The 230686-nt window shown below is 38.8% G+C and carries 229 protein-coding genes, 1 tRNA gene, 1 other RNA gene and 2 pseudogenes (1 of these 233 cut by a window edge); 117 read left to right on the forward strand and 116 right to left on the reverse strand.

From position 1 onward, the window contains the following. Positions 1–2 precede the first annotated feature (2 nt). Together HY987_RS00210 and HY987_RS00215 are read left to right on the forward strand one after the other, a co-directional pair. On the forward strand, positions 3–185 hold the full coding sequence (locus HY987_RS00210) for a class III signal peptide-containing protein (protein ID WP_292754150.1): 183 nt from the start codon (positions 3–5) through the stop codon (positions 183–185). 280 nt (positions 186–465) lie between these two features. Then, positions 466–633 (forward strand): class III signal peptide-containing protein, encoded by a 168-nt coding sequence (locus tag HY987_RS00215; RefSeq protein WP_292754152.1) that lies wholly within the window; start codon positions 466–468, stop codon positions 631–633. A 22-nt stretch (positions 634–655) separates the two neighbouring features. On the opposite strand, the gene HY987_RS00220 is transcribed toward HY987_RS00215, so the two are convergent. Next, entirely contained in the window at positions 656–2884 is a 2229-nt protein-coding gene (locus HY987_RS00220; RefSeq protein ID WP_292754154.1) for an STT3 domain-containing protein, read from the reverse strand. Between the two features lie 527 nt (positions 2885–3411). Between HY987_RS00220 and HY987_RS00225 the strand changes: the two genes are divergently transcribed. The 6 genes from HY987_RS00225 to HY987_RS00250 all read left to right on the forward strand — a co-directional run bounded on the left by HY987_RS00225 (position 3412) and on the right by HY987_RS00250 (position 9308). Then, positions 3412–4059, forward strand: a complete 648-nt coding sequence (locus tag HY987_RS00225) for an acyltransferase (RefSeq protein WP_292754157.1) — start codon at positions 3412–3414, stop codon at positions 4057–4059. A 95-nt stretch (positions 4060–4154) separates the two neighbouring features. After that, the gene (locus HY987_RS00230) at positions 4155–5096 is read left to right on the forward strand and encodes a glycosyltransferase family 2 protein (RefSeq protein WP_292754159.1); all 942 of its coding nucleotides are present in this window, start codon (positions 4155–4157) and stop codon (positions 5094–5096) included. 40 nt (positions 5097–5136) lie between these two features. Beyond that, entirely contained in the window at positions 5137–6189 is a 1053-nt protein-coding gene (locus HY987_RS00235; protein ID WP_292754161.1) for a glycosyltransferase family 2 protein, read from the forward strand. 13 nt (positions 6190–6202) lie between these two features. Next, entirely contained in the window at positions 6203–7534 is a 1332-nt protein-coding gene (locus HY987_RS00240; RefSeq protein WP_292754163.1) for a UDP-glucose/GDP-mannose dehydrogenase family protein, read from the forward strand. Next, on the forward strand, positions 7531–8472 hold the full coding sequence (locus tag HY987_RS00245; protein ID WP_292754165.1) for a UDP-glucuronic acid decarboxylase family protein: 942 nt from the start codon (positions 7531–7533) through the stop codon (positions 8470–8472). Before HY987_RS00240 ends, HY987_RS00245 begins: the two co-directional genes overlap by 4 nt. Positions 8473–8480: 8 nt before the next feature. Continuing rightward, positions 8481–9308 (forward strand): glycosyltransferase family 2 protein, encoded by an 828-nt coding sequence (locus HY987_RS00250; protein ID WP_292754167.1) that lies wholly within the window; start codon positions 8481–8483, stop codon positions 9306–9308. 1 nt (position 9309) lies between these two features. Here HY987_RS00250 and HY987_RS00255 read toward each other — a convergent pair whose 3' ends face one another. The 7 genes from HY987_RS00255 to HY987_RS00285 all read right to left on the reverse strand — a co-directional run bounded on the left by HY987_RS00255 (position 9310) and on the right by HY987_RS00285 (position 16356). Further along, positions 9310–10035, reverse strand: coding sequence for a class I SAM-dependent methyltransferase (locus tag HY987_RS00255; RefSeq protein WP_292754169.1), 726 nt, complete (start codon positions 10033–10035; stop codon positions 9310–9312). Between the two features lie 415 nt (positions 10036–10450). Next, positions 10451–11893, reverse strand: coding sequence for a lipopolysaccharide biosynthesis protein (locus HY987_RS00260; RefSeq protein WP_292754171.1), 1443 nt, complete (start codon positions 11891–11893; stop codon positions 10451–10453). A gap of 324 nt (positions 11894–12217) precedes the next feature. Next, positions 12218–12373 (reverse strand): hypothetical protein, encoded by a 156-nt coding sequence (locus tag HY987_RS00265; protein ID WP_292754173.1) that lies wholly within the window; start codon positions 12371–12373, stop codon positions 12218–12220. Positions 12374–12407: 34 nt separating this feature from the next. Further along, positions 12408–13601: a glycosyltransferase gene (locus HY987_RS00270; protein ID WP_292754175.1), complete on the reverse strand. Its 1194-nt coding sequence runs from the start codon at positions 13599–13601 to the stop codon at positions 12408–12410. An 8-nt stretch (positions 13602–13609) separates the two neighbouring features. Further along, the gene (locus tag HY987_RS00275) at positions 13610–15328 is read right to left on the reverse strand and encodes a glycosyltransferase family 39 protein (RefSeq protein WP_292754177.1); all 1719 of its coding nucleotides are present in this window, start codon (positions 15326–15328) and stop codon (positions 13610–13612) included. A 14-nt stretch (positions 15329–15342) separates the two neighbouring features. Further along, entirely contained in the window at positions 15343–15885 is a 543-nt protein-coding gene (yjjX, locus tag HY987_RS00280) for an inosine/xanthosine triphosphatase (protein WP_292754180.1), read from the reverse strand. 9 nt (positions 15886–15894) lie between these two features. Further along, positions 15895–16356: a phosphopantetheine adenylyltransferase gene (locus HY987_RS00285; protein WP_292754183.1), complete on the reverse strand. Its 462-nt coding sequence runs from the start codon at positions 16354–16356 to the stop codon at positions 15895–15897. 209 nt (positions 16357–16565) lie between these two features. Here HY987_RS00285 and HY987_RS00290 point away from each other — a divergent pair, with 209 nt between their 5' ends. Continuing rightward, positions 16566–18116 (forward strand): radical SAM protein, encoded by a 1551-nt coding sequence (locus HY987_RS00290; protein WP_292754186.1) that lies wholly within the window; start codon positions 16566–16568, stop codon positions 18114–18116. A 12-nt stretch (positions 18117–18128) separates the two neighbouring features. Here the strand turns inward: HY987_RS00290 and HY987_RS00295 are convergent, their stop codons facing one another. After that, positions 18129–19670, reverse strand: coding sequence for a glycosyltransferase family 39 protein (locus HY987_RS00295; RefSeq protein WP_292754188.1), 1542 nt, complete (start codon positions 19668–19670; stop codon positions 18129–18131). A gap of 195 nt (positions 19671–19865) precedes the next feature. Between HY987_RS00295 and HY987_RS00300 the strand changes: the two genes are divergently transcribed. The 6 genes from HY987_RS00300 (at position 19866) to HY987_RS00325 (ending at position 27894) form a co-directional block, all read left to right on the forward strand. Next, a complete protein-coding gene (locus HY987_RS00300; RefSeq protein ID WP_292754739.1) occupies positions 19866–20990 on the forward strand; it encodes a pyridoxal phosphate-dependent aminotransferase in 1125 nt (374 codons plus the stop codon). 393 nt (positions 20991–21383) lie between these two features. Beyond that, positions 21384–23939: a cation-translocating P-type ATPase gene (locus HY987_RS00305; protein ID WP_292754191.1), complete on the forward strand. Its 2556-nt coding sequence runs from the start codon at positions 21384–21386 to the stop codon at positions 23937–23939. Positions 23940–24213: 274 nt separating this feature from the next. Next, the gene (locus HY987_RS00310; protein WP_292754194.1) at positions 24214–25125 is read left to right on the forward strand and encodes a 4Fe-4S binding protein; all 912 of its coding nucleotides are present in this window, start codon (positions 24214–24216) and stop codon (positions 25123–25125) included. A 148-nt stretch (positions 25126–25273) separates the two neighbouring features. After that, on the forward strand, positions 25274–26458 hold the full coding sequence (locus tag HY987_RS00315) for a PLP-dependent aminotransferase family protein (protein ID WP_292754197.1): 1185 nt from the start codon (positions 25274–25276) through the stop codon (positions 26456–26458). 5 nt (positions 26459–26463) lie between these two features. Beyond that, a complete protein-coding gene (locus HY987_RS00320; RefSeq protein WP_292754201.1) occupies positions 26464–27378 on the forward strand; it encodes a DNA-3-methyladenine glycosylase in 915 nt (304 codons plus the stop codon). A gap of 33 nt (positions 27379–27411) precedes the next feature. Further along, on the forward strand, positions 27412–27894 hold the full coding sequence (locus tag HY987_RS00325; RefSeq protein WP_292754204.1) for a VOC family protein: 483 nt from the start codon (positions 27412–27414) through the stop codon (positions 27892–27894). A gap of 85 nt (positions 27895–27979) precedes the next feature. Here HY987_RS00325 and HY987_RS00330 read toward each other — a convergent pair whose 3' ends face one another. The 3 genes from HY987_RS00330 to ffs all read right to left on the reverse strand — a co-directional run bounded on the left by HY987_RS00330 (position 27980) and on the right by ffs (position 30034). Then, on the reverse strand, positions 27980–29278 hold the full coding sequence (locus tag HY987_RS00330; RefSeq protein ID WP_292754207.1) for a hemolysin family protein: 1299 nt from the start codon (positions 29276–29278) through the stop codon (positions 27980–27982). A 126-nt stretch (positions 29279–29404) separates the two neighbouring features. Next, positions 29405–29489: transfer RNA gene (locus HY987_RS00335), tRNA-Ser, on the reverse strand. Between the two features lie 229 nt (positions 29490–29718). Then, an RNA gene (gene ffs / locus HY987_RS00340) (signal recognition particle sRNA) lies at positions 29719–30034 on the reverse strand. 169 nt (positions 30035–30203) lie between these two features. On the opposite strand from ffs, the gene HY987_RS00345 reads away from it, so the two are divergent. From HY987_RS00345 to HY987_RS00355, 3 genes are all read left to right on the forward strand, one after another. Beyond that, complete coding sequence (locus tag HY987_RS00345; protein ID WP_292754210.1) at positions 30204–31184, forward strand: inorganic phosphate transporter; 981 nt, start codon at positions 30204–30206, stop codon at positions 31182–31184. A gap of 271 nt (positions 31185–31455) precedes the next feature. Next, positions 31456–32679: an FprA family A-type flavoprotein gene (locus tag HY987_RS00350; protein ID WP_292754213.1), complete on the forward strand. Its 1224-nt coding sequence runs from the start codon at positions 31456–31458 to the stop codon at positions 32677–32679. A gap of 85 nt (positions 32680–32764) precedes the next feature. Then, positions 32765–33178, forward strand: a complete 414-nt coding sequence (locus tag HY987_RS00355; protein WP_292754216.1) for a hypothetical protein — start codon at positions 32765–32767, stop codon at positions 33176–33178. 369 nt (positions 33179–33547) lie between these two features. On the opposite strand, the gene HY987_RS00360 is transcribed toward HY987_RS00355, so the two are convergent. The 9 genes from HY987_RS00360 to HY987_RS00400 all read right to left on the reverse strand — a co-directional run bounded on the left by HY987_RS00360 (position 33548) and on the right by HY987_RS00400 (position 39682). Then, positions 33548–33946: a CBS domain-containing protein gene (locus HY987_RS00360; RefSeq protein WP_292754219.1), complete on the reverse strand. Its 399-nt coding sequence runs from the start codon at positions 33944–33946 to the stop codon at positions 33548–33550. Next, positions 33924–34841, reverse strand: a complete 918-nt coding sequence (locus tag HY987_RS00365; RefSeq protein WP_292754221.1) for a 2-phosphoglycerate kinase — start codon at positions 34839–34841, stop codon at positions 33924–33926. The genes HY987_RS00360 and HY987_RS00365 overlap by 23 nt, the downstream gene beginning before the upstream one ends. A gap of 123 nt (positions 34842–34964) precedes the next feature. After that, positions 34965–35639 (reverse strand): metallophosphoesterase, encoded by a 675-nt coding sequence (locus HY987_RS00370; protein ID WP_292754224.1) that lies wholly within the window; start codon positions 35637–35639, stop codon positions 34965–34967. 225 nt (positions 35640–35864) lie between these two features. Further along, positions 35865–36410, reverse strand: coding sequence for a DUF2096 domain-containing protein (locus HY987_RS00375; protein ID WP_292754227.1), 546 nt, complete (start codon positions 36408–36410; stop codon positions 35865–35867). After that, positions 36403–36672 (reverse strand): DUF749 domain-containing protein, encoded by a 270-nt coding sequence (locus tag HY987_RS00380; RefSeq protein WP_292754230.1) that lies wholly within the window; start codon positions 36670–36672, stop codon positions 36403–36405. Before HY987_RS00380 ends, HY987_RS00375 begins: the two co-directional genes overlap by 8 nt. A gap of 113 nt (positions 36673–36785) precedes the next feature. Next, positions 36786–37682 (reverse strand): CoB--CoM heterodisulfide reductase subunit B, encoded by an 897-nt coding sequence (hdrB, locus tag HY987_RS00385; protein WP_292754232.1) that lies wholly within the window; start codon positions 37680–37682, stop codon positions 36786–36788. A 10-nt stretch (positions 37683–37692) separates the two neighbouring features. Continuing rightward, positions 37693–38577, reverse strand: coding sequence for a CoB--CoM heterodisulfide reductase subunit C (gene hdrC / locus HY987_RS00390; RefSeq protein ID WP_292754234.1), 885 nt, complete (start codon positions 38575–38577; stop codon positions 37693–37695). Between the two features lie 371 nt (positions 38578–38948). Continuing rightward, positions 38949–39194, reverse strand: coding sequence for a hypothetical protein (locus HY987_RS00395; RefSeq protein ID WP_292754237.1), 246 nt, complete (start codon positions 39192–39194; stop codon positions 38949–38951). A gap of 266 nt (positions 39195–39460) precedes the next feature. Beyond that, a complete protein-coding gene (locus HY987_RS00400) occupies positions 39461–39682 on the reverse strand; it encodes a hypothetical protein (RefSeq protein ID WP_219304599.1) in 222 nt (73 codons plus the stop codon). A gap of 411 nt (positions 39683–40093) precedes the next feature. Between HY987_RS00400 and HY987_RS00405 the strand changes: the two genes are divergently transcribed. After that, the gene (locus HY987_RS00405) at positions 40094–40822 is read left to right on the forward strand and encodes an archaeosine tRNA-ribosyltransferase (protein WP_292754244.1); all 729 of its coding nucleotides are present in this window, start codon (positions 40094–40096) and stop codon (positions 40820–40822) included. A gap of 106 nt (positions 40823–40928) precedes the next feature. Here the strand turns inward: HY987_RS00405 and HY987_RS00410 are convergent, their stop codons facing one another. Both HY987_RS00410 and HY987_RS00415 read right to left on the reverse strand, forming a co-directional pair. Beyond that, positions 40929–41507 carry a class I SAM-dependent methyltransferase gene (locus HY987_RS00410; protein ID WP_292754247.1) on the reverse strand — a complete coding sequence of 193 codons (579 nt, stop codon included), beginning with the start codon at positions 41505–41507 and terminating at the stop codon, positions 40929–40931. A gap of 169 nt (positions 41508–41676) precedes the next feature. Beyond that, complete coding sequence (locus HY987_RS00415; RefSeq protein WP_292754250.1) at positions 41677–42234, reverse strand: ATP-binding cassette domain-containing protein; 558 nt, start codon at positions 42232–42234, stop codon at positions 41677–41679. Between the two features lie 240 nt (positions 42235–42474). Between HY987_RS00415 and HY987_RS00420 the strand changes: the two genes are divergently transcribed. Further along, positions 42475–42693, forward strand: a complete 219-nt coding sequence (locus HY987_RS00420; RefSeq protein WP_292754253.1) for a hypothetical protein — start codon at positions 42475–42477, stop codon at positions 42691–42693. Between the two features lie 185 nt (positions 42694–42878). Here HY987_RS00420 and HY987_RS00425 read toward each other — a convergent pair whose 3' ends face one another. The 3 genes from HY987_RS00425 to dph5 form a co-directional block, all read right to left on the reverse strand. Then, on the reverse strand, positions 42879–43448 hold the full coding sequence (locus HY987_RS00425) for a DUF1847 domain-containing protein (RefSeq protein WP_292754255.1): 570 nt from the start codon (positions 43446–43448) through the stop codon (positions 42879–42881). Between the two features lie 216 nt (positions 43449–43664). Continuing rightward, the gene (locus HY987_RS00430; RefSeq protein WP_292754257.1) at positions 43665–44609 is read right to left on the reverse strand and encodes a DNA adenine methylase; all 945 of its coding nucleotides are present in this window, start codon (positions 44607–44609) and stop codon (positions 43665–43667) included. A 189-nt stretch (positions 44610–44798) separates the two neighbouring features. Further along, positions 44799–45584: a diphthine synthase gene (gene dph5 / locus HY987_RS00435; protein ID WP_292754259.1), complete on the reverse strand. Its 786-nt coding sequence runs from the start codon at positions 45582–45584 to the stop codon at positions 44799–44801. A gap of 176 nt (positions 45585–45760) precedes the next feature. Between dph5 and HY987_RS00440 the strand changes: the two genes are divergently transcribed. After that, positions 45761–46798, forward strand: a complete 1038-nt coding sequence (locus HY987_RS00440) for a class I SAM-dependent methyltransferase family protein (RefSeq protein WP_292754261.1) — start codon at positions 45761–45763, stop codon at positions 46796–46798. A 48-nt stretch (positions 46799–46846) separates the two neighbouring features. Next, the gene (locus tag HY987_RS00445; protein ID WP_292754264.1) at positions 46847–47434 is read left to right on the forward strand and encodes a hypothetical protein; all 588 of its coding nucleotides are present in this window, start codon (positions 46847–46849) and stop codon (positions 47432–47434) included. 136 nt (positions 47435–47570) lie between these two features. On the opposite strand, the gene mtnA is transcribed toward HY987_RS00445, so the two are convergent. From mtnA to HY987_RS00500, 11 genes and pseudogenes are all read right to left on the reverse strand, one after another. Beyond that, positions 47571–48500: an S-methyl-5-thioribose-1-phosphate isomerase gene (gene mtnA / locus HY987_RS00450; RefSeq protein WP_292754267.1), complete on the reverse strand. Its 930-nt coding sequence runs from the start codon at positions 48498–48500 to the stop codon at positions 47571–47573. A gap of 203 nt (positions 48501–48703) precedes the next feature. Beyond that, a complete protein-coding gene (locus HY987_RS00455) occupies positions 48704–49555 on the reverse strand; it encodes a radical SAM protein (protein WP_292754269.1) in 852 nt (283 codons plus the stop codon). Further along, on the reverse strand, positions 49548–50201 hold the full coding sequence (locus tag HY987_RS00460; RefSeq protein WP_292754271.1) for a methanogenesis marker 17 protein: 654 nt from the start codon (positions 50199–50201) through the stop codon (positions 49548–49550). The genes HY987_RS00455 and HY987_RS00460 overlap by 8 nt, the downstream gene beginning before the upstream one ends. A gap of 15 nt (positions 50202–50216) precedes the next feature. Further along, a complete protein-coding gene (locus HY987_RS00465; RefSeq protein WP_292754273.1) occupies positions 50217–51467 on the reverse strand; it encodes a methanogenesis marker 15 protein in 1251 nt (416 codons plus the stop codon). An 88-nt stretch (positions 51468–51555) separates the two neighbouring features. After that, positions 51556–51990 (reverse strand): annotated as a pseudogene (locus tag HY987_RS00470) (methanogenesis marker 5 protein); the annotation flags it as partial. Next, on the reverse strand, positions 51987–52364 hold the full coding sequence (locus tag HY987_RS00475; RefSeq protein ID WP_292754279.1) for a DUF2111 domain-containing protein: 378 nt from the start codon (positions 52362–52364) through the stop codon (positions 51987–51989). The pseudogene HY987_RS00470 and the gene HY987_RS00475, both read right to left, overlap by 4 nt. Beyond that, complete coding sequence (locus HY987_RS00480) at positions 52361–52783, reverse strand: methanogenesis marker 6 protein (protein ID WP_292754281.1); 423 nt, start codon at positions 52781–52783, stop codon at positions 52361–52363. Before HY987_RS00480 ends, HY987_RS00475 begins: the two co-directional genes overlap by 4 nt. After that, positions 52764–54299, reverse strand: coding sequence for a methanogenesis marker 3 protein (locus HY987_RS00485; protein WP_292754283.1), 1536 nt, complete (start codon positions 54297–54299; stop codon positions 52764–52766). Before HY987_RS00485 ends, HY987_RS00480 begins: the two co-directional genes overlap by 20 nt. A 12-nt stretch (positions 54300–54311) precedes the next feature. Further along, positions 54312–55298, reverse strand: coding sequence for a methanogenesis marker 2 protein (locus HY987_RS00490; protein ID WP_292754284.1), 987 nt, complete (start codon positions 55296–55298; stop codon positions 54312–54314). A gap of 171 nt (positions 55299–55469) precedes the next feature. Further along, a complete protein-coding gene (locus tag HY987_RS00495) occupies positions 55470–56582 on the reverse strand; it encodes a DUF2117 domain-containing protein (RefSeq protein WP_292754286.1) in 1113 nt (370 codons plus the stop codon). Positions 56583–56901: 319 nt separating this feature from the next. Next, positions 56902–57402: a ribonuclease VapC gene (locus tag HY987_RS00500; protein WP_292754289.1), complete on the reverse strand. Its 501-nt coding sequence runs from the start codon at positions 57400–57402 to the stop codon at positions 56902–56904. A gap of 613 nt (positions 57403–58015) precedes the next feature. Here HY987_RS00500 and HY987_RS00505 point away from each other — a divergent pair. Continuing rightward, positions 58016–58555 carry a MogA/MoaB family molybdenum cofactor biosynthesis protein gene (locus HY987_RS00505; protein ID WP_292754292.1) on the forward strand — a complete coding sequence of 180 codons (540 nt, stop codon included), beginning with the start codon at positions 58016–58018 and terminating at the stop codon, positions 58553–58555. 164 nt (positions 58556–58719) lie between these two features. Here the strand turns inward: HY987_RS00505 and pyrE are convergent, their stop codons facing one another. The 5 genes from pyrE to HY987_RS00530 all read right to left on the reverse strand — a co-directional run bounded on the left by pyrE (position 58720) and on the right by HY987_RS00530 (position 62199). Next, positions 58720–59253 carry an orotate phosphoribosyltransferase gene (gene pyrE / locus HY987_RS00510; RefSeq protein WP_292754294.1) on the reverse strand — a complete coding sequence of 178 codons (534 nt, stop codon included), beginning with the start codon at positions 59251–59253 and terminating at the stop codon, positions 58720–58722. A 137-nt stretch (positions 59254–59390) separates the two neighbouring features. Beyond that, positions 59391–59537, reverse strand: coding sequence for an orotate phosphoribosyltransferase (locus HY987_RS00515; RefSeq protein ID WP_292754296.1), 147 nt, complete (start codon positions 59535–59537; stop codon positions 59391–59393). 195 nt (positions 59538–59732) lie between these two features. Continuing rightward, positions 59733–59984 carry a PRC-barrel domain-containing protein gene (locus HY987_RS00520; RefSeq protein ID WP_292754299.1) on the reverse strand — a complete coding sequence of 84 codons (252 nt, stop codon included), beginning with the start codon at positions 59982–59984 and terminating at the stop codon, positions 59733–59735. Between the two features lie 369 nt (positions 59985–60353). Continuing rightward, entirely contained in the window at positions 60354–61952 is a 1599-nt protein-coding gene (locus tag HY987_RS00525) for a sodium:solute symporter (RefSeq protein ID WP_292754303.1), read from the reverse strand. 37 nt (positions 61953–61989) lie between these two features. Then, positions 61990–62199 (reverse strand): symporter small accessory protein, encoded by a 210-nt coding sequence (locus tag HY987_RS00530; RefSeq protein ID WP_292754306.1) that lies wholly within the window; start codon positions 62197–62199, stop codon positions 61990–61992. Positions 62200–62654: 455 nt separating this feature from the next. Here HY987_RS00530 and HY987_RS00535 point away from each other — a divergent pair, with 455 nt between their 5' ends. Then, positions 62655–63005, forward strand: coding sequence for a hypothetical protein (locus tag HY987_RS00535; RefSeq protein WP_292754308.1), 351 nt, complete (start codon positions 62655–62657; stop codon positions 63003–63005). A 436-nt stretch (positions 63006–63441) separates the two neighbouring features. Here the strand turns inward: HY987_RS00535 and HY987_RS00540 are convergent, their stop codons facing one another. The 3 genes from HY987_RS00540 to HY987_RS00550 all read right to left on the reverse strand — a co-directional run bounded on the left by HY987_RS00540 (position 63442) and on the right by HY987_RS00550 (position 65276). Continuing rightward, complete coding sequence (locus HY987_RS00540; RefSeq protein ID WP_292754311.1) at positions 63442–64170, reverse strand: BPL-N domain-containing protein; 729 nt, start codon at positions 64168–64170, stop codon at positions 63442–63444. Positions 64171–64674: 504 nt separating this feature from the next. Then, entirely contained in the window at positions 64675–64968 is a 294-nt protein-coding gene (locus HY987_RS00545; RefSeq protein WP_292754313.1) for a hypothetical protein, read from the reverse strand. A 23-nt stretch (positions 64969–64991) separates the two neighbouring features. After that, entirely contained in the window at positions 64992–65276 is a 285-nt protein-coding gene (locus tag HY987_RS00550; RefSeq protein WP_292754316.1) for a winged helix-turn-helix domain-containing protein, read from the reverse strand. Between the two features lie 505 nt (positions 65277–65781). On the opposite strand from HY987_RS00550, the gene HY987_RS00555 reads away from it, so the two are divergent. Next, positions 65782–67464 (forward strand): SulP family inorganic anion transporter, encoded by a 1683-nt coding sequence (locus HY987_RS00555; RefSeq protein ID WP_292754318.1) that lies wholly within the window; start codon positions 65782–65784, stop codon positions 67462–67464. Positions 67465–67707: 243 nt separating this feature from the next. Next, positions 67708–70749: a PAS domain S-box protein gene (locus HY987_RS00560; protein WP_292754321.1), complete on the forward strand. Its 3042-nt coding sequence runs from the start codon at positions 67708–67710 to the stop codon at positions 70747–70749. 108 nt (positions 70750–70857) lie between these two features. Here the strand turns inward: HY987_RS00560 and HY987_RS00565 are convergent, their stop codons facing one another. Then, positions 70858–71592, reverse strand: coding sequence for a winged helix-turn-helix domain-containing protein (locus tag HY987_RS00565; protein WP_292754324.1), 735 nt, complete (start codon positions 71590–71592; stop codon positions 70858–70860). Positions 71593–71766: 174 nt separating this feature from the next. Here HY987_RS00565 and HY987_RS00570 point away from each other — a divergent pair, with 174 nt between their 5' ends. Next, positions 71767–72006 carry an MTH865 family protein gene (locus HY987_RS00570; RefSeq protein WP_292754327.1) on the forward strand — a complete coding sequence of 80 codons (240 nt, stop codon included), beginning with the start codon at positions 71767–71769 and terminating at the stop codon, positions 72004–72006. 55 nt (positions 72007–72061) lie between these two features. On the opposite strand, the gene HY987_RS00575 is transcribed toward HY987_RS00570, so the two are convergent. Next, complete coding sequence (locus HY987_RS00575; RefSeq protein ID WP_292754329.1) at positions 72062–73129, reverse strand: CapA family protein; 1068 nt, start codon at positions 73127–73129, stop codon at positions 72062–72064. Between the two features lie 332 nt (positions 73130–73461). On the opposite strand from HY987_RS00575, the gene HY987_RS00580 reads away from it, so the two are divergent. Further along, positions 73462–73923, forward strand: coding sequence for a putative immunity protein (locus HY987_RS00580; protein WP_292754332.1), 462 nt, complete (start codon positions 73462–73464; stop codon positions 73921–73923). 44 nt (positions 73924–73967) lie between these two features. Here the strand turns inward: HY987_RS00580 and HY987_RS00585 are convergent, their stop codons facing one another. The 5 genes from HY987_RS00585 to HY987_RS00605 all read right to left on the reverse strand — a co-directional run bounded on the left by HY987_RS00585 (position 73968) and on the right by HY987_RS00605 (position 79303). Then, positions 73968–75641, reverse strand: coding sequence for a serine hydrolase (locus HY987_RS00585; RefSeq protein WP_292754335.1), 1674 nt, complete (start codon positions 75639–75641; stop codon positions 73968–73970). A gap of 271 nt (positions 75642–75912) precedes the next feature. After that, positions 75913–77595, reverse strand: coding sequence for a serine hydrolase (locus HY987_RS00590; protein ID WP_292754337.1), 1683 nt, complete (start codon positions 77593–77595; stop codon positions 75913–75915). Between the two features lie 359 nt (positions 77596–77954). After that, complete coding sequence (locus tag HY987_RS00595) at positions 77955–78353, reverse strand: hypothetical protein (RefSeq protein WP_292754340.1); 399 nt, start codon at positions 78351–78353, stop codon at positions 77955–77957. Positions 78354–78372: 19 nt separating this feature from the next. After that, the gene (locus HY987_RS00600) at positions 78373–78828 is read right to left on the reverse strand and encodes a hypothetical protein (RefSeq protein WP_292754343.1); all 456 of its coding nucleotides are present in this window, start codon (positions 78826–78828) and stop codon (positions 78373–78375) included. A gap of 310 nt (positions 78829–79138) precedes the next feature. Next, positions 79139–79303, reverse strand: a complete 165-nt coding sequence (locus HY987_RS00605; RefSeq protein ID WP_292754346.1) for a hypothetical protein — start codon at positions 79301–79303, stop codon at positions 79139–79141. 1011 nt (positions 79304–80314) lie between these two features. On the opposite strand from HY987_RS00605, the gene HY987_RS00610 reads away from it, so the two are divergent. Continuing rightward, positions 80315–81175: an alpha/beta hydrolase gene (locus HY987_RS00610; RefSeq protein WP_292754349.1), complete on the forward strand. Its 861-nt coding sequence runs from the start codon at positions 80315–80317 to the stop codon at positions 81173–81175. Positions 81176–81415: 240 nt separating this feature from the next. Then, positions 81416–81862 carry an ROK family protein gene (locus HY987_RS00615; protein ID WP_292754352.1) on the forward strand — a complete coding sequence of 149 codons (447 nt, stop codon included), beginning with the start codon at positions 81416–81418 and terminating at the stop codon, positions 81860–81862. Between the two features lie 125 nt (positions 81863–81987). Here the strand turns inward: HY987_RS00615 and HY987_RS00620 are convergent, their stop codons facing one another. From HY987_RS00620 to HY987_RS00655, 8 genes are all read right to left on the reverse strand, one after another. Further along, positions 81988–83700, reverse strand: a complete 1713-nt coding sequence (locus tag HY987_RS00620) for a serine hydrolase (RefSeq protein WP_292754355.1) — start codon at positions 83698–83700, stop codon at positions 81988–81990. A gap of 243 nt (positions 83701–83943) precedes the next feature. Next, positions 83944–84528 carry an HXXEE domain-containing protein gene (locus HY987_RS00625; protein ID WP_292754358.1) on the reverse strand — a complete coding sequence of 195 codons (585 nt, stop codon included), beginning with the start codon at positions 84526–84528 and terminating at the stop codon, positions 83944–83946. Between the two features lie 419 nt (positions 84529–84947). Continuing rightward, positions 84948–85907 (reverse strand): NAD(P)-dependent alcohol dehydrogenase, encoded by a 960-nt coding sequence (locus HY987_RS00630; RefSeq protein ID WP_292754361.1) that lies wholly within the window; start codon positions 85905–85907, stop codon positions 84948–84950. Positions 85908–85921: 14 nt separating this feature from the next. Next, the gene (locus HY987_RS00635) at positions 85922–86917 is read right to left on the reverse strand and encodes an NAD(P)-dependent alcohol dehydrogenase (RefSeq protein WP_292754363.1); all 996 of its coding nucleotides are present in this window, start codon (positions 86915–86917) and stop codon (positions 85922–85924) included. A gap of 78 nt (positions 86918–86995) precedes the next feature. Then, positions 86996–87523 carry a DUF2812 domain-containing protein gene (locus HY987_RS00640; RefSeq protein ID WP_292754366.1) on the reverse strand — a complete coding sequence of 176 codons (528 nt, stop codon included), beginning with the start codon at positions 87521–87523 and terminating at the stop codon, positions 86996–86998. 1 nt (position 87524) lies between these two features. Further along, positions 87525–87848 carry a PadR family transcriptional regulator gene (locus HY987_RS00645; protein WP_292754369.1) on the reverse strand — a complete coding sequence of 108 codons (324 nt, stop codon included), beginning with the start codon at positions 87846–87848 and terminating at the stop codon, positions 87525–87527. 328 nt (positions 87849–88176) lie between these two features. Next, positions 88177–89016: an MBL fold metallo-hydrolase gene (locus HY987_RS00650; protein WP_292754372.1), complete on the reverse strand. Its 840-nt coding sequence runs from the start codon at positions 89014–89016 to the stop codon at positions 88177–88179. Positions 89017–89074: 58 nt separating this feature from the next. Further along, positions 89075–90688: a sodium:solute symporter gene (locus HY987_RS00655; RefSeq protein ID WP_292754375.1), complete on the reverse strand. Its 1614-nt coding sequence runs from the start codon at positions 90686–90688 to the stop codon at positions 89075–89077. Positions 90689–90976: 288 nt separating this feature from the next. On the opposite strand from HY987_RS00655, the gene HY987_RS00660 reads away from it, so the two are divergent. The 3 genes from HY987_RS00660 to HY987_RS00670 all read left to right on the forward strand — a co-directional run bounded on the left by HY987_RS00660 (position 90977) and on the right by HY987_RS00670 (position 93728). Continuing rightward, the gene (locus tag HY987_RS00660) at positions 90977–91819 is read left to right on the forward strand and encodes a PsbP-related protein (RefSeq protein WP_292754378.1); all 843 of its coding nucleotides are present in this window, start codon (positions 90977–90979) and stop codon (positions 91817–91819) included. Between the two features lie 76 nt (positions 91820–91895). Next, positions 91896–93200, forward strand: coding sequence for a phenylacetate--CoA ligase family protein (locus HY987_RS00665; RefSeq protein ID WP_292754381.1), 1305 nt, complete (start codon positions 91896–91898; stop codon positions 93198–93200). Between the two features lie 96 nt (positions 93201–93296). After that, on the forward strand, positions 93297–93728 hold the full coding sequence (locus HY987_RS00670) for an ACT domain-containing protein (protein WP_292754384.1): 432 nt from the start codon (positions 93297–93299) through the stop codon (positions 93726–93728). 111 nt (positions 93729–93839) lie between these two features. Here the strand turns inward: HY987_RS00670 and HY987_RS00675 are convergent, their stop codons facing one another. The 4 genes from HY987_RS00675 to HY987_RS00690 all read right to left on the reverse strand — a co-directional run bounded on the left by HY987_RS00675 (position 93840) and on the right by HY987_RS00690 (position 99367). After that, positions 93840–94346: a hypothetical protein gene (locus HY987_RS00675; protein ID WP_292754387.1), complete on the reverse strand. Its 507-nt coding sequence runs from the start codon at positions 94344–94346 to the stop codon at positions 93840–93842. Between the two features lie 121 nt (positions 94347–94467). Beyond that, entirely contained in the window at positions 94468–95064 is a 597-nt protein-coding gene (locus tag HY987_RS00680) for an indolepyruvate oxidoreductase subunit beta (protein WP_292754390.1), read from the reverse strand. 2 nt (positions 95065–95066) lie between these two features. Continuing rightward, positions 95067–96947, reverse strand: a complete 1881-nt coding sequence (iorA, locus tag HY987_RS00685; protein WP_292754392.1) for an indolepyruvate ferredoxin oxidoreductase subunit alpha — start codon at positions 96945–96947, stop codon at positions 95067–95069. Between the two features lie 227 nt (positions 96948–97174). Then, positions 97175–99367 carry a CocE/NonD family hydrolase gene (locus HY987_RS00690; RefSeq protein WP_292754395.1) on the reverse strand — a complete coding sequence of 731 codons (2193 nt, stop codon included), beginning with the start codon at positions 99365–99367 and terminating at the stop codon, positions 97175–97177. Positions 99368–99481: 114 nt separating this feature from the next. On the opposite strand from HY987_RS00690, the gene HY987_RS00695 reads away from it, so the two are divergent. The 5 genes from HY987_RS00695 (at position 99482) to glyS (ending at position 105382) form a co-directional block, all read left to right on the forward strand. Continuing rightward, positions 99482–100036, forward strand: a complete 555-nt coding sequence (locus tag HY987_RS00695; RefSeq protein ID WP_292754398.1) for a M48 family metallopeptidase — start codon at positions 99482–99484, stop codon at positions 100034–100036. Positions 100037–100386: 350 nt separating this feature from the next. Beyond that, positions 100387–101904 (forward strand): fumarate reductase (CoM/CoB) subunit TfrB, encoded by a 1518-nt coding sequence (tfrB, locus tag HY987_RS00700; protein ID WP_292754401.1) that lies wholly within the window; start codon positions 100387–100389, stop codon positions 101902–101904. Positions 101905–102025: 121 nt separating this feature from the next. After that, positions 102026–102721 carry a TrmJ/YjtD family RNA methyltransferase gene (locus HY987_RS00705; protein WP_292754404.1) on the forward strand — a complete coding sequence of 232 codons (696 nt, stop codon included), beginning with the start codon at positions 102026–102028 and terminating at the stop codon, positions 102719–102721. 237 nt (positions 102722–102958) lie between these two features. Continuing rightward, positions 102959–103567, forward strand: coding sequence for a dCTP deaminase (dcd, locus tag HY987_RS00710; protein WP_292754407.1), 609 nt, complete (start codon positions 102959–102961; stop codon positions 103565–103567). Between the two features lie 93 nt (positions 103568–103660). Further along, entirely contained in the window at positions 103661–105382 is a 1722-nt protein-coding gene (gene glyS, locus HY987_RS00715; RefSeq protein WP_292754409.1) for a glycine--tRNA ligase, read from the forward strand. Between the two features lie 147 nt (positions 105383–105529). Here the strand turns inward: glyS and HY987_RS00720 are convergent, their stop codons facing one another. Next, the gene (locus HY987_RS00720) at positions 105530–105685 is read right to left on the reverse strand and encodes a hypothetical protein (RefSeq protein WP_292754411.1); all 156 of its coding nucleotides are present in this window, start codon (positions 105683–105685) and stop codon (positions 105530–105532) included. A gap of 167 nt (positions 105686–105852) precedes the next feature. On the opposite strand from HY987_RS00720, the gene HY987_RS00725 reads away from it, so the two are divergent. Next, positions 105853–106620, forward strand: a complete 768-nt coding sequence (locus tag HY987_RS00725) for a TatD family hydrolase (RefSeq protein ID WP_292754414.1) — start codon at positions 105853–105855, stop codon at positions 106618–106620. A gap of 228 nt (positions 106621–106848) precedes the next feature. Here HY987_RS00725 and minD (HY987_RS00730) read toward each other — a convergent pair whose 3' ends face one another. From minD (HY987_RS00730) to HY987_RS00750, 5 genes are all read right to left on the reverse strand, one after another. Continuing rightward, positions 106849–107643 carry a cell division ATPase MinD gene (gene minD / locus HY987_RS00730; protein ID WP_004032021.1) on the reverse strand — a complete coding sequence of 265 codons (795 nt, stop codon included), beginning with the start codon at positions 107641–107643 and terminating at the stop codon, positions 106849–106851. Between the two features lie 30 nt (positions 107644–107673). Next, positions 107674–108453, reverse strand: a complete 780-nt coding sequence (gene minD, locus HY987_RS00735; RefSeq protein ID WP_292754419.1) for a cell division ATPase MinD — start codon at positions 108451–108453, stop codon at positions 107674–107676. 81 nt (positions 108454–108534) lie between these two features. Further along, positions 108535–109815: a DUF2226 domain-containing protein gene (locus HY987_RS00740; RefSeq protein WP_292754422.1), complete on the reverse strand. Its 1281-nt coding sequence runs from the start codon at positions 109813–109815 to the stop codon at positions 108535–108537. A gap of 118 nt (positions 109816–109933) precedes the next feature. Continuing rightward, complete coding sequence (sepF, locus tag HY987_RS00745) at positions 109934–110287, reverse strand: cell division protein SepF (protein ID WP_292754425.1); 354 nt, start codon at positions 110285–110287, stop codon at positions 109934–109936. Beyond that, entirely contained in the window at positions 110284–111357 is a 1074-nt protein-coding gene (locus tag HY987_RS00750; protein WP_292754428.1) for a DUF1611 domain-containing protein, read from the reverse strand. Before HY987_RS00750 ends, sepF begins: the two co-directional genes overlap by 4 nt. A 121-nt stretch (positions 111358–111478) precedes the next feature. On the opposite strand from HY987_RS00750, the gene HY987_RS00755 reads away from it, so the two are divergent. From HY987_RS00755 to HY987_RS00765, 3 genes are all read left to right on the forward strand, one after another. Further along, on the forward strand, positions 111479–111826 hold the full coding sequence (locus HY987_RS00755; RefSeq protein ID WP_292754431.1) for a roadblock/LC7 domain-containing protein: 348 nt from the start codon (positions 111479–111481) through the stop codon (positions 111824–111826). Positions 111827–111974: 148 nt separating this feature from the next. Further along, complete coding sequence (locus HY987_RS00760; RefSeq protein WP_292754433.1) at positions 111975–112943, forward strand: 3H domain-containing protein; 969 nt, start codon at positions 111975–111977, stop codon at positions 112941–112943. Positions 112944–113379: 436 nt separating this feature from the next. Continuing rightward, positions 113380–113970 carry a ZPR1 zinc finger domain-containing protein gene (locus tag HY987_RS00765; protein WP_292754435.1) on the forward strand — a complete coding sequence of 197 codons (591 nt, stop codon included), beginning with the start codon at positions 113380–113382 and terminating at the stop codon, positions 113968–113970. Between the two features lie 119 nt (positions 113971–114089). On the opposite strand, the gene HY987_RS00770 is transcribed toward HY987_RS00765, so the two are convergent. Further along, positions 114090–114608 carry a hypothetical protein gene (locus tag HY987_RS00770; protein ID WP_292754437.1) on the reverse strand — a complete coding sequence of 173 codons (519 nt, stop codon included), beginning with the start codon at positions 114606–114608 and terminating at the stop codon, positions 114090–114092. Positions 114609–114819: 211 nt separating this feature from the next. Continuing rightward, entirely contained in the window at positions 114820–115659 is an 840-nt protein-coding gene (gene nadC / locus HY987_RS00775; RefSeq protein ID WP_292754439.1) for a carboxylating nicotinate-nucleotide diphosphorylase, read from the reverse strand. Between the two features lie 395 nt (positions 115660–116054). On the opposite strand from nadC, the gene rnz reads away from it, so the two are divergent. From rnz to HY987_RS00830, 11 genes are all read left to right on the forward strand, one after another. Then, the gene (gene rnz / locus HY987_RS00780) at positions 116055–116966 is read left to right on the forward strand and encodes a ribonuclease Z (protein ID WP_292754441.1); all 912 of its coding nucleotides are present in this window, start codon (positions 116055–116057) and stop codon (positions 116964–116966) included. A gap of 71 nt (positions 116967–117037) precedes the next feature. Continuing rightward, complete coding sequence (locus tag HY987_RS00785; protein WP_292754444.1) at positions 117038–117784, forward strand: mechanosensitive ion channel family protein; 747 nt, start codon at positions 117038–117040, stop codon at positions 117782–117784. A gap of 134 nt (positions 117785–117918) precedes the next feature. Continuing rightward, on the forward strand, positions 117919–118479 hold the full coding sequence (locus tag HY987_RS00790) for a class E sortase (RefSeq protein ID WP_322169040.1): 561 nt from the start codon (positions 117919–117921) through the stop codon (positions 118477–118479). Between the two features lie 377 nt (positions 118480–118856). Beyond that, positions 118857–119108 carry a ferredoxin family protein gene (locus HY987_RS00795; protein ID WP_292754449.1) on the forward strand — a complete coding sequence of 84 codons (252 nt, stop codon included), beginning with the start codon at positions 118857–118859 and terminating at the stop codon, positions 119106–119108. 10 nt (positions 119109–119118) lie between these two features. Then, complete coding sequence (locus HY987_RS00800; protein ID WP_292754450.1) at positions 119119–119667, forward strand: hydrocarbon binding protein (contains V4R domain); 549 nt, start codon at positions 119119–119121, stop codon at positions 119665–119667. Further along, positions 119667–120578, forward strand: a complete 912-nt coding sequence (locus HY987_RS00805) for a F420-nonreducing hydrogenase (protein ID WP_292754453.1) — start codon at positions 119667–119669, stop codon at positions 120576–120578. The genes HY987_RS00800 and HY987_RS00805 overlap by 1 nt, the downstream gene beginning before the upstream one ends. A gap of 23 nt (positions 120579–120601) precedes the next feature. Beyond that, positions 120602–122050 carry a Ni/Fe hydrogenase subunit alpha gene (locus tag HY987_RS00810; RefSeq protein ID WP_292754456.1) on the forward strand — a complete coding sequence of 483 codons (1449 nt, stop codon included), beginning with the start codon at positions 120602–120604 and terminating at the stop codon, positions 122048–122050. A gap of 445 nt (positions 122051–122495) precedes the next feature. Then, positions 122496–123851 (forward strand): roadblock/LC7 domain-containing protein, encoded by a 1356-nt coding sequence (locus HY987_RS00815; protein ID WP_292754458.1) that lies wholly within the window; start codon positions 122496–122498, stop codon positions 123849–123851. A gap of 305 nt (positions 123852–124156) precedes the next feature. Further along, a complete protein-coding gene (locus HY987_RS00820; protein WP_292754460.1) occupies positions 124157–125122 on the forward strand; it encodes a replication factor C small subunit in 966 nt (321 codons plus the stop codon). Then, entirely contained in the window at positions 125123–126625 is a 1503-nt protein-coding gene (locus HY987_RS00825) for a replication factor C large subunit (protein ID WP_292754463.1), read from the forward strand. It abuts the gene before it with no gap. Between the two features lie 275 nt (positions 126626–126900). Then, the gene (locus HY987_RS00830) at positions 126901–127338 is read left to right on the forward strand and encodes a hypothetical protein (protein WP_292754466.1); all 438 of its coding nucleotides are present in this window, start codon (positions 126901–126903) and stop codon (positions 127336–127338) included. Between the two features lie 139 nt (positions 127339–127477). On the opposite strand, the pseudogene HY987_RS00835 reads toward HY987_RS00830, so the two are convergent. Continuing rightward, positions 127478–127596, reverse strand: a pseudogene (locus HY987_RS00835) (IS5/IS1182 family transposase); the annotation flags it as partial. A gap of 404 nt (positions 127597–128000) precedes the next feature. Between HY987_RS00835 and HY987_RS00840 the strand changes: the two are divergent. The 3 genes from HY987_RS00840 (at position 128001) to HY987_RS00850 (ending at position 131988) form a co-directional block, all read left to right on the forward strand. Then, entirely contained in the window at positions 128001–129605 is a 1605-nt protein-coding gene (locus HY987_RS00840; protein ID WP_292754469.1) for a VPA1262 family N-terminal domain-containing protein, read from the forward strand. A 1-nt stretch (position 129606) separates the two neighbouring features. Beyond that, positions 129607–131100 carry a hypothetical protein gene (locus HY987_RS00845; protein WP_292754472.1) on the forward strand — a complete coding sequence of 498 codons (1494 nt, stop codon included), beginning with the start codon at positions 129607–129609 and terminating at the stop codon, positions 131098–131100. A 225-nt stretch (positions 131101–131325) separates the two neighbouring features. Beyond that, a complete protein-coding gene (locus HY987_RS00850; protein WP_292754475.1) occupies positions 131326–131988 on the forward strand; it encodes a hypothetical protein in 663 nt (220 codons plus the stop codon). 190 nt (positions 131989–132178) lie between these two features. On the opposite strand, the gene HY987_RS00855 is transcribed toward HY987_RS00850, so the two are convergent. Beyond that, positions 132179–132889 (reverse strand): ATPase, encoded by a 711-nt coding sequence (locus HY987_RS00855; protein WP_292754477.1) that lies wholly within the window; start codon positions 132887–132889, stop codon positions 132179–132181. Positions 132890–133061: 172 nt separating this feature from the next. On the opposite strand from HY987_RS00855, the gene HY987_RS00860 reads away from it, so the two are divergent. Continuing rightward, entirely contained in the window at positions 133062–133991 is a 930-nt protein-coding gene (locus tag HY987_RS00860) for a hypothetical protein (protein WP_292754480.1), read from the forward strand. 126 nt (positions 133992–134117) lie between these two features. Here HY987_RS00860 and HY987_RS00865 read toward each other — a convergent pair whose 3' ends face one another. Then, positions 134118–134993 (reverse strand): DUF368 domain-containing protein, encoded by an 876-nt coding sequence (locus HY987_RS00865; protein WP_292754483.1) that lies wholly within the window; start codon positions 134991–134993, stop codon positions 134118–134120. A 166-nt stretch (positions 134994–135159) separates the two neighbouring features. Here HY987_RS00865 and HY987_RS00870 point away from each other — a divergent pair, with 166 nt between their 5' ends. Continuing rightward, positions 135160–135777, forward strand: a complete 618-nt coding sequence (locus HY987_RS00870) for a DedA family protein (RefSeq protein WP_292754486.1) — start codon at positions 135160–135162, stop codon at positions 135775–135777. A 249-nt stretch (positions 135778–136026) separates the two neighbouring features. Next, the gene (locus HY987_RS00875) at positions 136027–136977 is read left to right on the forward strand and encodes a zinc metalloprotease HtpX (RefSeq protein ID WP_292754489.1); all 951 of its coding nucleotides are present in this window, start codon (positions 136027–136029) and stop codon (positions 136975–136977) included. A gap of 182 nt (positions 136978–137159) precedes the next feature. Here HY987_RS00875 and HY987_RS00880 read toward each other — a convergent pair whose 3' ends face one another. Both HY987_RS00880 and aroD read right to left on the reverse strand, forming a co-directional pair. Next, the gene (locus HY987_RS00880) at positions 137160–137798 is read right to left on the reverse strand and encodes a S24/S26 family peptidase (protein ID WP_292754491.1); all 639 of its coding nucleotides are present in this window, start codon (positions 137796–137798) and stop codon (positions 137160–137162) included. Then, on the reverse strand, positions 137799–138473 hold the full coding sequence (aroD, locus tag HY987_RS00885; RefSeq protein WP_292754492.1) for a type I 3-dehydroquinate dehydratase: 675 nt from the start codon (positions 138471–138473) through the stop codon (positions 137799–137801). Between the two features lie 338 nt (positions 138474–138811). Here aroD and HY987_RS00890 point away from each other — a divergent pair, with 338 nt between their 5' ends. The 4 genes from HY987_RS00890 (at position 138812) to HY987_RS00905 (ending at position 142768) form a co-directional block, all read left to right on the forward strand. Then, positions 138812–139540 (forward strand): hypothetical protein, encoded by a 729-nt coding sequence (locus HY987_RS00890; RefSeq protein ID WP_292754494.1) that lies wholly within the window; start codon positions 138812–138814, stop codon positions 139538–139540. A 105-nt stretch (positions 139541–139645) separates the two neighbouring features. After that, positions 139646–140506 carry a succinate--CoA ligase subunit alpha gene (sucD, locus tag HY987_RS00895; protein WP_292754497.1) on the forward strand — a complete coding sequence of 287 codons (861 nt, stop codon included), beginning with the start codon at positions 139646–139648 and terminating at the stop codon, positions 140504–140506. Positions 140507–140792: 286 nt separating this feature from the next. Then, on the forward strand, positions 140793–142001 hold the full coding sequence (gene hmgA / locus HY987_RS00900; protein WP_292754499.1) for a hydroxymethylglutaryl-CoA reductase (NADPH): 1209 nt from the start codon (positions 140793–140795) through the stop codon (positions 141999–142001). Positions 142002–142186: 185 nt separating this feature from the next. Beyond that, on the forward strand, positions 142187–142768 hold the full coding sequence (locus HY987_RS00905) for a TIGR00267 family protein (protein ID WP_292754501.1): 582 nt from the start codon (positions 142187–142189) through the stop codon (positions 142766–142768). A 240-nt stretch (positions 142769–143008) separates the two neighbouring features. Here HY987_RS00905 and HY987_RS00910 read toward each other — a convergent pair whose 3' ends face one another. Then, complete coding sequence (locus HY987_RS00910) at positions 143009–143857, reverse strand: TatD family hydrolase (RefSeq protein WP_292754504.1); 849 nt, start codon at positions 143855–143857, stop codon at positions 143009–143011. An 82-nt stretch (positions 143858–143939) separates the two neighbouring features. After that, positions 143940–144791, reverse strand: a complete 852-nt coding sequence (gene aroE, locus HY987_RS00915) for a shikimate dehydrogenase (RefSeq protein WP_292754507.1) — start codon at positions 144789–144791, stop codon at positions 143940–143942. Between the two features lie 163 nt (positions 144792–144954). Between aroE and HY987_RS00920 the strand changes: the two genes are divergently transcribed. The 5 genes from HY987_RS00920 to HY987_RS00940 all read left to right on the forward strand — a co-directional run bounded on the left by HY987_RS00920 (position 144955) and on the right by HY987_RS00940 (position 150405). After that, a complete protein-coding gene (locus tag HY987_RS00920; protein ID WP_292754510.1) occupies positions 144955–145617 on the forward strand; it encodes an RNA ligase partner protein in 663 nt (220 codons plus the stop codon). Positions 145618–145981: 364 nt separating this feature from the next. Next, positions 145982–147280: a histidine--tRNA ligase gene (gene hisS, locus HY987_RS00925; protein ID WP_292754514.1), complete on the forward strand. Its 1299-nt coding sequence runs from the start codon at positions 145982–145984 to the stop codon at positions 147278–147280. 5 nt (positions 147281–147285) lie between these two features. Beyond that, positions 147286–147684, forward strand: coding sequence for a phosphoribosyl-AMP cyclohydrolase (hisI, locus tag HY987_RS00930; RefSeq protein WP_292754517.1), 399 nt, complete (start codon positions 147286–147288; stop codon positions 147682–147684). Between the two features lies 1 nt (position 147685). After that, positions 147686–149563 (forward strand): PINc/VapC family ATPase, encoded by a 1878-nt coding sequence (locus HY987_RS00935; RefSeq protein ID WP_292754520.1) that lies wholly within the window; start codon positions 147686–147688, stop codon positions 149561–149563. 92 nt (positions 149564–149655) lie between these two features. Continuing rightward, on the forward strand, positions 149656–150405 hold the full coding sequence (locus HY987_RS00940; RefSeq protein ID WP_292754522.1) for a sugar phosphate isomerase/epimerase: 750 nt from the start codon (positions 149656–149658) through the stop codon (positions 150403–150405). 179 nt (positions 150406–150584) lie between these two features. Here the strand turns inward: HY987_RS00940 and HY987_RS00945 are convergent, their stop codons facing one another. Continuing rightward, positions 150585–151208 (reverse strand): hypothetical protein, encoded by a 624-nt coding sequence (locus HY987_RS00945; protein WP_292754524.1) that lies wholly within the window; start codon positions 151206–151208, stop codon positions 150585–150587. Positions 151209–151913: 705 nt separating this feature from the next. On the opposite strand from HY987_RS00945, the gene npdG reads away from it, so the two are divergent. The 22 genes from npdG (at position 151914) to argH (ending at position 167713) form a co-directional block, all read left to right on the forward strand. Continuing rightward, positions 151914–152585: an NADPH-dependent F420 reductase gene (npdG, locus tag HY987_RS00950; protein ID WP_292754526.1), complete on the forward strand. Its 672-nt coding sequence runs from the start codon at positions 151914–151916 to the stop codon at positions 152583–152585. A 115-nt stretch (positions 152586–152700) separates the two neighbouring features. Further along, positions 152701–153282 (forward strand): 6-phospho-3-hexuloisomerase, encoded by a 582-nt coding sequence (gene hxlB / locus HY987_RS00955; protein ID WP_292754529.1) that lies wholly within the window; start codon positions 152701–152703, stop codon positions 153280–153282. Positions 153283–153458: 176 nt separating this feature from the next. After that, entirely contained in the window at positions 153459–153971 is a 513-nt protein-coding gene (gene endA, locus HY987_RS00960; RefSeq protein WP_292754532.1) for a tRNA-intron lyase, read from the forward strand. A gap of 68 nt (positions 153972–154039) precedes the next feature. Next, the gene (locus tag HY987_RS00965; protein WP_292754536.1) at positions 154040–155134 is read left to right on the forward strand and encodes a tryptophan--tRNA ligase; all 1095 of its coding nucleotides are present in this window, start codon (positions 154040–154042) and stop codon (positions 155132–155134) included. Between the two features lie 97 nt (positions 155135–155231). Next, entirely contained in the window at positions 155232–155864 is a 633-nt protein-coding gene (locus HY987_RS00970; protein ID WP_292754539.1) for a stage II sporulation protein M, read from the forward strand. Between the two features lie 300 nt (positions 155865–156164). Beyond that, positions 156165–157361, forward strand: a complete 1197-nt coding sequence (gene thrC / locus HY987_RS00975) for a threonine synthase (RefSeq protein WP_292754542.1) — start codon at positions 156165–156167, stop codon at positions 157359–157361. A gap of 236 nt (positions 157362–157597) precedes the next feature. Continuing rightward, complete coding sequence (hfoB, locus tag HY987_RS00980; protein WP_004031090.1) at positions 157598–157801, forward strand: histone HfoB; 204 nt, start codon at positions 157598–157600, stop codon at positions 157799–157801. Positions 157802–158279: 478 nt separating this feature from the next. Next, positions 158280–158651, forward strand: coding sequence for a 50S ribosomal protein L7Ae (gene rpl7ae, locus HY987_RS00985; RefSeq protein ID WP_292754545.1), 372 nt, complete (start codon positions 158280–158282; stop codon positions 158649–158651). A 51-nt stretch (positions 158652–158702) separates the two neighbouring features. Further along, complete coding sequence (locus tag HY987_RS00990) at positions 158703–158909, forward strand: 30S ribosomal protein S28e (protein ID WP_004031085.1); 207 nt, start codon at positions 158703–158705, stop codon at positions 158907–158909. Positions 158910–158926: 17 nt separating this feature from the next. After that, the gene (locus HY987_RS00995) at positions 158927–159088 is read left to right on the forward strand and encodes a 50S ribosomal protein L24e (RefSeq protein ID WP_048072216.1); all 162 of its coding nucleotides are present in this window, start codon (positions 158927–158929) and stop codon (positions 159086–159088) included. Further along, positions 159085–159543: a nucleoside-diphosphate kinase gene (gene ndk / locus HY987_RS01000; RefSeq protein ID WP_292754548.1), complete on the forward strand. Its 459-nt coding sequence runs from the start codon at positions 159085–159087 to the stop codon at positions 159541–159543. Before HY987_RS00995 ends, ndk begins: the two co-directional genes overlap by 4 nt. A gap of 110 nt (positions 159544–159653) precedes the next feature. Further along, positions 159654–161432, forward strand: a complete 1779-nt coding sequence (gene infB, locus HY987_RS01005) for a translation initiation factor IF-2 (protein ID WP_292754550.1) — start codon at positions 159654–159656, stop codon at positions 161430–161432. A 102-nt stretch (positions 161433–161534) separates the two neighbouring features. After that, a complete protein-coding gene (locus tag HY987_RS01010; protein ID WP_292754554.1) occupies positions 161535–161912 on the forward strand; it encodes a 30S ribosomal protein S6e in 378 nt (125 codons plus the stop codon). Between the two features lie 17 nt (positions 161913–161929). After that, positions 161930–163156 (forward strand): translation initiation factor IF-2 subunit gamma, encoded by a 1227-nt coding sequence (locus HY987_RS01015; protein WP_292754558.1) that lies wholly within the window; start codon positions 161930–161932, stop codon positions 163154–163156. Between the two features lie 27 nt (positions 163157–163183). Continuing rightward, positions 163184–163543 (forward strand): PIN domain-containing protein, encoded by a 360-nt coding sequence (locus tag HY987_RS01020; RefSeq protein ID WP_292754561.1) that lies wholly within the window; start codon positions 163184–163186, stop codon positions 163541–163543. Positions 163544–163719: 176 nt separating this feature from the next. Further along, on the forward strand, positions 163720–164241 hold the full coding sequence (locus HY987_RS01025) for an inorganic diphosphatase (protein WP_292754564.1): 522 nt from the start codon (positions 163720–163722) through the stop codon (positions 164239–164241). A 147-nt stretch (positions 164242–164388) separates the two neighbouring features. Continuing rightward, the gene (locus tag HY987_RS01030) at positions 164389–164964 is read left to right on the forward strand and encodes a DNA-directed RNA polymerase (protein ID WP_292754742.1); all 576 of its coding nucleotides are present in this window, start codon (positions 164389–164391) and stop codon (positions 164962–164964) included. Then, a complete protein-coding gene (gene spt4 / locus HY987_RS01035) occupies positions 164965–165147 on the forward strand; it encodes a transcription elongation factor subunit Spt4 (protein WP_292754566.1) in 183 nt (60 codons plus the stop codon). It begins immediately after the preceding gene. After that, positions 165147–165653, forward strand: coding sequence for a GTP-dependent dephospho-CoA kinase family protein (locus HY987_RS01040; protein WP_292754569.1), 507 nt, complete (start codon positions 165147–165149; stop codon positions 165651–165653). The genes spt4 and HY987_RS01040 overlap by 1 nt, the downstream gene beginning before the upstream one ends. Positions 165654–165655: 2 nt before the next feature. Further along, a complete protein-coding gene (locus HY987_RS01045) occupies positions 165656–165961 on the forward strand; it encodes a 30S ribosomal protein S24e (RefSeq protein WP_292754572.1) in 306 nt (101 codons plus the stop codon). A 50-nt stretch (positions 165962–166011) separates the two neighbouring features. Then, complete coding sequence (locus HY987_RS01050; protein ID WP_008512911.1) at positions 166012–166176, forward strand: 30S ribosomal protein S27ae; 165 nt, start codon at positions 166012–166014, stop codon at positions 166174–166176. Between the two features lie 130 nt (positions 166177–166306). Next, positions 166307–167713, forward strand: a complete 1407-nt coding sequence (gene argH, locus HY987_RS01055; protein WP_292754575.1) for an argininosuccinate lyase — start codon at positions 166307–166309, stop codon at positions 167711–167713. Positions 167714–167914: 201 nt separating this feature from the next. On the opposite strand, the gene HY987_RS01060 is transcribed toward argH, so the two are convergent. Together HY987_RS01060 and HY987_RS01065 are read right to left on the reverse strand one after the other, a co-directional pair. Further along, positions 167915–168109: a hypothetical protein gene (locus HY987_RS01060; protein ID WP_292754577.1), complete on the reverse strand. Its 195-nt coding sequence runs from the start codon at positions 168107–168109 to the stop codon at positions 167915–167917. A gap of 5 nt (positions 168110–168114) precedes the next feature. Continuing rightward, complete coding sequence (locus HY987_RS01065; protein WP_292754579.1) at positions 168115–168321, reverse strand: hypothetical protein; 207 nt, start codon at positions 168319–168321, stop codon at positions 168115–168117. A 73-nt stretch (positions 168322–168394) separates the two neighbouring features. On the opposite strand from HY987_RS01065, the gene HY987_RS01070 reads away from it, so the two are divergent. Then, complete coding sequence (locus HY987_RS01070) at positions 168395–168535, forward strand: DUF3096 domain-containing protein (RefSeq protein WP_157809431.1); 141 nt, start codon at positions 168395–168397, stop codon at positions 168533–168535. Positions 168536–168540: 5 nt separating this feature from the next. Here HY987_RS01070 and HY987_RS01075 read toward each other — a convergent pair whose 3' ends face one another. Both HY987_RS01075 and HY987_RS01080 read right to left on the reverse strand, forming a co-directional pair. After that, on the reverse strand, positions 168541–169701 hold the full coding sequence (locus tag HY987_RS01075) for a 7-cyano-7-deazaguanine synthase (RefSeq protein ID WP_292754585.1): 1161 nt from the start codon (positions 169699–169701) through the stop codon (positions 168541–168543). A gap of 39 nt (positions 169702–169740) precedes the next feature. Next, complete coding sequence (locus tag HY987_RS01080; protein WP_292754588.1) at positions 169741–170211, reverse strand: YbhB/YbcL family Raf kinase inhibitor-like protein; 471 nt, start codon at positions 170209–170211, stop codon at positions 169741–169743. 307 nt (positions 170212–170518) lie between these two features. Here HY987_RS01080 and hfoA1 point away from each other — a divergent pair, with 307 nt between their 5' ends. Beyond that, complete coding sequence (gene hfoA1 / locus HY987_RS01085) at positions 170519–170725, forward strand: histone HfoA1 (RefSeq protein WP_004031063.1); 207 nt, start codon at positions 170519–170521, stop codon at positions 170723–170725. A gap of 294 nt (positions 170726–171019) precedes the next feature. After that, entirely contained in the window at positions 171020–172795 is a 1776-nt protein-coding gene (locus tag HY987_RS01090) for a ribosome biogenesis/translation initiation ATPase RLI (RefSeq protein ID WP_292754593.1), read from the forward strand. Positions 172796–172966: 171 nt separating this feature from the next. On the opposite strand, the gene HY987_RS01095 is transcribed toward HY987_RS01090, so the two are convergent. The 6 genes from HY987_RS01095 to HY987_RS01120 form a co-directional block, all read right to left on the reverse strand. Then, positions 172967–173368, reverse strand: coding sequence for a hypothetical protein (locus tag HY987_RS01095; RefSeq protein WP_292754596.1), 402 nt, complete (start codon positions 173366–173368; stop codon positions 172967–172969). A gap of 168 nt (positions 173369–173536) precedes the next feature. Then, positions 173537–174697 carry a pyridoxal phosphate-dependent aminotransferase gene (locus HY987_RS01100; protein ID WP_292754745.1) on the reverse strand — a complete coding sequence of 387 codons (1161 nt, stop codon included), beginning with the start codon at positions 174695–174697 and terminating at the stop codon, positions 173537–173539. Positions 174698–174890: 193 nt separating this feature from the next. Then, positions 174891–175589: a DNA repair and recombination protein RadB gene (radB, locus tag HY987_RS01105; RefSeq protein WP_292754599.1), complete on the reverse strand. Its 699-nt coding sequence runs from the start codon at positions 175587–175589 to the stop codon at positions 174891–174893. Positions 175590–175851: 262 nt separating this feature from the next. Further along, positions 175852–176469, reverse strand: coding sequence for an L-threonylcarbamoyladenylate synthase (locus tag HY987_RS01110; RefSeq protein WP_292754602.1), 618 nt, complete (start codon positions 176467–176469; stop codon positions 175852–175854). Between the two features lie 160 nt (positions 176470–176629). Then, the gene (locus HY987_RS01115) at positions 176630–177766 is read right to left on the reverse strand and encodes a GHMP kinase (protein WP_292754605.1); all 1137 of its coding nucleotides are present in this window, start codon (positions 177764–177766) and stop codon (positions 176630–176632) included. A 56-nt stretch (positions 177767–177822) separates the two neighbouring features. Next, positions 177823–179364: a trehalose-6-phosphate synthase gene (locus HY987_RS01120; protein WP_292754608.1), complete on the reverse strand. Its 1542-nt coding sequence runs from the start codon at positions 179362–179364 to the stop codon at positions 177823–177825. A 354-nt stretch (positions 179365–179718) separates the two neighbouring features. Here HY987_RS01120 and pgsA point away from each other — a divergent pair, with 354 nt between their 5' ends. The 4 genes from pgsA (at position 179719) to HY987_RS01140 (ending at position 182167) form a co-directional block, all read left to right on the forward strand. After that, complete coding sequence (gene pgsA / locus HY987_RS01125; protein WP_292754610.1) at positions 179719–180294, forward strand: archaetidylinositol phosphate synthase; 576 nt, start codon at positions 179719–179721, stop codon at positions 180292–180294. 77 nt (positions 180295–180371) lie between these two features. After that, entirely contained in the window at positions 180372–180614 is a 243-nt protein-coding gene (locus tag HY987_RS01130; protein WP_292754613.1) for a DUF357 domain-containing protein, read from the forward strand. A 77-nt stretch (positions 180615–180691) separates the two neighbouring features. Beyond that, positions 180692–181348 (forward strand): TIGR00153 family protein, encoded by a 657-nt coding sequence (locus HY987_RS01135; RefSeq protein WP_292754615.1) that lies wholly within the window; start codon positions 180692–180694, stop codon positions 181346–181348. 129 nt (positions 181349–181477) lie between these two features. Then, positions 181478–182167 (forward strand): DUF434 domain-containing protein, encoded by a 690-nt coding sequence (locus HY987_RS01140; protein ID WP_292754618.1) that lies wholly within the window; start codon positions 181478–181480, stop codon positions 182165–182167. A 19-nt stretch (positions 182168–182186) separates the two neighbouring features. On the opposite strand, the gene fbp is transcribed toward HY987_RS01140, so the two are convergent. Both fbp and HY987_RS01150 read right to left on the reverse strand, forming a co-directional pair. Further along, positions 182187–183284, reverse strand: coding sequence for a fructose-1,6-bisphosphate aldolase/phosphatase (gene fbp, locus HY987_RS01145; RefSeq protein ID WP_292754621.1), 1098 nt, complete (start codon positions 183282–183284; stop codon positions 182187–182189). A gap of 247 nt (positions 183285–183531) precedes the next feature. Then, positions 183532–184551: an isocitrate/isopropylmalate dehydrogenase family protein gene (locus HY987_RS01150; protein WP_292754624.1), complete on the reverse strand. Its 1020-nt coding sequence runs from the start codon at positions 184549–184551 to the stop codon at positions 183532–183534. Between the two features lie 488 nt (positions 184552–185039). Here HY987_RS01150 and HY987_RS01155 point away from each other — a divergent pair, with 488 nt between their 5' ends. Further along, a complete protein-coding gene (locus HY987_RS01155; RefSeq protein ID WP_292754626.1) occupies positions 185040–185597 on the forward strand; it encodes a HEAT repeat domain-containing protein in 558 nt (185 codons plus the stop codon). A gap of 78 nt (positions 185598–185675) precedes the next feature. Next, entirely contained in the window at positions 185676–186641 is a 966-nt protein-coding gene (locus HY987_RS01160) for a malate dehydrogenase (protein ID WP_292754629.1), read from the forward strand. 176 nt (positions 186642–186817) lie between these two features. On the opposite strand, the gene HY987_RS01165 is transcribed toward HY987_RS01160, so the two are convergent. The 4 genes from HY987_RS01165 to HY987_RS01180 form a co-directional block, all read right to left on the reverse strand. Further along, the gene (locus tag HY987_RS01165; protein WP_292754632.1) at positions 186818–187105 is read right to left on the reverse strand and encodes a hypothetical protein; all 288 of its coding nucleotides are present in this window, start codon (positions 187103–187105) and stop codon (positions 186818–186820) included. A gap of 382 nt (positions 187106–187487) precedes the next feature. Further along, positions 187488–188234 (reverse strand): MIP/aquaporin family protein, encoded by a 747-nt coding sequence (locus HY987_RS01170; RefSeq protein WP_292754635.1) that lies wholly within the window; start codon positions 188232–188234, stop codon positions 187488–187490. Between the two features lie 4 nt (positions 188235–188238). After that, positions 188239–188463 carry a DUF2180 family protein gene (locus tag HY987_RS01175; RefSeq protein WP_292754638.1) on the reverse strand — a complete coding sequence of 75 codons (225 nt, stop codon included), beginning with the start codon at positions 188461–188463 and terminating at the stop codon, positions 188239–188241. Between the two features lie 156 nt (positions 188464–188619). Next, on the reverse strand, positions 188620–190119 hold the full coding sequence (locus HY987_RS01180; protein WP_292754640.1) for a DUF2193 domain-containing protein: 1500 nt from the start codon (positions 190117–190119) through the stop codon (positions 188620–188622). 537 nt (positions 190120–190656) lie between these two features. Between HY987_RS01180 and pdxT the strand changes: the two genes are divergently transcribed. The 11 genes from pdxT (at position 190657) to HY987_RS01235 (ending at position 201223) form a co-directional block, all read left to right on the forward strand. Next, on the forward strand, positions 190657–191241 hold the full coding sequence (pdxT, locus tag HY987_RS01185) for a pyridoxal 5'-phosphate synthase glutaminase subunit PdxT (RefSeq protein ID WP_292754642.1): 585 nt from the start codon (positions 190657–190659) through the stop codon (positions 191239–191241). Beyond that, a complete protein-coding gene (locus tag HY987_RS01190; protein WP_292754644.1) occupies positions 191229–192146 on the forward strand; it encodes a glutamine amidotransferase family protein in 918 nt (305 codons plus the stop codon). The genes pdxT and HY987_RS01190 overlap by 13 nt, the downstream gene beginning before the upstream one ends. A gap of 12 nt (positions 192147–192158) precedes the next feature. Next, complete coding sequence (locus HY987_RS01195) at positions 192159–192848, forward strand: GXGXG domain-containing protein (RefSeq protein ID WP_292754646.1); 690 nt, start codon at positions 192159–192161, stop codon at positions 192846–192848. A gap of 5 nt (positions 192849–192853) precedes the next feature. Continuing rightward, entirely contained in the window at positions 192854–193978 is a 1125-nt protein-coding gene (locus tag HY987_RS01200) for a Coenzyme F420 hydrogenase/dehydrogenase, beta subunit C-terminal domain (RefSeq protein ID WP_292754648.1), read from the forward strand. Continuing rightward, complete coding sequence (locus tag HY987_RS01205) at positions 193979–195478, forward strand: glutamate synthase-related protein (RefSeq protein WP_292754651.1); 1500 nt, start codon at positions 193979–193981, stop codon at positions 195476–195478. 520 nt (positions 195479–195998) lie between these two features. Then, a complete protein-coding gene (locus HY987_RS01210) occupies positions 195999–197231 on the forward strand; it encodes an ammonium transporter (RefSeq protein WP_292754653.1) in 1233 nt (410 codons plus the stop codon). A 58-nt stretch (positions 197232–197289) separates the two neighbouring features. After that, positions 197290–197628, forward strand: a complete 339-nt coding sequence (locus HY987_RS01215; RefSeq protein WP_292754655.1) for a P-II family nitrogen regulator — start codon at positions 197290–197292, stop codon at positions 197626–197628. Positions 197629–198113: 485 nt separating this feature from the next. Continuing rightward, positions 198114–199340 carry an ammonium transporter gene (locus tag HY987_RS01220; RefSeq protein WP_292754659.1) on the forward strand — a complete coding sequence of 409 codons (1227 nt, stop codon included), beginning with the start codon at positions 198114–198116 and terminating at the stop codon, positions 199338–199340. 30 nt (positions 199341–199370) lie between these two features. Further along, a complete protein-coding gene (locus HY987_RS01225) occupies positions 199371–199709 on the forward strand; it encodes a P-II family nitrogen regulator (protein ID WP_292754747.1) in 339 nt (112 codons plus the stop codon). Positions 199710–199977: 268 nt separating this feature from the next. Continuing rightward, a complete protein-coding gene (locus tag HY987_RS01230; protein WP_292754662.1) occupies positions 199978–200763 on the forward strand; it encodes a DNA-formamidopyrimidine glycosylase family protein in 786 nt (261 codons plus the stop codon). An 85-nt stretch (positions 200764–200848) separates the two neighbouring features. Next, complete coding sequence (locus tag HY987_RS01235) at positions 200849–201223, forward strand: PepSY domain-containing protein (RefSeq protein WP_292754665.1); 375 nt, start codon at positions 200849–200851, stop codon at positions 201221–201223. A gap of 149 nt (positions 201224–201372) precedes the next feature. Here HY987_RS01235 and pdxS read toward each other — a convergent pair whose 3' ends face one another. Further along, the gene (gene pdxS, locus HY987_RS01240) at positions 201373–202254 is read right to left on the reverse strand and encodes a pyridoxal 5'-phosphate synthase lyase subunit PdxS (protein ID WP_292754668.1); all 882 of its coding nucleotides are present in this window, start codon (positions 202252–202254) and stop codon (positions 201373–201375) included. A 973-nt stretch (positions 202255–203227) separates the two neighbouring features. On the opposite strand from pdxS, the gene HY987_RS01245 reads away from it, so the two are divergent. Then, on the forward strand, positions 203228–203719 hold the full coding sequence (locus HY987_RS01245) for a tetratricopeptide repeat protein (protein ID WP_292754671.1): 492 nt from the start codon (positions 203228–203230) through the stop codon (positions 203717–203719). 132 nt (positions 203720–203851) lie between these two features. After that, positions 203852–203959 (forward strand): 4a-hydroxytetrahydrobiopterin dehydratase, encoded by a 108-nt coding sequence (locus HY987_RS01250; RefSeq protein WP_292754748.1) that lies wholly within the window; start codon positions 203852–203854, stop codon positions 203957–203959. Between the two features lie 311 nt (positions 203960–204270). Here HY987_RS01250 and HY987_RS01255 read toward each other — a convergent pair whose 3' ends face one another. The 6 genes from HY987_RS01255 to HY987_RS01280 all read right to left on the reverse strand — a co-directional run bounded on the left by HY987_RS01255 (position 204271) and on the right by HY987_RS01280 (position 212142). Then, positions 204271–205401 carry a DUF763 domain-containing protein gene (locus HY987_RS01255; RefSeq protein ID WP_292754673.1) on the reverse strand — a complete coding sequence of 377 codons (1131 nt, stop codon included), beginning with the start codon at positions 205399–205401 and terminating at the stop codon, positions 204271–204273. Between the two features lie 354 nt (positions 205402–205755). Next, the gene (locus HY987_RS01260) at positions 205756–207510 is read right to left on the reverse strand and encodes an MJ1255/VC2487 family glycosyltransferase (RefSeq protein ID WP_292754675.1); all 1755 of its coding nucleotides are present in this window, start codon (positions 207508–207510) and stop codon (positions 205756–205758) included. 50 nt (positions 207511–207560) lie between these two features. Next, positions 207561–208571, reverse strand: coding sequence for a hypothetical protein (locus tag HY987_RS01265; RefSeq protein WP_292754678.1), 1011 nt, complete (start codon positions 208569–208571; stop codon positions 207561–207563). A gap of 109 nt (positions 208572–208680) precedes the next feature. Then, positions 208681–209592, reverse strand: coding sequence for a quinolinate synthase NadA (gene nadA, locus HY987_RS01270; RefSeq protein WP_292754681.1), 912 nt, complete (start codon positions 209590–209592; stop codon positions 208681–208683). Positions 209593–209820: 228 nt separating this feature from the next. After that, positions 209821–210600, reverse strand: coding sequence for an S-methyl-5'-thioadenosine phosphorylase (mtnP, locus tag HY987_RS01275; RefSeq protein ID WP_292754684.1), 780 nt, complete (start codon positions 210598–210600; stop codon positions 209821–209823). A 93-nt stretch (positions 210601–210693) separates the two neighbouring features. After that, positions 210694–212142 carry an RtcB family protein gene (locus tag HY987_RS01280; RefSeq protein ID WP_292754686.1) on the reverse strand — a complete coding sequence of 483 codons (1449 nt, stop codon included), beginning with the start codon at positions 212140–212142 and terminating at the stop codon, positions 210694–210696. A 281-nt stretch (positions 212143–212423) separates the two neighbouring features. On the opposite strand from HY987_RS01280, the gene HY987_RS01285 reads away from it, so the two are divergent. Then, positions 212424–212768 (forward strand): hypothetical protein, encoded by a 345-nt coding sequence (locus HY987_RS01285; RefSeq protein ID WP_292754689.1) that lies wholly within the window; start codon positions 212424–212426, stop codon positions 212766–212768. A 67-nt stretch (positions 212769–212835) separates the two neighbouring features. Here the strand turns inward: HY987_RS01285 and HY987_RS01290 are convergent, their stop codons facing one another. From HY987_RS01290 to HY987_RS01300, 3 genes are all read right to left on the reverse strand, one after another. Next, on the reverse strand, positions 212836–213933 hold the full coding sequence (locus tag HY987_RS01290) for a DUF2927 domain-containing protein (protein WP_292754691.1): 1098 nt from the start codon (positions 213931–213933) through the stop codon (positions 212836–212838). Positions 213934–213985: 52 nt separating this feature from the next. Next, positions 213986–214432: an archease gene (locus tag HY987_RS01295; protein WP_292754693.1), complete on the reverse strand. Its 447-nt coding sequence runs from the start codon at positions 214430–214432 to the stop codon at positions 213986–213988. Between the two features lie 142 nt (positions 214433–214574). Continuing rightward, a complete protein-coding gene (locus tag HY987_RS01300) occupies positions 214575–216860 on the reverse strand; it encodes a CDC48 family AAA ATPase (protein ID WP_292754695.1) in 2286 nt (761 codons plus the stop codon). Positions 216861–217169: 309 nt separating this feature from the next. Between HY987_RS01300 and HY987_RS01305 the strand changes: the two genes are divergently transcribed. Further along, the gene (locus HY987_RS01305; protein ID WP_292754698.1) at positions 217170–217358 is read left to right on the forward strand and encodes a hypothetical protein; all 189 of its coding nucleotides are present in this window, start codon (positions 217170–217172) and stop codon (positions 217356–217358) included. A gap of 137 nt (positions 217359–217495) precedes the next feature. Here HY987_RS01305 and HY987_RS01310 read toward each other — a convergent pair whose 3' ends face one another. Then, positions 217496–217864 (reverse strand): hypothetical protein, encoded by a 369-nt coding sequence (locus tag HY987_RS01310; RefSeq protein WP_292754700.1) that lies wholly within the window; start codon positions 217862–217864, stop codon positions 217496–217498. Between the two features lie 221 nt (positions 217865–218085). Between HY987_RS01310 and HY987_RS01315 the strand changes: the two genes are divergently transcribed. Both HY987_RS01315 and HY987_RS01320 read left to right on the forward strand, forming a co-directional pair. Beyond that, positions 218086–219312, forward strand: a complete 1227-nt coding sequence (locus HY987_RS01315; protein WP_292754703.1) for a DUF1616 domain-containing protein — start codon at positions 218086–218088, stop codon at positions 219310–219312. A 187-nt stretch (positions 219313–219499) separates the two neighbouring features. Continuing rightward, a complete protein-coding gene (locus HY987_RS01320) occupies positions 219500–220330 on the forward strand; it encodes an LCP family protein (RefSeq protein ID WP_292754705.1) in 831 nt (276 codons plus the stop codon). 208 nt (positions 220331–220538) lie between these two features. On the opposite strand, the gene HY987_RS01325 is transcribed toward HY987_RS01320, so the two are convergent. Both HY987_RS01325 and HY987_RS01330 read right to left on the reverse strand, forming a co-directional pair. After that, positions 220539–221945, reverse strand: a complete 1407-nt coding sequence (locus HY987_RS01325) for an undecaprenyl-phosphate glucose phosphotransferase (RefSeq protein ID WP_292754708.1) — start codon at positions 221943–221945, stop codon at positions 220539–220541. A gap of 58 nt (positions 221946–222003) precedes the next feature. Then, complete coding sequence (locus tag HY987_RS01330) at positions 222004–222891, reverse strand: glycosyltransferase family 2 protein (protein ID WP_292754710.1); 888 nt, start codon at positions 222889–222891, stop codon at positions 222004–222006. A gap of 381 nt (positions 222892–223272) precedes the next feature. On the opposite strand from HY987_RS01330, the gene HY987_RS01335 reads away from it, so the two are divergent. Then, positions 223273–223944 (forward strand): CARDB domain-containing protein, encoded by a 672-nt coding sequence (locus tag HY987_RS01335; protein ID WP_292754715.1) that lies wholly within the window; start codon positions 223273–223275, stop codon positions 223942–223944. A gap of 30 nt (positions 223945–223974) precedes the next feature. On the opposite strand, the gene HY987_RS01340 is transcribed toward HY987_RS01335, so the two are convergent. The 7 genes from HY987_RS01340 to HY987_RS01370 form a co-directional block, all read right to left on the reverse strand. Next, positions 223975–224925, reverse strand: coding sequence for a glycosyltransferase family 2 protein (locus HY987_RS01340; protein WP_292754718.1), 951 nt, complete (start codon positions 224923–224925; stop codon positions 223975–223977). Between the two features lie 88 nt (positions 224926–225013). After that, the gene (locus HY987_RS01345; RefSeq protein WP_292754721.1) at positions 225014–225757 is read right to left on the reverse strand and encodes an ABC transporter ATP-binding protein; all 744 of its coding nucleotides are present in this window, start codon (positions 225755–225757) and stop codon (positions 225014–225016) included. A 30-nt stretch (positions 225758–225787) separates the two neighbouring features. After that, positions 225788–226588, reverse strand: a complete 801-nt coding sequence (locus tag HY987_RS01350) for an ABC transporter permease (RefSeq protein ID WP_292754723.1) — start codon at positions 226586–226588, stop codon at positions 225788–225790. 2 nt (positions 226589–226590) lie between these two features. Continuing rightward, positions 226591–227928, reverse strand: a complete 1338-nt coding sequence (locus HY987_RS01355; protein WP_292754726.1) for a UDP-glucose/GDP-mannose dehydrogenase family protein — start codon at positions 227926–227928, stop codon at positions 226591–226593. A gap of 257 nt (positions 227929–228185) precedes the next feature. Further along, positions 228186–228827 (reverse strand): hypothetical protein, encoded by a 642-nt coding sequence (locus tag HY987_RS01360; protein ID WP_292754728.1) that lies wholly within the window; start codon positions 228825–228827, stop codon positions 228186–228188. Positions 228828–229297: 470 nt separating this feature from the next. Further along, positions 229298–230287 carry a GDP-mannose 4,6-dehydratase gene (locus HY987_RS01365; RefSeq protein WP_292754730.1) on the reverse strand — a complete coding sequence of 330 codons (990 nt, stop codon included), beginning with the start codon at positions 230285–230287 and terminating at the stop codon, positions 229298–229300. Between the two features lie 52 nt (positions 230288–230339). Beyond that, positions 230340–230686: the final stretch of a glycosyltransferase gene (locus tag HY987_RS01370; RefSeq protein ID WP_292754733.1), read on the reverse strand. It continues 1225 nt past the right edge of the window; only the last 347 of its 1572 coding nucleotides appear in the window; its start codon lies beyond the right edge, outside the window — the gene reads right to left on this strand; it ends in the stop codon at positions 230340–230342.

Here is a 230686-nt window from a genome sequence, read left to right on the forward strand (position 1 = left end):
ATATGAGCTTTTTAAAAGATGAAGGTGGACAAGGAGCAGCTGAATATATCTTATTGTTTGGTGGAGTTATCGTTATAGCAATAGCTGCACTACTAATATATCGAGCATACTTCAGCAGTAACTCTGGACTAAACGCAGCAAGTGATATAAATAACGTCAGAGGAAACATACCAGCTAACGGTTAACTAAAAAATAACCCCATAAATAATTCCCAAATTTTGTGGGGGTTTTTTTCTTTTTTTGATCAATAAGTAATATATTTTATCGGAATTATTTTGATAACATTTTAATTAAAGGAGTCTACTCCACTAAAAATCAATAGGACTAAACTGAAATCAAAAATTAGGGGAATCCCAAAATTGTAAGATAATTGTAAAAATAAATACAATTAATAATTATCATTTTTATAGACATATTAACCTTGTTAATTAATTTAAAAAATGTTCATATTAATAGGTGAATAAGATGGATGAAAAAGCTCAAATTAGCGCAGAAATGATACTGTTAATAGGTGCTATGTTAATAATAGTAATTGTTGCTGGAGGCTATATTCTAGGAATAACACAATCTGTAGCCGGTAACATTACCAGTGTTATAGATACTGCTAGAGATACCACAATTAATAGAATGTAAATATAATCAAAAATTTATTAAGTTATACCTCCCATACTAGAACACTCTTATTTTCATATATGGGTTTGAAGACTGTTGAGTTACTTTTTTCAATAACCAGCTTTGTAAAAATTGAGTTTTCAAATTTTTTATCCATAACTACCGCTCTTTTACTATTAATTATGAAAATAATAAAATTGCTATTAAACTCAATATAGTTCTTTTGAACCGTTCCATTATTCACCAAAACAACACAATATGGTGTTTTGTTTTTCCAAGTTATACTACCTGTTTCAAAATCCATCAAAATACCATTCGTGGAATTTAAAGAAGAATTAGTTTTGTTTACGTCACCAACCGAGTATGTATAATTGTTCGTTTGTTTGGTAACAAAGTTCCACTCTCCAAAATTGAATATCCAATAAGCTATATTAATCATTTTATCATTGGTCACCAAAACTACTGGTGCCGGATTTTCGGGGTGAGTAAATTTTAAAACATCATCAGCCTGATTCTGATCCAAACCATAATTATTGATAAGTATTTCACTTGAAGTAGACCTATTCAAACCCAGAATAGTATTCATAATTTCTACAGTTTTACTGGAGTTTTTCACATAAAAGTCTAGCTTAATATAACCCTCATCACCACTGGTGGATAACATTCGTAAAATTCCTAACGATAAGCTTTCATTATCTGTTGAAAAAATCTTTTTGAGCCAGTAATCCCGCGAACTACTAGGAGATTTATCCTTAAACGGATATGAATCATCATAATTCCTAACAGGTAAAGTTTCTATATAACCCATTCTGCCATCTTCACTAACTGAACGATCTGCAATAGCCGTGTAAAAATGACCGTTACCCCAATCACTAATTATAACTGTGTTATTCCTTGTGTTATTTTTTATCCAAACGGAAGCATCCCACATATCATCATTAGCGCCAGGAGTAAAAAATACACCTTTTTCAATATTCAATATTCCTGGAAGTAATAACAACACAAAAATTAAAGTAACAAAAACTTTAATTATACCAGGTTTTCTTTGTAAAATATGAAATTTTTTGTTGTTTCTTAAAAGATTTAGATATTCAATACATATTCCAATCAAAAATCCCGTACTAACTATCAATGGCGGAATCAAGATCATGATAAATCTTATGCCTTGATTCAAAGCAAGAAAGCCTGTAAACATCCATAAAACTAAAAATGAGAAGGATAAATAGTTAATTTTACTCAGAAATTGTTGGTGCAGTTTATCATTTAACATTATTCTAAATATCCATAAAAGTCCAAATATCCCTGCAAAGAGCGTGACCCCTAAATCTGAAATTAATTCTTCTATTGAAGGTTTACTCAGCTCTGAAACTGAAGCATAAATATTAGGCCAATCTGGCCACGAACCCCCTCCAGATGATAAATTAAAGAGTTGTAAAGGACTATATATCAGTTTTACAATATTAACAAAACCTGTAAACATCCCAACTAATATTAAAGTAAAAGAAAAAAACACAACAAAATTGTATAGTTGATTTTTAACTATATCTCCTCTAAATTTAGTCCAAATGATGTAACTAATCCAAAATAGAACAATAAGATAAAAAAGATATTGCCAACCATTCCAAGCAAGTGAAAATAGGAACATAAAGACTGCTGAAAGAAATGAAAATTCTATTCCCTTTTTTGTATTAATGTTGTGGGAAGCTTCAAAAAAGAACCATACCACCAAAAAAGGGAAAATAATATTGAACATATCTGTATCAAACCATCCCGGAACGGTTCGAATAAAATAAAAAGGAACCGTAACTGTTAAAATTCCAGCAGCAGCAGCCCCATATTGATTTGTGAACCTACCAACAAAAAAATAAGCTACAATTCCTGCAAGTGGCGCTATAAATGCAGATAACCAAAAACTAATAACAATAAGAGGCATAGTTGTAAACAAGTTGACAAATTTATAAACAAACGCTGTCAGGTAGACTATAAGAGGAGGGTAATCTAAAGGAACTCCATAAGGGTAATATGAATGCAGATCCCACTCAACACCATTAATTATTGCATCTCCAAGATATCCATGTTCAAGATAGTCTTCTGTTAAACGGTAGTTATAGTAAGAGTCTAATTCATACATATAAGGAAGGCCGTTTTCATCTTGATAAAATGATTTGTCAACGGCAGAAATCCCATTTAAATTAGTCGTTTCTATTCTGATTAAAAATCCGATAGAAAATATTAGTAATATGGTGATTATCGTGATAAATTGTTTATTCATTTGATCTCCTATGAATTATTTGATTAAACTTTAATAAATCTTATTTAATCATATATTTATAACAGTTGAAAATTGGGGTAATTGGTGAGGTTAATTAGTTGATTAAAGGTATAGAAAAGTTTAAAAGAAAGGCTTAATAATTTCCTCAAATTAGTAATCCAATCCAAACTACACCATTTCTAAATAGAGAGTTCCCAAATGATCCCTATGTCAAAGGATAGTTACATACATTGACTTTTAGATAAATTAATTCCGTTTATCATTCACGTTTTTAAAATGATAAAATCCTTATTCCTAGTTTATTCAAATTTTAGTCCCGAAAATTATTCAAAAAATAACTGAAATCCAAACGACACGATTTTTCACATTTGACATGTGAATATATGAGTTGTTGTTAAAATAACAAATATTTAGTCTAAGCATATCTACTGAGCAATATTAAGAAATAAATGGGAAAGTAAATTAAGTAGGTTTAAAATATTTATATATCTACTAAAATGAAAAGAAGATTATTAAAAACTGATCATATGTCGTTATTTAAAAACCCATGGGGGTCCAGTGAGAAGGTCAATTTCAAAAATCTTTTTTTTGGAGTTGATGGTGAAAAAGACCCGGACCGTCCGAAAGTTCATGAAAATGTAACTCTGGGAGTCAGTTACAAATTCAGATCTAAACCACCTCAAATCGGTAAAAACGCATTATTACGTTCCAATACCGTCATTTACAATGATGTGGAGATTGGCAATGAGTTCCAGACTGGACACGGAGTACTGGTTAGAGAAAAGACCACCATCGGCGATAAGGTACTCATAGGAACCAACAGTGTTATTGAAGGACATTGTGATATTGGAAGTAACATCAGCATTCAATCAAATGTTTACATCCCAAAAAACACCGTAATTGAGGATCATGTTTTCTTAGGACCATGTTCCTGTTTCACCAATGACCGGTATCCATTGCGATCTGATTATAAGCTTGAAGGACCCATAATACGGAAAGGAGCATCTATAGGGGCTAATTCAACGTTTCTTTCAGGAATTGAGGTTGGAGAAGGGACCATGGTTGCTGCAGGGGCCATTGTCACCCGTGATATACCACCATATTATCTGGCAATTGGTGCACCAGCCAAACATAAACCTTTACCCAAACAATTCAGGAAACTGAATAAAATTTAAGGGAATATCCCAATGCACAATTTTTGTGAAGATGTTTTAGGGTAAAAAATCCTTTTTTGTAAAAACTTTATATCATTCTTATCCTAATTCTAATTATGGAAGTATCTTTAATCATACCCATGTACAATGAGGAAGATAACGTCCTCATCACTCTTAATGAAGTTAAAAAGGTTCTGGAAACCTATCCAAGTTACCAGATACTGGCAGTGGATGATGGTAGCAGCGACCAAACCTTGGCTTTACTGGAGGATTTTGCATCATATAATCCTGAATTAGTAGTCCTGAAACATCCGGTGAACATGGGGATGGGAAGAGCACTCAGAACTGGTTTTGAAAAGGCAGAAGGTGATGTAATCATCACCCTGGATGCGGATTTAAGTTACGACCCAAAATATATTACAGAACTAATCCAGGAGCTCCATGAAAATCATCTGGACATTGTAATCGGATCCCAGTATATGGCTGGTGGGGAGACTGAAGATATTCCTTTCATCCGCCTCTTCGTAAGCAAAATGGCCAATAAAATCGTTGGCTACGCCCTGGATAAACACATTAGCACTGTAACCGGGATATTGCGTGCCTACCGGAAAGAAGTTATTGATTCTATAGAGATTGAATCTAATGGGACTGAAATTAACCCTGAAATGCTTTCAAAAGCCATTGCAATAGGTTTTGAGGTTAAAGAAATTCCTGTGAAGTTAAAAGGAAGAAAATTAGGGGAATCTAAAGTTCAATTCAGGTCAACCACTATTTCACACCTTTTATTTACATTCTATGAGAAACCAATGATGCTTTTTGGAGTTATTGGACTCCTGCTGTGCATTATAGGAATCATAATCGCAATATACTTATTTTATGAGTATTTAATAGGCACATTAGACCCAACCCGACCTTTAATGTTCGTTATGGTTTTAATGATACTTTCAGGGATACAAATCCTTGTTTTCGGTTTTGTTGCCACCCAGATAAGTCTCCTGAAACGTGAAATTTACATAATTCAAAAAGAAAATAAATTACTGAGGAAAAAATTGAAATAACTACAGAATAAATCTCTTTTTTCCATTATCCGGTGTTTTTATGGACAATGCCCGTGTATCAATTGTAATTCTTAACTGGAATGGCTGGGAAGACACCATTGAATGCTTGGAATCATTATTTCAAATTAATTACCCTAACTTTGATGTTATTTTAGTTGACAATGCTTCAGGAGATGATTCTCTGGAGAAGATCAAAAAATATTGTTCAGGGAATTTGAAGGTCGAATCAGGTTTTTTCAAATATAATCCTGAAAATAAACCAATTAACCTTTTAGAATACACTAAAGAGTTTGATGATCCTAAAGTTCATATGAAAAAGGAAAATACAAATCGTGATCAGCTTATACTAATAAAAAATGATAAAAATGTGGGTTTTCCCGGTGGAAACAATATAGGAATGAAGTTCGCCCTTAAGTTCTTTAATCCAGATTACATTCTACTTTTAAACAATGATACTGTTGTTGAAAAAAATTTTTTAGGTGAATTAGTGAGAAATGGTGATTCAGAGGGTGATATTGGTATTTTAGGTCCCAAAATTTACTTCTATGATAAACCCAACATAATATGGAGCTCAGGCTGCGAAATATCCTGGAAATTAAGTCGTGGAATTCAAATTGGAACCAATGAACTTGATAATGGCCAGTATGACACTAAAAAACAGGTGGAATATGTCAGTGGATCTGCATTTCTAATAAAAAGTGAAGTTATCAAAAAGATTGGTCTTATGGACGAGAACTATTTTTTATACTTTGAAGAGAGTGATTGGACTCTTCGGACAAATAAAAGAGGATATAATACCTTATATGTGCCTCAATCTAAGATATGGCATAAAATATCAAGATCAGGCGGAGGAATATCTAATCCCATAGGATTATACTACATAACACGTAATCGCTGGATTTTTATGAATAAATGGGCTAGTAATAAAGATTACATAATCTTTATCATTTATCAAATTATTAGTGCAATTATATTCCCAATATTCTTAAGTATATATTACGCAAACTTAAAATTATTTAAAGCATATTACTTCGGGTTATTTGACGCTATCCATTATATAACATTTAAAACTTCAAGAAACAGTATAAAATAAGGATGTGCATCGTATGAGGATTACCGTTATCGGAGCAGGGTATGTTGGGTTGGTTACAGCTGTTTGCCTTGCTGAATTAAAAAATAATGTTCTATGTGTTGAAAGACCTTCTTTCGATTTAAGTAAATTAAAAAAAGGAATTTCTCACTTTTACGAACCTGGATTGAATGAATTACTAAGCAAAAACATTAAAGCAAATAGAATTAAATTCACTGTTGATTTAGATAACGCCATTGATTTTAGTGATGTTATTTTTATTTGTGTGGGAACCCCTCAAAGTAATACTGGGAAAGCGGATTTATCTCAAGTTGAAACCATCGCAATACAAATTGCTAAAAGGCTTAACAGCTATAAATTGATAGTTGAAAAATCAACTGTTCCAGTAAACACCCATCAATGGGTTAAGAAAACAATTAAAAGATATGCTCATTCTAATTTAGATTTTGACGTTGCATCAAACCCTGAATTTTTAAGAGAAGGTTCGGCGGTATCTGATTTTATGAAGCCTGATAGAATCGTCGTGGGTGTTGAAAGTGACCGGGCAAAACAAGTTTTTAAACAAATATATTCTCCATTCATTGAAAATGGTTTTCCAGTTTTAATAACAACACCGGCTGCTTCCGAACTCATTAAACACGCCGCAAACTCGTTCTTAGCTCTAAAAATTTCATATATAAATATGGTATCCGAACTTTGTGAAAAGGCAAATGTGGATATTAATATGGTAGCTGATGGAATAGGCTACGATAAACGTATCGGGCGTGATTTTCTTAATGCCGGAATAGGCTATGGGGGTTCTTGTTTTCCTAAGGATGTTAAAGCATTTATCAACATAGCTGAAGAACATGGTGTTGATTTCACAATATTAAAAGAAGTTGAAAAGGTAAATTCCAAAAAAAGAATAAATTTTGTTAAAAAAGTAGAAAAAGTTCTTTGGATAAACAAAAATAAAGATATAGCAATTTGGGGACTATCTTTCAAACCGGATACTGATGACATACGAGAAGCTCCCTCCTTAGACATTATCAATATACTTTCAAATAAGGGTGCTAATTTAAGACTCTACGATCCACAAGCAATGCAAAAATTCAAATCAGTATTCCCTGAAAATGACAAGATAAAATTTTTCAAAAATAAATATGATACAATTAGAAATGCTGACGCCTTGTTAATACTTACTGAATGGAACGAATTCAAAAATGTAGATTTGAATAAAATGAAAAAACTTATGAATCTTCCAATAATTATTGATGGACGGAACATATACAATCCAAAGGAAATGGAAGCATTTGAATATTATAATATTGGCAGAGGAAAATTTAATGATGTGGAGATACTGAAATGAAACAAGTTCTAATTTCAGGTGCAGCTGGTTTTATTGGAAGCCATTTATGTGATAAATTTTTAGAAGAAGGTTTCTATGTTGTTGGACTAGATAATTTTATCACAGGATCTCCAAAAAATATTGAACATTTACTTGAAAGGAAAAAATTCGAATTCATTAAACATGATATTACTCTCCCGATTAAATTCCATTCAAAAAAGATTGATTTAGTACTACATTTTGCCTGTCCTGCAAGCCCAGTAGATTATCTAAAGTTCCCATTGGAAACAATGAAAGTAAACTCTATTGGCACTTTAAACATGTTAGAAATAGCTAAAAAATATAATTCGAAATATATCTTTGCATCAACTTCAGAAGTGTACGGTGACCCCACTGTTCATCCACAAACTGAATCTTATTTGGGTAATGTGAATCCTGTCGGACCTCGTTCGGTTTATGATGAATCAAAGAGATTTTCAGAAGCAATTTCAATGTCTTATTTCAGAGAATATGGATTAGATACACGAATAATCAGAATTTTTAATACTTATGGACCCCGAATGAAAGCAAACGATGGGAGAGTAGTTCCTAATTTCATTACACAAGCATTAAACATGGACAACATTACTGTTTATGGAAATGGAAATCAAACAAGGAGTTTTTGTTATATCAGCGATTTAATTGATGGAATTTTTAAAATCACATCAGCCGATAATCTTAAAGGCGAAATTATGAATTTAGGAAATCCCGAAGAATATAACATTCTTGATTTGGCAAAAATAATTATAGAAAAAACTTCATCTAAATCCCAGATTATCTTCAAAGCCCTTCCAGAAGATGACCCTAAACAGAGATGCCCTGAAATTACCAAAATTAAGAAATTAACCAAATGGCAACCTGAGACAAGTTTAAAAGAAGGAATTGACCTAACAATCGATTATTTTAAGAACCATATCTGATGATTAAAATGCGAACAAAATACGATTTAACTATTGCTTACAGGATCTATCCTAAAGTGTCTAAGAATCCCCTTGTTTTCAGTGATGACAAATATAAACTCTCTGAGTTATGTTTAAGATCATTAAAAGAATCATTAGGAGATCTTAGGGCCAAATTGATTGTTTTATTAGATAATTGCCCCCCAGAATACATTGATCTTTTCAAAAAATACTTTGACCAAGAAGATTTAGAATTAATTGAACTGGATGGGGTGGGAAACCTATCGACATTTGGTATGCAAATTGAACTACTTTTAGAGCAAAATTTTTCTGATGTGGTGTATTTCGCAGAGGATGATTATTATTATCTTCCAAATCAATTCAGTGAAATGATAAACTTTCTAGAAAAAAATAATGATGTTGATTTTGTCTCCCCTTTTGATCATATAGATTACTACAAATTTAATTTCCATGATTACAAAAATAAAATCAAATTTAGCGAAAAAAAACATTGGCAAAATGTTGCAACAACTTGTTTAACATTTCTAACAACGAAAAAAACTTTAGAAAGAACTCAAAATATATTCAAAACTTATGCTAAAGGTAACTATGATACCAGCATCTGGGCCAGCCTAACAAAGTTTAACATTTTCAATCCATTCAAACTATTCAAATATAAAGAAAAACCGTATTTTATTGCCGTTTTCTTTAAATCTTGGCGTTATTCATTTATACAACACTTATTCGGGAAAAAATGGACCTTATGGACCCCTATTCCTACAATTGCAACACATATAGAAAGTGAAGATGTTTCTCCTACAATAAACTGGTTAAAAATTATTTGCCACAAGTTATAAGTTACTGCATGAACTTTAATATTTTGAATCCGATTGTTTTCAAGGGTTTTGGTAGTTTATCAGCCCGTATAGCGTATGTTAACCCCATAATTTTACTAAAAAAGTGCACAATTCTATTTCTTATTCTATCATTTAATGAATTTTCTTTAACTTTTGTTCCAAATGTAATAGAACTAATAAACCCAACATCCTTAAAATTTCTTGAATTATATATGTATTCTTTGACAACTTTTCTAGGTCCTTCATAACTACCTATACTATCATGAAATGCTATTTTACCCCCTTCAATCAACCTTGGGAACCATAATTCAAAATCTAACTTGACTTGTTCATATTCATGGGCACCATCAATAAACACGAACTCAACAGGTTCATCAAACATATTAAATGCGTCATAAGATGTTTTAACAACAGGTGTTATAATATTATTCAATCCTGCGCTTTCAATATTTTTTTTAAACTCATCAAAAGTGTTAACTTCCCCATATTCTTCAATATGTTCAGAAGAACCGGTATGAGGATCTACCGCATATATCTTTACTTTGTTTCCAGACTGTGACCCTTTCCCTAAATAGATGGTTGATTTTCCCTTCCAAGATCCTATTTCCAATATAATTCCATTACCCTCACAATTTCTTGAAGTCTCAAACAAATATTCCCCTTCAGCTTCATTAACCCATCCATCAATATTTTTAGCTATTTCATTAGCTTCTTTATATTCCAACATTTTGAATCCTTCTTATTCCTGAATTAATTCATACTATCTACTAATAATTTATATCCACTAATTAGAATTTGTATGAAATAAATTTTCCTTTAGACATATTCTATAAATACATTATTAATCTAATTAAATATACTTCTTTATAACATCAATCAAAACATAATTAGATGTTAAAACTCATGAGTTATTATTACAACATTAATTACTAAAAAATGAGCTCAATTGGTTCACTATAGTCCCTATTAATATATTAACATCATATGTTCTCTGCTTGATTAGTTAAAATATTAGTTCAACAAATTATAAAAATTAGTTTTATTTATAAGAAATCCATTAAAAATCAATTTATCTCTGTAAAAATGGACTTATAACTAGTACTGATAAATTATGTAAAATATTAAAATCGGCCACAAAACCTCTAATTTAACATTCTTTTAAAAAAATTTATTTCATTTCGATCAATCCCCTTGGTAATGAACATTAAAAAGAAATAAACTACCATGGAAATTCCAATCACTAAAATAACATTGATAATCCCTTTGGGATTTGTTAAAACTATTAGTAGAGACATGATAATCGAAGCAAAGACAATTTTTAAGATAAACATTTTATCAAAATTAAGTTTAAAATATCTCAATGTGTAATGCAAACTAACGAAAAATGCAAATAAATAAGAAAGCAACGTAACAGCCGCTGCAGCCAGGATACCAAAATAAGGCACAAATATTAAATTTAAAAGACTAATTAAAGCAGCAATAGTCCAAATACTCCCAATAACTTTTGTCTTTTTCTTAAGAATTATTATATTAGCAATGATTCCATATGCCCCAAACAAAAGAGAACTTAGTGCCACAAAAGGTGTGACTAAATAACCATTTAAAGCTATTTCAGGAGTAGTTAATATCATCATTATTGATTTTGATAATAATGATAAGCCAAAAACCATTGGAATAGAAATTAAAAGAAAATATTTCATTGAATAATTGATAAACTTCGTTACCTCTAAAATTTGTCCATTTTCATAATATTTAGGCAGTATAGATTGAAGAATTACCGATAATGGTACTGAAAAAAGTAATATAGACATTCCCAGAGTATAACCGGGTGAATAATAGGCAACAAACGTTGTTCCCAGTAATATTCCAATTACAAAACGATCACTTGATTCCACTATCCAATTGGAGAGATTACTTGGAATGGTTGGAAGCGAAAAATTTAGATACTCTCTAATGTAACCAAAATTAGGAATTTTAAAACCAATATCCTGAATAATTAGTGAAATCATTAAAACTAGAACAACAATTTGAGAGATTAAAAAACCTAAAACAATCAAAGATATTGAATGCCAAAAGAAGGCAAAATAGGATATTAAAAGCAAAGAGAAATATGTTTGGAATAGTAAAAAGAAAGAATATTTCTTCATCTGATTAAAAGTTAGAAAATAATTAATTAACAGACTATTAGCCGAACCAAAAATTAGCATTATCGCTGTTAATGATACTATCATGGTATTACCATTAAATAGAAGTGCTGCGATTTCCTTTGAAAATAGAAGTAATACGACTGAAATAAGGAAACTAGCAATTAAAATTAAGCTCAGCATAGAATAGAAACTCTCTCGAATCTTTCTTTTAGATGTTTCTGCAGATAAAAATCTTAATATAGTAAATGGAAATCCTAAATTAGCAATACTGGTTATTAAAAAGAAAGTAGTCATTACCTGAACCCATATTCCATAATCAGTGGCGCCCACACTTTTAGTCAATATGGGAATAAGTATAATTGTGTTTAAAGCAACTAAGAAATTAGTGACACCGACTAATCCAATTCGCTTCACGAAAAGTTTATACGCATCTAACATACTGCTAAAACACTCTTTAGTTTATTTATAATTATTTTCCATATTACTAATTAATACACCAATAAAATTTATTAATTATATTATTCTTTTTTACAATGATTAAAACTGGAAAGCAAACATATTAAGGCATAAACATCCGATAAAATGGAAACCCGTTGCAAATCTCTGAACATCACCCATATTTACATCAAATTTAGAAATTTCAACTTTGCATTAGAAATGAGCTCTTTGGCCGTTTTTTCCTGTAAAAAACCTTAAATGAATTTCACCAAGTATCCATGAGTTTCATAATCAAAATTTCCGGATAACAATTCTAATCTAACTCTATTCCAACAACTCACAGTCATTATTTTTTATCTCTTTAGCTAGGATCCCTACGGCACAACCCACATCAAGAACTTTCTTTTGTTTACCTACACACTGCACAATTTTCTGATGAACACTGAATGGATTCAGATTTAAAGTGTCATATTTTGTCATCAAATCACTTATTCAAACTTAATTTGATATAATATTATCTATTTTTATTTAAAACTTCATTATAAACATCAACATAATCTTTTGAAACATGTTTCCAGCTAAATTTATTCTTAACCATATCTAATGATGAATCAACAAGTTTTTTTCTTAACTCATCATCTTCCATCAATAATAGAACCGTTTTTGAAATATCTGAAATTTTTTTTTCTTGTACAAGTAAACCTGATATTCCTTCATTTATTATATCTGGAATTCCTCCCACATCAGATCCAATCACAGGAAGCCCACAAGCCATGGCCTCCAATAAAACCACACCTAAACCTTCGGTATTTCCCTGAGAGTCTACTATAGAAGGTAAAACGAATAAATCAGCAGAGTTGTAAATCATCAACAATTCTCCATCAGAAACATTCTTCACAATTTCCACTTCATCTCCAAGACTAAGTTCATAAATAAGTTCTTTCAATTTAGCTTCGAGAGGTCCGGATCCAACGATTTTCAGCCGAACATGTTTATGTTCTTTTAAAACCTGAGGCATAGCACGTATGAGATATTCAAAACCCTTTCTTTCAATTAAATAACCAACTGACAGTATTTGAAAAATATTTTCATCTTTATAAACATCCAATGGCCTGAAAAATTCTGTATCCACTCCAAACGGTATTATATTGATCTTCTCCCCATCCAGACCCGCTTCTAAGCAAAACTTCCGAGTAGCAGTGCTGTTGGTTATGGTTTTTGAAGAATTATTCACCAGCCAGCGAAGAGCAAAAAGCATACTATAACGTTTGGAAAGATGTACCTCTTCACCATGGATCGTATTTATGTAATGGACCCCATGAAGCTTTTTTAAGAATAATGCACCTAATCCATTGGGTATAGGCCACTGAACATGAATCATATCCATTCCTTTCAACTTCCGCAGAGAATAATAAACAGTGAAAAACAGGAAGGTTAATACCTGAATTTTAACCAAAAAACCCTCTTTAACATTATCTATCATTCCGGCCCGACCTGATAAGCGTTCGTATTTTCGTGGATAGAAATAGTGGAATCTTTCTACATTCACCCCTTCCAAAGTGTAACTGGTTTCCCCACCAGTGTGCGGCGCAATAACACGGACTTCATGTCCATTCTTGACTACTTCTTTCATCAACCTATGGACAAATATTCCATGAGGATCATCCTCAAAATCAGGATATGCCGAAGTAATTACACCAATTTTCATTTTAATACCTAATAATATTTTTTGTACAATATAACGCTGCCAAATTGTTTAACCGGTTTATAATTAGTAAAATTCAAACCTTTCCTAATGGAGAAATAATAATCAGCATTGTGACTGTTTAATTCCCTATTATATTCGAACCTATCTTGATCTGTAAAATTGAGATCTTTTGAACCTGTATAAATAACTTGGTTGTTTCTGAAAATTGGCATTTTACTTACATTTCGCTGCAGGAACCATCCAGAATAAGGCCAGAAATCCGAATATATCACTTTATTTTTATAATCAGGATCAGTTTCAATAAGCCAGTTGCTACTAGAATTAATATCTTTGTTTAAGAGCTTTAAATCATCATTAGCTGTTGTAACATAAGGTAAATAAGATAAAGCTGAAGAAATAATCAGTAATATTAAAAAAATACCGAATATGTATTGTGTTATATTTTTATTTTTTATCCGGAACCCAAACTTAGATGTTGTTAAATTAAAGCCTAACATAAGAAAGTAAGCAACAGTAGGAGCCATTGTTATAAAATATCGATACTCTTTGATAACATAAACACTATGAAATATAAAAAAGGTCATAAACCACAATAAGAAAAGGAAATCTATATCCTTATTTTTGTATTCAAAGTTTTTAATGTAATTATAAATGAAATAAATCAATATAAAAAATATAAAGACACTTAAAATATAGTGAATTGTTCTTATGGTAAAAATAAAAAGAACTGATAAAAATATTAAAAATAATAATTTAGTATCCACATATTCCTCCCTGAAGACCTTTATAGAGTTTTTTAAAGAACTTTGAGGTATATTTTGACTTCGTTTTTTATTAAACCGCTTGAATATGCTTATTGAAAATCCCAGAAGGATTACTAATATAACACCAAAACCTTCAGATCCTATTAAAGTGGGTATGTTTTTGATAAAATAAAAAAAATCAGGATTATATGCAAAGCTCAAATTATTCCCTGCGGATTCTGATACTGAAGATGAACTGGAACCAAAAAAATCCATGAATGTGTAAAATGGGTTACCCAAATAAGTATTAAACAACCATAAAACAGGAATAAGCACTAAAAATGAAAGTAAAATGCCAATTAAAATATTCTTTCGATTTTTTATTTCATCCCAATTTACCAGAATATAAAATAATATTGGGAAAATTAATAATGCAGATGTGAACCGGGTTAAAAAAGCAATCATTGCCAATGGAAAAGAGATATAAAATAATCTAGAATCTTTCTTAACAGCTAAAACTGTAAATAAAAGAGCCCAAATAGAAATACATACACTGGGAAGATCAGTAAGTCCTGCGCTAACAAAAGCAAGAATAGGAGGGAACGTTGAAAATAATAATACACCTAAAAAGCTTGTTAAGCCATCAAAGCGTAACTTAAAAAAGATATAAAGGCCAATACATCCAAATATAAATATTAAACTGTCAATTGCAAAAATAGGCCATTCAACAAGCCCAGTAAACCTGAAGAAAATAGACGTAAGAAAAGGCATTACTGGAGGCCTTACAATATCCATATAACCAATGTTTTGACCTGCAAATAATGCAGCGTCGGCTAATAAATCATATGTATCCCATACTGGCCCAATATCCATCTGGATTAAAAAACGATTGTAAGTTATATAACCCACAATTAAAGTTAACATCGACAAAAAGATAATATTAGGAAGTTGATTTTTTAGCTTTTCCAAATTTAATATAAACAATTAATCACCTAAATCTAATTTGATAACTCATTATTAAAGTAAACCCCCTCATTCATCAGAGGTATCATCGCCATCAATACACACTGCTCAGTGTTCCCTGTACGATCCAATAACCCCTGGCTGAGGTGGCTTACTGCACCTGTTTTCTGTCCCAGTTTGTCAACACCAGTAAGTTGATCCATAACATCCCCCACTTCCACACCTTCCAGAACCTGCTCTATGACTATTGGAGGGTATTCAAAACCGGCACTGACTCCCAAGGTGGTTTTCTCCCCATCATGGATAGCACACCATTGCAAGTCAAGGTAACCAGTTATACTGTGGGGTACCTTTAAAAGGCCTGACTCTATGCCCACAGCCAGATCCACATCTGAACTGTAGGCGTTTTTCGCCCGGTTAATAGCCCCCTGAATAGTGACCTCTAATCCTATAGGCTGGTCCTGTACACCAGAATCCACTTCCACTGATTCCAATTCCAGTTCAGAGTAAATCTTCTCCAGAACGTTCCTTGTGGCCTTTAACTTCACCGGATTTTTGGACCCAACTACAACTTTCATTTTACTTTTCTACCTTTTAATTAATGTTCCCACCTTATTTATCTCTCCTCGACGTATACGGGTGGATGATATGGGTTTACCATCATCTGCCAGGACCATGCTTATGGTGATTATGTCCAGGGGTTTCATTCCCTTCTCCCTGCGTATCTGGTTAATTTTAAATGCTGTTGGTTCTGTTTCAGGACTTACCACTATGGCATCTATGGATTCATCATCTATTGTGATTCCGTAGGGTTCTTCCAGTCTGGATAAAATGTAATTTGACCTGTTCTTAAGTACCAAGTTCAGGTTGGACATCCTCACATTGCAGGGTTCGATTTCTCCCTTAATGCCCCCGAATTCATCGGAGGTGACTCCTATCAGTACATGGTCACCAATCTGGAATGCCTTCTTTATCAGTAACCTGTGGCCCTGGTGGAATTTATCAAAAGTACCTCCAACAGCCACTTTATTATATTTTTTAAACGTCATTCTCTGCTTATCCTTAGACTTAATTATTTTAATGGTAATAGTTTATTTGCAAAAAGGTGAAATCATTAATTCCGAATTTGTAAATTAGAATTCTGATCAATTTTTCAATCTATTCTTAAATCTTAATCTCCTGACTTGAATTAAAATCTATTTGACCATAATTAATTAGGTAGATATCTTGATTATATTGGTGGTAAAGATAATAAACTATGCTCCTGGAACACAATGTAGTGGTGAAGGATCCACTTAAAATTGGACTTCGCTTCGCCTCATGCTACCCCAATCTCTACCGCAGTGCCATGTCCTCACTGGGTTTCCATATCATTTACGACTTCCTAAACCATCAGGATGATGTTTACTGCGAACGGGTGGTCTACCCCTATGGTAAGAGCCTGGAGACTGGTTCACCCCTGAAGGATTTTGATGTGGTGGGTTTCTCCCTCCAGTATGAGCAGGATTACCCCCACGTCCTGGAGATGCTCAGGGAAGGTGGTTTAAATATTAGGAAAAGGGATAGGGGTCCTGATGATCCTCTGGTAATTGCAGGTGGTCCCTGTGCCAGTTCCAACCCCTTACCCATGAGTGATTTCATTGACCTTTTCCTGGTGGGTGATGGTGAGGTCATTCTACCTGATTTTCTGGATAAACTAGGTGAACTGGATAACCCCCGTAGGGAGATTGATGCCCTTTTGGATGTGGAAGGGGTGTTCATACCAGGTAATGAAGCTAAACTGGTCAAAGTAGAGGATATGCGTGATGCCTGGCGTCCAGTTCGCCAGGTTTTCCCGGAAACTGATAACAAGGATCTGATCCCGGCCTTTGGGAAATCATTCCTCCTGGAAGTTTCCAGGGGATGTGCCCGTGGTTGTCGTTTCTGCATGGCGGGCTGCCTTTACCGTCCCCGGAGAGAGACAGATATTAAAACCCTTATCCAGACTGCAGAAGAGGGGAGGGAAGCCACCGGTTTGAATAAAATTGCCCTTATTGGTGGTGCGGTTTCTGATTACTCCCATATAGAGGAGTTGTGCAGTGAACTCCTCCAGCGTGGTTTCCAGGTTACCACACCATCCCTGCGTATCGAATCCATCAGCAGGGATCTTCTGGAAAGTTTGAAAGAAAGTGGGCTTAGAACCATTACCATTGCCCCGGAATCAACCTGGAGACTAAGGAAAGTGGCGAATAAACCCATCACTGATGAGGATATTCGGAGGACCATGGAAACAGCCTTCGCCTTGAACTTCAATGTTAAGCTGTATTTCCTGATAGGACTGCCCACAGAAACACAGGATGATCTCCAGGACCTGTTGAATCTGATAAGAGATCTTGAAGTTATGGCCCCTCACCGGGATTCACTCCGGATAAGCATCAACCCATTCATACCCAAACCCCACACACCCTTCCAGTGGACAAAGTTCAACCTAAAAGACATAAAAGCCAGGGTGAACTACCTTAAAAAACACACCAAAAACAGGCACTTCAAGGTGGAAAACCCCAACAAATCCCTGATGCAGTACGTGTTATCAGTGGGAGATGCCGATCTAGCCCCTATCATTGAAGAATCATCCCATAAAAAGGTCCCCCTGGGTGATTGGAAAAAACTGACACCCCACTGGAATTTAGATGATGAACTTCCCTGGAAAGATTTAGATGTTAACATTGATGATGAATTCTTGGAAGATGAATATAAAAAGGCGTTAAATGGGGATCTTACACCCTGGTGTGAGACTTTTGGCTGTTACCATTGTGGGGTTTGTCAATAATATTAAATTTTCCTAGTTATCACTTAACTGAACCACTCTGAAATATTTATTTTCATATACAATCTCCCCTAAAGAATCGGGAGGAGATTCACCCCATACAAAGTAATAATCAATTTGATTATACATTAAATCTTCTTTTAATTCTAGATCAGACTGTTTTTTAGTAACCCCATAATATTTACTGTCTAAATAATAACTAAAATAATCCATTACTTCCCAATGATCATTGGAAGCTATATTACCATTAATTCCATGATACTTTAAATCTATACTGACTTCATAAACTCTAAAACTTTCCCCAGTATAAGAACCGAGAGCTAAAATTGGATAAACAGCCAATAATATTGCCAGGACAATAATGATTGATTTGAAAAAATTATTTTTAATATAATCTTCTTCATAAAGCATTTTTAAAGAATAGAACCCTAATAAAAATGATAAAATAAAAACAAACCATAAATACCTTTCTTCAATTAATATAAGAACATATCCACCAGTATAAAGTATCATAGTTCCCAAAATAAAGATTATATTATGTTTGGTAGATCTCTCTCTTGTTTTGAATAATAAAAATAATGCCAATATACTAGCTAATAATGGAATAAACAGCAAATTAAACGAAATCAGGATTATATCACGAATATTATTTAGAATAAGCATGATTTGATGGTTAAAATTCTGTGAAGATTTTATTGGATTCCAGTTTTTTACTTGGAAATAACTGGGATCCTCCCATGAACTAACTGAAGACTCATTTGGAGGTTTTAAAATTCCCTGATAATAATTTGCATGACCATTTGATTCAGGACCTACTAATGCATAATTATAAGACCCGGTTTTTCCAATAGTCACCACTCCATATTTTTCGCTAATAATAATAGCCCAAATACCACTAATAATTAAAAAAACAGATAGGCCTAGTAATAAATTTTTTTTAACTGTCGATCCATCTACTGGGAATTTTTTTATATAATAAAGGTTGGTTAGAATGAAATGGATTAAAAAAAAGAAAAACACATAACTTTTTGATAAAAATGCCAATGCACCCAATAACCCCGTTATAAGTCCCATGTACTTTGATTTTCTGTATTTTTCATCCATTAAAAAATTGAGATAAAATAAAAGAAGGCATACAACCAATAAATCCGGGGTGATGTAATTAAATGTGAAATAAAACATAAATGGGATTAATGCCAGTAAAATAATTGTTTTGAGAAGATTATTAAATTTTAACTGATTTAATATCAAATAGATCCCAATCAACGTGAATAAACCAATAATAATAGCCAATATTTTTGTTGAAATCACATTTTCAAGGTTTCCCGGCCAGATAGCAATGAATGGCATTAAAAGCCAGGAGTACAGAGGACCCCAGTATCCATTAATTGCATGAGAAATGTTTCCACTGAGATAACTTTTGGCAATACTGATATAAGCTATTCCATCAGAATTAATTATATATTTGAAATTAGAGAATAAAATAGCTGATAAACATAAGTACAATAATAAAACAAGGATTAGATTCTGTTTATCCTTTATTTGCTCAATTATCAAGTTATATGTCCCCCAACTACTAACCCAACATAAGATATGTTAATTTGATATGATTTATTATAAAACTTTTCCCATTTTTTTTAAAACACATTACTAAACAACATCAATTTATAACCATTTAAACAAAACCACACCTAATTAGTTGAAAGTTAAAAAAGATATTAATTACAGCCCATATTCAATACGATGGCGATTATCATGAAACCAGCTAAAAGAGTAGAGTCCATTGATCTATCTGGAATACGGAAAATGTTCGATATGGTGGGGGAAGACTCCATCAACCTGGCACTGGGTGAGCCAGACTTTGACACACCATCCCACATTCGAGAAGCAGTTAAAGAAGCCCTGGATGAGGGTTTCACCCATTACACCGGCAACACCGGGATCATGGAACTACGAGAAGCCATAGCCCATAAATTACAGACTGACAATCATATCAACGCATCCCCTGAGTCAATAATTGTTACAGTAGGGGCCAGTGGAGCACTATATTCCAGTATCAATGCAATTGTAGAAGAAGGAGATGACGTGATCATCCCTGACCCTGGTTTCGTAGCTTATGATGCCTGTGTGAAGCTCAGTGGAGGTAGATCCGTATCCGCACAACTTAAAGATGAAAATGATTTCAGGATGATACCAGAAGATGTGCTGGAACAGGTCACCCCACGTACCAAGGCCATTATAATGAATTCACCAGGCAATCCCACAGGTGCGGTCCTGGAAAAGGAAGATGTTAAGGGCATGGCTGACATTGCCGATGATCATGACCTGATTCTAATTTCTGATGAGATCTACGATAAGATCATCTATGGGAAGAAACACTACAGCCCTGCACACTACTCCGATAACGTGATAACCGTTAACGGCTTCTCCAAGACCTATGCCATGACCGGTTTCCGCATTGGATATCTTTCCATACCCTCCAAGTTAACTGAGGAAATCTTAAAAATACACCAGTACAGTGTTACCTGTACCACTTCCATATCTCAGAAAGCTGCTTTAGCCGCCCTTCAAGGCCCCCAGGATAGTGTGGACCAGATGAGGGATGAGTTTCAAAGGAGAAGGGATCTGGTGGTGGGAAGACTGCGTGATATGGGAATAGAATGCAACCAACCCCATGGAGCATTTTACGTGTTTCCACGTATGGATAATCCGGAAAAATTCGTGGAAGCTGCTCTTAAAAAAGATGTGGTTCTGGTTCCAGGTTCTTCCTTTGGTAAGTACGGTGAAGGTCACTTCCGCATATCCTACGCCACCTCATATGAGGATCTTCAGGAAGCCATGGATCGTCTTGAATCCTTAAACTGGCAAAATAAATAATATTAACATTCAAATTGGGCATAAAACAATCCAAATAGAATATAGCAGGATCCAAATAGGCATATGATTCAAAATAGGCATAGCAGTTTTATTGTCCCTAAAATTTTTATTTTAAATACAAATAATTTTTTTTAAATGAAAATAAAATATTTGCTCTTTAAAAATGATGAAATAAATTTACTCTGAAATAAATTTAGTCTAAAGATTAAAATAAATAAATCTTTACCTTTTTTTAAATTTTTCAAAAGTTAGGCATCCCTATCACAAATTAGATAACCCTAACATTATATTTAACCTAATTAGGCACTCCTAACACCCTAATTGATGGAAAAAGATATATATGGCCTTCTTCATATCTTAATAAACTTAAAGATAACTACCGGAGGCAACAATTTGGCAAATGAACTGGACCTGGAAAACATTGAAGGACTCAAAGAAACAGAAGTAGCCCAAAAAATAATAGAACATGGCTATAATGAGCTACCCTCAACTGAAAAGAGATCCTTTTTAACCATTGTTTTGGAGGTAATCCGGGAACCCATGTTTCTCCTACTAATTGCCTGTGGTGCCATTTATCTTGTTTTAGGAGATCTTCAGGAGGCATTGATGCTCCTGGGATTTGTTTTCGTGATTATGGGAATAACCTTTTACCAGGAAAGGAAAACAGAACGCACCCTGGAGGCACTCCGGGATCTTTCCAGTCCCAGAGCCCTTGTTATACGTGACGGGCGTGAGAAGAGGATTCCTGGCCGGGAAGTGGTCACAGGTGATATTATCATGCTCAAGGAGGGTGACCGGGTCCCGGCAGATGCTGTGGTCATATCCTGCAGCAACCTCCTCATAAATGAGTCCCTCTTAACCGGTGAATCAGTACCGGTGCGGAAGGTGCAGTGCGGGGGATTCATGGACATGCATCCTCCAGGAGGTGATGGTCTGCCCTCAGTCTACTCGGGAACACTGGTAGTGCAGGGCCAGGGAGTGGCCCAGGTTGTCTCCATCGGCCTGGAGACGGAGATGGGCCGTATAGGCAAACGACTCCAGTCCCTGGAAACAGAAGACACATCCCTTCAGATGGAAACCCGTACACTGGTACGGAACATGGCCCTTGTTGGTGTTGGATTATGTGCCGCAGTGGTGGTAATCTACGGACTCACCAGACTGGACTGGCTTAACGGATTTCTAGCAGGTATAACCCTTGCCATGGCCATCCTCCCCGAGGAATTTCCCGTGGTTCTCACTATCTTCCTGGCACTGGGTGCCTGGAGAATATCCAGGAAAAACGTACTAACCCGGCGTTCACACGCCATTCAGGCCCTGGGATCAACCACTGTCCTATGTGTGGATAAAACCGGCACTCTAACTTTAAATCAGATGTCGGTGGGTAAGATCATGAATGGTGCTCACTTTTATGATGTGAACAGTCAAACTGATCACCTTCCAGAGTCCTTCCATGAATTGGTGGAGTTCAGTATACTGGCCAGCCAGCGTGACCCCTTTGATCCCATGGAGAAATCCCTCAAAGGATTTGGTGATGAAACATTACAGGAAACTGAACACCTCCATGAGGACTGGCAGCTGGTCCACGAGTACCCATTATCCCAGGAACTCCTGGCCATGTCCCATGTATGGCAATCCCCTGATGGTGAGGATTACATAATCGCAGCTAAAGGAGCACCGGAAGCTGTGGCGGATCTCTGCCACCTCAAAGTAGATGAACTGGAACAGTTATCACGTAACATATCATTAATGGCCAGTGAGGGTTTGAGGATAATAGGGGTGGCCCGTGCATCATTTAAAAGTGAGGATCTCCCTGGAAAGCAGCATGACTTTAACTTCCAGTTTCTGGGACTGGTGGGATTCCTGGACCCGGTTCGTGAAGAAGTCCCCCAGGCAGTAGAGGAATGTTACCAGGCAGGTATACGGGTGGTGATGATAACTGGAGACTATCCTGGCACTGCCCGGAACATAGCCCAGAAAATAGGCCTCAAACAAGCAGATAATGTTATAACTGGTGATCAGTTGAATGAAATGGATGATGAGACCCTGAAAGAACAGGTGAAGGGTGTTAACATTTTTGCCCGTATGGTGCCGGAGATGAAACTGCGTCTGGTTGAGGCTCTTAAATCCAATGGGGAAATAGTGGCCATGACTGGGGATGGGGTTAACGATGCCCCTGCCCTTAAATCCGCCCAGATAGGTATAAGTATGGGTGGGCGTGGTACTGATGTGGCCCGGGAAGCATCCGCCCTGGTACTGCTGGAGGATGATTTCTCATCCATTGTAGCCAGTGTGAAGATGGGACGACGCATATATGACAACCTGAAAAAGGCCACTGCCTACATCTTCGCGGTGCATGTTCCCATTGTGGGGATGTCCTTTTTACCCGTGCTGTTCCAGTGGCCCCTGGTCCTGTTCCCGGTGCAGATCGTGTTCCTGGAACTCATCATCGACCCTGCCTGTTCCGTGGTCTTTGAGGCAGAACCGGCTGAATCAAATGCCATGAAACGCCCTCCACGCAGCTCATCTGAAAAATTGTTCAGCAGGGAAAACATTGGAATGAGTATTTTACAGGGAATAGTGGTTCTGGTAGTGGTTCTGGCGGTTTACCTTGTGGGTCTTAACTGGCAGGGAGAAGAAAGCGCCCGAACATTAAGCTACATCACCCTTATCTTCGCTAACCTGGCCCTCATACTAACCAATCGCTCCTGGTCCCGTACCATATACCAGACACTCCGCTCACCTAACCAGGCACTCTGGTGGGTGTTAGGTGGTGCTGTGCTGTTTTTAGGTGCGATTTTGTACTTCCCACCCCTGCAGCAATTGTTCAAGTTCTGCCCCCTTAGTCTGTGGGAGATTCTGTTATGTTTTGCAGCAGGTATGCTGAGTGTGTTGTGGTTTGAGGGATTCAAATGGATCAAAAACAGGGGTAAAGGGAGCAATCCAAGCTGAGGGTTATCTGCAAAAGGTTATCTGCAAAAAAGTAGATTATTCTTCCAATCCCTCTTTTATTTTATTCCATCAATATTTTAGTCCCCAATCTCTTTTTTTATCCCTAATTCGTTTCCCACAAGTTTTATTTTCATCAACAACCCAATATTATATTGGATAAACATATGGAAATATTGGATAAAAACAATTGGATTGGATAAAACATTTAGAATCATAATTAGGTAAACTATTAGATTAGTAAATCTGGAGTTGTTGGATAAAACCGGAGTAAATGATGGAATCTGAAAAATCCTCTGTTGTTAAAAAAGAGCTTCTGGATAAATGCCGTGACCTGGGAATACCTCTGGTAGGCTTTGCACCGGTAGAAAGATGGGAGAACCCGCCGGAAGAACTTCCACAGCATTTCTCTAACTGGATACCCAGAGAATTCTGGCCCCAGCCCATTTACCCTGAGGCAGAGACTGTGGTGGTGATTGGTTTACCAGTGCAACTCCCCATAGTGGAAACTGCTCCGTCCATCTACTACCATGAACTATATGAAACCGTGAACATCCTCCTGGATGCTAAGGCCTATGAGATATCCAATTTTCTTACCATGAAGGGTTATCCTTCTATTTTCCTCCCACGTGATGGTTATGGAGATATTGAAGTCCTACTGGAAAAGCCCTTAGCATTCTTTTCCCACAAACATGCCGCATTCCTGGCGGGTCTGGGATCTTTTGGATTGAATAACGTTCTCCTCACACCAGAATGGGGGCCCAGGGTGCGTTTTACCAGCATATTCACTACCCTAAAACTGGAAGGAACCCCCATTTCGGGTGATGATCTGTGCACCCGGTGTATGTCCTGTGCACATAACTGTCCCGTGAATGCCATAAAATCAGAGTATATGGCTGAAACAGGATTGAAGGATAAACCTGAAGGTGAATCAGAATATAAAACTTCTAAAAGCGAAGGAGGGCCTGATTTCCCTCCCATTATAAATAAGATGACCTGTGCCAATCGCAGCAAGAAACTGAGGAAAGAATACAGATCTCCCTGCGGTATCTGTATCAAAGTCTGTCCAGTGGGTGGAGATCGGGAAGTGTTTAATAGGAATGAGACATCCATGTACACCCGTAAGGAAGGTTTTGAAGAATATCACCGGGCATGGAAGCATGTACGTCGTTATGGTAGTAAAAGATGATTGTTCAGATTAGGGCAGGTTTACTAAAAGAAATCTGATATTAAAAAAGACCATATAGAAATAATATAAGTTTGGATAAACATAATTTAGTTAATGTTTGATTTAATAGAATTTAATTCAATTTAACAATGAATTAAGAGGATTTTTTATGAATTACCCATTTGCTCGTCGCATGAATAAGATACCAAGGTCTTTTGTCAGGGAAATCCTGAAAGTAACCGATGATGATGATATGATTTCCTTTGCTGGTGGACTTCCCAATCCCCAGTCCTTCCCTGTGGAGGCAATAAAAGATGCCACATCCAAGGTTCTGACTGAAGACGGGGAGAAGGTTCTCCAGTACAGCACCACTGAGGGTTACCGTCCTTTAAGGGAACTCATAGCCCAGCGATATAAACGGCAGGGTCTGAAAGTGGAAGTTGATGATATTCTGATAACCAATGGTTCCCAGCAGTGCCTGGATCTAGTGGGGAAGATTTTCTTAGACCGTGATGATGGAGTGGTTATGGAAAGACCCACATATCTGGCGGCAATACAGGCTTTTGGTCTGTATGAACCACGATTCCATTCCGTGCCTCTTCTATCAGACGGGGTGGACACCAAGGCCCTGGAAAACATATTGAAAGAGGAAGATATCAAACTCTTCTACTCAGTTACCAGTTTCCAGAACCCAACGGGAATAACCTACTCACGAGATAAAAGAGAGAAGGTTGCAGAAATTCTCACCGAACACGACACCATTCTGGTTGAGGACAACCCCTATGGTGAGATACGGTTCATGGGAGAGGAAATACCACCCATCAAGTCCCAACTACCGGATTCAATCCTTTTCGGGACTTTCTCCAAGATCGTCTCCCCGGGTATGAGGATGGGCTGGATAGTAGCTCCACCTGAGGTTATGGATAAACTGATCACTGCCAAACAGGCATCGGATCTTCACTCCAACTACTTCACCCAGAGGGTGGTCTACCAGTACCTTCAGGATAACGAGGTTGATGGCCATATACAGAAGATAAGGAAACTCTACAAGTCCCAGAGGGACGAGATGGTTCGGTCCATTAGGGAATACTTGCCGGAGGGGGTTAAACACACTGCTCCTGAGGGTGGGATGTTTTTATGGGTTACTCTACCTGAAGGTATGTCTTCAATGGATTTGTTTGAACTGGCACTTGAAGAAAAAGTTGCATTTGTACCTGGTGAAACATTCTACACTGAAAGCCCGGAAAAAAATACCATGCGACTGAATTTCTCCAACAGCAGTGAGGAAGAAATAATAAAAGGGATGAAAAGGTTGGGAAAATCCATTGAAAAACTTCAGGATGTGAAGAAATAAAAAAAATGTACCAATCCACTTTTAATATAAAGGCCAAAGCACCATTTGATTTTGACCTTAGCTCCAGAATATTTTCTAATGGAGATAAAAATATAAAAAAATATGCCAATAATCATTTCTGGCAGGCTATCAATATCAAGCAAAAACCAATGCTTTTATACATTGAGTCCGTGGGAGAAGTGGAAAATCCTGAACTTAGGGTAAGTGTGGGATCAAAAGATGAATTATCTCAGGATATTCTAAATTCAGTTCCCCAGATGGTTCATAAAATTTTTAACCTCGGCTTAGACCTTCATCCTTTTTATGAAGCGATAAAATCTGATGATACCATGGCCCGGATCACTGGCAAGCTTTACGGTCTTAAAAATCCATCCACACCCACTTTATTTGAGGCAATTACCGACTCCATCATTGAACAGCAAATATCCCTAAAAGCAGCCCATAGTATAGGAAACCGTTTGATAAAACAGTTCGGATCGTGTATTTACAGTTATGGTCAGAAATATTATTCTTACCCTTCACCAGAGGATTTAGCCCATTTAGACCTTGAAAAACTTCGAAAATGTGGTCTGAGTTACAGGAAAGCAGAATATATTCGGGATTTATCATTGAATATAATAAACAAAGAGGTGGATCTAAAATCCCTTCAAAAGATGAGTACCACCCAGGAAATGATAGACGAACTGACAAAAATAAGGGGTATTGGTATTTGGACTGCTGAACTGGCACTGCTTAGGGGATTGTGCAGATTGGATGCAATTCCCGCAGATGATATTGGATTGCAGAGAGTTATAGCTCATTTTTACCATGATGATAAAAAGATATCCGCTGAAGAAGTCCGGGAAATTGCCAGTTCATGGGGAAAATGGAGGGGACTCGCTAGTTATTATTTGATTGTGGCAGAGTTAATGGATATCTGATTGTAATTATCATTAATTTTAGGAGAATTTTAGATGAAAATAAAATATATCTGTCCCTTAATCACAGTGCAAGATATTGAAAAATCAAGAAAGTTTTATGAAGAGGTCCTGAATCAGGACGTGGAACTAGATCACGGGGCTAATGTCTCTTTTAAGGGAGGTTTTGCCATTCATGATGCTGAACACTACCAGGAGCTTTTAGGGGAATCCCCAACTACCAACACCGCGTGTGAGAAGAACTTCATGGAATTATACTTCGAATCAGATGATTTGGATGGTATTCATGAAAAATTAGAGTCAACTGATACTAAATTTGTTCACAGAATTAGGGAACAACTATGGGGGCAGAGGGTTATGCGTTTTTATGACCCTGATGATTACATAATAGAGGTGGGTGAACCCCTGGAATTTGTGGTGAAGAGATTCGCCGCCCAGGGTTTTTCCACAGAAGAGATCGCAGAAAGGTCTTCGATGCCTGTGGAGTTCGTGGAGATGGTTCTGGAAGTTAAAAAATGATCCTTAGAGGATAATTATTTAAATTATCTCAAAATCAGGGGTAGATTAGTTTAGGTAGGATTAAACCAGAACCTGGTCAAATTAGTTAGGTATGATAAACCAGAACCTTGTCAATATGATGGCCATCCATATCTACTACTTCAAAATTAACATCCCCCGACTGGAATGATTCCCCAGTATCGGGTATTTTACCTAAATAATCCAATATAAACCCACCTAATGTTTGATAAACTCCCATCTCTTCACCAGGTAAATTTTTAACATTTAATATGTCCTTGAATTCTTCTACAGATATTGCACCATCCATTAACCAGCTTCCATCTGGTCTTTGAACTGCTTTTGGTTCATCTGGCTCATCAATAGCAGGAATTTCCCCAACAATTGCCTCTAATATATCGTTAAGAGTAATCAATCCTTCGATGCTTCCGTACTCATCAACCACAATTGCCATGTGCACGTTGTCTTTGGATTCTTTAAACAGGTTGAGAATGTCCAGAACATCGGAACTTTCCGGGACAATGATGGGGCTTTTTATGTATTCTTGAAGATTGACTCCATCCTCAATTTCCACCTCAAAAAGATCCTTTAACTGTATTACACCCAAAAAATTATCCAGTGAATTTTTTCCCACTGGGAACATTGCCCTTTTACTTTCAGTTATTTTTGATTTGATATCTGCTACCGATTCATCAACATCAAGCCATGTTATTCCAGTTTTGGGAGTCATGAGTGAACTAGCCCTTCTATCGTCCAGCATGAACACTCTTTTAATTATATCTTCCTCTGTTTTCTCAAACTCACCAGTTTGAGTTCCTTCCTCAATTAAAAGTTTAATCTCCTCCTCTGAAACGTTTTCTTCATTGGATTCTTTTATTTGAAGAATTTTGAGAACTAATTCCATGGAAAAGCTGAGTAAAACAACTAGAGGGGATGTGATTTTTGAAATGTATTTCATGGGTTTAGCAATTTTTACAGCGATCTGTTCTGGATTGTTTAGGGCGATTCTCTTGGGAACCAGTTCCCCCACTATCAGGGACAAATAGGTAATAATCAAAACCACTACTAAAAATCCAAGGGCTTCACTGTAGGGTTGTAAAAAGGCTACACCCTCCAGATTGCTGGAAATGGTTTGTGCAATGGTAGCACCACCAAAAGCACCTGCTAAAATACCAATAAGTGTTATACCTATTTGTACTGTGGATAAAAATTGATTAGGTGACTCTGAAAGCTCAATGGCAATGTCTGCATTTTTATTTCCATCTTGGCTCATTTTTTGCAGTTTAATTCTTCGAGAAGTGATTATTGCAATTTCAGAAAGAGCAAAAACACCATTTAAGACTATTAAAAACAGAATGATTAAAATTTCAAGGTATATTAATTCCATTGCTTATCCCAACATTTTTTTAGAATATGATTTTATTTTTAATTAATTATTTATGATTTTAATTGATTTAGATTTATTATATTTAAATTAACTAAAAATTATGTTGGTTATATTTAATGATTAAAGCGCAGGGGACGGGATTTGAACCCGCGTGATCCAAAGGATCATGGGATTAGCAGTCCCACGCCGTACCAGGCTGGGCCACCCCTGCATTGATTTTATGTATTTAATTAAAAAAGTAGGGTAATCAAAACATTGTCTAATCTACTATTTAAAGGTTTAAGCTAGTACTCAAAAGGCAAACCTTTCATCCAAATTTTTTTTATCAAACTAATTTTGAGATATCCATGTTATTTTGAATACCCATATTTTTTTGAATATATCCCTGGTTTAATATTAAATACCAAACATGTTTTGGATGAAACCTCTTCTATAAGTTTAAGTGGGCATGTTCAAGGGTGGACAGTTCTCATGGATGCTGGTGATCCAGGATTCCAACTCCACCCCGCTACTCCACAAGCATCAGCTGTCTAAGGTAGAGCTGCTTCTTTCCAGACCTGACCCGTTCCCCTGGTTAAGGCAGTTCACCCCGGCCCTCCAGCCGAGACTCTGCCACCACTGATCCTGCGGGACGAGGTTTCGACGTTGAGATCCTGGGCCAACACCCAGTTAAACTGCCGCCCCTTGAACTTCGACTGCACCATATAGGGGATGTGCGCTTACAGAGGACCCCTGACCCTCCAGTCTAGCCCAGTTAATGTTGGTATTGATGGTATTTTAAACTTACGATCCACATGAGATCATCACTCCCAAAAAAAAATGGAATCCTAGTTAAAATCAACACATTCACAAGTTTAAACATCCTTCATGCTGAAAATAAATTCCCAGTTAAAAATATTTCAACCATCTCATCATAATATTATACATGGAATGGCTCCTTATAATCGGCGTGGTTATCAGTGTCTACATGGCATTCAATATCGCTGCCAATGACATTGGAAACTCAGTGGGAACTGCGGTAGGCAGTGGATCCCTCACCATGCGAAAAGCCCTGATACTGGGTGCGATATTTGAATTTATAGGTGCAATGTATCTGGGAAATAATGTGATAAAAACTGTGGGCAGTGGAATAATCAACGCAGACATGCTACCTGCCACCGGAGCATTCATTATCACCCTGGCAGCGGCACTGTGGATAACCATAACTATCATTAAAAAAATACCCATATCTGGTTCAGATGCCATTATCAGTGCTGTTTTTGGTTACGGCCTGGTCAGTGTGGGTATTAGCGGTATGAACCTCAATGTCCTGGGCCTTATACTGGCCAGTTGGGTGTTATCACCCATGATAGGGATGGCAATAGGATTTATACTGTATTACCTCCTTAAAAGTGCATTTTTAGATAAAGTTAAGGATATTGCAGTTAAGGGTCGTCTGGAGAAAATTTTCTCCTACCTCCAGATTGGCAGCTCTGCATTTGCAGCACTGAATGTGGGGGCCATTGATATCGCAGTGGCCACTGGAGTGCTCTATTATACCTTCGGAACGAGTGCCGGGTTTGATATTAAACTAATCGGAGCCTTGGGGATTGTCCTTGGAATCCTGATAGCAGGGGGAAGGATCACCGATACTGTTGGGCGGAGGATAACTGATTTAATCCCTTCAAGGGGTTTTGCAGCCCAGATATCTGCTGCTTCGGTGGTTTTCATCTTCGCCACCCTGGGAATGCCTGTGTCCCCTACTCAAACCCTGGTGGGAACTGTTATTGGAGTGGGACTGGCCCGGGGTACTCGTACCATTAAACTGGATGTTATAAAAAATATTGCCACCACGTGGATTGTGACCATTCCAGCTTGCATTGCCCTTTCTATTCTATTATACTTTATAATGAACCTGTTTTTGTAGTGATTTGAATACATTAAGAATTAAGTGATTTAAAGACGTTGCAGAATTAAGTGATTTAAAGACTTTTCAGAATTATTTTTTAAATAGGAATTATTTTAACTATATTTTAAATATTTAAATTATTTCAATAATATCTTTTTCAGCGATTTCCAGTACTTATTGTTACTGTTGGTGAATTCCAAATATCCGGAAATAAAAATATATGATGTAAATTGCAAATAATTAATAAGTTATAGATCACGAGTTTCAAAATTTTTTCAGGAGGGAAATAATGAAAGCAGATGCTGTTAAAATTGCAGAAGGAGTGTACTGGATTGGAGTAATAGACTGGGATATTCGAGACTATCACGGTTACACCCTGAAAGGAACCACGTACAACGCTTTTTTAGTGTTTGGAGATGAAGAGGTTGCGGTGATAGATAACACCTATCCTGGTTCTTCAGCTCAGTTATGGGGTCGAATTGAAGATGCCTTTGCCCAGGAAAACAGGGAAGTGAAGGTAGATGTTATTATACAGAATCATATTGAAAAGGACCACAGCGGAGCCCTGACTGAGATTCATAAACGCTTCCCTGATGCACCCATATACTGTAGTCATGTGGCAATTAATGGTTTAAAACTGCACTACCCTGGGCTGGAAGGTGCAGATTTCCATCCGGTTAAAACCGGGGACACTCTGGAAGTGGGTGGTCGTACCCTGGCCTTTCTGGATGCCAAGATGCTCCACTGGCCAGATAGCATGTTCACCCTTCTCTTGGATGAGGGTATACTGTTTTCCAACGATGCCTTTGGCCAGCACCTCTGCTTCAGAGAAAGGTTCGATCATGAGATACCAGAATTCGTGCTGATGAATGCTGCCCAGAAATTCTACGCCAACCTGGTAACACCGGCCTCCATGCTGGTGGTGCGTAAGCTGGAAGAAGTTAAGGAACTGGGGTTACTGGATAAGATCAACATGATCGCCCCCTCCCATGGGCAGATATGGACTGATCCTTCCAAGATACTCACTGCCTATAGTAACTGGGCCACTGGAAAGTGCAGGGATAAGGCCACCATCATCTATGACACCATGCATTATTCCACCCGTATGATGGCCCACGCCCTGGCAGAGGGACTGATGAGTGAAGGAGTGGATGTAATCATGTACTTCATGCACACTGATGAACGCAGTGAGATGGTTAACGACATCCTGGACAGTAAAGCCCTGCTTCTGGGGATTCCAACATTATTCAATGGACCCTACCCCAGTGCGGGAGATCTGCTCTACTACCTGGAGGGATTGAGCTTCCAGCGCACAGGATTAAAACGACTGGCCGTTACCTTCGGCTCCAAGGGATGGAGTGGTAAAGCCGTAGATAAAGTGGCAGAGACACTGACTAAATGTGGATTTGAAGTTTTGGACAAATATGAGGTTAATTATGTACCCACCGGGGACCAGCTTGATAACTGTTACCAGATAGGTCAGCAGATGGCCCAGAAGATTAAAGAAATGTAAAGTGATCCCCTTTGATCCCCTTCTTAAGGGGAGTTGCTGTATTCTGCTGAGTAAATAAAATTTATTGATAAAGGAGGGTTAAATCATGAAGTCAGTGGATTTTGAAAGTGGACTGGACAATGAGAAAAAAGTGATGGTGACCATATTCTGGACTAACCGTAAGGCTGCCCGAACTGAAGGCTGTGCTCCCTTCAGGATAAAGAGGATAGAGACTGAAACTGAAACCTACACACCACAGGGGAAGAAACTGCTCAAGATAAGTGATGAGATCATGGCAGATATGGTCCGAACACTTGATGCTGGTAAATCCATTCCCATGGAATTTAACATAGGGGAAGAAAACATAAGTGTTAATCTAAGTTCAGATTCTTTTTCTGTTTCTGTTCTAAAAAGTCCAGAGATAGAAGAGGAGATCATCGAAAAACTGGAAATGGAATTAACCAAGAAGTTTCCTAATTTATGTGATTCCTTCAAACCACGGGTGACTCCCCAGGGATAAACCATCTAAAAGGAATAAACCATCTTAAATAAGAGATAACCCATCTAAAAAGGGATGAACAATCTAGAACTAAAATAAAAAAGGTATTTCTTTAAAAAGGTATTCCATAAGATGATTACCTATTTTAAGAAAACATTTCCCCCCTTATTTTTAAACTAATTCTTATATTTTATGGACAATTTATTTTATAGGATTTATTTTATAGGATTTATTTTATAGGATTTATTTTCTCCATCTGAAACTACAATTTTTCCTATCTGACTACACATATCAGGAGAATGTCGAAAAATTTATTTTAATTGAATAGTTTAAAGTCTAGAGAAATTAACCGGAGAAAAAAATTAAACCGTTAATTAACCTTCGTGGATTTTATAGTTCAATGGAACTTATTATATCCCCATCAGAAACAATACCCACCAGTTTGTGATTATCCAGGACTACCAGCTGGTTGATTATACCCTCATCTGAACCGTATTCATGCATTTTGCGCACTGCGGTGGCCAGGTTATCTTCAGGTGATACGTATATCACTTGATTAACCATAACTTCTTCCACAGTGGTTCCCAGTTCATATTTATCCAGTATCAGGTTGTGGCCCAGGTCGGTGGCAGTAACTATGCCCACCAGTTTCCCACCATCATCCACTACGGGTAGTGAACTTATTTTATGCTTCATCAGCTTTTCAAAGGCAAATACAACATCTTCAGTAGGCGGGACTGTAATAACCGTCTGGCTCATTACATCCTTAACCTTTAGTCTCTGTAACATGGTCTTCACTTCCATAGGTTTTGGTAATATCTTCAATAATCGATTCAATGGTCGTGGTGATGTCAATGTTTTCAATCACCGGAACATGGTATTTGTTGGCCTGACTCTCAAAGTATTTGTGAGTTCTCCTAATGGCCCCAAAATAGTTCATATACCTTTCAAGAGGCCTTCTTGCCCATTGTTGCCTGCATCTTGAGTAAAAACGACCTTTATGCACTTCTTCATCTTCCAGGGTTAAAATGAACATATGCACGTTGTCCCGGGAAACCAGGTCTTCCCTGATGAATCCGGGCACTATGTGAACTCCTTCAATAACAATACTAATACCCTCGGTTATGGATCGTTCAATAACCGCCTCCACGCCCACGCTCACTGTGTCCACATGGTCCCTGAAACCTATTAACACCTCATCCAGTTCAGGTGGTGGAGGTATGCGCAGGGAACGGTAGGCGGTGTAGCTGGATTCATAGATTGTGGGTAGGAGCTCTTTGGATGCGATTTTACGCATTACTTCCCGTATCATGTCAGTGCTGATCATGTTACGGATTCCCAGCCTGTTGGCCACCTCAAATGCTATGGAAGAAGTTCCCACTCCTGAAGAACCCCCTATGAGAATAACTAACGGGTCTTGACACTTCCTTATCCTTTTCCAGAGGCCATATTGAACAGCTACTTCACTGTCCTCATCTTTGAGCCTTTGACGGACGACATTCACCAGGTCATCCAGTTTGATTAGGGTTACACCATCTTTTTTGAGCTGGGCTTCTATCTGGGAAGAGAAAGTGTAGGCCTTGTTGGGATCCATCTCAGCACGGGTTAAAGACCTGGCTAAAACTCCCTTTGAAAAGGGTTCCCTGTATTTTTTCCCGCTTACTTCTCCTTCAACCATTATCATAGTAACCTCACCTCAATATGTGGGCATTGTAGAGATTTAAAAATCAAGATATTATTTGTCAACATCATTTAAATCATTTTCTGTGTGGATTTTTTTATCACAGAAATATTAAAGAGCTATTTATTAACTTTGAAGTTTTATTATTTCGGTTTCAACTTCTCCAGCTCCCTGAGCATCAGAAATTTGAATTAAACATGCATGGCCATGGGATACTTGTCCGGGGTTCACGATGGTGGTGTTACCAATCTTATCAGTACCACGTGCTTCGTGTATGTGACCGCAGATATTCACGGTAGGTTGCATTTCTTCAATTATTTTGCGCAGGCTCTTACTACCCACATGCACCCCTGAAGGCAAGAGGTCAGTTTTAGTGTCATATGGTGGGGCATGAGTGATAAAAAGAGTTATTTCCTGTTCTTTGATCCCTTCAATGGCCCTTTTTGCCTCATCATAGATTTGGATCTCCTCAAATTCAAGGGGAGTGTCAAAGGGTGTGGGATTAGATCCTCCGAAACCGCATATTCCTATGTTCTTAATTACCAGGTTCCGGGCATGGATATTTATGGCTTGAGATTGGTCGATATTGATATGCATTGATCCGGGATCACAGTTACCGGGTATGGCCAGTACCGGTACATCGAATGAACTGATTTCATTCAACATATCCTCTCCTAACTCTGGAGGGCCGAAATGGGTTATGTCGCCGGCTATGATTATCAGGTCCACCTTGTTATCTTTAAGATAGGTAATAATGGGTTTTATATCACCGTGGAGATCGCTTACAGCAAGGATTTTCATAGGTCTTCTCCTTGAATGTTTAAAAAATTGAAGTTTGGTACTAAAGTTGAGTTTAGTACATAATTAAATGATCTATGATTTTCATCTAAAATGACTAGTTTTCATCTAAAATGACTAGTTACTAAAATGATATCAAGTTAAATAAAATCCAGTTTTTTATTAAATCCGTTTTTTAACTCATATTTTGTCCAGTCTTTTAGTCCCAGAATAGTCAGAGTCTGTTATTTACTCCATTTCTCTTAGCTGTTCCTTGAAGAATGAAGAAAGTTCCTGGAGGCTTTTTTTAATATTTTCTTTGTCTCCGTATACCACTACCAGGGTATCTTCCTCAAATTCAATGATAACATTCTCGTATTCGGCGATTTCCTGAACCCTGTCCTCGGAGAGGGGGGCTTTGAAGTTCATTCGGACCATGGAAAATCCGGAAGGGGCGCCTACCACGAATTTGGAGTTGGTTTTCTTCTGAGGATATACTACTTCTCCTCTGGAGGCTCTTAAAAGTTTATCCATCCATTTATCAGCATATTCTGAACTTACTTCTTCTGCCATACCCATAAGAAAATTCTGGATTGAGGTTAGAAATTCATTGATTCGTTTTACCTCTACCTGTCTTTCAGGGTCGGTGGGGTCCACCTTGTAAAAGTTGATGGTGGTTTTAGCCATCCGGATATTTTTGGTGATTTCTTTGGGAATCTCCATTTCCTTCTTTCTAAGATCAGTGAGAAGTTCCACCAGTACCAGCCAAGTCTGTTCTGCTGGTAATTCACTCATAGTAACCTTCCAGAACCTGTTTGGAACGGTGATTGAGTTTGGCATCGGCTGCCTGAAGCTCCTCATCGATCTCTTTTAAATTTTCATAGGAGTCTAAAAACAGTACGTGCACGCTTTCGGTGCCACTAATATCCAGGATGGCTATGTCGTCATTATCATTAATTGTTTTATCTTCTATTGATGCTTTGTACTGTACAAAAGGACCGTATTTTTCCGGTAATTCCGTGTATTTGAAAACTCCGGCTAGAGTTGCTACGAACAAAAAAACACCTCTTTATATATTATCCATTAATTTTTAGTTAAAATTAGTATCTAATTAGTATTTTGAAAAATAAAAAACTTATGGGTAAAAAAAATAATTAAGGGAGAATTGATTTATTCTCCACCGGTAATTTCATCCAGTTTTGCAAGGGCAGGGTCCGCGCTGATCTGGTGAGCATCAACTGTTAGGTCTTCTTTGCTGACTCCCATTGCCAGTCCGTAGAGTTGTGCCAGGTGGAAAACAGGTATGTCCCAGTTGTCACCATAGTTTTTGTTGACTTCGGTCTGTCCTACATCAAACTGTAAGTGGCAGAATGGGCAGACGTTTACAATAGCGTCTACTCCTGCTTCTTTCATGTTCTGGAGTTTTTCACGGGTGTATGATAATGTCACATCGATGTCACGGGAACGTAGCCCTCCGCCGGCTCCACAGCACATCGTTTTGTCCTTGTATGGTACGGATTTTGCTCCGGTAACTTCCACCAGTTCATCAAGGATGGTTGGTTGGATTGGGTCGTCGATCTCGATTTCTGCGCTTGGTTTGAGGAAGTGGCAACCGTAGTGTACAGCTACGTTGAGGTTTAATGGAGTGGTAACAGCTTCTGCCAGTTTGTCCAGTCCTACATCATTGTAGAGAATTTCAGCGAAGTGTCGTACGTTTATTTCACCTTTGTATTCCCGGCCAGCTTCTGCTAGAACACCATTGATCTTTTCCTTCATTTGTTCATCTTCGTGGAGCAAGTGGTTGGTTTCGAATAGTGATCCGAAACATCCATTACACTCGGTCAAGATGTCGTTACCCTGTTCTTCAGCGATGGTTATGTTCCTGGCGGCTATGGCAGCCCAGGTGGTTCGGTCAAATGATCCAAATACTCCTGGTGCTGGGCAGCATGATGCTCCTTCCATATCCTGTAGTTCGATGTCCAGCTGGTCAAACATGATCCTGGTTGCCTTTTCAATTCCAGGGTACCTGTTGTTCATTATACATCCTAAGAAATATGCGAATGCCATTTTTATCACCTTATTCTAGTTCTCCGGTTTCCCAGTTGTAGCCTATGAGGTTGTCGAAACCTGTGGCTTTGATTATTGTTTGAACTTCTTCCAATGCTTCTGGGAACTGGTGGGTTGTTGGTGGTAGTTCATCTAGACCAACACTTTTTCTCAGTGCCATGGTAGCGTCGTTAATTGGTACACCGTGGCCGGTTTTTGTAACGAATAATCCAGTCATTTTGTGGGCAGGTGCCATGTATCCGGCTGCTGCAGCCTGGTTTCGGATGATCTTCACAATATCCACGATTTTAATTCCACGTGGGCATCTTTCCTGACATTCGTAACAGGTGGTACACATCCAGATGGAATCATCAGATATAACATCTTCTTTGAGTCCCATTACAGCCCTTCGGACTACTCCTCTTATCCTGTAAGGGGTTCTCCTTCCTGATGGGCAGGCACCAGTACAGGTCCCGCACTGGAAACATATTGCCACTGACTCTGCGCCAGCATCCATGATTTCCTGTTTGAAATCTTCATCTACATCTGCACGAGTTATTAAGTTTTCATCAGTTTGCAGTAAAGTCATGCTTTCACTCCTTTCTTTTTTTGGCTTATCTTTTGCTTTCACTGGTTCTTCAGCTTCAGCCATTTCCGGTTTAACTTCTTCTTTAGTCTCTGTATCAGGTTCTGATTTTTTTGCTTTTTCTGTTTCTTGTGTTTCTGCAGTTGTTGTTTTGGAGGACTCTTCCTCGGTTGCTGGAGTTTCTGTTTTTGGTTTTTCTTCGGCTGTCTCTTGTATTGCTGTTTCTTTTTCAACCGGGGGCTTTTCAGTCTCTGATTTTGCTGCTTGATCTTTCTTTTCTGGCCCTTCTCCGCCACTAAATACGTTTTTTAAGCGATCTAAAAAGCTCATTATATTCACGCCCCGGTCATCCTACGGTTCTCTTGGAAAACCATGTGATTTCCAGTTAAAAGTCTTGGATATAGAGATATATAAAGGTTGCTAAAAATTGGTCGAGTGTAACCTTTTGGGTTACACTAGAATTGATGGGATATGTTCATGTTCGTGAGATATATCTGAATAAAAAAAAATATCTGAAAGTAAGATTCCTTATTAAAATATTCTTATTTAATATGATTTCCAGTTAATCTAAGTATTCTGCTATGGCCGCCCGAGGCCATTTACTCATCTTTTTTTAGTTGAATAATAGTTTTTTGTAAAGGTTTGTAACGTATCCGTATTCTAAGGTCTCCTCCAAGTGTAAACGGTTTGGTAGATATTATTTAATCCTCTTCGTTCTCTTGATTGCTTTCATGGATTACATTACCACGCACATCTCTTTTAGGTTCTTTCGTGGGTTTTTTAACTTCATTCTCTGATTTTTGAGTTATCGCTTGCCCGTACGCATCCCTCTTAACCTCTTTAGATTCGTCATGGATTATGTTTCCCAATATATCCTTCTTAATTTCTTTTCCTTTTCCTTTTGGCTTTACATTCCCAAATACATCCTTATCCTGTTCACTACGCATAATTACACCCCTTTTAAACAAACGGTACCTTATTGAATCCTTATATTATTATACTATAATTCTTATTATTAAAAAGGGGTAGTGCGTCAGTTCCTGATTTATTGAAGTTTTGAAAATAGTTAAAATGAGATATTTAAAAATAGATATTAATTTAATGTTTGGAACGATTTAAATCCCCAATTAAATACTAATTTTTTTTTATAAGAAAATCTCATTCCCATATAAAAAAAATTCAAGATTCATAAAGAAAAAAAGAAATATTTAACTTATGTAGCACTAGCAGTTGTGTAAGCATCGTACATACCGTAAAGCCAAACAATGATGTAGAGTATATATGCAATGATTCCCAATAAAAAGATTGTTGCTAAGGCTCCTAATATCAATGCTACGATGAAAATTATTATCCCCTTCATTATATTTCCAGCGTACACCGTACCAATACCCGGCAAAAAGAAAGATATAATCAGGGCCAATATAGGATTTGCCATTTTTTTCTACCTCCAATACTTTATATATTACAATTGGTTTAACTAATTAATATTTTTTACTCAATCCTAAAACTGAAACTACTAAAATAATGATTTTTACAATAGTGGCCTAATATTAAATAATTATTAAAATTTCTTAATCTCAGATTATCTCAAAGAAATACCCTCAAATCACCCCCCCTAGTATGGACAAGGGGGCTCGCCATTTGACTTGGTGTTTTGCCAATAAAACTGCAATAATAACGTAAACGAATAAGATAATGGTTTTTTGTTGATTCACGTATGTTTTTGGCAAGAAAAAACTCTTTAACCATACTGTCCATACTAATATCAGCTTCTGTGAATCTCATAGTAGTATTTTATATGGATTTTAGTATGAAAACTTAGTAAATATCACATTTAGGTTATAACATGTTAGAAATAAAATTACACGACGGACCAGCAAGGCAGGGTAAATACCAGACTACTGAAACACCGAATATTTTACAATCCAGTCAGGAGTTAATGGTTCCAGATGAACCCATGCCCTATGATGTACCTCGAGAAATGGCAGAATGGTCTGTGAAAAACACACTGGATCATGCAGGAAAAGGTGATGTTAGCCAGATGGCTGTGATTCATGGTTCTAAATATCCTGATCTTCGCCTTAAATGTGCCACTGCACTGGAAGAATTGGGTTATCGGCTTTTTATGGTGGCAAACACTGAAGATCTTCTGAGAAAACCCCAGGATCTTCTGAAGATAATCTCCAGTCTACGGGAGAATATGAGCCCAAACTCTGCCCTATTTTTCCCCTTCGTAGAACTGAACTTCATACCCCTACTGGTTTATCTGGGTGTGGATTTATTTACAGATGCCAGTGCAGATTTTTATGCCCATATAGGAGTGATAACAACTCCTCACAGTAATTATAACCTTCAAAAATATCCCCTTTATGATTTGAACCTGGAAGAATTAAAAGAATACAACCGGAACTCACTGGACTTCGTATTGAGGGAAGTGAGGGCCCATATTAAAAACGGGACCCTGCGTAACCTGGTTGAAGAGCGATGCTGTTCTTCTCCCGAGGCAATGTCGGCTTTAAGGATTTTAGATCGGGATTACAAGGGTTTTGTGGATAGTTACACACCTTTGTATTAGAGTTACACGTTTGTATTAGGCAAACATTGGCCAACCATCCACATTTCATTATTTTTTCTAAAATTTCTTAATTTTACTTACCATTTCCCAATTCTCATCCTTCCAGTTATTTTTTAAAGGATTCCACCAGGTAATGGTATTTGCCAACTTCCGTTGTACCACCTATCTTAAATCCGTGTTTTTCCAGGATATTTTCCACATCTTCAGGGGTTAAACGAACATCATATGGTGGTCCAGGAGGTCCATCTGCCTTGATGAACTCCACCACAGCAAAAGTACCATTTGGCTTTAAAACTCTTCTTATTTCACTTAAAACCGGTTCCAATGTACCTTCACTGGCAAATCCATGTAGCACGTTGGCCATGACACACATATCAATTAGATTATCATCCAAGGGGATGGTTATGGTCATATCAGCCAGTATGACTTCCATGTTTCCAATTTCAAGTTCATTAATCTCATCTTTGAGACCATCCAGACTGGGCTGGTAGGCATCCAGTGCATAGACCTTTCCATTTTCTTTAACTATTTTCGATGCAGCCAGGGAAATGAATCCATCCCCGCAACCGGCATCCATGAATATTTGACCTTCATCCAATCCAATTGCCCCTAGAATACGGGTGGGATCCAGAATGTCCCTAGTGGATTTACCATGGTGTTTGTGGCCATGTTTTTCTGTCGGCATATCTATCATGACTCCTGTAATCTACTAAGTTCAAGACTTTGATCTGACTAACCTCGGATCTACTAAGTACATAAAATCCATTCTAAATACTTATTTCATTCTATGCTTATTTTAGCGATTTAAATGTACATCTTGTAGGTTATATTAATTTCAGTTTTCTGCCCTTAATCTATTTTTTGAAAACAATCCCACACCAATCATGAATAGAATTAGGGTTACAGAACTGCCCATCCCACCTGGTAGGAAATGTCACTCCAACCACACCCATAGGTGAGGGTGGATCTGAGGGCGTTGAGCACATGAGTCCATGACAGTAGGTCATATAACTGGAATGGTTGGTTCCAGAAGTTGGGCCAGGTTGAGGCGACGTTTCATACCCCCCGGATAACTGGGTGATCAGTGTGTCGGCCTTATCTGACAGGAAAAGATCATCCAAGAGTTTCTGCACTCTTTTCTTTAATTCATCCTTGGGAACCTCGTACATATCCCCCATAAGCATGAGGCTCTCTTTACAGGTTAAAAAATCCCAGAGTACCAGTTCCTGGGGACAGATGCCGATTGTGCCCTTTTCCACTTTTTCCACTTCACTTCCATCAATGAAGACCTGTCCACTGGTGGGGCGTAGTAGTCCCACCATAATACTAATGGAAGTGGTCTTACCGGCACCGTTAGGCCCTAAAAAGCCAAAAACTTCTCCTCTTTTAATTTTAAGATTGAGTTTATCCACTGCCTGAAATCACCAAAGTCTCTGGTGACCTCTCGGGCTTCAATAATGATATCATTCATTTTCCAAACTCCTCTATGATAAAAAAATCATCACCTGTAGAATAGTGGATCTCATTATGTTTTATTTTTTTCCGGGTTTCCAATGAACATTCAATGAAAGTAAATTTATTCCATGAGAGATAGATTAAAATCAGTTATAATTAGAAAATTGATAAATAAACATGATAAGATGGTGGTAAAGATGATTGACCGGATTGAAGTGAGCATGATCAATGAAAGTGTACATAACTTTCGCAAAGGCGAGTTTGGAGTGGAATCCATTGAAATCCATGAAAAACGTGGTTTAATCGAGATTATTTACGGAGCACAGGAGACAGGACGGAAGATAGTACTAATTCCCATGCAAAATGTGGAAAAATGTGAGTTTACTGATAAATATGTGAGCTCTGAAAATGAGTAGGGGTTTTAAAAAATTGAAGGATTTATGCGAGCCTTAATAAATTAGAAGATTTACAAAAAATCTTACCAATTAGAGGGAGTTAAATAGACCTTGATAATTGGAGGGAGTTAAATAGACCTTGATAATTGGAGGGATCTCAAAATAAAGGATGATCTGACCATTATGGATTCTATTGATCAGACCAGTCACTGGGTAAGTTTATTTTGATAGTACTTTGAGTATACTGCGCCTAATGGGTTATGGGCGAGCACTCTATCCTTTACAACAAGTGTGGTTACTGGAGCATTCGAATGATTGGTGAACAGTATGTCATGACCGATACACAACCCGATTATGATGTTGAGGTCTGTGTTTTTTTCATTGAGAATTAATGCCTGCCCTAGAGGGTTACACATGGCCTCGTAACCGTTTTTATCAATCTGTTCCAGTTCGAAATCAACCTTATTAATACCACATACTTTACAGCAAACTGAGTGTATCTTAAAATGTTTTTTGAACAGTTCCTGTATCATGTGGGATTCCTGTTCTAAACCAACACAAAAGGCTAATCCAATCTTTTTATAATTCATTTCCTTTGAAAAAAGAATGACTTCTTCAATCCGGGTTTTTTGCATGTAGTATCGGGCTTCGATGGCAGAAGATGATTTCAATAAATCAATTTCACGTCCTGAGTAAAGTTCTTTTATTTCTTCCCTAATCTCCACACAGTCTTTGCCGTTAAAACAGTCTTTCTTAGTGCAGGAAGCACATTTCAAGGTATTCCCTCCTAATTCATCATATCATCCTGGAAATCATAGATCAATCTGATTATTTAAATAAAGTCTTATAATCCCCATAATCCATAAATCCCGGCATTATCTGATCTAAATTCAAATAATCCCAACCTAAATCGAAATAACTCCAATTTATTGATTTCAACATCAGACTTAATTCACTCAATTAGACTTTAATATATATTTTATCATCCAAATTTAATCTTGGAAGTTTCTGATGATTAATTCGTTTATCTCGCCCCTGCTGGATGTGTTGGAGTTTATGTTTCGTTTAGCAGGCACTCGATCTATTTCATATCCCTGGTAAAGTTCATCAAAGAAATTATCTTCCACGTCATGATTTTTAGGGTCGCTGTTACTTAAAATTAGGTGTGCTCCTTTTAAATCCATTTCCCTGTAAAAACGTGCCAGTTTTTCCTGGTCCTGGTCACTGAACCTTTCCCTGGAGTAGCTGGTGAAGTGAGAAGTGCTGTTCAGGGGGCGATATGGAGGGTCCATGTACACTAATGTGTCTTTTTTAATGAAGTGCTGGGCATGGGTGAAGTCTGCGCATAGTATCTCTGTTTTTTTAAGTGCCTGGTGAACTGCCTGCAGGTTTCCTTCATCACAGATGGTAGGATTCTTGTACCTGCCGAAGGGTACGTTGAACTCACCCTTACTGTTCAGGCGAAAAAGTCCATTGAAGCATGTCTTGTTCAGAAATATCAGAGAAGCAGTTCTCTGGATCCATTCATCAGCATAATTCTGATAGTCCATTACCTGCATTTGCCGGTTGTATTCCGTCCGTATACGGTAAAAATTCTCTTTTCTTCGCACTTCATCCTTCTGGAGGTGTTCGATTTCCATTTCCCCCAGGATGGTGATGAGTTTATCCACATCCCGCTGAATCACCCTGTAAGCCATGATTAACTCTGGATTAACATCCAGGAGAACGGTATCATTAATCTGGTACTGGTTTTTCAGGTAGAAGAACATGGCACCCCCACCAACAAAGGGCTCCACATACATTTCAATAATCCCATTTTCCAGTATGGATTGGGGTAATCTTTTTTCAAGTTCTAAAAGTAGCTGAGTTTTGCCCCCCGCCCATTTCAAGAATGGTCTGGCACCGTTGAACTTCTCTTTAAGTTTTTTAACTGCCATGTTATCTTATTTTATCTTATTTTTAAACTGAAAGATTTAATCTTTAAACTGAAGGATTAATCATTTTATCTTATTTTTACGCTGCAAACGTATTGATACAATCTAATAATGAGTGGGATAAATATTAAAATAATATTAAATCCCTGGAACGGCTCATAAAATCTTCTCAAAAGTCTTAACATAACAACTTTAACTTTCTAAGATTTCTTCTGGTGCATCTGCCAAAATAACCAGCCCCTCAGCCTCCAGAAAGTGCAGATCCCCTGGTATTATTATGCAGTGTAGTGGTCCTCCAAAATCTTCTTCAGTTAAAACATTCACCCTGTCTGCGCGGACCAGAGGTTCAGGGGAACCCGCGCGGGCAATCACCACTGCCAGAGTATCTTCAGTTATGAGTCCTTCCTTTCGCTCATCTTCCACGCGCAGGAGGTATTCCAGACCTTTATTGGCAGTCATGTAATAATCCCGGTGGGCCTGGATATCCAGTAGAACCAGAGTGTGCAGTCCCATTTCCTTATTCTCTCCAATAACCTGATAGGGTGAGTGGGGGAAATAGTTTTCTTCCGGTCTGGGTATGGTGGTTACTTTTCCGAATTTATAGGCCTGTAACCCGGCAATACCCGGAGCTGCTGAAAGGATGGATGAGGCATGTATAACTCTGGTTTTAATACCTTTCTTCCGAGCTTCCATCAAGATATCAGAATGGGTGGTGGCCATTAATGGGTCACCGGCTGTTAGAAATGCCACGTTCTTCGTTTCTGCCTGTTTTATCGGTAAATTTTCCTCTTCCACTTCTTCACGGAGGAGTATGTTTATGGTTACTCCAGCCAGGTTTTCCAGTGATTTTAGATCACCTCCAAAAAGACGTGCAGTGTAAAATTCAGCGTAAACAACATCAGCGGATTTAATGGCCTCAAGTCCATTTAAAGATATGTCTTTTTCATCGTAAAGTCCCAGTCCAACCAGGTAGAGCATTTTTTTCACCTTCAACATCTAATTATGGGATGAGAAGTTTATAAAATTTTATTTTAAAGTTAATATTTTATTTTAGAGTTAACATAAATCTTAACTAGTAATCTTGTTAAATTAGTAATCTCCAAAAGATTGTAAATAAAATATTAAAGATTATAATAAAAAATTAGAGGAATCCCATGATTGGATTAAAGGTCCCTAAAAAAGAAGCCAACCGCATCCGACTATTTCTACAGGAGAACTTAATCCTAGATCATAACTGGAAGATCAAGCGTTCTGATGATTATGTGTACCTCCCTCTAAATCAAGAACCAGATAATGATTTTTTAAAAGAAATAGGATTTTGCCAGGATAATGTTGTTGAAATTGAATTTGAAGAACTTAAAAAGAGACCCCGTAACATGGAAGACTATCTCCAGGGAAAGATACCCCTGGAGAAGATGGATGACTTTAAAAAATCCTTCGATATCATAGGGGATGTTGTGATACTGGAGATTCCTGATGGTCTGGAGGAGGAAAAATACCTTATTGGTGAGGCAGCTCTTAAATTCACCAAAAGAAGGTCTGTTTACCGTAAAAAAAGTGCAATTAAGGGTGTTGTCCGCACCCGTGAGCTGGAACATCTTACGGGTGAGGATGTTTCTATAACCATCCACCGTGAATATGATTCCCGTATTATGCTAGACGTGAAAAACGTCTACTTCAGCCCCCGTCTGGCCACAGAACGAAGGATCATCGGTGATGAGGTTCATGATGGTGAGGTAATTATTGACATGTTCACCGGTGTGGGTCCCTTTGCCATTAACATTGCCCGGAGGCCTCATCTTCAGAATGTGAAGATTTACGCTGTAGACATTAACCCAGAAGCAATTCACTACCTTAAAGAAAACATCAAACTGAACCGGGTGCAGGGCAAAATTAACCCAATACTGGGAGACGTGGCAAAAGTTTTAAAGGATCTGGATGTTCAAGCTGACCGGATTATTATGAACCTGCCTGGAACGGCCTGTGAGTTCCTTCCAGTGGCAGTGGAACATTTAAAGCCAGGGGGAACTCTGAATTATTACCAGTTCAGCCGGGACTTTGAAGATCCCATCAAACGAGTTGAAGAAGCAGCTTATCCACGTCAGGTGGAAGTACTGGATATGCGGAAGGTTAAGTCCCGGAGTCCTGGGGTATGGCATGTGGCCATTGATGCCCGTATTAACGGGAAATGAGTACATAGCAAGTAATAGAATACTTGATAAAATACAGGAGTTTTTTTTATGATAGATAAACAGTTTCCAAAATTATTGGAAGTAGAATATTCATTTAACTTAGGAGGACATAACTCACTTAAATTTGTGGATGGGAGGCTTTTCTTTTTTTCTGAAGCTGATTCTCATCTTTCCGAAAAGAATGAATACATTACCATGGTCTCAATTCCAGAAGAAAACAAATGGGAGCGGTTCTGGGATGATCTAAATCAGTTTGGGATCTGGGACTGGGAGCAATGTCACTGGCCGGGTGAAGTTGAGGAAAACTCATCAGGTGACGGGGATCATGAGGAAGACTCATCATGTCAAGGGGATCATGAGGAAGAAGATTGTCACTGCGAGGATGATAATTGTGAATGTGGTTCCCAAAACGAAGGCATTCCAACTGAAGAGAACATACCTCAAGAAGATAACATCCTAACAGACGGAGACATCTGGCAGGTAAAGATCTTACACGGTCAAAACAGTATTTTCTGCAAAAGCTGGGATTTAGAAGAAAGATCTGCAGATGAATTTTTTAAGGCCATGGGGAAACTGGCAGGGGTGGATGTAACTGAACCATTTGTAGATTTATCAAAGAGATTAATTGCTGATTAAAATTACTTAAAATAAAGCGCGCATAATGAAAAAAATAATAAATTTAAAAGAAAATCGTTTATTAGTGGTTGTTGGATTTACAAGGAGAACAGACCCTATGAAAAGGATCAAACTCATCTAAAAGGATCATCCCATCCTAAAAAGGATCAACTATCCCATCCTCGGTTATAATACCAGTTATTAGGTCACTGGGTACCACATCAAATGATGGGTTCCTCACTTCAGTCCCCAGAGGCGCGGCCTGACACCCTGCAAAGCTTAAAACTTCCCCCGGATCTCTTTCTTCTATTTTTACGTCATAAATACTTTTTTCACTATCAAATGTGCTTTTGGGTGCAGCCACATAGAATGGTACGTTGAATCGTTTGGCTGCCAGTGCCACCAGGAGGGACCCGATTTTGTTGGCTACTCCTCCTTTAGCCACACGGTCTGCCCCTATGACTACCTTGTTTATCTGTCCTTCCTGCATGAGGCGGCCAGCAGCACCATCTACTATCAGTTTCACGGGTATGTTTTCCTGTTGCATTTCCCAGACACTCAGTCTGGCTCCCTGGAGTACTGGTCGGGTTTCATCACACACCACGCTTATGTTTTTACCTTCCTGGTTGGCCGCACGGATAACCCCTAATGCTGTGCCGTAATCCACACAGGCCAGTGCCCCAGCATTGCAGTGGGTTAGGATGGTGTCACCATCATCTATCACTGTGGCTCCGTGTCGCCCCATACGCCGGTTGGTATCCATATCCTCCCCGTACATAAGTATTGCTTCTTCTACAGGGTCATCTGCCCCCATGATTCTGTCCACTGCCCAGAACAGGTTCACTGCAGTTGGTCGGGCATCTTTCATTTCCTGAGCTGCTTTTTCCATGTCCTCATCGGCCAGATAGGCCAGTGCCATTCCAAAGGCTGCTGCCACACCTATGGCTGGGGCGCCCCGAACCACCATGGTTTTAATGGCAGTTATAACATCCTGGTATGTTCCACAAACAAGGTATTCAGTTTCATGTGGTAAGAGTGTCTGATCTAATAAGCAAAGGAGGTCATCCTTCCAGTACATGGTTTTCATGTTAAATTCACATCCCATTGTGTAATAAGCTCTGATGGCAATTTATTCTGATGACAATTATTCTGATGACAATTGCCCTGATAGTAATATTATTGATGTAATGCAGGATAGTAATATTTTGATAATAATGTTTTAAAAAAAGATTGATTGACTTATTTAAATAAAAAATTTAAAAATAAATATTTCAGGGATTAACTAATCCCTTAATAATGGCTTGCGGGTGTCATATCCAAGTGTTTGTCCTCTTTTCCAGGAACTCCGTAGGCATCAGCCCGGCACTGGGTACAGGCCCGGAAGACAGGTAAGGTCTCCTCAACTTTATCCCTTACATTGGAAAGCTCTTCGCATCCAGGTTTAGGATAATCTTTCATTTTATATAATGGTATGAGTGGTATGACGTTCATCAGACTGGCGCCTCGTTTTTTAACTTCCCGGGCAATGTCCTCGATGTGTTCATCGTTGAGCCCTGGTATGAGGACGCTGTTGACCTTAACCACCACCCCCAGCTTGGAAACTTTCTCTATTCCTTCCAGCTGTTTCTGGGATATGATTTTGAAGGCTTCTTCTCCTTCGTAGACCTTACCACCATAGACTGCCCGTGAGTATATTTTTTTACCGATTTCAAGGTCTACTGCATTTACGGTTACAGTGATGGTGCTGATGTTAACTTCAGCCACTTCCTCAGCCATATCTGCCAGGAGGAGACCATTGGTACTCATACATTTTATGAGGTCTGGGAATTTTTTATCAATGATACGGAAGAAATCCAGTGTTTCTGGGTTGGCCAGGGCGTCTCCTGGTCCTGCTACTCCCACCACACTGATGGGCATTTCTTTGATGACTTTGGCCACATGGGTTACTGCTTCTTCTACAGTCATGACCCTGGAGGAAACTCCGGGGCGTTGCTCGCATTTGTTTAGTTCACGGGTACAGAAGTTGCACTGTATATTACAGCGAGGTGCAATGGGCAGATGAACTCTTCCCACCTTATCATGCATTTTTTCATTAAAACATGGATGTACACGGGTTATATGTGCAAATTTCGATTCATTCATAGAATTTCCTCCCCAGTTTAGTGGGTGGTTTTGCATCTTTTGAAGGTTTCACTTTATTATCAGGGAGTGTTGTTACTTCATATGATTTCTTATTCTCTTTCATTCTTTTAATAATTTCGTGAGTTTTTTCCAGATATTCTTCCTTGATGTACTCATCAGAACAGGTCAAAGCGATGATGTTACCCTCAGAGTAGTGTTCAACCACCCGGAATCCCTCGGGGATGATGCGGAAAATGGCATCGTAGACCTTCTTTTTTAGATCCTCTTCTGGGTCGTGTACCACCATTCCTTCCAGTTTGAGTTGAGGATCATCTATTATAACCTCAAAACGGCTGGGCTGGTGGATTTTGTTCCGCCCCTCAAGTTCCCAGAGTTTTTTTAGAAGTTCAGGTAGGTAATTTTCATCTTTTATCTTTATGAAAGCTTCGTTGGCTTCTGAGTCATACTCATATTCTGCGAAGTCCTCCAGGACCACTGGTGGGGATGTTTTTTCATACTGGACCACAATAATGAATACTGGTTCACGGGGGTCAATGTATATCTGAACATCCTTTACTGCACGGGTTACCTGCACTTCCTGGAGAATGTGTCTTAAGATCATGTCGTAGACTTCTCGCCCACTTTCATCGTAGCATTCTACCTGCATTTTATATCCCCTGGATTATTTTTTAGCCCCAAAATCTGTCTTATCTCCCAATCCAGAAACAAGTAGGGCTCCTCCAACAGCTCCAATGTACTGGGAGTATTCAGGTACAATAACATCCATTCCTCCCAGGACTGTGCTGACTGCTTCCACCAGTCCACCAATTAAGCTGGTTCCCCCTACCTGGATCAGGGGCTCTCGTACATCAATTTCCTGTAATTGCTGTTCGTAGACCTGTTCCGCAACAGAGTGACATGCAGCTGCCGCTACATCCTCTTTAGCACCACCTGCAGCCAGAGATGTAACCAGGTCCTGAATACCGAATACTATGCAGTAACTGTTCAGGATTGCTTTTTTGAAGTCCCCCTTGAGAGCAAGAGGCCCGAGTTCGCTTATATCCACCCCTAAACGTCGGGCGGTGATTTCCAGGAATCTTCCTGAGGCTCCGGCACATATTCCCCCCATAGTGAAGTTGTCCGGAATACCATCGTTGACGGTGATGACTTTGTTATCCATACCACCTATGTCCAGTACAGTGGCTTCACCTTTCTGGTGTCCTGCCAGGTAAACTGCCCCCTTGGAGTTAACAGAGAGTTCTTCTTGTATAAGGGCTGCATTCAGGTGTTTACCAATGGTTAGTCGGCCGTAACCAGTGACTCCCACCCCATCCACATCATCAAATTTATAACCAGTGTCCTTGAAGGCCTGATCCATTCCATCCTTGGTACAACCGATGACATCGGTGGTTGGTAGCCATCCGGTACCTATGATCTTATTATTTTCCATTAAAACCACTTTAGTAGTGGTTGAACCTGAGTCTATGCCCAGGGTGAGTCCTTCCTGTTTTTCCCTGGCCAGTAGGCTTTTTCTGGCTACGATGGTGGAGAGGGCTTCCATTCTGATGAAGAGTTCATCGGCCTTGGTTCGTTCAGTGAATGAATATGTAACCACTGGTAGGTTAGTGTTCTCTTGTATGAAACGCCTTACCTCGTTTCGGACCAGTGCTCCTTCTGCGCATCTAAAACAGGTGGCTATGAAGACTGCATCTGCATCTGATTTTCCCTCAGCCAGGGACATTGCCCTGGCGATCATTAAGCGTATGCTACTACTGGCAGCGTTGAATCCAAATTTATGATATGCTTCATCGATGTAGTCCAGGTCTGCTTCAGGGATGATGATCTCTGCTCCAAAGGTGGATGCAGCCTTTTCAATCTCCTTCTGGACCCCACTGTACTCGGTTCCACATGAAATCTGAGCTATTTTTACCATGTTATTCCTCCACCTGATCCTTTGGTTTCCCCTGGTTAGATTCATCAGTCTGTTCAGCTTCTTCCGATTGATTTACTTCATCATCTGGTTTATCTAACTCATCCAGGAAGGTGTTAATCCGGTTAACCACTTCCATGGTTTCTTCCCTTGTTTTTGGATAGTGGATCTCCAGCACCGGGATGCCTCTCTTTCTGAGGAAGTACATTGAAAGTTCGTTGGTACGGGCGCAGCCTATACATCCAAACCCGTAGGGTGCGTCCTCCATGATTATGGCAGCTTCGGCTTCGTCAATAATGGGGCCGAATATGGCCATTCTTCCCCTTACACCGGAGGGTACTTCGATGGCTGCATATTTCAATCCTTTGATGGGTTCTTCTTCAGTTATGTTAAATGGCGGAGAGTCTATATCCGGGTCAGTGACCTTTTTACGAATTTCTTTCTGGATAACCAGGGGTTCATGACCTCTTCGCTCCACCATATCTGCCAGTATAAGCGAGTTAGGTGGGAAAACAGCTATTTTCACTGCAGACCACCTCTGGATCCAGTGAGTTCTTCTGGTCTTTTTGTAATTTCCATTATATCACTGTAAATTCCCTTAGTTATGTCCACCACCCCCATGGCTGCTATGACCTGGCCCGCTTCAATAACAGGAACCACCACCACAGGTGTGCCTTTATACTCTCCGGTATCTGGAATTTTATGACTCATTTCACCACTTTTTAGGACTTCTTCCAGGATAGGGCCTGTGTAATTATAATCCAAAACTTCACCATCTTCAATGCGGACACCAGGGCTGTTGAGACTACGCATGGTAATGGGGAGTCCGTTTACCAGCTGGTGAATGGCCAGGGCCATTGGTGCTATTTCTTCCCCGGTGGAGGATGCATTAATGTTCATTTTTCACACTCCTGGGCAATTTTTCTAAAATCATCTGGAGTTACTTTCTCAGGTGCCTCCAGGGTCACCTTCTCCGGGTTTTCCAGGGCATCACAAACATATTCCAGGAGTTCGTATTCTTTTTCTAACTGGTGGAATCCCTCCCTGGCGGCTCCTCGTTTTGCACGGCACCTTCGAGGGTCTCCTGGTGGAAATCCCCGGTCTTTAGTAAAAATGTTGGATGGGTCTAGTTTTCTTATTCGGTTAACTGCATCCATCACATCCGATTCTTCCCCATGTATTACTGCACCATAACAAGTGGATTTAATGGTCAGGGGTAATTCTAACATATGCAGTTTCCCCACCAGTTCACTCTGGCTCAGCTGGGCTTTGGGTCCCAGTACAATCATCCTGGTGACTTTATTTTTTTCTGGTAACATAAATGGTGTCCCCCTCTTTATATTTTTCCAAATCTTCCAATCCCCTTACCACCTTTCCAATGATGTTGGTTCCCTGGAAGGGTTCACCGGTAGGGCCAAATTCATTGTTATCCTCGAAACGTACCCCCACCATCCCTATATGGCGGCGGGACATGTTGGTAACACCTATTTCCCCTGCTTTTACCACATCTTTAGGTGTGTATTCCGGTATTAATCCCTTAGATTCTTTAGGAACAGATTTAAACATTACCAATTTCATCCCAGGGAAAGCAAAATGAACATCTAAAGATCCTACTGGAGAATCTAAAAGCCCAGTTATTTTCTGGAAGTACCATGCAGAACGAGGGGATTGATTGCCCAGTTCAATATGAACGATGTCTTCTTCAGGAATGCCAAAGGTTTTAACTTCACCTTTATCAATGATTTCCATGGTAAAGTGAGGTTCCTGTCTGACAACCACTGCCTGATCATCCTCCAAACCTTCACGGACCTGTTTAATCCCATTTTCTTTTAAAAACTCTTCTGCCTCTTTTTGAGTCATAGCCAGAGTCATTATTCTGCCAGGGGATGTTTTAAATGTTACTTCATCACCGTAACTGGCGATGTCCAGTAACTGCATTCCATTCTCCACTTTTCCCAGCACGTTGTGGGATGGTGTGGAAACACGGTCCTCCCTGTAAATGTAAACTCGGCCCACTCCCTTTCCAGTATTACGGAAGGTTATAGTTCCTCTTTTACGCTGATCTATCTGTTCAGTTTCCTTTTTCAGTCCCTGTAATGCATAGAATCCTACGAATGTGTTTGAATCATAATCAACGCGAATTTTCCCGGAATCCAGTAGGGCATAGAAATGTTCCACTGATTGAGGGGAGTTAGGGTTGGGTTTAACCTGTACATAGGTGTATATCTGGTTGCCTTCTTCCAGGAGGGTTTCCAGGTTGGTGATTGCCGCACTTTTAACTATGCTCTCCCTTTCCAGGACTGGTTTTACCTTTAATATTTCATCATCATCAGTGAGTTTGAGGATGGTTCTTTTACCCCCAACCACCCGGGCAAATACTCCCCGGTTTTCTTCAGGTGCGCCGTAAGTAGCTTCATGTTCTCCCATGGAAAGTATGAGGTGGGTGGCATCTGCGGTGAATCCAGAGAGACTGAAAAGAACATCCCAACGATGGTAGCGGTATTTTTCCCGGCTAGGCGTGAGTTCTGTTACAATGGGCCCTATTGCCACTTCCTGGGATGTGGTCCAGCGCACTCCCATTTTAGAAAATTCTTTGTAACGTTCTTTCCAGGTTGAAACCAACTTTTCAGGAGCGTCTTCCAGGATTTCAATAATAATGCTACCCTTGTTGGTTTTCAGGCTGTATTTGTTAACGTGTTTTTCTACTTCTTCAGTCCCCTTAACCAGTCCCAGGACACATCCAGGCAGATATGGTGCACCCACTACATTGATTGCATCCTGTATTGTTGATCCTTCAGGGAGTTCTATTTTTTCTCCATTGATCTTCACCAGCATTAGATTACCCTCCTAGGGCTTTTCATCATGTATTCCAGTGATTTTATCGGTGTAAAAGTCAAAAACAACCTCTTCATCATTACCCGAGGTTAAATAAAGTTTCCGGTCAGATATTATACTACCCACCACGTTGGTGGTTATGTTGACGTTTTCCAGGATTTCAATGATCTCTTGCACATTATCCTCAGCTGCGGTGAGCACGAATCCTGATCCTGGGTAAAGTCGGAGCCAGTCCTCCCAGCTCACATCGGTGTGTCGGGGTATGAGTTCCAGTTCCACGGTAGCTCCCACATTTGAGGTTTCAAGGAGCATTCCCAGGGTTCCCAGGGTTCCAGGATTGCTAATATCTTTCCCAGCACTTAAAAGGTGTTTTTGTGCGATTTCATTCATGGTGGTGATCTGTGCCTGGACTAGTTCTGCACTTTTCATGGTGGTGGTGTCCCAGTTCAGGCGGAACTGGGGGTGGATGGCACCGTCCAGGTCTATTGCCACCAGCACTTTATCTCCAGGGCGGGCTCCGCAGCTGGTGATGATGTCTTCACGGTTCATGATACCTGTTATGGACACATCCAGGGAGTTGTAAGGTGCATCGGGGTGAACATGTCCCCCTACCATTGGCACTCCAAATTTCTTAACCCCTTCATTAATTCCATCCATGATCTGGCTGCATATATCCTTATCCTGAGTAGATATGACGTTAGTCATCCCGATGGGTATTCCGCCCATGGCTGCAATATCATTGACATTTACCAGTACTGAACAGTAACCCGCCCACCATGGATCGGCCTCCATTAGCTTTCCCCACATTCCATCGGCGGCCATTAGAATTACCTGGCTGTTCCCGATTTCCAGGGCTGATGCATCATCACCAAAACCAAGAAGAGTTCTTCCTGCAATGTTGTAAGTCTCTTCCAGGAGACCCGTTACGTCTTTTATGAGATTTTTACGGGTAATACCTTCAAAACTCCGTATAGAATCAACAAGTGACTTTAAATCCAAGAGTGCACCTCTATTTTTATTAGTTAAAATCCAATATATTAATTATTTTAAAGTTATAATTATTATTAATGATTTATCCTTTATTAAGAGACCCTCATAACCAAATCACGACCCAAAATCCATTATAATTCCAGTGCCATTCCCGGTTATAGTTCCTGGTTTGGAAAATCATCAACTGTACTTAACCTGGTATTGGTGGGTTATATTACTAATAATCTGTAGCAATTTACTTTTAAAATTTTCTATATTTTCTATTTCTATGGTCTCCTCATTGTTGAAAAGTTCTAAAAAGATTTTATCGCCCACCAAATCATCCCAGCCACTCTCAAGTTCCACAATCAAAGAACCCTCCGCTGTAAAGCCTTCTTCAACAACTTTATCCAGATCTCCATCAGTTATACCAATTATAGGGACGTTGAAACGGTAAAGTATATCAGCAGCAACCAGAGTGGTGTCATCACCCACTGTAACCACCATATCTGCATTTTTCAATCTGTAAATATCCTCCGCAGCATGGTTAAGGTAAGAAACAGTGAAATTAACGTTAGATTTCTCAGATTTTAATATACGAGGTTTAACCCTGGATTTACGCAACAGGCCTGTTTTTACAATGGCTTTTTCAAGTTCCACTGGCCCCAGTTTCTCCACACCATGTTCCTTTAATTCCCCACCTATAAGTTGAGTTATCATGCCCTTTTCAGCAACTATAGCCACCTCTGATGATGTGGATTTTCCAATAACTATGCCATTAACGAATATGTTCTCTTCCGGGGACACACCTGCAATTTTTCGGCAGATAGTGCTGGAAACTTCCTGACAAGGATCTTCTGAAAATAGGCATTCCCTGATCTCCTCTGGAGAGACCAGCTTAAGTCCCATTTTGAAAGATATTTCTTTTGCCAGTTTTATTTTGTCTTCCCTCCAGACCACCACACTACCATCCTCCTCCCCTGGTCTTTCCATTTGAATGAGGGGAGGTTGGCCCTGAGAGTTATGGTAAACCTTGTATCCAAAGGCATGTCCAGTTACACTGGATTTACCATAATTAATAAGAAAAATAACATCACAGTTTTCATCCTTGAATTTGTCCACTGACTGGCTGGGGAACAGTTTCTGACTTATATCGATCCTATCTTCCAGATGAGCATCGATAACAGCAGTCCTCCCCATAGTACCACCTAATCTTGCCCGAACTGTACCGTAATCCTCCAGAAAATCCAAAAACTTCTGGGCATGGCCAGAATCAACTATTTCGGGTCCGTGTACCACTACGCCAATCTTCATTATCTTCATAGTTCACCTATAGAATCAATATGTTTATGAATCACTATGTTTATTATAATTACCTCCGAACAGTATGGAAACTGTTGTGATGGAGTTAAAATATTTTCATTTACAAATTGATTAGAATCCAATTATAGATCCTTATATTTAAATTTGAATCCCTATTTGGAAACAGTTCATGATTCTGAGAAATGGAATTTTTAGAGAAGTAATCTATTGGAGAATTAATCTATTGGAGAATTAATCTATTGGAGAATTAATCTAATTCGGAGAAAAATCTATTCTGAGAAATGTTAATCAATTTAGTCATAGAGAACGGTTATTTTTTGATCCTTTTACGATAAACAACTGCCCCGCAGATTTCACAGTCCTCCCATTTATAATCTGAAGGATATTTCTTCCGGCAACCTCTACATATTTTGATCCATCCGTATGTCTGTTTAATTCCCTCTGTTAAAACACTTCTGTAGGGAATTTCTAGAATTTTCAGGATGTTCTGTATGGAATAATCATCAGTAACCACAGTAGGATTGTGATTTGTTTTAAGAGTAACTGCCAGGGCCACCACCTCAATATCCACTTCAGACAACCTTAAAATATCTCCAGAGTTTTCAATTGCACCTTGAACCTGGTTCAGTGAATCAGAATCTGGTTCCTTAATAATAATTTTACCTTGATCCAGGGCAGATTGCATAGTTATTTGGGACTTCAAATCTTTAATTTCGGATATAACAGCACTACTTGTGATGTTCTTGTGTTTTGAGGATATGAAACCCCCAATAATTCCTGATGCGTCCAGAACGTAAACTTTCTCTTTCATTTCAATTCACCCTGAAGTTCTCCAATACTGATCTGTTGGATCCTTATGGACCACGAGATTATGATGAGGATTATATAATATATCCATTAGTTTTTAATAAATTCAAAAATTTTAGAAGGTTTTTTTTATTATTAACCCAATTTAAAACGTTTTTAGCACTTCCCCATAATTTATGAGAAATGTTTTTATGTTATCAAAACAATATACTAATTGTTGAGGGAGGGTGTCATTAGACTCCTTTCACAATTTTTCGCCTGCGAAAAACCGCCTCCGATTTGGACCTAATGCCCTCCCTTGCACTAAAAAGTGCAATACTCTTTTTAATGCCTTAAGAATAGGAATAGCAAGTCCACTGATTCTTTAAAATTGCATGTTTATTTCAATTTACGATTAAATGATTGATATCCACAAATGGGAATCTAAATAGTATTATTGGTAATAAAATAATCAATGTTATCCCTTATATTTATATTTGTAAATCTATTTTTCTACAGAAATCTATTTTTTTACAGTATTCATATCATTAATTAATTATTATTGTCCATCTAATAATATTCTATATTTAAATTGATCCAGTTATCTAAAATTCTACAAAATTAGGCGGGTAAGAAACATGAAAAGTAAAACCATGGAAGAACACAAAAAACACAGCCCACTGAAGGTTAAAGTGGGAATAATTACTTTAAGCGACTCAAAATCCAATTCATCGAAAGTAAAGGATTCAAATTTTGTTTCCAATCCGGAGGACCTATCCGGTAAAATTATAATGGAATCACTTGAAGATCAACATGAAATAGTGTCTTACCAGGTTATACAGGATGATGCGCACCAGCTTTTGAAAACTCTGGATGAAATGAGAACTCTCGATGCTGAAATCATTATCAGCACTGGTGGCACTGGGATTGGTAAACGGGACATTACCATTGAAACCATTATCCCCCTCTTTGAAAAGGAATTAACTGGTTTTGGGGAGATTTTCCGATCAGAAACTTATAAAGAGTTAGGAAGCGGTGCCATAATGACCAGAGCAGCAGCAGGAGTTTGGAAGGAAACACTGCTGGTGGCATTACCTGGTTCACCCAATGCAGTTCAGCTGGGGATGAAAATTTTAAAGCCAGAAATGGGGCATCTGGTGAAACATATGAAACATTGACATTGAACTATTTAAACTCTCTTGAAGAGTTTAAACTCCATCAAATAGTTAAACAAGGTGTGTAGAGTAACCCCACTAAAAAAAGGGTTTCAATCAGGAAGAATAGAAAAAAATAGATGGGAAAATAGATTTGAACTTGGAAAACTATTTAACTAAGAAAAGAACTATTTAAAATCCTTAATTGATACCAGGGGTTCTAAGATTATTCCTTCCTTTTTCAACTGTTCAACAGCACCTTCTTCTCGATCCACGACAACAAAGGTTCTCTCCACAACCCCCCCGTTATCCTGAACAGCCCTAACAGCTTTTAAAAGTGAATTTCCAGTGGTGGTAACATCTTCAACAACTATGACCCGATCTCCTTCTTTTAATTCTCCTTCAATAAGTTGGGATGTCCCATAATCTTTCTGGGCCTTGCGAATCATCAGCATGGGGATCTGCGAGTGCAGGGCCACTGCCGTTGCTATGGGCACAGCTCCGAGGGCAGGTCCAGCCACCAGATCAATATCATCATCACTGATGATATGAGAAATGATTTTAGCCACTTGAGAAAGGATCTGGGGGTCAGTGATGGCTTTTTTCATATCCACATAATAGTCACTTTCCCTGCCGGAAGAAAGAGTGAATTTGCCGAATTTGATAACCTGGTTAGCCTTTAACAAACTTATTAGGTGGTCTTTTTCCTGTTTAATCACCATTGATATCATTCCATTTATAAGAGTTTATAATTTTTATTCAAATTATCATTAGCCTTTTTAAATTAAATTATTGTAAGTTTAATTGAATAGTAGTACCCTGTTTATTAACCTGGTTTTATACTTACTATTACAGTTATTTAATGGACTTTCAGTCCCCTTTGGCAGCGTTGGCATACTCCCTGTTTCCATTGAAAACATTTCCCACAAACCAGACTACCACAGATGGAACAGGTGTACATTTTACCTGGCTGGCCACAGATACTGCATATACCTCTAACTTCCAAAAATGTTCACCTACATTTTTTTAGTGATTAAAGTTAATATTTTCTAAGGGTTTTATGTAACTTTCCCGATTCAAAATGCACGCCTCAATTCATTTTTAGAGCCTGTAGGAGCGCTGTGATTTCATGAAATATGAGATTCATGAATAAAAAAATATAATATTCCTTTAAAAAATTGGTTAGAAAAAGGTTAATCAATTAAAATTCATAGTTGGTTCCTTCATCCCGGTTTTTAAGAAGTATTTTATCCCCGATCTTACTCACCATATCATAAGGAACGATTGTTTCACCTTTAGACAATCCTAATCCCTCAGATATGCCCCCTTTTCCTACTACGAAGGCTTCAATTTCATTGGTCATGAAATTCACTTCTACATCTTTAACTTTTCCAATAACCACTGCTGAACTGTCTAAAACTTCTTTTCCAACAATTTCTTGCACAATCCTCATGGTATCACCTCGGCTTCATATGAATGGTAGTTTCTCAAATTAAACTACCAAATTAACCCCATCAAAGCTTAATCATATTAGTTAAGTTTCAGGATGTACTTATAGTTTCAGTGATGGAAGAGGATTAGAGGATATTTTAATTGAAAAGGATTTAAAAAAAGTTTAAATGGTTTTTTTTAATATAAAAAACCCTGTCTAAAGCCAGTATGAAAAAAATCGGTGTTTAATAGGTGATTGGTTGGAAAAAAATCCAAATTGTTTTAAGTTTATAATATATTTGTTTTAAAGTTTTTAAGAAAAATAGTTTAAAAAATAAGGAAGGAATTTGTTAAAAAAATAGGGTAGGAGTTTTGTTAAACTCCCTAAAATTTACACTCCCTCAAAACATTTTTCCATGTGTTCCTTGCTGGGTTTTTTGGTTAGAAGACTTACCACCACTGTAACCACCAAAGCAATTGGTAAAGCAATTATTATAGGGTCAACTGTGGGCCATGGCATTGAAGTTGATAGCACAGCCTGGCCAGTCATTGCTTTAGCAATTCCCAATGCTTCTGCTGATTTTTTGTATTCAAATACCAGCCAGAAGAGACTGATCAACGTCCCGACCACTAATCCAGATATGGCACCAGCTTTGGTACATCCTTTCCAGAAAAGGGCAAATACGTACATGGAGAGGAATGCTGCTGCGGTGATGGAGAACCACATGGATGTGCCCACTGCAATAATGTTGGTGGGGAGTATGAATCCCATGATAACTGCAATGATCATGGCAATGGCAATTCCTATCCTGGCAACCATTACCGATGCTCCTCCCTTTTTATTGGCCACTGTTTCATAGATATCTCTTCCCAGTGCAGTTCCCTGCACATGTACCTGGGCACTGAGGGTAGACATGGCTGCGGATAGGAGGGTGATCATGAAAAGATACGCAAACCATAAAGGCATGGCCGCCGTTATGAAGGCAGGAATGATCTTATCTGCATTACCCCCTGCAGCCTGTACTGCTAACTTCCCAAGGGTATCAAAGAAATATACATTGGATAACGCCCCTACAATGAAAGCGGTTCCAGTCATTAGGAGAATAAAAATTCCACCTATTAGGACTGCCCGGTTAAGTTCCCTGTTGGATTTTACAGTCATGAATCGTACTACGAGCTGTGGCTGGGATAGAACTCCTATTCCCACTCCCAGGATAAGTGTGCTTACCAGTGTCCACCAGAATGGGCTTCCGAGTGAAGGCATGGACGTCCACCCAGTGAATCCGGTTGCAGTTGCAGTTGCAGTTGCACTGGCTGGCACCTGATTAACCAGGTTGGTCAGGGCCTGGTTGGCATCAGTCACTCCACCAAGTATCCAGTAGGTGGCCACCAGAAGAATTACCATTCCCACGAACATTATGGTCCCCTGCACGGCATCAGTGTACATCACACCCCGTATTCCACCAAAAATAACGTACAAAGCAACTATGACTGCCAGTACAACTAAAGCGATATTATAATCTATATTAAGGGTTGTTTCGGCGAAGCGGGCCATACCGATCAGAACAACCGACGCATACAACGTCATTCCGAAAAATATGACCAGTCCACTGAAATACTGTATGAACTTACTATCAAAACGTTTGGATAAAAACTCGGGGAAAGTTAGGGCTCCTAAATTGTGTCCCATTTTCCGGGTTCGTTTTCCAAAAAATACGAAGGCTATAAAAATACCAACTAGTATGTTCAGGAACGTCAGCCATAAAAGACCCATCCCATAAACTCCAGCCGTACCACCAAAACCTACAATAGCCGCTGTACTGATGAAGGTCGCCCCATAACTTAAGGCCATTATAAACGGATGGGTTTCCCTTCCAGCCACCATGTAATCATCGGCGGTCTTGGTTCGTTTCCAGGCCACATATCCCACGTAACCTGTTATCAAAAGGTAGATCAAAACTACAATACTGAGTATAAATAAATCATTCATCTAATCCACAACCTATCTTTTTTATGAATATGGATGATCAAGCATCTTCTTCATCCCAAAGACCTAATTCTTTTTCTTGCATTTCCTTTTCTTTATCATGCCAGCCTACTTCTTCTTTTATCTGTTTTTCTTCATCTTCGCCGCCTTTATTCCAATTTAAAATACCGTAAACAACACATAAAAGAGTTGCCAGAATGCATCCAACATATGCACCCCATATCCAGGGGTCGTTTATCCCAAGAACCAAGCTTTCACCTCCTTTAACTAGTAATATGTTTATTAATTATTTATCATTATAAATTAATGAATAACACTTTTAATATTTATCGATTTATCCAAGCCAACAGGAACTCACAGTTGCTTGCTAATGATTAAATGGCAATGAAAACTTCCCATAAACAGTTTTAGCATAAAGAAATGCTGATTAATATTACATCTCTTAGATTTGAGATAAAAAATTGTGAAATTCCTAAACTGATCCCCCTACATCCAGGCCAAAATAATCCATGAGGCATTACAAGCATCCATATCTTTAAAAAATAACGTGAAGATCCCTAAAAAAGACATAATAACTAGTACGTTCTTATATATCAATTGGATTTAATTGGACCAATATAAGATTTTAATTGGACCCTGAGAATCTAGTTAGTACTATTAAAACCGAATAGTTAATTGAAATTAGAGATATAAGGGGTGAGGGTAATGGTTGAGACATCCATAACTTTCAAAAGAGAAACGAAAGAATCATTGGGTGAGATTAAGATTCCTGAAGAGTTTATAAAGGATTTTCATTTTTCAGGTGATGATCATCTGATGATTATGCTGAGGGTTATTGGAACTGATTCTAAAAAGGTTGTAGATTTTTTTGAGGGAAGTGAAACTGAAAGATTCCACATAAAAACTGAAAATACTGTAGAAAGTACTTACATAAAAGAAACATCAGGCAAGTTTATTTTAAGTTCCATGTACCTTGATGAAGGACCTCCTCTTTCAGTGGATATTAATCAGGAAATTCCCATGGTTAGAGCTATATTGGACTTTAAAAAGAAATAATATATGTTAAAACCCATGATTAGTGTAATTTCCATCTATTTTTAGTTAATATTTAACTTAATTCCCATTTTATCTACTAATTAACTGCAATTTTATCTATTTATATATTATGGAAACAGGTTTTTTCAAAAAAAATCCGGAATTCCAGTTTTTATTTTATAAATTAGAGTGTTATATCAGTACAATTTTAAAATAGTGACCACAATTTAGGAGGCTAATATTATTTATATTACTCTGTATATCTCCATTACCCTTGTATCAATTGATTATTATCAAAAAAAATTACCAACAAGTAAACCATTTTATTAATTAAACATCTGATTAACCAGTTAAATTTTTGTGAGTATCAGGGCTCTAAGACTTATTAAACGGTTGAAGCGAAATTTCAAGAGATATTAAAGCTTAGAGCCCATGACATAACCAAATTATAAAATGGTTAACGTGAATTTTTAGAGGCCCATAAAATCATTTGCACCAGTAATTGTGAATCTTGAGGATCGATTTCAGGGTGGGAACTGCTTAAAAGAACTCTGCCTGAACCGTAGCTTTCCCCCACAATAGCCGAATAACCCTGGTAACCTGTTGAGTTATCAGAGAAAGTAGCAAATGAAGTTGCACTGGAACTTGTAGTATACATTGCAGGGCCATTTTGATGGTGAAGACTTATTTGAGAAGAATCAATTAACGTACTCCCGGATGAAGTGGGGTTGATTGAAACCAATCCCTCATAACTTACATCAATAGTGTTTACATGTGAAGCAAGCCCCCATCCAGAATAAGCCCCATCAACGCTGTTGGATGCAGCATAAGCTCCGGCACATATCCCCAGATATCCATTACCTTGGTTTACAAATTCTTTAATGTCATCGTTGTCAATGTTGCCACTGGCAATATAAGTTGCGGAGTTTCCTCCGGGCATAATCAAAATATCATAGCCAGATAAAGTATTGGAGTTAATTTCACTACTAGTGTCATAGTCAAAGTATATCCCACTGGAAAGATTCATGCTATTACTTTCATCCAGACAGGCCTTTATACCAGCTACACTCTCTTCCATTGAACCATCACCATCAAATATCAATACTTTAACCGTTGAAACCTTATTAGTGGTATTGTTAGTATTTATTTCATCAGAATCATCAGGAAGTCCTACTACAAAAGTCATTGCAGATAGTAAGAGAATGATGACTAGTATGGATATGAATAATTTATTTTTACTTATAAAAATCCCTTTTATTATAATTCCTTTAATTATAAACCCTCCGGCATTATTTATGCCTCTTGATGTCTATTTTCTAAATTTAATACATAAAAGTAATTTTTCCCAGATTAAACCGAAGTTTTACCGGTTCCGTACAGTCTTCACCCAAATCTTTCCCAAGTCTCACATGCAAGTTGGTGAAACTTGAGGTAATGTTAAAAAAAATCCGTGCAAATGATCTAAAAAACAATGCTTAATAGAGTAAATAAAGTTCTGAGGGATACTAATCTCTAAAAAAATTATTGAATAAATTTTTAGGAATATTGACCAGATATAAGGGGATTAATACAAGAAAAAGACGTGAAATTGAATAAAAAAACATGCATTGGATAAGAAATAAATTAGTAATTTGATAAATTTAAATCATAATTAAAAAAAGGAAAGATGAGTTGATTGGAGGGGATAAGATTATTTCCAGCTTATCTTCAGCAGTGCACTTAAGGCTATTAACTGACTTATATTAATAAGTAAGAGAGAATAATCAGTCCCTTGTTCTACTCCAGAGGGCATTGGAGGAGGTGGGGGAGCCAGAAATCCCATGGAAAGCAGATTTTGGATTAGTAAGAAAGTTCCAAATATCAAAAGCCCCAGTGTATATTCTGATTTCCACTTCCTGTAATTCTTCCAGTAGATGGAAAGTAAAATTATTATAATTGATATGTTGGCCAATGCCACTGCCATACCCAGATATCTTAAAACCATTCCAATCCGCTCCTTTATTATGTCTATTCTTTTTCAGATTCCTTCCATATCTGTTTGAATGAATCGAAGTTTTCCTCCATTACACCAGAAAGCATGTAAACCGTCCCGTACTGCCCCTCACCACAGGTCATCACGATATTATTTTTTACCAGAACATTCAAGTGATGTTTAACAGTTTTATAATCTAATTTAAGGCACTTAGCAAGTTGATTGGCATTATATGGTCTGGAATTGAGTTCATTTATTATCCTGGCGCGATTTATCCCCCCACGCGTTCCAGCTATCAGCCACCAAAGTAAACCTTCCATAATATCACTAAATTATCATATAAATACACTAACTAAATCATCCCTAATGCATGACCTACAAATTATTAGATTAATCCTATCACATTAAATGCGTAATCTCCTTAATATAATTATTATTAATAATAATAAGTTATGGGAAAATACTCCATGATTTACTTAATATTAAGTTTGTAATCAAAGGATTTATACTTAATTAAGTTTACTCCTTTAAAAATCAGAAGAATAACGTATGGATGGGGATTTCGTAGATTATGGTAAAATATACTGATCATATATAGATTATAAAAATTAGATTATAGATTATAAAACTAAATGAGGTTTTACCTTGTCTCCTAAAACAATAAGTCAATATGCCGGAAGTAGTATTGAAGAGTATGATTGATGTTTTTGTTTAAGTAGATCAGAATTGCTACATACATTAATAAACCCGCAGAAGATTTTTTAGGAGAAAAGAGAAATGATATTATTGTTAAAAATGTCCTAGAATAATTGTGCATGATCCATTATGAAATCCTTCTCATCATATCTCCCCATTACCAAATGGGCCAGGAACTATAATAAAGATTGGCTGCGGCCGGATATTATAGCCGGAATTACTGTAGGTGCTTTTTTAATTCCAGAATCCATTGCATATGTATCTTTAGCTAATTTACCACCAGAAGTTGGATTATATTCGGCAATGGTTGCTGTTCTAGTCTATGTAATCTTTGGAACATCCCGCCAGCTATCTGTGGGCCCCCTTTCCACCCTTTCTATCTTAGTTGGTTCTACACTGGGTTCTTTAATGATCCCCAATGCAGCCCAGTATGCCATGATTGCATCTCTGGTGGCAGTTATTGCTGGTCTTCTGGCAATACTGTCCTGGGCTTTAAGATTAGGGTTTATAGTTAAATTCATATCCAAACCAGTATTAACCGGTTTCCTAGCAGGAATAGCATTATTCATTGCATCTGGTCAGATCGCCAAATTATTTGGAATATACGGGGGATCGGGGACTTTTTTCCAACGGATATATTACTTTTTATCCCATATAGATCAAACTAACTTACCCACTCTTGCTGTGGGTGTGGCTGGAATCCTATTTTTGTACTTAGCCACCAAAAAATTCCCAAAACTACCAAACACCCTCTTCCTGGTTTTGGGATCAACTATACTCATTACTATTACTAATCTAACTTCTTTAGGAGTGAAAGTAGTGGGTTACATCCCTCAGGGATTACCCTCCCTTGTAATTCCCGATCCTTCTTTATTAGATGTAAATATTTTAATTACACTGGCCGCCACTGTCTTTCTCATAAGTTATATGGAAGGATATTTATTTGCCGCCGAATATGCGGCAAAAAACAAGTATAAAATTGATAAAAACCAGGAATTATTAGCTTTAGGAGCATCAAATATCGCTGTGGGGTTGTTCCAGGGGTTACCTGTAGCCGGGGCACTATCACGAACTGCAATAAATAATGATAGTGGGGCTAAAACCCAACTCGCAGGAGGTGTGTCAGGATTAGTTATTCTCCTGGTTTTAGTATTTCTGACCGGAATCTTCACCAACTTACCCGAGACCATACTGGCAGCTATTGTACTATTCATCATAAAAGGACTGGTGGACATACCTCATTTGCGTAATATCTATAATTTTAGCAAGATAGAATTCATTATTGCCATCATAACCTTACTATCGGTATTGTTCTTTGGTGCGTTGGAAGGTATTGTAATTGGAGTGATACTATCGGTAGTGGGGTTGATCAAAAAAATGTACAATCCCCATATCGCAGTTTTGGGGAAAATGCCCGGCAAAGACCAGTTTTTAGATATAAAAAGACGCCCGGAAGCAGAAATAATTCCAGAAATACTTATAGTACGGGTGGATGGGTCTCAAATATTCTTAAATACTGAAGATATAAAAAATAACATTCTTAACTTGATAGATCATGAATATAAAGATACTAAACTATTTATTCTAGATTTTGAGGCCACGTCTTTCATTGATCATTCTGGAACTGAGATGTTGGAGGGCCTCTATGATGAACTACAACAGAGGGGGATTAAACTTAAAGCAGCCAATATGTACGGCCCACTGAAAGATTCTCTTCAAAAAACGAAATTAGAAGAAGAAATTGTGGAGAGCACTGTTTCTTTGACCATCGAAGATTGTATTGAGATGTGGGAGTTGGAAACTCGTAATTAGATTTTTAAAAAATATTATAACCCCTTAAAAAATAGCAAAAAATTCTTTGCATTATTAAGCAACACTCTACCTTTCATAATGAAAATTAAAGTTTTCAAATAAATTTAAAAAGACCCAGATGATTTAAAGTGCCATTTGTAACAATCAATATTGTTTTAGTAATATACAAATTGTTTTATTCATTGAAAACTATAATATAAAATAGATATTCACTATTTATGCCTTGGAAATTGGGGGTTTGAAGTGAAAGATTCAAATGATGGAAAAAATCTTTCAAATGAATTAAAGTCACTGCAGCAAAGAATAATTGACTTAGAGAAACTACTCGCTGATCAGGAGCTTCAATTAGATAAGTCACAGCTCATGATACAACTTCTTGATTCAGCCACGGATTCTGTTTTTTTACATGATTTTGATGGAAATTTTGTTTATGTGAATGAAGCTGCTTATAAAACACGTGGTTATACTAAAGAAGAGTTAATGGGGATGAATATTCATGATTTGGATGTACCTAAATATGAAAAACTGATAGAACCCAGAATTGAAGATTTAATGGAAAAAGAAGAATCTATTTTTGAGACAGCTCATTTCCGTAAAGATGGTTCCCAGATGCCTGTGGAAATACATTCCCGGATTATTGAATATGAGAACAACCCACTTGTTTTAAGTTATGTTCGTGACATTACTGAGCGGAAAACGATTGAAAATGCTTTAATGTCCTCCAAAGAACAATATAGAACTCTTTTTGATAGTATTGGTGTTGGAGTAGCTTTCATAAGTCCAAATATGGAAATTTGGGATTTGAACAACCAGATGAAAGAATGGTTCCCCAATATAGATATTTCAGGAAAGCCTATCTGCTTTAAAGCATTTAATGATCCTCCCCGGGAAAATATCTGCACCTATTGCCCAACATATAAGACTTTAGAAGATGGAAAAGTTCATGAATCTATAACAGATACTCCTATAGGTGATGAAATAATCAACTTTCGAATTGTTTCTTCACCCATAAAAGATGATGCAGGTAATGTTGTTGCAGCTATTGAAATGGTTGAGGATATCACTGCCCACAAAAGAACAGAAGAAGAATTAAAACGTGCCTATGCTACTTTTAATTCAATTTTTGAAGGTCCTGAAAATATAATTGCCTTTTCACTGGACCGTGACTATCAATACATCTTCTTTAACCAGGCCCACAGTCAAACTATGAAAAATATTTGGGGAGCAAACATTGAGATTGGCATGAGCATGTTAGATTATGTTTCTTCTCCCGATGATAAGGAGAAAGCTAAAATTAATTTTGAACGGGCACTGTCTGGTGAAAATTTCATAGAAATTGAAGAGTATGGGGCGGAAAGCCTCAGCCGGAGATATTGGGAGAATATATATAACCCCATACAATCTGACAAGGACATAATAGGCCTTACTGTTTTTTGTATTGATATTACCAAACGACAAAAAGCCCTTTCAAATCTTAGGCAAAGTGAAGAAAAATTCCGCGCTGTCACCGAGTCTGCTATAGATGCAATCATTACCACGGATTCTGAGGGCATTATCTCATTTTTTAATCCTAGCTTCCTGGAACTTTTTGGTTATTCTGCTTCTGAACTCTCTGATAAACCAGTATCTATCCTCATTCCCAAAGGACATAAAAAGGAGCATATAAAGGGAATGAAATCACTTGAAGCAGGAAAACTGCATAGAACAGGCCAAACATCCAGGGCTATTGGCTTAAAAAAAGATGGAACTGAATTTCCATGTGAAATGTCACTTTCACTTTGGAAATCAGGTGAAGATACTTATTTCACATCCATTATCCGGGATTTAACAGAACGACAAAAAGTCGAAGAAGCCCTAATAGAAAGTGAAGAGAAATTTAGGAGAATCTTCCATAATGCTAACGATATGATCTCCTTAAACGTGATGAACGATGATGGTATGCCTGGAAAATTCTTAGAAGTGAATGATGTGGCTAGTGAAAGATTAGGCTACACCAGAGATGAACTGTTAAATATGAGTCCTCCAGATATAGTGGCTCCAGAAAAACGGGTGGAAATGCCGGGAAATGCTCGGGTGCTCATTGAAAAGGGTCATAACACTTTTGAAATAGTGCACCTGACTAAGGACGGAAGAAGAATACCTATAGAAGTTAACAATCATCTTATCACTTATAAAGGGCGTGAAGTTTGTCTTGCAATTTCGCGCGATATAACTGAACGTAAAAAGGCGGAAGATGCACTTAAATTAAGTCGAATCCGCCTGTCCAATGCCATGGATTTAGCGCATCTGGCCAACTGGGAACTCGATCCCTATAACCAGATGTTTATATTTAATGATAAATTCTATTCTATGCTGGGCACAACCGCAGAGAATGAAGGCGGTTATCACATGCCAATAGAATATTATATAAAGAGATATGTACACCCTGAAGATGCTCAATTTATCGCAACGGGGATGAAAAAGTCCCTTGCTATTCGTGAACCTGCCTTTGGCACGGATTTTGAAAACAGGATTATTCGCAGGGATGGTGAGACACGTAATGTGGCAATTCATATCAAAGTAATCCCGGCAACTGAAAGCCAAAGTGCACGTGTTTATGGGGCTGTGCAAGACATTACAGAGCACAAAAAGGCAGAAGAAAAGTTAAAAGAATCCCTTGAAGAAAAAGAGATGCTTCTTAAAGAAATACATCACAGAGTTAAGAATAATTTAATGGTTATTTCCAGCTTATTAAACCTCCAGTCTCAGTATATCAAAGATAAAGAAGCTCTGGGGATTTTCAAGGAAAGTCAAAACCGTGCCAGATCTATGGCACTCATTCATGAACGATTATACAGATCTACCGATCTAAAAAGGATTGATTTCGGTGATTACATCCGAACCCTGGCTAATGACCTTTTCCATACCTACATAACGGATCCCGGTAAGGTTAGGCTTAATATAAATGCGGATAAATTAATGGTAGATATCAACACAACCGTTCCCCTGGGCCTAATTGTCAATGAACTTTTGACTAATTCCATGAAGCATGGATTCATTGAGGGTAGAGAGATTGAGGGTGGAGAGGGAGAAATCAGGATAGACTTCCACAAAGAGGGTGATAAATTTGTTCTTGTAGTGAGTGACACTGGTGTGGGATTCCCTGAGGATCTGGACTTCCAAAACACATCCACACTTGGTTTACAGTTAGTTAATAACTTAACCAACCAACTCGATGGTACTATTGAATTAAATAGAGATAATGGAACCGAATTTAAAATAACATTTGAAGAACAATACAAATAATCATTTGATCATTTTCCAAACTCTTTATCAATAAAAAAAAGGTTAAATAACGCCTGATCAGGTTATTGTTTAAATTAGCAGTACTTTTTAATTTTTTTAAGCGGCAGTTTAATCTTCTGAGTACTGTTGAAAATCAGCAAGCACCAGCATCAAATTAAATCCCTTTTTGGTGATCATGTAGTCCCCTCTTTCATGTCGCTGGATGATAAGATCACTTTCCAGGAGTTTCTGGATGTGGAACAGCAAGTTACCACCACGAAGCCCAGTTAATTCAGAAAGGGCTGAAAAGCTATGGGTTTTAGAGGTCATGGATTTTAGTATCTGCAGTCTCTGTTTATTGGACAAAGGCTCGAGTACAGTTTTAACGATTTCTTCCTCATTTATAGAAGATATTTCTGTTTTCTTTTCATCGTTAGAATTGTATATCTGTAAGGAACCTATGAGGTTTAACTGTTTTTCAAAAAGAGAATTAACTTCACTGAAACAAATATCACAATTATCAAAGGATGCCTGTTTTCTTATTTTGCTAAACTCATCCCTTTTTCCAGTGATAACTTCATCTGAAACATTTCCCCGCCGTATGTTTTTTGAATTATCCTCAAGAAAATCAGTGAATATTGATTTGCAAGTGTCCCTCATGGGGCATGGATCCACCATTCCCCCCTCCAGACCCTTTTTGATATCATCATTAATATAAGCAGTTATTGAATCTATAAAATCCTTCCTTAAATTCGCCATCATTAGATCTAAATATTCCTGATTGGACCTTTCCATTAATCGTTTTATATCACGGTGTATTGCTTCTAATTTAGCCGGAGTATCATAGATTTTGGAATTATTCATCTTATTCACATTTTCCATGTATTTTATATTTGGGCAGTAGATAATAAAGGTTCCTTTGTTGACCCTTAAGGTCACATTTGTGCATAAAAGTGCACTTAGTACATTTTAATGACGGTTTAGTATATATTTATAATTAACGATAGTTAATAGTATTCAACCAAGGAGATGATAAAAATGGGAGTTAAAGAAGAAATACACGCACAGATTGTGGGAGCGCTGGCAGGAGCCAAATTTCCAATAGGAACACCTGAATCCCTCTTATCAGCATTCCCAGACGGAGCCGAAACTACCTGCAAGTCTGGAGATGTTGAACTGAAAGCAGGTGATGCAGGGCAAGTGTTAACTGCTGATGACTTCCCATTTAAATCAGCAGAAGAGGTTGCAGACGTGATTGTTGAAAGAGCAGGGTTATAGAATAACCCTTATTTTTTAGAACCAGAGACATTCTAGTATGGGCTTTTTTATAATATTAACTATTATCAAGGTTTATAATACCTTTGCCATCTTCTATCTTTATATCTGCATTGGATTGTGTTTTTATAGTCTTCAGGAAAGTCTCAGCATTCTGAGTACTCATAAAACGGGGACAAGAATTTGTAATTCGGAAGGGGTATATAATAGCGGTTAGATTTCCATTTAAATCCTGTAATTTCACGACCATCGACTCCTTGGGGGATGGATTGGTCTGGTCAAAAACACAGTTGCCTAAACTGTAGAAGATCAGCTTTCCCTTGTAACTTTCCACATTTTGAAGTACATGAGGATGGCTTCCTACAACCAGATCAGCACCCTCATCTATACATTTTCGGGATAGATTCTGTTGATACTCATTTGGTGAAGTTGAATACTCATTTCCATAATGGAAAACCACAATAACAGTGTCTGCTTGAGTTTTTGCCTGGTCTACATTTTCTTTTATTACATTCCACTCTGCAGGTGCAAATCCAGAAGTGTTAGCTGTGGCTGGTGGTAACTCTGATTCTGAGAACTCTTGAAAGGTTGTTGTATCAAAAAAGTTGAGAATGGCTATGGTACGGTTGTCTATGACAAAATATGCGGGTTTAGATGCTTCCTGGAGGTTACTACCAGCCCCCACAGTTGTGATGTTATAGGTTTCCAGGGTTCTTAAGGTATCGTTAAGTCCGGATTCACCGTAGTCCATGATGTGGTTGTTTGCAAGGCAGGCCACATTAACATTGTCATCTTTCAGTATGTGGGCATGTTCTGGATCGGCTTTTACAGGAACAACAGTTTTTAAATTATTACTGGAGTTGGTGAACGGATCTTCGAGATTTATAACCACCAGATCTGACATTTTAAAAAGTGGTGTTAAATCTCCAAAAACGTCCACATTACTATCCAAAAGAGGATCAACTGCAAAATCAAACATCACATCTCCAGTTAAAAAAATGGTTATGTTTGAAGCCTCTGATTTTGATTTTTGAGGTTCACTGTGGCTTTGGCAGAGGTACATTGATGAGAAGGATATTAAAAGTACCAGAGATAAAATCAGCACCAGATAAACCTTTTTAACCATATTAATAACACCTAATCTTTACTGCACTTTAATGGGAACTTTATAAACAAGTTTTTGTATTTCTTATTTATTTATATTATGGAGTATTCAAACCCATAAACCAATAATCAGAAGTTGTCCACCTTCAGCTAAAAATACCATTAAATACCAAATATTAATTAATTGAGTATAACTACCAGCCCATATAAACTTTAAAAATAATTTTAAGACAGATTGACCAGGCTGAACACTTACATTGCTATTGAAAATGTCCGCTTACACAATCATAACCGGAAACATGAGAATTACATAATTACAAAATGATTTGACGAACATTTAGTTAGAAGGTAAAAATGCGAGACAAACGATTTATAGCAGAACATAGGGGCGGGCCCTTAAAAAAGGAACAACACTATCAGTTAATAAAATGGGCCTGTGACTGTTCAGAGCATGTACTACCTCTTTCCTGTGAAATAGATGATCGGCTGAAAAACGCACTGAATGTGGCTGAATTGTGGCGACAAGGGAATGCTTCAGTTGGTGATGCGAGAAAAGCTTCATTAGGCGCAATTACAGTGGCAAACGAATCCTCAAACCCGACTACGATTTTAGTGGCTCGTTCTATTGGACACGCTGTTGCAACTGCCCATATGGCTGATCATTCCTTAGGAGCAGCGTGGTATGCTCTGAAAGCGACGAAAAATGCATGTAAATCACCAGATGCAGAACGAAAATGGCAAAATGAAAAACTGCCACCAGAAATTAAAGATCTAGTCTTAAGTGCAAGGAAAGCACCCAGATTTAAAAAGATATGAAACTCGAGGGGTCAGTTATACTTAAAATGTGCACATATAGGAGTTTAGGGAGTTTCTGTGCGGTTAAATGTCACATTTTCTGGCGTATTGGTTAATTTTACGTCTACCTGGTGAGTGGTTCCACTATAGATATCTGTAAAGTTGAAAAAGTGATTATTCGTTTGTTCTTCGAAAACATCGTAGTTCCAATGTTTTAACTCATAAGTCCTGCTGTCCGCACCATACTGGCAAAATAAAGTGTTATCAGATGTTGTTAAGTTTATATTACCAAATAAATCGTTGGAATATACACCCACATAACCACTTAAAGGTAGTGTTTGATCTACTATAGGTGGTGTTGGAAGTTTAGGTTTTAGTTCATCAGTGGCCCAGTTGTAATAGGGAGTCCATGTATCCGTGTTAAAATCACCATTTATTAAATTCTTGAATTTATCATTGCAGCTTTTTTTAAGGGTAACACCATACTCTCCTCCATTGGTGAATATTGCTATAGCCAAACCTTTAGAAGGATAAAGTGTAAGGTGTGTATATTGACCAACACTAGCTCCTTCATGATATAAAGTACCATCTGCTCTTATGTGCCATCCCATACAGTACCATGAAGGGGGATTTGTATTTTTATTGGTTTGTCCGGTTCGTGTTTCATCTAGTTCAGTTTTATTTAATATTTTTTGGCTATTGTAATATCCTGTATCAGCAATCTGGAACTTAAGCCAATTAGCCATCTCACTTATTGACATATACAAACTTCCTGCTGGTCCAACACCATCAGGAATAATATCATATGGTTTGAGAGTGCCGTTTTTAAGAAGTGTATAAGGAGTCACGTGATTTGATGAGTTAATGAAATCCCAGTAGCTTGTTTTGGTAGTAGTCATTCCCAATGGATCAAGGAGATCTCTTTTAATTAGCTCATTCCATGTGTTATTATTTGCCTTTGCTGCACAAAAACCTGCCAATGCATAAAGTAAATTTTGATAAGCATATGAAGAGCGGAATGGGGTAATGTTTTCAATATATCGGAGATTATAAAGAGAAGTGGAAAAACTTTCGTTGAAGTATGTATAATAATCATCTCCACTATTTTCCTCTAGCCCACTACACATAGTTAGACAATCTCTGATTGTGAAATTAGTAGTAACTTCGTTGCTGTATAACTGGAATTCACTAGGGGATGAAAAATATTTAGTTATGGGGTCGTCCCAGCTCATTAAACCATTACTCACATATTGTGCTACATTAGTTGCTGAGAACTGTTTAGTGAGGGAACATATTCCAAATAAAGTATTTTCATCAACTGGTTCTCCTGAAGCTAAATCTTTAACTCCTAAACAGTTCATGTAAATTATTTTATCATTTTGAACTATGACTACCGCAGCAGCAGGTATTCCTGATTGAGTGAATTTGGATTTGAAATATGCATCAAAAATACTGAGTACATTATTCATTGGATCAGGAGTAGGTTCAGGGTTTGGTGAGGGAGTCACTGGAGATGAAGATGGACTATTAACCCCTGAGAAAGGAATAAAAGTTAAGAAAGTAGTTGAAGGAATAAAATCATTACTATTAGTGGAATTATTCCCAGTTTGGTTAACCGTGTTAATCACATTATCAACCTGAGATATATTAGGATTTAGAGGATTAAAAACCAAAACACTTACAAAAACCCCTACTAATACAAAACCAATTATAATTCCTGCTGATACTTTATTATCCACTCATTTACCCCCCAACAAATAATTATACTATTTTTTGTCAGTAACTTATTATAGTCTTTACTAAAAAAAATAACATACACACTAATAAATATACACTTATATCATGTCATTTAATCCCATGAACAAATGGAAATATTGTTTTTTTAAGTACTATTTGTATGGTTGAACACTGAATAGCAACTAATGCAATGATTACGGTTAACCCCCCTAAACTCTTACGGTTAACCCCCCTAAACTCTTATTATCCATATTAATCACCTATTCCTAAATTTTAACTCGTCCGATTAAAAGTACCATTCACACCATAACCGCTTTCAATATAATCCACTTTAACTTGCTGTGCTTTCCCACTACCATCTATAGAAGTGAAATTTACAGCAGTATTATACGAAAAAGGATTATCTACAATTTTAAACACATCTCCACTCCAATGCTCTAAATTAGTAGGTTCAGTACTGTTACCCATTAATAAAATCAGTTTTCCATCGCCAGATATGACATTTACATTACCGTAGAAAGTATTATTATAAACACCCACATATGTACTCAAATTCTTTGCGGGTTCAGGAGGTGATGGTGGATCTGGCAGTTTGCCTGTAGTGTCTTGAGATGTTTTAGTAGCACTATCTCTAAGTTCGGTCCAAATTGTCTCGTCTACTTGGCCGGTCTGATACAAATTAATAAAAAACAAATATAAGGCTTTATTAAATGCTATTCCATAAGTATCTTCATTAGATACTACTGCAAAACCTAAATTATTGGCAGGATCCAATGATATCAAAGTTTTAGATGGTGGAACGTTTCCAGAATGAGTTATAATTCCATTAGATGTAATTCCCCAACCAAACCCATACCATGTGCTGCCATCCATTTTAATCTGTGGTGTTTTTGTTTTTGTCAATTCTTCACTGGATATCAGCTGTATTCCATTATAATTCCCATTTGCAAGCTGTAATTCGAGCCATTTAGCCATATCATTAATAGAAAAAGCAATAGAACCTGCACCTTTAATTTCATCAACATTTAAAGGACCCCATTCGGTTATAGTTCCATTTATATTTACATAGGTATGGACTCGATTAGATGAATTTAAAAACTCATAGAAGTCTGCGGTGGCAGTTTTCATTTCCATAGGCTTAAAAATCATTTCTTTTATCATTTCCTGCCATGAAGGGTATTCTAAACCCGCATTTTTAGCAGCACGAAACGCACACTCACCTGCGAGACAATACATTATATTATTATACTGGAAAGTGCTTCTGAAGACTGTGTTATTTTCTATATAACGTACTCGGTATAGAACATCGGGATATGTATAATTAAAGTACATCCATAATTGATCACCAGAACTGGCAGGCAGTCCACTGCAATGGCATAACAGGTCTCTTATGGTAATTTCATCAGAAACTGTAGCGCTGTACAACTGAAATTCTTCAGGGGTGAAATAACTCCTCACAGTGTCATTCCAGTGCATGATGCCTAAATTAACAAGTTGAGCAATATTCGCTGAGGTAAAAGCCTTACTGCATGAGCCAATCTGGAATAGAGTGTCTTCGTTTACAGGATCTTGGGTTCCATATTCTTTTACTCCCAGACATTTTTGGTAAATTACGTTCCCGTCCTTTACTATAATTACTGCAGATGCAGGAATCAGGTTTTCTCTGAAAAACTTCTCCACATAAATATCGAACTTTGCTAAAACTTTATCTAAATAAGAAGGAGATGGTTGCGGTTGTATGCTGTCTGTTGACTCATAAGATATTACAGAAGTGGCTAAAACGTTATTAACTAAATAATTATTGTTTATTGGATTATTAGGCTGGAGCTGTGATGTGTCATTGGAATCTAGAGAATTTGAACTATTTAATTGACTATCATTTAAAGTGTTAGGTGGATTCAGGTTGGGATTGAAAAAAGCGATGAAACAAACTAGGACAATACCTCCAAATAACAATATCCCCCCTAATTTACTGTTTATCATAGATGTTATTACTAACTAATGTGAGTAAATAAAGTTTATGTTATTAATTTTTGATAAAAATTAGTTTCTTAAAAAAAATATAGAATAATTCTACTTTAAGTTTATCACCATTTATGGTCCGGGCCCACCCTACACTGCCCCGAAAAAAAGTATCTCTAACGTATTTTTTATGATAGAATAAAAATAAAGGCTTGAAATGGAATTGGAAACTTGAAGTAGTCAGAAGTTTTCCACCCGCCAGTGGCACAGAATATACGGAATTGTCCTAATTATACAATTTTTGGTCTTTTTATCAGATCTCGGCCAATTAGAATAATACTATCTAGTTTATTCTAAAATTGTTTTTCAGATTCAAATAAACTTATTGAACTATCTAAATCATCCTTACTTGATTCAATAATTACTATAGCTGACTTTAATTCATCATCTTTATATTTCTGATCAACCATTAAACGATGAATAACAAATCCTATAATAGATAATACAGCCATGAAAATCAAAACAAAGAAAATTAAAGCTAATAAATATTGATAGAAAGTGAGATTTTCAAGATTAGTAAAAGATAAAATGAAAGCGACTAAAAATGCGAAAATAAAGCAGGTGGCAATGATTAATAATAATTTTTGGTCGTCACTGGCCCTATCCTTAAATGAAGAATAAGCTGCTATAGATAGGGAAGATCCTGCTACACTTAAAACCAGAAATCCAGATATTATCGTATTAATATCCATTTTTTCACCTTTAATAGATTTAATGGCACTCTTGTTGGAACACTTCTTCTTTAGTTAAGGGACGAGCATATTCCATCATTTTACTAAAAGCTTCATCATACTTATTAATCAACTCAAGCTGCGCCTGCTTTACCCCTACCGATCCCCGGCTATCGTTGTGTCTATGGGGCTTTTCAATGTATAAATGATCTTTATTAAAAATCATGAAATGATTGGTAGGTCTTCTGGGCAAGATTAAATATTCAACGTTCTTATATTGATCAAGAAGGGTGTAAATTTCCATCTTATCCTCAGAAAATACTTTAGGACCGCTTATAATAGTTATTGAACCAAATTTATGATACGCTGCGTGTTTAATTATCTCTCGTTTACCATCGCTGAATTCTCCACAAATCACTTTGAGTTCTAATTCACCAATGATTTTTCCTTTAGTTTTTTGATTTTTCAGCTCTTCGATCAGATTAAATCTCCACACTCTTCTTTTATATCTCTCTGCACGGTGAAAAAGGACAATTTCTCCCCCATAAAGAGCTCACTATAGTGTGGATTATGCCTATAGATCAATTTAATTAAGATAATGACCACTAATGTGGCTAAAATCATTACCATCACAAGTGCTGCATAATCAAATTGCATTTTATTATCCTCTTAATATTGAAAATTAATAATATAATTTAAGATAAATTCAAGATTTGGATATAAAGAAAGGATTTGGTCAATTATTCGTACTACTGCGGAGTATCACGTTAATTACCATGATATATAGTAGTAATTATAATATTTGATTATTTTTCTCCTCTTTGGAGAGATGATAGCCATTCAAGTACTTTATCTGCGATATCTTCAGAGATATCTTCAATCAAATCTTTTTCACTCCAAGTACATATTTCTGCCTCATCTATATCGCCAACTACGTCTTCTATCCGATCTTGATCACTGTATGTTCCCATTTCAGATTCACAGAAACTAAAAATTTTATCATGATTTTCAAATACAACATTCCATTTCTGTGAATCTCTAATCTCCCAATACCAATAATAGGTTTTAATGGTTTCTTCTTCAGGATCTTGCTTATCAGTTTCCTCTTCTTCTTCGTAACCAATGATTAAAACCGTGTTGTCGTCTAAATAAATATGTTTCTCCCAAATATCCTTATCTCCTTCTATCCTCTCTGATTCTGAGTTTTCTATCAGATCTACAAGTTCTTTTTTGTCAATAATTTTAACACACCCCTCTACTGATAAGATTATTGTATTATTTTGGATATTCTAATTTGAATTTAGAATTAATGAATGACGAAGATTTTAGGGTTACTTATGTTCTTTATGATATCAATGAGAATTATTTCCTATTGGACCTGTGATTGGTTCAAAAAGTTTCTTTCTCCCCACAATCTCGACATTTCCAATGACTAAATCCACCTCGAGCCTCATAATAATCCCAAATAGTTTCTTTTTTACATCCAGCGCAATAGTTACGTTTTGTTTTCTGAGACATTTTCACACTCCCTCTTGTTATATTATGTATTTTATCATTATTTAAGATTCTTAAACTACCACCCAGTTTTACTGCAAGCACCATGTTTACTTAATGGAAATGGAGTTAAACTTAACAATAGAATCCGAATTGGTCAAATTATAGATTTGGATCCTCTAGGAATAATTCCACTTTTATTTATTTAAATAAGATAATTGGAAAGAAATTCCTCATAATTAAAGAATTGAAGTATAAAAAAAATTAACTCTAAAACGAATTTTTAGAGGTAATAGTCCATGTTCAGCCTACACTGGAGATAAAGATGTCCGCATACGCATTCCGGAATAGAATGAAAATTAATGATAAAATTCAAAAACTTTGAAATTAAACATTATTTATAAACATTAATTGAATATCAAATCAGATACAAGTCGAATATTAATAGGAATATTGTTTAAAGGTTTTATAAGGAGAGTTATTTATTTATGGTTACAAAAAAGTCATACACAACTGGTTCAGTAAATTCAAAAGACGGTACCAAGATTGGCTATCGAAAGATGGGTAATGGGCCTGGTATTATTCTCCTGCATGGAGGCATAAATGCATCACAACATCTTATGAAACTTGGCACTCTCCTCTCAGATGAATTTACAGTATATATTCCAGATCGCCGTGGTCGTGGTATGAGTGGGCCAATTGGTGATAATTACAACATAGGAAAAGAAGATGAAGATCTTGATGCTCTCCTTAAAAAAACCGGCGCTCATTTTGTCTTCGGAACTGCAGATGGTGCGCTTTTTGCACTGCATGCATCAATATCTAATCCAAACATCCACAAAATAGCTGCTTATGAGCCTCTTATTTTCTTTGGCCAGCCAGGGCTCAAGGAATTTGAAACCATGATAGAGCATTATAACAAGCATATAGCCGAAGGCAACGTGGCTGCATCAATGGAAAGTTTAACCAAGGATTCAGGTAAATATATGGTAATAAACATCACACCGGATGTTCTATTGGTACCAATTTTTAAACTGGCATTAAAATTGGATGCATGGAAAGTCAAAGGCGACGATGTAACACTCCAGGAACTTCTCCCTACACTGCACAATGAACTGGAAATCGTCCAAAAAACTGAAGGAACACTTGAAAATTACAAAAATGTATCTGCAGAAGTATTATTGCTCCGTGGCAGCGAAACTGAACCCTTGTTAAGAGATACTCAAGACACCTTGAACAAGGTATTGCCCCATTCTAATCTGATTGAACTCCAGGGCCTTGATCATGGATCAGCCCAGGATTACGGCAACCCAGAGCCCATAGCACAAGAATTAAAACGGTTTTTCTGAAAATGTTAAAATATAAAAGAAATAAATACATAATCACTTAAATTTTTATTTTAATGTTTAAATCCATTTATTAGCATTTTAAGGCCTTTTGACGGTCACCTTAATACTGCAGATAAAGGTGTCCTACAATTAATGTTCGCCATGTAAAACTTTTTTTATGAATTAATATATATTTTATCAAATATTAGGAAGAGATTATTATATGTGTTTAAATCATTAATAAAAACAAGAGGTGATATTATGATGTCAGTGGCAATTGTTAAAAGGCGTTTAAAAGAGGGGAAAACTTACGAAGATTTCCGCAAAGCCTGGTATCACACTACTGGATTTGGTACTAATAATAAAATGTATAGTTTGATAAATGCATTCGACGAACGAGAGATTATCGTGATAGGATTTACTGAAATACCCACAGATAAAGAAGAGATTTTAAAGGGTTTGAGAATAGATGTCAAGGAAAGGCTTGATAACCCATTGGATGATGTTATTGAACCAGATATAGATCGTGATTTCGGGATTCTAATATCTGAAGATGATTTCTCAGCAGAGGGCTCCATAAAGTACAAAAACCCAACTGTTAATGGAATAAAGACGGATGTTGAAGAAATAGTAAATGGCTTGATAGAATTTAAACAGTCCCTAGAACAAGCATCATCAGAAAGGGATGCTGCCCGGAAAACAGAATAATCTCCTACCATTAAGATTTTATATAGTTTTTTAAGACATTATGACCAGGCAAATCCTACACTGCAGATAAAAGTGCCTGTAAACGTTTTTTTCTATAACATAATAAATAAAAAAAAATAGAGGTTTCAAGTGCTATTTGTGCGGTTAAATGTGTTTGTCATATTAGCTGGATTCACCGTATAATCTGTCGCCGTATAGGTTATTAGCTGTTGATATTTGTTATCTTCAAGGTCTTTGAAAGTTAATAAGTCACTGTTACTTCTTACGACGAATGTTGTGTCATTCCAATGAGTTAAATTAAACGGCTGTTTATTATTGCCATAATAACTTATTAAATTGTTATTTTCAAGCTGAATTGTAATGTTTCCATAGAAATCGTTTAAATATACACCTTCATAGTTAGTAAGGGCTCCGGGTCCTGTTGGGTTATCCGGAGCTGGTTCGTATATTGGTTTATATGTATCGTGAAAAACAGTCCAGAAATCTGTATTTTCATCACCATTCATTAAATCTAATAATTTTTTATATACACTCATCCTGAAAGCATCTCCCATACTCCCTTCATTAGTTAATATTGCTATACCAATTCCTGAAGATGGATAGAAATTTATGAATGCTTTTGATGATGGTATTGTTCCAGCGTGGGATATATGGGTTTTATCAATATCCCATCCATATCCGTACATGGTATCATTTTTATCATCTGTGTATACATATCCGGTTCTGGTTGCTTCTAAATTTTCTTTAGAAACTATTATCTTTCCGTTATACATTCCAGTATTTGCCATTTGGAAATTCAGCCAATTAACCATCTGACTAATTGAAGCACCCATACTACCTGCCGGCCCAATCTCATCTAAAGCAGGGGGATATGAAGGTTGTTTAATCAGAGAACCATTATCATCATAGTATGTTATATAATGGGTTGCATGATTGGGTGAGTTCAAGAAATCAGTGAGATTAGTGGTTGCTGTATTCATTCCCAGGGAGTTTAAAAGTTCTTCTTTAATTAGATCTCCCCATGATTTGCTGTTTGCTAGGGCAGCACTATAACCGCCCAAAGCATACATTACATTGTTATATTGATGGGTAGTACCTAATGAACTGGTATTTAGTACAAAACGCAGATTATAAAGCATTTGGGAATAACTGCTGTTGAAAGTAAATGCCTCTGGATCTCCTTCAGCAGCGGGCATACCACTCGTATGTTTGAGACAATCTGCTATCGTTAAATTGGCATTGGCATTAGGATCATATAAATAGAATTCATTGGGATTATCAAAGTACATATTTACAGTGTCATTCCAATGCATTAACCCTTTATCAACTTGTTGGGCAACATTGGTAGCAGAAAAAGTTTTAGTTACTGAAGCTAATAGAAATAAAGTATCAGGGGTAACAGGAAGACCCGATTCGAGATCCCTTACACCAAGAGTATTCATAGAAACTATTCTACCTTTATAAATAAGAACCACTGCTGCACCTGGCAGTCCAGCATTTGAAGCTTTTAAAAACGTGGATGTCACATATGCATCGAAAAGACTGATTAGGTTATCCATTGGATCAGGCGTAGGTCCGGGACTTGGTGAAGGACTCACTGAAGATGAAGATTGACTAGTTCCAGATGATAAAGGGACGACGTTTAATAGAGGAGCAGATGAAGAAAGAATACCAGTATTGTTAGTAGAAGTAGTGTTGTTACCAGTTTGGTTGACAGTGCCAATCATGCCATTATCCAGTGGTGTATTTGATTTTAAAGGATTGAAAACCAAAACACCCGCTACAACAACCATTAATAAAAAACCTAGAACTAATCCTGCTAGAACCTTATTATCCACCCATTATACCCCCCTTATGGAATAATTAGTATAGATGTTAGTTAGTAATACATACACTTATTTTTTTCTATAAAAAATAGTGATACTTTAATTAAATAAAAAAAAATGTTAATTAAACAACTAAATTCTCTTAAAACGATTTTAAAAGTTCTGACCAGGGCCCACCCTACACTGCAGACAAAAGTTGTCCCAATAATGCATTATGATATATAAAAACAAGTAAATATTTTTTTAAATTGAATTCTATTTGGGCCTTAGCTGATTTTTTTTATAGTTCATTCTTATGTAACCAAATATGATAATATGTAGCAATAATACAAAAAAGATTGAAATAATAGAGATTACCGCCGGAACGGCAATATAAGAATAGAATACTATTAAAGTATATGTCCCTACCGGAATACCTAATATTAGACTTATGATGAGCCCCGGATTATATTCCCGATTTCGTATAGAAAAAATCACATGGCTCAAACTATTAAATACCGCAAAATAAGGAATCCATAGGCCAAACATTATGTTAATAGATGATAAACCTGCAAAAATAGGCATTAATATCCAAATAATCGGAATGTTTATCCAAAAAATATTTTTTTCATTTAGAGGAAAATTTCCTTCGTGAACCTTGAATACTTTTTTATTTATATAATTTTGAAACCCATTCCAAGCATGTTCCTCAAACTGATGCAATAAATAAATAGGTATCTGTATCCAAATCAAAAACAGAACAATATTTTCAAGTTTTATGAAAATAACAATAAATACAGTAAGAACAATTGCAAATAAAACACTTAATTTTGCCCAATTTTTATAGAGCCAATTTAACATATTATTCCTCAAAATTAGTATGGTTTTACTGATATTTGAAATTAGTGTGTCAGGATTCTGTTTAAGTTATCAAGAAAAGGGAACAATAAAAGAAAAGGAAACAATAAGAAACACTTTGGATGCATCTATTATTGCTCAGATTTTAACAGACCCCTATACTGATGTTATAACTCAGTTACTAATAAAATTGATAAGGAAAAAGTTCATGAAAATTGGATCAATCATATGTTATATTAATCTGAAAAAAAGCGTGTAGTTGCAAAAATGAAATAATTCAGATTCAAAGCCATTAATAAGCTATTTTAAGACCTCATGACCCGGTTCCACCCTACACTGCCGAGAAAGGTGTCCGCTTAACGAATTTATTGAATAGAATACAGATTTTTAAATATCTAATACAAAAGTTATAAAGGAATGTCTTATTCCATAGTAATAATGACATTTCCCCTTTTGTGACCTTTTTCAACATAACCATGCGCTTTGGCAATCTGTTCCAAGTTATAGCATCTATCTGTGACTAATTTAATCCTTTTCGCCTCAATTAACCTTTTAATGAAAATTAATGATTCGGTCTTTTCAATTGACATTCCTGTAATTTGTTTTTTCCCACCCAATAGTGCAGTCCACAGCATTAGGAAACGATCCATCAATCCTCCAGTAGTTAAAATATATTTGCCATTTTTCTTAAGGGAGCGTTTACTCTGTGAAAAGGAACTTTTTCCTACAGTGTCAAAAATTATATCATATTTTTCACTATTTTTTGTAAAATCATCTTTAGTGTAGTCAATAACTTTATCCGCACCTAAAGATTTTACCAAATCTAGATTTGCATTACTGCATACCCCAGTGACTTCTGCCCCAAAATATTTAGCAATTTGAATCGCAAAAGTACCTATACTTCCAGAAGCACCTAGTATAAGAACTTTTTGTCCGTTTTGAATATTCGCCTTATCTTTAAGGAAAAACAATGCAGTGGATGCTCCATCAACTACGGCTACTGCTTCACTGTAATTCATATTGGTTGGTTTTAGTACAAGAGATCCATTTTCAGGCATGCAATTATACTCCGCATAAGCACCAAGTCCAAAACCAGTAAATCCATAAACCTGGTCACCCTTCTTAAATCGATTTACATCTTTACCTGTTTCTTCAATTTCGCCTGCAATCTCAGTCCCCAAAATTCTTCTTCTAGGTTTTCTGAATCCTAGAAATACTCTGCTAATGAAGGTATCACCCCTTCGCATCAGGCAGTCTGCTGCTGTAACTGATGTGGCACATACTCTTATCAAAACTTCATTATCCTTAGGAGTTGGTTTTTCCACTTCTTTAAACTCAAGAACATCCGGTGATCCGTATTTTGTATAAACGATTGCTTTCATGTTAATTTCCTCCCCTAATTTGATACGTTTTTGTTATGATCCATTATGATAACGACTTTTCCCTTAGCATGCCCTTCTTCAAGATACCGGAGAGCTTCTGGAACTTCACTAAACTGGTAACATCTATCTATAACGGTTTTTACTTTACCAGCTTCCATAAGTTCCTTAATAAAAACCATATCTTCTTTATTTAGAGCTGCAGTCATGCTATTTATTTTCTTACCCCCCGTATTTGAAGTGAACGACCCTAACATCACTTTGAACATGTTAAAAATCGTTGAAAATCCTACAACAACACAGATTCCTTGTGATTTCAATGCACGTTTATTTTCAGATACAGTGTGATTAGCAACTGCATCAAAAATTAAATCATATAATAGTCCATTTTTAGTATAATCTTCTTTTAAATAATCAATAACATGATCTGCACCAATAGAGCGCACCATTTCCAAATTTTGTGTGCTGCATACGGCAGTAACTTCAGCCCCATATGATTTGGCTATTTGCACAGCAAAAGTGCCCACACCACCCGAGGCCCCATTGATCAAAACCTTTTGCCCTGCTTGAATCTTCCCATAATCTCTAAGACCCTGTAAAGCAGTTATTCCAGTAATGGGTACAGCAGATGCTTCTCCAAATGTAATATTGGCCGGTTTTGACACCACATCTCTTTCCAGAGCACATGTATACTCTGCAAAACCACCCCGTCCACTCTCAGATAGGTTGGCGAAAACTTCGTCACCTGGCTGAAATTGATTTACGTTCCGACCAATTGCTTCAACTGTCCCAGCAACATCAGTTCCAAGTATTTCGTGTTTTGGTTTTAGAATTCCTCCTCCCATTAAGCGAACTAAAAAGGGAGATGCTCTCATAAGGCGCCAGTCAGCCACATTAGTAGCTGCAGCGAGAACTTTTATTAGAACTTCACTATCTTTAGGAGTTGGTTTTTGCACTTCTTTTAATTCAAGGACATCCGGTGATCCATAATTTGTGTATGCAACTGCTCTCATTTTGTTTGAATTCATCATTATCACCATAATTACCTATTTAGCCCGATAATTTGATTATTCCCCATTATACCCATTAATTTAACATTTAATTGCAGTAGTTTTCAGTTTTTTATTATGTTGATAAAGTTGAGCTATTAAATATCCAAAAAAGACAATAGAGATTATTAGAAGTGCTGAAATTAGTTTTGTGTTATCATAACCTGTTATTAACACTAAATACAGTAAAATTAAGCTTATAAACGCCCCAAGACTAATATTCCTGATTTGGCGATTGTTTCTTTCAATTAATGATCTTGTATCTGTGTAAATACTGGGTTTCTTATCTTCGTAGGATTTACGCCATACATACCATGGACTGATTGTTTCATTCACTAATTCCCAACCATCTTCCTTGAAAATCTCGAAATAATCTTCCCCCACATTACTCTGATAATCAAAACAGTACCTCATTTTTCTGCTTTCTTCTTTTTTAAATTGAAACCTCATCATAGTAAAATCGAATTTAAAAAGTGCCCATCCATTTTGTTCCATTTCTTCCATCCAATTTTCCATTTTTTCTATTTCCCAGCCGCCCCACATTCGCCATATAGTTTTAACTTCTTTCATTCTAATTCCCCATTTCATTTTTACCATGATTCAGAAGTTCTTCTAGACGTGCGAGCTCTAATCCTAGTATAATTTTACCTTTTTCACTGATTTCATAGATTTTTTTACGTTCCTCTTCGGCAACTGAATTTATTAACCCTTCCTTTTCCATTCTGGACAGATTCCCATACATGGTCCCCGCGCCTATCTTAATACGGCCATTGGTGATCGTATTTACGTGTTGCATGATCCCATAGCCATGTCTTGGCTTATTTAGAGAAATTAAAACGTAATAAGCCGCTTCGGTTAATGGTAAATACTTTTTTTGTAATTTTTTTGCATCCATATTGATCTCCAAATCCTATTGATACATCGTGCAATGTTATACCACTTAACGATATATCGTTGCACGTTATATATAAACTTTCTGATTCCCAAATAAAATCTATGAAAAATAAGTCGAATCAACCTATTAGTTTTGAAAATATAACTAAAAAAAACTAAATTCCAACTCTTTTAATGCTTTTTAAAGCCTCAGGAGTATGGTAATCCCGCACACTCAAACAAAGATGTCTGCACAACACATTCTGGAATAGAATATTCACCTTAACAGTAAAATTTACTTAATTTCTTTATTTGCGATTTTTACAAAATAAAATATAAAAATTATAAAACTATTTTAAGAGCTCGTGACCAGCCCGCACCCTAATCTGTGGATACAATCTTAAAAACGTTAAAATCTTCTCCAGGGTCTCCTGAGCCACTTTCACATCCCAGGTGTAGTCACTGGGTGCCACACCCAGTACAAGATTCTCTCGGATGAATGCAGCATCCATGGTCAAGAAAACAGGACCATCCCTCCCATTTACAATAAAAGAACTGTGTCCAGGAGTGTGTCCAGGTGTATGGATTGCCCATAGAGATCCATCTCCCAGTAGATCCACGCTGGGGCCTAAAAAGGGCATATCCCGTGCCTGAGCATAATCAATTTCAAATAGTTCTTCTAAACCTTCTAAAAAATCACCATGGACTTCGGGATGGTATTCAGCATATTCCCCTTTGCCAGTTACATATGGAATCGTTTTTGGAAGTTCCCTCAGCCCTGCAGCATGGTCAGAATGTAAATGGCTTAAAAACACCATTTCTAGATTAATTCTGTTCTTTTGGATATAGTAGGCTATGTTTTCATTTTCACCCTGCAGGTATTCATCAACATTACTTCCTTCTAATCCTCCACGTGGGTCCTTAAAGTAAGATACATCCAAGCCCACATCCAAAAGGAAGTCACCCTTTTCTTCATGATGTACCCAGTGGGCCAGTATGGGAACTTCCAACTCCTGGTCTGGAATATCCCGGGCACGAGGATGGTCTGGATTTATGGTGCCTTTCCTGTTGATGGCAACAGTGCCTGTCTGGAAACTCAGAACACTAATATGACACGGATTCTGGAACACTTCCACCCAACCATGATTCCTACTTTTTTCGTACTGGTAAGTTCTAAGTTTCATTGACATCTTATCATATAATTTTAATTATAATCAAATTCCAATTTGTGGTTTAAAATCCAGATTGTTATTTCCCTTTAGCACGATCCACTCCCTCAAAACACTTATCCAGAAACTCCTTTTCAGGGGGTTTGGTTAGTAAACTGACCACAATGGTAACCACAATTGCCACTGGCAGGGCCACGATCATGGGATCCACGGTGGGCCAGGGCACAGATGTAATAATAGTAGACTGCCCCATTAAAGCTTTTGAAACCCCCAATGGTTCGGCTGTTTTCTTAAACCCAAATAGTAACCATATCAGACTCACTGCAGCTCCTGAAACCAATCCTGCGATCGCACCTTCTTTGGTGGCTCGCCTCCAGTACAGTGCCGCCACGTAGATTGCCAGGAATGCAGCGGCAGTGATACCAAACCACAGGGCGGTTCCCAGGGCAACAATACTGGCCGGTAGTATGAATCCCAGAATGACTGCAATGATGACTGCGATCACTATTCCTATCCTGGCCACCCTTACCGATGACCCCCCAGTTTTACGGAGTATGGTTTCATAGATATCCCGTCCCAGGGCAGTTCCCTGGACATGGAACTGTGCAGAAAGAGTGGACATGGCTGCAGATAGAAGTGCTACCATAAAGAGGTATGTAAACCACAAAGGCATTGCAGCAGCAATAAATGCAGGTATAACCTTGTCCAGGTTACCTCCCGCAGCCTGCACCGCAGTTTGGCCTGTTGTCTGGAAGAAATAGACATTAGAAATTGCACCAACCACATAGGCACCGAATGTCATTACAAATATGAATAATCCCCCGATCAAAACTCCCCGGTTCAACTCCTTATTTGATTTAACAGTCATGAAGCGCACCACCAGCTGTGGCTGGGAAAGCACCCCAATACCTACCCCTAGGATGAGACTGGAGACCAGTGTCCACCAGAAGGGGCTGCCCAGTGAGGGCATGGTTGTCCAGCCAGTGAATCCTGTTGCTGTGGCAGCAGCAGTTGCATTACTCGGTATCACATTCACCAGATTGGTAAGGGCCTGGTTGGCATCAACTACCCCTCCCAGCATCCAGTAAATTGCACCAAGGAGGAATATCATTCCAAAGAACATGATACTACCTTGAAGGGCATCAGTATACATAACTCCCCGGATCCCTCCAAATACAACATAAACCGCCACTATGATTGCCATTACAACTAATGCTATGTTGTAATCTAGTTGCAGGGTTGTTTCCACAAATCTTGCCATTCCCACTAGGACCACAGCAGCATATAACGGCATTCCAATGAAAATAACTGCGCCTGAAAAGTATTGGATGAATCTGCTGTTAAATCGTCTGGATAAAAACTCAGGAAAAGTTAGAGCACCGAGATTGTGGCCCATTTTACGGGTACGTTTTCCAAAGAACACAAAGGCAATGAAAATTCCAATGATGATGTTTAAAAAGACCAGCCACAGGATTCCCATACCATAATTAGCAGCAACCCCACCAAACCCAACAATAGCTGCTGTACTGATGAATGTGGCCCCATAACTCAGGGCCATGACGAAGGGGTGTGTTTCCCTCCCTGCAACAAGATAATCATCCGCATTCTTAGTTCTACGCCAGGCAATATAACCAATATACCCATTTATTAGGAGAAATACCAAAACTACAATACTCAATATCATTAAATCCACATAATCACGACCTGTCCATTTCCAGCAATTATATCAGTATTATTAATGATTAATGAATCTCTGGCGACCATATATAAACTTTAACATAATATGGGCATTATTATTAATCAAGTGAATTATATCACCAATACAGCCTAAGCATGGAGCTTGTTACGTATCTATCCAATTTAAATAATGTTAACAATAAAAGCCCAGTATTGCCCTAGATAGGTAGGATTAAAATAGATAGGGTTAAATTACCTTTAGTATTAATGAATGAATAGAATAGGAAAAGGGGTAGTGAAATAATTGAGCGAAGATGGTCCTCCTCGATTAAGAAAACCAGGAAACGGTGCTAAGAAAAAAGATGCATCATCCAAATTGGGAAAAGCCAGTGCGGATATTAAAGAAAAGGTTGGATCTTTCAAACTGAATAAAGGAGAAACATCCATTACCAGTAAGGTAAACTCCCTCAAATCCAGGAAAAACAGTAGGGATAAAAATGGAAATAACGGTCCCACCAAACTGAAAATACCACACTCTGAATCTCCAGAAAAATTCAGCTGGGATGGTTTGAAAAATAACATTCCCACCATACTGGGGAAAAAATCCGTTTTAGGCATTATAGGCATTATTATTCTAATTATTCTGGTTATTAGTGCTGCAATGTGGGTTATGGGCGATAAAAAAACCATAACCAACCAGAGCAACACCACCACCCCACAGATAAATACTCTTAAAAACCATTTTGACAATGGTAACATCTCTTTTGATTATCCTGAAGGCTGGAATGTTTCAAACAGCACACAAGCTCCCCTGATAGTTACAGTTACTCATGACGAAAACAACAGCTTCTCAGTCTTTAAGGAGGATCTCGGAACACAAAATTTCACATACAAGGTTGCCAGCTGGCGTTCAAACATTTTAGCCAACGGTATGATCTACTATGAAGGTGATCTTACCATTGACAACACCACTGCCTATGAACTGGAAGCCAACTACAAACCTGATGATAAGGTTTTCACCACCAGAGGAATAGCCTTCCAGAAAAACAATAGTGCATATTTTGTGATCTTCGTATTTGACAAACCCCTTCTGGATTATAAAAACGAGATGGATAAAGTCCTAAACAGTTTCCATGTGAATGCATAAAAAATAGTTCAAATTACAAAAAAGGGATTTGAAATTAAATTTGATAAAAAAAAGGTAAATTGGCCGGTGGATTGAAATGATCTGGAATGAAGAAGTTGAGTGCATATCTAGAGATGAGATGAGGAAACTGCAGCTTAAACGATTAAAAGATGTTGTGAAACGGGCCTATGAAAATGTTCCCTATTATAAAAAACGTTTTGATGAGGCAGGTATTAACCCCCAAGACATTAAAACCCTGGAAGACATCCAGAAAATACCTTTAACCACTAAAGACGATCTTCGTGCGGCCTATCCCTTTGGAATGTTTGCAGTTCCCCGTCGTGAGATTGTGGAAGTTCACACCTCCTCAGGTACCACTGGAAAACCCACAGTATCAGGATACACCCATAAGGATCTGGATATTTGGAGTGAAGTCATGGCTCGTGGTTTAACCATGTTCGGACTCGATGAGGATGATCTAATCCAGAACACCCATGGTTACGGTCTTTTCACCGGTGGATTCGGAGTACACTACGGTGCCCAGAAGATAGGGGCCACAGTTATACCCATTTCAACGGGACAAACCCGCAGACAAATCGAAATAATGAAGGACTTCGGGACAACGGTACTGATAGTCACACCCTCCTATGGACTTTACCTGGCAGAGGTGGCGGAAGAAGAAGGTCTTACAAGTGGGGATCTGAATCTGAAATCCATTGGTTTTGGAGCTGAAATGTGGACTGAAGAAATGCGCCAGGAAATCCAAAAACGCTTCAATGCCCCCGCATACAATATTTACGGCTTAACTGAAATTATGGGACCTGGAGTGGCCTTGGAATGCCCCGAGCAGGATGGTCTGCATGTTATGGAGGACCATTTCTATCCAGAGATCATTGATTCGGAAACAATGGAAGTCCTTGAAGACGGAGAAAAGGGCGAACTGGTCATAACCACCCTAACCCGTCATGGAATGCCCATTATTCGTTTTAGAACCAAAGATGTTACCCGCCTTAGAAGGGGTGAGTGCGCCTGTGGCCGAACTCATGTGAAAATGGACCGCATCACCGGCAGGACCGATGATATGCTCAAGATCCGTGGAGTGGCAGTATTCCCCTCCCAGATCGAGAAGGCACTTCTGAAGATGGATGGTATTGAACCACATTACCAGATCATTGTCACCAGACCACAGCACCTGGATGAAATGGAAGTGCAGGTGGAAACATCCCCTGAACTCTTCTCTGACGAGGTGAAGGAGTTAGTAGGGATTAAAAAGAAAATAGAAAACTTCATACACAATGAAATTGGTTTAAGAGTTACAGTAACCCTGGTAGAACCCAAAACACTGCCCAGAAGTGAGGGTAAAGCAGTTAGAGTTATTGATAAACGGGGATTGAATAGTTAAACGAAATTTGCTGATGGAGATATAACTTAAATTTATTGAAACTCATCCCATAACTTTAGAAAAATCCCATAAAAATAGTGATAGGGGGAATTGTAAGTGAAAATAGAACAGTTATCAATATTCCTGGAAAATAAGAAGGGTAGAATGAGGAATGCTCTGGATGTTCTGGCTGATGGTGGATTCAACATCAGGGCCCTGTCCATTGCTGATACTTCAGACTTCGGTATTTTGAGGTTAATCGTCCCTGAACCATATAAAGCCAAAGAAATCCTGGAGGAGAACAATTTCGTGGTTAAGATGGGCTACGTTATTGCTGTGGAGATGTCTGACCAACCCGGAGGACTGGGCACCATCCTGGGCATACTGGATGACTCGGACATAAACCTGGATTATCTTTACGCCTTTGTGGATGAAAAAGAAGAAAGAGCCATTGTCCTGCTCCATCCAGAGGATATTGATGCAGGGATTGAAGTCCTTAAAAAGAGTGGGGCAACTATAATTCCACCAGAAGATGTTTACAACTGGTAAACACAATTATTATTCAATTTTTTACTGGTGATTTAGTATGAATTTCTTATATTTTATTTTCTATTTTTCGAAGGTTTAGTATCAAACCAAAAAGAATATTTTAAATTATCCCTATTTTGTAGATAGGAAATTCTCAACATCATTAATAAATTCTAATGTTCCAGCCTCTATTTGCTTTGTTAAATTATCCAAATCACTGAAATCTGGATTCTCAACTAAAATATGCTCCACAATAGAGTCAACACCTTTTGTAGTTGGTGGAATATGGTATTTATTCCAATCCATTTCTTTAAACAGTTTCCAGTATTTGTTTTGAACTTTTTTATTGTATCCTGCTAACCATACTTCAAATCTAAATGTTTCATGAATAAAGACTATTGCAATTTTCAATTTTTGACTTTTTAATGATTCTGGGGAGAAGGAAAAATAGGTCATATCCATATATCCCGGATAAATACCTGACACAAAATATTGGGGATATTTATTCTTAAAATAAACTCGCAAATCCATTATATATCCCATTAATCCACCATATGCCTCCTGAATACAACCTTTCTCTAACTGTTTTCTATATTCATGCATATATTCATTAAATGAGCCCATATCCAATTCCCCCACTAAATCATCGGTATATAAATATATTAGATTATTAATGAATTTTTATTTTTCCGAATTTTTATTTTTCCACTGTTTATATTAACTTTTTTTAAAAACAAGAAAAATATACATTAAATCCTGCTTAAATGTTTGAAGAACAAACCCTGTACCCTTCCTTAAATGCCTTTAAATTTACAGGAATACTCTTTTCAGGCAGGTTGTTCTGCATTGATTCTATTATGGTCTCTTTATCCACTGGAAATCCTGGAACCGCTGCTGCAGCGCCTAACATTACCATGTTCACCGCGAGGATGTGACCAGCTTCCTTGGCTATTCCATCTGCATCCAGGGCAATTACCTTCTTTGCATGGGATGAAAGTTCCTCCAGTAGAGTGGATAGTTCGGGGTAAGGATATTCACTTTGCCGGATGTTAAATGGATAAATTGATGAAGTGTTCGTAATCACATAACTATCTTTATTTATCATGTTAACTGCCCTGAGGGCTTCCAGTGGTTCGAATGCCAGTAGAAGGTCTGCTTTTCCTTTTTCAATGATTGGGCTGTGGGAATTTCCAATCTTCATCTGGGTGGATACCACACCTCCCCTCTGGGACATTCCATGGATTTCACCAACCACCACTGATAAATCGCTTTTCATGGCGGCTTCCCCCATGATAACTGAAGTTTTGATGATTCCCTGACCACCAACGCCTGAAATGTAAATATTGTAAGGGTTCATTGTTATTCCTCCTCTCCCCTGTTATTATTTATCCTTTTCGCCCTTATGGCTTTTTCAGGACATGTCTGGACACATACATTGCACTTTCTGCACATTAAGGGGTCAATCCTGATTTTACCATTCTCATTGGTGTAGATGGCGGGGCAGGTGAGCTCCAGGACACAGGTTTCACAACCAGTGCATTTGTCATCCTGAACACTGATTACGATGTTTTTACCCTTTTGGCTCCCACCTTTGATTAGCATGCAAGGGTACTGGGAGATTACTACTGCCACTCCATTGAATTGGAGTGCTTTTTTAAATATTTCCTTTGAATTACGCACATTGAGGGGGTTGATGATCTCCACCAGTTCCACTCCACAGGCTTTTACAATTGCAGGTATGGATATTTCAGGTGCTTCCAGTCCCATGCCATCCACAGGGAGACCAGGGTTAGGTTGGCCACCAGTCATGGCTGTGGTGCGGTTATCCAGGATCACCAGGACGAAATTGTTCTTGTTGTGCACTGCGTTGATGAGTGGGGGTATTCCTGCATGGAAAAAGGTTGAATCTCCTATAAAGCTTACCACAGTTTGATCAGTGGCCTTGGAAAACCCACAGCTGGTTCCAACAGATGAACCCATTGATAAGAGATAATCTGCAATTTCATAGGGTGATTCTATACCCAGTGTGTAACAGCCAATGTCACTTGGGAAAATGAGATCATCCAGATTCAAATCCTCTGCTGCCTTTTTAACCTCGAAATAGGCAGCGCGATGTGGGCAGCCAGGACAGAGCGTGGGTGGTCTTTTGGGAAGTTCAACAGAACTAGAAACAGTTGCAACGGGCATTTCCAACCCAATCATCTTACCCACTCCTTCCAGCACGATGTCCGGGCTGTACTCGTATATCATGGGAAGAGTTCCATCTAATTTACCGTGAACGTTTTTGTTAAGCTGGTGTTTTCCTATAATCGCCAGTACCTCTTTTTCCATGATGGGGTCAACTTCCTCCACCATCAGAACCATTTCAATGTTTTCCAAAAATTCCAGCACCCTCTTTTCAGGGAATGGATAGGAAAAGGTTATTTTAAGGACATTCACCGGTAGTTTATATTCTTCCACCACATCCATAACGTAGTTAAAGGCACTGCCACTGGTGATAATCCCCACACTGCTTTCATTTTCAAAGGGATGATTTAAGGATGAATTATTGGATAATACCCCTATTTGATCCATTTTTTCAACCAAATTTTTATGCATTACCCGGGCAGACTCTGGCACTGGAACGAAACGTTGAGGATCTTTATCAAAGTGTCCTTTCGCTTTAGGCTTTTTTAAAGCACCTAGCTCCACTATTCCCCTCATATGGGAAACTCGTGTGGTGGTGCGGAGAATAACTGGCAATTCAAATTCCTCAGATAACTGGTAGGCGTATTTCATAAGATCCTTAACTTCCTGAGGACTGGACGCTTCCAGGAGTGGTATGTTTGCCAGTCGCGCGTAGTGACGGTTGTCCTGTTCATTCTGGGATGAGAACATGGATGGGTCATCTGCAGTGAGTATTACCATCCCTCCCCGGACACCGGTGTAGGCAACACTCATTAATGAATCTGAAGCCACATTAAGACCCACGTGTTTCATGAAGGTGAATGATCTAAGTCCCGAGGCAGATGCAGCGGCTGCTACTTCCAGGGCTACTTTTTCATTGACTGAAAATTCAAAATACATCCCGGCATCTTCGGCAAGGACAGATAAGACATTTCCAATCTCTGAAGAAGGTGTTCCAGGATATGTGCTGGCTACAGCCACTCCTGCTTCCAGGGCACCGCGGACTGCGGCTTCATTACCCATCAAAAACAGTTTGTCCTTCTCTTTTCTGGTGAGCATTTCTTTGATGTTCATGGTGTACTTCCTGAAGATTAGAATAGTGATTAACTATGGTTTAAACAATTAAGGCTTATTTTGAGGGATTAATTTAGTAATTAAGAACAGTTCTACCAAATATAAATGGATTGATATAAAGTTTTGAATATTGGAGTATATTAGGTTTATGAGTATTCTATGGATTTAGGTTTTTTTTAAGTTCAGGTTAAAATATTTTAGTTCAGTCTTTTTAGTTCAGTTTGAAATCACGTTTTCACGAGGTAAGATCCCAGTAATCCCTTATAAATAGAGCTGTTTGATGGTATAACCGGTAGTAAAACTGATGATGGATGTTTACTGTCATGGTAGATGGTCTGGTGGGCTACCTGTTGCTGGGTGTCGGTGGCAATTGGATTGCCAGTATTGGGGTTGGGATGAAGAATGGGATAGGCACTGGAAGACACTTCCAGGCGGATGCTATGACCGGGCAAGAATACATGTCCCATGTCATAGAGCTCTATCCGGTATTTTTCAATTTTACCCGGCTCCAGAAGAACTTCCTTATCGAATCCCTGTCTGAATCTAGCCCTTATGGACCCTCCAGATTCATAGGGTCCCAGGTTGATGACGGTTCCATTGGGGTACACATCCAAGACTCTGGCCACGAAATCCGTGTCTTTAGCATCACTGGCCGCGTATAACTCCACTGCCACTGGCCCTATGATCATGACTGGTTCTTCCAGTGGAGCAGTGGTGTAAACTAGGATGTCAGAACGGTTTTCAGTACTGTTGGAGTTAACAGCAAAACTTCCTGATGGGACTGGTCTGGGATTGGCAGGATCGTAAGTATAATTATCCGAAACTGTGGTGGAATTAACACTGGAAGTTGAATTTAATGCACTGTTGTTTGAATTGTTGGCTGGAATGCTGGAGTTGAAGTTCCATTCCAGGAAGCCATTACCATTCAATGTATTTGCCTGTCCCCTGCTGTTGAGGTAAAGTGGGGTGATGTTCATGTCTTCCGGAGGATAACTGGTTAGGTTTATCCATTTACTCAAACCAGTGATGTAAACTGTTACCCTGGGAAGATTAAACTGGCTGGTTGAATTAGTACTATTTGAAATGTTACCATAAGAATTATTGCTTGAAACATTACTGTAAGAATTGTTGCTTGAAATGTTACTGGAATTTCTGCCAGATGAGTTAGTAACCATAGAACTGGTTGAATTTTTAAGATAATAATCAAAAAATGCCAAGTGAGTGGCGTAAACATCGCTCTGTGCTCCGGAAACAGGTAAATCACCAATTTGTGATAGTTGTGCTTCTGGTTCGAAGGTTCCATTAGTTAACCAGGGTCCTATAATCAGGTACTGGTCAGCAGGGGTGGAGTTCTTTTTAAGGCCATTCCAGTAGAACAGTGCTCCTGGCTGGTCAGTGTCGAACCATCCGCAGGTGGTTAGGGTGGGTAAGTTGATACTGGTAAAATCCTGGTCTTTGAACTGGATTCGTTTCCAGTAATCATCCATGGTGGGATGTTCCAGGAACTGACGGTAAAGAGGTACCTGTGTTCCTGTGACTTCATCTGCAGTTAATAGTGGACGGTGGTTAAAGATAGGAGTCCAGTTACGGTTTTGTGTGTTTAGATCTGTGGTGTTGCCGTTGTTGGCCAGAGTCCAGGGTAGGGTCCATCCCATGTAGAAAACTCCGCCAATGGAGGGTATTTCTTCCATGTACCTCCCAGTTGCTGAGGTGGGGGCTATGCATACCAGGTGTGGTGGTTTTTCCCGTGCAGCCAGCCACTGGTCAGCTCCCATGTAAGAGGATCCCATCATACCCACCTTTCCATTGGACCATGACTGATTGGCAGCCCATTCAATGGAATCATAACCATCCTGCCCTTCCTGGAACAGGAAATTGAAAGTTCCCTGGGAATCTCCTTTCCCACGAACATCCTGAACCATGAAAACGTACCCCTCCTTGGCGAAATATTCCCCCATGCCAGTGTAATTCATGTAAGCAGCACTCCTACCATAGGGTGTGCGGATCATGATCACCGGATACTTCCCATCCTCCTGGGGCAGCCAGATATCAGAAACCAGTTTAGCACCATCACGCAGGGATGTTTCCTGTCCAATAATAGTCTTGACTGTGTAATTCACAGTTTTAGTGGTGTTGCTTGTTTGATTACTATTCAGTGAAGTGGTTGGATCGGTAATGTTCTGGCTGGTGTTTGACTGGTTCTGACTAGGATTAGTGTTCTGTGACTCTGGGGTGTTGTTAAGGTTGGTTTGCACCATGTTATCCTCACTCTGATTGTTGGGACTTTGAAATTGATTTAAAAGAGCGTTTGTACCTTCTGTGATGGAAGTTTCATTATCCTCCAGCAGGACCACACCATATAAAACACCTAAAAAAACAAGGAATACTATTAATATTACTGCAAATGGAGTTTCTTTCATTGTTCCCCCCACTAAAATAGTCAGTGAAAATTTAGTGACGAACTTATCTAATAATTTAGTGATAGACTTATCTAATAAAAGATTATTTGAAGGTTGTATTAATAATTAACTCTGATGAAGATTAAAATTCAGGATATTGAGGTGAAATACCGTGTTTTTCACAGGAAGGTGAAATACGCCCGTTTAGAGATTAAAAACGAGGAACTCATCCTCATACTACCCATCGGAGTTGACGATCATCATAAACTAATAAAAAAGCATGAAAAATGGGTTTATCAGAAAATAACACGAATTAATAGGTTAAAGAAAGAATCTGAAAACAGAAAATTGGATTTAACTCGCAGCAAACAGGAATTCCGTGAACTGGTTAAACTATTGGTGGATGAAATATCAGGTACAATGGGTTACCCGGTGAATAGGGTGAGTTTTCGTCGGATGAAAACCCGCTGGGGAAGTTGTAGCTCATCAGGAAACGTGAACTTCAACACCCGCCTCAGATACTTACCGGAAAGCCTCATCAGATATGTGGTACACCATGAAGTGTGCCATCTCCAGATAAGGAAACACAATAAACAATACTGGAATCTGGTGTCCTTAACATACCCATACTACCAGAAATATGAAAATGAACTGGCTATTTACTGGTTTTTGGTGAAAGATCTGAATTAACCACCAAAAAGGATGTTTTTTTGTTGAGTTATTTTAACTGCAACTACAACAATTAACAACTACAAACAATTAACTGCAAACAAACAATATTTATTTTATGATGAGAATGATTATCTTTAAAATTATAATAATTTTAATATAATAATTTTAATAGGAATAATGCCCAATATTTATTGATTCTATTTTACTCTTAATCCAGATGGAATTATGATTGATCCCCATGTTAGGGATCATAATTAATAGGGTAAAAAACCAGTTAAACTCATTATAATATAAAAATATAATTTTTAAAAGCTTAAATAAAAATTTAAACATCAAAAGGAAATCAATAAAGCAATACAGGAGATCAAATGATAAATATAAGTGTTATGCGTTATCAGCCTCTGCAGGATGAGGAACCCCACCTTGAATCATATTTTGTTAAAAAGAAGGATAAGATGAAGGTCCTGGATGCTTTAAATTACATCAATCAACACCATCAGGCCAATATTGCCTATCGTTGCTCCTGCAGGGCAGGTCAGTGCGGCTCCTGTGCTGTTAAAGTCAATGGAGAAATGGCCCTGGCATGTAAAAGAGAAATTAGGGATGGGGATGTAATAGAACCAATCAATTTACCAGTTATTAAGGATCTGGTTGTGGATCGGAGTGAAATGGACAGTAAAGTAAAGGAAATGGGACTTTTCCTGGATGATGAGTGTGGAATTAGTGAGTGTCCTGCCATTTTAGATCCAGAAGAACTAACAAACACCAAGAAGTTAAGGAGTTGTATTGACTGTTACTCCTGCCTATCAGCCTGCCCAGTCTTAACTGTTAATGATGAATTCGCAGGCCCCTACTTCATGCGTTACCTATCCAAATTTGCCATGGACCCCCGAGACTGTTCTAACCGAGCTGAAGAAGGATTTGATGAAGGACTCTACTGTTGCACATCCTGTTCTAAATGTGTGGAGGTCTGTCCCAAGGAAATAAACACCTTTGGTGGTGCTATTGAAAAGTTAAGGGAAATAGCCTGCCAGGAGGGTATTGGGCCGTTACCCCCTCACAGTTTGGTAAAAGAGCTTATTGAAAAAACAGGAAGATCAGTAGAACCCCCGGAAGAAGGGCCAATGAGGGATGGTTTCATAAAAACTGTTAACTCCCAAAGGGTAAAAGCAAAAGATAATGAAGAAGATGGAAAAGAGAAAGTTGCACTTTTCACAGGTTGCCTGATGGATTACCGTCTTCCCGAAATTGGAATGGCCCTCATAGATGTTTTGAATAAGCATAATGTTATAGTAGAGGTTCCTAGTCAGCAGGTTTGCTGTGGTTCTCCCCTTATCCGGACCGGGCAAACTGATGCCGTGGAAAAACTGGTTAAACAGAATGCCAAGGCCTTGGAGGGTTATGATACAATCATCACTGTCTGTGCTGGTTGTGGAGCCACCCTTAAAAAGGATTATCCTGAGTACGGTGCCAGATTGAATGTAATGGATATCAGTGAGTACCTGGCAGATAAACTTAATACCGAAGATATGAAACCCGTGAACATGAAAGTCACCTACCACGATCCCTGCCATCTCGTCCGGGGTCAGGGCATCCGGGAGGAACCCCGGGAGATTCTCAAAAAAATTAAAGGTCTTGAATTTGTGGAGATGGAAGTCCCTGACCAATGTTGTGGTGCTGGTGGTGGTGTAAGGGCAGGTAAACCAGAAATAGCCGAGGCCCTTGGTAGGGAAAAAGCAAAAATGATTGAAAAACTCGGTGTTGATGCCGTGATTACCATATGCCCCTTCTGTGAAAATAACATCAGGGCCTCTCTGGAAAAAGAAGGGCTGGACCTGGAAGTTATGAACATACTTAAACTCCTGGAAAAGGCATACCAGTCCTGAAATAAATGAAAATTGCCTGATAATAATTAAACACTAAATTAATTAAACACTAAATTAATTAAATTTAGAAAAATTATAAAAAAAAGGAATTTGTAAAAAAAGGAGTAAAATTAAGGATAATATGATTTATGTGGTTTTTGTGGAGCCAGAAACTCCTGGCAATATTGGGTTCCTGGCACGGACCATGAAAAATTTCGGCCTAAAACAGATGGTACTTATAAATCCCTGTCCACTGGAACACGATTCATATTACATGGCCATGCATGCCCGTGAAATCATCTACAATCGCCAGGAATATCCTTCCCTGGAAGAATTCCTCAAAACAGAGGAGATTGATTTTGCAGTGGGAACCACTGGTGAGGCCGGGGGAAGTTACAACATTCCCCGTATCGCAGTAACACCGGATAATCTAGCCCAATCACTTAATGTAAAAGGCAATATTGCATTGATATTGGGCAGAGAAGGTGATGGACTTACTAACCATGAATTAGAACTCTGTGATGTGGTGGTATCCATCCCAACCCATGAATCATATCCCATCCTCAATGTGACCCATGCTGCTGCCATCATCTTTTATGAATTGTTCAAAAATGAGAGAACATACCCAGTGGAAGACTTGGATGAAGCTTCCCTTGATGAAAAACAGGATTTAATTAAATACATGGATGATGTGCTGGGTAATCTGGATTATCCTCCACATAAGAAGAAGAATGCTTCCACAGTGTTCCGGAGAGTGCTGGGAAGGGCATTTATATCAGGAAGGGAAGCCCATACTCTTAAAGGAATGTTTCGAAGAATCAAAGAGAGGGTTAAATAAAAAAAGATAGGGTTAAATAAAATATTTTTGAATATTCATGAATTAAATACTGAATAATTCTATAAATTGGTATTGGTATTCATGAATGGTATTGAAATTCGGAATGTATTGAATATCCCGAATATAACATTGATAATGAAAATAACGGATACTTTATTGTTAATCTACTACAAAATTATACCTCTAAACATGATTATAAAGGATGATCACTAACTAAAAAGGGAGAATGAGGATAAAATGGCTATTTTAAGTGACCAGGATATTATAAAATATTTAGATGAAGGGAAAATCACCATAGAACCATTGGAAGATCCAGCCCGGCAGATTCAACCATCCTCGGTGGACCTCAGGATTGGGAACGAGTTTAAAGGTTTTCGCATTATCCGAAAACCGTGCATCGACCCTCTGGACAAATCTGACCTGGAGTCTTATATGGAATCATTCCACCTGGATAAGGGACATGCATTCATAATACATCCAGGTGAATTTGCACTGGCCACAACCTATGAAGCAGTTAAACTCCCTGATGACCTGGTTGCCCGTGTAGAGGGGCGTTCATCAATGGGGCGCCTGGGAATCACCATGCACGTTACTGCAGGATATATTGACCCCGGATTCCAGGGGAAGATCACCCTGGAAATATCCAACATAGGCAAGATGCCAGTGGCTCTTTATGCCGGTCAAAGAGTGTGTCAGATAGTCTTTGAAACCATGACCAGCCCATCCCTACGACCTTATGGCCATCCCGAACGGGACAGTAAATATATGGGCCAAGACAAGCCGGTTACCAGTAAAATCAAGCAGGACTATGAGATTCGGGACCGGAAGCAGACGAAATTACTTTAATTCAAGTAACAGAAGAGCTATGTTCAAATTTAAAAAATTTGCCTTTAATATAAAATTATCCAAAATTCGAGAGGAAAACTGAGAGGATATAAAATGAAGAATGAAGATGTTATGAATATTGCCAAGAAACGAGGATTCTTATGGTCATCATTTGAAATCTACTCAGGAGTAGCCGGATTCTTTGATTACGGTCCTCTGGGTGCAATCTTAAAGAATAAGATCATGAACAAGTGGAGGGACTATTACCTGGTGGGTGAGGGGTTCTATGAAATTGAATCACCAACCATCATGCCTGAAGAGGCACTTAAAGCCTCAGGACACGTGGACCACTTCAATGACCCCATGACCGAATGTAAAGATTGTCTGGAAGTGTTCAGGGCAGATCATATTATCAAAGAGGCCACTGGAGACGAAGTGGAAGGTCTTGAAAATCAGGACCTCACTGAAATACTATCTGATGAGCAGATTCCATGCCCCAAATGCGGAGGCCACTTAACCCATGTCTGGAGTTACAATCTAATGTTCCAGACCCTCATCGGAGCTAAGGGTAAGAAAACTGGTTACATGAGACCGGAAACTGCTCAGGGCATATTCATACCATTCAAAAGATTGTTAAGGTTTTTCAGAGGTAAACTTCCCTTTGGTGTAGTGCAACTGGGTAAAGCTTACCGGAACGAGATTTCACCACGCCAGGGTGTTATCCGCCTCAGGGAGTTCACCCAAGCAGAAGCAGAGATATTTGTGGATCCAAGGGATAAAAAACATCCAAGTTTCCAGAACGTTGCCCAGCAAGTCCTTACCCTGTACACTGCCGAAGCCCAGGAGGAAGAAGGCGAACCCCTCCAGATCACAGCCCAGGAAGCAGTCAGTAAAGATGTGGTGTCCAGCCAGATGCTGACCTACCAGTTATGTCTGGCAGACAAGTTCATGGAAGACTTAGGAATACCAAAAGACGTGATAAGGTTCCGTCAGCATATGAAAACAGAGATGGCACACTACGCCATTGACTGCTGGGATGTGGAAATCCACACCGACCGTTACGGCTGGATTGAAGTTATTGGAATCGCCGACCGTACCGATTTCGATCTTAAATCCCACAGCCAGCACAGTAAAGAAGATCTGTCAGTTTTCATAGAATACGATGAACCACGAAGTGTTACCAAAATGGCAGTGAAACCGGATATGAAAAAATTTGGCCCCCTGTTTAAAGGTAATGCACCCAAAATCATGAATTTTCTTAAGGAAACTGATCCCACCAGGATAAAGGAAGCTTTTGATGAAAATGGTGTTTATGAACTGGAATTGGAAGGTGAAACCTTCCAGTTAACCCCTGATATTATATCATTTGAAGAGGTTGAAGAAACTGTGCGGGGTGAAAAGGTATATCCCCATGTTATCGAACCATCCTATGGTATTGACCGTATAACTTATTCTGTGCTCCTCCACTGTTTCACCCAGGAAGATGATCGTAACATTTTCCATTTCCCCCCTGATATCGCCCCAGTGGGAGTTAATGTATTCCCCCTGGTGAACAAGGATGAACTGGTGGGAATAGCCAATCAGATAAGGGATAATCTACGTGGAGAGGGTATAATTGCAGAAGTAGACACCTCTGGAACCATCGGTCGAAGGTACGCTCGTTCTGATGAAATAGGAACACCTTTTGCAGTTACAGTGGACCATCAGAGCCTGGAAGATGATACTGTGACCATACGTGAGCGGGACAGCCAGGAACAGGTCAGAGTATTATTATCTGAAGTTCCGGGAAAAGTTAATGATTTGTTACTTAAAAAAATAAAGTTCAGTGACCTTTAAGACAATTAATGTCTTAAGATCATCACTTTTTTAAATAACCCAGTTTTATATATTTAAATATTCTATTAATTTTTTCAAGTTTTTTTGATTTATAAATTAGAATATAAATCAATACTCCCTGAATTAAAAAAAAAATCTTTTATAAGTCTATTTCTTGTTTACCAGTGCTTCTAATTCTTCTTCAGGAATTAATTGGGCAATTTTAAGCTTGGTTGGACAGCGGCCCAGTTTTATATTGTGTTTTTTGGCTATGGCCTTTAAATCTTTCATGTTGGCTTTTTTGGCCATTTCTTTCACATCCACACTTTCACCCCAGTTAATATCATATTATGGAATTTTAAACTCCATAGTAATATAAGGTTAAACTTCTTAATTAATTTTAGATATTAAAGTTGGAAGGTAATTTAGCTGGATCGTTTGATAAAAATCGGATTAAAATCTGGATTAAAGATTATTGGAGTTGAATGGTAATGATAGACGCACATATACATGCTGACTGCAGGCCTTACGAAGATTTTGAGAGAATGGCTGTTGCAGGGATAGAATCTGCCCTCACACTGGCTCATGATCCCATGAGGATGACCACCCCGGCAGTAGTGCTGGACCACTTCTACCGTATACTGGAAAACGATTTTAAAAGGGCAAAAAGTAATGGTATTATCCTAAAAGCAGCTCTGGGCCTTCATCCCCGTAGTATATGCCAGGATTACAAGCTGGTGCTTCGCAAGCTCCCCTGGTTCCTGGACCATGATGAAGTGATTGCCCTGGGTGAAGTTGGTCTTGAAACTGCTTCTGATCTTGAAAGGCAAGTTTTCCGAACCCAGCTACAGATGGCTGATGAGCTGGATATGAAGGTGGCGGTGCACACTCCCCGGCGAAATAAAAGGGAAATTACCATTAAAACCCTCTCCATTATTGAAGGGAACATTGATCCTGCCCTGGTGGTGGTGGACCATGTGGATCCATCTATAATCGATCTGGTGGCTGATTTTAAGGGAATGCTTGGAATCACAGTGCAACCACAGAAGATGACCCCAACCGAAGCGGTTGAACTTTTAGAAGGAACATTTGATGATTATGGTCCGGAAAGGTTTATGCTGGACAGTGATATGAGTTCTTCACCTTCCGACCCCCTATCTGTTCCAAAAACTGTTCATGAGCTTAAGCTGGCTGGTTGGGATGATAAGAAAATAGAGATGTTATCCCATCAGAATGCAGCCAAGTTTTATGGGTTATAAAGATTAAAAAGTGTATTATGAAAAGTTTAAGGGAAAAAAGGAGAATCTGTATGTTTAAAAAACGGATTTATTTCCCCTTTTAAAGAATCGATCTTTAAAAAACATTTTTGATAGCTATTTTTGCAATAAGTTATGGATTTGGAATAAGTTATGGATTTGGAATAAGTAGGGGATTTTGTAAATAAATAACTGGATAAAAAAAATAAGAAATTATAAGTAGTTTATATACTACTTGTTCTCGGGTAATATGCCCACAAATTTCTTGATCCGTTCCATGATTCCCTCATTATCCGGCTGAACAGGTTTGTATTCTTTTCCAACCAGGTCAGCTGCCAGTTGCATTATCTCATTACTGATGGGGGAAGCTGGGTTTAACTCCATTACTGAACTTCCCAGGGCTATGGAACGATCCATCTCCCGGTCATAGGATATCACTGAAATCATGGGTACTTCCAGTATAGATTCAATTTCATTAACTGAAAGCAGGAAATTATCTTCGTACCACATGTTCAAAACGAAACCAAGTATTTCAATGTTAAGTTCATTTAAAAGAATTCTGATCTTCAAAGCATCAGCCACTGCAGGCATGGTAGAATTGGTCACCAAAATAGCCTCAGTATCCTCCGGCAAAGCTTCGAATATGTTGGAATTAATCCCTGAGGGTAGGTCCATGAGGAATATATTTCCATAGGATGATATTTCTTCCATTATCCTTTTCCATGATACATAGTTGGGGTTGATGGTTTTAAGGGTTTCGAAGTGCATCCCGGTTGGTATTACCAGTGCTCCCTGATTCACCTGGTAGACACAGTCCTGAACTGCCTTGTCACGCATTAGCACGTCATGGAGAGTTACTTCCGGATTTAGAAGTCCGGTTATTACATCCATGTTGGACATCATCAGGTCCAGATCTAGCATGACCACTTCTTCACCGAAAAGACTCAGGGCTACCCCTAAGTTAAAAGTGAGGGATGTTCTTCCCACTCCTCCTTTTCCAGATGCTAGAGCAATAAATCTCGACATATTACTCCCTGAAAGTAAAAATTAAAATTCTTATCTCCTTCCCAGCAGTCCTTCCACCAGTTTGGATATGACACCTTTTTTATCTGGTTCAATTGGCTGATACTCTTCACCGATGAGATCAGCCCCCAGTTGCATGATTGCATTGCTGGTGGGGGATTTAGGATTTTTAACAACTAATGGTTCTCCGAAGGCTGCTGCCCGGCTGACTTCATTGTCTTCAGGGATTACAGCGATTACAGGTACTTCCAAGATAGTTTCGATCTCACTGATGGTCAGGAATGTTTTATCGTGCTGCTCCCGGTTGATAACAACTCCCAGGATGTCCACACCCAACCGGTTGGCGACGATTTTGGTTTTAAGGGCGTCGCTGATGGATGGTACTTCAGGAGTGGTGACTAAGATCATTTCCTGAGCTGCGGCTATTGCAGCCAGTGCATCCTTTTCCAGTCCAGCAGGGGCATCGATTAACAGAATATCGGCACTTTCAATGAGTATTTCCAGAGCACTTTCCAGGCGATCCATTTTGATCTTACGAAGACCTTCCAGTGATATTCCAGCAGGGACTACCTTAACACCGCCAGGTCCCTCGTAAATAGCATCTTCTATATCTGCATCTCCAGAGAGAACATCATGCAGAGTCACTGATTTCCCTTCCATACCCAGGATCAGTTCCAGGTTAGCCATGGCCACGTCTGCATCCAGAACTATGACCTCTTCTCCGTAAGTAGCCAGGGCCACACCTAAATTTGCAGTGATAGTTGTTTTTCCAACTCCGCCCTTCCCTGATGCAACTGTTATCACTCTCGTCATCCAATTCCTCCTAAGAAATTTATTCCACCTTAACTTTTTTCCATCTTAAATCATTTAGCTGTACTACGTAATATTAAATCTTTAACTAAATTCCACATTAATCTCGAATTTTTCCACAACTTCTGGATACTGTCTGAAGCTCTTTTTTATGGCGATTTCGGCTATGTTAATGATCTGCCTTCTGAGATTAACGGCAGTTCTACTCTGCCCCATGATTCTGTTTAAGAACCCCTGACTTTCATATTCAGTGATGATGTTAATGGTTCCAGTTAGTTCCTTATAATTATCAAGGAAAACCATGACTTCGGTTCCTTTGATTTTGGGAATTCCCAGTACTGATTTTTTAATAAGATTCATCAGGACTAATTCCACCCTTTCCACGTCATCATCATCGATGATACCGCCCTTATAGGATTGTAACAGGTTTTCCACGTCGTCATCCTGAACATCTTTAATACCATACTTTTTTAGAAGTTCCGAACGATCAACAGGCTTCTCTTCAATTTCATCAGCTTTTGGAATTTCAGATGACTCTGCTTCCAGCTCAATTTTATTCAAAGATGGTTCTACCTTTTTATCAACCACAGGCGGCTCAGCAACTTTCTCAGCTGATGGTAAATCATCACCACCCATCTCAACAGAAGCAGGAGAAGATTCTGCCCCCACACCCTTTTCAGGTTCTTTCAGAGGCTTATTTAAGGATTTTTCCAGCTTATCAGCTACAGATGATTCATCTGCTTTCTCAACTGGTGCCCTTTCAATAGATTCATCCACATCAACAGAAGCCTGAGAAGATCCTAGATTTTCATCCTTTTTTGGTTCTTTAATAGGTTCATTTGAAGATGAATCCTCCTTTAAAGATAGATCTACTTTTTCATCAGCAACTGGTGGTTCAGTTACTTTTTCAACCGACACCGAATCTTCAGATGAATTATCAACAGATTCAACTTTACTTGATTCAGTAACTTCCGGTTTTAATTCCTCTTCAGGAGGAGTTTCAGTTGCTGTCTTTTTCAGTTCACCGATTACATCGTAAACATTAGAATCCTCATCGATGGTGTATGGTTTGTTGAGATCCAGTAGATAGTCCACTTGAGAGGGTCCTACATCAAAGACTTCAATCAGTGTATTTTTATTTCCTAGGGCAGAATTTATTTTTTCCAGTGCTTCTATCTTAGAAAATCTATCATAGGAAGCAGCTACCTGTTTTCCATCTTTATAAAGAATATATCCTTCTTCTGAACGTGAAGTAACCCTAATAAACCCGTTTTTATGATCCTTGGCTAGATCTTTCATTAATTTCGAGAAATCCAGCTCGTCAGCATATGAAACCATAGACGGTTTGGTTATGGGCATTTCCATGTATACATCTCCCCATATCCTTACTAATATCCCATAATTCCTTAACAAATTCTTATAATAAATTATACTCTAATCTCAAATAAATATAATATTGGTATTGCATCTTTCTTGTTTATATTTACTTTCGGATCAGTTTTATTTCTGCAGGAGTAACTATTATAATATTCCTACCATTTTTACATAATAAGATAGCTTCTCCCCCATCATTATCGCGGAATGCCTTTAATTTTTCTCCGGCTAGTTTGAAATCATCCGGAGAATTCTTTTCCAGGATACTGATGTCCATAATAATTGGATTTTTTTCCTCTAAAACCTGGGCCAGGGCATAATCAAATTCATCGAGGTTGTGGACCTTCATTAAAACTATCTCATAGAATGAGTGCTCAGGGACTATGATGGTTTCCTGATCCTCTTTCCCTTCCTCTTCTTCCAAGCCAAGATTTTTCTTCAAGTAATCCATGATGTCCTTCATTTTTCAACGTCCCCTATAGCTGTATATTCAATTATGGCATCTAATAATATTGACGCTCCACCCTGATAAATGTCAGCAGCAGGAAGGCCATATTTTTCCTGACACTCTGAGAAAAGGGCTTTGGATTTATCCCCAGTGAAATTCCTTAAATTTAGAGATATCCCCACTACTTTGGTGGGTTCCACGGCTTCTATGGCCCGGATCTCTTCTGTAATTCCCACTGGTTGGCGGTAGGGATGGTTAAACCTGTGACAGACAATGGTGGCATCGGGTTGTGCTCCTACAAGTATGGCTGCGGATAATCCCCTGGGGTGTGGGTTTCCCCTTTCAGTAAGACTGGACTGTCCTTCTACAAATATAATGTCCGGGCTTTTTTCTTCCTCAACATATTTTATGCTCCCCATTACTGCAGAGGCAACATCCATTACTGACAAGCTACCTGCACGGAAATTCAGGTCAGCTGGTTGTTCCAAGCCCATTTCATCCGTGGATATAATTCCTGGATTTAATCCCATCTCTTTTGCTGTTTTTCCCAGGATACGTGTGGTGGTTCGTTTCCCACATTCCTGAGATGTGCCTCCCACAAAAACCACCGGTGTTTCCGGTTTATAATCAAGTTTTGGGAGGACTTCAGTACAACATTCAGGGGCAGTACCAAATACTGATCTTATAACATCAAGGCGTGGACTTATTTCTTTTAACTGAACACCTTTAGACTTTGCAAAGGCCAGTAAAGATTGATTACTATGTAATGGGAGTGATCTGAAAGAACAGACCACATTCATTCCTAAATCAATAGCTTGAACCGCGTACTTAAGGGCAGATCCTTCCGCACCAATAGGCAGCATTATGGCCACACTACGGGCATCAGTATTACCCACCACTTCAGCTAAACTGGACGAAATAATATTATTACAAAATGTTTGACCCTGTTTCTCTTTATTATCATCTATGAAACCAACGGATTCTATTCCGCTGAAATTAGAGAATTTTTCCCCACCTCCACCGCATCCGATGATTATAAATGGGTTAAGTTCTTGCAAGTCCCCAACAGAAGTTACAAAATACAAAAGATCACTCCTCTTAAATTTGATGAAATAGGTGAAATATTACATTACTTATTTATTTAATAAATGTCAAACCAAGATATATACTTTAGGTAGCATGTAAATTCTATTGTGGAGGCAGATTATGATAGAAAGAATACTTAAAGATTTAGGACGGATAAATGGGGTAAGCGGATCTTTAGTGGTCGGGAAAGACGGTTTGATAATAGAAAGCGAAGTTCCAACAGACATTGATTCTGAATTAGTGGCTGCGATGGCTTCAGCTGTTTTTGGTACCGCAGAACGTTCCGCAGAGGAAATGAAACATGACCCGCTTCAACAGGTGATGATTGAGGGTAGTAAAGGTAAAACCCTGATGATCGATGCTGGTGAAGGTATACTGGTAGTGATTGCAGACGTAGATATTAACCTTGGTCTCATCAGGATCGAAATGCGTCGTAGCGCTGAACGAGTAATTGAATTCCTAACTTAAATGGCATTATGAGGAATTTGAAAAGTTAGATCATGTGTTATCATCTGCATAGTTATCATTGTTTATTTGCTCCAAAAAAACGCATATAACGAATGATTTTAGTAAAAATCAACTGAAAACCCATTAAATAATACGGGAGGTAGCACTCTTGAGAAAACCTTACGTTATACTCATTGGAAGTGCATCGGGGATTGGAAAATCAACCATCGCTTCTGAGTTAGCTAAAGAGCTGGGTATTAAGCATCTGATTGAAACCGACTTCATAAGGGAGATAGTAAGGGGGATCATTGGTCCTGATTATGCACCAGCTCTTCACAAATCTTCATTCGATGCTTATGTAACCCTAAGGGACAAGCAACGATTTGATGGCAATAGTGCCAGTTTAATAAGTGCTGGTTTTGAAGAGCACGCTTCTTTCGTCATACCTGCAATTGAAAAGGTTATAAAAAGGGCAGTTGATGACTATGATGATCTGGTAATTGAAGGAGTACATCTAGTTCCGGGATTTTTAGATATAGATAAGTTTAAAGAAGATGCTAACATCCACTTTTTTGTACTAACTGCCGACGAGGATGTACATAAAGAAAGATTCGTTAAAAGGGCCATGAAGATAAAGCGTGGCGGAAAACACCTGGAGTATTTCAAAGAAAACCGTATAATTAACAATTATCTGGTTAAACAAGCCCTAGAACATCGCATCCCTGTTATCAACAATCTCGGCATTAACGAAACCAAGAAACGGATGCTCACTCTGATTAAAGAGATCTGTAAAGAGATGATATTCCGCCATTCAGTTGATCAGTTGGAATTGGAGACTGATATCATCCTCAACAAATATGAAGGCCGTATAATGGATGTTTCCTACTTCCTCCCTGGTTTTGGCGAACCCCTGAAGAGAAAAGTTAATGTGTATGACCCGTCTGAGGCAAAACGTTTCATTAAACTTCTCCAGGAGAACCCTAAACGTAAAAAAGATCTGGAAGGACTCTATGAACTTTCTGGAAACGTTCACCGTCACAAAGTCTGCGCACCAGATGAAGAAAGTCTTGAGGCCATGATCAAAGAACTGGACGAAAAAGGACTGCTCTACCAATTTGACCAAGAAGAGAAAAAATAAAAATAATTTTCCACTAAATAATTTTTTTTACTAAACTAATAAAATTAATATTTTTACAAATAGTGAATCCAGCTAAAAATACCAACTAAAAATATTACGATATAACAAGATTATAAAAAAATAGATTAAAATATATTAATAATATTAATATTATATAATTAAATTTATCATTCACCAAACTTATCATTCACCTATATTGGTAACTATATTCAACCAGGTAGGGCATTACACTTGTATATTACACATATCTTAGATTACATTGATTATCACATTGATTCTATTTTTTAAGTTTAATAAGGATTGAAAGAGGAATTATAAAGGATATTAGGAATTATAAAAGATATTAATCAAAAAATATACCCCTTAAGATAATTAAAAGTACTGATTAAAACTATTAAACTACAGATTAAAATAATTAATATTAGGAGTCGTAAAATTGAGCAAAATGTTTGCTGACTGTCCCATATGCAATACAAGTCAAAGTATGGAAGTCACTACCAAAACCGAAATAATCCCTTACTTTGGGGAAATCATGGAATCAACCCTTTTATGCAGTGAATGCGGCTACAAACATGCCGATACCATCTGTATTGACCAGAAAGAACCGGTTAAGTACACCTTACTTGTTAGGAATGATAATTTAAACGCAAGGGTTGTTAAATCACAGTCAACCACCATTACCATACCTGAAATAGGGCTTAAGGTGGAACCCGGACCACAATCCCAGGGATACGTTTCCAATGTAGAAGGAGTATTGAACCGTTTTGAAAAAGCAGTCAAAACTGCCTTATCATGGGCCGAAGAGGACCATGTGAAACAAAACGCAGTCCAAATACTGGAAGATATTGAAAGAGTGAAAAATGGTCAAAAAGAAGTTACCCTAGTATTAGAAGACCCCTTTGGTCACAGTATCGTCATGGATGATGCTGCAGTTAAGAGTGAATTGACTGTGGAAGAGATTAAAAATCTAAAAACTGGTTTTACCACCTTTGAAAATGATGAACTGGAAATGAACGAAGATAAGTAATAGGGGCCGAATAAACCAAAAGATGATAACCTAAGATTAGCAGTTTAACTCAAAATAATCCTCAAAAATAAAAAAAAATAATTTTAAAATTTTAATTTAAGATTTACAACTAAAGAGTTTTAATAATCCATGAAAGCTGGATCTTCCTCTTCTTCATGCACATCTTTGAGTTTAAGCGTCTTTTTGACATCCATTGACAGCGCATCGCAGTCTGCTTTGATGGCGTGCAAGTGCATTAATATCCTCTTTTTCTCTTCATTGATCCTTTCAATGTTCTGATAAGGGTATATGGATTCTTTGAGCATTTCGTATTCAATGGTGGTGTAGGGATATTCATTGAGCTGCTCACAGACCTTCTCCAGTACTTCTCCCAGAAATTTGTTCATCTCCACTTTAACTCTTTCCCTGATCATCTTGTCCCGGTCAAGGTTCTGCTTCATCAAACGTACGACTTCTGCTTTGGCAAAAGGCAGACTTTCTCCTTCTTCGTCTTCTTCGTTGTCAGAGTCTTCCTCAGTAGTTTCATCGGACTCAACTGCTTCTTCTGAGTCAATAATTTCCTCTGTCTCTTCCGGAATAATTTCTTCATTAGAGGGAATAGTTTCTTCGTTAAATTCGTCTTCTCTTTCGTCGTACATGAAAAATCTCCTAATTCTTTAGATTTAAATTCTTTATATTCCATTAAATGCTATGTAAATGGCCTTATATAAAAGTATTGTTTAAATGACAGGTTACGTGTAAAATTTATGATGATCTCCCCTTACACCATAACAATAATTGAAGGTAAAATAAAAATTTCTACTAATATTATATAATCCCCAGACATTAATCCGTCAGGTAATATAATGCTTAATGTATTTTATCTAAGTCTAAACTTAAGTCCAATGATCTTGCAGAATGCGTGATGTATCCCGTGGAGATCACATCCACCCCTGTCTTTGCAAACTGGAGTATGTTATCTGAATTGATACCACCTGAAACTTCAATTATCACATTACCACGGAGGTTTCCATCTTCAAGAGCCTTTAAAACAGTTATAACACTATCCGAATCCATATTATCCAACATTATAATATCTGCTCCGGCATTAGCAGCTTGCAGGGCTTCTTCCAGGGTTTCTACCTCTATTTCAATTTTTTTGGTGAAACTGACATATTTTCTGGCGCGGGATATTGCCTCAGCCACTCCACCCACCAGGGCCAGGTGATTATCCTTTATAAGCACACTATCATCCAGCCGGTAGCGATGGGTATCGCCTCCACCAGATCTTATGGCATTTTTCTCAAAAAACTGGAGTCCGGGGGTTGTTTTACGAGTTCCAGCCACTATAACATCAGGATTAACACTGCGAACCATTTTAATAACATTAGCAGTGAGTGTGGCAATGCCACTCATGCGCATCAGGAGGTTAAGCACGGTTCTTTCCACGCTGAGAATGCTACGAGGATCACCGGATATCTTCATGACGATCTGGTCCGGCTCTATTTTTTCACCATCCCCCACCAATATTTCTGTTTCCACTGCAAACTCGGTGAAAATAGCTACTGCCAGTTCAACTCCAGCAATTATCCCCTCTTCTCTGCCTATGATCTGACCCCTAACCTGTAATCCCGGGGGTATCAATGCACGGGTGGTTATATCCTCAAAACCAATATCTTCATAAACCATCTTAGCTAGGTCCTGCCTCATGATCGCACCCCTATAATTTTGCTTAAAAAACTATTACTCATTAGAAACTATTACTACAAAAATTACTAAAAATATCTTTGTTCTGGTTTATATTGAATGAGGAATATAAATTTTCACCAGGAAACTAATCTAAAGTTAAAAAAAATCATCTTCACTTTAATTGTCCTGCAACTAACTTCATATCTTACAACTAAAAGGACAACATGAAAAAGGACAACTGGGAAATGATAGAATAATAATACAAGAATAGACTTACACCAGTCATTAAGTAAATGGACTATTAAATGTAAGAAAAATCATCAAGCATAAAAATCATCAATTAAAATAATATTTTGAGCTAAGTAACGATTTAAGCTTAGTTCATTAATAAATTAATCATATTAGGTGAATCAATTATGGAATTAATATTTTTAGGAACCTCATCCGCACTCCCCACCACTAAACGAAATCATTCCTCCATTGCCTTAAAGGCCTTTGGAGAGGTAATGCTCTTTGATTGCGGTGAAGGAACTCAGCGTCAAATGGCTCGGATTAAACTGAGCCCCATGAAGGTGGATCATATCTTCATCACCCACCTCCATGGTGACCACTTCCTGGGACTACCCGGCATGATCCAGTCCATGGCCTTCAGAGGCAGGGAGGAAGCTTTACACATCTACGGGCCGGAAGGAATGATAAAAACCGTTGAAAATATTAAAAATCTGGGTTACTATGCTCTGTCATTCCCCATACATGCTTATGAAGTAACCGAAGGTACTGTTCTCCAGACAGAGAAATATATCATTGAATGCTGTCCCACCCATCATTCTGTCCTTAACTTGGCTTACTCAGTTGAAGAAAAAAGATCCCCCAAATTCCTCCGGGAAAAAGCCATCAGACTGGGATTGAAACCAGGACCAGATTTCGGGAAACTGCAAAAAGGCATCCCTGTGGAGGTAGATGGAACCCTGATAGAACCAGAACAGGTTCTTGGGGCAGAAAGGAAGGGAAGAAAAATAGTTTACTCGGGGGATACTAAACCCTGCCCAGAAATGGTTCAATTTGCCTCCCATGCCGATGTTCTGATACATGAATCAACCTATGAATCAGCACAGGAATCAAAAGCTCTTGAAAATGGACATTCCACCACCACCCATGCAGCAATGGTTGCTAAAGAAGCAGAAGTGTCTGAATTAATTCTCACTCACCTAAGCACCCGTTACCGGGATAGTGATGCTTTAAGAACAGAAGCAAGCCATGTATTCAGTAAAGTAATGGTGGCTGAGGATTTTATGAGTATAGAGGTGGAACGTCATGAAATTTTATAAAAAGGGAGATCACCATAATTTAAAGTGCCATAATTTAAAAGACAACCACCTAAGTATAGAGATGGATCATCATGCCCAACACTGACCCCCTGTACCTTGATCTGATAAAAATTGCCATAATTTTTATAGCCGCATTTATCATTATCAAATGGACTATTTACATTGTTAAGAGAACTGGAACGCGATTTAGTTTAGAACCTACTCTGATTCAGGTCTTAAATGAGATCATCAAGTACTCCATAATTGCCCTGACCTTAACCCTTGCTTTAAATGAAATTGGAGTGAATATAAACTCCCTAATCATCAGCTTTGGTATTGTGGGTATAGCAGTTGGTTTCGCCGCCAGGGACACCCTTTCCAACTTCATCGCCGGCATATTCATACTGGCAGATAAAAGTTTTAAAGTGGGAGACATCATCGAAATATCAGGTCAAAGCGGTAAAGTGGTTAAACTCGGTTTCAGAGTTACCACCATCAAAACTGTGGATAATAAACTTATAACCATCCCCAATTCAACCTTTTCCAAGGGTGCTTATATTAATTCCACTGCTCAGGAAACCCGTAGAGTTGGATTGGATGTTAACATCCCCTATGAACTGGAACTGGAACAGACAGTTAACTCTCTGGTGGAAGTTGCATCTAATTGCAAATGGGCACTTCCTGAGCCAAAACCAAATGTGCTTATAAAAGAAATGACAGATACCGGTATTAAAGCTACTTTGAATGTCTGGATCAATGATCCATGGGAAGTAGCAACCTACCGAAGCCAGCTAGCCCTGAAAGTTAAGAGACTTCTGGTTGCTGAAGAGGTATCGTGAAGAAGATATCTTAGGAAGATCTAAGATTTAATGAAGATCTAAGATTTAATGAAGATCTAAAGATGTCTTGTGAAAAATATCTAAGATATTTTAGTTAAATGTCCAAATATAAGATTTTTTCCATTCTGATAATATTGGCGTGTGTCACGCTGGCAGCAAGCATAGCCATAGCTGGTTACGAACAGATGCAGAACGTTACCAAAGCCCAGAAAAGTGTTAAAGACTATCAGGAAAAAATGAGCAACCCGGTGAATGCACTGGATCCAACTGATCTCACCGCTTCACGTATCAATGCTCAGTTAACCATTCCCAAACTTAACGTGAATGCAACCATTCGATCTGACACTGTAAACGCTTATAACGCTGTTTATCATTATCCTGAAAGTGTAATGCCAGGTAAACCCGGAGAATGTGGCATTTTAGGCCATAGAACTACATATTCAGGATTATTTACTAACATAGCATCCCTGGAACCCGGAGACCAGGCCATTATCAAGGATTTCACCCAGCGAAAGAAATATGTCTATGAAGTCACTTCCAATGGAGATGACATACGCTGGGATTACAAAACCAACCCTATTCGATTTTCACAGGAAGGACAGGCACGTTTATTAATTGTGACTTGTTACCCCCCAGGTAAAAAGCAAGCTGCATGGATTACTCACTTTAAAATGGTATCCAGTAGTAACTTATAACTAAATATCCTGATTAATCACCATTATTGGTAAAGAATTTTATTTAACCAGTATTACCTCACTAATAACACCAAAGTTAAAAAAATTATTATAACGGAGTTATATTTTAATAAAACTTGTTAAAACCAAAATAAATAAGAAATAAAGGATTCAGTTGTTACTTTAAATAAAATTAACCTCAGAACATTCGATTACACAATACTTATTAGTGATTAATATTAATATTATTAAAGAATATTTATGATCATCCTGATGTGTAGTTATAACACTTATTAGTGAGAATGAGACATTATATACATAACGTTCACCTAAAAAAGGAGATTTTGGAAGGTAAAAAGAACATGATGGTCTAATAAATAGGAGAAAGAGGAGTTAAAATGGTTGAAATCCTAGTAGACGAAGATGCATGTGTTGGATGTGGATCCTGTGTGGATGACTGCCCCAATGACGTGTACAAAATGAATGAGGAAAAATGGAAAACAGAAGTGGTCAATGCCGATGACTGTATGGCATGCCTCTCCTGCCATGAAATCTGCCCTGCCCAGGCCATGACCCACAAAAACATCCACGTGGCCAAACGTCTGTACATCGACCGTAGGGTAAACGACGTATTAGAACGAATCATTTGAGGGATTAAAAATGGCAATACAAGAAGTTACAGGCACATTTAAACCTGAATTAATTCCCAAAGAAACTGGTGGAGATCTGGATGACTATGAAGATGCACTACACGTGCTGATGAAATTCATGGGATCCATGTCCAGTGCCCTGGAACAGGTTTCAGGGCGGGGTGCAAACGCCATTGTTTACCAGGCAGGCAAACGCATGGGACACGATGCAGCGAAAATGATGGAAAAAACCGACAACCTGGAACAGGCCATGGATGAAATGGGCGAAGTTCTGGGGCATGAATTCTACTATAGAATGTGGAAACCAACCGGACAGGAAAATTACACCATTGAAAAAGGAGATGAAACTGTAGTAAAACTTCTCTTCATGGACTGCGTTGTCAGGCAAACCCTCCGAAGAACAGGTTTACCTCAAAAAGGACCATTATGTTACCTATTATATGGTTACATGGTTGGAGCAGTGGAAGAAGTTATGGGCATCAAAGGAAAAGTTGACGTGGACCACGTAGGCCCCAACGCATGCCTTAAAACCCTCACCATCAAATGGGGTGGTAAATAATGGTTAAAATAGCATTAGAAACCCTGGCCAGCTGCTCAGGGTGTGAAATTTCCATACTTGACCTTCATGAAGATCTGGCAACACTACTGAATCAAGCCGAAATAGTCTATGCACCAGTTCTTATGGATGTTAAGGAAGTTCCTGATGATATAGACATTGCCATTGTCTCTGGTTCCGTTCGAAACGTTGAAAACAAGGAGAGGCTGGAAGAACTCCGAGAAAAATCCAAGTACCTCATTGCCTATGGAACCTGTGCCTGTTACGGTGGTATAACTGGTATGGCTGATCTTTACACCTCTGAAGAGGTCACATCACGTACATACTCTGACAACCCCAGTACCGTATCTGCACCCCTTCCCAATGAAGTGGTTCCTGAACTTTTAAGCATCGTCCACCCTGCAGCCGACTTCACCCGAATCGATGGATTCATACCGGGCTGCCCACCCAAAGAACAACTCACACACGACATACTCATTCCACTTGTAAACGACGAAGCTCCTGATGTTCCTAAAAAAAGTGTCTGTGCTGATTGCCAGCGGGAAATGGAACACGTCGAGTTTGATACAATACACCGCAGAATCGAAGGCACCCCTGAACCAGGTAAATGTTTCCTGAGTCAGGGATACGTTTGTTTAGGGTCAGTGACTCTAGGCCGCTGCGGTGGTCTCTGTACAGAAGCAGGAATCCCCTGTCACGGCTGTGGAGGGCCTTCCCTTGATGTTTTAAGGGAACCCAGCCATGATATCTACAACGGAGTCATCAAAAGAATAGCTCACCTTTCCAAGATGCCAGAAAAAGACGTGGAAAAACAGCTTTATGACATTGGCCATGTTATCTACGGATTCGTAATTGGAAGTACTACCATGGAGGATAAACAGGTTTCACTCATCCCCCAACTGGTTAAAAAGTGAAGTCAAGATAAAATGGTGATACTATGAAAAATATCGAAATTAGCCCTGTAAGCAGGATAGAGGGTCACGCCAAGATCACAGTTCAGGTGGATGATGCCGGGAACGTGGCCGATGCCCACTTCCATGTTATGGAAATCAGGGGATTTGAAAAATTCCTGGAAGGTGCTGCTGTAGAAGAAGCACCCAGAATCACACCACGTATATGTGGTATATGCCAGACAGCACACCACCTGGCAGCGGCCAAAGCCACCGATATGGTTTTCGGACTGGAAGTGCCAGAAACAGCTAAAAAACTAAGGGAACTCATGCTCCTGGGACAGTACATACACTCCCATTCACTCCACTTCTACTTCCTGGGTGCCCCGGACCTGGTTATGGGTCCTGATTCAGACCCTGCAATGCGAAACGTGATAGGAATCCTGAAAAGCAATCCTGACCTGGCAATGATGGCCATAAAAACCCGGAAAATAGGGCAGGAAATTACAGGAATTGTGGGTGGAAAACCCATAAGCCCGGTAACTGCAATACCTGGAGGACAATCCAGAGGCATAACATCCGAACAACAAGCTCAACTATTATCCAAATCTAAAGATGCAATAGGCCTGATAGAACAGGGTGTTGAAGTAGCCAAACCATTATTCGCCCAGTACAGTGAAGCTATCGAAGCTTTAGGTCCTGTTGAAAGTCACTTCGGAGCGTTAAGCAATGGTGGTTCCATCGAGTTCTACGACGGACCAGCCAAGATCATTGATAAATCCGGTAACCAGGTTTATGAATTTGCAGCCTCTGATTACCTAGACTACATTGAAGAAAAAGTTCAACCATGGTCCTACCTGAAATTCCCCTACCTGAAACAGATAGGATTCCCTGAAGGTAACTACCGCGTGGGTCCACTGGCCCGGCTGAATGTGGCAGATACCATACCCACTGAAAAAGCTTCAGCTCTGTATGGTGAATACAAGGACCAGTATGGAATTGCTCAAAACGCACTTCTGTACCATTACGCCCGTTTAATAGAGTTGATGTATGCTGCTGAAAGAGCTGTGGAACTTTTAGAAGACGACAGCATAACCGGCACTGACCTGCGTCAGAACCTTTCAGAACCATTAATAACCAGGGATGAAGCCAAAAAATCCAGTGAAACCAAAAGGGGAGTGGGTATGATTGAAGCTACCCGAGGAATCCTAATTCACGACTATGAAACAGATGCAGGAGGATTCATTAACCGGGCTAACTTGATTGTTTCTACCGGTCAGAACAACCTATCCATGGATATTGGAGTTCGGGAAACCGCTAAACAGATGATACATGGTGAAGAAGTTTCTGAAGGGCTTAAAAACAGACTGGAAATGATTGTAAGGGCATACGACCCCTGTCTTTCCTGTGCAACCCATGCTATTGATGGAAGTTCACCACTCGCAGTGGACATCTACGACAGCGAAGGTCAACTTCTGAAAAAACACTTACTCTGAGGTTATTTTTAAAAACCTCAACATTCTTATTTTTTTAATTTCACTCATTCTAAATTAGGACTCTTAATCAAATTAATTCCAGATTAGACGAATTTTTCTAAAATTTACTATCTTCAAGTTGAATTATAGCTAGGATTACTATCAGTGAATCAACACACTTCTGTGTATTATAATTTATAAAAATAACATTAAAAGACCACTTTCCGTCTATTTCATTATACAAATAAGAATTAAGTAAAATAAATGATTTCCATTGCTTATTAACATTATTACAACCTTATTAACATTATTACAGCTTTTATATCCTTAGAAATGTGAATATGTTTTAATCAATACAAACCATAGCACTATTTCCCCCGCCTTAGTAAAAAACGATAAGCATAATAAAAAGATAGAGTAAGAATATTTTATAGTATTAAGTTTTCTTACTAAGTCTAGTGATCCAATGACTGACACCCATTTGAAGATGCAACTGGAAAAGGCCACCGTGGACCTGGATAAAACCCCCGATGTGGAGGGTATCCTTATTGTGGCCAGTGATGGACGGATATTACACCACAACTTACGGGTTGATGTTGATATAAACCTTTTCGGCCCCATGTCCCAAGTTATTTCCAGCTCCTCCCTAAGGCTGTTAAACTCATCAGGCCAGGGAGAAATGGAAAGAGTATTAGTGGAGTCATCTGGAGGTAAAGCTCTTTTTTTAGGTTTGGAAAAGGTGCATTTAATCATTTTAATGCAGGGCTCAGCTAATGTGGGCATGGTGCTGGTGAATGCCAAAAGAGCATCCCAGAAAATCCATGAAGTAACCCATGACCTTGAATTAGAAGTTCCAAAAGAAACCATAGTAGAAGAAATTTCAATCCCCAAAGAAGTGCCAGTTGAAGAAATACCCACAACACCTGTTACAACAGAGGAACAGTTACCTGAAACAACTGCAACAAAAGAACCCCCAATTGAAACGGTTGTTGCAGATGAAAAAACTGCTGAAGATCTACCTTTGGAAACTCTTTCAGAATCAGCGGATGAACCTGTCTTAGAACCTGTTTTGGAAAAAGCCAAAAAAATAACTGCAGAACCCCTTGCTGAGGTAAATGAACCTGCAGTTCCTGAAGAACCACCAGTAGGTATTGAAACTGAACTTGAAACTGATGTAAAAGCTGAACTTGAAACTGAAGTTAAGAGCGAAGTTGAAACTGGAGAATTAACGGGATCAGATAAGATAGAAGAATTAAAAGTAGAAGAATTAGAAATGGAAACTGAAATTGAAGTTGCTGAAACTGAACCTGAAGAGGTAAAACCAAGCATACCCACAGTCAGACCACCTATTTCATTCCCTTCACTACCAACGGATGTTGAAATCCCTGAAGATCCTGAAAAACGTGCAGAACTTATATTAAACATTTACGAATCCATATTCCTGGCCATGTCCATGGGAGCTGCCAAGATCATGGGAGTTGCTCCAGCCAGAGGACTAACCAAAAAATTCTTGCCCTTTGAAAAATGCAGGAGACTCCTGGAAAATGTTGATCTCAAAAGCAACGCCACCATTGACTTTACCCAGATAAAGAAAAACGCTGAAGCAATACCTCTCCAGGAGCGTGAAGAAATATTCATCCAGGATTTCAATCGCATGATCGAAGTCATAACCGAAAACTATGGAAGGGTAATGGGTTACGAGGCATTCAGGGCCATGGTAAGACCAGAATTCATGGAAATTAAAAAATCCTATGGTAAGGCCATGGATCAGCTTAACATCAAAAAAAGCATGCATCCAGAAATTGCCCATTTATTCACATAAATATGGAAATTTCTAATAGGCCTCCAGATAACCTATAAAAAGTCCTGATAACCTATAAAAATAACCTATAAAATATATATTTTAAATTTAATTATCTTTTTTTAACCAATAAACTAATGATAACTAATTATAACATTTTTTAAATATTGTTATTAATTTTTTAAAAAAATAAAGTAAAATTTGACCATGGAATATATAAATAACCAGATTATATTCAAATTTTAAAACTTTTTAAAATAACAGTTACATACCAATAATCATATTACATTCACAAAAATATTAGAAATAAAAAAACGGTGATAATCATGAACGGACCATGGGTGGAGAAATACCGACCACAAACTCTGGATGAGGTTGTGGGTCAAGATCACATTATACAAAGACTCAAACAGTACATTAACGAAGCGAACATGCCTAACCTCATGTTCACCGGCCCGGCAGGAGTGGGAAAAACCACCACTGCCATTGCACTGGCCAAGGCCATGCTGGGTGAATACTGGAAGCAGAACTTCCTGGAACTCAACGCCTCTGATGCCAGGGGTATCGAAACTGTGCGTAAGGATATTAAAAGCTTCTGCCGGTTAAAGGCAATGGGTGCACCATTCAGGATCATATTCCTAGATGAAGTGGATAATATGACCAAGGATGCCCAGCACGCACTGCGCCGGGAGATGGAGATGTACACCAAAACATCCTCATTCATCCTTTCCTGTAACTACTCATCCAAGATCATCGACCCCATCCAATCCAGGTGTGCCATATTCAGATTCGCACCCATTAAGGGTCACCAGGTCATAAAGAGACTGGAAATAATCGCCAAAGCAGAAAACGTTAATTATGCTCCAGGGACTCTTGAAAGCATAGTTTATTTCGCCGAAGGAGATATGCGTCGGGCAGTTAACATCCTGCAATCCACTGCATCCATGGGTGAGGAAGTAAATGAAGAAACTGTTCACGATGTGGTTTCAAAGGCCAAACCGAAAGATGTGCGCCGGATTGTTAACCTGGCACTGGATGGTGATTTCATGGGCGCCCGTGACCTTCTAAGGGAGGTTATGGTGGTTCAGGGGACCAGTGGAGAAGATATGGTAACCCAGGTTTACCAGGAAGTCTCCAAAATGGCCATGGATGACCTTATTGGAAGTGAGGATTACATTAGACTGGTGGAGCACATAGGAGAGTACGATTTCAGAATAAGGGAAGGTGCCAACCCCCGAATACAATTAGAAGCTCTTTTAACCAAATTCTTACCAAAGGAAAAGGCAGATTAGATGTTGTGGACTGAGAAGTACAGTCCCCAGACCATGAAGGATGTTCTGGGGAATAAGAAAGCCATTGAAGAGATTGAAAACTGGCTGGAAAGCTGGGATCATGGCGAGCCCCAGAAGTGCCTGCTTCTGGTAGGGCCACCGGGCACTGGAAAAACCACCTTGGCCCATCTGGTGGCCGGTGAGTTCTCAGATCACATAGAACTCAATGCCAGTGATAAAAGATCCTACGATATAATTATGAACACCATCGGCGAGGCATCAGCTTCTGTCTCCCTCTTTGGTCAGGGCGGACGTAAACTCATAATCCTGGATGAAGTGGATGGACTCCATGGAAATGAGGACCGTGGTGGTATACGGGCCATAAACAAGATCATCAAGGAGGGTCATCACCCTATGATCATGATGGCCAACGACCTCTACAGTAAACGTATACAGAGCCTTAAATCCAAATGTCAACTTATAAAAATCAACAAGGTGCACACCAACTCCATTGTTGCTCTTTTAAAGAGAATCTGTATCAAGGAAGGGGTCGATTTTGATGAACACGTTCTCCGTACACTGGCCAAAAGATCACGTGGGGATCTGCGATCTGCCATTAACGATCTGCAGGTAATTGCCCAGGGTAAAGACTCAATCAGCTCAGATGATTTAAAGATCATATCCCAAAAAGATGATATTAACAACATCTTCGACTCAGTGCGAACTGTGCTTAAAAGTAAGAACCCCAAACGGATCAAAGATTCCCTTCGCCTGGAGGCAGATCCTGGCTTCATCCTAGAACAGATAACCGAGAACATTCCCCGGGAGTATGAAAAACCAGAGGAGATTGAAAAGGCATATAATGCAGTGGCGGAAGCTGATGTGTACCTGGGAAGAGCCTTCCACACACGACACTATGGTTACTGGAAGTACACCTACGACCTCATGGGCGTGGGAGTGGCCCTGGCCAAGGATGAGACCTACAAAAAATTCAGCAGATACACCAGCTCAACCTTTTACAGTAAACTATCCAAAAATCGGGCCAAAAGGGACCTTAGAGACAGGGTAGCAACCAAGATCGGAGCCAAACTTCACACATCCCGGAAGGTGGCCATTGAATACTTCCCCTACTTTGAGATCATGTTTGAGGGAGATGACTTGGCTAGAGATCTGGCAGACTACTTCGACCTGGAGGATGCAGAAGTTAAACAGTTCCGGAGCAGGAAGATTAAAAAGAGGAAAGTGAAGAAGGTTCCTAAAACTCCTAAAACTAAAACTACACCGAAAAAGACTTCTAAAAAGGCCACAGAATCCGTAGACAAATCTTCTAAAAATATTTCCAATGATTCTAAGAATTCTAAAGAAGTGGGAAAAAAAGGCATTCTCAAAGATACCAAATCCCAGGATAAAGTAAAAAATAAGAAAGATAACTCTTCAAAAACTACATCCAAGGATAAAAGTGATTCTGGAAAGGCCGAATCCAAAGATGATGGGAAGCAGGTTTCGCTTTTCAGTTTTAAATAAATAATACTACCACCTAATACTTATTCCATTTTTTTAAGACAAAAACACAGATATCCGCTATTCAGAAGTTATATTCGAGTATAATTTGTGTGTAATTTGTGCATAACTATTTAAATTTTGTTGAGTTTAGATACTTTGTCAGTTTAAAAGAATTAATATGTTAAAGTGATTAAATAATGTTAAATGGATTAAATATAATTATATTTACCTCCAATCAGGAATAGTTCCATTAATACAATCCTATTAATATTATGAGGGATTATGAAGGTTTTCAAATGAGTGGTTATTTACTTTGTGATAAATGTAGAGGATATTATAAACTTAAATCTGATGAATCACCCCGAGATTTTACTAATAAATGTAGTTGTGGGGGTAAAATAAGGTTTAGCAAAAATATTGATGTTATAGGGACAAACAAGGAAAGAACTTTCGAAAAAAAACAATCCAAAATTCAAAGACTTAAAAGTAGCTTGTGGCCTAAACATAAATTCACATTTTCAGCAATTTCAAATCAATTAAATGGATTTAAGAATGATTTTTTAATGAGATTTAATAATGTATTTAATAAAATAACATCAGCATTAGGTATGCCCGTGTGTCCTTATTGTAAAAAAAGATTAAAATTTAGGGATATGATGGGTGGAACTTTTATTAAGTGTTCAAACTGTGGTGGAACTATGAGAAAACATCAAAAACATCAAAAACATAGTTAAACACCAAATCTGATGTTTTCATACTCGTTTAACTTCATTCTAAAATGACTTCCAACCCCTAGAATGGAGTTGCGTAGCTTCACTATTATCTTTTTCTGCTTTTCATTCATTTATTTATCCAGTCTATGGTCCATGTTCCATTATTTACCCCTTTGAACGCTATTTCGTTATTGATTTTTTAGAACCGATAATTTTAAATATTTTTTCCAACAAGGTATAATTTGGGTCTTCTTTACTGTAGTTTAAGCAATGCTTCATTTATGTCACCAAATAAACATATTTAAGCATTTATTCTTAAATTTAACGGTTAAAAAGCCCATTAATTATTATAAAATAAAAATAAAAATGTATTTTTAGAAAGGAGTTAGAAAATACTTGCCAATCACTTAAAACTAACATTAAATTTCTTCTTTCAATGAGAAAAATCTGAGGGGCTAAATTATTTTTAAATATGTGTAGTTTACTAATAGAATGCTATAAAAAAATCTTAGTATTTGTTATTTTGATTATTTTGAATTTATCCCACATCTAATTTTATAAACTATTCATTTGCCTAAAAAACGTCCCTTTAGAAATATACTTGAATTAACTATGTTATAAAAAGCTCAACTAAAAGAATCATAATCATAAAATTTAATATTAATAAAAGTGTGATTAATTTTATGGAAGGTACTCATTCAAATGAGGATATTAAAAACGATTTCAATACCTTATTAGTTAAGGGTAACATTGCATTTTATAACTCTTCAGAAATCACCAATATATTTCTGATACAGAATTCTAAGACTTTTTTAAATATTTTCACATTAGTCGTATTAGAAGAAAGTGATGAGATTTTAGAAAGAGAAAAAATAACAAAGAAACTTCATAAAATTAACCCTAATATGAGCTTAGGAATTTCTCGAGAACGTATTACTATCGATGAAACCAAATCCATTTTTGAGAATTTGTTAAAAACAACTGAAGTAAAGTCTAATATTTGGAATATTGATGAAGACGATCTTCATGTTGACGATTTTAAAATTTTGTCTAAAAAATTTGTTCCTTCGATTGATAACGACACACCATTAAATAATGTACTTAAAAATAATGATGAAAATGGATCTTTTATTATAGAATTCTTTTCGGAGGAAAAAAGCCTTTTCAAAAATTTAAATGAGAATGAATACAAAAAAATTTGTCATAAAATTTTGGAATACTTGCCGATAGATTTTCTTTTCCTAAAAGATAGAATGTTTAATGTTATATTCCAATTTCCAATAACACTATTTTCTGTTGAAACAAGAGCTTCAAATGATTGGAAGGATTTAAAATTAAAATTAGGATGGCATCCTTTGTTGAAAAGAAAAATACCCGAGATAGAAATGATTTCTTCATCTTATGATGAAAAAGATATTGTTGGCTCAGGAATTTATTCAGGTATAATAGATGCAGAAAAAACAATTAAAAGTGGAAATGTTGATGCGGAAGTAACCACAATAATTAAAGATAAGAATACTGGCTTATTTTTATGGTATTATAAAGGTTATTATCTTAAAGGTTTTAAGATAAATTCAAATATCTATGGATCTCATCCAAATAAAAAAATAAGAATCATAAATATCAATAATAATGAGCATAAGATTGAGTTAGAGCCCATAAAAAAGGAATACTCCTTTAAAAAAAGTTATAAAGATTGGATAAACGATAGAAAATATGATGACTCTTTAATTAAATTAATTGAAGAAAAAAAATTTGTTCCTTATGGTATCAGAGGTTCTAACAATAGAGAACAAGCTTTAAAAGATTTAAGAATAATTATACAAGAGAACAGCGAAAATGGAGTTTATTTATGGGATCCATTTGCTCGTAGCAGCGATTTATTAAATACACTTTATTTTTGTCCTTACATTAATTCCGAAATGAAAGTTATTACTTCATTTTCAAAAAAAACGAAAAATGTGTTCAATGAAGATCAACAATTTGAAAATTTGAAAAACAATCAAATAAATATCCTCAAATCCAATTCAAACTCCGAAGGTATAAACTTAGAAATCAGATGTCAAAGAGAGAATTATGGATGGAAATTTCATGACAGATTTTTAATATTCCCGTTTTCTATTAAAGAAAAACCGAAAGTTTGGTCCTTAGGAACTTCTATAAATAAGATAGGTGTACAACATAGTATTTTAATGGAAGTAAATAATCCTCAAAATATTTTAGATGCTTTTAATGACCTTTGGGATGATTTAAAGGATTCAATTTTATGGAAATGTAGGGAAGATTAATATGTCTTATTTGATCGATAATGCTTTAGAAGAAATGGAAAATATCACTGAAAAAGAGATATTTAAGGATATTTCCAATATCTTAAAAATTTTAGAAAATTATAACGTAAATAAACTGATTAATTTGGAAATACCTACCAAAATTCTTCCAGAGAACATTGAAAAACAATTAATTTTGATAGCCCCTAAATTAAAAAATAGAAATTTTGTGAAAGAAGATGTGAATTTTTTAGCTAAATGGTTAAAAATTAATGAATTTTTTGCGAATAAATCGATTTCCGACAAAAGCTTTACTTTCCTTTGTCCAATTTCAACTATATTCTACTATCTACAAATCAAACCAGAATTTCTAAGTCGAATTGTTAGTAAAGAGAAATTTTCTAAAATTAATGAAAATGTCTTTGAAACTTTTAATAACATAGACGATAGTTTTAATGTATCCAAAACCGCCCCCAATTTTGAAAAAGAAGCTTTTAAGAGATATAAAACTGGTTTAACCAAAGATGATGTAAGTAGTGTTTATTTTTTTATAGAAAGTGTCGAAAGAGGAAAGGGGATCTATCCAAACTTTTTTATTTGTTTTTTAGCTCAATTATTGCTAATAGAACCATCCAAGTTTTTTAATTTTCTAGAATCCATAAATGAACCTTTTACATTAGTAAAATACATAAATACTATAGAAAATAGATTAGACAATAAATTATTTGAGTTGATCAAATTATCAAACAATAAATGGTTAGTATTGGAATATTTAAGGCAAATCTTTAAAGATCTTCCATCTGAAGGAAATCTGATCAGTGAAAAAATAGAATCAATTTCTCTTTTATTTGAGAGAATACATACCATAACTAATGGAGATTTTCTTATAGAGGGAATTGTATTCCTAAGCAAATCTAAGAATAAAAAATATTTAGGTATTTGCACAGGTACGTTTTTATCAAATTTAAATAAAAAATCCATAATAGAAAAATTAGTAGAATCGATGGGAATCAATGAACGTATGTTTAATTTGGATTTCTGGACTTTCATGGGTAAATCTTTAGAAAAAGAAAATAAGGAATTATTAAAATTTATGGGATCACTAATTTTCAATAATTGGGATAGATTTTTAAAAAAACGATTTAAAGATGAAAAAATCGTATTAGGACTTATATACACTGATTATTTAAATATAGTAATATGGTATTTACAAGAATGTTTATCAAATGATAAATCTAAATTTTTAAAATTATTGGAAGAAAAAATCGATGCAATAATAAATTACAAATCATTTTGGGTTAAATATCCGTCTAGGAAAAGACTTGTTTGCTTAAGTTATGTATACAATATGAGTGAAGCTTGGAAAAATGTTGCAAATTCTGAAATTGAAGTTGAACTTTTAAAAAATAAAATTCTATTTATTTTAGGTGATGAAAGGATGTTTTTATCTTTACCGGATTATGAAAATTCACATAAGAATATTTTAAAAATAAAAGATAATTTTGGATTAAGCTAATTACATAGGTAAACTACATTAAATGCATCAGAATAGATTCTTCACTCATATATAGGCCGCCTCAAAAAGCATCACACTTTGTCACATCGATTATTTGTTTACTATTTTAACGCATAAGGATTAGTATTTTTTTATTTATTTAAGCTTAGTTAAGCAAAATTTTATTAAACATAGAAAAACTAGTAAATTCACAAATAAATCTTCATTTATAAGGGAGTCGGGAAAATGAATAAGTCAAATTTTAAATGGAAAAGAACATTGCCATGTCTGTTATTAATAGTCATTGTGGCGGCGGTTACTACGGGCTCATCCTTTGCTGCAGGAACAATCTATGTCAGCACACAGGGAAACGATACCTGGAACGGTCTAGCAGCTACTTACGATCCAGCTACGGGAAACGGACCTAAAGCAACCATACAAAACGCAATAGACACAGTAACTGATAACGGCACAGTATCTGTAGCTGCAGGAACCTACTATGAAAACTTGTACATAAACAAAGATATTTATTTAATTGGAGCAGGTCCAGACAGCACCACTATCGATGGAATACAAAAAAATAGTGTTATAAGATTATTCGGATCCACCATGGAACCATTTAACCAGTTTGCCCTAACTGTAAATGGATTCACCCTTACCAATGGAAACGCTACATGGGGAGGCGGAATCTACAATTATGGCGGTATTCTATTCCTGATAAATACAAAAATTACCAACAACCGAGCCACTAACGGAGGAGGACTCTACAACTCAGGAACCGCCAGTGCAGACAGTGCAACAATAATAACTGGTAACATACCAGATAATGTCTATGGTTATCCCATTACACCTATTAACTCCGGGGACATTTCCCAGGATGTAATACCCTCAGTTAGCCCCAGTGGATAGAGGTGCCCATAAACAATTATAAGGTGCCCCTAATCAATTATAAAGGTGCTCATACCAATTAATAATACATTTGCATCTTAATCGAGACTTCTCTCTTTATTTTTTTTATTTTTATAAATTAAAATCATTTCGTCCTTCTGGGAACTCATCACAAATTCTATTTAAACTCCTTAATCTTTAAACTCCCTAATCAGGATCCATCCTTTTGAGAAAGATAAGCCGCAGAACTCATCATTTTTTCCCGTACATCAGGAATAAAGCCCTCCAAAAACTCCAACATATCCCTGGGAAGCCCAGCTTTATCTCCAAAATCACAATTTAAACCTTCAATTGCTATCCATGATTCTATCCACGACCGGGGAACATTAATAAAAGGATAGATCATTTTCACACCATTTTTATTTGATTGAGAGTTTAAAAGCTCTAATTTCTCACCATTGAGCATGGTTTCCAATATATGCTCCACCTCCCCGTCAAGAGTAAGTGGCAGGGCCACTGCATCAATATCGAGGTCTAATTTTTTCTTTTGAACCTCCAGTTCATTCAATCCATCCATTCCATTATAAACAATTAATTCAACACCATATTTCCTAGTATATGACTCTAAAACAGCATACAGTGTTAAATTAACACAATTTCCCGGACCTTTCAGGAGTACTTTATCATGGGGACTCAGTGCATTTTTGAGTACACGTGAAGCACGGGTGCAGATTTTCTGAAATATCTTGGAACGCTTTACTTCAAAATTAGGGAATTCCTCCAGGAATATCTCCTCTTTTTTACGTGAAAACCTAGACAATTTCAGATTATTGATATAAACCTTTTCATCAACTATACTGACAAACCTGGTTTCTACACCGTTTTTCTGGAGGAATCGGATCACTTCTTGCTTCATTGTCATATATTTGTTCCACTAATTTGACTTAAACTTGAGGGTATATGGTATAGGATATAGTTTTTTCATTAGGAAGATTGAGATAATATAAGCAAGATGAAGATTAGATAATATAAAGAAGATGAATATTAGATAATCTGAGCAAGATGAGTATACTAAACAAGATGAGGGGCTTGTTATGTTTAAAATCTTCGGCCGTGAATCAGATAAAGTGGAAAGGGAATTTCTGGAAATAGAAGTAACTGAACCTGTGGATTGTCTGTGTGATTTTACCTTCAACTTCTACTGGCAGCATAAGGGAGAAAAACTGGACCCCAGCTGGAAGATCCCAGGAAACGATTTAACCTTTGGTGAAGTGGTGGAACACCTTAAAAACAAGGGTAATATCCGTATTAATGGTGATACTGGGCACCGTCTTGCCAGCAGCGTGGGGGTGGACCTGCAGTACTTCGGAGGAACCGGACGTGACATCCCTGTGGGAGACATCTACGTGGAAGGAGATGTTGACACCCGTATGGGTATCAGCATGACCAGAGGAAGTATCTATGTCAAGGGAAAAGTGAATGAGCCCATAGGAAACCTTGTTGAGGTTAAATCCGGCCAGAATGGTTACCGGCAGTTTAGAAGCATAACTGATCTCATCACCAATGGACCGGAGGGGGACAAACTTTTAGGCAGCCAGTTTGCAGGGAAAAGATTCATAATTAATGATGGTACAGTGCAGGACACTGTGGGTGCCCGTTTAAATGCTGACGTGGATATAATTAAACAGGGAAATGTTGACCTATCCACAGGAATACTCATGCGTAAAGGAAGCACCAGAATAAACGGGAACGCCGGGAAAAACACCGGCGCACTTTTAAACGGCGGTACAATCATCATTGATGGAAATACCGATGATTTTACCGCCATTGATATGATTAAAGGAACTATCATTGTCAATGGAGATGCTGGGAAGTTTTTAGCTGCCAACAAGAAAAAGGGAATCATTCTGGCAAAAAATGGAAGTCCCATACCACCGGTAGACGAGAAACATCTCCAGAGTGCTGACCAGCAGTTACTCATTAGTCAGGGTTTCAATCCGAGTGGCTTTAAGAAGTTTGAGTAAAAGAACAATGAAAAATAAAACCCTGTACTTTTTTTAGTTAAGTATTAGTGAAAAATATTCAGAATACATCAATATTAAAATTTAAAATAGAATCTATTTAACAAAAAAATGTTCTGGAGAGGGTTTTTAAGCCTCCCAGTGCAGATGGTATTTCTCGAACTGTTTTTCCAGGATTATCACCAGCACAAATCCAATCACGGCTGCCAATATCACCGGGATAATGGAGTCCATAGAGGTTGCAATTCTAGTATAAGGTAACCTTAAGGTTCCTATCATCAGTCCCACCAGGAAAGCCATGGTCACTGATTTGTGATGTTCCAGAAGGTAATTCAAGAGCCGTGAGAAGGATAAAATACCAATCACTGCCCCTAAACAAAATGTAATGATTTCTACGAATTTGAGTTGATTTAGGGCTGCCAGCATGTATTCATACTGGTTTAAAAGAAGCAAGAGAAATGCTCCAGAGATACCAGGAAGAATCATTGCACATATAGCCACCATCCCTGACAGGAAAATGATTGGCAGAGTATGGTTGGCCTGTATGGGGTTTAATCCCACAAATATTATGGCAAAAACAAGACCAATTACCAGAAAGGCAATGTTTTTAAAGTTAAGTTCATCAACATGCTTGTAAACAAAACCCGCTGATGCTAAGATGAGGCCAAAGAAGAATGCAAAGGTAGGGGCAGTGTACACTGTTAACATGACAGTCATGATCTTAGACATGGTTAAAACCGCCACCCCAATTCCAGCCAGTAAAGGTATGAATAAATTGAAATCCCATTTTAAGAGTTCTTCCTTGGATTTTGCAAAATCACCTTTCAGGGCTGCTAAAAGGAAGTTGGCATTTATCTGACTGATGGCATGCACCAGTCTCTGGTAAATACCCGTGATCAGAGCCATGGTTCCGCCAGAAACTCCAGGGATCACATCAGCAGTGCCCATTAATAACCCACGCAAGAATATTAAAAGGGTATCCCGGTATATCTCGATTTTTCGCATAAAATATTCTCCTTACAATACAAATATTTAAATCCTGAAATAAGTTAATTGTTAATCTTACAGATTAGTCATTTCATTAATGTTAAATCCAATGTATTCAATAATTTAATCCCTTTAAGATATTATAATTGATTAAATCTTATAAAAACAGAGGTTTATTTTTTCCATGTTCAGCCCGGTAGAATTTTTAAGTGAAACAGCAATCCATTTAATAGAATCCTTAGGTTACTGGGGTGTTTTCATTGGTATGACCATTGAAAGTGCCTGCATACCCCTCCCCAGCGAAATTATAATGCCCTTCGCAGGATATGTTGTTTGGGAGGGTCAAATGACACTCTGGGGAATCACCCTGGTAGGTGCCCTTGGAAACCTTTTCGGTTCCTTAATTGCATATTATGTTGGATGGAAAGGTGGAAGACCACTCCTTGAAAAGTATGGTAAATATATTTTCATCACCCACAGTAAACTGAACCTGGCTGATGAATGGTTTGAAAAATATGGGCATGAAGCAGTGCTCATCAGCAGAGTACTCCCTGGAGTAAGGACCTTCATCTCCCTTCCTGCTGGAATCACCCATATGGACCTGAAAAAATTCATCATATACACATTCTTTGGTTCCATACCATGGTGTTTGGCCCTGGGATATGTGGGGGTGCTCATGGGCCCCAACTGGACTACTCTTCAGAGTTATTTCCATTACCTGGACGTTTTAGTGGCTATTGGAGTGGTGGTATTCCTGGCTTACCTAATTTACCATTATCGTGGAAAGGAGCACTTGGAATAACAATCTTTTTTTTTAATCTTTTTTTCAGAATCTTAGATAAAAGCAATTCCTCACGTTCTAAACCGCCTTTTCCCCCCCAATATCCCATTTGATTATTTTTATTCCAGATGGAACTCATTTTTATATATTATAATTTGTTCCAGATGGGATCCACTTTAACTGAAATTCATTATATTTATATAGTAGGTTCCTTACTATTAATCGCTGAATAAAAAAAAATAAGGAAATAGTTTAAGGCAGGTGTATAAATTGAGAAGATTTTTGCTAACACTACGAATATGGTTAGCTACCGCACTATTATTCGGTATACTTTACGCCATAATAACCGTGATTTGCACATACCTGGGCTTTGGAACTCCCATAATATTTGCCTTACTGGCCATTGTGGTTGTGTTCGCCCAGTACATGCTGGGTCCCATCATGGTGGAGAAGGTTATGCGCGTGCATTACGTGTCCCCACAGGAGGCACCCAACCTGCACACCATGGTAGAAGAATTGGCCATGAATGCCGGGATTCCAAAACCTAAAGTTGGAATCGCGGAAACCAGCATCCCCAATGCCTTTGCATTCGGTAGAACCAAAGGTGATGGAAGGGTGTGTGTCACCAGGGGTATTCTGAACCTCCTGGATGAAGAGGAGTTAAAGGCAGTTCTGGGACACGAGATCAGCCACATTCGTCACAATGACATGGCGGTAATGACCCTCATCAGCGTGGTGCCCCTTATATGCTACTGGATATTCATAAGCATGATGTTTGATAGGGATAGCGATGCTGGAGTAATTGGACTCGTTGCACTGGCAGGATACCTCCTGGGCCAGTTACTGGTCCTGTTCGTGAGCAGAGTCAGGGAATATTATGCAGACCAGGGAAGTGTGGAGATAGGGGGTAAACCTCACAAGTTAGCCAGTGCCCTTTACAAACTGGTCTACGGATCTGCTAATCTGGATAAAAGAGCTGTGAAAGAAGTGGAAGGGGTTAAGGCCTTCTTTGTCAACGATATCTCCGATGCCCGGAACGAAATAAGCGACCTTCAACAGCTGGATCTGGACATGGATGGAGTGATCAGTGAATCAGAACTGGCAGAACTACGTAACATGGACACCAGTATAGGTGCCGGTAGTAAAATCATGGAATTATTATCCACCCATCCAAACATGGTGAAAAGGATTAAACGATTAGCTGAGCTAAGCGATACTTAATCACCACCCTCTTTTTTTATTTTAATTACTCTAGGCACTTAAGTGCCGTTTTAATCATTAGTTCTAAACCAATTAAATTCTGATTTTTAGATACCTATTTTAGTATAACTACATTTGCAGAAAGGAAGCTTTTAAAAATAAAAAATAGAGTAAATAATCTACTCTAAGCGAAATAAGCCATTTTAATATATCTTGACTACACCGATCACATTGGTTTTGGGAAGCCAGGTGTCAAGGGGTGTTTTTTCGATGGTGACTACTTGTTGTACCCCGTTTATGGTGCGTATCTGGTTGCCGAGAATCTCCACTTGTCGGTTGTCACTTTTAAGGTAAACCTGACTGCCATTTATCTCAGCAACCCTTTTTACAATGAGGTTGTATTCAGGATGACGGGCCACCACCAGATCCCCTACCTTGAAGTCACTGGTTTTAAGCACAACTATGTCCTGTCCATCCTGCAGGGTGGGTACCATGGATGTTCCCCTGACTGTGGCTGGCAGGGGGAGCTGATTTTCCCCAAACTGGGAATTTACGGTCACTTGTACTGTGAAGTTGTATTTGCTGGCAATACTCTGCATATCCGTCTGGATAGAACCTAAACTGCTGTCAGCATCCTGTACATCTGCCAGGGCCTTTGTCCTCATCTCTCCAAGCATGGCTTTCGGAACAGGAAACCAGGATGAGGATTGAACCGATACCTCAGTACCATTGGTTTTAATTATAATTCCAGTACTGTTATAATCAGCAAACAGGTAAAATGCAGATCCTGCTACTGCCACCAGTACCAGTAATCCAATGATAACTCCAGTCCTGTGTTTCACTTACTCGCCACCATCCATCAATTTATCAATAATATCTTGGGTATGTTTAAGATCCAGCTGTCCTGGTGCGGATTCACCGCCTAATGATGCATAGGTAATGGGAGATCCTAAAAGGGGTGCTACCACCCTGGTGTATCGTCCCAGTTCTCCCATTGCTATTCCAATGGTGTTATCAGCCTGGTTGATTACTTGCAAGACGTTAAGAGTGTCCTGCATATTCTGAGGCATGACTGCGAACTTGGCTATGTTTCCCAGTTCTTTCTCTCTTTTAACAATCTCCAAAAGTTCCTTCAAGTAGGGAGTTTTCTGGAAATCATGATAGGATATTATGGCAGATTTAGCTGCCCGAATAACTCGAGAACGGTATTGTTCATCTGTTTGAAGCTCTATATCCAGATAATCAGCATAATCTGCAACTTCAACCAATATTTCCGTTCTAAGAGCTTCAGATCCCATGAAATAGCCCCCTTCTCCCCTCATTCGGTTAGTGGCGATGAGGGGGTGGTTTATTTCCTCTATTAGGTGGATGATACTTTGGGGATCAGTATCCAAAAGAGCATCTATCCGAAGCTCCACCAGGTCTGCTCCCGCATTTATAGCTTCACTGGCAACTTTTAAAACAGTTTTCCTGTCTTTTTTTAGGATTGGAACGCAGATTAAAGGTTTCAAAATCATGGGTATTCACATCCGGGAGATATAATTAAGGGTAAATAGATATTGATGCTTATAAATCCAGGTCTACTGAAATGGGATTAAAATATTCAGTGACATATTATTTATTTATTTGTGCATCTTACTAAAAAATATTTGTGAATTAGTGGATGTTTAAACCATAGATTGTATAAAACTTTCCGAATATTAAATAATGATTAAACAGTTGTATAAAAAAAATCTTATAAGAAATGTATAAGAACAAGTTTTCACCATATTATCCTCACTAAAATTTAATCCATGGATTTTTATCCATGTATCCGAACTATATAATTAATGTTCTAACAGATTCAGGTGATGATTTGAAAATTACCGCTATCGGTGCAGATATTTCTGGAAACGATGTTTCCTGTAGTAAAACTCTCATTAAAAACATAGAAAATAGCATTCCAAGTTTAATAGGTAAGGGAGCCTACAAAGCTGCTCTTACCAACATCACTGGTGATGACGTGGTCATAAGTGCCTTTGTGGAAGATGACCGGCTGGAAGAAGTTAACCAGGGTATTGTGGACATTCTTAAGAGGAACGCCGAAGATCTGGGCGACATCAACGGAATATCAAACACCATAGAAGGAGCAGGTGAGGGAATATCCTATGCAGAGGCAAAGATAAGGCAGGACCGCTATCCAGATGCCATTATCATGGCCTTTGACACCTACGGTGGTGAGGGATTCGTGCATAACGTTGCTGATTCTGTGATGAAAGCCGCCAGAGGCATGGATCAGGTGACTGATATTGGAGGGAGTAGTTTAAACCACGGCCAGGAAATACCAGGTGTAGGGTATGTTTCTGATGAAACAGATGACCCGGTAGTGGTGGTGACTGTGGAGGACATCGAAAGCATTGGAATAGTAGCCGGGGCTATGATGGGAGCTGCACTGGGCAACAAAAATGTTTACCTGGTCAAAAGAGGAGCTCCATCCTATGTTATCCCTGGAAGTGTAATCATGTCCATCACTGCCTATATGAACGGGAATGTTATGGACCTGGCAGTACCCCTTTCCAGTAAGATGAGGATTTTAAGTGTTTAAGATAGTTTCATTGATTGAAATAATAAATGAATTTGAAATTAATAAAGAAAATAATTTAAAAAAAATAACATACTGTTCTTTTAATAATTCAAAGGAAGTGATACAGTGATATTTCTTGACAAGGACACCCGATGTGTTGTGCAGGGCATTACCGGTAAACAGGGCTCTTTCCACACTAAAAGTATGTTGGAGTATGATACTAATATCGTGGCTGGCACGTCACCAGGTAAAGGAGGTCAGGAATTTGAGGGAATTCCGGTCTACAATTCCATTGCCGAAATTAAAGAGGAAATGGATATTAATGCGTCCATAATATTCATACCAGCCCCATTCGCCAAGGACGCTGCCTTTGAAGCCATATCGCAGCTGGAACTGGCAGTGATTATCACCGAACACATCCCAGTACATGATGCTATGGAAATAGCTCAGTACGCACGTAATAACGATTGTAAAGTAATTGGACCCAACACCCCTGGAATTATATCCCCTGGAGTTGGTAAACTGGGAATCATGCCTACCCATATCTTCAATCCAGGAAATATTGGAATTGTATCTCGTAGTGGAACTTTAACCTATGAGGTGGCCAGTCAGATTACCCAAGCGGGTCTGGGCCAGAGCACCTGTCTTGGTATTGGTGGCGACCCTGTGGTGGGGATGGACTTCGCAGATGTGCTGCAGAAGTTTGAAAAAGACCCCGGAACACGGGCAATGGCCATGATAGGGGAGATTGGAGGTAATGCCGAGGAAAAAGCAGCAGAATACATTGCCGAGAACATCACCAAACCAGTTGTGGCTTATATTGCCGGTAGAACCGCACCTGCAGGGAAGAGAATGGGACATGCTGGGGCCATAATTGAAAGGGACAGTGGAACTGCTGAAAGTAAGATCAAAGCCCTTAAAGCTGCTGGTGTGGAAGTAGCAGAACAGCCATCCCAGATTGCAGATATAATGAAGGATATAATCTAAATATTAAGGATATAATCTAAATATTCCCCAGCAATAATTTAATATCCTAAAATACTTTGCAAATCAGCCTAAAAAATTAAAGAAGTTCTATTCATTTATTTTTACCAAAAAAAATATTCATAACATGAGCCCAATTTCTAATTGTAAAAAAAGCTTATCATATACAGGAATTTATTACAAGAATCTAATGTTTAGGATATGTGCCTGAACTAACCGGTACCTGAATATACCGGAAATATAACCCCAAACCTCATTCATGACGGGAAAACATTTCAAGATGGTTTTTATGGCAAACAAAGAAGAAATTATTGAAAAACTGGTTAAGGGAGAATTAAAACTCCATCAGATTGAAAGTTACACTGATAATGTCCAGGAAGCAATTGAGGTGAGGAGGGAGTTTGCTGAACACGTCTCCGACACTAATTTAACTCATTTATCGCAGTACTCCCTGGATCTGGCTGAGGCCATGAAAAGGAACATTGAAAATCCCATAGGAACCGTGCAGATCCCAGTGGGACTGGCTGGACCACTGTACCTCAATGGAAAATATGCCCAGGGAGCTTACTACGTTCCTCTGGCTACTTCTGAAGGTGCACTGGTGGCATCGGTCAACAGGGGATGTTCCGTCACCAGGGAAGCAGGTGGTGCCACGGTACGCATAATAGATGATAAAATGACCAGAGCCCCGGTTATACAAACAGATTCTGTCTCTGAAGCTATTAAAATAAAAGAATGGATTGAAAGACATTTTATAGAGCTTAAAGAAGCCGCAGAAAGTACAACACGTCATGGTCGTTTGGTTAAAATCGATCCCATAATAGTGGTGGGGCGTTACGTTTATCCGCGTTTCACATACACCACCGGTGACAGTATGGGTATGAACATGGTCACCATAGCCACTGATAAGGCCATGGATATTTTAACCAGGGAAACTGGAGCCCATGTACTGGCTCTTAGTAGTAATCTCTGTGTGGATAAAAAACCATCAGCAATGAACCTCATAGAAGGACGGGGAAAAACCGTGACAGCAGATATCCTCATCCCACGTGAAATTGTGGAAAAGAAACTTAAAACCACCCCTGAATCTATTATGGAAGTGAATATGGCTAAAAACTTTATTGGTTCTGCCATATCCGGGAGTATGGGTTTCAATGCCCAGTACGCCAACATGATCGCTGCCATATTCCTGGCCACCGGACAGGATGCAGCCCACATAGTAGAAGGAAGCCTGGGAATAACCACTGCTGAGGTTAAAAATGGTGATTTGCAGTTTTCAGTGACCCTCCCTGATATTCCCATGGCCACAATTGGTGGGGGAACTCGTTTAGAGACTGCCCAGGATTGTTTGGAAATCATGGGCGTGTCTGGATCAGGTAAAGTTAATAAATTTGCAGAAATCGTAGCAGGAACAGTCCTGGCAGGGGAACTGTCACTTATGGGTGCACTGGCTGCTGGACACTTGGCACGGGCGCATAAGGATCTGGGAAGGGGATAAAAAAAGAATTCAAATTATCCTCCCATAACTAATTGGAAAAATAAAAAAAATAGTAAATATTCTACCCATAATAGAGGATAATATTATATTTGAACAAAGGATGTATATCCTAAAATAGAAATAAACGATTGATATAATAACGAGTTTAAAATTAACTGATTTTTCAGATCGGAGATAATGACATTATGAACATCCGCGAATTCATAAGCGAATACTTTAAAATGAGCCGTTATGTGGCTCTGGGAACCATGGATGGAATACTGGCAGTTATGGGAGTAACACTTACTGCCAGTGGTGTGGCTGCTGTAAGTGGAATGGAACTTTCCAATTTCGCTGTAGGGTTAACTGGCCTCAGTGGAGGCATCGCTCTGGCAATGTCCAATGCATTTGGTTCTTTCATTGGTGAAAGGGCAGAAGAGGTTCGCAGTATACGCGAACTGGAGCAGAAGATGATGCTGGAAGAGGGTAAACTGGATGACACCCACATACATCAGCAGGCTAAAAAGCGAATATACATGAGCATGTTCACCCATGGATTCAGCAGCTTCACTGGCTCATTCGTACCAGTACTACCATTCATACTCATTTCCCAGAGGCTAAGTGCCATAATATGCACACTGGTACTCTGCTTTCTGGCATTAATCATACTAGGTGTGTATCTAGGAAAGGTATCCCGTGAAAGTTTAGTTAAAACCAGCCTGGAAATCGTACTCATCGGAATTCTAATCAGTGTGGTCAGTTACCTCATTGGAGGAGGGCATGGTTAAAACCATAATCCCTCCCAAAATTCATGATATAAGGATTTTGATTAAATAGCATTTAAAGCCCAGAATTTATTTTAAAAATATTTTAATATTATTTTTTTAATTTTTTTTAAATTTAAAGAAATCATACAGTTTTATAGAATTCTTTTTTTATTTAATTTCAAACTTATCTTAGTCAAAGTTCTCTTTTTAATTTCGAACTTCTTTCAAAGGTGAATAAATGAATCATGTAAATCCGTTCCACTAGAAATCCATCTCCACACTGTAAATCTTTTCTACCCGTTCCACATGTATCTGGTAGGCATCTTCCACTGTGATGAGACCAGAATTTATTAGCTTACGTGTTCGTCGGGGAACTGTTCTGGGCCCCATTACCGCCCCTGGCCTGGTGCGATCATCCAGGTAATCAGTTTCCATGAGGAAAGTTTTACCCTTCTTTAAAGCTTCTCGTATTACATCACCACTGGCAATTAGGGACGGGGTGAGTCCGTGGTTTTCCTCGGGTAGAACCAGTGGTCCTGAGAAATGTTTTATAACCCTTTTTTTATCTAAACCAGCTTTACTGGCCATTTTTGCAAATTCATGGAACTGTTCTTCTGTAGAACTTTCAGTGTGCAGCTGCACCGGACAGTCTGCTTCCTGTGCCAGTTCCATGGCATATACCATCAGTCGGTTGTGTGCTTCCATCTCCTCTGGAGAGACCGGGTAATGTGGTCGGCCTATTTCACCGATTCCAACAGCCTTTCCTTCCATTACCATGTTCTGAGCTGTTTCCAGAGCCCCTCTCATGAGTTCCTCAGCCTGGGCCAGTTCCACCCCTGCTTCCACTCGGCGGCTTAGCTCCGCAGGATGCGCCCCCACCACCGCAAAGGCCTGAACCTCAGTTTCCCGATTGATTTCATCCACATATCCCACCACGAGTTCCATTGCCTCCATAAAATCACACTGAGGACTCACTGTCCAGGTGGGTTTGTTGGGGATGATCATGGCAGTTCCCCCAGACCGGTGAAACTTCAGGGCAACTTCCAATGGTCCCTCACCGTTTATAGGGTCTACGTGTATGTGATTATCTGTAGATGGTATGTTGTCCATGGTAATTATCTCCAATAAATCCGTTTAATGAATTAAATTAGGATTCAAATCTAGGACTTAGATTCATTCAGAATTATGATTATTAGTATCCAAGTTCCCTCATCAGTGCGGTTTCAAATACTTCAACGGGTGGGGTTACCCCGGTCCAGATACTGAATGACTCCAATCCCTGGTAAATTAACATTTTAGTCCCGTTAATTGCCTGTGCACCGGCTTTTCCTGCCTCACGTAGGAGTCCTGTTTCAAGGGGGTTGTAGACAATGTCATTTACCACCAGATCAGAATGCATCATATCACTGGTCACTACGGGTTCATCATCCTGATGGGGATGCATTCCCACTGGTGTGGTGTTAATGAGAACATCGGTATCCTTAAGCTCCCATGTAAGCTCATCATCCAATCCCAGACAATCCACAGAAGCCATGGAAGTCTCTTTCAAATCATCCCTCAAGTTACAGGCTTTTTCCCGGGTTCGGTTGGCTATTAAAACTTCTCCCACCCCACTGAGTAATAACTGGAAGGATATTGCCCGTGCTGCACCACCCGCTCCAAGTATGATTATTTTTTTACCCTTAACTGGTGTTGCTTCTTCAATGGCCTTCACCGCACCAACACCATCAGTATTATAACCAACAGCATTCGTTTCTGTGAATTTCACAGTGTTCACTGCCCCTATAAGCTCTGCTACCTCATCCAGTTCATCAAGATAGTTAATAACTTCAATTTTATGAGGTATGGTAAGATTAAGACCCTTAATTCCCATGTTCCGGGCACCAAGAATAGCGGGGGCCAGGTTTCCACGCTTGACATGGAATGGAACATAAACATGATCCAGTTTAAGCTGCTGGAAGGCGGCGTTGTGCATGGGAGGAGATAAGCTGTGTTCTACAGGGTCTCCCATTATACCCATCAGGCCAGTTTTTCCGGTTATCAATTTATATCACCATTAGTTAATTTAGGGAACATTTTATATTAATCCCTTAGAATAAATTATGTTAACAGTTTATGTTAGAAAAGTTACAAGATGGGATGAAATTTTATCCATCATGAATACCATGAAGGATAATGTGATGATGTTCTGTGTGGGGTTTGAATAAATGATCGCCAAACAAAGGTTTGTTTTAGACACAACTGCCTTTACTGATAATCAGTTAAGGGATGATTATGGAGATGGGGAACTGGACAAGACAGTGGAGGTACTGCTGGATCTTATAGCCAGTTCCAGGATAAAACTCAACATGAGCTGCCACATGCCTCCAATCACCTACAAGGAATTCACTGATTACATAACCCGCTATGACTGCCCCCAAAGTATCATGATCAAAGCTGAGACATGGATTGTTAAAAAAACTCCTAACCGCTACGACACCAAAATACCCTCGGAGATATTCTATGAATATGTGCAGGATATGAGGGAAAGGATGAACAAGGGTATGCGCATCTCGGAAAGTGCAGTGTGGGAGGCAGCGGTGGAATCCATGGTTATGATGTCCCGTGGGGAGAAAAAAACCCAGATCGAGATGGAAGTCATCGGCAAGGCCATTAAAGACTTCAGGAAACGCTACCGGGCAGCGCTCCGAAAAGGAACCCTGGACAGCGCCCCTGACCTGGACGTGCTCCTCTTAGCCAAAGAACTGGGAGCAGGAGTGGTGGCTGCAGATGAAGGTATCAAAATCTGGGCAGAACGACTGGGACTCCGCTTTTTAAGTGCCAAATCATTCCCCAAAATGCTCAGAGAGTACCTTAAATACTACGAATGAATAATTTGAACCTATTATTTCATTGAAAAATTAACCTTTATCCTATGAACAACCGTTATTTCATTGGAAAAATAACTTATATTCCATAAAAACTGTTATCTCTTGGAATAGTAACGGTTATCATGAAAACCATTTCTCATGAAACCATTTTTTTACTACTAATCATCTGCCAACCAGGGGCAATATCTTTCAGTCAATATCTTTCAATGAAATAATCCATTTAATATTTTTTTCTTTAGAATGGTTCAAGTGGTTAACTCTCCCATAATACTATCTATAATGAAAATCCAATACAAGACTTTAGAATAAAAAAATCATTAATTCATATCAATGTGACTCACGTTTAAATGTAGGAGAATTAGGAATGGAACTGCAAAAACCAAGAGGAACCCGTGATTTCCTCTTTAAGGAGATGAAAGAAAGAAAACTCGTGGAAAACACCATGAGAAAAGTGTTTGAAACCTACGGTTATCAGGAGATTAAAACTCCCATCTTCGAGGATCTCTCGCTTTTCACCCTAAAGTCCGGTGAAGGAATAATAGATGAAATATATCACTTCCAGGACAAGGGTGGAAGGGATCTGGCACTCCGACCTGAATTAACAGCACCAGTAGCCAGAATATATTTGAATGAACTACAAAAAGCAGCTAAACCCCTTAAAATGTACTATTTTGGGAGTTGCTTCCGTTACGAAAGGCCACAGGCTGGACGTTTCCGCCAGTTCTGGCAGATGGGGTGTGAACTCATCGGTGGAAAATCTCCTGACTCTGAAGCTGAAATCATTGCTATGGCAGCCCACTGCCTGGAAGAACTGAAATTAGAAGATTACCAGATACACTTGGGCAATCTGGGAATTCTAAGGGGAATTCTCAGTCAGGACAGTGTTTCAGCTGACCAGCAGGATCAAATAATGGCACTGATAGATAAGGGAGATGTCGAGGAACTTAAAAAGTTACTGGGAGATCTGAAACTCCCCGAAAACTCAAAAAACATCCTCCTGAAATTAGTTGGTATGCGTGGACATCAGGATATAATTGATAAAGTGAAAAATATAATTAAAGATTTTCCTGATGCCATGGAATCACTTGAAGAACTTGAAACACTACTGGAAATGTTAGAAGCCTTTGGTTTTGCTGATTACACCGTGAATTTGGGTATTGCCCGGGGACTGGATTACTACACCGGGACTGTTTTTGAGATCTACGTGGAAGGTCTGGGAGCCCAGAAACAAATAAGTGGTGGGGGAACCTATAATTTAATAGAGATTTTCGGTGGCGAAAAGGTGGAATCCACTGGATTCGCCTTTGGCTTCGACCGGGTTATGGGCGCCCTTAAAATACAGGAAACCAACACTCAAGTCGAAAGACGGGTGGATGTTTTCGTAACCCCCATATCCTCAGAAATGAAACTCCATGCCTTTGAAATAGCCCAAAACTTAAGAAAATCAGGCATTTCAACTGATGTGGAACTGGTGGGGCGGAAACTTAAGAAGACCCTATCTTTTGCCAGTAACTCCGGAGCGAGGTTTGTGGTTCTCATTGGAGCCCGTGAACTGGAAGAAAATAAATTAACCATTAAAGACATGGAATCCGGAGATCAGGAGCAAATACCTCTTGAAATGGTTAAAGATATTTTATTAGACAGAATTAATAATAAGGAATGATGAAAATGGATGTACCAGAACTTAACTACCGTCATGTGGTTAATGGAGAAAAACTGGTTATAGCCATAGCCCAGGACCATGAAAATGGTGAAGTGCTCATGGTAGCCTACATGAATCGTGACGCTTTCAACAAAACAATTGAGACAGGTAAGGCGCATTACTGGAGCACCAGCCGTAAACAGTTGTGGTTCAAGGGTGAAAGCTCCGGTCATGTGCAGGAAGTAAAAGAAATCTTCACTGACTGTGACCAGGATGCCGTGCTTCTCAAGGTGAAACAACTGGGTGCGGCATGTCATGAGGGGTATTATTCATGTTTCTTCAGAGAAATTGTAGATAATGGGCGGAAACTCGAAGTAGTTAAAGAAAGAGTTTTTGCACCTGAAAAAGTTTATGGAGACAAATAGGATGAGAATTGTTCCAGATACAAGTGTTATAGTTGACGGTAGAATCACCCGCATAGTTCAGGAAGAAGACTACCAGGGCTGTGAGGTGATAGTACCCGAAGCAGTTGTATCTGAATTGGAAAATCAGGCAAATAAAGGAAGAGATAGTGGATATAATGGCCTGGAAGAGCTTAAAAATTTACAGAAACTGCATGGTCAGGGCAAAATACACCTGAGTTATGTGGGGCGCCGACCCACCCTGGAAGAAATATCCCTGGCCAGAGGCGGGGAAATCGACGCCATGATCAGAGGGGCAGCCGGAGAACATAAAGCAACCCTCATAACCAGTGACAAGGTTCAAAAGGAAGTGGCTGAAGCCCAGGGCCTCAACGCCATATATCTTAAACCAGAGATGCTGGAGTATGGGGACATCGAAGTAACTAAATATTTCGATAAAAACACCATGTCTGTCCATTTAAAAGAGAATGTGACCCCCATGGCCAAAAAGGGGAAACCCGGCAACACTAAACTGGTCCGTATCAGATCCAAACCTCTCAGCAGGGGACAGATTGAATACATGGCTCGTGAGATAGTGGAACGGGCTAAAAGTGATTTTAAAAGTTTTATCGAGATTGAAAGGGAAGGAGCCACGGTGGTGCAGTTCCGGGAGTACCGTATCTCCATTGCCAGACCCCCATTTTCTGATGGTATTGAAATCACCATTGTGAGGCCAGTGGCCAAGGTGTCCATAGATAGTTATAGCCTCCCTGAACAACTAATTGACAGATTAACTAACAGTGCTAAGGGAATACTCATTGCAGGCCCTCCTGGAGCGGGTAAAACCACCTTCGCCCAGGCAGTAGCCGAATTTTATCAAAAGTTAGGGACCATTGTCAAAACTATGGAATCTCCCCGGGACCTGCAAGTGGGAGATGAAATCACCCAGTACGCACCCCTGGAGAAAGATATGGGGAAAACCGCTGACATATTACTCCTGGTAAGGCCAGATTACACAATATATGATGAACTGCGTAAAACCAATGATTTCCGTATCTTTGCAGATATGCGCCTGGCTGGTGTGGGTATGATTGGGGTGGTCCATGCCACACGACCGATTGATGCCATTCAAAGGATTATTGGTCGGGTTGAGCTGGGTATGATCCCATCCATTGTAGACACCACCATCTACATTGACGAAGGAAGAGTGGCCGCTATTTACGATGTTAAACTAATGGTTAAAGTTCCCAGTGGAATGTTAGAGGCGGATCTTTCCAGGCCAGTTATTGAAATCCGGGACTTTGAAACCGGAGACCTGGTTCATGAGATCTACACCTATGGAGAGCAAACCATTGTCATGGATGTGGGCCAGACAAAAATGAAGAAAACCCCTATCCAGAAAATGGCTGAAAGGGAGATCATCAAAGAAGTCAAGAAAAGGGTACCAGGCCGGGTGGAAGTTGAAATGAAATCCGACCGCAGAGCCTCAGTATGGGTTGATGAAGATTCCATTCCCAAACTCATAGGTAGAAAAGGGAAAAATATCGACGAATTGGAAAATAAGGTCGGTATAAGTATTGGTGTGGAACCATTGGCAGCCAAAACCGCCAAAACCAATACCTCGACAAAACCCCCTCAAAAAAGAGGGCACATCCCGGAACTATTATCCTCGGAATATGTACCGGTTAAAGTGGAAATGTCTGGTAACTATGTGGTTTTGAATTTCGGTAAAGATGTGGTGGGTACTCCCTTCGATATCCTGGTGGATGATGATTATCTTTTCACAGCTACGGTGGGTAAAAAAGGCACCATCAAAATAAAAAAAGATATTGAACTTGCGGAGATAATTCTTAACGCCAGAAAAAGTAATCTATCTATTCAAGCCCGGATCAGAATAGAATAAGGTAGATGATCTCATTATTTTATTTTTTTTACCAGATGGAGTAAGATTTTCAGATTAATTTAGAGAACATACTTAGTGAAGAGGCATGAACTATGAAAATTGGTGTTTCAACCCTGGCCCTGTATCCTCAGCCCCTGGAAGTTGTGCTTGAGTGTCTGGAAGAAAGGAATATTGATTACTGTGAAATAATCAACGAATATCCCTACCATGAAATTGAAGATGGCCTACTGGATTCCCATCAGATTAAGCTGACGGTGCATTCACCCCTCTCTGACATAAACCTGGCATCACATAACCAATCCATCCGTAATTCATCAATTGAAGAAGTTAAAACGTCCATGGACCGGGCTGTTGCATGGAATGCTGATCTGGTTGTGGTGCACCCCGGTAGCATGCCCATTATGGGAAGAAAAATAGAAGAAAAAATACTGAAGTATAACCTGGAATCCCTAACAGAATGTTCTCGTTATGCCCGGGACATTGGTATTTATATGTGCGTAGAGAACATGCCAGTGATAGAAAGTCTACTCTACCAGGATTTAAATGAATTGAATTCTCTCGTAGAAGAAATTGATGCATATATGACCCTGGATGTGGGACATGCTCATAATTCAGGTTTTCCCTCGTCAGATATGTTCGATTATCCCCTTATTAAACATGTTCATCTCAGTGACAACGACGGAACATTCGACCAACACAACGCCCTGGGCACTGGGAGTATAGACTTTGATTTACTCTTTAAGAGTATTGATGAGTCCAGATATGATGGGGTTCTGATGGTGGAAGTTAAAGATCCCCAGGATGTTGCCCGTAGTCTGGATTTCATAGAAAAAATGCTTTAAATCTACTTAATATTATTTTAAAACATTATTTTAAAAACTTACTACTATTAAAGAAGGAATATTTATTTTTAAGGATTTTTATGGATAAGATTTTTATGGATAATAATAAAGAACTGAAATTTAATCAAAAAAATGGGATATTAAAATATTAAAAAAAATGTGGTCGGGCTGGTTTAAATTTAGACCAGCCAGTATTCATTTATTTTCTTTAGATGTGCCTGTAGAACTGTGTTGTTCACCAGCACATTTTCAACACCTAATTCCACAGTAATAGTTGTTTCAGGATGATTTGTTATTGGAATTAATGATTTTGATGTTAATTCTTCTGATTCAACTGTTACATTAGAATTTGATGTTGAGTTATTGGTTTCTGGTACGGAAGGTTGTTCTGTTGATTGGGCAGTAACGTTTACTGGTTCGGTTGTTTCCTTGGTTGCAGGTATCAACTGAGCCCTTGCACCGTAAGCAGATTTATCGTATCCAGTACATCCGTCATAATCTGCGTCGCATATGGAACAGGTTACTTCACCTTCATAAGTTCCCTTGGGATTTACTTCCAGGCAACCATAATGGTCACATAAAGGACAGTAATCTTCCCAGTAGTAGTATCCAGATTCTCCTCCGTACATTCCTCCGGGTATAAAATACCCACCAATTGATGCAGCACTGCTAACTGGCAATGCTCCTAATAATAAAACGACTATAGCCGCTTTGTATAAATTTCGCTTAATATAATTCCTCCGTTGGTTCATTCCAGCAAAATCATGCCAAATATCCTGGCATGCCACAATTAGTGGTACCATTAGGTTTACTGGTTTGCCACAATCGCCACTAAAGACTATTGGGTTCTTTGAACCACATGTAATACATTTAAACACCTCAAATTATGATTTTTTATTATTTTATTCTTTAGAAATTGAGAACAATCTTGTTAAATTAATATTAACACGTATTCCCTGATTATAAAGCATACTGTCTCCCTGAAAGATAGCTATAAAAGCGATATTCACAAAAAGAGATAGTTTGCTAATCAAACATCAAAATTGACAGAATAAAAATTCCATTATGTGAAAGGTATATTGTCTGGATGATAAATTCAAATTAACATTTCAAATTAAAATTATATTGAACATGGAAACTCTGATATTGGGCTTCATTTAATTTATTAACACAATTTTATTTCTCTTTATTAACATATTACTTCTTTCAATTGTAAATTATTGATAATCTTTAATGTGTTCTTTCTACACTAATGTGCTCTTTCTACACATTTAGGGAAAAACTGCTATATATAGTTTTGGTTTTTAACAATTTTGACTGGCATCAACAGTAACCAACTATACCAATCACACCCACAATGAAAGGATATCTTCAGAGTTGATCATACCATACTTAATAAACATTTAAGTCTAATTTTTTATCATAGAATAATATTGTATTTAGGATATTGTATTTAAGAGAAGATTAGAAAAAATGATATTGAGAAAATTTTAAGGGGATGTTTTTCTTTGAAAATTGGAATAATAGGTGGAACTGGAGATCAGGGACTTGGATTGGCACTTAGATTTGCAAAAGGAGGAGAACAGGTAATCGTCGGCTCCAGGGATGTTAAAAAAGCTGAAAACGCTGTTAATCTCATTGAAAATATGTTAAAATCTGATGAATGTCCCAATGTAAAGGGTATGACCAATGAAGAAGCATGCAGGGAAGCAGATATTGTGATTTTAACCGTGCCACTTCAGGCACAGATGGTTACCCTTAAAAGTATCAAAGAACATGTTGAGGGTAAAATCTTAATTGATGCCACTGTTCCCATGGAAAGCTGCTTGGGTGGTAGCCCAGTAAGATACGTGAATATGTGGGATGGTTCTGCTGCTGAAAGAACTGCAAACTTCCTTAAAGATAAAAATGTGAGGGTGGTTTCAGCCTTTAACAATATCAGTGCCGCCAGTCTGACTAACATTGAAAACAATGTGGAATGTGACTGCCTCATATCTGGAGATGATGCCGAAGCCAAGAAGGAAGCCATGAAATTAGCAGGAAAAATACCAGGAGTAAGGGCTATAGATTGCGGTAACCTGGAAAACGCCAGGATCGTAGAAAAGATAACCCCACTACTTATAAACCTCAACATACGCAACAAAATAAAACTGGCTGGTATCAGGATAACTGGACTTTAATGAATTTTAACCAGTATTAACGTCAAGCAAAGACTTAGATCAAAGATAATACTGGAAATAACTGGAATTTCCCAAAAAAATGGAAAATCCCAAAAAAAAGAAAAGGTCATAGAATATGGAATACATAAAAAAAACCGCAGAAGGAATAGCCAAACACGCCCTGGAGGTTATAGGCCGCATTGATGACGAACAGGTAGAACTGATGATCCAGTGCATAACTGATTCAAAATCCACATTCATTGTGGGAAGTGGACGGTCTGAACTGGTGGGTAAGGCATTTGCCATGCGTCTGATGCATCTGGGATTCATAGTTTACGTGGTGGGCGATGTAACCACCCCGGCACTTACTGAAAAAGACTGCCTCATAGCAATTTCAGGATCAGGGGAAACCAAGACAGTGACCCTTGCCGCGGAAACTGCCCGAGAAGTGGGAACCAAAGTGGTGGGAATAACCACCGATCTTGAATCCACCCTCAGCAAAAACTCGGATGTGGTGGTTAATATTGATAGCAAGAGCAAAGTTCCCTGGAAATACTACACATCCCATGTTCTCAAGGGAAACTACGATGATCTAACCCCCATGGGAACCCTTTTCGAAGACAGCACTCACCTGTTTCTGGATGGCCTCATAGCCGCATTCATGATCCGCCTGGGTAAAAAAGAAAATGATCTAAAAAAGTTACATGCCAGAGATTGAAAATATTAAGCTATTACATAATAGATTAAAGCACCACTTAACAGGATTTTATAACCCCAACAGGATTTTATAAAATAATCCCGTGGTAATCCATCCGGATTTTTAACTTAAATCTAAATAGTAAATCCAAATATTAAATCTTAAACTACATCCAGTGTGTTAAAAGGTGGAATAATATGGATGCAGAGTTAGTCGGAGAACTAGTAATTATCAAAGATAAAAAAGCAGTTGCTCTCAGTGAAAAAAGTCATTATGGTAAGTTTAACCAGGATGAACTGCAACTTTCATTAATGGAGGCCTTTTACCTCCAGGAAAAGGGGAAAATAACGATTCTGGATAAAAAAAACCAGGATAAAGTTATTTCCCTTGATGAGATGCGGGAACTCATCCAAGATAAAGACCTCTTATACAGATACATGGTCTATAAAGACCTCAGAAATAGGGGATACATTGTTAAAACTGGTTTTAAATACGGTTCAGAGTTCAGATTATATGAAAGGGGTAAATCCCCTGGTGATGGCCATTCAGATTTTGTGGTGAAGGTGGTAACAGAAACCCAGAACATATCTGTACTTGATTTTTCCAGTTATGTTCGTGTGGCCCACGGAGTTAACAAGAAACTTTTATTAGCAGTGGTGGATGATGAACAGGACATCACCTACTACAATGTTGAGTGGACCCGACCATAATGACTACTAAACATAACAAAACTTTATAAACTAACTTAAAACGATTATTATGTATTAAAGGTGATTTATTGATAGATCCATGGAGCTCAGCCATAGTAAACTATGAAAAACTCATAGAAGAATTTGGAATAAAACCATTCCAAGACCTTTTAAGCGACTTGGAAGACCCCCACATTCTCATGCGCAGGGGAATTGTATTCGGACATCGCGATTATGGTAGAATTGTTAAAGCCATCCGTGAAAAAACTGACTTCGCAGTGGTCACCGGTATGATGCCCAGTGGCAAAATGCACATCGGCCACAAAATGATAGTGGACCAACTCATCTGGTACCAGGAAAAGGGTGCCGAGATTTACATTCCCATCGCCGACATGGAATCCTACTCTGCCAGGGGAATAGATTTTCCCGAAGCCAGAAGGATTGCCATTGAAGAATACATCACCAACTACATCGCCCTGGGTCTGGACCCTGATGATAAGAACCTGCACATTTACCTGACATCTCGTAACAAAACTGTGACAGATTTAGCCTACAAACTGGCAAAACGAGTTAACATGAATGAGATGAAGGCCATTTATGGTTTTTCAGGTTCCACCAACATAGCCCATATTTACACACCAATGATACAAGTAGCAGACATACTGCACCCTCAACTGGAAGAATGCGGAGGTCCTAAACCCACTGTGGTTCCAGTAGGGCCAGATCAGGACCCGCACATACGTCTCACCCGGGATATTGCTGATCGTTTCCAGTCACAGTTTAAGTTCATATCCCCATCTTCAACATACCATCGTTTCATCACCGGGTTAACCGGGGGTAAAATGTCCAGCAGCAAACCAAAAACAGCCATATTCCTGAGTGACACACCAGATGTGGCTCTAAAAAAATTAAAATCTGCTAAAACAGGTGGAAGAGAAAGTTTAGAGGAGCAAAAGAAGATGGGTGGTGTTCCAGAGGACTGTGTGGTCTACGAGATGTTACTTTACCATCTACTTCAGTCAGATTCCCAGTTAAAAGAGATCCACCAACAATGCAGAGAAGGCAGCATTATGTGTGGAGAGTGCAAAGCACGGGCTGCAGAGATGATAAGGGCCTTCTTTAAGGATCTGGAGAAGAAAAGAGAAAAAGTTAGGGATAAAGCCGAAACTATACTGGAAGCATAAGATTGAACCTATAAAGCTTATAGTGTTATGTTAAAGTTAAGTTAAAGTCATATTATATTAAATTAACAAAAGGGATTATAATAATAGGAGTTAAACCATGGCCAAAGAAAGATATGAAGGTTTGATAAGTGGGTTATACAACCGTAATGAAATTTTTTTCATGTTATCCGCCATGATGTTCATAGCTTCCATTTTTATAGGATATGCCTTTGCAGGAATGCTGGAACCCATTCTAGCGGAAATGTTAGGTGACTTTAAAAGGCGTCTGGTTCAGGGGGAGTTACAACTCACCACTCTTTCTCTTTTTGCCAATAATATTAAAATTGCATTACTGCTTTACGGGGGAGGCTTAATTTTTGGAGTGATAACTGCTTTTTACCTAATTAGTAACGGAATCTTCATTGGTTACACCGCAGCCCAGTTTCAGTTAGGTGACTTCATTATATACACCTTACCCCATGGTGTTTTTGAACTTTTAGGAATCATTATTGCAGGTGCCGCTGGATTCAAACTGGCCAGTATTGAATTGAAGATTTTAAAGGGCGTGTTAAAACTGCAATCCGATTTTTCCATGTCCAATCAGTTGAAATATTTACTGGAAGCCAATTGGGATGAGTTCAAGGACACCCTGGTCCTGATGGGAATAGCCGCGGTTTTGATTCTGATAGGAGCCATCATCGAAGCGAACTTCACTATTAGCTGGGCCAGTTATATAAAAGGAGTTGCCTGATGAATAAATTCGGTTATCCCATTAAGTTATCCCATTAATCTAGTTATTACCCCATTAATCAAATTCTAATCATGATGTGATAACACTGATATTCATATCGTTGGATTAAATCAGTGAAAGGGAATAGTTTTTATAACTGTATCCATTGATAATTATTTTGAATTATCATTCAATTAAAAATACTATTTCAATGATTTAATTCAATATATTTTATTTGACAAGGTAAATTCAATGTGAATTTATTTATGCAATAAGAATTTCATTGAATCGTGAACATTATTTAAAAATAAAGGTGATTTTATGATGAGATGCATATCCTGTGGTGCAGAGTATTCTGACCAGGAAATAATATACACATGTAATAAGTGTGGTTCAATATTGGAAGTTATATGTCAGCCAAACGTATCCAAGGATGTTTTCCACTGCCGTAAATCCACCATGTGGAAGTACAAGGAGTTCATGCCTGTTGATCCATCGGGCATAGTTAGCCTGGAGGAGGGTGGAACTCCCTTCTGTAAGTGTGATAAACTGGGAGAACAACTGGGAATAGAACTCTACGTAAAAGTAGAGGGTTCTAACCCCACCGGAAGTTTCAAAGATAGGGGAATGAGTGTTGGGATCACCAAGGCCATGGAATTAGGCGTGGATACAGTGGGCTGTGCTTCCACTGGCAACACCTCTGCTTCTCTGGCTGCATATGCTGCCAGGGCCGGTCTGAAGTGTGTGGTCCTCCTACCTGCAGGTAAGGTTGCCCTGGGTAAATTGGCCCAGGCCATGTTCCACGGAGCCCAGGTTCTATCTGTACGGGGAAATTTTGACCAGGCATTAGAGGCCATCACCAGCCTTGCACTGCAGGGCCATCTTTACCTCTTAAACTCCATTAACCCCTACCGACTGGAGGGTCAAAAATCCATTGGATTTGAGATAGTTGACGACCTGGGCTGGAAATCCCCCGACCGGATCATACTCCCGGTGGGAAACGCCGGGAACATCTCCGCCATTTGGAAGGGAATAACTGAATTCCACCGTGCCGGTTTTATCGATGATCTGCCCCGTATGACTGGTATTCAGGCAGAAGGGGCAGCACCCATAGCTAAGGCAGTCTGGGAAGGTTATGATGATATTGTGCCTGTGGAAAACCCAGAAACTGTGGCCACCGCTATTCGCATAGGGGCTCCAGTTAGTTCGAAAAAAGCTATTCGAGCCATTTATGAATCTGATGGATTGGCTGAAACTGTTAGTGATGAGGAGATACTCTCTGCTCAGAAACTCCTGGCCCGTACCGAGGGTATCGGAGTGGAACCAGCATCAGCAGCATCCATTGCAGGACTTATAAAACTGGTTAACACCGGTAAAATAGATAAGGGCGAACAAGTGGTATGCGTAGTCACAGGACACGTTTTAAAAGACCCCAATATAGCTATAGATGCATGTGAAGAACCTATTGAGATAGATGCAAATATAGATGCCCTTTTAAAGGTTATAAAAGGAGATTAAAGGATTTTATCCCACCTTTTTTTAAGAGAAAATCTGGACTATTTCTATATCCCAATTTTTTTTCCAGTAGCCAAGATCATATAATTTGTCATGTGGTGTCCCAAGATCATAGGGATCATCATGACATGACCCAATACCATATAGATCACCGAATAATGAGTGTTTTAAACGATACATATATATAGGAGTACGGCAACAGTGTATATTAACAAATATACAAAAATGAGGTGATTAATATGGAATTACCAATAGCTCCAATTGGAAGAATAATAAAGAACGCCGGTGCAGAAAGAGTAAGTGATGACGCTAGAGAAGCTCTAGCAAAAGCTTTAGAAGAAAAAGGCGAAACTATCGCTACCGAAGCTGTTAAACTGGCAAAACACGCAGGAAGGAAAACTGTTAAAGCTTCTGACGTCGAACTCGCCGTCAAAAGACTATAAGTTAACCCTTCTTTTTTCTTTTATTTTTTAGAGACTTTTTAAAGGATTATAATGGCTATTTTTTTCCAAATTTAAATTAATTACTTAAACTATAAGGATCTGACTTTAGATTACAAGCCAAATATCTTAGGTAATAAATAAATTTTACAACAAGTTATCGAAGTTCAATATCCTGGGCTTAACTAAGATATAATCATTAAATTAATACAATCTTATTGTGCCCGATTTGTAACTCCCATAATCCTCCCCCCAATCACATAAACCAACTTCCAAGTAAAGTATATATACTGTGATTGACCAACTTTGATACATCTAATTTTAGAATTCTAAAATACCTTTTTAAGTTTAAAATTAGAATTTTTTTGGTCTTTAATCATCGGGACCAAGAGTTTCATATACCATAAATTATATGATATGAAGTCTAAAATTAGTGTTTGCCGATGGATGGTTAAAACCAGATGAAAAAGGAGGTAAATAAATGGCAAAAGCAATGTATGTTAAATTTGATGTACCTAAAGAGTTAGCGGACAAAGCTTACGAGGCTTTAGAAATAGCAAGAGACACTGGTAAAGTAGGAAAAGGAAGCAACGAGGTAACCAAAGCCGTTGAAAGAGGCGACGCCCTACTTGTATTATTAGCAGAGGATGTTGATCCACCTGAAATTATCGCTCATATGCCTGTTCTCGCTGAAGAAAAAGAAATACCTTACATCTACATACCCACCAAAGATGAGCTGGGAGAAGCAGCTGGCCTAAACGTAGGAACTGCATCTGCATGTATAGTTGATGCTGGTGAAGCAGAAGACCTCATCAAAGATATTGTAGAAAAGGTAGAAGAACTCAAAAAATAAGTTACACTAACTGAAGAGTCTCAGGACTCTTCTAATTTTTAAGGTGATTATATGGCAGAAGCAACTCCTGCAGAAGTTATTGAGGTTCTTAAAAGAACCGGTATGACCGGAGAGGTCATGCAAGTAAAATGCAGGATATTAGAAGGAAGAGATAAGGGTAGGATATTAACCCGAAACGTTATGGGAGCCATAAGGGAAGGCGACATTCTGATGCTCTTGGACACCATCAGGGAAGCCAAGGAAATCCGTACTCCCTAGAATTAAAGGTGTTAACCATGAGAACATGTTCATTCTGCGGAGAGGAAATAGAGGAGGGCACCGGCAAAATGTACGTCAAAAAAGACGGTACGGTGTATCTTTTCTGCAGCAGCAAATGTGAAAAAAATCGTATAAAACTCGGTAGAGTTCCCAGAAAGGTTAAGTGGGTTAAACAATGATGGAAAAAAGTTTTGTCATGCTGAAACCCGATGCAATTCTGCGGAGATTAACCGGAAAGATCTTAACCCGCTTTGAGGAGCGGGGACTACAGATCCTGGCAACAAAAATGATGATCATCCCCCGTGATCAAGCCGAAGAACACTACGCCGAACACCAGGAAAAACCTTTCTTTGGTGATTTGGTGGATTACATTACCTCTGGCCCAGTTCTGGCCATGGTAATTGAAGGAGATGAATGCATCAGCCTAATCCGGAAAATGGTAGGGGCAACAAACCCTAAAGAAGCAGATTTAGGCACCATTCGTGGTGATTTCGCCATCCAAACCGGTAGAAATATTGTGCATGCATCTGATTCACCGGCTTCAGCAGAAAGGGAAATTGCACTATTTTTCCAGGATGATGAAATCTGCGGATATCAGCTCCCAGATCGGGAACTCATATACGAAGAACCATAAAAGGATTCTTTCAAGCTTTTTGGGATACTAACTACTAAACCAACTATTCAAACATAATAGGGACATATCTTTTTTAGTTCCCTACATTTTTTTAGAGTCGGAGGATAACCTTGAAGATTAGATCACCCATTGTATCTGTTCTGGGTCATGTGGACCACGGGAAAACCACACTACTGGACTTTATCCGAGGCAGTGCTATTGCACAAAAGGAAGCAGGCGGAATAACCCAGCACATAGGTGCCACTGAAATCCCCATGGAAGTCGTTGAAAACATCTGCGGGGCTTTCCTGGACAAACTGGAAATTAAAGAAACACTTCCAGGACTGTTCTTCATAGACACCCCTGGCCACGAAGCCTTCACCACCCTCCGTAAAAGGGGAGGTGCTCTGGCTGATCTGGCAATTCTGATGGTGGATCTCAACGAAGGATTCAAACCACAAACCTATGAAGCACTGAATATCCTTAAAATGTATAAAACACCCTTTGTGGTAGCTGCCAATAAAATGGATAGAATATATGGTTGGCAAACACATGAAGGAGCACCTTTCACCCAAACGTATAAAAAACAACCAGCAAACGTTCAAAGTGCCCTGGATAACCAGGTCTATGAACTGGTGGGAATATTACATCGGGAAGGTTTTGAATCAGAACGCTTCGATCGGGTGGAAAACTTCGCCAGACAGGTAAGTATCATCCCCATAAGTGCTAAAAGCGGAGAGGGAATAGCAGAACTGTTAACCATGCTCCTGGGACTGGCCCAACAGTACCTTAAGGAACAGTTACAGATAGAAACCGATGCACCTGCCAAAGGCACTATCCTTGAAGTTAAAGAAGAAACCGGATTAGGAACCACCATTGACGCAGTTATATATGATGGTATAATCCGACACAAAGACACCATCGTCCTTACAACCCCTGATGATGTTATCACCACCAAAATAAGATCACTACTTAAGCCAAATGCCCTGGAAGAGATCAGAGAAGCAAAGAAACGTTTCAAAAAGGTGGATGAAGTGGTTGCAGCAGCAGGTATCAAGATTGTAGCCCCTAACATTGACAAGGTCATGTCTGGCTCTCCTTTAAGAGTGGTACGAGGTGACCTGGATGAGGTTAAAGAAGAGATACTGCATGAAATTGAGGATATTAAAGTTGATACTGATGAGATGGGAGTCATAGTTAAAGCAGACACCCTGGGATCCCTGGAAGCACTGGTGAACATGCTCCAGGAAATGGAAGTACCCATTCGTGCCGCTGACATTGGTGATGTTTCCCGCAGGGATGTGGTGGATGCATCAATTGTCACCCAGGAAGATGACCTGCACGGAGTGATCATCGCCTTCAACGTTAAGATCCTACCCTCCGCAGCTGAGGAAATCAAAAATACTGATTTGAAAATATTCCAAGCCAACGTGATCTACCAGTTAACTGAAGATTACCAGGAATGGATCCAGGCTGCTGAAGAACGCAGGAAGAAAGAATGGTTTGACGCCATCATAAAACCTGGTAAAATACGTATCATCCCTAAACTGGTTTTCAGACAGAGCAAACCTGCAATAGCAGGTATTGAAGTTCTGGGAGGCAACATCAGGAAGGGCAGTGGTTTACTGGATAATAATGGACTGCGAGTGGGATCAGTTGAAAGCATGCAGGACAAGGGAGATAACTTACCTTCAATTTCCAAGGGGCAGAAAGTGGCCATGGCCATAAAAGATGGAGTTTTCGGACGTAATTTAGATGAAGGGGATGTACTATACGTAGATATTCCTGAAAATCATTATAAAATTCTGGAAACCGAAATGAAATCAGATCTCAGCGAAGATGAAATAGATATACTACAGGAAACTGTGGATATTAAGAGAAAAGATGATCCAAGCTGGGGAATCTATTAGTAAATCTGTAATATAAGTCATATATTATAATCATCATTAATTAGATGGAAAACGATAAATAATATGAACTTAAAACACCAAAAATAGTATGGAGGAGATAAATTGGCATTCAAATTAATTGTTTCCCAAGGTGAAAACAGTCATCAGATGGAAGTGGAAGGAGCTGAGTCCAAAAAATTCATTGGACTAAAAATCGGCGAGGAATTCGACGCTGAACCAGTGGGTCTTGCAGGATACACTCTCCGTATAACGGGAGGAAGTGACAAGAACGGGTTCCCGATGAAAAAAGACGTTGAAGGACCCCGAAGGATAAAAAGTTTACTTTCCGGCGGAGTTGGATTCAAACCACAGCGAAAAGGACAGCGAAGAAGAAAAACTGTTCGTGGAAATACAATTTCTGATGATATAGTGCAGATCAACACCATTGTGGTGAAGAAAGGTACTAAATCAATAGAAGACCTCTTACAAAGTGATGAGTAAAAAATCAGGTGTGATCAGTGAAAGTACAGTCTGAAGTTAACATTGGGCTAGTAGGGCATGTTGACCATGGTAAAACCACCCTCACCAAGGCCTTATCGGGCATATGGACCGACACTCATAGTGAGGAAACCAAAAGAGGTATATCCATCCGTCTAGGTTATGCAGATATAACCTTCATGAGATGTATGGAATGCCCCGAACCCCAGTGCTACACCACTGCCCTGGTATGTGAACACTGCGGCAGTGAAACCCAGACCCTCCGTAAAGTTTCCTTTGTGGATTCACCAGGACACGAAACCTTAATGGCCACCATGCTCTCTGGAGCAGCTATTATGGACGGTGCAGTACTGGTGATTGCAGCCAACGAACCCTGTCCTCAGCCACAAACCAAAGAACACCTTATGGCATTGGATGTTATTGGTGTGAAGGAAGTTATTGTGGTTCAAAACAAGATCGATATCATTTCCAAGGAACGAGCTGTGGAAAGTTATCATGAGATCAAAGAGTTTGTTAAGGGCACCTGTGCAGAAGATGCTCCGATTATACCAGTATCTGCCCAGCAGGGTGCAAACATTGACATTCTCATTGAAAACATTCAACATATCATAAGAACACCACGACGTTCCCTTAGAAAAGCACCCCGTATGTATGTGGCCCGGTCATTTGATATTAACCGGCCCGGTTGCAGTCCTGAGAAAATTCAGGGAGGAGTGATCGGTGGATCACTTATACAGGGAAAGTTAAACATTGGGGACGAAATCGAGATAAAACCTGGAATACAGGTAAAAAATAAGGGTAAAGTAGATTGGATGAGCCTCCATTCGGAAATTACCGGATTAAATGGTGGAGGGGAAACAGTGGACCAAGTGGGTCCTGGCGGACTAATTGGAGTTGCCACCAACCTGGATCCCGCACTCACCAAAGCAGATTCCCTTTCTGGTTCTGTAGCAGGAAAACCCGGAACCTTACCTGACATCATGCACCAGTTCACCATGAAAACTCACCTCCTGGATAGGGTAGTAGGTACCAAGGACGAGAAGAAAGTGGACCCCATCCGATCATCAGAACCACTGATGATCAACATAGGAACCACCACCACTATTGGAGTGGTGACCAGCGCCAGGAAAAATGAAGTGGAAGTAAAACTCAAGCTACCTGTATGTGCTGAATCTGGTCAGAGAGTAGCACTCTCTAGAAGAGTGGGTGCCAGGTGGAGGTTGATTGGTTATGGAATCATACGTTAAAGAGGCGGTAGTAGACTCAAATTTTTTATGATGGCGGCCCAGTTCCCACTGGATCTAACAGAAGAACTGGAACGCACCTTACCATCTTACCTACTTTACGTCCCTTCACCAGTGCTTTTTGAACTGGAAAAAATAAAAAAACGAAGCAAAGGTAAAAACAAAATAGCAGCTTCAATAGCTATTAAAATAGCAAAGTCCCCTCCTTTTAAACTCAAAGAAGTAAAGCTTTTAAAGGGAGAAATGGTGGACGATGCTTTACTTCGCATATCCAGGGTTCTGTGTACCAATGATCGGGAACTAAGAACCAGGGCAAGGGAAAGGGGGATCAGTGTAGTTTATCTACGTCAGAGACGATACCTGGCAGTGGACGGGCATCTTAAAATTTAGAATTAATATATCTTAGGATTAATATCTCTGAAATAGGGATGTAAAATTTAAGATTAATATCTCTAACATGGGATTGAAATTTATTTAATCATTAACAACAAAAAAAATTGTATAAATCTAATCACAAAATGAAATTATATCAACCGTTATGGTTGGTTTTTTGGAGGAAATCTAACATGAATCTCTGGAAGGATATAAAAAGTGGGCCATCAATTCCTGAAGTGGTATATGCAGTTATTGAAATACCAAAGGGATCACGGAACAAGTACGAATATGATAAAGACATGGAAGCATTCGCCCTGGACAGGGTACTTTACTCCCCATTCCATTACCCTGCTGAGTATGGAATCATACCCCAGACCCTTTACGATGACGGGGACCCCATGGATATCATGGTGATCATGGACCAGGCCACCTTCCCCGGATGCGTAATCGAATCCAGACCAATTGGAATGATGCGCATGATAGATGGTGAAGACAAGGATGACAAGATCCTGGCAGTACCAGTGAACGATCCCCGCTACAGGGATGTTAAAGACATAGGAGACGTGCCACAATCCTTCCTGAATGAGATTGCTCACTTCTTCGCAGAATACAAAACACTGGAAGGGAAAGAAACCGAGATCTTAGGATGGGAAAACGCCCAGAAAGCCAAAGAAGCAGTAGAACACTCCATCAAATTGTACCAGGAACTTTAATTAATACAAAACTTAATTAATTAAAAAAATCCGTCATCCTACTCATACCTTAAAAAAATATATAAGAAACCAATTAATTTGGTTTAATTAATTTGCAGTTACTTAAATAAATGAAAAATTATAAACTGAGGGATTTGTTTGTATTTAATATCCAAAATAGAGGACACAGTGAGAATCCCACCCAGCCGCTTTGAAGAACCCCTAAATGAGGTAGCCAGCGAAATTATAAACGAAAATTACGTTGGCAAAATCGACAAGAAAATGGGATTAATGGTCACTGTCAAAGACATAGAAGAAATGGGTGTGGGCAAAGTCATAATGGGTGACGGCGCTGCCTACCACGAGGTGGTATTCACTGCACTGTTCTTCAAACCCGACTTACATGAAATCGTAGAAGGAGAAGTTATCGAAGTAACTGAATTTGGTGCGTTCATACGCATTGGACCCATGGACGGCCTGGTGCACGTATCCCAAGTTACAGATGACTACATAAACTACGATGGGAAAAGAGGGGCTTTGATAGGTAAAGAATCTAAGAAAACCCTGGAAGAAGGTAACAAAGTACGTGCCAGAATCGTGGCCCTCAGTCTGAAGGGTAAATCTTCCAAGGAAACCAAAATCGGCCTCACCATGAGACAACCCAACCTGGGACGGGTGGAATGGATCGAAGCCGAAAAAGAGAAAAGAACCAAGAAAGGTAAAGGTAAGAAGGAGAAGAAGTAAATGGTTACAAAAGCATGTACCCGGTGTCATCGCCTCATGGAAGAGGACAGATGTGCTGTCTGTAATCTTACCACATCCAAGAACTGGAGTGGATTTTTGATCATCGTGGATCCTGATAACTCCCCCATTGCCCAGGAACTGCAGATCACCTTACCTGGAGAATATGCTCTGAGGGTTCGCTAGTGTTAATACTTACCAAAGAATTGCGATCAGAATTTAAAAAGCCCATAGGAGTCCTTTACACTTCCCTCGATGATGCGAAGGATTTTATAAACTCCAAATATCCTGATGAACTGTTGATCTCAGTGGGTGATATAACCACCCAGAATCTACAAAAAGCAGGGTTAATTCCCCACTTAGGAATCATTGATAATGTGGTGGAGAGAAAACCCGCCGCATATGACGTGGTCTATGACAACGTAACTTTAAATGTTAAAAATCCTCCTGGAGTCATCACTGACCAACTGCAGGAGACCATCCAAAAGGCCTTCCAGCTGATTAAATCCGGTTTCAGGGTGTTGATCCTGGTGGATGGTGAGGAAGATTTAGCTGCCATTCCCTGCATCCTGATGGCCCCATCAGGGTCCCTGGTCCTTTACGGACAACCCGGTGAGGGTCTGGTAGTTTGTGAAGTTGATAAAGTTATTAATAAAGTTAAAAAGTTAAAAAGTAAATTAGAGGAGAGATAATTATGGAGATAGACATTAAAGAACAGGTTGAAAATCCCCTTTTAAACCGAACTGAAATACACTTTGACTGCATTTACCAGGGTGAATCCACCCCTAAGGTACTGGAAGTTAAAAACAGACTCGTCGCACAGTTAAACGTGGACAAGAATCTTTTAGTGGTGGATAAAGTGAAACCAAGCTTCGGTGAAGGCCGTGCAGATGGTTACGCTAAACTCTACGACTCTGAGGAAAAACTGGTTCAAATAGAAAAAGAGCACGTCCTCGCAAAAAATAAAGAAGCCGCCAAAGAAGAAGCTGAAGAGGAATAAATTTCAACCTAACTAGATATATTTAGTGAATCTAATCAGGAGGATGGATCATGAAGAAATTTGAATTATACGAAGTTAAAGATAATAAAATCATCCGCAAAAACCCTGAATGTGTACGTTGCTCCCATGGTGTTTTCATGGCAGACCATGGAGACCGTTACGCCTGTGGAAAATGCGGTTACACCCAGTGGAAAGGTAAAGAAGGTAAGAAATAATTCTTGAATAAATCTAAAATCAGGAATAATTCTCGAATAGGCCCTATAAACCTAGGAATAATTCTCGAATAGATTTAAATCAAGAAGACATTATAGAACCAAAATCAAAATATAAAGAAAGGTGTATTTTTTGAATCTTCGTTCGGGACGACTTAAGGGGCAGATGAGCCGTGAAGTGGCTGATTTCACATCTTCCCTGGAATTCGACCGTCGCATATTCCAGGCAGATATCCTCTGTAACCGTGCCCATACCACCATGCTCATGGAGCAAGAGATCATCCCCCATGACATAGGGGAAAAAATCCTTAATGCACTGGATGAACTGGAAAAGGAAGGTATTGAAGCCCTGGATCTGGACACTGCAGTGGAAGATATTCACATGGCAGTGGAAAACTACGTCACCAGTGTGATGGGTCCTGATGCTGGTTTCATGCATACTGCCAAGTCACGTAACGACCAGGTGGCAACCGACCTTAAAATTGCGTTAAAAGAAGAGATTCAAATTATACAAAAAGAATTACTAACTTTTATTAAAGTTATCTTAGAGATGGCTGAGGAAAATCTGGAAACCCTGATGGTGGGTTACACTCACCTTCAGCATGCCCAGCCCACTACCTTTGCCCATCATCTTCTCTCTTATGCCCAGGCCCTGAAACGGGATTACGGAAGACTCCATGATGCTTACCAGCGGATGGATCTGTGTCCCCTGGGTTCAGCGGCACTCACCACAACCAGTTTCCCCATTAACAGGGATAGAACTGCGGAACTTTTGGGATTCTCCGGACCCATGGAGAACTCCATAGATGGGGTGAGCAGCCGGGACTTTATTGCTGAAACTATTTTTGCACTGACCATGCTGGGAACCACCCTATCCAAGATCTGTGAGGAACTCATTATCTGGAGTACCTATGAGTTCCGGATGGTGGAACTTACGGATGAATTCTCATCAACATCATCTATAATGCCCCAGAAAAAGAATCCCGATGTTTCAGAGATTGTTCGGGGAAAAACAGCTGTCTTGAATGGTGAACTGGTTACAGTTCTCACCATTATCAAATCCCTGCCCCAGAGCTACAACCGGGACTTGCAGGAAGTCACACCACACCTGTGGAATGCAACAGATACCTTAAGCTCCGCCCTGAGGATTACCATGGGCATGCTCTCATCAGCAGAGTTTAAGGGTGCTCGTGGTGAGGAACTGGCACGGGCCAATTTCTCAGCAGCCACTGAACTGGCAGACCTCATGGTAAGGGACGCCTGTTTACCCTTCAGAACCGCCCATAAGATAGTGGGACGGGCAGTGACTGTTGCTCTGGATAAAGGTATGAAGGCAGAGGAGATTGACACCCATTTCCTGGATGAGATATCAGTGGAATTGACTGGTGAAACACTGGGAATAGATGATTCCATTGTGAAAAAAGCCCTTGACCCCCATGAAATCATCCAAAGCAGGGAAGTGATTGGCGGTCCAGCACCATCAATGGTTAAAAAAGTGATTGATAATTTAAGGAAATTTATTGATGAAAATAATTCTTAAAAAATAATTCTTCCTGTATTATTTCTCCCATATTCTTGATCTATTAAAATCTTGATCTTATTAAATCTTGATCTTATTAAATCTTGATCTTATTAAATCTAAATTAACATCCAATATCCATAAAATTAATGTATACAACTTTTAAATACATTCTATCATCAGATCATATTTTCCTGTAAATCATGAATTGTAAATCATGGATCATCTTCCTCTAAAAAGTTTTTTCTGAAGTTTATCCATCTTTCTTGCTTCTTTAACCTTTTTTTCCAGATTTCCATCTTCAATAACTATAGAACCCTGATATCCGCATTTTTCACACTTCCAGAGGGAAGTTTCAGGGATACGTAATTTATACTTTCGGGACCCACACTGAGGACAGACATTTGATTTGACCATGACCATCATTCCTCTGAATTGGACTCTGTTTCTTCCTTTTCAAGTTTCTCTAAAAACTTTTCCCTGATCTCTTCTGCAAGTTCACCATCTTCTATAACCACCGCCCCCTGATACCCACAATCCCAGCATTTCCAGATAGACCACATCTGGGGGTTAAGCCATTTTATATTCACAGAACCACAATTTGGGCAGAATTTCACAGATCTTTTCATGATTAACCTCATTTTTGCATAATTAAACTCTTTTCACAATATTTATATATATTCTCCTACAAAAAATAGATGTATGAAAGAAAACACTACTCAAGAAATAATCGCTATAATTGCAATTATATTAGGGGTTTTGATGCTTATTTACCCCCAGCTAGTGGGATACCTGGCCGGATTATTCCTAATCATCTACGGTATACTTGAACTCATCAAATAAACAGATTAAGTCTTTATTTGATCCAGAGCTTCACCAGGCTCCAGTATTCCAGCCCTAGTCTCTCTTAGAACTCGTTGAATTGAAAATCGACGCATATGTGGATGTTTTTTATGAACTTCCCCAATTAAGGGACATCCATAGCCACCTCGTTTTTTAACACCCCAACTGCCGGCTACTTTTTTCATATCCCCTTTTTTTAGAGATAACAATGCAGGAAGATTGATTCTCAAAATATTCCCTTTTACTAAATTAGTTTCTATTCCTGAACTGGTTCCTTTTCCAGAACTGGTTCCTTTTCCAGAACTGTTCAATTCCAACTGGAGAGACTGTGCCCCGGTTGAGAGAAGATCTCCATAGATCAAAAAAGGAATATTATTATCACGGGTAAAATCAAAAACAGTTTCTTCTATGGTTTTAGAACACCTTCCACAGGGATGGAACCTTCCTTCCAGAGATCCTTCAATAACCTCTTTCATGTCCACCTCCAGGTACTGGTGCTGAACTCCCAGCATCTGGGTGAGGTTTTCCACACTCTCACGGAAGTAGCGGGGGAGAATAATGTCACCGGGATTAACAGTCACTGCCAGAGGATGAAACCCCAACATTTTGGCGACTATGAGCGAGGTGCTGCTATCAACCCCACCTGATAAAGCCACCACTGATTTAAATTGATCCGGATCTATTTCAGTATCCAGATCTATTTCTATATCATTTTCCAACACTTCACCTGATTTGTGAGTGATGATCTGAAAGTCTCCAGGGTTGAAATTTCTTAAAACTGATTCAAAATCATACGGATTCTCTATACGGGCCTTTAGAAGATTAATTAAGTTCAAAAGGGGTTCATTATATGGGGGAATATATTCACTTGTTATATTCTCCAGTCGGGCCAGGGCAAGCCTCATTCTGTATTGGGGTACAATGAAATCAGAATAAGCCTCGACATGGATGGAGTTAACTCCCAGTTCTTCACGGAGTCGCCCTACCACCCATCCACCTTTACCAATTATCACTGATTTTTCAGGACGGTCTGGAGTTATGATTAGAAGCGTTCCCGATTCTTCATCAAAAATGATATCTGATATATCCACTTCAACATCTTTATGACCAATATCTCTACGGATTTTGGATATTAAATATTTTAAATCCTTTTTTTCAAGATTCAATGTCAATTCTCCTGATGTGGATTTATTTAAACCCCATACTTATTTACGGGTGTAAGTACCCATAACCTGACCTTCATCAAGCACATGCCCTTCCATGGCATTTAACAATTCATCTTTGGTGATTCCAGAAGGGAGATCCAATTTCGTGTCCAGCGCATAAATTTTAAAGTAGTAACGGTGTGTTCCGCTGGGTGGGCAGGGACCCCGGTAACCAATGGTACCCCAACTATTGACACCCTGAAGTGCCCCGTTTTCTTGTTCCTCCCGTGGCATTACCATTTCAGGAAGAGTGCGAGTTTCGGGAGGTAAATTGAAAATAACCCAGTGCACCCAGGTACCTCCTGGAGCATCAGGATCATCACAAATAATAGCTATGCTACCCTCAGCAGGTACTGATAAATCAGATTGATCCCAGTTAATAGGAGGGGAAATATCAACATCTTCACAGCTGTATCGGGGAGGGATTGGTTCCCCTTCTTTAAATGCAGGGTTTATAATATTTACTATCATGTTAATCATCTTTATTGCTGTTTATTACGTTTTACAGGGTATTTTTTTTGTGTATTGATTCATATTCTGTTTAGTAATATAAACAGCAAAGTACTTATAAATGAAGTGGTTGCACAACACTCAGTTGGATGCTAATTTTTGGTATAGGGAACTCATGACTATACACAATGGTAAATGAATGTTGAACTTACCCTTAGTTAATTATAATTTTCACGGGGAACACCTTTGGTGGTAAGGGTTTTTTCTAAGGACAAGATCGACAAATTTAAATATTATGGAGACTCTAAAGATGAACGAGGTGATTAACATGGCTGAATTGCCAATTGCTCCAGTAGGAAGGATCATTAAAAATGCTGGTGCCCCAAGAGTAAGTGATGATGCAAGAGACGCATTAGCCAAAGTATTGGAAGAGATGGGTGAAGGGATTGCTGTAGAAGCTGTTAAATTAGCTAAACACGCAGGACGAAAAACCGTTAAAGCATCAGATATAGAGATGGCTGTTAAAGCAGCCTAATCTATTTCTTTTTTCTTTTGTATTCTTTTTAAGTTTTCTTAAGGATTTTTACATACCCATTTTGGAAATTGGTAGTGTGATCTTACCTTCATTTTCCAGTAATTTCAGATATAATATTTTTTTCTAAAACAATACATCATTATAGAAAATATTTAATCCATGAATAATATATTAATTAAATAATAATTAGGGGAAATATAATGAATTTCATTGAATTAAAGCAATTTCATTGAATTAAAGCATCTTAACAGATTTTTATATTAAAATAAATCTATTTAACAGGTTTTGATAATTTTGACTAGAATATCCATATTAGACCATGACCGCTGCCAGCCTAAGAAATGCAACTACATGTGTATTGAATACTGTCCTGGAGTGCGTATGGAAGAAGACACAATCACCATCGACCCTAAAACTAAAAAACCAATAATGTCCGAGGAACTGTGCTCGGGGTGTGGGATATGTACTAATCGCTGCCCCTTCAATGCAGTTAGCATAATAAACCTCCCCGAGGCATTAGAAGATCCTATACACCGTTACGGTCAGAATCAGTTCGAATTATTCGGTTTACCCACCATAAAAGAGGGTTCAGTAGTAGGACTCCTGGGACCTAATGGTATTGGCAAATCAACCATAATCCGCATTCTTTCCGGGGAACTTCAACCCAACTTGGGAAATTTTAATGAAAAAACATCCTGGGAAGATGTAATCAACTTCTTCAAAGGCAACCAACTCCAGAGTTATTTCCAGAAACTCTCCGAGGGTGATCTTAAGGTGGTGCACAAGCCCCAGATGGTGGATCTGCTCCCTAAAGTGGTAAAGGGGAAGGTGGATGATCTCCTTAACAGTGTGGACCAGAGGAATCGCCTGGACTTTGTCACCAGCTCACTGCAACTTGATACAGTAATGGGTCGGGAAATAGCCAATTTAAGCGGGGGAGAACTTCAAAGGGTTGCAATCGCTGCTGCCGTTCTTCGGGATGCGGATTTCTATTATTTTGACGAACCCACCAGCTGGTTGGATGTAAGACAACGTTTGTATGCGATTAGTGTTATCCGGGAACTGGCAGAGGAGGGAAAATCCATTCTGGTAATTGAACATGACCTGGCAGCCCTGGATGCTATTTCTGACTACATTCACATTCTTTATGGTCAGCCTGGCGGTTATGGTGTTGTTTCACACATGCGCGGAGTTCGTGTGGGAATAAACACCTACATCAATGGTTTTCTCCGTGAAGAAAATGTTCGCTTCCGGAAACAACCCATTGAATTTCATGTGCGACCACCCACAGTGGAAGTGGATGCAGAATCATTATCTGAGTACAGCAGCCTGGAAAAGTCCTATGATGGTTTCCACCTTAAAGTGGATGAAGGCCAGGTGCAGCACGATGAGATTCTCACTGCATTCGGACCCAACGGTATTGGTAAAACCACCTTTGCCAAGATGCTGGCCGGAGTGGAAAAACCCGATGCGGGAAAGATAAAGAAAAAGGTTAAAATCAGTTACAAACCCCAGTACCTGGTATCAGATTACAGTGGAACTGTTCAGGAGTTCTTGTACACCACCGCCCCTAACTACGGAACCAACCTCTTCAAAACCGAGATCATGAAGCCATTCCTCCTGGAAGAATTACTGGAAAAGAAGATGGATGAGTTGAGTGGTGGTGAACTCCAGAGGTTATCCGTGGCCATATCACTCTCACAAGAAGCAGATATTTACCTTTTCGACGAACCCACTGCCTATCTGGATGTTGAACAGCGCCTAAGGGCTGCCAAGGCAATACGCCGTGTCACTGAAAGCCGTAACGCTGCAGCCATAATCGTGGACCATGATATCGTGTTCATTGATTATATATCCAGCCGGGCCATGGTCTTCACTGGCGAACCTGGAGTGGATGGCCATGCCACCAGTCCCATGGACTTAAGGTCTGCCATGAACAAGTTCCTGTCGGAGGTGGGAATAACCTTCCGCCGTGATAAGGAAACCAGACGTCCAAGGGTGAACAAGCAGGACAGTTACCTTGACCGGGAGCAGAAGGAAAAAGGAGAATACTATTATTTAAAGAGTTAATAACCTCTTCATTCTTCCAATCCAATTATATTCTTAAATTTTATTTTATTCTAATTTTATATTCTTTTATTATATTTTCAAAAAAAATAATTCTTAATCTTATAAAATTCTTGTCTTATAATTTAACTAAATAAAAATAAGAAAAAACATACTCTTTTAAATCCATTTAACTTAATCTACTTTCTTACCGGTTCGTTCATCGATATAGATGTTGTTTATGAATTTATGATCCATGGTGTAAACTGGCACCTGCCAGGCATGAATCCTTTTATAGGTGGTCATTACTGGTTTTCCCAGTATAACACCAGGCCCCACATATTTTTTAGCTAATTCCTTCGCTTCATCAGCAGATATGAGGGGATGGGGCGGATTGTTCTTTTCAGTCTGATCCTGGTCATCCCTGGAAACTGTGGTGTTATTTACAGTAGAATTAGGTGGTACAGTGGAATTATCAGTTGTATTGTTGATGTTAGTTGTGTTGTTGGTTGGGGAAGGTTGTGTGATGAACCATGAAGTTGAAGCAATGGCACAAATAACAACAATTATAATAAGAGCAAGAATACTTCTTTTCAACCAATTGCCTCCCCTAATTTATCAGATGATTTATTTTTGATTTATAATTGATTTAATAAGTTATAATTATAACATTTTGTAAATTTTATAAAATATTTGAATTCAGTTAAAAAGAGAAAAATAAGGAAAGAAAAGCTAAGAATAGCTATTTTTTTATAAATCTCCGGCTTATTTAGAACCTTTTAACGCTCCCATCCCTTCCAGGAAGCATTCAGCAAAGTACTCCACCTGGGTGGTGGGTATGGAAAAACTCACCCGTAGGTAGCGGTGTCCAAATTGTTTGCTGGTGTAGGATCCTTCCCGGGCAAATATCTTACGTTCTATAAGGTAGTCTGCCATCTCCCGGGGAGTGACTCCGGTGTCAATCATGTCAATGGCCATCATGTTCCCATCTGAGGGGTAGACTGCTATGAAAGCTCCGTCAACCTGGTCAACTGCCTGTTTGATTATGTCCTGGTTCTGGCGGGTGGTTCCTTTAACCCTGTCGATCCATTTTGGTTTGGATTCAATGGCTGCCATTGCCCCGTTCTGAGCTACCAGGTTGGTTCCAAGGTCATTAACAACAATAGAGCGTATGGAGTTAATTATCTCCGGTACTCCAATTAGGGAACCTATTCTGAGACCGGCCATTCCATAGATCTTGGAGAAACTGTACACAGTTACGGTGTGCTCCGGGCAGACCTCTGCCATAAGTTGATGATCATGGGCGAAATCACGGTAGGTGATGTCATGTAAGAGGTAGATATCATGATCCTCGGCAATATCCTTGAACTCCTTGCGCTCCTCTCTGGTGTAGGATGATCCCAGTGGATTAAGTGGATCAACCAGGGATACCAACTTAGTATTCTTATCCATATTATCCCTAACCAGCTGAGGGGTTAGCTTGTAACCGCACTCTTCATTGTAAATGGGCACTGATTTAACATGGTCCCCGAAACGGCTGGCGAAGTTATCGATGATTAGATATCCAGGGTCGCAGGTGATGGTGTTGTTTTCCGGTTCCAGGATGTCATTGGCACATAAATACAGTGATTCTGTTGCTCCGGCAGTTACCAGAATGTCATATTCACTACCCAGTCCCAGGTCATTCATGATGAGTTCCTTAAGACGTGGAAATCCTTCTGGTGGAGGGTATTTACAGTAATCATTATCCTGTATACTGGCTATCATGGCCTCCATGATTCCATCCTTGTCATGAAGGTGATTGGTGTTTTGACCCATCCAGATCATGTCCGGATCATTGTAAACATAGTTAAAAAATTCATTAGCTGATTTAAAGCCTTTTGGCAGTACTTTTGCGGCTTTAGCGTACTTTTTGGGTGAAATCATATCTCTCACAACACAATCCATCTTCAAATTTTTAGATTAAAATTAGAGATTTAGAATTACCATAAATTAAGGGAAGCTTCATTTAAGATTAATAATTCTAAATTCCATGTGAATATAAATGGGCATGCTTTTTTTAATGCAATCCATCATTATATCATCATTTATCATCACTTAATTTAAAACTATCTATCCACTATCTGAGACCACTATCCACGATACGGAACCGAGTGCGCAGTCCTTCCGCTCGGCTGCGATGCCTTTTCAAGATGGCGTATCTTTCCCCACTAACATCTCCCCGCTCCAGTTCAACCATGATCTTGCTTCTGTATTTTAGAATAGTGCCCCCCACTGGTTCAACCATTCCCTCACCCTCAAAACTGGCGTATACTTGGTTGGTGATCACCACAGCAATATCATGTTTACGGGCCAGCCGTGTGAGTAGACCCATTTGCCTTCCTAGTTCCAGGTTGATCTGAGATGAATCACCGTCACGAACCCGGTAAAGGGCCACTGCAGAATCGAGGATAACCAGTTCCACCTTTTCACCAGATTCCACCATCTTCTCAATTCTGCGAAGGGTTAAATCCTGTTCTGTGAAGGTTGAAGGCTCAAATACGATTATGTTAGATGCCAGTTCATTGAAATCGGGGCCTGCTAATTGTTTAACCCTCTCAATGGACAGACCACCCTCGGTATCTACAAAAATACCATTATTTCCGTTTTTCGCGTTTTGAATAATGAGGTTCAGTGCTATGTTGGTCTTACCAGACCCTGGAGGGCCGTAAAATTGTGTCAAGGCTCCTTTTTCAACCCCCCCACCTATCAGGGAGTCAATGGGGGATGATGTGGGTATTTTACCCTTTTCTTTCATGTTAGATAGAATTTCTGACATTACAACTCCTGCTAATTTATTTAAATGGATTATTTGTATAATCTTATTTTAGAAATTATTTCCTTTATTATATTTGGATTTAATCCCCTATAATTTACATCTTATTTTAATATTGGAACACTTATGGGTATATTAATTTCAAATATTTATTTTCAATAGTTATTTCACTTTAGAATTAGTTATTAATTTTATAAAATAGTATGATTTTTTTTATCAGAAAAACCAATTATCTGAGAAGTACATTTATCCAGTAAACCAATCTCTATTCCACGAACCTGAGTAATCTCCCCATCCCCGCCCCTTCCCTTAGTATACGTGGCGGGGTGAATGTGAAATCCACCACAGTGGAAGAAATTCCACCCTTGCAAGGTCCAGAATCAATGATGATATCAGGATAATCATCCAACTCTTTGTGTGCTTCCTTGGCAGTTTTAGGGGATGGACGGCCAGATATGTTGGCACTGGTGGTGGTGATGGGAAACTCCCGTGAAAGCTCCCTGCAAATAGTGTTATCAGGAATTCTAACTCCAATTTTATCGGTCCCCGCAGTAATCTGGGAAGGAACTGTTTTTTTCCTCTCCAAAATGAGAGTATATGGCCCGGGAAGTATTTTACTTACAATATCTTCTACAGATGGATCCATGTGGGCTATTTTTTCTATGTCCCCAATTTGCGACAGACACACCGACACCGGTTTATCAAGGATCCTTTCCTTCATCAGATAAACATTCAAAACGGCTTTTTCCTTAAAAATATTAGCCCCCAATCCATAAACGGTGTCAGTGGGGTAAACAACTGTTCCCCCTTGCCTTAATATTTCAAGAACGATTTCGATTTTTTCCTTCTCTGGACTTTCTGCATGAATTTTAACGATCTTCATCTAACCTTCCTTAAACTCCAAAGTATATATTTTTTAGACCCGGTTAATCAGGCACATTTTTTTAGACCAGAGTATTATGGCACATTTTTGAGGCATGAAACAATTAGGGGACATAAAATAAGGCATAGAGTTCAGGTACCTGGATTAATAATTAACACTGTTATAGTTTGACATTACTAATTTCATGCCCCTTAGAACGTATTTTAAAGGGAATTTCCCGGTAAACACCTTTAAGATCACCACGTAAGTTTTCTAAGGATTCAGGGTTTGGGGAAAATAAAAGGACCCCACCCCCTCCACCAGCCCCCAAAGGGAAAACTGTACTGTCAAATCTTTTTGCACGTTCCAGTAAATCCCAGGAACTTTCCATGTAACCTTCACATAGTTTTATCCGTATTTCACGGTATTTTTCAATGGATTCCAATATAATATCCCACTTTTTCAGCCTTAATGCCTCACGATAGGCATAAGCTATCTTCATTTTCTGAGAGTGTAAGTTATATCCAGTTTTATTTAAAAGAGCATTCATCCAGGTAGTATTAACATCTGCGCTTTGGCGATGGTGTCCAGTATGGAAAATAGCCATTCTCTCTTCTAGAAGCCCGTAATCAGCTTGTGGTATGAGTTCATATCTTAAAGATTCACCATAACCGGTACCCGGATGTCCGGGTCTTCCCCATGGGAACCACACATAATCAGTTACTCCCCCAAAAAGAACATTTGATTGCTCCTGAGTTCCAGTGATACTTAACCCCAAACCCTGTTCAATACGAGCAGCCAATGAAATCAATTGTATGTTGGTGAATGGTCGTCCTGCTAATTCATTGGCAAGTATGCACACCCCGATTGTGGCGGTTGATGATCCTCCAAGCCCTGAGGAGTGTATTCCTTTCCTTAAATTCTCTAAAATAAACATTACCCCTTTAAGGTTGAATATTTCAATTATTTTAAGTAACCAGTTCTCACTAACTGGGACCACTTCACCAGGATGTGCTGTGACTTCTGTATCATAATCAACAGATCTTACACCTATAAGGTCCGGGTCAAATGGATGAGCCTCAATCTGGGTTCCGGTGTCTATGGTTATGCCTATGGTTCTGGGAAGATTTTGGGACCATTTTCTGGTAAGATCATCCTTATCAGGCATATCAGGTAATTTCCAGAAGGTCTGCTGGAATTCGTTTAAATCCAAACTGGATCCAGGACCATCAATCCGGTTATAGGCAATAACTTTCGGTAATGCCTTCTGTTTCTGGGCTTCCAGTAACCAATCGTGAAGTTGAATCGTGCTAAACACTATCCTTTTTAATTTTGAGCAGGAAAAAACACGGAATTAGAATGAAAAAATATATTTTAATTCATCCGAATTTTATTCATCCGAATAGCTTCTTCACCCTTTTTCGATTTAAGTTTCTGTTTTTCCAAGATAACCATCTCCATGTCATTTAATTGATCAGTTACCCATTTACTGAGATCATTCCTTCCAATGGTGGCCTTTGCCTTACTTAAAAGTTCGACTTTGGATGTTTCATCCATCAACAAAGCCATATCAATTGATTCAGCAGTTTGTCGAAGATCATAAGGATTTATACAAATAGCGCCATCTTTTAATTCTTCATAACATCCTGCCCCAGTGGAAAGCACTAAAACACCATTATTTTCGTTAAGGATACTTCCTTCTTTAGCCACAATATTCATCCCATCCAATATGGGATTAACCATTAAAACATCATATCTTTTCAAAAGAGCAACTACCAGGTCGTAATCACCCCTGCAAATGTATTTTATTGGCTCCCAATCTGGAGTGGCGTATTTTTCGTTGATCTCGCGAACAATCTTCTTTATATTATCGGTGTATTCCCTGTAGATCTTTATATCCTGTCTAGATGGCATTAAGGTTGCCACAAACTTAACCTTCCCTTTCCAATCCGGATATTTCTCAAGAAACATGTCATAAGCCTGAAATCCTCTGATAATATTCTTGGATAGGTCTGCTCTATCTGTCCGGTAGATTAACTTGCAGTCCCCAATCATTTCATCAACTTCTGCTTCCTTACTAATTACATTTGGACTTTGTCCATGTTTTATGAGTGTTTCTACATCAATACTGATGGGATAAGTCCTTACATGGCAGACATGGCCTTTATATAAGATATCCCCTGATACATCATCCACAGAAGCATCTGGTAAGATTAATTTAATTGTTTGCAAGAAATTGTTCATATAACGCCGGATATGGAATCCTAGGACGTTGTTTGTAAGAATACTACTTAATATCTCGGTTTGCATGTGATTGGGTAGCTGCTGGAATATTTCGGGTGATGGAAAAGGTATATGAACGAATTGACTCATAATAACATCAGGATGCTGCTTTCTTATCAATTTAGGGGTTAAATATATGTGATAATCCTGTAACATAACTATAGGGGTTTTTTCTGATTTGGATACATCATCACTTATGGCTTCTGCAAACATAGAGTTCACATACTGGTATGAATCCCATGCCTGGTGCAATTCATCATCTGCACAGGGAGAATATGGTGAAAACCACATAGAATGATGAATAAACCATAATAAAGGATTGGCGAATTTACCATTGAAACGGTTGTAAACATCTTCTTCTGTTTTGATGAATTGAACATAATACTCGGGGTTTTCAAGTGGTACTGGCACTTTACCGTTGTATTCATTGTCCATATGATGGTCACATTCCCCAATTGCTGAAGAAACCCATGTACCATGTGTTTTTTCTAAAAAAGGTATCATTGACCCCACTATCCCCCCTGCACCTCTTATTAATTCAATTTTCCCGGTTGAATCGTCTTTTTTAAATACTACGGGTCCTCGATTAGAGGCGACGATTATTTCTTTATCTTGTAGAAATTCAGAGTTCATTTTACTGTTTCCTGTAATATTGATTATTGAATATCAATTTTAGGAACCAATTGAACTGAATAATGCAACTAAAACCATTAAATGGTACCCTTCAATTGGCACTGTCTTATCCCTGATTTGTGTATAGTGGTTTTATTTGACTCTATTTAAAGATTTACTATTTTAACTATTTAAAAAAAGATGCACAACCAAAAAATATATCATTATTTAAGCAAGATTTTTATAATATCTTTTAATTGGTATCAATAGAGTTGGTTAAATAAATCATATACTGCAAATAATTAAAGATAACATGCAATAATAATACTATAGATTATAGAAACTGTAATAAAGTTTTATATTCGGTGTTAAACCATGCTTAATCAAGTTCGACCTCACTTTCAAAGATTCATCGACCCCCTAGCCAGTAAAATCGGATTACATCCTAATATCCTCACCATCATTGGATTACTGGTTAGTCTTTGCGCTGCTTACGCATTTTCCCAGCAAAACTTACTGTTAGGAGGACTCCTCATTCTCTTAAGCGGCTTTTTTGATGTGATTGACGGGGCTGTGGCTCGGAACAACAACACCAAGAGCAAATTCGGAGGATTTCTGGACTCAACCTCTGACCGCTTCGCAGATGCCTTCATAATCATCGGGATCATCTACGGGGGATACGTGGACTGGTTCTTGGGTATTTTGGCATTACTAGCCTCTTTGAGTGTGAGTTATGTGAGGGCCCGGGCAGAGGTGGAAGGAATTAGATGTGATGTGGGAATAGCAGAGCGAGCAGAACGCCTGTTCATAATACTGGGCGGTGCATTCATAGGGTACTTCACCAATCCCCAGTTTGTCATGTCACTGGCCATTCTCCTGGTAGTTATCCTGGGATATGTAACAGTCCTGCAACGTATTTATCACTCCTGGAAGGAGCTTAAAGATCTTTAACTGTTATTAAAGTTCTAACTCCATTGTAAACCGGTTTAAAAAAATGTTTTAATTGAATTAAGTACATTAGTGATAATATGGATGCAATAGAGAGAATTGAAAAGGATTTGGAGCTTTTTGCAAAAAATATAAAAGAAATAGAATCTATAAAAGTTCATGGTGAAGAAGCAAAAATAGTGGAAATGGCCAGAAACTATCGGGACGACACCAGATACTACCTCGAACAGAAGGATTATCTCACCTCTTTTGGATGCATAACATATGCACACGGGCTTCTGGATGCAGTACGGCTGTTACATAATCTTATAATTGATGAATAAAAACTATATAATTAAGTTCTCGTGATTCTAATGGATCACTTTTTAAAAACATATTAAATACTTAGAAGGTATTTAAAATGCGGAAATTCTTTGGCAAAGAATCCATGGTGGAGGAACATTCCCGCCAGCATGTGGAACTGGTTTACCAGTGCGTCCAGAAGCTCAAAGAAATCATGCCCCCATTCTACAGGGGAGAGTTTGAGATACTGGATGCTAAAGTAGTTGAAATGTCAATCCTGGAAACCAAAGCCGATGAAGTCCGCCGGATTATGGAAATTGAATTTTTTAAGGGAGCTTTCCTTCCCTTTGACCGGGAAGACAGAATAATTCTGGCAGAACTGGTGGATAACGTGGCTGATATGACCCAGGAAGCTGCCTATGGAATCAGCCTCAGCAGGATCACCTTCCCCCCCCATTATAAGGAAGATTTTGATGAACTGGTGGATGAAGTTATAAATTCGACTGCTGTTTTAAAAGATTGTATTGAACTTCTGGATGTGGATCTGGAAAAGGCCCTCCAGAAAGCCCATGAAGTTGAAGAACTGGAAATTAATGTGGACATGATTGAAAGACGTATAATTAAAAAACTCTATCAATCCTACCGTGATGATGAATTTGGAATTTTAAGATTAATAGAACTTAAAACAATGGTTACCCGTTTAGGGAATATTGTGGATCGGGCGGAGGATGCCTCAGACCGGGTGCCTATAATCGCTGCCAAGAGAAAAGGTTGATAATAGGATCCACACTAATCTATCTAATTCTATCTCCTTTGATTTACATTAAACACTACCTCCCTATGATACTACTCCAAATATAAAACTGGAAGCGAATAAATAAATTTTAGAAATGGAAGCGAATAAATGAATTTCAATGATCCTATTTTAAATGAAGCTAAAAAAGACTTTCAGTACCTTTTGAATCGTGGTTTTCCCAGAACTGGGGCCTTGGAATACGTGGGAAATCATTATCTTCTTGACCAGCTGGGAAGAAATTACTTAAATCGCACTGTTTTTTCAAAGGAAAAAATGGAAACCCGAAAAAGTAAATTGATTCTCTTATCCGATGTAAAGGGTAAAGATGTTCTCCTGGACGGTTACAATGTTCTCATAACTGTTGAAACCATCTTTCAGGGTGCAGATGACTTAATTGTAGACTGTGATGATGGTGTTATCCGGGATGTTAAGGCAGTTTTCGGTAAATATAAAGAAACTGAAACCACTACAATTGCACTTAATTCTATTATATCCTTACTGAAACTTTTCAAACCCAAAAGTGTGCTTTTTTTCTATGACAGTCCAGTGAGTTTAAGTGGGGAGCTGGCCAGAACCACCCGAAAAATTTTAGAATCTCACCAGGTACATGGTGATGCTCAAACCTCAGAAACTGTGGATTCGAAGCTAATTGGTTTATCCCACAAACTGAAAGCAGTAGTTGCCACCAGTGACGGGATAATAATTGATAAAGTAGATGATGTGCTGGATATACCGAGTTACGTGGCCCGGTTAAATCAGAATACTATTAAATCAAAAATAGAGTTAAATCAAAAATAAAGAAGGAAATTAGGGATATTTATTCAATATCCTCAAATCTTCCACTGAGTTTTTCCATGACACCAGGTAAGGTGGTGTACTCCATCTCATCAGCTGGTAATCTGTGTGGTTCGAATGGGCCATGTCTTCTCATGTACTCGGCGATTTCTGATGCCAGTGCTCTGGATCGGTCGTAGGCAGGGTCGTCAAACATGTCTGCTGGTCCTACTAATCTACCATCAGCTATCTGGAATCCTAAGGCCATAACCCTTGGTGGTCCGTCAAATCTTACCGGGTATGCGTTTTTCTGTGCTACAGGCATTAATGGTCCGTTGTGTGAACCTCTCATCCATCCACCCACCAGGTGTGGGAATGCAAATGGTTCCACAATTTCCCCGGCTGCTGGGAATCCGGACTGTGATCTTACAATGGCTACTGGGTCGTCTTTACCAACGTATTTACCTGCCATGAGGTTTAATCGTTCTGTACTGATGGATGCAGCGATTTCTTTGTCGTCCCTTCTTCGGACACGTTTTATGACGTATCTGCTGATGGTGCCCAGGAGGGCCAGTAAATCGTACATTTCATCAGGACAGGTCAGCTTTACTTTTTTGTGTTCCATGACATCATAGACTTCAAATTCAAATCCGTTGTGCATGGATGGGTCAATTACAAGACCTGCAGTGCTGAATGGGTCTGCGAACATTTTATAAATAGGCAGGTTAAATGCCCCGGGTTCTGTCTTATCACAACAGAAAACAACCACAGGGTCACTGGGCCTTTCTTTAAATTCCATTTCGGCAACTCCAGGACCCATTCCTTTGATGTTTCCTGAGAATGTGTCGGATAAAAGGTCCTGACCTGCACCGTAAAGTTTTAGTTCTTTAGCAATGGCGGTTCCTTCTAAAAATGTATTCCATGCCATTTGATGGATTTCTTCGTTTTCTTCACCCTGGGTGTGGGTCATTATCAGTTCTGTATCGTCACCACAATTGGTCACATAATAATCAATGAGAAGCTCTTCTTCCTTGGCTTTTCCTAATATCTCTTCACATTTTTTTAATATTGCGGGGTGAACTAATCCGTGTCCTGCTATACTACCAACGTCTGCTTTTATCACACTAATGGTGGTTTTCATATTCTATGCACCTCTAAAAAAGTCATGAACGTCTAAAACAGCATTTAAATGCTGAAAAAGGGCGGTTCGAATCAATAATTATAAACCAGTTTTCTCACAAAAACCAGTGCAAAAACAGTCTTAAGCCTGTTCTTATTAACCCTTTCTTATTGTGAAATTATGATAATAGAGACATATAAAAGTTACTATGCCCTCTTTTCGCCGCCCTCCAGTGACTTAAATATTCCTTCAGGGACTCATGACTAACTTAACTTTCTTCAAAAATTTTACGAACTGCTTGGGCCATTTCCATGGTGGTGGACGCGCCCCCCAGGTCAGGTGTGAGAAATGTTCCCTGTTTTAAGACATTTATCAATGCTTGTTCCAGTTTAAATGCTTCCTGGTGCTCTCCCAGAAACTGGAGCATAAGACAGGCTGATAAGATCATGGCAGCAGGGTTGGCCACACTTGTGCCAGCAATATCCGGGGCAGAACCATGTACTGGCTCAAATAATCCATTATTATCCCCTATATTAGCAGATGGTGCCATTCCCAGACCCCCTACCAACCCAGCACCCTCGTCTGATAGTATATCTCCGAAAAGGTTGGTGGTTACCAGTACCTGGAATCTGTGTGGATCGGTGACCAAGAACATGGCAGCAGCATCCACGTAAAATTCATCAGTCTCAATACCCTTGCTGGCATCAATATCCTTATATTCCTTTGCAACCTTCCAGAAGGCTTCTCTGAATACCCCATCAGTTTTTCTAAGTACATTAGCTTTATGCACTGCAGTTACTCGGGTTTTACCCCTTTTCAGAGCTTCTTCAAATGCTACCCGTGAGATACGGTCTGATGCCTTCCGGGTGATAACCCGCAGAGCAGTGGCTCCTTCTTCTGTGTATTCTTCAATTTCAGAGTAAAGACCTTCACTGTTCTCCCTAATTATTAAGATATCCAGATCATTGTAAACTGCTTCTACTCCAGGATAGGATTTAATTGGCCTTAAGTTGGCGTATAAACCCAATGCTTTTCTGAGGGCTAATATAGAACCAGCAGTTTTCTGATCCGGGACAGATGTAACTGCACCAAAAAGGGTTGCATCGCTATTTTTCGCCATTTCTATGGTTTCATCAGGTAAAGTCGTTCCTGTATCCTGAAAACAGACGTAACCTGCCCTGGCTTCCTGGAAATCAAATTCTAAATCAGAAGCTCTGAGAATATTTAGAGTAGCTTCCATAACTTCCGGGCCTATACCATCACCCGGTATTACTGTTATCGTGTACATATTATCATCATATTTTTAGTTAATCTATTTAGATAATCTTTTGTAAAATCTAATAAAAACATTTACCTAAAAAAAGGGCTAAATCCACTAATTCCCCGTTTTTAAACTTCAAATTTATTCCTTAATCATGAATTTCAATTCACTTTCTATTTTTCCAGGAACAGGATGATGAATTCCGGTTTTGGGTTCTGTCTAGACCTAACTTATCGAATCATATGGTATGTAAGAGATATAGGGCGTGTAAGAGATATAAGAGTAATTAATAATCTCTTCTGAATATGATATGACAAACAAATAAAGGCATATATTTCCTTAAATAATTAATTGAACGTGTGTTTTTGTGGATAAAATATACATTATGACTTGATGAATATGGCAAAATATATGGCTTAAGAAAAACATAATATATTTTTCTTATAAATTGAGACATTTCGATCTTGTTGTGCATAAAAATCAAATCCAATTAATTTTTAAGGGAGATAATGATTATGGAAGTTGAAAAAAACGTCAAAAGACTGATTGAAACTTTAAAAGATGATGATGAATTTGTGCAAGTCCAGACTACCGAAATGCTGGAAGAAGTTGGAGAACCAGCAGTGACCCAGCTCATTGATGCCCTGGATGACGAGGATAAAAATGTCCGTAAGGGAGCAGCCAAGGTACTGGGCCTAATTGGTGACGTGAGAGCCATTGATCCTCTTATTGAAACTATGAAGGATGATAATAAGTGGGTGCGCAGAGCTGCCTCCGGAGCCCTGAGTAACATGGGCCAATCCGCTGTAGATCCATTAATCAAGACTTTAAAGGATGATGACTGGAGAGTTAGAGGCGGGGCTGCATGGGCTTTGAGCAGTATAAAGTCCCCTGAATCATTAGATCCATTAATTGAGGTTATGAATGATGATAGTGGATTTGTAAGGGCCGGTGCAGTAATGGCACTTGGAAACATCGGTGGGGAAAAGGCGGAAAAAGCACTTGAAGAGGCACTCAAGGATAAAAGTGGTTATGTTCGCCGAGTTGCTCAGGGTTTCCTGAATAAAGACTAATTTTTTCTTTTCCAATATTTAAAGGATAAATTGATAACACTATAAAGAGAGTCAAATGATTAAGGGACAGGGTGTGAAATGAAGGTTAGTGTAATTGGTGCATCAGGCAGAGTGGGTAAAGCCGCTGCTTTTTGCCTGGCTGAAGAAAGTGCAGTTAGTGAAGTGGTACTGTTATCCCGTGAAAAAAGCCTTGGTCAGGTCCAGGGCGAAGCTCTGGATATGAATGATGCCATGGCTGCCAAGGATATCAGGGTGTCCATAACCCCCACTGCAAATTTTGAGGATATAGCAGATTCAAAAATTGTGGTAATTACTTCTGGCATGCCCAGAACTCCTGAAATGACCCGTATGGATGTGGCCATTCCCAATGCTAAAATTATAGCAGAATATGCTCAGTTAGTTGGCAAGTACGCCCCCGAATCCATAATTCTGGTCATCACCAACCCGGTGGATGTTATGACCTACGTGGCTTACAAAGCTTCTGGATTCCCACGAAACAGGGTGATTGGATTGGGAAACCACCTTGACTCCCTGCGGTTAAAGAATCTCATTGCCAAACATTTCAACATACATGTTAGCGAAATACACACCAGGATTATAGGGGAACACGGCGACCATATGGTGCTGCTTTTAAGCTCCACCTCCATTGGTGGGATACTGGTGAAGTACTTCCCCCAGTATCAGTCCTTTGATGTAGATGCAATTGTGGATAAGGTTAAAAATGCAGGCAGTTACGTCATTAACAAAAAGGGTGCCACTGAATACGGACCTGCCTTCGCTATTTCCAACATTGTTAAAACCATCATAAACGATGAAAAGAGAATACTAACCCTCACCACTTATCTCGACGGTGAAATCGATGATGTAAGTGATGTGTGTCTAGGAGTACCGGTCAAGTTAGGTATAAATGGTGTGGAACGAATTATCAGCGGGAAAATGAGTGATAAAGAATTAGAAGACTTTAAAACAGCCGCTGATGTTGTTAAAAGCGCCACCGATGAAGTAATGGCATCAGTGGAAGGAAAAGTTAACCTTTCAAAATAAATTTTAATGCAATTTAGAGATTTTCATTAGGTTATAATTTATTTCCTAGTGGATAATATTAATTCAAAAATATAAACCTGTAACAAAATCAAAAAAATAGTATTTTGGGCCGAATTATCGACCCCTTATCTAAAACCTTCTTTATTCTATAATCTACTAATTCTAAATTATCCAAGTTAGGTAGTTCCATTAGTAGGTTCAGTTTGCGTGTTAGTTGGTGTGGTTGGTGTAGAAGTTGATGTGTCAGTGGTTGTGGTGTCTGCTGTATTTTTAGTTGTAGTTTTGGCTGTATTGGTTGTTTTGTAGGTAGTTTGGGCATCATCATAACTACTACCACTATCATTGGTCTTGTTGGTTATGTTAAGTGTGAAATTCCCAGCAGAATTCATAATACCGGTGAAATAACCCCCAACAAATGCAAATACTACTATTACCGCTACTAAAGCGATAGGTGCTTTTTTCATATATTGTCACTCCGTAATCCACGTAAAAATTTCAAATATTTTTAAATTTGGGATATTAATTTCTTAAAATTTCTGATCCTGAAAAAGTTATTTGATGTTTTGGATTTTTCTTATTAAAATATTTCTTTATTTCTGATCCTAAAAAAGGACATTTGATGCAGTATATATCTCACTCCCCTATAATAAGCTTGTCCTTGAAATGGGGAATATTATTAATTGCAAGTTAAATAATAAATTAAATATTATTTTAGTAAGGTTTTCGCATCATTGAGATTTAATGATCTTATGAATCGGACAACAGAATAAATTCTTCATAAATTAAAAGAAAATAAAAAAAAAGGGATTGGATTGTTACCCTGATTGGATTACCCTGATTGGATTGTTATCCGGTCTCCTCTGAAAGATAGCTATACGCAAATGCAGCTAAAACTGCTCCTACTATGGGACCGATGATATAGATAGGGAAATATATCCACAGATTAGAACCTCCCAAGAGCAGGTCTCCCAGGTATGGTCCAAAGGTCCTGGCAGGATTTAATGATGCTCCGGTAATATTTCCCAGTGTGGTTATCGCACCAGCAACAGTTAGACCAATGATCAATCCTGCAAATCCTGGAGGAGCTTCTCTGTCCACTGCAACCCCCATTATAGCCAGCATTAGGATGAAAGTCCCAATAGCTTCAGCCAAGATAGCCTGTAAATAACCTATGCCCTCGAATGGTGCTGTGGCACCCAGACCCCCTGTGGTTACTGCTCCCATTCCAATTATGTAGGCCAATGCAAAACTGGCCAGGGCGGCTCCAATCAATTGAGCAATCAGGTAGGGTGCAACATCACGTGATGGGAATTTTTTCACAGCCCACAATGCTATGGTCACTGCGGGGTTTATATGACAACCAGATATCCTACCAAATGCATATATACACGCACTTATTGCTAATCCGAAAGCCAAACCTATTGCCAACCAGTCCCCTAGGCCTCCCAGGGCTCCGATTCCGATGTTAAATGAGTTGGGAGGTGCTTGACCCGAACTTATCATCAGGGTTATGATTGCAGCTCCGGTACCGAAAAATACAAGGATGAAAGTTCCAATAAGTTCAGCCACTGATCTTTTCATTAAAGAAACCATTTAGCTATCCCCCTTTAGGCGCTTCTTTTTTAAGGGCCTGGTAACAGTACTTACACAGTATCCTTGGAAGGGTTTCTTTAAGTTTTTCTGCGGGGAAGGGATATCCTCCACTCCATACCTCAGTTTCCTGTCGGATGGCGTGGTCCATGCATAATCCCATTCCACAGACTATACAAATAGCAACTGCATCGGTGGATTTGCCTTCTTCTGCACAAATATAACACTTCATTTTTTACCCCCTTAAAATATTCTATGTTTTAAAAATTCTTAAAAAAAATGGGAATGTTTGGGAGGGAATGTTTGGGATAGTATTGTTTGGATAATTATCTAATTGTCTAAACATGCCTACATTCCCTAGTAACATTTTAACCATATATTTATACGGTTATACTGCTTCTTTCCACTGGCAGTGATTGTGCCTGAAGTCAACCAGTGATGCTGCTGCACAGTTTTTACAGGTTCTTGCGGGGGAAGCTGGGCTTTCCTTGTGTAGGGCTATGATGTTGGTCATCAATGTAGCAGTTACTGGTTCACTGGTTAAGAGGCAAGGGTAGTCCGCCAGTCTCATGAGTGATGAGAACCTGACGGTTATGGCACATGCAGGGTAGGTGTAGCGCTGCGGATTCATTATCACTTCGTTCTGGTGTACCGGTTCTAAGTCCACTTTGAATCCAGCTACTTTAGGTGTCAGTGTACCTGAAGAACCATTGAGTGCCTTGCGGGCCTGGTCCAGGTGGCCCCATCCACGGTAGATCATGTCCATGAAGTCACTGTTGTGCAGTTCTGCTGCTGCCCCCCGGGTGGGATTGAGTTGTACGTAGTTATGGAATCTTTTGGTCAATAGATCCACCACTGTTGGTGCATTGAAGCCGTCCAGTTCCAGTATGTACTCCACCGCACAAGCAGATGAACCAGTTGCCAAGGAAAGAACTTCATATTCACTCTTAAAGTCAGGGAGCGCCTGTTTTAATGTTGAATCCATCACATCAGTGGTGGCTTCAATTATGGCCATGGTCACATCATCTTTGCACATGTTAAAGGTTGATTGTGCAATGTGATGAGATATGTCGCCCACACAGTATGCGGGGACTGTCAGGATGTTACCATAATGGACATCATCATCCATGGCCGCAACTACTGTGCTTTCCATTTTATCACGGTACTGGGCCATGTACTTCCGGACATCGAAGGATGTGTGGCCTGCTGCATCCATGAGTTCAGCCTGGGCTTCCACCGGTTCCTGGTAGATGTGTTTAATTTCGGCTATTTCCTTCTCCACAGCCTGGGCTACTGTGGCCCCATTTTCAACTTCATTAGCGAATACTTCACCAATACCATATGAAGTATTCATTCCCCATGATTTAGCAGATAATATGGCCTGTTTATGTTTTAGAGGTATGTCCACAGTTTTAACTATCCGGTTGATGGTGTTACTGGTGCTGCCAGGCATCAGGGCAAAATCAACCACACAGGTTGGTCCGTAGAACCCCCCATATCGGCGGACTACTTCTTTACCAATTAGGGCTTCTGCTTTTCCTATGGCCTCAATGAACTTAGAGAGACTTCCTTCAAATTCAGGGTCTTCATCACAGAGTATTTCCAGTACCACTGGTGTTTGATAATGTTCCACGAAAGGATCGTCTTCTGGCCGGATAGTGTCTGTTAAGCTGTTCAGGATGTTGTAGTGAGCCTTCACCGAATTCACGTGAAGGTTGATAACTGATTCAGATTGTTCAGCTGTTGCTTCCATTTTCTGCACCACATCCAGATACGCTTTGGTATCTTTGATATGGAATGGAGTTCCCCTTTTATTTTTAACGGTTTCTACATCGGCTTTTTGAGCCATCATTGCTTCTTGAACCATTTTTTCATAGAGTTCAACCATTAAATCACCCTCCTTTTTACTAAAAATCCTTAAACAGATTAATATAGTGATCTTCAAGTCATTTATGAGTTTCTACATAGAGAATAATAATGGTTAAAATCTTTGTTTTGCCCCTTAAATTTAAATATTTGTTTTATTTAGTAAAAAATAAAAAAAATATGGCAAAATACAATTAATAATAAGTTAATTTCCATTAAAATGATCAATAGTTAAATATTCTGTTGAAATTCCATTTAAATTGCTGAAATTTTCTTAATTTATCCTGATGCACTAGTAAATTCAATGAATTTATAGTATTGGTGATGAATTAGATATAATCCCAAGGCCACATTCACTCCAGAAATATTTATATAACTGTTCAGTTATAATTTAATTTAGACTGTGATTTTTAAACATTGTATAAAATGATCCCGATATTAGGAATTTTGTTTCAAATTTATGGCTAATCGGAATATGATTTCCGGTAAGTTTATATTCTATGTTTGGTAAATATAATTCGCTTATCAATAAAATAATCTAAAACAAAAGGCATGAATCATGATGAAAATAGGTATTTTAGACTTGCAGGGAGACGTTTCCGAGCACCAGGTAATGACCAAAAAAGCCGTTACAAAAATGGGTCTTAAAGCAGATGTTTTGAAGGTTAAAACATCCCCAGAAGTAGCAGAGTGTAATGGAATTGTTATTTCTGGAGGGGAAAGCACTGTAATAGGGAGACTCATAAAAGAAAACAGTATTGACACGGTTATTAAAGAAAACCGAATCCCAGTATTGGGTACCTGTGCCGGTATGGTGCTATTAGGTCAAGAAACAGACTACAAACAACCCCTATTAGGACTAATACCTATGAAAGTTAAAAGAAATGGTTTTGGAAGGCAAAAACTCTCATTCGAAGCCGAATTGAAATTAAAAACAATGGAAACCCAATACCCGGGAGTTTTCATCAGAGCCCCCTATGCCCATGATGTTGATAAAAGGGCAGTTGTACTGGGGCAGATTCATGATAAAATCATTGCTGTGGCCTATAATAATCACCTGGCCACTGCATTTCACCCAGAACTTACTAGTGATACACGGATTCATGAATATTTCATAAAGGAGGTATTAAATTGTGTGGAATAGCAGGAGTGGTATTTAAAGATAAAAAACTTCACCCGGTGGGTCGATTCATGACTCGCATGCTTGACGCTCTCCAGCACAGAGGTCCCGATTCAGCAGGATTCGCTCTGTACGGTGGTCTCGGACTGCGAGAACATGAATATCTGTTAAACATCGAAGTTAAAGAAAAACCTGGACTCTTAGAAGAAGTTAAGACCACGGTTAACACCGCTTTCCCCATAGAAAGCGAAGAAATCATCCCATCAGTAGAAAATTACATCATATATCGATGTAAAGTCAATTTAGAATCATTTTCACAGCTAAAACCACTGATAATGGATGTGGACAAAATTGACGATGTGATTGTCTTAAACGGAGCTCATTCCTTTGAGATGATTAAAGATGTGGGACTGGTCAAGGATATAGCTGCCCGTTACAACACCGAAGATAAGATGGGCACCCATGCTATTGGCCACACCCGGTTTTCCACTGAAAGTATTGTGGACCGCTACCACGCGCACCCCTTCCAGAGTTACATCATCCCCGACATTACCGTGGTTCATAATGGCCAGATAACCAACTACTGGAAGATAAGAGACCCCTTAGAACGTAAAGGGCATATCTTCGAGACTGACAACGACACCGAGTGTATCGTGCACTACATAGCCGATAAATTATCCCAAAATTATAGCTTAGAAGAAGCCTTGGAACAGTCAGTGAAGGACATGGATGGTCCCTTCTCATATATTGTAGGCACACCCAACGGAGTGGGAATTGCTAAGGACCAGTTGGGCCTCAGACCAGGTGTTATGGCAGAAAACGATGAAGTGTTCGCCATTGCCTCAGAAGAAGTGGCCCTAAGAGAAGTTATGGACACATCAGATATTGAACAGATATCACCAGGGGAGACTCGTGCTTACACCATTTAGGATGTGGAACAAATGCAGGAATTCAAAATAAACGCTCAACAAATAACATCCCGGGAACTTAATCGAGCCATTAAAAAGGCTGCCCCGGAAAATGACCGCATCATAATTGAAAATCCCAATGCCATGCATTACATAGCAGCGGGACTCACAGACCCTGTAGATGTGGTGATTGATGGCTCAGCCGGTTACTTCGCTGGTACCATGATCCACGGTGCCCGGGTGCACATCAATGGAAATGCAGGCTGGTTCCCCGCAGACAACATGACCGAAGGAGAGGTCATCATCGATGGCTCAGCCGGAGACGGTGTGGGCCAGGGAATCTATGGGGGCACAGTTGTGGTACATAAAAGCGTAGGTTCCCGTACCGGAGAAATCATGAAAAACGGGACCATCATCATAGGGGGAAACTCCGGATTCATGAGCGGCCTGTTCATGATGGGTGGCCGCATAATCATTCTGGGAGACATCTCAGATGATGCCGGTGAATCCATTATCCGAGGAACCATCTACGTAGGTGGGAACATCAAGAGCCTGGGTAAAAACGCCAAGGTAGAAGAACTGGAAGAAGAAGAACGAATCGAATTAAAGGAACTCCTGGAAAACTACGACTTCCACTTGGAAGAAGAAAAATACCAGAACTTCCGTAAAATAGTTCCACGCAGTGCCCGGCCATTCTACGGCCAGGAATCAGAGGAGGGATAAAAAAAATGACCCATAACAATCAAAAAAGCGTTACCCTCGTGGGAACTCCCTGCCATATCATTGCCGCCGAAAAAATGGAACACTACCCAGACATCCTGGGAGATTCTCCAGTGGATTTCAAGTTAGGACTTTTCTGCATGGAAAATTTCTCCCACACTTATCTGAAAGAGTTCCTGAAGCAGAATGAGATTGAAATGGATGATATTGACCAGTTCAGAGTGGAGAAAGGACACCTCTGGACCTACCTTAAAAATGGTGATATCTTTAAAGTTCCCCTATCCAAAGCCAAAGTTTGCATGAGGAAAAACTGTCAGGTATGTATGGATTACACCTCAGAACTGGCGGATCTATCGGTAGGATCCGTGGGCTCAGACCCCGGATGGTCCACTATCATCATCCGAACAGAAAAGGGACTTAAAGCTTTAAGTAAAGCTGAAAATCAAGGCTACATTGAAACCAAACCCTTCACACAACAAGGTCTCAAATTACTGGAGAATTTAGCTAATAAAAAGAAAAAAGAAAACAAGGAAGAGATAAAAAAGAGGGAATCTGTTGCCAGACCAGTGCTCTACCGACGGTATATCAATGATGCAGAATTCACTGAAGAAGTCTCATCCTGCCAGTTTAAGGACTTGAAGTCTGATGTCATCGATGTGGGTAGCTGTGTGCTTTGCGGAGCCTGTTATTATGTGTGTCCAGAGAACATAGTATCCATTGAAGACCGTAAACCCCAGTTGAAGGGAACCTGCCCCGAAGAATGTAATTTGTGTTATGTGGCCTGCCCCCGAACCTACCTGTCCCAGGAAGTTTTGAGCCGGGATCTTGACCAGAAGGCACTGGGGGACTATTTGAAGATAGTCTCTGCCCGTGCAGAGGGTGTTGATGGTCAGGATGGAGGAGTGGCTACCGCAATTTTAAATTGCATTTTAGATGAAAATATAACAGATGAGGTAGTTGTTGTGGATAAAATGGATGATAATCCCTGGAAACCGGAGGCCATCCTGACTTCCCAGACTGAAGAGGTTATAAAAGCCGCTGGCACCAAATACTCTGCCTGCCCTGTTTTCAAAGTACTCAAAAGTAACAATGAAATGAATTCTAATAAGGATTCTAAAAAGGAGGTGTCCTAGATGCCTTTTAAGATTGAACGAAATCAGGAACTTTGCAAGAGAAATTTCGATCGCCCTGGTTGCTGCTGGTACCTCTGTGACAACCGGGATGAAAATCTGTGTCAGAACTGTTACTCCTGTTACAATAACTGTCCCCATGACGTGTACGAAATAGTGAATGATGAACCATTCCCCCTACACCATGAAAACTGTGTGGGATGTCGTATATGTGAAGAGATGTGCCCTAATGAAGCTATTGAAGTGAACGCAGTTCCCGAAGACAGGAGAAACGTGTGGAGTTTAACCGACTTGGTGGAGATAAACCGCAAATCAACCGAAGGATCCTACAAAGTCAGGGGATGCGGTGCCACCCGAGTGATACCCACCTTCGACGACCTGGTCATAGTACCGGCTCAGGTTTCTCGACCCCCTATTGACAAGTACCGGGAACCCTGCAATACCAGAGTGGTTCTGGGAAGCCGTTACGCTGAAAACCCGCTGGTTATTGACACACCCATCATGATCGCAGCCATGAGTTTCGGAGCTCTCTCCAAGGAGGCTAAGATTGCCCTGGCTATGGGTGCTACCCTGGCCGGCACAGCCACCAACACTGGTGAAGGAGGAATGCTCCCTGAAGAACGTAAATACGCCAAAAAGCTCATTGCCCAGTATGCATCGGGTCGTTTCGGTGTCAGTGCTGATTACTTGAATAACTCCGATGCAGTGGAGATCAAAATAGGTCAGGGAGCAAAATCTGGTATGGGAGGACACCTCTTAGGAGAGAAGGTTACCGCTGAGGTCTCCAAAATCAGGATGATACCCGAAGGTACCGATGCCCTGAGCCCTGCCCGACACATGGACATTGTAGGACCAGAAGATCTGAGCATGAAAATCAGCCAGCTTCGGGAAATCACCAACTGGCAAGTGCCTATTATGGTGAAATTCACCAGTGGAAGGGTCAGTGATGATGTGAAAATCGCTGCCAAGGCCGGGGCAGATGCCATAGTGGTAGATGGTATGCAGGGAGGAACTGGTGCCGGACCAGATGTGGTCACTGAACACAGTGGAGTGCCCACCATCGCAGCCATAGTTGAAGCTGATGAAGCCTTAAAACACATAAACCTAAGGGAAGAAGTAAGTCTGATTGCTGCCGGAGGTATAAGGAACGGGGCAGATGTTGCCAAAGCCATAGCACTTGGAGCAGATGCCTGTTACATTGCCACCAGCGCTCTGGTAAGTATTGGCTGCAGAGTCTGTCAGATGTGTTACGCTGGAACCTGCCGTAAGGGAATCGCCACCCAAAACCCCCAGTTACGCCGTAGACTGGACTACTTGGAAGGTGGTAAAAGAGTGGCCCGTTACATTGAAGCCATGACTGAAGAGGCAGTGATGTTAACCCAGCAGGCAGGTAACACTGATCTTCTGAAATTAGAAAAGGATGATCTCCGGGCTCTGACTGTGGAATCATCTGTCATGACTGGAGTGAAAATGGCAGGTCTGGAATTACCCATAAGGAGCTAAAACACTTAAATGCTCCTTTTTATTTTTTATTTGTTTTCCCGGTTTATCCTTGTTTTTTAGTTCTTTTAAATGCTTTTAGTTCTTTTAAATTCAAATTTAGTTCTTTTAAATGCAATGCATATGATACTTATTTTGAAAGCTTATTTTGAATAATCATTTATAATGCATTTTTTTGAATATGTTGCACCAATTAATTTCATAAATCATAATGAGCTTTCCAAATGGCCATTAGGATTATGTAAATTTGAAATACTATTTTTCATTGGTCCCATATTAAATTAAACCAGTTAATATTAAGTTTAAAATCTTTATATCCCTTTTTCTAACTTTTAAAGGCAAAAATTATATATATAACAAAATCCATAATCGGAAGTATGTTTCCCCCATCCTATTGCCACTCATTTCCGGGGCTCTTTCTAAAATTGTAACTGGATGAGGTAATATGGGGAGTATCTTAAACATGTTGAAAGTGGAAAAAATATAATTTAAATGATTGTTTTAAAAAAAGGAGGAAAAATTAATGGATCCTGTTCTTAGTAGTGGTGATACAGCCTGGATGTTAATATCCACCGCTCTGGTAATTCTCATGACCATACCAGGAGTGGCTCTCTTTTATGGAGGTCTTATTCGCCGAGAAAACGTTTTAAACACAATGTTCCTTTCATTCATCACATTTTCAATAGTGAGCGTCCTCTGGTTCATATATGGATATGACCTGGCCTTTGGAAGCGATGTTATGGGGATAATAGGTGCTCTTACCAACCCATTTTTCAATGGAGTTATTGAGTCAAACTCTCTGGCTACCCTAGCACCCACCATTCCCACTGGACTCTACGCAATATTCCAAATGACCTTCGCCACCATAACCGTGGCCCTGATATCCGGTGCAATAGTGGAACGAATGAAATTTTCCGCATGGTTGGTCTTTGTTCCAGTTTGGTTAACCCTGGTTTATCTCCCAGTAGCCCATTGGATGTGGGGTGGAGGATTTTTAGCCCAATGGGGAGCATTAGACTTTGCCGGAGGAACAGTAGTTCACTTAAGTTCAGGTGTAGCTGCCCTGGCACTGGTGTTGCTTTTAGGCGTCCGTAAAAATTCAAAATTATTGCCCCATCATTTGGGTTACTCTGTAATTGGTACTGGCCTATTATGGTTTGGTTGGTTCGGATTCAACGCAGGTTCGGCATTAGGAGCTACAAATTTAGCAGTTTCCGCAATGATCGTTACCAACATATCTGCCTGTGTGGGAATGCTGGCATGGGTACTGATGGATAAGCTGAACACCGGAAAACCAACATTATTGGGCGCTTTATCAGGAGCTATAGCCGGTTTAGCTGCAATAACACCTGCTGCAGGTTACGTTAACATTACTTCCGCCATTATAATTGGTTTCGTTGCATCAATAATCTCTTACTATGCAGTGTCCCACTTAAAACCACTCCTAGGCTACGATGATGCCCTGGATGTGTTTGGAATACACGGAGTATGTGGTATTGTTGGAACCTTAGCAGTGGGTATATTTGCCACACCCCTAATCAACAGTGCCATTAAAGGAGGGTTGGTTGCAGGTAATGCTGGCCAGATAGTTGTTCAACTCCTTGCCATAGTCATAATTGGAGCATATTCATTCATATTAACCCTGATCATCGCCAAAGTCATTGATAAAACCATAGGGTTAAGGGTTGAGGATGAACATGAAGTGCAGGGACTGGACATTAACCAACATGAGGAATCCGGTTACAGACTATCATAGGCAGCTTTAAAAATACAAAACTGCCATAGTCCCTTATGAGAATCATTGAGGTGATGAAATGAAAAGAATCATAACTATCATCAGACCTGATAAACTGGAAGATGTTAAACAGGCCCTGGAAGAAATTGGTTGCCATGGGCTAACTGTCAAAGAAGTTAAAGGACGGGGAATACAGCTAGGAATTACTGAAAGTTATCGAGGTACTGACTACAAAGTGGATCTGCTTCCCAAAACCCAAGTGGAAATTGTTGCCAAAGCAGCGGATGTGGATGGGATCGTGGACACCATTGTCAAAAGTGCCCAGACTGGCTGCATTGGAGACGGAAAAATCTTTATATCCCCTGTAGAAGATGTGGTGCGAATTCGTACCGGAGAAAGGGGAGAAAAGGCCATATAATATTCAAACAGGATATTTCCTCGGAATGTTTCCTCATTTCCCTCTTTTAATTTTTTAATTTTTTTGATGATATTTAATTTTAATACATGAATGGATTCATCAATTCCATATTTTTTAAATTCAATTCTATATTTTTTTAAATTAATACCAAAAGTTGTTGTACTAATTCTTAATGAATGCTTAAAAAACATGCAAAAAATTCAGAGTATTGTTTTTTTAGTTGCAGCCTAACCAAAACATTTATAAGGAGGAAGGTACAATGATCAGTTGTCGGAAGTATGCTTCCGATATCCGGTAGATGGGGTGAATTTTTCATGAAATAATAATGAAAAAAGGAAAAAAGTGCTTTAGGCCTTTGACCTAAGCCCATAACAACCAAAATATCTCTAATAAATAAAAAAATAGTGTTTGTATCTTTGTTTACAAATATCTTTTAAAAAAAGCCAAATTTAAATAAAATAAGTGAATCAAGGAGGAAAAAATCAATGGACCCTGTTTTAAATAGTGGTGACACCGCATGGATGCTCATCTCCACTGCACTGGTAATGCTCATGACCGTGCCAGGAGTAGCTCTATTCTACGGAGGTCTCACCAAGAAAGTAAATGTATTAAACACAATGTTTATGTCTCTTATTGCGTTCTCCATTACCAGTATCATCTGGGTATTATATGGTTACCAGTTCGCATTCGGAGAAGATATGTTATTTGGACTAATCGGAAATCCGGTTAATCTTCTGTTCAGTGGAATAGGAGTAGACCAATTATCCACACTGGCTACAACCGTTCCAGAAACTGTATTCATAGCCTTCCAAATGACTTTTGCCGCCATTACCATAGCACTGGTCTCCGGTGCCGTAGTGGAAAGGATGAAAGTCTCTTCCTGGATGGTATTTGTAGTTGCCTGGGTTACCCTGGTATACGTACCAATAGCCCACTGGGTATGGGGTGGAGGATTCCTGGCACAGTTAGGTGCTCTGGACTTCGCCGGTGGTACAGTAGTACACATTAACTCTGGTGTAGCAGCTCTGGCCCTGGTATTATTACTGGGCAGAAGGAAAGATACCAAATTACTACCTCATCAGTTAGGTTACTCTGTTATCGGTGCCGCACTACTATGGTTCGGCTGGTTCGGATTCAACGCAGGTTCAGCATTAACCGCCGGTGGACTGGCAGGTCAAGCTTTCATCAACACAAACACCGCAGCTGCAGCAGCCATGATCTCCTGGGTCATAATCGACTACCTCAAAACTGGTAAACCAACAGTTCTGGGAGCAATATCCGGTGCCATTGCCGGTTTAGTTGCAATAACCCCTGCAGCAGGTTTCGTAACCGTGCAAGCTGCAGTCATCATAGGCCTAATAACCAGTGTAGTTTCTTACTTCGCCATAAGCTTCATGAAATCCAAACTGGGTTACGACGATGCCCTGGACGTATTCGGTATACACGGTATGTCTGGTTTATGGGGTGCTCTGGCCACTGGTTTATTCGCCGCACCATTTGTCAATGAACTGGGAACCGGACTATTCTATGGTAACCCTGGACAGCTAGTCACTCAGATAATTGCAATAGTGGTAGTAGCCGGCTACAGCTTCGTTGCCACCCTGATAATAGGTAAAGTCATTGACATTGTCATGGGACTGCGCGCAGAAGAAAAAGAAGAAATCGAAGGACTGGACATCACTCAACACGAGGAAACCGGTTACCGGATTTAATTAGAATATGCGCAAACTAGAGGCGATATGATGAAAGAAATAGTGGCCATAATTCGACCAAACAAATTAGATGAAGTTAAAGATGCCCTTGAAAAAATCGGATGCCATGGAATAACCGTAACTGAAGTTAAAGGTCGCGGAAGACAGTTAGGCATAACCGAAAGCTACAGGGGAAGTGATTACCGAATCGACATGCTGCCTAAAACCCGTCTGGAAATCATAGTTGCAGATGAGGATTTAGATGGTGTTATTAAATCCATAGTAGAAACAGCACAAACCGGAGATATTGGAGATGGGAAAATATTCATCTCAGCCGTAGAAGAGGTTGTCCGTATTAGAACAGGAGAAAGGGGAGAAAAAGCCGTCTAAAACCCTCCAAAATCCACTTTCAACCCCCTTTCCCTCCTTTTTTCTTTCTTTTTTTAGTACAGTGAGTAATTATTGTCCAATATTATTCTTGAAAGTTTGAAATTACTATTATATACCTAAAACTATTCTACAAAACTATTCTAACTGAATTTACAATAGATTAATCCACCCTGAAAAGAACTTGTTTTATAACTCTGATTTTATAAAGTCTATTAATAAAAGGGTGTAATTAATAAAATCATGATGATGAAATTTAAATGGTGACTAAATGCCTGAACTACCCAGTGTGGAGATCTTCAAAGAATATTTTGATAAAACCTCCCTACAACAACCAATAACCGACGTGAGTGTGATCAGTCCGGAAATTCTGATGGAAACCAGCATCACCGAGATGAAAGAATCCCTGGAAGGACATAAATTTACAGAAAGCATTAGATATGGGAAATATCTCTTTGGAAAGTTGAACAATGACCTATTTTTGATAATGCATTTTGGAATGACTGGTTATCTGCACTACGATACGAAAAATAGTTCCAAATATCCACGGTTGCTCTTAAAATTTTCAGGTGGCAACTTCCTGGCCTTTGATGATGCCCGTAAATTCGGGAAACTGGGCTTAACCCAGGACCCTGATGAATTCATTGAAAAAAGAAGATTGGGTCCTGATGCTCTGGAAGTGAATTTTGAAGATTTCCAGGAAATCTTCAGGAACAGAAAGGGTATGATAAAACCATTACTCCTGAATCAGAACGTTTTAGCAGGTATTGGTAATCTTTACGCCGATGAAATACTCTACCAGAGCAGGATCCACCCCCTGACCCATGCGGATCAGTTAGATGATCCAGAATGGGAACATCTTTTTAAGAATATGAAAAACGTACTCCATAAAGCCATAGAACATCATGATAAAATTAAGTCTCTTCCAGAGTCCTATCTTCTCCCCCATCGCTACAAAGGTGGCAAATGCCCGGAGGGAGGAGAATTGGAGATTATAAAAGTTGGAGGTCGCACCACATTCGTATGTTCCAAGCGGCAGAAGATGAAAGAGGATTAAACAATTCCTGCTGAATACCAAAATTTTATAGGAATAAAGGTTCATCTATATAATCACTTAATCAAATAATGAGGGGATAATAGAAATGATTAAAAAATCAACAATGGCACTACTGGCCCTGGTAGTTCTAATGGTAATTGTTTCTGGATGCACCACTAACAATAACAATACTACCCAGAATAACACTCAGAACATTTCTAACCAGAGCAATAACAATAACAACACTACCAATACCACCAACAGCACCAAAGTAATGTCAGCTGAAGAAGCAAAAAAGATAGCCCAGCAATATGTTAACGAACCTGGTGTAACAGCAGGAACTCCAGTACTCAATACGGTTAATGGAAGACAAATATACGTGGTACCCTTATACGATAATGGACAGGCAGTGGGTGAGATAGAACTCGATGCTATAACCGGTGAAAACCTGGGAGGGGCTGGAGGAGCTCCATCTGGTTAAATATCCTTAAAGGCAGCTGAAATAAAATAAATAAATATATTTATAAAAATTTTTTAGCTGCTTAAAACTATTTATTTTTATAATTAAACCATCAATTTTAGGGCTATTTATCTATTTTACTCGATAAAAAAAAATTAGTAATAGAAGATTTACCATCCTCTATCCTGCAATCTCTCAGATTCTGGTATCTGGCTTATTTCCAGTCCTGGCATGGCTTTACCCAGGTCACGGCTGACTTCGGCTATGAGATCCGCATCTTCGTAGTGGGCTGTTGCTTCGGCTATGGCTTTGGCCACTATTTCAGGGTTTTCGGATTTGAATATTCCACTTCCCACGAATACTCCGTCTGCTCCCAGTTGCATCATAAGGGCTGCGTCTGCTGGTGTAGCAACTCCTCCGGCGGCGAAATTCACCACAGGTAGGCGTCCCTGTTTCTGGGTTTCCTTAACCAGGTAGAGTTGTGCTTCTTCTTCTCGGGCTACACTCCACATTTCCTCTTCGGTCATATCCTTGAGTTCCCGGATGGTTCCCTGAATCATGCGCATGTGACGGACTGCTTCCACCACGTTACCGGTACCTGCTTCTCCTTTGGTTCTGATCATTGCTGCACCCTCATCAATTCTTCGGAGGGCTTCACCAAGGTTTCTTGCTCCGCAGACAAATGGTATGGTGAACTGTTTTTTATCAATGTGGAATTTCTCATCGGCAGGAGTGAGTACTTCACTCTCATCGATCATGTCCACTCCCAGTGACTCCAAGACCTGGGCTTCCACAAAGTGACCGATTCTTACCTTGGCCATTACCGGGATACTGACTGCATCCATGATTTCGGTAACTTTACTGGGATCTGCCATCCGGGCAACCCCTCCAGAAGCTCTTATATCAGCCGGAACCTTTTCCAGAGCCATTACAGAGACAGCACCAGTTTCCTCGGCAATAACTGCCTGTTCGGCATTAACTACATCCATGATCACTCCACCTTTGGTCATCTTGGCAAAGCCTTTCTTCAACAGTTCTGTTCCATGCAACATGTTATTTCCTCCATTATAATTATAATGATTATTAGAGACATCAACAAATCCCATTTAATCATTTGATTTCCGGAATAATCTTTTTAATGCTTTTATTTCTTAGGAAATCATATTTTACCGAAATTTAAAAAATTTTATAATATACATATTTCAATTTTCCCCCCGTGGTTATTAAAATTTTGGACCTATTTGGAAGGATTATTTTACATATGTATATGTAAAAATATTCGTACCCCTCCTTGAGTCTCTCCCATCCCCATAGGGACTCTCTAAAAGTAAACATGACCTTTCAGTAAGCTAATTCTATTAATGAGAAACTTGTGCTTGAAGACATTTTATTGTGTCTTAAAAATTCCCAAGGACTTTAGCCAATCCAAGACTTTAGTCAATAAATCACTTGATTTACCAGCATTGTACTTTAATGTAATGAATTGTATCTACATATTACGTATGGACTTACATGACAATTTGAATAAAAAATAATTTTCAAGCGAATCAATTCATCCATTTAAAAAATTCATCCATTTAAAAAAAATTTGAACGATTAAAGGAACCCAGTTCAATCAATATACTGAAATTTGCAAGATTATAGTAAGGATCAACCATGGTAATACTTTTTATTTATAAATTATGTGAAAATTAGAAACACTTAAATTATCTTTAACCGAGCTACGAATTATAACATCCAGATAAGAAAACAGTCAAATAACCCAATTTAAAGCTATTGTTATTGTTTATTTATGTTTTTAAACATATTAAAGTGAGTAAATCCTATCCATGATTCACAACTAAACTATAATAAATTAAAAACACAAAATCCCATATAGTACAAAGGCAGAATGGATGTTTAAATAATTAGTAATTAGGAATAAGTTAACTGAACCTAGAGATAGGTTAACAGAATCTGGAATAGTTAACTGAGCCCCTTATAATTATATAGTTAACAGTCCAAGTATAGCCAGGAGTTGATTAGATGGCCATCAAAGAAGCAGAAATGTTCTACAAACAAGCCATGTCATTTTTAGAACAGGGTAAATTAGATAAATCAATAGAATTTTTTGACAGTGCACTCAAAATTGATAAAGATTATATTTCCGCCTGGAATGATAAGGGAGTGGCCCTCATGGAACTTGGAAAATATCCTGAGGCACTTCAATGTTTTGAAGAGGTTATTCGACTGGAACCTGGTGATAACATGGCCTGGTACAACCGGGGATATGTACTCCTGATTCTGGAGGAGTATCAAGAAGCAGTTAACACTTTTGACCTGTTCCGGGGTAGATATTCCAAAAAGGATGATTTTTATAAATATGCTTTATATCTGCAGGCTCAAGGGTTGTACAATCTTAAAGAGTATGATGAGTCTTTAAAATTAATTAAAGAATCTCTTAAGATGGATAAAACATTTAAAGAAGCCAGGGATCTCATGGAATTAGTTGGAAAAGAAACGTCAAAAAAAGAATAGTGAAACCATTCCCAAGGGAGTGATCACTCCACTTTTTACGAATATTATAAACATGATAATCATAAACACCCCATAATGGGTTATAAACCCATAGAATGTTTGAAATAAATTTCATAAATCCAAAATTAGGGCATTTTATCATGGGGAAAGGTGGCTCTGGAGATAACCACCAATGATCAGTGTGGGTTAACCGAGCTGGACTTTGTATTTGCCCAAAAAATCAATGAATTGTTGGATTAGCCATAACTTGTTTTCATACATCTTGTTTTTATAATTACTGATATTACCTGAATATGAATATTTCCTGAAAAATATTAACTGTTGGTAAGGTTAAGTCTTTAATTACAGCCAATATCGGAAATTACTCCTTAAACATTTAATTATTGAAATTAGATTTATTGTACTGTTTGATCAGGATTGTTTTTTTTGATCATTTACACTTGAAATGCAGGTCTTCTTGATGATCTGATCACTGCAGATAGGAATTATAATAAAATTTAGCAAGGTTTTGTAAAGGTAAACTTAAAACAAAAATAGTTCAATCTGTGAGGTTAATTATCAACATTGATCATATTCTCCAAACGTTTAATAGCCTGATAACGGTCCTTCTTTTCTAATCTAGCCTGCTCGAGTGCATCTTGTAAGGTCTGGATGGAATGATCATATACTTCCCGGTCCACGGGGTAGGGAAACCCATCTTTACCACCATGGGTAAAACTGTATTTAACTGGATCATCCCAGCTGGGCTGGTTTCCATAAATTAAATCCGAAATCAATGCCAGTGCACGTATCTTCTTGGGCCCCATACCATTTAAAGAAACTAATTCCTCATAACTTTCTGGTTGCAGTTCCCAGGCATTACGGAGAACTTCAAATTCCCGGGGAGATAGATCAATATCCAACACAGGATGATGACTGGGTAAAGTAAGTTCAGGGCAGAATATATCCAGATTAGCTTGATCAAGTCCCACATCTACTTTTTTCTGGAAGTATTTCTTCAGATGTTCTGGATTATCCAGAATAAGATCCAGGCTGGTTTGCCGTGAATCATAACTCATATCCGAGGTCATGTTCAGGGTTTTCTCTTCCTTCAGGTCACAGCAGATACCATTATGTGGTTCATTAATGTAATTTTGCACAGAATCAGATAACCAGTGATAACGACGGGCGTATCTGGTGGATTGGTTCATTCCCTGCTGCACCACTGCCCAGTCACCCTTTTCCGTTAAAAAAAACACATGGTGATAAAGCTGGTAGCCATCCTGGATGCATGAATTATCAATTTTGGCTGATATCTTGCTGGAATAAACCAAACTTTCCAGTTTAGCTGTGGATAAAGAGAACATTTCTCCAGCATCCTGGATCTCCTGGGGCGTTCTCCGGGAAGCACGCCCCTTACCACCTGCAACAAATATACCATGTTCTTCCGGGCTAAGAGCTGTTTTCAGAGCCCCGCAGGTTGTGGTGGTTGTTCCAGAACTGTGCCAGTCAAAACCCAGGACACATGAAAATGCCTGGAACCAGTGGGGGTCTGAAATTCTGGATAAAAATTCCTCGGAACCGTACTCATATACTATTGAATCAGTAACCGCTCCTGCCAGTTTCACCATTCGCTGGAAAAGCCATCGAGGTGCGCGACCACCATGAAGGGGTAAATTGGCAACTCCACTTCTTGAACTCATATGATAATAAGTTTATCCGTGGAATAAATAGTCTTGAGGTTATAGAGCATTGGATAAGTATTCATGGAAAGACAGGATTCTATGCCTATTTAAGTCTATTAATGTTCATGTTAATCTTTTCGACATTATCATCAATAAATCATTTATATAATGGTTTTAAAGATGGATTTGTGATTAATAGTTTTCTTAGGCCAATTTTAACCCTTTTTGTATGGATTATCTCCCTATATTTCATTTTACCTGCTCTTTAAATAGTTAAGATTTGAAGAATTTTATGCAGTTTGATGATTATTAACGAAGAAAATCAACATTAAAAAAGAAATCATCAAATATTTTTTTCCAATACAAATTCAGTTATTTGGCATATTTATCAATGAGAAAGTCCAGTTCATCCATAATAGATTGGTTGTGATCATGTGCAAAACCAAGACGGATGTTTTTCCGGTATTCTTCTAACTTGGAGAGGAAGTTTTCAATATCATCACGGTCCAGATCCTCGTGGAACTCCCCATAGCCCAATCGGTCCATGTAGAGGGCATTAAGGATCTGTTCAAACTGTTTTTTCACTGGAACACTTAAAACTGGTTTTCCCAGGTAGAGGGCCTCACTGATAAGGGTGAATCCTCCATTGGAAATCACTGCCCGGGCTTGGGCAAGGTCGTTGAAAAATTCATCCTCATTGAAACTCTTAAACAATAAATTTCCATCCCGTTCATCACGGTGGAATCCATAGACAATGAATTCATCATCAAATTCCTTCAGAATATCCAGCAATCTCACATTGGAGGCACTGGTCTGGTAAACCAGTACATGCTCCCCATTATAGGGTTCAAGTTCCATAATGGTGTCACGCAGTACTGGTGGGAAATATTTCGTCTTACTGGAATTCTTAAGGGGTGGATAAAAATAGCTGGTTATGAGGTAAACAGTTGGGAGCTGGATGAACGATCTGACCACACCTTCAGCAGCTATTCTGTCAGTACGGTATTTCCGGGGTACTTCTAACTCCGCCTGGGTGAGAACATGCATATTATCCAGGCTGATGAGTGGCACGCGCAGGATCTTGGATAGGAGGTTTGAATAAAATTCAAAATCAGAGATGATGACCTGAGGCTTTACTGCCTTGGCCACACTGTACATTAATCTTAAACTATTTTTTAAATCTCCAGGGAGGTCTTTCATCCCCTTGATGAATGTTTTGGTGTTCTGGACAGTGTTATCCTCATAAACTGTGTTAAATCCGCCGATTTCATAAACATTGTCAAAATGATCTGCCAGATAATCATAGGCACGGTCTGATGCAAATATGTGGACTTCATTATTCTTGGTTAAATGATTAAGGAGGACTCTGCCCCTGATGGCATGTCCCATTCCTTCCCCACATACTGAGTAGAGTATCCTCTTTTGATCAGGATGTCCGAAGGTGTAATCCAGGTCTTCTGCGGTTATTTGTTTCCCTCTGAACTGGTAGAAGGTGCTTTTGGCATACTTGAAGGCCACATTACGCAGTCCTTCTTCCTGAAGACGGCGGGTGGAAACAAGTAATTTAGGGCTTCGAAGAACCTTGAACTGGCTGATGGAACCTATACGTTCAATGTAATCAGTGTCCTCTCCAAAGTCCAGGTCTTCATCAAATCCTTCCACCTCGTTGTGTAATTTTTTGGTGGTGATTATACCATAACAACCCGCCCCATGAGGTTTGATGTTCTCCACTCTTTTCATGAAGAAATTAGCAAGGTCGTGGGTTATTTTATTCAAAAAACTGTCACTTAAAGGTGCGATCTGGGTGATGGCAATTCCCAGCTCTCTTTTTTCGAATTCATCCAGGCACAATTCCAGGTAATCCCTGGTTAATATCACGTCTGAATCTAAGAATAGAAGATATTCACCACTGGCTGCTTCTGCCCCTTGATTTCGCCCTACAGATGGAAGACCTCCTTCAACAACTTTACACCCCCACTCATGAGCAATATCACCAGTACTGTCTTTGGAACCTGCATCGGCCACTATAACTTCATAATCACTGAAATCCTGCCGTTTTATGCTCTCCAGGAGATGGGGAAGGTAACTTTCTTCGTTAAAGGTAGGTATGATAATTGAAAGCTTCATTTTCACCTAATATTTTTTTTTATTTTTTTATTTATGATACTTTCGGATTCCTAGAAGTAGGAAAAGAAATTCCAGGTCATGAAAAATCCATCAGCACGACCCTCATATGTTTTGAAAAGACTTTCTAAGGTGTTTTTATCACTGACACTGGTATCAGTCCTTATAACCGTCATGTTACCCTGCTGCTCTTGGCTTAAAACATTATAACCACTTAGATCAACGGGTTCAAACTGATTTAAGACTTTTATTTCATGATAAGAGCTGTTATTCCCGGCCAGTTCTAGTCCCAATCCGGATAACGCCACCAGAACAATAAGTACCAGGGGTAGGATAAGCTGGCGGAACTTAAAGGGTGTTTTCACAAAATAAAGGATGAATAGGAGGCCAAGACCAATCAATAATGGTTGGCTGTAGAGTCCACCATCAACCATTCCAATAATAGCCAGAGTCAGGGCGAAGGCCATTATTATCCGGTAGATATCCCGCCTTTCATCTAAAGAGAACAGTCCGGTTATGTAGGCCAGGGGTAGGGTTACGAATATGAAGTAAGCCCATGGGATCACTTCAGGGTATAGACTACCTCCAGTGTGAACATGTTCTGGTACCAACCCACCCAGACTGTCTGCAAAGTGTCCGAAAACTGATTTGAAAACATGGCTGTGCATGGGGCTGGTGGTGGTGGAAGTGGGATTGGTGGAGACAAAAATGGTTAATGGGGAGACTCCATACTTCAAACGAATAGAGAACTCAATTAAAAGGCCCACCAGACAGGTTAGCAGTATTATGAGTATGGTCAATTTCAGGAACTTTTTACCGTCAGGACTGTACTCATTGGCCCTTTCCTTTATTGGTGTTAAGAATCTGCTGGTGTTGATAAGTGAGTTTAAGATGAGGAAACTGCCTATTGCCATCATGAAAAGGACAGCTTTACCCTCTGATGAACCGGATAACAGTGGCCAGGTGATCATCATAACCAGCTGATCCATGGGTGATGTGGCGTAAACAATCAACCCTATGAGTATCAGTATAACTCCAGATAATCCTATTTTATCTATTTTCACTATATCCCACCATGAAAAAATAATTTCAAGTATTCATTTTGTATACTTTTATTCTGTTTGTACTTCAGATTGTTAATTTCAGTTAGCAGTAAACTGATAGATAGTAGGTTTAACTGACTTCCAGCATCCTCTTCACTGCACCACGGGCCTTATCAGCAATTTCCTCTGGAACTTTAACCTGGAACTTTTCCTCCATCAGGGATTTTTTAACTTTCTCCAGGGTGTGTAATTTCATATTTTCACAGATGGCCTCATCCAGCAAAGGGTAAATAAGTTTATCAGGGTTTTCCCTGCGTAGTCGGGTTACCATGTCCACCTCGGTGGCTATGAGAAAACTTTTACTAGCAGAATCAGCCACCTGGCGGATCATTCCACCTGTGCTGAGTATATGGTCCGCCGCCTCCTGTACTTCAGCGTCACATTCAGGGTGCACCAGTACCTCTGCATCAGGATAGTTTTCCCTGGAAAAAGCGATGTCTGCAGTGTTGAACATTTTATGAACGTAACAGTAACCCACCTCCGGGATGGGGATTATTTCTTTATCAGTCCTTTTTTGAACGTAACGTGCCAGGTTCATATCTGGACCGAATAGTATCTGTTGAGCATCCAGGCTTTCTACAACCTGAACTGCATTGGCTGATGTGCATAGTATGTCTGCTTCGGCTTTAGCTTCAGCCAGGGTGTTCACATATAACACTACTGCTGCTTGAGGGTATTTCTTTTTGTATTTTTTTACCTCTTCTGCAGGGAGCATGTGAGCCATAGGACACTCTGCCTGCGCATCAGGGATCAATATCTTTTTATAGGGGTTTAAAATAGCAGCAGTTTCTGCCATGAAGTCCACTCCACAAAAAACAACCAGATCAGCATCTTCTATCTGTGATGCTTTGATACATAACTCCAGTGAGTCCCCTAAAAAATCTGCAATCTCCTGTATTTCCTGAGTTTGATAGTTATGAGCCAATATTATGGCATTTTTCTCTTCTTTAAGTTTAAGAATTTCTTCCTGCTCGTAATTCAACCTAAACTCTCCTTAAATTAGGTTCATGAATGAAAGCCCTATTTTATTTGGTTAGAACTTGTAAAAAAGATAATAAAAAAATTGGGGCAATAACCTATATAACAAGTGCTTTATATTTTCCGATTAAAAAAGCTTTCCCCATAATTAGAAAGATTTAATCAATCCATTAACCTGGATTATAAACCTCTAAAATAGAAGGTTATTGATTTTCTGAACTGATCTCCTATTTTAATCTATTTCTGCGCCTTCCAGAGCGCATCTGCAGGGACAATTCCCATCAGCAGATGTGGTGATTATTGAATTATAGATAAGTCGGGTTAATTCCTTTTTTTTCTCATCTAAAATCTCAAATACTTCATCTATTGTAATTTTCTCTGATGATACTGATGCTGCGTAATTGGAGACCATGCAGATGGATGCATAGCACATTTCAAGTTCCCGGGCCAGCACAACTTCCGGAAGCCCAGTCATACCCACCACGGTTCCACCCAGCTGACGGAACATCCGGATCTCTGCGGGAGTCTCAAATCGGGGGCCCTCAGTGCATACATATACACCCCCCTTAATCAATCTCCCCTCTACATTTCGCCCGGCTGATATTATTGTTTCTGTCAGCTGAGGACAGTAGGGTTGGGTGACATCCACATGCACTGCACGGTCATCATAAAATGTGAAAGGTCTTTTCCGGGTGAAATCCAGAAAATCATTGGGTATGAGAAAGTCACCAGGGTTAATGGATTCATCAAGAGATCCAACGGCGTTAGTTGCAATGATTCGCTCTGCACCCAACATTTTAAGAGCGTAGATATTGGCCTGGTAATTAATCATATGGGGAGGGTTGTCATGGCCTTCCCTGTGACGTGGTAAGAAGGCAACCTCCTGATCTTCAAATGTTAAAATAGATACCGGAGGAGATTCACCAAATGGTGTATTTAGAACCTTTTTTTCTTTTAATTCTCCCATTTCAACTATCTGATACACTCCTGTACCACCAATTATTCCGATCATGTTAAGTCTCCTATGTCTCAGAAAGAAAGTCTCACATTGGATTATAATAAAAATAATCTCGCATTCCCATGAAAGATTTATGTTGGGAAAATGTTACCCTTTGGCCACGCCCATAGGCACCATTCTACCCACTAATCTTGAAATACCTGCGGTGTGGGCGGTTTGAACCACCTGATCCACATCCTTGTATGCGCCAGGGGCTTCCTCAGCCACTACTGGCATGGAGTTAGCCTTCACATATATTCCCTTATCTTCCAGGATTTTGAGTATATCTTCACCACGATAGTTACGCTTGGCACCGGCCCGACTCATCTGGCGTCCCGCCCCATGGGCAGTGGAACCAAATGTTTCATCCATTGCGGTCTGTGTTCCGTGCAAGACATAGGAGGATGTGCCCATAGTTCCAGGGATGAGTACTGGTTGACCGATTTTCCGGTAATTTGATGGTAATTCTTCTCTTCCAGGTCCGAAAGCCCGGGTGGCTCCTTTTCTATGGACGTAAAGCTGGGTGTTCTTTCCCTTGATGGTATGAATTTCTTTCTTGGCAATGTTATGGGCCACATCATATACAATGCCCATGCCCATGTCCTCGGCATCCTTATGGAAGACTTGTTCAAAGGATTCCCTGACCCAGTGCACGATCATTTGCCTGTTGGTCCAGGCGTAGTTGGCAGCAGCAGCCATTGCAGCGAAATAATTTTGAGCTTCCTCTGATTCAACTGGAGCACAGGCCAGTTGCCGGTCTGGTAAATTGATCTGGTAACGTTTAGCAGATTTGTCCATGGTTCGCAGGTAATCACTGCAAACTTGATGCCCACATCCCCTGCTTCCAGAATGGATGAGTACTGTTACCTGTCCATTTTCCAGTCCAAATGTCCTGGCAGCATCATCATCAAATATTTCCTCCACTTTCTGGACTTCCAGGAAATGGTTACCCGACCCCAGGCTACCCAACTGAGGTATTCCCCTCTTTTTAGCTTTATCACTCACCCGGGCAGAGTCCGCATCAGCCATGCATCCGTTCTCTTCCAGGAACTCCAGATCTTCATCCCAACCATAACCATTTTCCACAGCCCACCGGGCACCGTTATCCAGGACATCATCTATTTCACCCTCCTTGAGTCGGATTTTTCCCTTGCTACCTACACCGGAGGGTACATTACGAAACATCACATCAATTAATTCTTTTACCTTAGGCTGAACTTCCTCAAAGGTGAGATTTGTGCGGAGAAGTCTTACACCGCAGTTTATGTCAAAGCCCACACCCCCAGGACTTATAACTCCTGTTCGGCTGCTGAACGCTCCAACCCCACCTATGCTGAATCCGTAGCCAAAGTGGATATCAGGAAGCCCGATGGAAAACTTCTGAATCCCCGGTAGGCAAGCTACATTGGCCACCTGATCAACTGCTCCCTTTTCCAGGGTTTTAATGGCCTCATCATCAAGATATATTCGACCAGGTACTCTCATTTCCTTTTTATAATCTCCGGGGACTTCCCAAACACAATCACGTACCTTTTTAAGAGTTTCTTCCATAACCATGATAATCCAATCTCCTGATTTTATTAATTAGTTCTAATAATCATTCTGAAAAAACATGAAATCTGAATCTTTAATTATCTAAATAAGCTTCACCTTATTAAATCTAAATAACCTTTATCTATTAAATAATTATGAGTGCATCTTGTATACCAAGATTTCTATTTTTAGTTAAATTTTACTAAACCTAAAAAGCTATTGGGAAAATAACTATAACCATGATAAAATTAAGACGTAAACCTATTATAATAAATTAAACCATCTTACTAAGGAGATTATTGATTATGGAATCTGAAAATGAAGTAAAAATAACAGAAAAGGATGTTATAGAAATTATGGATGTTTTTACCCGTGTTCCACCCCTAATTCTGAAGATGGTGGTTAAAGGAAACAAAAACGTGGTGAAATCATTTGAATCTCAGATAAAAGAATATAAAAAACAGCTAAATCCTGAAGAAATGGTTAAAATAGAGAAAGTCATGAGTATGCCTGTTCCTGAGCTTCAAGAAATATTAGGAAAAGCGTATCTTGAAACCGGGCAAAAACAGCTGAAAATATTGGCAAACCCCAAAGCAGAGGAATTTATTACTGGGAATCTAGGAGAACTTAGAAAAATACTTTTCCCTTAATACATTTCCCTTAATTTTCTCTTAAATAACTTCAATTTTCTATTCCCCCCTAAAAACTATTTAAATCCTAAAAAACAGTTTTTCTTGAATTATTAAGAATAATCTCAACTTGACTCCGTGACATGTAAGGCAATATGTCTTTACGGTAAAGTATCCGCATCATGGTCTCATCTGAATCTGAAAATTCAGTCAAATCAGGACCATTAATACACAGCACACTGTTTTGATTGTGGTTATGGTGTAATCCAAGACCGTGGGCCAGTTCATGAACAATGACATGGGAACGACGTTCCTGACTCAGCCCATCCATACCAATGAAGACCCGTGCTTTGAATATTTCACCTGCAGAGTTACCCCCATAAATACCACTGGTGCTTACCTTCCACTCAGTGAAACCATCAACTTTCGAGGGGTTGACAGAGTATTGGGCGAATTCAGAGTGGGGAATGAAGTAAATTTCCATATCTGGTTCTAACTGGTTTTTATCATCAATTTCAAGTCGGAAATCTTTGACATTGGTATTTATATCATTGATGGCTTTATCAAGAGTTTTAAGATCATCTGAGGTGGGTGAACCCATAACCCTTATTCTAACCACGTTGAGGTTCCATTTACCCACTTTATCATAACTGTTACCATAGTCATTGGGGCTGAAAGCACTCTCCAGGAAAGTGTTGATCTCTTCATCACTGTATTTTTCGTATACATTAAAATTCAATACACCGTAACTATCATTTTTACTGGTGATTAAGCCGATAGATATGATTAATAGGACCATTACTGCCATTACTATAGTTATTTTAAATAAATTACGGGACAATGGACTTTTGGTATCCGGTTCAACTGGTGGAAGATCATCATTATGATTTTGAGGATTAATGGAATTATAGGGGTTTTCTGAACTTCCAGGACTCTCTGAATAAAGGGGATTCTTTGAACTTTCAGGAATATTAAAATCATTAGAATTAAAATCATTAGAATTTTGAGAACTTTCAATATCCTGAAAACTATCTGTATCCTCTTTTTCTTCCATGAAATCCATGCTCAGGGATTCCGTGTATTCTAGATCGCCACCACATTGGCATTTATCCTGAAAGTCATCAGGAGATTCTCCTTCCTGAAGCTGGTAATATCCTCTGCATTTAGTACAAACCAGATAAGGCATCAGAATCACTATCCAACATGGAAATATTTAAAATCTTTAAAAAGATGGAAATTTAAGTATCTAAAATCACCTGCAAAGTGCATCCATTTTTTTCCTTATTAATTTCCATTAAATGGAAGGTGACTGCTTTAACCTCATCCCTTACTTCATGAGTTTTTTGGTTGAACTCTTCCCCACACACCTCAGCATGTAAGTTGAAGATTTCTGGACCTTTTTGATTTATGGTAACTTTGAACTGGGAAAAAACCAGGCCTTCATAATCATGGAGGAACAGCAATTCACTGAGCCAGTCATAGAGTAGCGCTTTTTCATCCTCGGATTCCACACTAATTTCTCTTTTAACTGCCGGTTTTATCTGGGAAGTGTCAGTCATGACTTCAAAGGTAGCAAGGGCGGCGTTCTGGAAAGCATCAGCCAGATCATTACCATGAGCATGAAAACCCACATCAGCAGTTACATCAAAAAATTCGAATTTATTTAGGGTGTTTTGTTTATCCACTAAATCTAACCTCTTTGTTTTAGAAAAATTTTAAAAAAAATGGGCGTGTGACACCTCAAAGGCATGTAATACTCAGAGACATGGACACCTTAGGGGCACGGACACCTTAGGGGAAGGTGATACCTTAGGGGAAGGTGATACCTTAGGCCACCTCTCTGGGGAATTCTTCTCGGACTTTTTTAGGTTCCAATCCCCTACCCAATTCCCTGGCTATTTGCTCATAATATTCCCGGGTTTTAGGAGTGGTTGAGGGGTTTATTTTCTTTATAGCAGCTTTAAAGTGCCGATAAGATACTTTTTGAATATTCATATCTTCATGGAGCGCTATCATACCTGCTTTACGGCATAAAACCTCTATATCTGCCCCTGTGTATCCTTCAGTTTTTTTGGCAAGTTCTTTCAGTTTTACATCATCATCCAGTGCCATGTGTCCCCCGTGAACCCTTAAAATTTCCCTTCGTGCATTTTCATCAGGAGGAGGTACCAGTACCACTTCATCGAATCTTCCAGGACGTAGGAGTGCAGGGTCCATGAGGTCTGGTCGATTCGTTGCCCCTATAACCACCACTCCTCGCAGTTCTTCCAGACCGTCCATCTCGGAGAGGATGGTGTTGACCATGCGTTCGGTGACCCTTGGTTCTCCAGCAGCAGATCCCCTTATAGGTGCTATGGCATCTATTTCATCAAAGAAAATTATGCAAGGGGATGCTTGTTTGGCTTTTTTGAATATCTCAGCGATTTTCCGTTCTGATTCACCGAACCATTTGCTGAGTATTTCTGATCCCTTGACTGAGATGAAATTGGCCTTGGATTCTGTGGCCACTGCCTTGGTAAGCAGTGTCTTCCCAGTTCCAGGGGGGCCGAAAAGAAGAATTCCTTTGGAAGGCTGTATTCCAATACGCTGGAAAGAAGAGATATTACTTAGGGGCCATTCTACCACTTCTTTCAAGCTTTCTTTGAGTTCGTTCAAGCCACCGATATCGCCCCAGTGGACGTTGGGCACCTCGATGAATACTTCGCGGAGTGCAGAGGGACTGATGGATTTCATGGAATCCAAAAAATCATCGCTGGTGACGAAGAGTTTCTCCAAGATTTCTGGAGCTATACGCTGTTCTTGCAGATCTATGTCAGGTAAAACTCTTCTTAAGGCGTTCATAGCTGCTTCTCTGCAGAGTGCAGCCAGATCTGCACCTACAAATCCATGAGTGGTTTCTGCCAGTTCATCGATGTTCACATCATCAGCCAAAGGCATGGCACGGGTGTGTATCTCCAGAATCTCCATTCGCCCTTCCCGATCAGGGACACGTAACTCTATTTCCCGGTCGAAACGTCCGGGTCTGCGTAGGGCCTGGTCCAGGGCATCAGGCCGGTTGGTGGCTCCGATAACAATTACCTTTCCCCTTTCTTTCAGCCCGTCCATCAGGGCCAGTATCTGAGCTACTACCCTCCGTTCAACTTCACCAGTTACTTCTTCCCGTTTAGGGGCTATGGCATCGATTTCATCTATGAATATCACTGTGGGGGCATTTTCTGCTGCTTCTTCGAATATTTCGCGTATTTTCTTTTCAGCCTCTCCCACGAACTTGCTCATGACTTCTGGTCCGTTGATGGCCACAAAATTGGATCCACTCTCACTGGCAACTGATTTTGCCAACAGTGTCTTCCCAGTACCCGGTGCGCCGTGTAAGAGCACCCCTTTTGGTGGATCGATTCCCAGGCGGTCGAATATTTCCGGGTGGCGGAGGGGGAGTTCTATCATTTCCCTGACTTTTGATATTTCCTTTTTAAGTCCGCCCACATCATCGTAGGTTACATCTGGGACTTTTTTTTCCATAACCTCCACTGCCTCGGGCCGAACTTCCACTTGAGTGGTGTCATTGATACGCACCAGTCCGGCAGGGTTGGTAGATACCACGGTGAATTTGATTTCCCCCAGAGAAAAGGGTGTGGTGGCTTCGAAGAATTCGCGGAATATATCTTCAGAACCGGGGAATTCCCTTAATGTTTCTTTGGTTCTTCGAGGGGATACCAGGGCCAGTACGTCTCCCCGGGTGACAGCTCTCCCCATGAGGTTTCTTTTGATGATGTCTCCTGAGGCCATTATACGCATTCCCTTGGCTGCCGGAGCAATTACGACTTTACTGGCCATTCTGGGCTGTGCTTTGCGTAGGGTGATCATTTCTCCAATGGATGTTCCTGCATTGGAACGGGTGAGTCCATCCATACGTACGATTTCCAGTCCCACATCTGCAGGGTAGGAGTTTCCGGCAATGGCACCGGTAGTTCTTTTACCGATTATTTCCACAATGTCACCAGGAGATGCTCCGAGTTTAGTCATTAATTCATGGTCTATTCGTACCATTCCTTTGCCCACATCCTGTTGCAATGCTTCGGCAACTCTCAGCTCTATTTCTCCACTATCCGGCAATTGAATACCTCCAAAGTGTTAAAACCATATTAATTTGAATTTTCAACTAATCTTTAGAATTTTTTATTACTTTTCATGTGAGGTTTAATCTATGTGGAGGATGATTTAAGTTTTTTATTGATTTACTCGCGCATCTCCTAAAATGATTATGACCGGGTAAAATTCATTCAAATGGAAGAAGGATCCATTAACGATCCTTAAAGTTTTCTCAAAAAACAGGCCAACATATACCTGATTACTTCTAAAATGCTCTCTATCTCTTCCCTTAAATAGGTTAGACGCCTCATTTGTTAATAAAGGAGGCATAACATGCAAAAAAATTACAGAAAGAATTCAATTCCTGATTTAAGGAGAAGAACTCATTACCGAGATGAAATAGACCTTCGGTACTTAGGTATGCGTTACCTGGTTCCAGTGGTGATCATGCTTACAGTGCTCATGATCGGGGTGATGATGGTGGCAGCAACTCCCAACTCCAACTTCCCCAGCACTATCTAAACCTTTTTTTAATTAATAAATTCTTCCAGTTTTTAAATTAATGAATAACCTGGTTTTAAATTAATAAATCTCCAGTTTTTAATTAGTAAATCATACAGAATGAGAAATAATAAAAAATTAAAAATAAGTAGTGTTGGTTATACAGTTGTCTCTGGTTCAGTTGGTATCTCTGGCTCTTGAGGTGTTTCAGGGGTACTTGGAGTTTCAGAGGTTTCAGTTTGAGTTGATGTTGTATCAGCGGTGTTAGTATTTCCAGTGTTAGATCCACTTGTTGATCTAGTAGTCACCTGACTGGAAGATGTTTGATCTGTATCATCACTATCCGATTGTTCGCTGGTCACTGTGTTATTGGTCTGAGTTGTATTGGAGTTATTATAAGCAACCGGAGTTATTAACTGATTTGAATCTGATTGAGAGCCTAAAACTCCAGGGATTCCATACAAACCAACGCATAAAATCAGTATAATTGGCACCAGGCCACCCATCAATTTATAATCTTTGTTCATAATAACACATCTTATTGTATGTTTTATTTGAAGTATGTAATATATTTATCTTTCTTCATTTCCATTATAAATTAATGGGATAAAATATCTGAATTTCATGGGGCCAAATATTTAATTATCAAGTTATGGAAATGTTAAATAATCTTAATTTTAACTATAATTTGTAATTAAATAAAAAGATTCAAAAAAGTCCAGAACTCTATGAATAATGGAGGATCATAATGCAAGGAACATCATCAAAAGATCTAATGTTACTTTTTGTATTAGCAATAATCACAGCAACAGTTACATCAACCAACCTCATTAATAACTTTATAATGGATATAGTTTTTTTTATACTGATTTTTGTCCTTTCAGGATATGCACTGATCTCAGTACTTTACCCTGAAGAAAATTATGCTGGCCTTATCAGAAAACCTATCTTACTTATGGAGTTGTGTGTATTCCTGACGGTTTTAATTAGCGTAATACTGAAATATTCCACAATAGGACTCCATTTTAGAGATTTAACTTTGATTTTGTCTTTAATTACAGTAGTACTTTCCATTACAGCCCACATCCTCAGGATTAACCACTTCAAATCAGGAATAGACGAAAATGAAGCTGCCGTTAAGGAAACATCCATTCCTTCAAAGCTAGTATTGCCTAAAAATTTGATAACATTCATCCTACTAAGCATACTGATGATAATTACTGTTTTAGTCCCTCCCTTAAACAAAACTTCCCTCTGGATGCTTCCAGGTAGTTTATTCATATGTTTCATACCAGGTTACCTGTTACTGGCTGTTATGTTTCCTAAAAATGATGACCTGGAATTGGTCGAACGTTTTGCACTGGGATGTGGATCAAGTTTAATCCTGACCTCACTAATTGGTTTAGCCTTTAATTATACCCCCTGGAGCATCCGTTTAGAACTCATACTCATTGTTTTAGCTGTTTTCAGCCTTATATTCTGTCTCATAACTTTCATCAGAACTAAAAAATTACCCCTGGAGAGAAGACTCCGTATTCGGAAACTGGAAAAAGTGCTGGGCATCTTTCTCATTATCTGCATCATCCTGACAATTGGTACTGCTGCTTACACCCTCTTAATACCAGGTTCCATACAAACAGATGACAATAAGACTAATTTCACTGATTTTTATATTAAAGGAGTGGATGTAAATGCCAGTAACTATACTCTTAACCTCACCTCTGGAACCAAAAGCAATCTAACCATGGTTTTGGTGAACCAGGAAGGATCCACTGTGAACTATCGTTTGCTGGTTCGAGTGAATAACACCACCCTGAAACAGGATAACGTCACCCTTCAAGACAATCAACAAATGGAAATTCCACTTAACTTCACTGCAGGAACACTTGGACAGAGGAAGATGGAATTCATCCTTTACAAACTCCCTGACCAGAATCCTTACCAGACACGTAGTTTATGGATGAAAATAACATGATATACTAATACTTATAGATATAGACTGAATACATGCTTATGACCTATCCCACCAAGTATCTAGCAGATACTTGTTAGGAGGTGGGATTAAATCCAGTGCATATAGATTCAAAGCAATATATGACTTCACTGGTACAGCTTAAGAGAAGATTCAGTTAGGAACATAAAATGAAATTGGGGTTATGGAAATGAATAGGAAACTAGTAATTTTAGGAGTTATAGGGATCTTGGTTTTGGTAGTGGGGGTAAGTTTATCCTATTTACTGTTTATTCCTAAAACAGAATCCAGTGAAAGAGTAAATATATTATTTTTAGGCGCAGATGCCCGATCACCACAGGATCAGGGATACACAGATTCCATTAACATTCTATCAATTGATAAAAATACAAAAAACGTTTCTATCCTTTCCATACCCCGTGATACCAGGGTACAGATTGCTGGGAAAGGTGTGGACAAAATTAACAGTGCATATGCCTATGGAGATATAAACACCACCATAGATACTGTAGAGAACTTTTTGAATGTGAGAATTGATTATTATATACTGGTTGACTTTACTGATTTTAAGGAGATGGTGGACACATTAGGTGGTATTACCATGAATGTGGAACCCCATATCTCCGCAGTAAGACCAGAATTACATGGAAAAACAGGGGTAAGTAAATTAACTGGTGATGAAGCTCTGATCTACGTCCGGTTCAGGCAAGACTCTGACTCGGAGGGTGGGCGGATGAAAAGACACCGGGAGGCAATATCAGCCATTATCAACGAAGCTTTAAACCCATCAAACATACTTCAGGCCCCTGCTGTTTTAAACCAGTTAAGAGAAAATGTAAAAACAGATATACCTCCCCTGGAGACAACGGTAATTGAAAAATTAGTCACTGGCTTTAACATAGATAATGCTACAACTGGAGTTGTTACCGGTGAATATACACATATTAACGGGATAAACTATATGATTCCAGACATGAAGAAAACCGAAGAGACGGTTATCAAGTTAGGGCTAAGAAATTAGGGCTAAGAATTAAGTTAAAGCTAAGAATTTAGTTAGGACTAAAAATTAAGTTTCCAACTACAATTGATATAGTGTAGGATATGTATATCTGGGTGTAGGAATGGGTATCTGGATTAATAATTGGAATTAATAATCATCCGTAAAACATTTACTACATTATTAAAATTAGTTAAACAATCTTATCCTTATTAATAAGATTTTATCAATATTAGTAAGCATTCTTATCCCGAAATAGATTGATTAAAGTTCTGAAAAATATTTTCACATCAAGGGTCATAGTCCAGTTTTCCACATAATAAATATCATACTGTATCCTCTTGATAAGGGAAGTATTCCCCCTGTAACCATTAACCTGCGCCCATCCTGTCATCCCCGGGCGGACGTGATGTTTGATCATGTACTTTGGAATTTCCTCTTTGAATTTTTCCACAAAATGAGGGCGTTCTGGTCTGGGGCCGATTAAACTCATTTCTCCCTTTAATATGTTGAAAAACTGCGGCAATTCATCAATACTTGTTTTTCTTATGAACGAACCAAACCTGGTTTTACGGGGATCATCTGCAGTGGTCCATTGAAATTTTTCCCTTTCTTCATCATGGACTTTCATACTGCGAAATTTGTACATATAAAAAATTTTCCGGTTAAGTCCCACCCTTTCCTGTTTGAATATAACCGGGCCAGGAGAACTGATTTTAACCAGAATCGCCACCAAAAAAAGTAGTGGAGATAAGATTATAATAGCAGGAACCACCAGTATAAGGTCTAAAGATCGTTTCATATATCTGTTAAAGGTGTTATCCAGGGGTATGTGTCTAATCTGGATCAAAGGCATGCCCTCTATCACGTCCATGTGTGGTTTGGCAGGCATGTAACGATAATAATCCGGTACAATCTCTGCCCGGACTCCACATTTTTCACAGGTTTCAACAATCCATTCAAGACGATGATACTGACTGTGGGATAATGTTATGATTACCCTATCAACTAAATTCTCGGAGATTACATCTTCCAAATCACCAACATTTCCAATGATCTTTGAACCATTAATTCGTTCACCTTTTTCCAGACTATCATCCAAAAATCCCATAATACTGTATCCAAGGTATTCATTCTCATTTATTAAGCCAGATAATTTTATTCCCAGTTCTTCAGCACCTACCACTAAAATATATTTGATGTTATACTGTCTGCTGCGCATTAATTTCAATAACGTTCTAATTATGAATCGTTCAGTTATAGAAAAGATGGTGCTAAATATGGCAAACATAGCCAGCATGTACCTTGAATAATCGGTTAATCCAAATACAAACAGCAGAGTTACCACCAGAAGTAATCCGATGAAGTTAACCTCAATGATCTTAAGTGCTTCGGAGTTTATGGTCTTTTTAGTTCTTTGAGGGGTGTATAAACCAAAAATATAATAAATAAAAATATATGCTGGTATGATTAAAACAATTGGCATTATGTAATGGTCAAATCCCCAAATACTCCTACCAAAACCCAGCAGATCTGTTTCAAACCGGATATACCAGGCCAGGATCAGGGCGAGGGTGATAACTGAAAAGTCAATGACCACCAGTGCTATATTGAATATTCTCTGATTTTCCCTGATCATTTCATCACTTACAACACATTCTTAAACTACAATTTGAACCAGTATAACAATTGTAGCCCTATATAATATTTTTCAACCGATTTAATATTTGTTTCATGCTACAAATCCCCCAGATCCCCATGTAAGTAATTCCAGTAATGATGAAAGGATAATCATCACGGTAATGCTTGTTATAAAAGATGTACATTGATCTGTAAAATTCAGTGGTGAGTCTGGATTTATCCCGGGTATTGTTACTTCCCCCTTTGTAATGGATAATCTCTGCACCACTGTAGTACATTATTTTCCAACCACTGGATTTGATACGGTAACACCAGTCAATATCTTCACCATACATGAAGAATTGCTCATCCAACAGACCCACCTCATGGATTGCATCAGATCTAACCAGCATAAAGGCACCCACCAAACTATCCACCTCATATGTTTCGTTTTCATCCAGATAGGTGAGATTATATTTACCAAAACGTTTACTTTTAGGGAAAAGCCGGGACAAACCTGTCATTCGGTAAAATGAAACACTGAATGTTGGAAAACTTCTCCTACACGCCTTATCCAGCGAACCATCAGGAATAATTACCTTGCATCCCAAAGCCCCTATACTGGAATCTACCCCCATGTAATCCATACATTTGGTTAGAGAGTTATTAAGAATTACGGTATCCGAATTAAGTAATAAAACATGTCGAGCACTGCACTCTTTCAAAGCCAGATTATTGGCATGGGCAAAGCCATTGTTTCTGGTGCTGGCAATGAACTTTATCAAACCAGTTTCTTCTTCTCTGGCAAAGTCTTTCTGTAATTTTTCAAGACTACCATCACGAGAAGCATTGTCCACCAGGTATATTTCATACTGGAAGGGATGATCCTTGCTGATTATTGATTTTATGGCCTGTTTAGTCAGTTCATAGGTACAATAATTCACTATTATAATCGATAAGTCCATTTTATCGCCTTTAGGCAACTTAAATACATACTACCATTATTCATGTTTATAAAAAATATCAAATATTATGGCGCATTTACTATTTAAAACATTTATTTAAGAAGATGTGTGATAGTGATTTCTAAAATATTGTGAAATGTGGATTAAAGCCATCATAAACATATGTTTGATGGTTCTAACTTTAATAAGTTATGTGGAAATCTGACTAAACTTAAATGAAGTATCCTAGATCTTTCCTCTGTTTATGGATAACATGTTTAGGGGATGAATATATTGACATCACGGTGAGGTTATTCTAATTAAAAATGTGTTCTGAGTGCAAAAAACTTATAGTATGTAGAAATAAGAGAAGATTATAATATCTGGTGGCAAGGTGAAAGCATGAAAGTTCAATGTTCAGAATGTGGGGAAGAATATCAATTAAAACCAGACGAAAATCCCTCCGACTTCCAATGTAAATGCGGGGGAGAACTGATTCACAAACCTGATAAACCCACTAAAACTCCGGATAAACCCACTAAAACTCCAGATAAACCCACTAAAACTCCGGATAAACCCAATAAGTCTTCTGATAATCCCAATAAGTCCCCTAAACCTTCTAAGAGTATCTTCGATGATTGGAAAAAACAATACATGATTGTTATAGCAGTGGTTTTTTTGGTTTTTATTTTAATAGCTGTTGATAGTGCAGTTTTCTTTGGAGATCTGGTTGTAACCAATGTAACAAATCCATCAACAGGTGCAATTGGCAAAGAAATAAGCATACCCAACACTATTAAAAACAACGGAATTTTACCCACCGGTGATTGCAATGTTACCTTCCAGTTTACACCTGAACAAAATTCGAAAAACATCATATTTCTTGGAAAAATACGGCTTAGTGATCTTGCCAGTGGGGAGATTAAAAACCAGGATACCAAATTCACGGTACCCACCAATATCACACCGGGCAAATACTACATCAGGGTGGTTGTAGATTCTAATAAAGAAGTATATGAATCCAATGAAACCAACAATGAGATCTATAGTTCCACACAAGTCAACATAATATGATGAGTAAAGCCCTATTATTTTTATATTTTCTTAATAGAACAGGTATTTGAAGGTGTTCCTGATTAAAATCCATTGGATGACGAGATAGTTTTTAAAATTTCTGTGGTTATAGATTACTTTACCAATCTTTTTTCGTGAATTAAAACCCTCTTTTAAACCATCTAAGTAGATCTCACCGTAACCTTTCCTCAGGAAAAAGAGATATTTAATGAAATAGCCCATACCGAGGAAAACAAGATTCACCAACAGTTGAGGCCAGGGCATGTTTTTGTAGGGAACGTATACATTATTCCGGGCTGCTAATCTGGTTTTAAATTCATTATAACGACTACCACTGGTCCCACTACCCACATGATAAACAACTGCTTCTGGACAGTACCTGCATTTGTAACCATGGATCCTGGCCCGGTAACTGAGGTCCACGTCTTCCATGTAGGCGAAGAAGTTCTCATCAAAGTATCCTATTTCATCCAGGATACTTCTACGGTAGATGGATGCCGCTGCACAGGCACTGAAGATCTCCCTTTCCTGAACATAATTATCAGGGGATTTCCCATATCCCACCCTGCGTGTCCAGCCCAGGATGGTGTATTCATCCCCTGCATCATCCATCTTATTTGCATCAGGGTACTGGATTATCTTCGAAGAAACTGCGAAGATGTTTTCATCCTTTTTAATGCATTTTAAAAGGATATTAATGGTTTCTGCCTCTAACTGCACATCATTATTCATGAGGAAAATATATTCTGAACTGGAAGCCTTTATTCCCTGATTGACAGCTGCTGCGAATCCAAGATTCTCCTGGTTTTCAATAAGGTCGAATTCTGGATAATTTTCCCGGATGTAAGAGACACTTTCATCCTGAGACGCGTTGTCAATAATAATAACATCAAAGGGATGATCCTGATTTTTTAGAGATTCCAAACATTCTCCTAAAAAAGGTTGGCCATTGTAGTTGGGGATTACAACTATTAAATCCATACAATTCACCATTCTATCAAAGAATGTCTATTTTTACTATTCAAATAACAAAAGGAAATATAATCCTATTGACTCCACTTAAAATCAATCATTTTAAGTGGATAAACTTCTCATAAGCATCACATACTTCATCAACGGGGCCCTGGGTGATTAATTTACCCTTATCCAGCCATATTGCCCTATTACATATATTTCTAACCTGTTGAGTGGAATGAGATACAAAAAGAACCGTGGCATCCTCATCTAAAAGTGAATTCATTTTTTCACGGCTTTTCTCCTGAAATTTAGCATCTCCCACTGATAGAACCTCATCGATGATTAATATTTCTGGTTCCACCATGGTGGCAATGGAAAATGCCAGTCTGGCTTTCATCCCTGATGAGTAATTTTTCAGGGGTACATCGATGAATTCTTCTAAATCTGAAAATTCCACTATTTCGTCGAATTTTTCTTCTAAAAAACGCCGGGTGTACCCTAATAGAGCACCCTTAAGAAAAATGTTTTCTCGGCCAGTGTAATCGGGATCAAAACCTGCTCCCATTTCTAGTAAGGGTACTATACTCCCAGTTACACTTATCTGGCCTTCAGTAGGTTTCATAACACCTGCGATGAGTTTTAAAAGTGTACTTTTCCCGGCACCATTTAATCCAATGATACCAAATTTATCCCCCCTCTTGACTTCAAAAGAAACACCTTTTAAGGCCCAAAATGGTTGATAATGCAGATCTCTCTTAATAAACTTAATAACATACTCTTTAAGGTTGTCTGTTTTTTCTTTACTTAAATTGAATTTCATCTTAACATTTTCAACCTTAATAACAGTGTTTTCCAATGTTTCACCTGTAATCAATTAGTTTGTGAATTAAATGTGTAGTATGAATTTATCCTGATATCTATAAAACAATGCTAAACCTACAATCATGGCTACAGCAGCGGATATTAATGCAAATAGTAGCTGATGAGGATCATAAATTTCACCATAGAGGAAAGCACTTCGACAACATTCTATAACTGCATATATTGGATTATAATCTTGTATAAATCTGAAACTGGCAGGAACAATGCTAGGGGGATAAAATATTGGAGTAGCATACATTAAAAGGGTCATCAAGACTCCATATAAATGTTCGAGATCCCGGAAGAAGACGTTTACGGTGGCCACTATCAGTCCCACCCCAATGGTGAAGAACAGTAGGGCAAGGATAGGTAAACTGGTGAAGATTATGTAAATGGTAAATGGTGCATTTGTGGCTGCCATAACTAAAAATAACACCACCAATGATAGTAAGAAGGTTACAAAGTTGGATAATATTGCCGAAAGAGAATAAATATATTTTGGTACGTAAACTGTTTTTAAAATACTCGCACTACCCCTGATAGATCGCATGGCAGCAGTGGTTCCTCCAGCAAAGAAGGTGAATATCAATCTACCGGTTAATAAGTACACTGGATAGTTTTCCACTCCAAAACCTTTAAATAAGGTTGAAAATATGATTGTAAGCACGACCATGGTAAGAAGGGGTTCTAAAAAACTCCAGAATATTCCTAAAACAGATTTACGGTACTTCGTTTTTATATCTCTGCTTACTAACTGGTAAAGGAGGAATTTATATTTCCTAAAATTGGATAGAAATCTGTGTCCAGTGACGTTCCCTGATGCCATATTTAACTTCCTTTAAAACCATTGCCTATTTGATGATATTCAAAGCCAACTTCCCTAAGTATTTCCTTATTATACTGGTTTCTGCCATCGAAAATTATTTTATTGTTCATTCTTTTACTCATTTCCTCAAAATCCGGGCTTCTGAATTCCTTCCACTCAGTTAATAACAGTAAGGAATGGACACTATCCAGGGCATCATACTTATTTTTTGCATATTTTACCTTTCTGTTATCTTCAAAATAGTATTTTTCAGCAACTTCCATAGCCTGAGGATCATAAACCTGCACTTTAGCCCCTAGTTCACATAACTTGTTAATAATAATTACTGAAGGTGCTTCCCTCATATCATCAGTTTCGGGTTTAAAGGAAAGTCCCCATATTCCAAAGGTAAACCCAGAAAGGTTTTCTCCAAATCTATTTACAACTTTTCGCACTAAAGAAAGTTTTTGTTGGTTATTTAGTGATTCCACTGCTTCTAATATGTTTGCATCATATCCATTATGTGCCGCGGTTTTAATTAAAGCTTTAACATCTTTGGGGAAGCAACTACCCCCATATCCACAACCAGCGTATAAAAAGTTGTATCCAATCCGTTTATCACTACCTATCCCCCTACGCACATTGTTGACATCAGCACCTACTTTTTCACAGATATTAGCCATTTCATTCATGAAGGATATTCTAGTGGCTAACATTGCATTGGCCGCGTATTTAGTCATTTCTGCACTGCGAACATCCATGGTAATGAATCGCTCATGGTTAGCGGTAAATGGGGCGTATAATTCTTTCAAAGTTTCAATTACTTTTCCATTATCAGATCCAATTATTACCCGGTCTGGTCGCATGAAATCTTCAACAGCAGATCCTTCTTTTAAGAATTCTGGATTAGAAACTACTTCAATATTGAGTTTAAGATTTCTTTGGTCTAACTCATTTAGAATAGTTGATTTTACCTTATCCGCCGTTCCCACCGGAACTGTGGATTTGTTAACCACAATTAGGTCATGGTTTATTAATTGACCTATATCTTTAGCCGCATCTAGCACATGTTGTAAATTAGCACTGCCATCTTCACCCATTGGAGTACCTACGGCAATGAAACAAATATTAGAATTGTCCAGACCCTCTTTAAGGTTATTGGTGAATATAAGATCACCTTTGGACTGATTTTTAAGTACTAATTCTTCCAACCCGGGTTCGTAGATAGGTACTATGCCTTTTTTCAGACTTTTTACTTTGCCATTATCAATATCTATACAATAAACATTATTTCCCATCTCTGAGAAACAAGCCCCTGTAACTAATCCAACATATCCAGTTCCAATTATTATTAGTTTCATTTTATCAACTATAAGATGTTCTAAATGCACATTACCTTTTTTAATCATTGAACTTCTTAGAAAACGTTCTTATTTTGTTTTTAAAAGGTTTTATCTGTTCTCATTTATATTAACCATTCATGTACTTTTAAATTAGATTTAGCCATAATTCATAGGAAACTTAGTAACAATTTTTCCAAAAATTATCTCAACATCATCAATAATCTCTTTTTTCGAATTAATTCATAAATTAAAGCTTCATTTCAGTTTACCTTACTTTAATCATAATCCGGAAAAGGTTTTGTTGTTAAACTTGTTGATGTCCAAAAAATGTTATTTTTTTTAATTTCAGCGGGAATTCCAACTGCTAAACTATTATTAGGAACATTTTTCGTTACAACAGAATCCATACCAACAATACTATTGTCGCCAATGGATACTCCTTTTAACATTTTAACAGAATTTCCAACCCATACCTTGTCACCTATATGAATTGACTGACTACTATTAACCCTTTGGTGACTATTAACATCCCATATAGGATGGGAATCATGAGTCCGGATTTGTATGTTACCATTAAACATACATTTATTACCTATTGATACAGTTGTTTTTTCAGCAACTGTAATAAACACATGTCCCACACAATCAAAATTTTTTCCAATACGTACAGAACATCCCCCTCCACCAATAATAATATCACCAATAAATTTTGAATCATCATCAATTAATAAATAACCATTATCTCCCTCAAATTGGATGTTACCTTTAAAATTAACATTTTTACCAAGTACTACAACGTTATCTTTACCATTAAAAGATATTTTTGAACTATTTGCTTCAAGATTAATATCTGTAGTTATAATATTAAAATTATCATCAGCATAATTCTTATAGTGATCAGGATTAACTTTAATCATGTTTTATCACCCCATAGCTAGTCAATAATTCTTAGACTTATTCCTAATAAGTATTTATTTTCTAATTATGTTTTAATACATTAAATTACGTATTTATAATTTCATATGTAAGTTGGTGTAATTTAAATTAGAACTTAGGGATATCAGCTTACAACTGATAAAAATGATAATCAAAGATAGTATACAATAAAACCGATAATCAACTAAGCTCATTCAACTCATAATCGGATGACTAATGCCGATTTATGAATCTGTGTACTTCAAATAATTTTATTTATCCCAAAAGGTCATTTAAGCTTCTTTTCATTTACTAATCTAGCTTGAATTATTATCAACATTATTTTCATGATTAGGACTTGTTAAACAATCACTAAGATATATTATCTTATGAACTTCTTATCAAATAACCTAATACTATAATTTTTGTCAATGGAGAGTATAACTGTCTTTCAGGTAATTCAAAAAAATTCCTATTTCACACTACTTTTATACCATTCAACAAATTTCGAGATTCCATCTTCAAAATCAGTTTTTGGATTGTAACCCAATATTTCCTTACTTTTTGAAATATCAGCAAAGGTTTTATTTACATCACCGGGTTGATTGGGTAATTTATTAATAGTTGCCCTTTTACCAATTACTTTTTCTAGAGTTTGTACCATCTGATTTAATGATATAGTTTTAGATTCCCCCAAATTAAAGATTTCGTAAACTTTTTCATCTTTATTTATCCATTTCATTGCTTTAATAATTCCATCAATTATATCATCAATATAGGTATAATCTCTTTCAGTATTACCATTGCCATAAAATGGGATTTCTTTATTATTTAAAATTAATTTAGTAAATTTATGAATGGCTAAGTCTGGTCTTTGACGTGGCCCATAAACAGTGAAAAATCTTAAACAGGCCACACTAATATCATATAAATGATAATATGTATGGCATAACAGTTCTCCTGCTTTTTTGCTCGCAGCATAAGGGGAAATAGGATAATCAACATTATCAATTTCAGTGAACGGAGTTTTCAAATTGTTTCCATAAACTGATGAACTAGAAGCAAAAATGAAATTTTTAATTTTTCTTTCTTTGCAGGCTTCTAATATTTTTAATGTCCCATTAATATTGACATTATAGTATTTTTCAGGCATCTCAATCGAAGGCCTGACCCCCGCCATAGCAGCTAAATGCACGATGATATCTATGTTATTCTCATTAAATACCTTATCAATCCACACATTTTCTGTAATGTCTCCTCTATAAACCTGGAAATAGTTATCATCCAAATTTAACTGTTTTCTGGTTCTTATTATTTCTTGTACATTATTTTCTTTTATTTTAGGATCATAATAATCATTAAAATCGTCAATTAGTATAATTTTTTTTTTATCAATAAGTAAGCGTTCAATTAAATGAGATCCGATGAACCCCGCCCCACCTGTAACTAATACAGTTTTCAATTAATTACCTCCATTTAAATTACAGAATCACTCTTAATGTTCATTGAATATGTTAATCATCATCCCAATCAAACAATAAGTTCTTAAAAATCTTATCATGGTTATATGCCCATGTATCCCAGTTATAATCTTTCATATGTTCAGAAATCTTATGTTTTCTATCGAAAAAATTATTTTTTACATTTAGTAGAGTATTTTTTAAGGAGGTAATATTTCCTATTTCATATTCAATATGGGGAAAGTTTGGGATTACCCCAATTGGTGGGGCAATAGATAATGTTCCACATGCCAACGCTTCCATAAATGGTACTGGACCCCCCTCAATCAAACTGGGAATTAAAAGAAAATCAATACTCCTATAAAAGTCATCAGGCTCTAAGTTCCACACTGGAACACCCC

Source organism: Methanobacterium sp. (genome assembly GCF_016217785.1).
In the GTDB taxonomy this organism is placed as follows: domain Archaea; phylum Methanobacteriota; class Methanobacteria; order Methanobacteriales; family Methanobacteriaceae; genus Methanobacterium.

Bases quoted from the DNA above. Each gene is read 5' to 3' on its own strand.
- HY987_RS00945 (WP_292754524.1), bottom strand. From the start codon at position 151,208: ATGGTACCACTAATTGTGGCATGCCAGGATATTTGGCATGATTTTGCT.
- HY987_RS01285 (WP_292754689.1), top strand. From the start codon at position 212,424: ATGGAATCTGAAAATGAAGTAAAAATAACAGAAAAGGATGTTATAGAA.
- HY987_RS00315 (WP_292754197.1), top strand. From the start codon at position 25,274: ATGAATTACCCATTTGCTCGTCGCATGAATAAGATACCAAGGTCTTTT.
- HY987_RS00250 (WP_292754167.1), top strand. From the start codon at position 8,481: ATGCGAACAAAATACGATTTAACTATTGCTTACAGGATCTATCCTAAA.
- HY987_RS01260 (WP_292754675.1), bottom strand. From the start codon at position 207,510: ATGAAGCTTTCAATTATCATACCTACCTTTAACGAAGAAAGTTACCTT.
- HY987_RS00485 (WP_292754283.1), bottom strand. From the start codon at position 54,299: ATGCTGGTGAAGATCAATGGAGAAAAAATAGAACTCCCTGAAGGATCA.
- HY987_RS01280 (WP_292754686.1), bottom strand. From the start codon at position 212,142: ATGGTTATGGAAGAAACTCTTAAAAAGGTACGTGATTGTGTTTGGGAA.
- HY987_RS00795 (WP_292754449.1), top strand. From the start codon at position 118,857: ATGGTTGAAATCCTAGTAGACGAAGATGCATGTGTTGGATGTGGATCC.
- thrC (WP_292754542.1), top strand. From the start codon at position 156,165: ATGATGAGATGCATATCCTGTGGTGCAGAGTATTCTGACCAGGAAATA.
- HY987_RS00625 (WP_292754358.1), bottom strand. From the start codon at position 84,528: ATGTTAAATTGGCTCTATAAAAATTGGGCAAAATTAAGTGTTTTATTT.
- pdxT (WP_292754642.1), top strand. From the start codon at position 190,657: ATGATGAAAATAGGTATTTTAGACTTGCAGGGAGACGTTTCCGAGCAC.
- HY987_RS00820 (WP_292754460.1), top strand. From the start codon at position 124,157: ATGAACGGACCATGGGTGGAGAAATACCGACCACAAACTCTGGATGAG.
- HY987_RS00310 (WP_292754194.1), top strand. From the start codon at position 24,214: ATGGAATCTGAAAAATCCTCTGTTGTTAAAAAAGAGCTTCTGGATAAA.
- rpl7ae (WP_292754545.1), top strand. From the start codon at position 158,280: ATGGCAAAAGCAATGTATGTTAAATTTGATGTACCTAAAGAGTTAGCG.
- HY987_RS00640 (WP_292754366.1), bottom strand. From the start codon at position 87,523: ATGAAAGAAGTTAAAACTATATGGCGAATGTGGGGCGGCTGGGAAATA.
- tfrB (WP_292754401.1), top strand. From the start codon at position 100,387: ATGATAAATATAAGTGTTATGCGTTATCAGCCTCTGCAGGATGAGGAA.
- HY987_RS01045 (WP_292754572.1), top strand. From the start codon at position 165,656: ATGGAGATAGACATTAAAGAACAGGTTGAAAATCCCCTTTTAAACCGA.
- HY987_RS00690 (WP_292754395.1), bottom strand. From the start codon at position 99,367: ATGAAAGAAACTCCATTTGCAGTAATATTAATAGTATTCCTTGTTTTT.
- HY987_RS01060 (WP_292754577.1), bottom strand. From the start codon at position 168,109: ATGGTCAAATCAAATGTCTGTCCTCAGTGTGGGTCCCGAAAGTATAAA.
- HY987_RS00455 (WP_292754269.1), bottom strand. From the start codon at position 49,555: ATGAATGAATCGAAATTTGCACATATAACCCGTGTACATCCATGTTTT.
- HY987_RS01160 (WP_292754629.1), top strand. From the start codon at position 185,676: ATGAAGGTTAGTGTAATTGGTGCATCAGGCAGAGTGGGTAAAGCCGCT.
- HY987_RS00630 (WP_292754361.1), bottom strand. From the start codon at position 85,907: ATGAAAGCAATCGTTTATACAAAATACGGATCACCGGATGTTCTTGAG.
- hdrB (WP_292754232.1), bottom strand. From the start codon at position 37,682: ATGGCATTCGCATATTTCTTAGGATGTATAATGAACAACAGGTACCCT.
- HY987_RS01220 (WP_292754659.1), top strand. From the start codon at position 198,114: ATGGACCCTGTTTTAAATAGTGGTGACACCGCATGGATGCTCATCTCC.
- HY987_RS01100 (WP_292754745.1), bottom strand. From the start codon at position 174,697: ATGATTTCACCCAAAAAGTACGCTAAAGCCGCAAAAGTACTGCCAAAA.
- HY987_RS00215 (WP_292754152.1), top strand. From the start codon at position 466: ATGGATGAAAAAGCTCAAATTAGCGCAGAAATGATACTGTTAATAGGT.
- HY987_RS00830 (WP_292754466.1), top strand. From the start codon at position 126,901: ATGAGTGGTTATTTACTTTGTGATAAATGTAGAGGATATTATAAACTT.
- HY987_RS00405 (WP_292754244.1), top strand. From the start codon at position 40,094: ATGTTAGAAATAAAATTACACGACGGACCAGCAAGGCAGGGTAAATAC.
- HY987_RS00825 (WP_292754463.1), top strand. From the start codon at position 125,123: ATGTTGTGGACTGAGAAGTACAGTCCCCAGACCATGAAGGATGTTCTG.
- HY987_RS01140 (WP_292754618.1), top strand. From the start codon at position 181,478: ATGAATTTCAATGATCCTATTTTAAATGAAGCTAAAAAAGACTTTCAG.
- HY987_RS00910 (WP_292754504.1), bottom strand. From the start codon at position 143,857: ATGGACAACATACCATCTACAGATAATCACATACACGTAGACCCTATA.
- HY987_RS01065 (WP_292754579.1), bottom strand. From the start codon at position 168,321: ATGAAAAGATCTGTGAAATTCTGCCCAAATTGTGGTTCTGTGAATATA.
- HY987_RS00525 (WP_292754303.1), bottom strand. From the start codon at position 61,952: ATGAATGATTTATTTATACTCAGTATTGTAGTTTTGATCTACCTTTTG.
- HY987_RS00645 (WP_292754369.1), bottom strand. From the start codon at position 87,848: ATGGATGCAAAAAAATTACAAAAAAAGTATTTACCATTAACCGAAGCG.
- HY987_RS00260 (WP_292754171.1), bottom strand. From the start codon at position 11,893: ATGTTAGATGCGTATAAACTTTTCGTGAAGCGAATTGGATTAGTCGGT.
- HY987_RS00595 (WP_292754340.1), bottom strand. From the start codon at position 78,353: ATGGATATTAATACGATAATATCTGGATTTCTGGTTTTAAGTGTAGCA.
- HY987_RS01310 (WP_292754700.1), bottom strand. From the start codon at position 217,864: ATGAACAAAGATTATAAATTGATGGGTGGCCTGGTGCCAATTATACTG.
- HY987_RS01290 (WP_292754691.1), bottom strand. From the start codon at position 213,933: ATGCCTTATCTGGTTTGTACTAAATGCAGAGGATATTACCAGCTTCAG.
- mtnA (WP_292754267.1), bottom strand. From the start codon at position 48,500: ATGAAAACCATGTACTGGAAGGATGACCTCCTTTGCTTATTAGATCAG.
- HY987_RS00430 (WP_292754257.1), bottom strand. From the start codon at position 44,609: ATGGCAGTTAAAAAACTTAAAGAGAAGTTCAACGGTGCCAGACCATTC.
- HY987_RS01025 (WP_292754564.1), top strand. From the start codon at position 163,720: ATGAATCTCTGGAAGGATATAAAAAGTGGGCCATCAATTCCTGAAGTG.
- HY987_RS00330 (WP_292754207.1), bottom strand. From the start codon at position 29,278: ATGGAATTAATATACCTTGAAATTTTAATCATTCTGTTTTTAATAGTC.
- radB (WP_292754599.1), bottom strand. From the start codon at position 175,589: ATGTCAGAAATTCTATCTAACATGAAAGAAAAGGGTAAAATACCCACA.
- HY987_RS00815 (WP_292754458.1), top strand. From the start codon at position 122,496: ATGACTGACACCCATTTGAAGATGCAACTGGAAAAGGCCACCGTGGAC.
- HY987_RS01020 (WP_292754561.1), top strand. From the start codon at position 163,184: ATGATGGCGGCCCAGTTCCCACTGGATCTAACAGAAGAACTGGAACGC.
- HY987_RS00420 (WP_292754253.1), top strand. From the start codon at position 42,475: ATGATTGACCGGATTGAAGTGAGCATGATCAATGAAAGTGTACATAAC.
- HY987_RS00495 (WP_292754286.1), bottom strand. From the start codon at position 56,582: ATGAAGATTGGCGTAGTGGTACACGGACCCGAAATAGTTGATTCTGGC.
- HY987_RS01080 (WP_292754588.1), bottom strand. From the start codon at position 170,211: ATGATAGTAAATATTATAAACCCTGCATTTAAAGAAGGGGAACCAATC.
- HY987_RS01215 (WP_292754655.1), top strand. From the start codon at position 197,290: ATGAAAAGAATCATAACTATCATCAGACCTGATAAACTGGAAGATGTT.
- HY987_RS01195 (WP_292754646.1), top strand. From the start codon at position 192,159: ATGCAGGAATTCAAAATAAACGCTCAACAAATAACATCCCGGGAACTT.
- mtnP (WP_292754684.1), bottom strand. From the start codon at position 210,600: ATGATCGGAATAATTGGTGGTACAGGAGTGTATCAGATAGTTGAAATG.
- dcd (WP_292754407.1), top strand. From the start codon at position 102,959: ATGGCTATTTTAAGTGACCAGGATATTATAAAATATTTAGATGAAGGG.
- HY987_RS00210 (WP_292754150.1), top strand. From the start codon at position 3: ATGAGCTTTTTAAAAGATGAAGGTGGACAAGGAGCAGCTGAATATATC.
- HY987_RS00810 (WP_292754456.1), top strand. From the start codon at position 120,602: ATGAAAAATATCGAAATTAGCCCTGTAAGCAGGATAGAGGGTCACGCC.
- HY987_RS00360 (WP_292754219.1), bottom strand. From the start codon at position 33,946: ATGTTACAGAGACTAAAGGTTAAGGATGTAATGAGCCAGACGGTTATT.
- HY987_RS00220 (WP_292754154.1), bottom strand. From the start codon at position 2,884: ATGAATAAACAATTTATCACGATAATCACCATATTACTAATATTTTCT.
- HY987_RS00255 (WP_292754169.1), bottom strand. From the start codon at position 10,035: ATGTTGGAATATAAAGAAGCTAATGAAATAGCTAAAAATATTGATGGA.
- HY987_RS00605 (WP_292754346.1), bottom strand. From the start codon at position 79,303: ATGGGAACATACAGTGATCAAGATCGGATAGAAGACGTAGTTGGCGAT.
- HY987_RS00225 (WP_292754157.1), top strand. From the start codon at position 3,412: ATGTCGTTATTTAAAAACCCATGGGGGTCCAGTGAGAAGGTCAATTTC.
- HY987_RS00860 (WP_292754480.1), top strand. From the start codon at position 133,062: ATGTTTAAAATCTTCGGCCGTGAATCAGATAAAGTGGAAAGGGAATTT.
- HY987_RS00850 (WP_292754475.1), top strand. From the start codon at position 131,326: ATGAATAAGTCAAATTTTAAATGGAAAAGAACATTGCCATGTCTGTTA.
- HY987_RS00270 (WP_292754175.1), bottom strand. From the start codon at position 13,601: ATGAAAATTGGTGTAATTACTTCGGCATATCCTGATTTTGAGGATGAT.
- HY987_RS00635 (WP_292754363.1), bottom strand. From the start codon at position 86,917: ATGAGAGCAGTTGCATACACAAATTATGGATCACCGGATGTCCTTGAA.
- HY987_RS00365 (WP_292754221.1), bottom strand. From the start codon at position 34,841: ATGATAATGGTTGAAGGAGAAGTAAGCGGGAAAAAATACAGGGAACCC.
- HY987_RS01175 (WP_292754638.1), bottom strand. From the start codon at position 188,463: ATGAAGTGTTATATTTGTGCAGAAGAAGGCAAATCCACCGATGCAGTT.
- HY987_RS00970 (WP_292754539.1), top strand. From the start codon at position 155,232: ATGGCCAAAGAAAGATATGAAGGTTTGATAAGTGGGTTATACAACCGT.
- HY987_RS00465 (WP_292754273.1), bottom strand. From the start codon at position 51,467: ATGGTAAAAATAGCTCAGATTTCATGTGGAACCGAGTACAGTGGGGTC.
- HY987_RS00940 (WP_292754522.1), top strand. From the start codon at position 149,656: ATGAAAATTGGTGTTTCAACCCTGGCCCTGTATCCTCAGCCCCTGGAA.
- nadC (WP_292754439.1), bottom strand. From the start codon at position 115,659: ATGAGGCAGGACCTAGCTAAGATGGTTTATGAAGATATTGGTTTTGAG.
- HY987_RS01340 (WP_292754718.1), bottom strand. From the start codon at position 224,925: ATGGATTTAATAGTTGTAATCCCCAACTACAATGGCCAACCTTTTTTA.
- fbp (WP_292754621.1), bottom strand. From the start codon at position 183,284: ATGAAAACCACCATTAGTGTGATAAAAGCAGACGTTGGTAGTATAGCA.
- HY987_RS01135 (WP_292754615.1), top strand. From the start codon at position 180,692: ATGCGGAAATTCTTTGGCAAAGAATCCATGGTGGAGGAACATTCCCGC.
- HY987_RS01235 (WP_292754665.1), top strand. From the start codon at position 200,849: ATGATTAAAAAATCAACAATGGCACTACTGGCCCTGGTAGTTCTAATG.
- HY987_RS01255 (WP_292754673.1), bottom strand. From the start codon at position 205,401: ATGAGTTCAAGAAGTGGAGTTGCCAATTTACCCCTTCATGGTGGTCGC.
- HY987_RS01070 (WP_157809431.1), top strand. From the start codon at position 168,395: ATGAAAGAAAACACTACTCAAGAAATAATCGCTATAATTGCAATTATA.
- yjjX (WP_292754180.1), bottom strand. From the start codon at position 15,885: ATGAAAGTTGTAGTTGGGTCCAAAAATCCGGTGAAGTTAAAGGCCACA.
- HY987_RS00265 (WP_292754173.1), bottom strand. From the start codon at position 12,373: ATGACAAAATATGACACTTTAAATCTGAATCCATTCAGTGTTCATCAG.
- HY987_RS00375 (WP_292754227.1), bottom strand. From the start codon at position 36,410: ATGAGTGAATTACCAGCAGAACAGACTTGGCTGGTACTGGTGGAACTT.
- HY987_RS01170 (WP_292754635.1), bottom strand. From the start codon at position 188,234: ATGGTTTCTTTAATGAAAAGATCAGTGGCTGAACTTATTGGAACTTTC.
- endA (WP_292754532.1), top strand. From the start codon at position 153,459: ATGGATGCAGAGTTAGTCGGAGAACTAGTAATTATCAAAGATAAAAAA.
- HY987_RS01120 (WP_292754608.1), bottom strand. From the start codon at position 179,364: ATGAACTCTGAATTTCTACAAGATAAAGAAATAATCGTCGCCTCTAAT.
- HY987_RS00865 (WP_292754483.1), bottom strand. From the start codon at position 134,993: ATGCGAAAAATCGAGATATACCGGGATACCCTTTTAATATTCTTGCGT.
- HY987_RS00235 (WP_292754161.1), top strand. From the start codon at position 5,137: ATGGACAATGCCCGTGTATCAATTGTAATTCTTAACTGGAATGGCTGG.
- HY987_RS00520 (WP_292754299.1), bottom strand. From the start codon at position 59,984: ATGAGGATTGTGCAAGAAATTGTTGGAAAAGAAGTTTTAGACAGTTCA.
- HY987_RS00610 (WP_292754349.1), top strand. From the start codon at position 80,315: ATGGTTACAAAAAAGTCATACACAACTGGTTCAGTAAATTCAAAAGAC.
- HY987_RS00440 (WP_292754261.1), top strand. From the start codon at position 45,761: ATGATTGGATTAAAGGTCCCTAAAAAAGAAGCCAACCGCATCCGACTA.
- HY987_RS00410 (WP_292754247.1), bottom strand. From the start codon at position 41,507: ATGCCGACAGAAAAACATGGCCACAAACACCATGGTAAATCCACTAGG.
- HY987_RS00575 (WP_292754329.1), bottom strand. From the start codon at position 73,129: ATGGTTAAAAAGGTTTATCTGGTGCTGATTTTATCTCTGGTACTTTTA.
- HY987_RS00845 (WP_292754472.1), top strand. From the start codon at position 129,607: ATGTCTTATTTGATCGATAATGCTTTAGAAGAAATGGAAAATATCACT.
- HY987_RS00290 (WP_292754186.1), top strand. From the start codon at position 16,566: ATGCTCCTGGAACACAATGTAGTGGTGAAGGATCCACTTAAAATTGGA.
- HY987_RS01325 (WP_292754708.1), bottom strand. From the start codon at position 221,945: ATGATCAGGGAAAATCAGAGAATATTCAATATAGCACTGGTGGTCATT.
- hfoA1 (WP_004031063.1), top strand. From the start codon at position 170,519: ATGGCTGAATTGCCAATTGCTCCAGTAGGAAGGATCATTAAAAATGCT.
- spt4 (WP_292754566.1), top strand. From the start codon at position 164,965: ATGGTTACAAAAGCATGTACCCGGTGTCATCGCCTCATGGAAGAGGAC.
- HY987_RS00705 (WP_292754404.1), top strand. From the start codon at position 102,026: ATGATTTATGTGGTTTTTGTGGAGCCAGAAACTCCTGGCAATATTGGG.
- minD (WP_292754419.1), bottom strand. From the start codon at position 108,453: ATGACGAGAGTGATAACAGTTGCATCAGGGAAGGGCGGAGTTGGAAAA.
- HY987_RS00695 (WP_292754398.1), top strand. From the start codon at position 99,482: ATGAAGATTAAAATTCAGGATATTGAGGTGAAATACCGTGTTTTTCAC.
- HY987_RS00550 (WP_292754316.1), bottom strand. From the start codon at position 65,276: ATGGAAGGTTTACTTTGGTGGCTGATAGCTGGAACGCGTGGGGGGATA.
- HY987_RS00320 (WP_292754201.1), top strand. From the start codon at position 26,464: ATGTACCAATCCACTTTTAATATAAAGGCCAAAGCACCATTTGATTTT.
- HY987_RS00805 (WP_292754453.1), top strand. From the start codon at position 119,667: ATGGTTAAAATAGCATTAGAAACCCTGGCCAGCTGCTCAGGGTGTGAA.
- minD (WP_004032021.1), bottom strand. From the start codon at position 107,643: ATGTCGAGATTTATTGCTCTAGCATCTGGAAAAGGAGGAGTGGGAAGA.
- hdrC (WP_292754234.1), bottom strand. From the start codon at position 38,577: ATGAGCTTTTTAGATCGCTTAAAAAACGTATTTAGTGGCGGAGAAGGG.
- HY987_RS00935 (WP_292754520.1), top strand. From the start codon at position 147,686: ATGAGAATTGTTCCAGATACAAGTGTTATAGTTGACGGTAGAATCACC.
- dph5 (WP_292754259.1), bottom strand. From the start codon at position 45,584: ATGCTCTACCTGGTTGGACTGGGACTTTACGATGAAAAAGACATATCT.
- iorA (WP_292754392.1), bottom strand. From the start codon at position 96,947: ATGAACATCAAAGAAATGCTCACCAGAAAAGAGAAGGACAAACTGTTT.
- HY987_RS01150 (WP_292754624.1), bottom strand. From the start codon at position 184,551: ATGTACACGATAACAGTAATACCGGGTGATGGTATAGGCCCGGAAGTT.
- HY987_RS00565 (WP_292754324.1), bottom strand. From the start codon at position 71,592: ATGAATAATTCCAAAATCTATGATACTCCGGCTAAATTAGAAGCAATA.
- HY987_RS00445 (WP_292754264.1), top strand. From the start codon at position 46,847: ATGATAGATAAACAGTTTCCAAAATTATTGGAAGTAGAATATTCATTT.
- HY987_RS01200 (WP_292754648.1), top strand. From the start codon at position 192,854: ATGACCCATAACAATCAAAAAAGCGTTACCCTCGTGGGAACTCCCTGC.
- pgsA (WP_292754610.1), top strand. From the start codon at position 179,719: ATGCTTAATCAAGTTCGACCTCACTTTCAAAGATTCATCGACCCCCTA.
- glyS (WP_292754409.1), top strand. From the start codon at position 103,661: ATGAAGAATGAAGATGTTATGAATATTGCCAAGAAACGAGGATTCTTA.
- HY987_RS01230 (WP_292754662.1), top strand. From the start codon at position 199,978: ATGCCTGAACTACCCAGTGTGGAGATCTTCAAAGAATATTTTGATAAA.
- HY987_RS00770 (WP_292754437.1), bottom strand. From the start codon at position 114,608: ATGTACGACGAAAGAGAAGACGAATTTAACGAAGAAACTATTCCCTCT.
- HY987_RS01245 (WP_292754671.1), top strand. From the start codon at position 203,228: ATGGCCATCAAAGAAGCAGAAATGTTCTACAAACAAGCCATGTCATTT.
- HY987_RS01210 (WP_292754653.1), top strand. From the start codon at position 195,999: ATGGATCCTGTTCTTAGTAGTGGTGATACAGCCTGGATGTTAATATCC.
- HY987_RS00905 (WP_292754501.1), top strand. From the start codon at position 142,187: ATGAACATCCGCGAATTCATAAGCGAATACTTTAAAATGAGCCGTTAT.
- HY987_RS00545 (WP_292754313.1), bottom strand. From the start codon at position 64,968: ATGGTTTTAAGATATCTGGGTATGGCAGTGGCATTGGCCAACATATCA.
- HY987_RS01155 (WP_292754626.1), top strand. From the start codon at position 185,040: ATGGAAGTTGAAAAAAACGTCAAAAGACTGATTGAAACTTTAAAAGAT.
- HY987_RS00350 (WP_292754213.1), top strand. From the start codon at position 31,456: ATGAAAGCAGATGCTGTTAAAATTGCAGAAGGAGTGTACTGGATTGGA.
- hfoB (WP_004031090.1), top strand. From the start codon at position 157,598: ATGGAATTACCAATAGCTCCAATTGGAAGAATAATAAAGAACGCCGGT.
- HY987_RS01205 (WP_292754651.1), top strand. From the start codon at position 193,979: ATGCCTTTTAAGATTGAACGAAATCAGGAACTTTGCAAGAGAAATTTC.
- hisS (WP_292754514.1), top strand. From the start codon at position 145,982: ATGGAACTGCAAAAACCAAGAGGAACCCGTGATTTCCTCTTTAAGGAG.
- HY987_RS00240 (WP_292754163.1), top strand. From the start codon at position 6,203: ATGAGGATTACCGTTATCGGAGCAGGGTATGTTGGGTTGGTTACAGCT.
- HY987_RS01165 (WP_292754632.1), bottom strand. From the start codon at position 187,105: ATGAAAAAAGCACCTATCGCTTTAGTAGCGGTAATAGTAGTATTTGCA.
- HY987_RS00230 (WP_292754159.1), top strand. From the start codon at position 4,155: ATGGAAGTATCTTTAATCATACCCATGTACAATGAGGAAGATAACGTC.
- HY987_RS00870 (WP_292754486.1), top strand. From the start codon at position 135,160: ATGTTCAGCCCGGTAGAATTTTTAAGTGAAACAGCAATCCATTTAATA.
- hmgA (WP_292754499.1), top strand. From the start codon at position 140,793: ATGGCAAACAAAGAAGAAATTATTGAAAAACTGGTTAAGGGAGAATTA.
- HY987_RS00755 (WP_292754431.1), top strand. From the start codon at position 111,479: ATGATAGAAAGAATACTTAAAGATTTAGGACGGATAAATGGGGTAAGC.
- HY987_RS00680 (WP_292754390.1), bottom strand. From the start codon at position 95,064: ATGAACCCTTACAATATTTACATTTCAGGCGTTGGTGGTCAGGGAATC.
- sepF (WP_292754425.1), bottom strand. From the start codon at position 110,287: ATGAAGGACATCATGGATTACTTGAAGAAAAATCTTGGCTTGGAAGAA.
- HY987_RS00570 (WP_292754327.1), top strand. From the start codon at position 71,767: ATGGGAGTTAAAGAAGAAATACACGCACAGATTGTGGGAGCGCTGGCA.
- HY987_RS00535 (WP_292754308.1), top strand. From the start codon at position 62,655: ATGGTTGAGACATCCATAACTTTCAAAAGAGAAACGAAAGAATCATTG.
- aroD (WP_292754492.1), bottom strand. From the start codon at position 138,473: ATGATTTTGAAACCTTTAATCTGCGTTCCAATCCTAAAAAAAGACAGG.
- HY987_RS00475 (WP_292754279.1), bottom strand. From the start codon at position 52,364: ATGAACATTAATGCATCCTCCACCGGGGAAGAAATAGCACCAATGGCC.
- HY987_RS00665 (WP_292754381.1), top strand. From the start codon at position 91,896: ATGATCTGGAATGAAGAAGTTGAGTGCATATCTAGAGATGAGATGAGG.
- HY987_RS00855 (WP_292754477.1), bottom strand. From the start codon at position 132,889: ATGACAATGAAGCAAGAAGTGATCCGATTCCTCCAGAAAAACGGTGTA.
- HY987_RS00400 (WP_219304599.1), bottom strand. From the start codon at position 39,682: ATGGCAAATCCTATATTGGCCCTGATTATATCTTTCTTTTTGCCGGGT.
- HY987_RS00460 (WP_292754271.1), bottom strand. From the start codon at position 50,201: ATGCAGGTAGAATGCTACGATGAAAGTGGGCGAGAAGTCTACGACATG.
- HY987_RS00555 (WP_292754318.1), top strand. From the start codon at position 65,782: ATGAAATCCTTCTCATCATATCTCCCCATTACCAAATGGGCCAGGAAC.
- HY987_RS00650 (WP_292754372.1), bottom strand. From the start codon at position 89,016: ATGTCAATGAAACTTAGAACTTACCAGTACGAAAAAAGTAGGAATCAT.
- HY987_RS00725 (WP_292754414.1), top strand. From the start codon at position 105,853: ATGATAGACGCACATATACATGCTGACTGCAGGCCTTACGAAGATTTT.
- HY987_RS00355 (WP_292754216.1), top strand. From the start codon at position 32,765: ATGAAGTCAGTGGATTTTGAAAGTGGACTGGACAATGAGAAAAAAGTG.
- HY987_RS00325 (WP_292754204.1), top strand. From the start codon at position 27,412: ATGAAAATAAAATATATCTGTCCCTTAATCACAGTGCAAGATATTGAA.
- HY987_RS01320 (WP_292754705.1), top strand. From the start codon at position 219,500: ATGAATAGGAAACTAGTAATTTTAGGAGTTATAGGGATCTTGGTTTTG.
- HY987_RS00740 (WP_292754422.1), bottom strand. From the start codon at position 109,815: ATGGAAATGCCCATAACCAAACCGTCTATGGTTTCATATGCTGACGAG.
- HY987_RS00345 (WP_292754210.1), top strand. From the start codon at position 30,204: ATGGAATGGCTCCTTATAATCGGCGTGGTTATCAGTGTCTACATGGCA.
- pdxS (WP_292754668.1), bottom strand. From the start codon at position 202,254: ATGTTGCATGGAACAGAACTGTTGAAGAAAGGCTTTGCCAAGATGACC.
- HY987_RS00540 (WP_292754311.1), bottom strand. From the start codon at position 64,170: ATGACTTTTGTAGTAGGACTTCCTGATGATTCTGATGAAATAAATACT.
- HY987_RS01315 (WP_292754703.1), top strand. From the start codon at position 218,086: ATGCAAGGAACATCATCAAAAGATCTAATGTTACTTTTTGTATTAGCA.
- HY987_RS00920 (WP_292754510.1), top strand. From the start codon at position 144,955: ATGATCGCCAAACAAAGGTTTGTTTTAGACACAACTGCCTTTACTGAT.
- HY987_RS00480 (WP_292754281.1), bottom strand. From the start codon at position 52,783: ATGTTACCAGAAAAAAATAAAGTCACCAGGATGATTGTACTGGGACCC.
- rnz (WP_292754441.1), top strand. From the start codon at position 116,055: ATGGAATTAATATTTTTAGGAACCTCATCCGCACTCCCCACCACTAAA.
- HY987_RS00800 (WP_292754450.1), top strand. From the start codon at position 119,119: ATGGCAATACAAGAAGTTACAGGCACATTTAAACCTGAATTAATTCCC.
- HY987_RS00285 (WP_292754183.1), bottom strand. From the start codon at position 16,356: ATGACGTTTAAAAAATATAATAAAGTGGCTGTTGGAGGTACTTTTGAT.
- hxlB (WP_292754529.1), top strand. From the start codon at position 152,701: ATGGAATACATAAAAAAAACCGCAGAAGGAATAGCCAAACACGCCCTG.
- HY987_RS00615 (WP_292754352.1), top strand. From the start codon at position 81,416: ATGATGTCAGTGGCAATTGTTAAAAGGCGTTTAAAAGAGGGGAAAACT.
- HY987_RS01180 (WP_292754640.1), bottom strand. From the start codon at position 190,119: ATGGTTGAACTCTATGAAAAAATGGTTCAAGAAGCAATGATGGCTCAA.
- HY987_RS00580 (WP_292754332.1), top strand. From the start codon at position 73,462: ATGCGAGACAAACGATTTATAGCAGAACATAGGGGCGGGCCCTTAAAA.
- HY987_RS01330 (WP_292754710.1), bottom strand. From the start codon at position 222,891: ATGGACTTATCGATTATAATAGTGAATTATTGTACCTATGAACTGACT.
- HY987_RS01225 (WP_292754747.1), top strand. From the start codon at position 199,371: ATGAAAGAAATAGTGGCCATAATTCGACCAAACAAATTAGATGAAGTT.
- HY987_RS01130 (WP_292754613.1), top strand. From the start codon at position 180,372: ATGGATGCAATAGAGAGAATTGAAAAGGATTTGGAGCTTTTTGCAAAA.
- pyrE (WP_292754294.1), bottom strand. From the start codon at position 59,253: ATGGTGATTAAACAGGAAAAAGACCACCTAATAAGTTTGTTAAAGGCT.
- HY987_RS00840 (WP_292754469.1), top strand. From the start codon at position 128,001: ATGGAAGGTACTCATTCAAATGAGGATATTAAAAACGATTTCAATACC.
- HY987_RS01305 (WP_292754698.1), top strand. From the start codon at position 217,170: ATGCAAAAAAATTACAGAAAGAATTCAATTCCTGATTTAAGGAGAAGA.
- HY987_RS00370 (WP_292754224.1), bottom strand. From the start codon at position 35,639: ATGAAAATCCTTGCTGTAAGCGATCTCCACGGTGATATAAAACCCATT.
- HY987_RS01050 (WP_008512911.1), top strand. From the start codon at position 166,012: ATGAAGAAATTTGAATTATACGAAGTTAAAGATAATAAAATCATCCGC.
- HY987_RS00785 (WP_292754444.1), top strand. From the start codon at position 117,038: ATGCCCAACACTGACCCCCTGTACCTTGATCTGATAAAAATTGCCATA.
- ndk (WP_292754548.1), top strand. From the start codon at position 159,085: ATGATGGAAAAAAGTTTTGTCATGCTGAAACCCGATGCAATTCTGCGG.
- HY987_RS00995 (WP_048072216.1), top strand. From the start codon at position 158,927: ATGAGAACATGTTCATTCTGCGGAGAGGAAATAGAGGAGGGCACCGGC.
- HY987_RS00505 (WP_292754292.1), top strand. From the start codon at position 58,016: ATGAAAAGTAAAACCATGGAAGAACACAAAAAACACAGCCCACTGAAG.
- HY987_RS01355 (WP_292754726.1), bottom strand. From the start codon at position 227,928: ATGAAACTAATAATAATTGGAACTGGATATGTTGGATTAGTTACAGGG.
- HY987_RS00245 (WP_292754165.1), top strand. From the start codon at position 7,531: ATGAAACAAGTTCTAATTTCAGGTGCAGCTGGTTTTATTGGAAGCCAT.
- HY987_RS01335 (WP_292754715.1), top strand. From the start codon at position 223,273: ATGAAAGTTCAATGTTCAGAATGTGGGGAAGAATATCAATTAAAACCA.
- HY987_RS01350 (WP_292754723.1), bottom strand. From the start codon at position 226,588: ATGGCATCAGGGAACGTCACTGGACACAGATTTCTATCCAATTTTAGG.
- hisI (WP_292754517.1), top strand. From the start codon at position 147,286: ATGGATGTACCAGAACTTAACTACCGTCATGTGGTTAATGGAGAAAAA.
- HY987_RS01360 (WP_292754728.1), bottom strand. From the start codon at position 228,827: ATGATTAAAGTTAATCCTGATCACTATAAGAATTATGCTGATGATAAT.
- HY987_RS01110 (WP_292754602.1), bottom strand. From the start codon at position 176,469: ATGAAGATCGTTAAAATTCATGCAGAAAGTCCAGAGAAGGAAAAAATC.
- HY987_RS00500 (WP_292754289.1), bottom strand. From the start codon at position 57,402: ATGAAAGAGAAAGTTTACGTTCTGGACGCATCAGGAATTATTGGGGGT.
- HY987_RS00395 (WP_292754237.1), bottom strand. From the start codon at position 39,194: ATGCGTAGTGAACAGGATAAGGATGTATTTGGGAATGTAAAGCCAAAA.
- HY987_RS00990 (WP_004031085.1), top strand. From the start codon at position 158,703: ATGGCAGAAGCAACTCCTGCAGAAGTTATTGAGGTTCTTAAAAGAACC.